198 protein-coding genes, 4 tRNA genes, 1 other RNA gene and 6 pseudogenes (1 of these 209 running past the window's edge) are annotated in these 196,864 nt (G+C 68.7%); 128 read left to right on the top strand and 81 right to left on the bottom strand.

Translation table 11 applies throughout. The features are described 5' to 3' along the window. The first annotated feature begins 366 nt into the window (after positions 1-366). The 3 genes from C8D87_RS40025 (at position 367) to C8D87_RS40015 (ending at position 3,836) form a co-directional block, all read left to right on the top strand. Complete coding sequence (locus tag C8D87_RS40025; RefSeq protein ID WP_170154713.1) at positions 367-2,826, top strand: ATP-binding protein; 2,460 nt, start codon at positions 367-369, stop codon at positions 2,824-2,826. 111 nt (positions 2,827-2,937) lie between these two features. Then, positions 2,938-3,357, top strand: coding sequence for a hypothetical protein (locus C8D87_RS40020; protein ID WP_109630652.1), 420 nt, complete (start codon positions 2,938-2,940; stop codon positions 3,355-3,357). A gap of 50 nt (positions 3,358-3,407) precedes the next feature. Beyond that, positions 3,408-3,836, top strand: coding sequence for a hypothetical protein (locus C8D87_RS40015; RefSeq protein ID WP_109630656.1), 429 nt, complete (start codon positions 3,408-3,410; stop codon positions 3,834-3,836). A gap of 37 nt (positions 3,837-3,873) precedes the next feature. Here the strand turns inward: C8D87_RS40015 and C8D87_RS40010 are convergent, their stop codons facing one another. Next, positions 3,874-4,350, bottom strand: coding sequence for a macro domain-containing protein (locus C8D87_RS40010; protein ID WP_109630660.1), 477 nt, complete (start codon positions 4,348-4,350; stop codon positions 3,874-3,876). A gap of 245 nt (positions 4,351-4,595) precedes the next feature. On the opposite strand from C8D87_RS40010, the gene C8D87_RS40005 reads away from it, so the two are divergent. After that, complete coding sequence (locus C8D87_RS40005; RefSeq protein WP_112231325.1) at positions 4,596-5,423, top strand: SDR family NAD(P)-dependent oxidoreductase; 828 nt, start codon at positions 4,596-4,598, stop codon at positions 5,421-5,423. Between the two features lie 31 nt (positions 5,424-5,454). Beyond that, entirely contained in the window at positions 5,455-5,781 is a 327-nt protein-coding gene (locus C8D87_RS40000; protein WP_109630666.1) for a hypothetical protein, read from the top strand. Here C8D87_RS40000 and C8D87_RS39995 read toward each other — a convergent pair. Then, positions 5,765-6,583, bottom strand: coding sequence for a serine hydrolase domain-containing protein (locus tag C8D87_RS39995; protein WP_112231323.1), 819 nt, complete (start codon positions 6,581-6,583; stop codon positions 5,765-5,767). The genes C8D87_RS40000 and C8D87_RS39995 overlap by 17 nt on opposite strands. A 23-nt stretch (positions 6,584-6,606) precedes the next feature. Here C8D87_RS39995 and C8D87_RS39990 point away from each other — a divergent pair, with 23 nt between their 5' ends. Next, entirely contained in the window at positions 6,607-7,518 is a 912-nt protein-coding gene (locus C8D87_RS39990) for a ribonuclease Z (RefSeq protein WP_112231321.1), read from the top strand. Here C8D87_RS39990 and C8D87_RS39985 read toward each other — a convergent pair. Further along, entirely contained in the window at positions 7,463-8,320 is an 858-nt protein-coding gene (locus tag C8D87_RS39985) for an NAD-dependent epimerase/dehydratase family protein (RefSeq protein ID WP_112231319.1), read from the bottom strand. The genes C8D87_RS39990 and C8D87_RS39985 overlap by 56 nt on opposite strands. 66 nt (positions 8,321-8,386) lie before the next feature. On the opposite strand from C8D87_RS39985, the gene C8D87_RS39980 reads away from it, so the two are divergent. Continuing rightward, positions 8,387-8,593 (top strand): hypothetical protein, encoded by a 207-nt coding sequence (locus tag C8D87_RS39980; RefSeq protein WP_109630680.1) that lies wholly within the window; start codon positions 8,387-8,389, stop codon positions 8,591-8,593. 137 nt (positions 8,594-8,730) lie between these two features. Here the strand turns inward: C8D87_RS39980 and C8D87_RS48330 are convergent, their stop codons facing one another. Continuing rightward, complete coding sequence (locus C8D87_RS48330; protein WP_233442508.1) at positions 8,731-8,943, bottom strand: hypothetical protein; 213 nt, start codon at positions 8,941-8,943, stop codon at positions 8,731-8,733. A 33-nt stretch (positions 8,944-8,976) separates the two neighbouring features. Here C8D87_RS48330 and C8D87_RS39975 point away from each other — a divergent pair, with 33 nt between their 5' ends. Continuing rightward, positions 8,977-10,218 carry an ATP-grasp domain-containing protein gene (locus tag C8D87_RS39975; RefSeq protein ID WP_233442507.1) on the top strand — a complete coding sequence of 414 codons (1,242 nt, stop codon included), beginning with the start codon at positions 8,977-8,979 and terminating at the stop codon, positions 10,216-10,218. A gap of 6 nt (positions 10,219-10,224) precedes the next feature. Here the strand turns inward: C8D87_RS39975 and C8D87_RS39970 are convergent, their stop codons facing one another. Then, positions 10,225-10,989 (bottom strand): hypothetical protein, encoded by a 765-nt coding sequence (locus C8D87_RS39970; protein WP_112231315.1) that lies wholly within the window; start codon positions 10,987-10,989, stop codon positions 10,225-10,227. 62 nt (positions 10,990-11,051) lie between these two features. On the opposite strand from C8D87_RS39970, the gene C8D87_RS39965 reads away from it, so the two are divergent. Continuing rightward, complete coding sequence (locus C8D87_RS39965; RefSeq protein WP_233439141.1) at positions 11,052-12,257, top strand: DNA cytosine methyltransferase; 1,206 nt, start codon at positions 11,052-11,054, stop codon at positions 12,255-12,257. A 309-nt stretch (positions 12,258-12,566) separates the two neighbouring features. Then, positions 12,567-13,787 (top strand): thioester domain-containing protein, encoded by a 1,221-nt coding sequence (locus C8D87_RS39960; RefSeq protein WP_109630693.1) that lies wholly within the window; start codon positions 12,567-12,569, stop codon positions 13,785-13,787. A gap of 78 nt (positions 13,788-13,865) precedes the next feature. Here C8D87_RS39960 and C8D87_RS39955 read toward each other — a convergent pair whose 3' ends face one another. Continuing rightward, positions 13,866-15,179 carry a BNR-4 repeat-containing protein gene (locus tag C8D87_RS39955; protein WP_233442506.1) on the bottom strand — a complete coding sequence of 438 codons (1,314 nt, stop codon included), beginning with the start codon at positions 15,177-15,179 and terminating at the stop codon, positions 13,866-13,868. 189 nt (positions 15,180-15,368) lie between these two features. Between C8D87_RS39955 and C8D87_RS39950 the strand changes: the two genes are divergently transcribed. After that, positions 15,369-15,542, top strand: a complete 174-nt coding sequence (locus C8D87_RS39950; RefSeq protein ID WP_109630700.1) for an antitoxin — start codon at positions 15,369-15,371, stop codon at positions 15,540-15,542. Next, positions 15,539-16,180, top strand: coding sequence for a putative glycolipid-binding domain-containing protein (locus C8D87_RS39945; protein ID WP_112231311.1), 642 nt, complete (start codon positions 15,539-15,541; stop codon positions 16,178-16,180). The genes C8D87_RS39950 and C8D87_RS39945 overlap by 4 nt, the downstream gene beginning before the upstream one ends. Before the next feature lie 82 nt (positions 16,181-16,262). Here C8D87_RS39945 and C8D87_RS39940 read toward each other — a convergent pair whose 3' ends face one another. Then, the gene (locus C8D87_RS39940; protein WP_112231309.1) at positions 16,263-18,377 is read right to left on the bottom strand and encodes a S9 family peptidase; all 2,115 of its coding nucleotides are present in this window, start codon (positions 18,375-18,377) and stop codon (positions 16,263-16,265) included. Positions 18,378-18,402: 25 nt separating this feature from the next. Then, a complete protein-coding gene (locus C8D87_RS39935) occupies positions 18,403-19,008 on the bottom strand; it encodes a DUF4097 family beta strand repeat-containing protein (RefSeq protein ID WP_112231307.1) in 606 nt (201 codons plus the stop codon). Between the two features lie 200 nt (positions 19,009-19,208). On the opposite strand from C8D87_RS39935, the gene C8D87_RS39930 reads away from it, so the two are divergent. After that, positions 19,209-19,922: a GbsR/MarR family transcriptional regulator gene (locus tag C8D87_RS39930; RefSeq protein ID WP_112231406.1), complete on the top strand. Its 714-nt coding sequence runs from the start codon at positions 19,209-19,211 to the stop codon at positions 19,920-19,922. Here C8D87_RS39930 and C8D87_RS39925 read toward each other — a convergent pair. The 5 genes and pseudogenes from C8D87_RS39925 to C8D87_RS39905 all read right to left on the bottom strand — a co-directional run bounded on the left by C8D87_RS39925 (position 19,919) and on the right by C8D87_RS39905 (position 26,599). Further along, positions 19,919-21,103, bottom strand: a complete 1,185-nt coding sequence (locus C8D87_RS39925) for a thiolase family protein (RefSeq protein WP_112231305.1) — start codon at positions 21,101-21,103, stop codon at positions 19,919-19,921. The genes C8D87_RS39930 and C8D87_RS39925 overlap by 4 nt on opposite strands. A gap of 17 nt (positions 21,104-21,120) precedes the next feature. Continuing rightward, positions 21,121-22,842 (bottom strand): hypothetical protein, encoded by a 1,722-nt coding sequence (locus C8D87_RS39920; protein ID WP_112231303.1) that lies wholly within the window; start codon positions 22,840-22,842, stop codon positions 21,121-21,123. A gap of 9 nt (positions 22,843-22,851) precedes the next feature. Beyond that, positions 22,852-24,411, bottom strand: coding sequence for a fibronectin type III domain-containing protein (locus tag C8D87_RS39915; protein WP_112231301.1), 1,560 nt, complete (start codon positions 24,409-24,411; stop codon positions 22,852-22,854). Between the two features lie 9 nt (positions 24,412-24,420). Next, a pseudogene (locus C8D87_RS39910) lies at positions 24,421-25,401 on the bottom strand (prephenate dehydrogenase); the annotation flags it as partial. Further along, the gene (locus C8D87_RS39905) at positions 25,394-26,599 is read right to left on the bottom strand and encodes a M20 metallopeptidase family protein (protein ID WP_109630751.1); all 1,206 of its coding nucleotides are present in this window, start codon (positions 26,597-26,599) and stop codon (positions 25,394-25,396) included. The pseudogene C8D87_RS39910 and the gene C8D87_RS39905, both read right to left, overlap by 8 nt. A gap of 60 nt (positions 26,600-26,659) precedes the next feature. Between C8D87_RS39905 and C8D87_RS39900 the strand changes: the two genes are divergently transcribed. The 6 genes from C8D87_RS39900 to C8D87_RS39875 all read left to right on the top strand — a co-directional run bounded on the left by C8D87_RS39900 (position 26,660) and on the right by C8D87_RS39875 (position 30,259). Continuing rightward, positions 26,660-27,148 carry a tRNA adenosine deaminase-associated protein gene (locus C8D87_RS39900; RefSeq protein ID WP_109633020.1) on the top strand — a complete coding sequence of 163 codons (489 nt, stop codon included), beginning with the start codon at positions 26,660-26,662 and terminating at the stop codon, positions 27,146-27,148. Continuing rightward, a complete protein-coding gene (locus tag C8D87_RS39895) occupies positions 27,145-27,591 on the top strand; it encodes a nucleoside deaminase (RefSeq protein ID WP_109630754.1) in 447 nt (148 codons plus the stop codon). Before C8D87_RS39900 ends, C8D87_RS39895 begins: the two co-directional genes overlap by 4 nt. 32 nt (positions 27,592-27,623) lie before the next feature. Next, positions 27,624-27,708 (top strand) — tRNA-Ser (locus C8D87_RS39890). A gap of 279 nt (positions 27,709-27,987) precedes the next feature. Continuing rightward, positions 27,988-28,383, top strand: a complete 396-nt coding sequence (locus tag C8D87_RS39885) for a GntR family transcriptional regulator (protein WP_112231297.1) — start codon at positions 27,988-27,990, stop codon at positions 28,381-28,383. Further along, positions 28,380-29,285 (top strand): ABC transporter ATP-binding protein, encoded by a 906-nt coding sequence (locus C8D87_RS39880; protein ID WP_109630762.1) that lies wholly within the window; start codon positions 28,380-28,382, stop codon positions 29,283-29,285. The genes C8D87_RS39885 and C8D87_RS39880 overlap by 4 nt, the downstream gene beginning before the upstream one ends. After that, positions 29,282-30,259: an ABC transporter permease subunit gene (locus tag C8D87_RS39875; RefSeq protein WP_112231295.1), complete on the top strand. Its 978-nt coding sequence runs from the start codon at positions 29,282-29,284 to the stop codon at positions 30,257-30,259. Before C8D87_RS39880 ends, C8D87_RS39875 begins: the two co-directional genes overlap by 4 nt. 7 nt (positions 30,260-30,266) lie before the next feature. On the opposite strand, the gene C8D87_RS39870 is transcribed toward C8D87_RS39875, so the two are convergent. Next, entirely contained in the window at positions 30,267-31,040 is a 774-nt protein-coding gene (locus C8D87_RS39870) for a maleylpyruvate isomerase family mycothiol-dependent enzyme (protein ID WP_112231293.1), read from the bottom strand. Between the two features lie 200 nt (positions 31,041-31,240). Between C8D87_RS39870 and C8D87_RS39865 the strand changes: the two genes are divergently transcribed. Next, a complete protein-coding gene (locus C8D87_RS39865; RefSeq protein WP_325049758.1) occupies positions 31,241-33,667 on the top strand; it encodes an endonuclease/exonuclease/phosphatase family protein in 2,427 nt (808 codons plus the stop codon). Between the two features lie 19 nt (positions 33,668-33,686). Here C8D87_RS39865 and C8D87_RS39860 read toward each other — a convergent pair whose 3' ends face one another. From C8D87_RS39860 to C8D87_RS39850, 3 genes are all read right to left on the bottom strand, one after another. Further along, on the bottom strand, positions 33,687-34,322 hold the full coding sequence (locus C8D87_RS39860) for a GOLPH3/VPS74 family protein (protein WP_112231291.1): 636 nt from the start codon (positions 34,320-34,322) through the stop codon (positions 33,687-33,689). A 1-nt stretch (position 34,323) separates the two neighbouring features. After that, positions 34,324-34,977, bottom strand: coding sequence for a GOLPH3/VPS74 family protein (locus C8D87_RS39855; protein ID WP_112231288.1), 654 nt, complete (start codon positions 34,975-34,977; stop codon positions 34,324-34,326). A gap of 128 nt (positions 34,978-35,105) precedes the next feature. After that, positions 35,106-35,190, bottom strand: a tRNA-Ser gene (locus tag C8D87_RS39850). A 140-nt stretch (positions 35,191-35,330) separates the two neighbouring features. On the opposite strand from C8D87_RS39850, the gene C8D87_RS39845 reads away from it, so the two are divergent. The 8 genes and pseudogenes from C8D87_RS39845 (at position 35,331) to C8D87_RS39810 (ending at position 41,267) form a co-directional block, all read left to right on the top strand. Then, positions 35,331-35,663, top strand: coding sequence for a YciI family protein (locus tag C8D87_RS39845; RefSeq protein ID WP_112231286.1), 333 nt, complete (start codon positions 35,331-35,333; stop codon positions 35,661-35,663). Beyond that, a complete protein-coding gene (locus C8D87_RS39840; RefSeq protein ID WP_112231284.1) occupies positions 35,663-36,844 on the top strand; it encodes an RNA polymerase sigma factor in 1,182 nt (393 codons plus the stop codon). The genes C8D87_RS39845 and C8D87_RS39840 overlap by 1 nt, the downstream gene beginning before the upstream one ends. After that, positions 36,841-37,302 (top strand): annotated as a pseudogene (locus C8D87_RS39835) (maleylpyruvate isomerase family mycothiol-dependent enzyme); the annotation flags it as partial. The gene C8D87_RS39840 and the pseudogene C8D87_RS39835, both read left to right, overlap by 4 nt. A gap of 129 nt (positions 37,303-37,431) precedes the next feature. Beyond that, positions 37,432-37,526: signal recognition particle sRNA small type (gene ffs, locus C8D87_RS39830), an RNA gene on the top strand. A 178-nt stretch (positions 37,527-37,704) separates the two neighbouring features. Continuing rightward, positions 37,705-39,741 carry a DNA polymerase III subunit gamma and tau gene (locus C8D87_RS39825; protein WP_112231282.1) on the top strand — a complete coding sequence of 679 codons (2,037 nt, stop codon included), beginning with the start codon at positions 37,705-37,707 and terminating at the stop codon, positions 39,739-39,741. A 96-nt stretch (positions 39,742-39,837) separates the two neighbouring features. After that, positions 39,838-40,140: a YbaB/EbfC family nucleoid-associated protein gene (locus C8D87_RS39820; protein ID WP_109633024.1), complete on the top strand. Its 303-nt coding sequence runs from the start codon at positions 39,838-39,840 to the stop codon at positions 40,138-40,140. A gap of 3 nt (positions 40,141-40,143) precedes the next feature. Next, a complete protein-coding gene (gene recR, locus C8D87_RS39815; protein ID WP_109630797.1) occupies positions 40,144-40,752 on the top strand; it encodes a recombination mediator RecR in 609 nt (202 codons plus the stop codon). Further along, entirely contained in the window at positions 40,749-41,267 is a 519-nt protein-coding gene (locus C8D87_RS39810; protein ID WP_215732618.1) for a uridine kinase family protein, read from the top strand. Before recR ends, C8D87_RS39810 begins: the two co-directional genes overlap by 4 nt. Here C8D87_RS39810 and C8D87_RS39805 read toward each other — a convergent pair. Then, on the bottom strand, positions 41,246-44,524 hold the full coding sequence (locus tag C8D87_RS39805) for an AfsR/SARP family transcriptional regulator (protein ID WP_112231280.1): 3,279 nt from the start codon (positions 44,522-44,524) through the stop codon (positions 41,246-41,248). The two genes, C8D87_RS39810 and C8D87_RS39805, sit on opposite strands and share 22 nt — an antisense overlap. Positions 44,525-44,740: 216 nt before the next feature. Here C8D87_RS39805 and C8D87_RS39800 point away from each other — a divergent pair, with 216 nt between their 5' ends. The 6 genes from C8D87_RS39800 to C8D87_RS39775 all read left to right on the top strand — a co-directional run bounded on the left by C8D87_RS39800 (position 44,741) and on the right by C8D87_RS39775 (position 51,183). After that, complete coding sequence (locus C8D87_RS39800) at positions 44,741-46,420, top strand: ABC transporter substrate-binding protein (protein WP_112231278.1); 1,680 nt, start codon at positions 44,741-44,743, stop codon at positions 46,418-46,420. 41 nt (positions 46,421-46,461) lie between these two features. Further along, a complete protein-coding gene (locus tag C8D87_RS39795) occupies positions 46,462-47,466 on the top strand; it encodes an ABC transporter permease (protein WP_109630810.1) in 1,005 nt (334 codons plus the stop codon). Between the two features lie 5 nt (positions 47,467-47,471). Continuing rightward, positions 47,472-48,395, top strand: a complete 924-nt coding sequence (locus C8D87_RS39790; RefSeq protein WP_215732617.1) for an ABC transporter permease — start codon at positions 47,472-47,474, stop codon at positions 48,393-48,395. A gap of 6 nt (positions 48,396-48,401) precedes the next feature. Beyond that, positions 48,402-49,400: an ABC transporter ATP-binding protein gene (locus C8D87_RS39785; RefSeq protein ID WP_109630817.1), complete on the top strand. Its 999-nt coding sequence runs from the start codon at positions 48,402-48,404 to the stop codon at positions 49,398-49,400. Next, positions 49,397-50,503 (top strand): ABC transporter ATP-binding protein, encoded by a 1,107-nt coding sequence (locus tag C8D87_RS39780; RefSeq protein ID WP_109630820.1) that lies wholly within the window; start codon positions 49,397-49,399, stop codon positions 50,501-50,503. The genes C8D87_RS39785 and C8D87_RS39780 overlap by 4 nt, the downstream gene beginning before the upstream one ends. Before the next feature lie 68 nt (positions 50,504-50,571). Beyond that, on the top strand, positions 50,572-51,183 hold the full coding sequence (locus C8D87_RS39775; protein WP_112231274.1) for a TetR/AcrR family transcriptional regulator: 612 nt from the start codon (positions 50,572-50,574) through the stop codon (positions 51,181-51,183). A gap of 38 nt (positions 51,184-51,221) precedes the next feature. Here C8D87_RS39775 and C8D87_RS48325 read toward each other — a convergent pair. After that, a pseudogene (locus tag C8D87_RS48325) lies at positions 51,222-51,596 on the bottom strand (DedA family protein); the annotation flags it as partial. A gap of 91 nt (positions 51,597-51,687) precedes the next feature. Here C8D87_RS48325 and C8D87_RS39765 point away from each other — a divergent pair. The 4 genes from C8D87_RS39765 to C8D87_RS39750 all read left to right on the top strand — a co-directional run bounded on the left by C8D87_RS39765 (position 51,688) and on the right by C8D87_RS39750 (position 56,213). Next, the gene (locus C8D87_RS39765) at positions 51,688-52,383 is read left to right on the top strand and encodes a DUF4184 family protein (RefSeq protein WP_170166746.1); all 696 of its coding nucleotides are present in this window, start codon (positions 51,688-51,690) and stop codon (positions 52,381-52,383) included. 289 nt (positions 52,384-52,672) lie between these two features. After that, positions 52,673-54,106 (top strand): discoidin domain-containing protein, encoded by a 1,434-nt coding sequence (locus C8D87_RS39760; RefSeq protein WP_325049757.1) that lies wholly within the window; start codon positions 52,673-52,675, stop codon positions 54,104-54,106. Between the two features lie 29 nt (positions 54,107-54,135). Beyond that, positions 54,136-55,269 carry an MFS transporter gene (locus tag C8D87_RS39755; RefSeq protein ID WP_112231268.1) on the top strand — a complete coding sequence of 378 codons (1,134 nt, stop codon included), beginning with the start codon at positions 54,136-54,138 and terminating at the stop codon, positions 55,267-55,269. Further along, complete coding sequence (locus C8D87_RS39750) at positions 55,266-56,213, top strand: TolB-like translocation protein (protein ID WP_170154718.1); 948 nt, start codon at positions 55,266-55,268, stop codon at positions 56,211-56,213. Before C8D87_RS39755 ends, C8D87_RS39750 begins: the two co-directional genes overlap by 4 nt. A gap of 58 nt (positions 56,214-56,271) precedes the next feature. On the opposite strand, the gene leuA is transcribed toward C8D87_RS39750, so the two are convergent. Next, a complete protein-coding gene (leuA, locus tag C8D87_RS39745; protein WP_112231266.1) occupies positions 56,272-58,062 on the bottom strand; it encodes a 2-isopropylmalate synthase in 1,791 nt (596 codons plus the stop codon). 218 nt (positions 58,063-58,280) lie between these two features. Here leuA and C8D87_RS39740 point away from each other — a divergent pair, with 218 nt between their 5' ends. The 3 genes from C8D87_RS39740 to C8D87_RS39730 are packed head-to-tail and all read left to right on the top strand — an operon-like array spanning position 58,281 to position 59,394. Next, positions 58,281-58,577, top strand: coding sequence for a hypothetical protein (locus C8D87_RS39740; RefSeq protein ID WP_109630837.1), 297 nt, complete (start codon positions 58,281-58,283; stop codon positions 58,575-58,577). A gap of 18 nt (positions 58,578-58,595) precedes the next feature. Continuing rightward, positions 58,596-58,883 carry a YggT family protein gene (locus C8D87_RS39735; RefSeq protein WP_109630840.1) on the top strand — a complete coding sequence of 96 codons (288 nt, stop codon included), beginning with the start codon at positions 58,596-58,598 and terminating at the stop codon, positions 58,881-58,883. A gap of 10 nt (positions 58,884-58,893) precedes the next feature. After that, positions 58,894-59,394: an NUDIX domain-containing protein gene (locus tag C8D87_RS39730; RefSeq protein ID WP_112231264.1), complete on the top strand. Its 501-nt coding sequence runs from the start codon at positions 58,894-58,896 to the stop codon at positions 59,392-59,394. Here the strand turns inward: C8D87_RS39730 and C8D87_RS39725 are convergent. After that, positions 59,380-59,940, bottom strand: a complete 561-nt coding sequence (locus C8D87_RS39725; RefSeq protein ID WP_112231262.1) for a nitroreductase family protein — start codon at positions 59,938-59,940, stop codon at positions 59,380-59,382. The two genes, C8D87_RS39730 and C8D87_RS39725, sit on opposite strands and share 15 nt — an antisense overlap. Beyond that, positions 59,940-61,163, bottom strand: coding sequence for a hypothetical protein (locus C8D87_RS39720; RefSeq protein WP_233442505.1), 1,224 nt, complete (start codon positions 61,161-61,163; stop codon positions 59,940-59,942). Before C8D87_RS39720 ends, C8D87_RS39725 begins: the two co-directional genes overlap by 1 nt. Before the next feature lie 104 nt (positions 61,164-61,267). On the opposite strand from C8D87_RS39720, the gene C8D87_RS39715 reads away from it, so the two are divergent. From C8D87_RS39715 to C8D87_RS39690, 6 genes are all read left to right on the top strand, one after another. Next, the gene (locus tag C8D87_RS39715) at positions 61,268-62,533 is read left to right on the top strand and encodes an aspartate kinase (protein ID WP_109630850.1); all 1,266 of its coding nucleotides are present in this window, start codon (positions 61,268-61,270) and stop codon (positions 62,531-62,533) included. Next, the gene (locus C8D87_RS39710) at positions 62,530-63,621 is read left to right on the top strand and encodes an aspartate-semialdehyde dehydrogenase (protein WP_109630853.1); all 1,092 of its coding nucleotides are present in this window, start codon (positions 62,530-62,532) and stop codon (positions 63,619-63,621) included. Before C8D87_RS39715 ends, C8D87_RS39710 begins: the two co-directional genes overlap by 4 nt. 91 nt (positions 63,622-63,712) lie before the next feature. Further along, positions 63,713-64,453, top strand: coding sequence for a class I SAM-dependent methyltransferase (locus tag C8D87_RS39705; protein ID WP_109630856.1), 741 nt, complete (start codon positions 63,713-63,715; stop codon positions 64,451-64,453). Beyond that, positions 64,450-65,865: a gluconokinase gene (locus tag C8D87_RS39700; protein WP_112231260.1), complete on the top strand. Its 1,416-nt coding sequence runs from the start codon at positions 64,450-64,452 to the stop codon at positions 65,863-65,865. The genes C8D87_RS39705 and C8D87_RS39700 overlap by 4 nt, the downstream gene beginning before the upstream one ends. A gap of 195 nt (positions 65,866-66,060) precedes the next feature. Continuing rightward, positions 66,061-67,245: an MFS transporter gene (locus C8D87_RS39695; protein WP_112231258.1), complete on the top strand. Its 1,185-nt coding sequence runs from the start codon at positions 66,061-66,063 to the stop codon at positions 67,243-67,245. Between the two features lie 11 nt (positions 67,246-67,256). After that, positions 67,257-68,432, top strand: coding sequence for an MFS transporter (locus tag C8D87_RS39690; RefSeq protein ID WP_112231256.1), 1,176 nt, complete (start codon positions 67,257-67,259; stop codon positions 68,430-68,432). Here the strand turns inward: C8D87_RS39690 and C8D87_RS39685 are convergent. Next, positions 68,408-69,460 (bottom strand): alpha/beta hydrolase, encoded by a 1,053-nt coding sequence (locus tag C8D87_RS39685; RefSeq protein ID WP_112231254.1) that lies wholly within the window; start codon positions 69,458-69,460, stop codon positions 68,408-68,410. The genes C8D87_RS39690 and C8D87_RS39685 overlap by 25 nt on opposite strands. Positions 69,461-69,525: 65 nt before the next feature. On the opposite strand from C8D87_RS39685, the gene C8D87_RS39680 reads away from it, so the two are divergent. From C8D87_RS39680 to C8D87_RS39670, 3 genes are all read left to right on the top strand, one after another. Then, entirely contained in the window at positions 69,526-70,101 is a 576-nt protein-coding gene (locus tag C8D87_RS39680; RefSeq protein ID WP_109630873.1) for an NADPH-dependent FMN reductase, read from the top strand. A 78-nt stretch (positions 70,102-70,179) separates the two neighbouring features. Next, the gene (locus C8D87_RS39675) at positions 70,180-70,602 is read left to right on the top strand and encodes an organic hydroperoxide resistance protein (RefSeq protein WP_112231252.1); all 423 of its coding nucleotides are present in this window, start codon (positions 70,180-70,182) and stop codon (positions 70,600-70,602) included. A 16-nt stretch (positions 70,603-70,618) separates the two neighbouring features. Beyond that, positions 70,619-71,095 (top strand): Dps family protein, encoded by a 477-nt coding sequence (locus C8D87_RS39670; protein ID WP_109630880.1) that lies wholly within the window; start codon positions 70,619-70,621, stop codon positions 71,093-71,095. On the opposite strand, the gene C8D87_RS39665 is transcribed toward C8D87_RS39670, so the two are convergent. The 3 genes from C8D87_RS39665 to C8D87_RS39655 all read right to left on the bottom strand — a co-directional run bounded on the left by C8D87_RS39665 (position 71,092) and on the right by C8D87_RS39655 (position 74,950). Continuing rightward, positions 71,092-72,042 carry a DUF4872 domain-containing protein gene (locus tag C8D87_RS39665; RefSeq protein ID WP_112231395.1) on the bottom strand — a complete coding sequence of 317 codons (951 nt, stop codon included), beginning with the start codon at positions 72,040-72,042 and terminating at the stop codon, positions 71,092-71,094. The genes C8D87_RS39670 and C8D87_RS39665 overlap by 4 nt on opposite strands. Positions 72,043-72,219: 177 nt before the next feature. Continuing rightward, complete coding sequence (locus C8D87_RS39660; RefSeq protein WP_112231250.1) at positions 72,220-72,612, bottom strand: hypothetical protein; 393 nt, start codon at positions 72,610-72,612, stop codon at positions 72,220-72,222. A gap of 526 nt (positions 72,613-73,138) precedes the next feature. Then, positions 73,139-74,950: a S9 family peptidase gene (locus C8D87_RS39655; protein ID WP_233442504.1), complete on the bottom strand. Its 1,812-nt coding sequence runs from the start codon at positions 74,948-74,950 to the stop codon at positions 73,139-73,141. A 42-nt stretch (positions 74,951-74,992) separates the two neighbouring features. Here C8D87_RS39655 and C8D87_RS39650 point away from each other — a divergent pair, with 42 nt between their 5' ends. The 3 genes from C8D87_RS39650 to C8D87_RS39640 are packed head-to-tail and all read left to right on the top strand — an operon-like array spanning position 74,993 to position 76,515. Next, the gene (locus C8D87_RS39650) at positions 74,993-75,544 is read left to right on the top strand and encodes a hypothetical protein (protein ID WP_146772011.1); all 552 of its coding nucleotides are present in this window, start codon (positions 74,993-74,995) and stop codon (positions 75,542-75,544) included. Beyond that, positions 75,541-76,026, top strand: a complete 486-nt coding sequence (locus tag C8D87_RS39645; RefSeq protein WP_112231246.1) for a DUF3291 domain-containing protein — start codon at positions 75,541-75,543, stop codon at positions 76,024-76,026. The genes C8D87_RS39650 and C8D87_RS39645 overlap by 4 nt, the downstream gene beginning before the upstream one ends. Positions 76,027-76,035: 9 nt before the next feature. Next, positions 76,036-76,515, top strand: coding sequence for a GAF domain-containing protein (locus tag C8D87_RS39640; RefSeq protein ID WP_109630896.1), 480 nt, complete (start codon positions 76,036-76,038; stop codon positions 76,513-76,515). Here C8D87_RS39640 and C8D87_RS39635 read toward each other — a convergent pair. The 4 genes from C8D87_RS39635 to C8D87_RS39620 all read right to left on the bottom strand — a co-directional run bounded on the left by C8D87_RS39635 (position 76,508) and on the right by C8D87_RS39620 (position 78,393). Then, on the bottom strand, positions 76,508-76,804 hold the full coding sequence (locus C8D87_RS39635; protein WP_112231244.1) for an antibiotic biosynthesis monooxygenase family protein: 297 nt from the start codon (positions 76,802-76,804) through the stop codon (positions 76,508-76,510). The two genes, C8D87_RS39640 and C8D87_RS39635, sit on opposite strands and share 8 nt — an antisense overlap. 18 nt (positions 76,805-76,822) lie before the next feature. Beyond that, positions 76,823-77,041 (bottom strand): hypothetical protein, encoded by a 219-nt coding sequence (locus C8D87_RS39630; RefSeq protein ID WP_112231242.1) that lies wholly within the window; start codon positions 77,039-77,041, stop codon positions 76,823-76,825. 305 nt (positions 77,042-77,346) lie between these two features. Continuing rightward, a tRNA-Pro gene (locus tag C8D87_RS39625) sits at positions 77,347-77,420 on the bottom strand. 19 nt (positions 77,421-77,439) lie between these two features. Further along, positions 77,440-78,393, bottom strand: a complete 954-nt coding sequence (locus C8D87_RS39620) for a metallophosphoesterase (RefSeq protein WP_109630920.1) — start codon at positions 78,391-78,393, stop codon at positions 77,440-77,442. A gap of 68 nt (positions 78,394-78,461) precedes the next feature. On the opposite strand from C8D87_RS39620, the gene C8D87_RS39615 reads away from it, so the two are divergent. After that, the gene (locus C8D87_RS39615) at positions 78,462-78,932 is read left to right on the top strand and encodes a GatB/YqeY domain-containing protein (RefSeq protein WP_109630923.1); all 471 of its coding nucleotides are present in this window, start codon (positions 78,462-78,464) and stop codon (positions 78,930-78,932) included. A gap of 42 nt (positions 78,933-78,974) precedes the next feature. Here the strand turns inward: C8D87_RS39615 and C8D87_RS39610 are convergent, their stop codons facing one another. Beyond that, positions 78,975-79,691, bottom strand: coding sequence for a haloacid dehalogenase type II (locus C8D87_RS39610; RefSeq protein WP_112231240.1), 717 nt, complete (start codon positions 79,689-79,691; stop codon positions 78,975-78,977). Positions 79,692-79,743: 52 nt separating this feature from the next. Here C8D87_RS39610 and C8D87_RS39605 point away from each other — a divergent pair, with 52 nt between their 5' ends. After that, the gene (locus tag C8D87_RS39605) at positions 79,744-80,403 is read left to right on the top strand and encodes a GntR family transcriptional regulator (RefSeq protein ID WP_112231238.1); all 660 of its coding nucleotides are present in this window, start codon (positions 79,744-79,746) and stop codon (positions 80,401-80,403) included. A gap of 39 nt (positions 80,404-80,442) precedes the next feature. On the opposite strand, the gene C8D87_RS39600 is transcribed toward C8D87_RS39605, so the two are convergent. Beyond that, positions 80,443-80,766 carry a hypothetical protein gene (locus tag C8D87_RS39600; RefSeq protein WP_112231236.1) on the bottom strand — a complete coding sequence of 108 codons (324 nt, stop codon included), beginning with the start codon at positions 80,764-80,766 and terminating at the stop codon, positions 80,443-80,445. A 31-nt stretch (positions 80,767-80,797) separates the two neighbouring features. Continuing rightward, complete coding sequence (locus C8D87_RS39595) at positions 80,798-83,248, bottom strand: transglycosylase domain-containing protein (RefSeq protein ID WP_112231233.1); 2,451 nt, start codon at positions 83,246-83,248, stop codon at positions 80,798-80,800. 238 nt (positions 83,249-83,486) lie between these two features. On the opposite strand from C8D87_RS39595, the gene C8D87_RS39590 reads away from it, so the two are divergent. Continuing rightward, the gene (locus C8D87_RS39590; protein WP_109630938.1) at positions 83,487-83,777 is read left to right on the top strand and encodes a WhiB family transcriptional regulator; all 291 of its coding nucleotides are present in this window, start codon (positions 83,487-83,489) and stop codon (positions 83,775-83,777) included. A 5-nt stretch (positions 83,778-83,782) separates the two neighbouring features. On the opposite strand, the gene C8D87_RS39585 is transcribed toward C8D87_RS39590, so the two are convergent. Genes C8D87_RS39585 through C8D87_RS39575 form a run of 3 tightly spaced genes read right to left on the bottom strand, consistent with a single transcriptional unit; the run spans position 83,783 to position 86,195 of the window. Next, the gene (locus C8D87_RS39585) at positions 83,783-84,910 is read right to left on the bottom strand and encodes an ArsA family ATPase (protein ID WP_112231231.1); all 1,128 of its coding nucleotides are present in this window, start codon (positions 84,908-84,910) and stop codon (positions 83,783-83,785) included. Then, positions 84,907-85,899, bottom strand: a complete 993-nt coding sequence (locus C8D87_RS39580; RefSeq protein ID WP_109630944.1) for an ArsA family ATPase — start codon at positions 85,897-85,899, stop codon at positions 84,907-84,909. Before C8D87_RS39580 ends, C8D87_RS39585 begins: the two co-directional genes overlap by 4 nt. A gap of 44 nt (positions 85,900-85,943) precedes the next feature. Next, positions 85,944-86,195 carry a hypothetical protein gene (locus C8D87_RS39575; RefSeq protein ID WP_112231229.1) on the bottom strand — a complete coding sequence of 84 codons (252 nt, stop codon included), beginning with the start codon at positions 86,193-86,195 and terminating at the stop codon, positions 85,944-85,946. Between the two features lie 68 nt (positions 86,196-86,263). On the opposite strand from C8D87_RS39575, the gene C8D87_RS39570 reads away from it, so the two are divergent. Genes C8D87_RS39570 through C8D87_RS39555 form a run of 4 tightly spaced genes read left to right on the top strand, consistent with a single transcriptional unit; the run spans position 86,264 to position 88,623 of the window. Then, positions 86,264-86,419 carry a DUF4177 domain-containing protein gene (locus C8D87_RS39570; protein WP_109630950.1) on the top strand — a complete coding sequence of 52 codons (156 nt, stop codon included), beginning with the start codon at positions 86,264-86,266 and terminating at the stop codon, positions 86,417-86,419. Continuing rightward, positions 86,416-86,868, top strand: coding sequence for a RidA family protein (locus C8D87_RS39565; protein ID WP_112231227.1), 453 nt, complete (start codon positions 86,416-86,418; stop codon positions 86,866-86,868). The genes C8D87_RS39570 and C8D87_RS39565 overlap by 4 nt, the downstream gene beginning before the upstream one ends. A 1-nt stretch (position 86,869) precedes the next feature. Continuing rightward, positions 86,870-87,472, top strand: coding sequence for a hypothetical protein (locus C8D87_RS39560; protein WP_109630956.1), 603 nt, complete (start codon positions 86,870-86,872; stop codon positions 87,470-87,472). Positions 87,473-87,483: 11 nt separating this feature from the next. Next, complete coding sequence (locus C8D87_RS39555) at positions 87,484-88,623, top strand: hypothetical protein (RefSeq protein WP_112231225.1); 1,140 nt, start codon at positions 87,484-87,486, stop codon at positions 88,621-88,623. Here C8D87_RS39555 and C8D87_RS39550 read toward each other — a convergent pair. Then, entirely contained in the window at positions 88,617-89,426 is an 810-nt protein-coding gene (locus C8D87_RS39550) for an MBL fold metallo-hydrolase (RefSeq protein WP_233442503.1), read from the bottom strand. The two genes, C8D87_RS39555 and C8D87_RS39550, sit on opposite strands and share 7 nt — an antisense overlap. After that, positions 89,423-90,217 (bottom strand): NUDIX hydrolase, encoded by a 795-nt coding sequence (locus C8D87_RS39545; protein WP_112231223.1) that lies wholly within the window; start codon positions 90,215-90,217, stop codon positions 89,423-89,425. Before C8D87_RS39545 ends, C8D87_RS39550 begins: the two co-directional genes overlap by 4 nt. Positions 90,218-90,256: 39 nt before the next feature. Between C8D87_RS39545 and C8D87_RS39540 the strand changes: the two genes are divergently transcribed. The 3 genes from C8D87_RS39540 to C8D87_RS39530 are packed head-to-tail and all read left to right on the top strand — an operon-like array spanning position 90,257 to position 91,928. Next, the gene (locus tag C8D87_RS39540; RefSeq protein ID WP_109630966.1) at positions 90,257-90,613 is read left to right on the top strand and encodes a hypothetical protein; all 357 of its coding nucleotides are present in this window, start codon (positions 90,257-90,259) and stop codon (positions 90,611-90,613) included. A 14-nt stretch (positions 90,614-90,627) separates the two neighbouring features. Beyond that, on the top strand, positions 90,628-91,518 hold the full coding sequence (locus C8D87_RS39535; RefSeq protein ID WP_112231221.1) for a Gfo/Idh/MocA family protein: 891 nt from the start codon (positions 90,628-90,630) through the stop codon (positions 91,516-91,518). Further along, positions 91,515-91,928, top strand: a complete 414-nt coding sequence (locus C8D87_RS39530) for a tetratricopeptide repeat protein (RefSeq protein ID WP_170166745.1) — start codon at positions 91,515-91,517, stop codon at positions 91,926-91,928. Before C8D87_RS39535 ends, C8D87_RS39530 begins: the two co-directional genes overlap by 4 nt. Here the strand turns inward: C8D87_RS39530 and C8D87_RS39525 are convergent. Next, positions 91,900-92,217 carry a hypothetical protein gene (locus C8D87_RS39525; protein ID WP_146772010.1) on the bottom strand — a complete coding sequence of 106 codons (318 nt, stop codon included), beginning with the start codon at positions 92,215-92,217 and terminating at the stop codon, positions 91,900-91,902. The genes C8D87_RS39530 and C8D87_RS39525 overlap by 29 nt on opposite strands. Positions 92,218-92,286: 69 nt before the next feature. Between C8D87_RS39525 and dnaN the strand changes: the two genes are divergently transcribed. Continuing rightward, positions 92,287-93,378, top strand: a complete 1,092-nt coding sequence (gene dnaN / locus C8D87_RS39520; RefSeq protein ID WP_112231216.1) for a DNA polymerase III subunit beta — start codon at positions 92,287-92,289, stop codon at positions 93,376-93,378. Positions 93,379-93,388: 10 nt separating this feature from the next. Here dnaN and C8D87_RS39515 read toward each other — a convergent pair whose 3' ends face one another. The 3 genes from C8D87_RS39515 to C8D87_RS39505 form a co-directional block, all read right to left on the bottom strand. Continuing rightward, the gene (locus tag C8D87_RS39515) at positions 93,389-94,639 is read right to left on the bottom strand and encodes an MFS transporter (protein WP_109630979.1); all 1,251 of its coding nucleotides are present in this window, start codon (positions 94,637-94,639) and stop codon (positions 93,389-93,391) included. A 330-nt stretch (positions 94,640-94,969) separates the two neighbouring features. Beyond that, a complete protein-coding gene (locus tag C8D87_RS39510) occupies positions 94,970-95,644 on the bottom strand; it encodes a Crp/Fnr family transcriptional regulator (protein ID WP_030469453.1) in 675 nt (224 codons plus the stop codon). 207 nt (positions 95,645-95,851) lie between these two features. Then, the gene (locus C8D87_RS39505) at positions 95,852-96,091 is read right to left on the bottom strand and encodes a hypothetical protein (protein ID WP_109630982.1); all 240 of its coding nucleotides are present in this window, start codon (positions 96,089-96,091) and stop codon (positions 95,852-95,854) included. A 136-nt stretch (positions 96,092-96,227) separates the two neighbouring features. Here C8D87_RS39505 and nth point away from each other — a divergent pair, with 136 nt between their 5' ends. From nth to C8D87_RS39485, 4 genes are read left to right on the top strand one after another with little or no spacing between them, the layout of a single operon-like run. Continuing rightward, positions 96,228-96,935: an endonuclease III gene (gene nth, locus C8D87_RS39500; protein WP_233442512.1), complete on the top strand. Its 708-nt coding sequence runs from the start codon at positions 96,228-96,230 to the stop codon at positions 96,933-96,935. Further along, positions 96,932-97,495 (top strand): TlpA family protein disulfide reductase, encoded by a 564-nt coding sequence (locus tag C8D87_RS39495; RefSeq protein WP_112231214.1) that lies wholly within the window; start codon positions 96,932-96,934, stop codon positions 97,493-97,495. Before nth ends, C8D87_RS39495 begins: the two co-directional genes overlap by 4 nt. Beyond that, positions 97,492-98,151: an NUDIX hydrolase gene (locus C8D87_RS39490; RefSeq protein ID WP_109630989.1), complete on the top strand. Its 660-nt coding sequence runs from the start codon at positions 97,492-97,494 to the stop codon at positions 98,149-98,151. The genes C8D87_RS39495 and C8D87_RS39490 overlap by 4 nt, the downstream gene beginning before the upstream one ends. Positions 98,152-98,166: 15 nt before the next feature. Next, complete coding sequence (locus tag C8D87_RS39485; protein WP_112231212.1) at positions 98,167-99,354, top strand: MarP family serine protease; 1,188 nt, start codon at positions 98,167-98,169, stop codon at positions 99,352-99,354. On the opposite strand, the gene C8D87_RS39480 is transcribed toward C8D87_RS39485, so the two are convergent. Next, on the bottom strand, positions 99,272-100,048 hold the full coding sequence (locus C8D87_RS39480) for a TetR/AcrR family transcriptional regulator (protein ID WP_112231210.1): 777 nt from the start codon (positions 100,046-100,048) through the stop codon (positions 99,272-99,274). The genes C8D87_RS39485 and C8D87_RS39480 overlap by 83 nt on opposite strands. A gap of 69 nt (positions 100,049-100,117) precedes the next feature. Here C8D87_RS39480 and C8D87_RS39475 point away from each other — a divergent pair, with 69 nt between their 5' ends. Beyond that, positions 100,118-101,602, top strand: coding sequence for an FAD-dependent monooxygenase (locus C8D87_RS39475; protein WP_112231208.1), 1,485 nt, complete (start codon positions 100,118-100,120; stop codon positions 101,600-101,602). Here the strand turns inward: C8D87_RS39475 and C8D87_RS39470 are convergent. The 4 genes from C8D87_RS39470 to acs form a co-directional block, all read right to left on the bottom strand. Beyond that, positions 101,574-102,491, bottom strand: a complete 918-nt coding sequence (locus tag C8D87_RS39470; protein WP_109633039.1) for an alpha/beta fold hydrolase — start codon at positions 102,489-102,491, stop codon at positions 101,574-101,576. The two genes, C8D87_RS39475 and C8D87_RS39470, sit on opposite strands and share 29 nt — an antisense overlap. Next, the gene (locus C8D87_RS39465; RefSeq protein ID WP_233442502.1) at positions 102,488-102,928 is read right to left on the bottom strand and encodes a phage holin family protein; all 441 of its coding nucleotides are present in this window, start codon (positions 102,926-102,928) and stop codon (positions 102,488-102,490) included. The genes C8D87_RS39470 and C8D87_RS39465 overlap by 4 nt, the downstream gene beginning before the upstream one ends. Beyond that, on the bottom strand, positions 102,925-104,091 hold the full coding sequence (gene nhaA, locus C8D87_RS39460; protein ID WP_112231206.1) for a Na+/H+ antiporter NhaA: 1,167 nt from the start codon (positions 104,089-104,091) through the stop codon (positions 102,925-102,927). Before nhaA ends, C8D87_RS39465 begins: the two co-directional genes overlap by 4 nt. Positions 104,092-104,217: 126 nt before the next feature. After that, positions 104,218-106,200 carry an acetate--CoA ligase gene (gene acs / locus C8D87_RS39455; RefSeq protein WP_109631005.1) on the bottom strand — a complete coding sequence of 661 codons (1,983 nt, stop codon included), beginning with the start codon at positions 106,198-106,200 and terminating at the stop codon, positions 104,218-104,220. Between the two features lie 259 nt (positions 106,201-106,459). On the opposite strand from acs, the gene C8D87_RS39450 reads away from it, so the two are divergent. Continuing rightward, positions 106,460-107,188, top strand: a complete 729-nt coding sequence (locus C8D87_RS39450) for an oxidoreductase (RefSeq protein WP_112231204.1) — start codon at positions 106,460-106,462, stop codon at positions 107,186-107,188. Here C8D87_RS39450 and kynU read toward each other — a convergent pair. Next, complete coding sequence (kynU, locus tag C8D87_RS39445) at positions 107,178-108,290, bottom strand: kynureninase (RefSeq protein WP_233442501.1); 1,113 nt, start codon at positions 108,288-108,290, stop codon at positions 107,178-107,180. The genes C8D87_RS39450 and kynU overlap by 11 nt on opposite strands. Continuing rightward, positions 108,287-109,102, bottom strand: a complete 816-nt coding sequence (locus C8D87_RS39440; RefSeq protein WP_112231200.1) for a tryptophan 2,3-dioxygenase — start codon at positions 109,100-109,102, stop codon at positions 108,287-108,289. The genes kynU and C8D87_RS39440 overlap by 4 nt, the downstream gene beginning before the upstream one ends. Before the next feature lie 106 nt (positions 109,103-109,208). Between C8D87_RS39440 and C8D87_RS39435 the strand changes: the two genes are divergently transcribed. Next, positions 109,209-109,649 (top strand): Lrp/AsnC family transcriptional regulator, encoded by a 441-nt coding sequence (locus tag C8D87_RS39435; RefSeq protein WP_233439153.1) that lies wholly within the window; start codon positions 109,209-109,211, stop codon positions 109,647-109,649. On the opposite strand, the gene C8D87_RS39430 is transcribed toward C8D87_RS39435, so the two are convergent. The 3 genes from C8D87_RS39430 to C8D87_RS39420 form a co-directional block, all read right to left on the bottom strand. Beyond that, a complete protein-coding gene (locus C8D87_RS39430; RefSeq protein WP_112231198.1) occupies positions 109,638-110,549 on the bottom strand; it encodes an N-acetylmuramic acid 6-phosphate etherase in 912 nt (303 codons plus the stop codon). The genes C8D87_RS39435 and C8D87_RS39430 overlap by 12 nt on opposite strands. After that, on the bottom strand, positions 110,546-111,466 hold the full coding sequence (locus C8D87_RS39425; protein ID WP_233442500.1) for a MurR/RpiR family transcriptional regulator: 921 nt from the start codon (positions 111,464-111,466) through the stop codon (positions 110,546-110,548). Before C8D87_RS39425 ends, C8D87_RS39430 begins: the two co-directional genes overlap by 4 nt. Before the next feature lie 106 nt (positions 111,467-111,572). Then, positions 111,573-112,019 carry a carboxymuconolactone decarboxylase family protein gene (locus tag C8D87_RS39420; protein ID WP_112231196.1) on the bottom strand — a complete coding sequence of 149 codons (447 nt, stop codon included), beginning with the start codon at positions 112,017-112,019 and terminating at the stop codon, positions 111,573-111,575. Positions 112,020-112,069: 50 nt separating this feature from the next. On the opposite strand from C8D87_RS39420, the gene pdxR reads away from it, so the two are divergent. Beyond that, on the top strand, positions 112,070-113,407 hold the full coding sequence (gene pdxR / locus C8D87_RS39415) for a MocR-like pyridoxine biosynthesis transcription factor PdxR (RefSeq protein ID WP_112231194.1): 1,338 nt from the start codon (positions 112,070-112,072) through the stop codon (positions 113,405-113,407). On the opposite strand, the gene C8D87_RS39410 is transcribed toward pdxR, so the two are convergent. From C8D87_RS39410 to C8D87_RS39395, 4 genes are all read right to left on the bottom strand, one after another. Further along, the gene (locus C8D87_RS39410; RefSeq protein ID WP_112231192.1) at positions 113,390-114,913 is read right to left on the bottom strand and encodes a serine hydrolase domain-containing protein; all 1,524 of its coding nucleotides are present in this window, start codon (positions 114,911-114,913) and stop codon (positions 113,390-113,392) included. The genes pdxR and C8D87_RS39410 overlap by 18 nt on opposite strands. A gap of 7 nt (positions 114,914-114,920) precedes the next feature. Beyond that, positions 114,921-116,126 carry an exo-beta-N-acetylmuramidase NamZ family protein gene (locus C8D87_RS39405; RefSeq protein WP_112231190.1) on the bottom strand — a complete coding sequence of 402 codons (1,206 nt, stop codon included), beginning with the start codon at positions 116,124-116,126 and terminating at the stop codon, positions 114,921-114,923. Beyond that, the gene (locus C8D87_RS39400; protein ID WP_112231188.1) at positions 116,123-117,778 is read right to left on the bottom strand and encodes a glycoside hydrolase family 3 protein; all 1,656 of its coding nucleotides are present in this window, start codon (positions 117,776-117,778) and stop codon (positions 116,123-116,125) included. The genes C8D87_RS39405 and C8D87_RS39400 overlap by 4 nt, the downstream gene beginning before the upstream one ends. Positions 117,779-118,408: 630 nt before the next feature. Beyond that, positions 118,409-119,203 carry an HAD-IB family hydrolase gene (locus C8D87_RS39395; protein WP_112231186.1) on the bottom strand — a complete coding sequence of 265 codons (795 nt, stop codon included), beginning with the start codon at positions 119,201-119,203 and terminating at the stop codon, positions 118,409-118,411. 448 nt (positions 119,204-119,651) lie between these two features. Between C8D87_RS39395 and ssd the strand changes: the two genes are divergently transcribed. From ssd to C8D87_RS39355, 8 genes are all read left to right on the top strand, one after another. Next, complete coding sequence (ssd, locus tag C8D87_RS39390) at positions 119,652-120,686, top strand: septum site-determining protein Ssd (protein WP_112231385.1); 1,035 nt, start codon at positions 119,652-119,654, stop codon at positions 120,684-120,686. Between the two features lie 1,036 nt (positions 120,687-121,722). Further along, on the top strand, positions 121,723-122,838 hold the full coding sequence (locus tag C8D87_RS39385) for a TadA family conjugal transfer-associated ATPase (RefSeq protein WP_112231184.1): 1,116 nt from the start codon (positions 121,723-121,725) through the stop codon (positions 122,836-122,838). Next, positions 122,832-123,602: a type II secretion system F family protein gene (locus tag C8D87_RS39380; protein ID WP_233442499.1), complete on the top strand. Its 771-nt coding sequence runs from the start codon at positions 122,832-122,834 to the stop codon at positions 123,600-123,602. Before C8D87_RS39385 ends, C8D87_RS39380 begins: the two co-directional genes overlap by 7 nt. Next, complete coding sequence (locus C8D87_RS39375) at positions 123,599-124,126, top strand: type II secretion system F family protein (protein WP_112231182.1); 528 nt, start codon at positions 123,599-123,601, stop codon at positions 124,124-124,126. The genes C8D87_RS39380 and C8D87_RS39375 overlap by 4 nt, the downstream gene beginning before the upstream one ends. Positions 124,127-124,140: 14 nt before the next feature. After that, a complete protein-coding gene (locus C8D87_RS39370) occupies positions 124,141-124,302 on the top strand; it encodes a DUF4244 domain-containing protein (protein WP_211337132.1) in 162 nt (53 codons plus the stop codon). A gap of 10 nt (positions 124,303-124,312) precedes the next feature. Further along, entirely contained in the window at positions 124,313-124,612 is a 300-nt protein-coding gene (locus C8D87_RS39365; RefSeq protein ID WP_112231180.1) for a TadE family type IV pilus minor pilin, read from the top strand. Beyond that, positions 124,609-125,034, top strand: coding sequence for an Rv3654c family TadE-like protein (locus tag C8D87_RS39360; RefSeq protein ID WP_112231178.1), 426 nt, complete (start codon positions 124,609-124,611; stop codon positions 125,032-125,034). Before C8D87_RS39365 ends, C8D87_RS39360 begins: the two co-directional genes overlap by 4 nt. Before the next feature lie 196 nt (positions 125,035-125,230). Further along, entirely contained in the window at positions 125,231-125,851 is a 621-nt protein-coding gene (locus C8D87_RS39355; protein ID WP_109631058.1) for a bifunctional DNA primase/polymerase, read from the top strand. A gap of 444 nt (positions 125,852-126,295) precedes the next feature. Here C8D87_RS39355 and C8D87_RS39350 read toward each other — a convergent pair whose 3' ends face one another. Then, positions 126,296-127,063 (bottom strand): aminoglycoside adenylyltransferase domain-containing protein, encoded by a 768-nt coding sequence (locus C8D87_RS39350; RefSeq protein ID WP_112231176.1) that lies wholly within the window; start codon positions 127,061-127,063, stop codon positions 126,296-126,298. Between the two features lie 145 nt (positions 127,064-127,208). Then, the gene (locus tag C8D87_RS39345; RefSeq protein ID WP_233439156.1) at positions 127,209-129,524 is read right to left on the bottom strand and encodes a DEAD/DEAH box helicase; all 2,316 of its coding nucleotides are present in this window, start codon (positions 129,522-129,524) and stop codon (positions 127,209-127,211) included. A 198-nt stretch (positions 129,525-129,722) separates the two neighbouring features. Between C8D87_RS39345 and C8D87_RS39340 the strand changes: the two genes are divergently transcribed. From C8D87_RS39340 to C8D87_RS39295, 10 genes are all read left to right on the top strand, one after another. Further along, positions 129,723-132,035, top strand: a complete 2,313-nt coding sequence (locus C8D87_RS39340) for a sodium-translocating pyrophosphatase (RefSeq protein ID WP_109631068.1) — start codon at positions 129,723-129,725, stop codon at positions 132,033-132,035. 66 nt (positions 132,036-132,101) lie between these two features. Next, positions 132,102-132,677 carry a hypothetical protein gene (locus C8D87_RS39335; RefSeq protein ID WP_112231174.1) on the top strand — a complete coding sequence of 192 codons (576 nt, stop codon included), beginning with the start codon at positions 132,102-132,104 and terminating at the stop codon, positions 132,675-132,677. A 29-nt stretch (positions 132,678-132,706) separates the two neighbouring features. Further along, positions 132,707-133,288 carry a hypothetical protein gene (locus tag C8D87_RS39330; RefSeq protein ID WP_112231172.1) on the top strand — a complete coding sequence of 194 codons (582 nt, stop codon included), beginning with the start codon at positions 132,707-132,709 and terminating at the stop codon, positions 133,286-133,288. A 128-nt stretch (positions 133,289-133,416) separates the two neighbouring features. Further along, entirely contained in the window at positions 133,417-133,962 is a 546-nt protein-coding gene (locus C8D87_RS39325; RefSeq protein WP_112231170.1) for a hypothetical protein, read from the top strand. Between the two features lie 68 nt (positions 133,963-134,030). Further along, positions 134,031-134,603: a hypothetical protein gene (locus tag C8D87_RS39320; RefSeq protein ID WP_112231168.1), complete on the top strand. Its 573-nt coding sequence runs from the start codon at positions 134,031-134,033 to the stop codon at positions 134,601-134,603. A gap of 129 nt (positions 134,604-134,732) precedes the next feature. Continuing rightward, complete coding sequence (gene topA, locus C8D87_RS39315) at positions 134,733-137,501, top strand: type I DNA topoisomerase (RefSeq protein WP_109631084.1); 2,769 nt, start codon at positions 134,733-134,735, stop codon at positions 137,499-137,501. Between the two features lie 13 nt (positions 137,502-137,514). Beyond that, positions 137,515-137,916: a hypothetical protein gene (locus tag C8D87_RS39310; protein WP_146772009.1), complete on the top strand. Its 402-nt coding sequence runs from the start codon at positions 137,515-137,517 to the stop codon at positions 137,914-137,916. A gap of 70 nt (positions 137,917-137,986) precedes the next feature. Then, on the top strand, positions 137,987-140,023 hold the full coding sequence (locus tag C8D87_RS39305) for a bifunctional MFS transporter/dTMP kinase (RefSeq protein WP_109631090.1): 2,037 nt from the start codon (positions 137,987-137,989) through the stop codon (positions 140,021-140,023). Positions 140,024-140,046: 23 nt separating this feature from the next. Then, positions 140,047-141,243 carry a DNA polymerase III subunit delta' gene (locus C8D87_RS39300; RefSeq protein ID WP_112231164.1) on the top strand — a complete coding sequence of 399 codons (1,197 nt, stop codon included), beginning with the start codon at positions 140,047-140,049 and terminating at the stop codon, positions 141,241-141,243. Positions 141,244-141,344: 101 nt separating this feature from the next. Then, a complete protein-coding gene (locus tag C8D87_RS39295; protein ID WP_146772008.1) occupies positions 141,345-141,599 on the top strand; it encodes a hypothetical protein in 255 nt (84 codons plus the stop codon). On the opposite strand, the gene C8D87_RS39290 is transcribed toward C8D87_RS39295, so the two are convergent. Together C8D87_RS39290 and C8D87_RS39285 are read right to left on the bottom strand one after the other, a co-directional pair. Further along, positions 141,576-142,313, bottom strand: a complete 738-nt coding sequence (locus tag C8D87_RS39290) for an IclR family transcriptional regulator (RefSeq protein ID WP_112231160.1) — start codon at positions 142,311-142,313, stop codon at positions 141,576-141,578. The genes C8D87_RS39295 and C8D87_RS39290 overlap by 24 nt on opposite strands. Next, positions 142,310-143,052: pseudogene (locus C8D87_RS39285) on the bottom strand (SDR family oxidoreductase). The gene C8D87_RS39290 and the pseudogene C8D87_RS39285 overlap by 4 nt, the downstream one beginning before the upstream one ends. Before the next feature lie 152 nt (positions 143,053-143,204). On the opposite strand from C8D87_RS39285, the gene C8D87_RS39280 reads away from it, so the two are divergent. Further along, positions 143,205-144,398: a glycoside hydrolase family protein gene (locus C8D87_RS39280; RefSeq protein WP_112231158.1), complete on the top strand. Its 1,194-nt coding sequence runs from the start codon at positions 143,205-143,207 to the stop codon at positions 144,396-144,398. On the opposite strand, the gene C8D87_RS39275 is transcribed toward C8D87_RS39280, so the two are convergent. Continuing rightward, the gene (locus tag C8D87_RS39275) at positions 144,352-145,713 is read right to left on the bottom strand and encodes a hypothetical protein (RefSeq protein WP_112231156.1); all 1,362 of its coding nucleotides are present in this window, start codon (positions 145,711-145,713) and stop codon (positions 144,352-144,354) included. The genes C8D87_RS39280 and C8D87_RS39275 overlap by 47 nt on opposite strands. 108 nt (positions 145,714-145,821) lie before the next feature. Here C8D87_RS39275 and C8D87_RS39270 point away from each other — a divergent pair. After that, positions 145,822-145,895: transfer RNA gene (locus C8D87_RS39270), tRNA-Thr, on the top strand. Positions 145,896-146,351: 456 nt separating this feature from the next. On the opposite strand, the gene C8D87_RS39265 is transcribed toward C8D87_RS39270, so the two are convergent. Further along, a complete protein-coding gene (locus C8D87_RS39265) occupies positions 146,352-147,221 on the bottom strand; it encodes a hypothetical protein (RefSeq protein ID WP_109631105.1) in 870 nt (289 codons plus the stop codon). A gap of 128 nt (positions 147,222-147,349) precedes the next feature. After that, entirely contained in the window at positions 147,350-148,018 is a 669-nt protein-coding gene (locus C8D87_RS39260; protein WP_112231154.1) for an HNH endonuclease family protein, read from the bottom strand. Between the two features lie 65 nt (positions 148,019-148,083). Between C8D87_RS39260 and C8D87_RS48315 the strand changes: the two are divergent. The 3 genes and pseudogenes from C8D87_RS48315 to C8D87_RS49010 form a co-directional block, all read left to right on the top strand. Then, positions 148,084-149,082 (top strand): annotated as a pseudogene (locus tag C8D87_RS48315) (DUF885 family protein); the annotation flags it as partial. Then, entirely contained in the window at positions 148,967-149,665 is a 699-nt protein-coding gene (locus C8D87_RS39255; protein WP_233442510.1) for a DUF885 domain-containing protein, read from the top strand. The pseudogene C8D87_RS48315 and the gene C8D87_RS39255, both read left to right, overlap by 116 nt. Before the next feature lie 483 nt (positions 149,666-150,148). Next, positions 150,149-151,111: pseudogene (locus tag C8D87_RS49010) on the top strand (DUF885 domain-containing protein); the annotation flags it as partial. Here C8D87_RS49010 and dctA read toward each other — a convergent pair. Further along, on the bottom strand, positions 151,001-152,335 hold the full coding sequence (gene dctA, locus C8D87_RS39245) for a C4-dicarboxylate transporter DctA (protein WP_215732615.1): 1,335 nt from the start codon (positions 152,333-152,335) through the stop codon (positions 151,001-151,003). The pseudogene C8D87_RS49010 and the gene dctA overlap by 111 nt on opposite strands. An 86-nt stretch (positions 152,336-152,421) precedes the next feature. Between dctA and C8D87_RS39240 the strand changes: the two genes are divergently transcribed. Then, positions 152,422-153,240: an endo alpha-1,4 polygalactosaminidase gene (locus tag C8D87_RS39240; RefSeq protein ID WP_170166744.1), complete on the top strand. Its 819-nt coding sequence runs from the start codon at positions 152,422-152,424 to the stop codon at positions 153,238-153,240. Here C8D87_RS39240 and C8D87_RS39235 read toward each other — a convergent pair. Together C8D87_RS39235 and C8D87_RS39230 are read right to left on the bottom strand one after the other, a co-directional pair. After that, positions 153,210-153,944, bottom strand: coding sequence for an SRPBCC family protein (locus C8D87_RS39235; protein WP_170166743.1), 735 nt, complete (start codon positions 153,942-153,944; stop codon positions 153,210-153,212). The two genes, C8D87_RS39240 and C8D87_RS39235, sit on opposite strands and share 31 nt — an antisense overlap. Continuing rightward, complete coding sequence (locus tag C8D87_RS39230) at positions 153,941-154,537, bottom strand: ArsR/SmtB family transcription factor (RefSeq protein ID WP_215732614.1); 597 nt, start codon at positions 154,535-154,537, stop codon at positions 153,941-153,943. The genes C8D87_RS39235 and C8D87_RS39230 overlap by 4 nt, the downstream gene beginning before the upstream one ends. Before the next feature lie 144 nt (positions 154,538-154,681). On the opposite strand from C8D87_RS39230, the gene C8D87_RS46505 reads away from it, so the two are divergent. Then, a complete protein-coding gene (locus C8D87_RS46505; protein ID WP_170154724.1) occupies positions 154,682-154,855 on the top strand; it encodes a hypothetical protein in 174 nt (57 codons plus the stop codon). On the opposite strand, the gene C8D87_RS39225 is transcribed toward C8D87_RS46505, so the two are convergent. The 4 genes from C8D87_RS39225 to C8D87_RS39210 form a co-directional block, all read right to left on the bottom strand. After that, on the bottom strand, positions 154,837-155,817 hold the full coding sequence (locus C8D87_RS39225; protein ID WP_112231142.1) for a TIGR03617 family F420-dependent LLM class oxidoreductase: 981 nt from the start codon (positions 155,815-155,817) through the stop codon (positions 154,837-154,839). The two genes, C8D87_RS46505 and C8D87_RS39225, sit on opposite strands and share 19 nt — an antisense overlap. A 39-nt stretch (positions 155,818-155,856) precedes the next feature. Then, positions 155,857-156,120 (bottom strand): alpha/beta fold hydrolase, encoded by a 264-nt coding sequence (locus tag C8D87_RS39220; protein WP_215732613.1) that lies wholly within the window; start codon positions 156,118-156,120, stop codon positions 155,857-155,859. A 16-nt stretch (positions 156,121-156,136) separates the two neighbouring features. Beyond that, positions 156,137-156,832 (bottom strand): excalibur calcium-binding domain-containing protein, encoded by a 696-nt coding sequence (locus C8D87_RS39215; RefSeq protein WP_170154725.1) that lies wholly within the window; start codon positions 156,830-156,832, stop codon positions 156,137-156,139. 118 nt (positions 156,833-156,950) lie between these two features. Beyond that, positions 156,951-157,403 carry a DUF4442 domain-containing protein gene (locus tag C8D87_RS39210; RefSeq protein ID WP_109631125.1) on the bottom strand — a complete coding sequence of 151 codons (453 nt, stop codon included), beginning with the start codon at positions 157,401-157,403 and terminating at the stop codon, positions 156,951-156,953. Between the two features lie 176 nt (positions 157,404-157,579). Between C8D87_RS39210 and C8D87_RS39205 the strand changes: the two genes are divergently transcribed. Both C8D87_RS39205 and C8D87_RS39200 read left to right on the top strand, forming a co-directional pair. Continuing rightward, the gene (locus C8D87_RS39205) at positions 157,580-158,092 is read left to right on the top strand and encodes a MarR family winged helix-turn-helix transcriptional regulator (RefSeq protein WP_112231379.1); all 513 of its coding nucleotides are present in this window, start codon (positions 157,580-157,582) and stop codon (positions 158,090-158,092) included. Positions 158,093-158,094: 2 nt separating this feature from the next. Continuing rightward, positions 158,095-159,735: an MDR family MFS transporter gene (locus tag C8D87_RS39200; protein WP_112231140.1), complete on the top strand. Its 1,641-nt coding sequence runs from the start codon at positions 158,095-158,097 to the stop codon at positions 159,733-159,735. Positions 159,736-159,789: 54 nt separating this feature from the next. On the opposite strand, the gene C8D87_RS39195 is transcribed toward C8D87_RS39200, so the two are convergent. Then, entirely contained in the window at positions 159,790-160,296 is a 507-nt protein-coding gene (locus C8D87_RS39195; RefSeq protein WP_109631135.1) for an inorganic diphosphatase, read from the bottom strand. 123 nt (positions 160,297-160,419) lie between these two features. Between C8D87_RS39195 and dacB the strand changes: the two genes are divergently transcribed. The 4 genes from dacB to hpt are packed head-to-tail and all read left to right on the top strand — an operon-like array spanning position 160,420 to position 164,953. Beyond that, positions 160,420-162,393, top strand: coding sequence for a D-alanyl-D-alanine carboxypeptidase/D-alanyl-D-alanine endopeptidase (gene dacB / locus C8D87_RS39190; protein ID WP_146772005.1), 1,974 nt, complete (start codon positions 160,420-160,422; stop codon positions 162,391-162,393). Positions 162,394-162,421: 28 nt separating this feature from the next. Continuing rightward, a complete protein-coding gene (locus C8D87_RS39185; RefSeq protein WP_109631141.1) occupies positions 162,422-163,465 on the top strand; it encodes a zinc-dependent metalloprotease in 1,044 nt (347 codons plus the stop codon). A gap of 10 nt (positions 163,466-163,475) precedes the next feature. After that, the gene (tilS, locus tag C8D87_RS39180) at positions 163,476-164,387 is read left to right on the top strand and encodes a tRNA lysidine(34) synthetase TilS (protein ID WP_112231136.1); all 912 of its coding nucleotides are present in this window, start codon (positions 163,476-163,478) and stop codon (positions 164,385-164,387) included. A 17-nt stretch (positions 164,388-164,404) separates the two neighbouring features. After that, positions 164,405-164,953 (top strand): hypoxanthine phosphoribosyltransferase, encoded by a 549-nt coding sequence (gene hpt / locus C8D87_RS39175; RefSeq protein WP_109631147.1) that lies wholly within the window; start codon positions 164,405-164,407, stop codon positions 164,951-164,953. Between the two features lie 70 nt (positions 164,954-165,023). Here the strand turns inward: hpt and C8D87_RS39170 are convergent, their stop codons facing one another. Then, positions 165,024-166,724 carry a substrate-binding domain-containing protein gene (locus C8D87_RS39170; protein ID WP_112231134.1) on the bottom strand — a complete coding sequence of 567 codons (1,701 nt, stop codon included), beginning with the start codon at positions 166,722-166,724 and terminating at the stop codon, positions 165,024-165,026. Positions 166,725-167,051: 327 nt separating this feature from the next. On the opposite strand from C8D87_RS39170, the gene ftsH reads away from it, so the two are divergent. Genes ftsH through C8D87_RS39135 form a run of 7 tightly spaced genes read left to right on the top strand, consistent with a single transcriptional unit; the run spans position 167,052 to position 173,606 of the window. Then, on the top strand, positions 167,052-169,241 hold the full coding sequence (gene ftsH, locus C8D87_RS39165; RefSeq protein ID WP_109631155.1) for an ATP-dependent zinc metalloprotease FtsH: 2,190 nt from the start codon (positions 167,052-167,054) through the stop codon (positions 169,239-169,241). Beyond that, positions 169,238-169,885, top strand: a complete 648-nt coding sequence (gene folE / locus C8D87_RS39160; RefSeq protein ID WP_112231132.1) for a GTP cyclohydrolase I FolE — start codon at positions 169,238-169,240, stop codon at positions 169,883-169,885. The genes ftsH and folE overlap by 4 nt, the downstream gene beginning before the upstream one ends. A gap of 32 nt (positions 169,886-169,917) precedes the next feature. Beyond that, entirely contained in the window at positions 169,918-170,703 is a 786-nt protein-coding gene (gene folP / locus C8D87_RS39155; protein WP_109633055.1) for a dihydropteroate synthase, read from the top strand. Then, positions 170,696-171,088 carry a dihydroneopterin aldolase gene (gene folB / locus C8D87_RS39150; protein WP_112231131.1) on the top strand — a complete coding sequence of 131 codons (393 nt, stop codon included), beginning with the start codon at positions 170,696-170,698 and terminating at the stop codon, positions 171,086-171,088. The genes folP and folB overlap by 8 nt, the downstream gene beginning before the upstream one ends. Continuing rightward, positions 171,085-171,582 carry a 2-amino-4-hydroxy-6-hydroxymethyldihydropteridine diphosphokinase gene (folK, locus tag C8D87_RS39145; RefSeq protein WP_112231129.1) on the top strand — a complete coding sequence of 166 codons (498 nt, stop codon included), beginning with the start codon at positions 171,085-171,087 and terminating at the stop codon, positions 171,580-171,582. Before folB ends, folK begins: the two co-directional genes overlap by 4 nt. Then, entirely contained in the window at positions 171,579-172,031 is a 453-nt protein-coding gene (locus C8D87_RS39140; protein WP_109631170.1) for a DUF3180 domain-containing protein, read from the top strand. The genes folK and C8D87_RS39140 overlap by 4 nt, the downstream gene beginning before the upstream one ends. Before the next feature lie 51 nt (positions 172,032-172,082). Continuing rightward, positions 172,083-173,606 carry a DUF6779 domain-containing protein gene (locus C8D87_RS39135; protein ID WP_146772004.1) on the top strand — a complete coding sequence of 508 codons (1,524 nt, stop codon included), beginning with the start codon at positions 172,083-172,085 and terminating at the stop codon, positions 173,604-173,606. Here the strand turns inward: C8D87_RS39135 and C8D87_RS39130 are convergent, their stop codons facing one another. The 3 genes from C8D87_RS39130 to C8D87_RS39120 are packed head-to-tail and all read right to left on the bottom strand — an operon-like array spanning position 173,607 to position 176,079. Continuing rightward, a complete protein-coding gene (locus C8D87_RS39130) occupies positions 173,607-174,692 on the bottom strand; it encodes an NADH-quinone oxidoreductase subunit D (RefSeq protein ID WP_233442498.1) in 1,086 nt (361 codons plus the stop codon). It abuts the gene before it with no gap. A 32-nt stretch (positions 174,693-174,724) separates the two neighbouring features. Next, the gene (locus tag C8D87_RS39125; protein ID WP_112231124.1) at positions 174,725-175,147 is read right to left on the bottom strand and encodes a DUF1203 domain-containing protein; all 423 of its coding nucleotides are present in this window, start codon (positions 175,145-175,147) and stop codon (positions 174,725-174,727) included. A 17-nt stretch (positions 175,148-175,164) separates the two neighbouring features. Further along, positions 175,165-176,079, bottom strand: coding sequence for an SAM-dependent methyltransferase (locus tag C8D87_RS39120; protein ID WP_112231122.1), 915 nt, complete (start codon positions 176,077-176,079; stop codon positions 175,165-175,167). A 30-nt stretch (positions 176,080-176,109) separates the two neighbouring features. Between C8D87_RS39120 and C8D87_RS39115 the strand changes: the two genes are divergently transcribed. The 5 genes from C8D87_RS39115 (at position 176,110) to C8D87_RS39095 (ending at position 180,435) form a co-directional block, all read left to right on the top strand. Beyond that, positions 176,110-177,255, top strand: coding sequence for a PrsW family intramembrane metalloprotease (locus C8D87_RS39115; protein WP_109631188.1), 1,146 nt, complete (start codon positions 176,110-176,112; stop codon positions 177,253-177,255). A gap of 102 nt (positions 177,256-177,357) precedes the next feature. Beyond that, on the top strand, positions 177,358-178,248 hold the full coding sequence (locus tag C8D87_RS39110; protein WP_112231120.1) for a Rossmann-like and DUF2520 domain-containing protein: 891 nt from the start codon (positions 177,358-177,360) through the stop codon (positions 178,246-178,248). A 1-nt stretch (position 178,249) separates the two neighbouring features. Beyond that, complete coding sequence (panC, locus tag C8D87_RS39105; protein WP_112231118.1) at positions 178,250-179,140, top strand: pantoate--beta-alanine ligase; 891 nt, start codon at positions 178,250-178,252, stop codon at positions 179,138-179,140. A gap of 10 nt (positions 179,141-179,150) precedes the next feature. Then, positions 179,151-179,633 carry an aspartate 1-decarboxylase gene (panD, locus tag C8D87_RS39100; RefSeq protein WP_109631197.1) on the top strand — a complete coding sequence of 161 codons (483 nt, stop codon included), beginning with the start codon at positions 179,151-179,153 and terminating at the stop codon, positions 179,631-179,633. Between the two features lie 10 nt (positions 179,634-179,643). After that, positions 179,644-180,435: a type III pantothenate kinase gene (locus C8D87_RS39095; RefSeq protein WP_109631200.1), complete on the top strand. Its 792-nt coding sequence runs from the start codon at positions 179,644-179,646 to the stop codon at positions 180,433-180,435. On the opposite strand, the gene C8D87_RS39090 is transcribed toward C8D87_RS39095, so the two are convergent. Further along, a complete protein-coding gene (locus tag C8D87_RS39090) occupies positions 180,425-181,180 on the bottom strand; it encodes a class I SAM-dependent methyltransferase (RefSeq protein ID WP_112231117.1) in 756 nt (251 codons plus the stop codon). The two genes, C8D87_RS39095 and C8D87_RS39090, sit on opposite strands and share 11 nt — an antisense overlap. Positions 181,181-181,221: 41 nt before the next feature. On the opposite strand from C8D87_RS39090, the gene C8D87_RS47265 reads away from it, so the two are divergent. The 4 genes from C8D87_RS47265 (at position 181,222) to C8D87_RS39075 (ending at position 183,569) form a co-directional block, all read left to right on the top strand. Further along, positions 181,222-181,428: a hypothetical protein gene (locus C8D87_RS47265; protein WP_215732612.1), complete on the top strand. Its 207-nt coding sequence runs from the start codon at positions 181,222-181,224 to the stop codon at positions 181,426-181,428. Then, entirely contained in the window at positions 181,425-181,568 is a 144-nt protein-coding gene (locus C8D87_RS47260; protein WP_215732611.1) for a hypothetical protein, read from the top strand. Before C8D87_RS47265 ends, C8D87_RS47260 begins: the two co-directional genes overlap by 4 nt. 85 nt (positions 181,569-181,653) lie before the next feature. Beyond that, complete coding sequence (gene lysS / locus C8D87_RS39080) at positions 181,654-183,108, top strand: lysine--tRNA ligase (RefSeq protein ID WP_112231377.1); 1,455 nt, start codon at positions 181,654-181,656, stop codon at positions 183,106-183,108. Between the two features lie 113 nt (positions 183,109-183,221). Continuing rightward, entirely contained in the window at positions 183,222-183,569 is a 348-nt protein-coding gene (locus C8D87_RS39075; protein ID WP_030471050.1) for a histone-like nucleoid-structuring protein Lsr2, read from the top strand. Positions 183,570-183,637: 68 nt separating this feature from the next. Here C8D87_RS39075 and C8D87_RS39070 read toward each other — a convergent pair whose 3' ends face one another. Then, on the bottom strand, positions 183,638-184,606 hold the full coding sequence (locus C8D87_RS39070) for an ABC transporter substrate-binding protein (protein WP_112231115.1): 969 nt from the start codon (positions 184,604-184,606) through the stop codon (positions 183,638-183,640). Positions 184,607-184,680: 74 nt separating this feature from the next. On the opposite strand from C8D87_RS39070, the gene C8D87_RS39065 reads away from it, so the two are divergent. The 3 genes from C8D87_RS39065 to C8D87_RS39055 are packed head-to-tail and all read left to right on the top strand — an operon-like array spanning position 184,681 to position 187,510. Continuing rightward, positions 184,681-185,676, top strand: a complete 996-nt coding sequence (locus tag C8D87_RS39065; RefSeq protein ID WP_233439161.1) for a FecCD family ABC transporter permease — start codon at positions 184,681-184,683, stop codon at positions 185,674-185,676. A gap of 47 nt (positions 185,677-185,723) precedes the next feature. Further along, positions 185,724-186,719, top strand: coding sequence for a FecCD family ABC transporter permease (locus C8D87_RS39060; RefSeq protein WP_112231112.1), 996 nt, complete (start codon positions 185,724-185,726; stop codon positions 186,717-186,719). Further along, on the top strand, positions 186,716-187,510 hold the full coding sequence (locus C8D87_RS39055; protein ID WP_112231110.1) for an ABC transporter ATP-binding protein: 795 nt from the start codon (positions 186,716-186,718) through the stop codon (positions 187,508-187,510). Before C8D87_RS39060 ends, C8D87_RS39055 begins: the two co-directional genes overlap by 4 nt. A gap of 257 nt (positions 187,511-187,767) precedes the next feature. Here the strand turns inward: C8D87_RS39055 and C8D87_RS39050 are convergent, their stop codons facing one another. The 4 genes from C8D87_RS39050 to C8D87_RS39035 all read right to left on the bottom strand — a co-directional run bounded on the left by C8D87_RS39050 (position 187,768) and on the right by C8D87_RS39035 (position 190,757). After that, on the bottom strand, positions 187,768-188,097 hold the full coding sequence (locus C8D87_RS39050; protein ID WP_170166742.1) for a toll/interleukin-1 receptor domain-containing protein: 330 nt from the start codon (positions 188,095-188,097) through the stop codon (positions 187,768-187,770). 8 nt (positions 188,098-188,105) lie between these two features. Next, positions 188,106-189,308 (bottom strand): helix-turn-helix domain-containing protein, encoded by a 1,203-nt coding sequence (locus tag C8D87_RS39045; RefSeq protein WP_112231106.1) that lies wholly within the window; start codon positions 189,306-189,308, stop codon positions 188,106-188,108. After that, a complete protein-coding gene (locus tag C8D87_RS39040) occupies positions 189,305-189,526 on the bottom strand; it encodes a helix-turn-helix domain-containing protein (protein ID WP_170166741.1) in 222 nt (73 codons plus the stop codon). Before C8D87_RS39040 ends, C8D87_RS39045 begins: the two co-directional genes overlap by 4 nt. Positions 189,527-189,959: 433 nt before the next feature. Next, positions 189,960-190,757, bottom strand: coding sequence for a (2Fe-2S)-binding protein (locus tag C8D87_RS39035; RefSeq protein WP_233442497.1), 798 nt, complete (start codon positions 190,755-190,757; stop codon positions 189,960-189,962). Between the two features lie 319 nt (positions 190,758-191,076). Between C8D87_RS39035 and C8D87_RS39030 the strand changes: the two genes are divergently transcribed. From C8D87_RS39030 to C8D87_RS39005, 6 genes are all read left to right on the top strand, one after another. Further along, positions 191,077-193,638 carry an ATP-dependent Clp protease ATP-binding subunit gene (locus C8D87_RS39030; protein WP_109631222.1) on the top strand — a complete coding sequence of 854 codons (2,562 nt, stop codon included), beginning with the start codon at positions 191,077-191,079 and terminating at the stop codon, positions 193,636-193,638. Between the two features lie 125 nt (positions 193,639-193,763). After that, entirely contained in the window at positions 193,764-194,294 is a 531-nt protein-coding gene (locus tag C8D87_RS39025) for a hypothetical protein (RefSeq protein WP_112231103.1), read from the top strand. Between the two features lie 131 nt (positions 194,295-194,425). Then, positions 194,426-195,079 carry a YbaB/EbfC family nucleoid-associated protein gene (locus tag C8D87_RS39020; RefSeq protein WP_411711531.1) on the top strand — a complete coding sequence of 218 codons (654 nt, stop codon included), beginning with the start codon at positions 194,426-194,428 and terminating at the stop codon, positions 195,077-195,079. Beyond that, positions 195,076-195,390 carry a WXG100 family type VII secretion target gene (locus tag C8D87_RS39015; RefSeq protein WP_112231101.1) on the top strand — a complete coding sequence of 105 codons (315 nt, stop codon included), beginning with the start codon at positions 195,076-195,078 and terminating at the stop codon, positions 195,388-195,390. The genes C8D87_RS39020 and C8D87_RS39015 overlap by 4 nt, the downstream gene beginning before the upstream one ends. Before the next feature lie 7 nt (positions 195,391-195,397). Further along, a complete protein-coding gene (locus C8D87_RS39010; protein ID WP_112231099.1) occupies positions 195,398-196,522 on the top strand; it encodes a WXG100 family type VII secretion target in 1,125 nt (374 codons plus the stop codon). Beyond that, positions 196,522-196,864: the 5' portion of a hypothetical protein gene (locus C8D87_RS39005; protein ID WP_112231097.1), read on the top strand. Its footprint extends 515 nt past the window's final position; only the first 343 of its 858 coding nucleotides appear in the window; the start codon lies at positions 196,522-196,524; the stop codon falls past the right edge of the window. Before C8D87_RS39010 ends, C8D87_RS39005 begins: the two co-directional genes overlap by 1 nt.

Below are 196,864 nucleotides of genomic sequence, written 5' to 3'. Positions count from 1 at the left end.
CTACCAGGGGAAACGTACCTACACGGACTGTTGTGGACGGTCTTACCGACAACTACGGATCAGAAGGTTACAGGTTCGAATCCTGTCGAGCGCGCCAGATCGTTGGAGCCCCTTGTTTGCGGAAACGCAGACAAGGGGCTTTTTCGGTGTTTGTGGGGCCGAGCCCTCACACGCCAGCCAGGGAAGCCTCCGGCCATGCGGGGCTGTGCCCTGCACGGGGAGGTCGTTTCCTTCCAGAGTTGTGCCAGTACCCGGCCAATCCTTGATCCGGTGATCGTTGGCAACGGTCGTGAGCCGCCGGGCGTATACGTTCTGGATGCAGTTGGTCACGCAGGGGGAGGGCGTGTGGGGGCAGATCCTGAGCAGGTGAAGACTCGGGCGGACCTGGTTCGTCAGCTCGAGGTTCTCCGGGGCAATGCAGCGCGGGGCACCGGGCGCACGAGGGTGTCGCTGGCCGACCTGGCCAAGCGGATCGAGGTGCCCAGGTCGACCGTCCACACCTACCTGACGGGCCAGACGCTGTTGCCCGCCGAGGTGCTGGACCGGATGGTCATCGCGCTGGGCGGCACGGCGGATGATCAACGGCTGTGGGCGGACGCCTGGGACCGGGTTGCCGCGCACGAGCATTCGAGCAAGCAGGTACCGGTTGTTGCGGCGCCGAGACAACTGCCGGCGGACATCACCGCGTTCACCGGGCGGGAGACCGAGATCCGGGAACTCGACGAACTGCTGAAGCGGCCGGGGCGGACTGCAGTGCTGTCGGCGATCGCGGGTACGCCTGGCGTGGGGAAGACGGCGCTCGCGGTGCACTGGGGGCACCTGGTGGCCGACGAGTTCCCGGACGGCCAGCTCTACCTGAACCTCCGCGGGTACGACGTCGGGCCGCCGGTGTCCGCCGCCGACGCGGCACTGACGTTGTTGCGGGCGTTGGGGATCAGCGAGGTGCCGCGGGGCCTGGACGAGCGGACCGGCCTGTTGCGGTCCGCGCTGGCCGGCAGGCGGGTGCTGCTGGTTCTCGACAACGCGAGCAGCGCTGAACAGGTGCGGCCCCTGCTGCCCGCGACCGCCTCCTGCTTCGCCGTGGTCACCAGCCGGGACGCGCTCAGCGGTCTCGCCGTCGTCGACGGCGCGCACCGGCTCGACCTCGACGTGCTGACGGTGGAAGAGGCCGTGCAACTGCTCAAGACCCTGCTGGGGCAACGCGTCTACTACGAAAGGCAGGCGGCGATCGAGCTCGCGGAGCTGTGCGCCCGGCTGCCGCTCGCGATCCGGATCGTGGCTGAGGTCGCGCGGCACGAGCCGTTGACCCGCGTCGTCCGCGACCTCCGGGCCGAACGCCTCGACCTGCTCGACAGCAGCGGCGACCCGCGCAGCATGGTGCGTGCGGTGTTCCACTGGTCGTACCGGCAGCTCAGACCGGAGGCCGCCGAGCTCTTCCGGCTGCTCGGGCACCATCCCGGCCGCGACTTCGACGTGCCGCTCGCTGCGGCACTCATCGGCACCGACCTGGCCGATGCCGCGCTGCGCGTCGAGCAACTGGCCAGCGCGAGCCTGGTCCAGGGCGACGGCCGCTACGAGATGCACGACCTGCTCCGCGCCTACGGCCGGGAACTGGCGGCGGACCCGGATGCCGCCGTGCGGTTGATCGACCATTACGTCGACGCACACACCGCGGCACTGGCGCTCGTTTATCCCCGCAACTTCGATCTGGACGAGCGGCCGGAGGCCCCCTGGCTGACGGACGCCGGCACCGCGCGGGAGTGGCTGAGCGCCGAGGCGGACAACGTGGTCGAGGTCGTTCAGCTCGCGGCCGACAGGGGGATGGGGGCAAAGGCCCGTCGGCTCGCGCACGTGGCCAAGCGGCACCTGGAAACCACCTCCCGCGGTCCGCAGGCGATGCGCATGCACCACGTGGCGCTCGACACCGCGCGAGCCGACGGTGACCTGCCAGGCGTTGGTGAGGCGTTGCGCAACCTCGGTGCGACCGCGGAGGCGATGGGCAGGCAGCCCGAATCGCTCGACTGGCTGCGGCAGAGCACGGACGTGTGGCGGCGGCTGGACAACCGTCGGCGCCACGCCGAAACGTTGAGCAGCATCGGCATCACGCTCGGCTCGCTCGGCCGTCTCGACGAGTCGATCGCCGCCCACGAGGAGTCCATCGAGCTGCTCCGGCAACTCGACCGACCGCACCAGCTGGCCATCTGCTTGCTGAACCTCGGCGTCACCATGGAACAGCGTGGTGAGCTGGACCGCGCCCTGACCAACCAGCGCGCGGCGCTGGAGACGTTCCGCGCTGTCGGAGATCAACTCGGCCAGGCTCACGCGTTGACCAATCTCGGCAACGTGCTCAACCAGCTGGGCGAGCACGGCGAGGCGCTGTTGATGTTCGACCAGGCGCTGGCCGCCTACCGAGCGATGGGCAGCCGCGTCGGCGAGGCCTTCGTGGTCAAGTTCCTCGGTTCGGTGCACGTCGCGAAGGGCGAGCACGACCTCGCGATTCCCCGGTTCGAGGAGGCACTTCGGATCTCCCGCGAGGCGGGGGACAGGTCACTGCAGGCCGAGCTGCTCAACCACCTCGGTTTCGCGCGCGACCTGGCAGGCGACCAGATCGGGGCACGCGAAGCGCACCACGACGCGCTGGCCCTGGCCGTGGAACACGGCTACCGGCTGGAGGAGGCGAGAGCGCTGGAAGGGCTCGGCGCTGTCGCCAGGGCCACAGGTGCCGCGGTGAGCGCGAAACGGCACTGGCGCCAGGCGTTGGAGAGGTACGAGGCGATCGGCGTGCCGGACGCGGAAAGGCTGCGGGCGGCGCTCGCGCAGCTGTGACCGTCCAGAGTTTTCCAGCTCTGTCCAGATGGAGGCCCTGAACCAGATCTTCGCTGGTGAAGTGTGCGTCAGCACCCCAACGGGCGGTGCGCACAACACGAGGGGGAACTCGTGAACACCAGGAAGATCCTCGCCGGGGTACTTGCCGCCGGAGCGATGGCGCTGGCGGCACCCGCCGGCGCGCAGGCGGCCGTTCCCGACGACCCGTACGGCTTCTGCTGGCCCTCTGCGTCGGACTGCGCAAACGGCACCAGCGGCACCATCGTCTGGAGCAACCGGACGGCAACGGCGACCGGCACGATCTGGCACTACAGCGGGTCGGGCTCGTCGCAGGCGCAGTTCCGCGCGTTCGCGGGTGACAAGCAGATCGGCAAGCTGGACACGCGGACGGTCCACGCCGGGGGTGCGGACGAGGGCTACAGCGTCGGCCTGGGCGACACCGACCTGCGCGGCGGGATCAACCGCGTCGACATCCGCTTCTGCTCCCCGACGCTGACCAACTGCTCGGTCTGGGCCCACTTCTACAAGTGACCTGACGCCCGCTGCCGAGGCGTGTACGACACCGAACGAGAAGAGAGACCGTGATCATCAAGAAGATCGCCGCCGGAGTCCTGGCGGCCACCGCCGTTGCCGTGGCCGCGCCCGCCGCGGCGCACGCGGACACCGACACCGGGTTCGCGCTTTGCGACACCCGCGCCTGCGACAACAACTTCGTGATGGGCAAGATCACCTGGCACAACCGGACGGCCACCGTCTCCGGCCACGTGGTGGACAGCGGCCCCGGCTTCACCGTGGCGAAGTTCCGCGCGTACGCCAACGGCAAGCAGATCGGCAAAGAGGTGTCGCGCTACACCGATGACGCGAGCACGAACCCGGATCTCAAGTCGCCGAGGGCACTCGGGTTCGGCCTCGGTGACACGAACCTGCCTGGCGGGATCGACAAGATCGCAATCTTTCTCTGCTTCACCGAGACCACGTGCCAGTACAGCATGACCGTGCCCAAGCCCTAGTTGCTGAGCAGGCCCCGTCTCCTGCTGGAGACGGGGCCTAGTCGAAGTCGTACACCGTGGTGGCGACGTCCTGCGCCAGCAGGGTTTCCGCGATGAGCGGTTCGATCCGCTCCCACCGCCCGCCGGCCAGGCCGCAGCCGATGCGTGGCATGTGCACGCTCGCACCGAGCCTCTTGGCGTGCTCGGTCAACGCGACCAGGCAGCGCTCGATCGCGTCGTACCGGACCGGCGGGCCGTTGCTCCCCGTGCGCGTGCCTCGCTGGCCCACCATGTTCGCCACCCAGGTGTCGCCCTTCACCTGGACGAGCTGCACGGCCCCGAGCCCGAAGTCGTTGCCCGCCCGGCCCCGATGCCACTCGCGGTAGGCCCGTTCAGGCTCCGGCCAGCGCTTCGACACGGCCAGCACGAAGCCCTTGCCCCATCCGCCGAGGTCGTTGCAGACATGCGCGATGATCTTCGGCCCCTTGGCCTGAGGGCTCGTCGCATCGCCCTTGATCACCCGCAACGTCTGCATGCCGCCGATGCTGCCCTCGCGGTGGTGGCCCGTCGACGCATTTCTCGCGACAAGGTGAGCGAGTCACCATTCTTCTACTGTTGACGAGGTCGGACAGCAAACGATTCCACAGTGGTTGATCTGCGGAAATCGGTTCCGATATCGGAATGACCGGTCGTCGCTCCAAGTACGCCGTTCGGCGCGAACAGAGGCCATTCGTCGACGTGACGGACTGCTGAGATGGTCACTTTGGCCACACTCGAGGGATGGCGATTCTGGCGGGCAAGGCCGTTGTGATCACCGGTGCCGGGCAGGGTTTGGGTCGTGCGTTCGCCACTCACGCGGCCGCGGCCGGGGCCGCTGTGGTGGTCAACGACGTCGACGAGCCGCTCGCCAAGCAGGTCGCCGACCTCATCACGCTCCGCGGCGGCAAGGCCGTCGTCAGCGCCGGGCCGGTCCAGGATCCGGAGCAGGCCGAGGCCATGGTCGACACCTGCACGGCCGCCTTCGGGCGGATCGACGGGCTCGTCAACAACGCGGGCATCCGCTACCAGGCCGAACTGGGCCAGGACGACCCCGGCCGGATGCGTGAGCTCATCGAGATCAACGTCCTCGGCACGCTCTACTGCACCAACGCCGCCGTGCAGACCATGCGGCGCGGGTCGATCGTCAACCTCGGCTCGGTCGCGATGGTCGGGCAGCCGACCGCACTGGCCTACAGCGCGTCCAAAGGTGCCGTCGCGAGCATCACGGCGGGCGCGGCCGCGGAGCTCCAGGACAAGGGGATCCGCGTCAACGCCGTGTGCCCGGTCGCCTGGACCCGGATGTCGGCCGCCGACACCAAGGCCGTCCACAGCGGACCACCGGAGACGATCGCGCCGCTGGTCACGTACCTGCTGAGCGACCGGGCGGTGAAGGTCACCGGGCAGCTCATCCGGTTCGCCAACGGGCGGCTGCACGTCATGGGACAGACGAGCCCGAAGGAACCGGTGCTCGACAGCGACGAGTGGGACGTCGAGAGCATCGCCGAGGCCTTCGAACGGCAGCTCGAGCTGGAGGACCCGGCGTGGGTGCGCTGGGGTGTCGGAAGGTGACGCGAGCGGCTCGACGAGGCAGAGTTGCCGTGTGGAGCAGCGGGAGATCATGCAGCGGGCGCTCGGCGTCCTGACGCTCAGCTACGACGGTGCCGAGTCGGGCGACTACCTGCGCACTGCCCTCAAGTCGTTGCAGGAGGGCGTGTTCAGCTACGAGGTCAAGGTCGACGGCGAGCTGAACGAGGCCGGCGCGCAAGCCCTCAAGCAGGCCATGGACCAGGTGCTGTCGCAGTTCGGCTGGTTCACCGCCGGCCTGCTCTACGCCTTCCACGGCGTCGCGCAGGCGTACGAGAACGACTACGAGGACGCCGACGTGCAGGAAGTCCTCCGCCAGCTGGCGCTCAGGCTTGCTGACTGAGCTCCGCGCGGACGCCGTCGGAGAACGGCGTCCACGCCTCGACCGCCCACGGTCCGAAACGCAGATCCGTCAACGTGACACAGGCCGCGGAAATGTCCGGATCGACCCACAGGAACGTCCCGGACTGCCCGAAGTGCCCGAACGTCCGCGGCGAGTGTGAAAGCCCGGTCCAGTGCGGCGACTTGCCGTCACGGATTTCGAAACCGAGGCCCCAGTCGTTCGGCTTCTGCATGCCGTAACCGGGCAGGACGCCGTTCAGCCCCGGAAACACCACCGAAGTCGCCTCGCGAACCAGCTCGAGAGAAACCAGCTTCGGCGACAACAACTCGGCGGCGAACAACGCCAGGTCAGCAGCGCACGACTCGGCGCCGGCCCCGGCCGAGCCGACCAACGCCGAGGAGCTCATCCCCAGCGGCGCGAAGACCGCCTCGTGCAGGTACGTGGCGAACGGCATCTCGCAGGCGTCGCCGACGAACGAGGCCAGCACGTCGAAGCCCGCGTTGGAGTAGATCCGGCGCGTCCCCGGCGCGGCCTGCACCTCGGGCTTGTCGAACGCGTACCCGGCGGTGTGCGCGATCAGGTGCCGCACGGTCGCCCCGGGCGGCCCGGCCGGCTGGTCCCACTCGACCGCGCCCTCCTCGACCGCCACCAGCACCGCGTAGGAGGTCAGCAGCTTCGTCACCGACGCGAGCGGGAACACGCGCTGCTGATCGCCCAACGAGCCCACGACGGTCCCACCCGACACGACGGCCACCGCGACGTTCGAGGCGGGCCACGACGCCGCCACTTCCACGCTCTGCATGGGACAGACGTTAACGTCAGGGGGTGACAGTCCGGGAACTGATCGTCCTGGGAACGGCCAGCCAGGTTCCCACGCGCCAGCGCAACCACAACGGCTATCTGCTGAGGTGGGACGGCGAGGGCCTGCTCTTCGACCCCGGCGACGGTTCCCAGCGCCAGCTGCTCAGGTCGGGCGCGGCTGCGAGCGACATCACCCGGATCTGCATCACGCACTTCCACGGCGACCACTGCCTGGGCGTGCCGGGCATCGTGCAGCGGCTCAGCCTCGACCGGGTCCCGCACACCGTCCACGCCCACTTCCCGCGATCCGGCGCCCACTTCTTCGAACGCCTGCGCTACGCCAGCGCCTTCTACGACGCCGCGGACATCAAGGAAGAGCCCGTGGACGAGGACGGTCTCGTGGCCGAGGGCAGGTTCGGCAGGCTGGAGGCGTACCGGCTCGACCACGGCATCGACAGCTTCGGCTACCGGCTGATCGAACCGGACGGCCACCGCATGCTTCCCGACAAGCTCGCGGAGCACGGCATCCGGGGCCCGCAGGTCCGCGTCCTGCAGCGAGACGGTGTGCTCGACGGCGTCAAGCTCGAAGACGTCAGCGAACCCCGGAAGGGTCAGAAGTTCGCCTTCGTCATGGACACCCGCCTGTGCGACAACGTGTACGAGCTCGCCGACCAGGCCGACCTGCTCGTGATCGAGTCGACCTACCTCGCCCGCGACACGAAGCTCGCCGGCGACCACGGCCACCTCACCGCCCAGCAGGCCGCCCGCGTCGCCCAGGACTGCCGGGTCCGCAAGCTCGTGCTGACCCACTTCTCCCAGCGCTACGACGACCCGGCCGAGTTCCACGCCGAGGCGGCGCGGGAGTTCGACGGTGAGATCGTCATCGCGAGGGACCTGGACCGGATCCCGGTGCCGAAGCGAGCCACTGGTCCCTGACGATCTCGTCGAGCGAAGAGTGCGCGGGCTTCCACCCCAGTGCGAGCAGCCGCGACACGTCGGCCCGCTGAAACCGCACCTCGCCTGGATGCGCCGGCCGCCACGTCACATCCACGGATCGTCCGCTCACCTCGGCGACGGCCGCGAGCACCTCCCGGACGGATGCCGGCGTGGCTCCGACGTTGTAGACCGCCGACTCACCCACCGCGCAGGACTCCAGCGCCACGACGAAGGCGGTGGCAACGTCCCGCACGTGCACGAAGTCGCGCACGGCCGTCCCGTCGCCGTAGACCTCCATCCCCGGCACCTCTCCAGCGGCCACGGCCACGGCTCGGGTGATCACCCGACTGGTGTCGGTGTCACCGCCTCCAGCGACGTTGAACAAACGCAGAGTGGTCGCCCCGATCCGCCCGGACCGCGCCGCCCACGCCACCAGATCTTCGGCCGCGGCCTTGGTCGCCGCATACGGCGAGGACGGCTCCCGAACGGACTCCTCGGTCAGCGCGACTGCGGAGGGCCGGTAGACCCCGGAAGTCGACGCGAGGAGGAATCGCTGGCCCTCCAACGCTTTGAGCAAGTTCAGCGTCCCGCCCACGTTCACCGAGTAGTACCGAAGTGGATCTTCGAACGACTCCCGCACACGGCCGAGTCCGGCCAGGTGGACAACGGCGTCCGCGTCGATCGGCTCGAACGGCTCGGACAGGCGCTGACGCGACACAACAGGTTCATGACCGTGAACCTGCAGTTCACGCACCACGGAACGGCCGACGTACCCAGTGGCGCCGGTCACCAGAACTCGCACAAGTTGACCCTAAAGGTCGACTGGGGTTGCGCCGATAACACACGAGTGAGTTACCCCCATCGCGCTGTGCACACAAGCATCGCCGGACTCCTGCACGACGTCGCCGTGCACGAGTTCAAGCGGCAGGAGTTCCTGCGCAACGTGGCTGAGATCGTGGGAGCCGCACCCGCGCCCCAGCCCGCAGAGCTCACCGCTCCGCTTCAGGCGATCAACCCCAAGCGCAGCTTCCTCAACCGCGTTGACCAGGTCCTCCGGGACGCGGCACGCGCCTAGGGCGCACCCAGTTCGCACTCAGATCATCGCCTGATCCACTTGCCGTTGGGCCCGCTGCGGCGGGCCTGCCGCAAGATTCATCCGGCTGTTGCCGGACCGTGCTTCGACACACATACCGGGTGGCTCTACGCTACGCGTCACCCGGCGATCGCCGGTCGCATCCTTCTGCTTCTTCTCAAAGCGGGTTCTCGGCGATGGATCATGTCTTCGCAGCGCTCAGCGAGCGCCTGGGCGGGTTGTTCGGTGACCGGTTGGTCGTGCTGGCCGGTGGCACGCGTTTGGCGAAACGGGCGCATGAGCTTCATGCGCTTGGTGCCCGCCATACGCTCGTGCTCGATACCGACGACCATGCCCCGCTGCATGATTCCGAGATCGCAAGGTGGGTGTCGCTGGGCATCAAGGGCGGCTTCGTCGCCGTTGAACAGCGCCGCCTGGGCAAGTTGCTGACCAAGCCGAGCGCCGAGGTGCGCGCGATCCTCAGCGACTTCGACCCCGAGGCCGAAGCTCTCGTGATCAGCACGCCCTACAACGAGATCGGCACCTTCCAGGGCCGTCCCGTGCTCAACGCGCGCGAGCACAAGTGGGCAGAGCTGGAGAACAAGACCACCATCGACGCGCTGTGGGACGAGCTGAGCGCTCGCCGCGCGCCCGCGATGGTGTTCGACCTCGACTTCGAACGCCTCTGGGGCGCCTCGGAGATCCTGGACCGCGGCGCGGGCGTCGTCTGGTCGGGTGACGGCCCGGCGATCAACGGCGGTGCCAACTTCGTGCGCCGCGTGCGGTCGTACGAGGAGGCCAAGGAGGCCTTCGACGTGCTCGCGCCCAAGTGCGAGCAGGTGCGCGTCATGCCGTTCCTGGAAGGCATTCCGGTGAGCGTGCACGGCATCGTGTTCCCCGACGGCACCGCGGTGCTGCGTCCGATCGAGATGGTCGTGCCGCGCCGTCAGGGCCAGGCCAAGTTCCTCTACGCGGGCTGCGCGTCCTACTACGACCCGCCCGTGTGGATCCGCGACGAGATGCGCAACCTGGCCCGCCGTGTCGGCGAGCACCTGCGCGAGACCGTCGGCTACCGCGGCACGTTCACGCTGGACGGCATCGCGACCGAGGACGGCTTCCTGCCGACCGAGATCAACACCCGCTACGGCGGCGCGATGGTCTGCTTCGAGGACGCGCTCCCGAGCCTGCCCCTCGCGCTGGTCCAGGTCGCCCTGGTCGCCGGTTGGGACCTCGGCATCTCCTCGATGCAGTTCGAGGAGCTCGTGCTGCAGGCGGCGGACAACTCCCGCTCGGGTGCGGTGGGCGCCAACGTGCGTGCCGTGCAGCCGACCCAGGTCGACGAGCGCCGCGTGATCTTCACCGGCTGGGCGTGCCGGCTGGCGCACCCGGACGAGCCCGCGCAGGCGACGCTGCGCCTGAGCCCGTCGCCGATCGGCGGCCGCCTGGATCTCGTTCTGCACCGCGAGAACATGCCCGTCGGGGCGCCCGTGGCCGCGCTGACCGTCGCGGCGTTCGCGCTGGCGGATCAGGAGTGGGGGACCGGCCTCGGTGCCCTGGAGCCCGCGATCGCGGTCGAGGACGAGGCCCAGTCCGAGCAGACGATGATCGAAGAGGCCGTGATCGCCTAGGACGGCCTACCAGGCGCCCTCGTCGCCGTACGCGGAGATGAGGGCGAACCGGTAGCCCATCAGGGCAGCGGCGACCTCGCGTGGCTGGTGCGCCGGACGCACCAGCCCTTCGCCGAGCACCTTCGGCCGCGGCAGGTCCACCCCGAGCAACTCGGGCGACCTCTTCAGCAGCGCCACGGCGATCTCGGCGGCGTCGGACAGCATCTCCTCGCCCGGCAGCTCGGTCATGTCCTGCATCAGGCCCGCGACGAACGCGGGCAGCTTCTCCGGCACCGCGCACGCCAGCGCCACGAGGCACGCCACCCGTTCGGACGCCAGTGCCTCGAAGATCTTCGGCGCCCCCTGGGCGACGGCGTGCCGGGTCTGGGTCAGCCAGTCGGGAGCGGTCCTCGGCAGCTCCCGGCCGAGAGCGTTCCACCGGCGGTGCGTGCGCCGGCCCTCCTCGGTGAAGCCCTTGCCCGCCAACGCCATGGCGGCCAGCAGGAAGATCACCCGATCGCGCACGTCGGCGGCGACCTTGTAGGACGCCCCCAGCTCCACCAGGTACGGCACGGCGCAGAACGAGGCCTCGGAGACCGTGTCGTCGGTCAGCAGCCGCTCGGCCAGGGAACGGAGAGCGTCGAGACGGACGCCGGCGTCGGCGTCCATCAGGGAGCGCAGGAGCCGCGGCACCCGACCGGCGCCACCCCGGCCGTCGTACACCTCGACCCAGGAAATCCTGTCGAGTCCGCGCAACGGGTCAGGCCGTTGCCAGGCACGCGGCAGCTCCATAGGGCGGAAAGGTACGGGATGTCAGGGAAGGCTCCTCGGAGCCTCGCCCGTACGATCTCGTGGTGTCCTTCTCGGTGGCCGACATCTTCTCGGGTGCGGGCGGCATGAGCTACGGCTTCCACGCCCACCGCGACTTCCGGGTCGTCGGTGCCGCCGACGCGCAGATCGGCAAGCCGTCCTCGCGCCTCGGTTCGTTGCGGTGCAACGACACGTACCGTGCGAACATCGGCGTCGACCCGTTGGAGGTCGACCTCTCCAAAGTGTCCCCGGCGGCGTTGCGCGAGGTGTGGGGACTCCAAAGAGGTCAGCTCGACGTCCTGCTGGCGTGCCCGCCGTGCTCGGGCTTCAGTCGCATCACCGCCCAGAACCACCTGCGCGACGACCCCCGTAACTCCCTCGTGGGCCGCATCGCGGTGTACGCGCAGGAGCTGCGTCCGAAGGTCGTGCTCGTCGAGAACGCCCGCGAGCTCGTCAAAGGCAAGCAGCGCCACCACTTCGACAGCCTGGCCGAAGAACTCACCAAGATCGGTTACTCGGTCGCGGGCGGCACGCACATGCTGTCCAAGTTCGGCCTGCCGCAGCTGCGCGAGCGGACGTTGATGGTCGCCGTCGACGCGGGCCTGCCGTTGCTCACGCTGGACGACCTCTGGGAGGGCAGGGTCATCCGCCCGTCGGCGATCACGGTCCGTCGCGCGATCGGCAAGCTGCCCCGCGTCGAGGCGGGCGTGGCGCACCCGGAAGACCCCATTCACGTGTCGCCGACGTTTTCTCAGGACCGCAGTCTCGAACGAATGCGTGCAATTCCCGCGAACGGTGGCTCGTGGGCGGATCTGCTCAGGTCTCCGGAGACCGCGGAGTTGTTGAATCCGGCACAACGCAAGATCGTCGAACAGCAGAACTGGGGTTCCCATCCCGACGTCTACGGCCGGATGTGGTGGGACGAACCCGCCAGGACCATCAAGCGGGAATGTGGCCACGTCGGCAACGGCCGTTATGCCCACCCGGAACAGCACCGCCTCTGCACGGTCCGCGAGATGGCTCTGCTGCAGGGGTTTCCGCGGCAGTTCCGCTTCGACGTCTCGATTCTCGGCAACGCGTACCGGCACGTCGGTGACGCTGTTCCGCCGCTGATCGCCTACCAGCTGGCGGGGCTGACGCGGTGGATTCTCACCGGTCGCCGTCCCGAAGCCCGCGAGATGTGCCTGCGCGGCACCTCACTGCGTCCCGGCGACATTCGGCCGGTGGAAGTTACCGAAATGGTGGCGTGATCTTTGAACCGCTGCGGGTTGCCATCCGTATCGGGACGCGGCAACAGATAACTGTTTGGCAACGAATCTAACGTCACCTGACAAAATTTATCCATCTTGGACCTATCCACTGTGGACACTCTGAGTAGCTTTTCGCTGCTCACGCACGGTTTGTAGTGATCTCCATACCTCACTCCATTGGGTGTAACTCGATCGGATAGTGTCCGCTCGCTTCCTGTCGGTTCAGTGTCGATCTCGACGTGCCGACCGTCCCGACGGATGACTGACTTCCCACCGCGTTCGGGCTAACTTCAGCGAGCAAGGAGACCCATGGCTTCCCGGTTGAGGATCGGCGCGGCGCTGCTGGGCGCCGTCGCCACCCTGGCGTTCACGGCACTTCCAGCCTCCGCCGACAATGTCATCATCATCCCGGACCGCGAGGGCCAGCCGAAGGGCGAGAAGGTCGCGCTGAAGAAGGGCGTCGGCCGCCTCCCCGCCCACGGTGAGAACTACCTCGACACCTCGCTCATCCAGCTCCGCATCAAAGGGCAGGACGAGACCAAGGTCCTCACCTACTGCGTGGAGCTGCCGACCGAGCTCAAGGACGGCGACCACCTCAAGGAGGTGCCGTGGGACAAGCACCCCAACGAGAAGTTCAACGAGGCCGCGGGCAAGGTCCTCTACGTCCTGACCAACTCCTTCCCCGGCATCTCGATGAAGGATGTCAAGGACAAGTGGGGCGAGCAGTTCTCCCAGGAGGAGACGATCGCTGCCACGCAGGCCGCGATCTGGCACTTCACCGACAAGTCTGAGCTCGACGACAAGGACGAGCGCAACAGCAAAGACGTGAAGACGCTGTACGCCAAGCTGGTCGAGCAGGCCGAGAAGAACCCGATCAACGAGCAGCCGAAGCCGACGCTGGAGATCGAGCCCGCCTCGAAGTCCGGCAAGTCCGGCGAGAAGATCGGCCCGTTCAAGGTCACCACGACCGCGTCCGAGGTCAAGCTGACCGCGAACCTCCCCGAGGGCGTCACCATCACCGACGAAAAGGGCAACCCGCTCGCGGTGAAGAAGAAGGGCGACGAGCTCGCCGTCCAGGGCACCGGTGAGAAGGTGTCCGAGTTCTTCGTGAACGTCCCGGCGAACGCTCCCGCCGGCAGCGCATCATTCCAGCTCTCCGCCGAGGCCAAGCTGTCGATCGGCCGCCTGTTCGTCGCGCTCGACAAGGCTTCCACCGGTGAGGACGAGGTCGCTCAGTCGCTCGTCGTCGCGCAGCCGCAGAAGGCCAAGGTCGAGAAGGAGGGCAAGGTCGACTGGAAGCTCGAGGTCAAGCCGTCCGAGCCGACCACGCCGACCACCACCACGACGACCACCACGGAGACCACGACTCCGACCACCACGACGACGGCCGCTCCGGCTCCGGGTGGCGGTAGCGACGACCTGGCTTCGACCGGTGCGTCGATCCTGTGGCCGCTCCTCGGCGGTCTCGTGCTCGTCGGTGCCGGTGCCGGTGCCCTGTTCGTCGTGCGCCGCAAGAAGGCCGGCGCCTGATAAGCAGTAGCACCCCTTAGACGAACGCCCCCAGGGTCCGCGCCGGTCCTGGGGGCGTTTGCCGTTCACTGCGAGGTTCTACCGGCGGCTGATCCCCGCCACGCTGATGTCGCCGTCAGCGATGGCGACGTCTCGTTGGGACGAGGCGCCGGAGAAGATCGCCCGTGCGGGGTCGCGGAAGTTCTGCACGACCTCGACGCGCTGCACCGGCTTGGCCGTCGGGATGACGGTCTCCGGTGTCCACGTGCGACCGAACCGCACCAGGTAGGTGTTCACGTTCGGCTTGCCGTCCTCTGTGGCGTAGACGCGCCACGTGAACGGGTCGATCGGCTCCATCTCACGGGTGCGCAGGCCCCGTGCGACTTCCTTGGTCTCCCACGAGCGACCGTTCCAGGTGGACATGTAGTTGCGCAGCGGTCCCTTGTCCGGGTCGCCCATGAACCACAGCAGGAACGGCTTGCCCAGCGTCGTGCCCACGAGCTGGATGTAGTCGGGCGACTTGACGTTGTTGGGCAGGGTCAGCGGGGTCTCCGCGACCTTCAGGTGCTGCTCCTGGTCGGCGTCGTCGATCTGGGTGCCCAGATCCCTGCCGGACGCCGAGTAGAAGTGCAGGTTCCGCGGGTCGAACCACGCGTAGTAGATGTTGCGGTGGTAGCGGTCGTGCTTGTTGCCCTCGAAACCGCCACCGGCGAGCGTGTAGACGATGCGCACCCGGCCGGAGTCCTCGAGCCGCAGCTGGCCGATGTAGATCTCGTTCATGTTGTCGGCGCGGGACGTCGAGCCGATCGCGAACTTGTGGCCCGTCAGCTCCGTGGAGGTCTTCCACGTCCTGCCGTTGTCCTTGGACACGACGTAGAGCATCGGGCGCGTGTCCGTCGGGACCGTCGGGTCGAGGTCACCGGTCGTCTCGCGGAAGAAGACGTAGATCGTGCCGTCGCGGGTGACGAACGGCATCGGGTACGTCGCGGCGTTCTTCGAGATCAGCGTCTCTTCCCAGACCCCGTCCGCCGAGTGCGGCTGAGGCGAACGGGACATGCGCAACTCGACGTTGTGCATGCCGCGGAAGATCAGCAGGTGCCCGTCCCTGGCCTGGACCATGGTCGGGTAGTTGTGCGCGTCGGAGTCACCGGCCGCGATCCGGTTGGGCGCGGACCAGGTGGCCTTGCGGTGGTCGTACGTCTGGACGTAGCTGTCCTCGTACTGACCCGCCCACGAGATGAACGTCTTGCCGACCTTGCGGTCGTAGACCCCACCCGCGACCGGGCGCCGGTCGCTGCGGGCGGCCACGGACGAGGCCGTGGTCGTCACCGTGAACTTCGCTTTCCCCTGAAGCTCGGCCGTGGCGTTGGCCGAGGAGACAGCGACGAGCGGCAACAGCAGTACTGCGGACATAACTCCACGCAGGAGCCGTGTCATGTGGCGTGTCCTCCTGGTTCTGGCCGCGACGGCGGCCGACCAGGCGGCGGCGGGGCCATCATCCGTGTCGCCGAGCCGAGTTGTCCAGGCGGAGTTAGCGTGATCGCGGCTATCAACACGCGGGCTCTACTCGGGTACCCTGCGTCAGGAGCGAAGGAGCACCACATGAACTTCGACGAGATCAAGAACAAGGCCATGGACCTCGCCGAGCAGCACCACGAGCAGGTCGACAAGGGCGTGGACGCCGCGGCTGATTTCGTCGCAGGCAAGTTCGGTCACGAAGAGCAGGTCGACTCGGTTGCCGAGAAGATCAAGGACATCCTTCCGGGTGGGCAGTGAACTCCTTCAACACCACTGACGCGGGGCGGGTCACCTCCAACGGGGAGACCCGCTCTCCTTCTGCCCGCAGGCCAGAGATGATCACCTGGCAGGGCCTGCACGAGCCGCGCCTGGAGCAGGTCCGCCTGCTGCTCTCGAGCGACCAGCGCCTCCGCGCCACCGGCCGCCTCGTGGCCGCGGGCCCCGACGAGCAGTTCAACGCCTCGTTCGAGGTCTCCGTGGGCGAGAGCGGCCAGGTGAACCGCCTGCTGCTGCGCACAGCCACGGTCCTTGAGGAGCGCCAGTGCTCCCTGTCGAGGACCGAGGACGGCGCCTGGCTCGTCGACCACGGCCAGGGCAGCAAGCGCGAGACGTTCAACGACGCGCTGGACGTCGACGTCCAGTTCTCGGTGCTGTTCAACGCCATCCCGATTCGCCGGCTGGGCCTGCACCGCGAAGAGGGCGAGCACAACCTGCCCGTCGTGCGGGTGTCGCTGCCGGATCTGTCGGTTCGCGCGGTCACGCAGACCTACAAGACGGTGTCGGTGGGCGACGACGTCTCGGTGGTGCGGTTCAAGAGCGGCGGCTTCGAGCAGAACATCAAGGTCGACGCCAACGGCCTGGTCGTCGAGTACCCGCTGATCTCGAAGCGGATCTAGCACCCGACGAGGACGCCGACCACCCTGCCCGTTGGCGAAGGGTGGCCGGCGCTCCAGTTCACTGTGAAGCCCGCGAGGGGTGTTAGACCATCTCGCCCAGCACCTCGGGGTCGATCATGATCGGCGCGGGTCGGTAGGCCGGCGGCTCCACCCCCATGAGCGAGCGGACCAGGAAGTCCCAGCACCGCGTCCGCACATAGGCCAGCCGGTCGATGTACAAGTGCTCGGCTCCGGGCACGATCAGCAGCTCGAACTCCTTGCCCGCAGCGATCAGCGCGTCAGCCAGCCGCATCGTGTGGTGCGGGTGCGCCGTGTCGTCCAGCTCGCCGTGCACCAGCAACAACTTGCCCTCCAGCCGGTCCGCGATCTCGACGTTGGAAGCCCGCAGCCAAGCCTCGGGGTTGTCCGGCCCGTCGCACGACTCCGCCCAGCCCAGCCCGATGCACCGCGCGTCGTGCGAGCCGGACAGCGCGACACCAGCGTGATAGGTCTCGGGGAACGCCAGCATCGCGCGCCCCGCGGCGAACCCGCCGCCGGAGTGGCCCATCACGCCCACGCGACCCAGGTCCATCCACGGGCGCGTGGCAGCCAGTTGGTGCAATGCCGCGACGTGGTCCTCCAGGCTGCCCGCGTCGGCCAACCGGCCGTAGGAGGCGTCGAGGAAGGCTTTGCTGCGGCCGGGGGTGCCTCGTCCGTCCAGGGCCACGACCACGAAACCGAGTGCTGCCAACGGTTCCGCGTCCATGCCCATGCCGCCGGGGCCGAAGCACGGGTCGACCCTGGTGACCTGCGGTCCAGGGTAGACGCTGTCCACCACCGCGTAGCTGCCAGACGGGTCGAACCCGCGTGGCTTGTACAGCACGCCGTAGATGTCGGTCGTGCCGTCAGCCGCCTTGACGCAGAAGCGTTCCGGTGCGGTCCAGCCCGTCTCGACCAGCCGCGTGATGTCGGCGCGTTCCAGTGAAACCAGCACGCGGCCGGACCAGTCGCGCACCGTCGTCACCGGCGGCGTGTCCACAGTGGACGCCGAGTCGACGAAGTACTCCTTGTTCTCCGACACGACCACGACGTGGTCGAGCGTGTCGTCGGTGACCAAAGCGAACCCGGTGCCGTCCAGGCCCACGCGGCAGACCGTGCGGCGGTAGGGATCGTCAGCCACGAGCCCGGACGCGGTGAAGTAGACGACGCGGGAGGTCTCGTCGACGTGCAGGATCTCGCGCACCAGCCACGAGCCCGAGGTGACCTGGCCGAGCAACGAGCCGGTGTGCAGGTCGTAGCGGTAGAGGTGGCCCCAGCCGTCGCGCTGCGAGAACCACAGCACCTCGTCGGCCAGCACCCGCACGATCGGCGTGCCGTACATGAACTGGTTGGGGCCGACGCGGTTGGATCCGGTCTCGCTCAGCACGACCGTGACCTCGCCGGAAGAGACGTCCATCCGGTTCAGGGTGAGGGTGTGCTGGTCGCGCGGCCTGCTGAGGAAGTACACCGCCGAGCTGTCGGAGGCCCACCACGCGTAGCCGAGCATGATCGGCGAGAACTCCGGCATGAGCAGCGGTTCGGTCTGGGCGCGGACCATGGTGCCGGCCGCGATGTCGAACACCACCAGCTCAGCCAGCGGCATGTCCGGGTCGCCGGGGTAGGCGTACCGCTGGGTGTGCACCCGAGGGCCGCTGCCGTCGGCAGGGCGGGTCTCGATCAGGTGCGTCTGGCGGACGTTGCGCTCGTCGGTGCGGTGGGCGAGGACCTTGGTCGAGTCGGGTGACCAGGCCACTGCGGGCGGCATGTGCGGCAGGCCGAACTTGCGCATCAACGTGCCGTAGCTCATGGCGTCCGGGCCGTAGCCGTACCCGTAGTTCTCCGAGCCGTCGGTGGTGAGGGCCCACTCGCGATCGCCGGACCGCGCCCACAGGTCGTGGCCGCGCCGCGAGACCGCAACCTTGCCGTCGGGCGAGGACACCTCCAGCGGGTTGCCGGGCGTCGGCAGGTACGGCGTGGGGTCGAAGCCCGGCTCACGGGTGCCCGCCGCCGGGTCGACCAGTACGAACCTGCGGTCGGCGCCGTCGCGGACCTGGTACCAGAAGCGGGCACCACCGTCGATCCACTGTGGACGGATCTTGTCGCCGACGACGAGCTCGCCGGGGGCGGCCGAGCGGCGGAAGAGCTTCTCTGCGGCCTGGTAGTTCGCGGTGGTGCTCATGGTTTCTCCCCAGTGTTCGGAATTGTCAGAGGCTGCGCGCGGTGATGTCGCCGTACGCGGTGGTGGCGCGGATGGTCAGGTCGGTGGTGCCGTTGTTCTTGAGGGAGTTGCTGATCCGGCCGTAGGAGGTGCCGGCGTCCATGGCGGCGGACAGTCCGGCGGCGACGCCGATGGTGATGTCGCCCTTCTGGGTGTTGATCTCCGCGGAACCGGTGAGGCGGCCGACGCTGACGTCACCGGCCTGCGTGCTCAGTCGCACGCTCGCGGCCTCGTCGATCTTGATGTCGCTCTGCGCGGCGTCGAAGGCGATGTCACCGAGCCGACCGACGCCACGGAACTCGGCGCAGGCCGCCTTGGCCTCGACGCGGGAACCGGCGGGCAGCTGCACCGTGATCTCGACGGAGCCGGACGGGCCGAGGATCTTGCTCCCGGTCTCGCCCTTGATCCGCAGGACGCCGTCGGCGAACTCGACCTCGGTCTGCTCGGCGGCCTTCACGTCGCGGCTCTTCGAGGCGTTCGACGGGCGGACATCGACGGCGGTGTCGTCGCGGTCCGCGGCGATGAACTGGACGAGGCCCGCGGGGATGTCGAGAACGGCGGTGATCGGGGCGGTGGTGGCGAACGTCTGCATCTCTGGCTCCTGTAGCTCGTTGTTTCCGATGTGGGAAAAGCTACGTTGCGTTCATGGAAGTCGGCAATAAGCTTCGTTGCACATGATCTACATAAAAGCAGTTCAAAGCCCATATATTGTTGCAATGGGCCCGACGGATGAATGCAACGATCATGCGTAACGCGTTGCAATGATGTGTGGGTGAACGCTATGGTGGCGGCATGCCAGGAGGCCGACTCACCCAGTCAGAACGTCGTCAGATCGCAGCGGGACTGGCCGACGGCCTCTCCTACGCGGAGATCGCCAGAGGCCTGGACCGTCCCACCTCGACGGTCACGCGCGAGGTGATGCGGAACGGCGGCCCCGCGGGCTACAAGGCCGACATCGCCCACCTCGCCACCGAACGCCGCGCCCAGCGGCGCAAGCAGGCGGCACCCAAGGGTCGGCAGGTACCCCAGCGGGCCGACGGGCGTGACCCGGAGGCGGTGCGCGAGTTCGAGGAGACGTTCTCCGGCATCTTCGTCGGGCAGGGCCTGCCCAAGATGACGGCCAGGGCGCTCGCCAGCCTCTACGCCACCGACTCAGGCAGCCTCACCGCGGCAGAGCTGGTCGGGCACCTGCAGGTCAGTCCGGCGTCGGTCTCCAAGGCGATGTCGTACCTCGAAGCCCAGGGCCTGATCGGCCGCGTGCGCGACGAACGCCGCCGCGAGCGTTATGTCGTCGACGAGGGCGACATCTGGTACCAGTCGATGATCGCCAGCGCCACCGGCACGAGGCAGCTCGCCGAGGCCGCGCGCCAGGGCGTCGGCGTTCTCGGCGCCGGCACCCCGGCCGCCACGCGCCTGGAGAACATCGCGCGGTTCCTCGACTTCGTGTCGGAGAGCATCGTCCGCGCGGCCGAGCAGGCCCGTGAGATCCTGCACTCCAAGAACTAGACCCGGACGGCGACCGCCACGCCCTGGCCGACACCCACACACGCGGCCGCGATGCCGACGCCACCACCACGCGCGCGCAGGTGCCGTGCCACGTCGATGATCACGCGCGGCATCGAAGCACCGAGCGGGTGGCCGTAGGCGATCGCTCCACCGTGGACGTTGACCTTCTCGCGGTCGATCTCCGGCAGATGGTGCAGCACCGACAGCGCCATGGCCGCGAACGCCTCGTTGATCTCCCACAGGTCGACGTCGGCGGCGTCGAGGTGCAGGCGCTTCAACAACTTCCGGATCGCCGACACCGGCGCGATCGTGAACCGGTGCGGCTCCTCACCGGTCGTCGCGCTGCCGAGCACCTCGGCGAGCGGCTCGACGCCGAGCTCAGCCGCCGTGGTCTCCGTGCCCATCAACGCGGCCAAAGCGCCGTCGTTCAACGGAGAAGCGTTGCCCGCAGTCACCGAACCGTGCTCCGAAAAGGCCGGCTTCAGCTTCGCGAGCTTGTCGAGGCTCGTGTCGGCACGGACGTTCTCGTCGCGCCGGACCGCGGTTCCGTCCGGCAGCTGCACGGCGAATGCGAAGCCCTCGTGCACGCCCGCATCCCACGCAGCAGCGGCGCGCCGGTGTGAGCGCAGGGCGAAGTTGTCCATCTGCTCGCGCGTGATGCCCAGTTCGTGGGCGACGTTCTCGGCGGCCAGGCCCAGCGGAACCGTGTAGTGCTTGGGCATCCGCGGGTTGACCAGCCGCCAGCCCAGGGCCGTCGACACGGTCTCCATCCGGTCCGGGAAGGCCTTGTCCGGCCGTGCCGTCACGAACGGCGCCCGGCTCATGCCCTCGACCCCGCCGACGACCAGCAGGTCCGCGTCACCGGAGACGAGCGCCCGCGCGCCCTGGACGACCGACTCGCCACCGGAGGCGCAGAGACGGTTCAGCGTCACGCCCGGCACGGACACCGGCAGGCCCGCCAGCAGCGCGGCCATGCGGGCCACGTTGCGGTTGTCCTCGCCGGCGCCGTTCGCGTCGCCCAGCAGCACGTCGTCGATGCGCGCGAGGTCGAGGCCGGGATAGCGGCGCAGCAGGTCGACGATCGGCAGCGCCGCGAGGTCGTCCACCCTGATGCCGGAAAGACCTCCGCGGTACCTGCCGAACGGAGTACGGGCTGCATCGAGGATGAGTGCGCGGGCCATGTCCCCATAGTGAGCCACTAGGGCTTCAACAAGAAGGGAACATAACCCGTTTCGGGGTGCACTTCTGGATCGGTGCTGAAGGCCCTGACCTCGACCGCATGCGCACCCGCCGCCAGTTGTGCGGTGTTCAGTGAAATCCGCCACCGGCCGGCGGCGGCCGGTCCGTCCGCCGTGGTCGGCACGGTCGCGACGTGGGTGCCGTCGAGCCGCACCTCGAACCCGGCGAGACCCGCGACGGCCGAGTCGAGGGCGCTGATGCGGACCTCCAGGACCACTCGTCCCCGGTTGAACGCGGCGCCGTTCTCGATGGGCTGGCCGCTCGCGTCGAGGACCTCGGGAACGGGGTCGGCGAGCACCGGCCGTGCGTCGACGAGCGGTGTGCCGGACTGGCGCTGCGGAGGGCTCTTGGCGCCGGTGAGTTCGACGTCGGTGTGAGTGACCTGGATGCGTTCCCGCGTCACCAGCGCGACGTTGAGGTTGTCGGTGAAGGCCTCTTTGGGCAGGTCGGCGACGGCCGGGTACTCCGCGCCCGGTTTCCACGGCGTGCCAGGCACGGCGGGGCGCAGCGGCACCTCGATGCCGTTGATCTTCACAGCAGCCACCGGCTCGCTCTCCCTCGACGGGATCAGCGCGATGCGCAGCTGGCCAGCGGTGACGTCCGGGATCGGCAGGGCACTGCTGACCGGGCCGTCGACGCGCACCTGCGGCGTGGGCACGGCGGGCGGCGCGTCGGCCTTGGCGGTCCGGTAGCCGATGAGGTCGATGCCGGCGCGGATCCGGTCGCCCGCGAGTGCCGCGACGCCGACCAGTGCCGTCGCCTCGCGCCACTCCGGCACGAACGGGCTGGTGGCGACGACTTCGCCGTCACGGGTGACCTGTGTGCCGTTCTTCGTCAGCACGATCTCCCAGCGCACGGTCACGCCCGGCACCGCGGCCGGGATGGCCTTGGTCGCGGTGCCGTTCGGGGCGAGCTCGACGATCGAGTTGCCGGAGGCGTCGGTGGAGACGGTCGCGCGGATGGCGTTGGGCAGCACCGGATCGCCCTGGACGCTCACCGGGCCGGGCACGAGATCCAGCAGCAGCTTGCCGCCGGTGCTCGGGGCGTCGGTCTCGATCACGAACCGGCTTTCGTCGTCGCTGCGGACGAACGGTGTGCGCGACCTCAACGACACCGCTCGCGTACCGCAGCTGCTGCTGACGACCAGCCGGTCGTGGTCCTCGCCGTCTCCCGACGTCGCGCGGGCGCAGTCGGTGCGCTTGGCGAGCCGCCAGCGTTGCAGGTCGGGTTCGTCTGTCTGGTCGAAGCGGTCGACGAACGTGTACTGGGCGCTGTCCGCGCGGGGTGTCGCCTTGGTCTTCGCGGGCTGGGACCGCTGGCCGAACGAGTCGACCGAGCGGATCTCGATCTGCTGCTCGCGCTCGTTCTCCAGGCCGTTGAGCTGCGTGCCCGGCCTGGTGACGAGCTTGGTCCGCTCGCCCCAGCGCACCTCGTAGGCGGGGGCGTCGCCGGACCAGTTGAGCTGGATCTTGTGGTGGCCGGTGCGCGCGACGACGTTCGCCGGTGCGCTCGGACGACCCGTTGGGCCTGGCACGAGCACCTGCTCCGCCTCGAACGGCTTCAGCTTCGTCGGCGGCGGGGGAGCCGTGGGCAAGGTCGACTCGCCCCCGTCGGTGTCGCGCAGCAAGACCACGCCGACCACCAACGCGAGCCCTGCGACGGCGAAGGCGACCCGCTTCATGCGGTCACGCTAAGGCGTTTTGCCCAGCTCGAACACGGTTTCGGTGGTAACGGGTTCACCATGGTCCGCCGGAAGGACGCTCAGCTTGAGCCGAGCGTGCGACCCGGGAGCCAACTTCTTCGCGTCGAGCCAGAACTCGTGCCTTCCCGGTACTGCTGCGCCCTGCTCGTTGGTCGGCAGCGCGACGATCCGCCTGCCGTCGAGCTCGAGCTCGATGCCGCGGTGCCCGATGGCGTTGATCTCGGCCGTGACGAGGATGCGGCCGTGGTGCGGGAGGGGCTGCGGTGGCCTGCTGCCGTCCTCGTGCATGACGTGCAGTCTGGGCCCGCCGATCTTGATCCCGCCCGGCCGGTCCGCGAGCTTCGGCAGGGTGCCGGGACGGCTCTCCGGCTTGCGGAAGACCACGAGCTGAGCCGGGTGGGCCGCCGCGACCTTCCTGGTGCCGGCCGGGAGGTCGGTGACCCCGACCTGGTTGCCCGGTTCCGGCGTGACGATCTTGGCCGCGACCGCGTCCTCCGGCACCTCCGCGTCCCGCAGCAGCGGGATGACCTCGGTGGGCAGGCAGCGTTCCGGTACACCGCCGACGCCGAACGCGTCCAGGAAGCCGCCGCCGTCGATGCGGATCCTGGGGTGGACCACCGGTTCCTTGATGGCCACCGGCTCGTAGGCGACCACGACACCGTCTCGCAGCGCGAGGACCGCGTCGGGAAGCACCCGCATCTCCCACCGGTGCCGCACGCCCGCCACGAGCCCGGTCAGCGGCGCGTCGCCGAGCTGGACCTGCTTGCCGGTGCGGGGCAGGTCGGGGTCCGCGACGATCCGCGTGCCCTGGGTGGTGATGTCGAGACTGACCGCTCCGCGGGGCTGGTTGTCGGTCTCGTTGAGGTACTGCCAAGGGGCGGGCAGCAGCGTGAGCTGCACGTGGCTCGATTCAACCGCACCCGCGACGCTGATGACCGCTCTGCCGGTCGCGCCGTCGCTCGCCGGCACTCCGAACCGGATGGGCGTGTTCGACTGGAACGCGGCCATCGAGCAGTCGACGTCGATGCGCTTGCTCGGCCCGAACGGCCGCAGCCCCAGGCACTCGGGCTCCGCCTCGATCCGCCACTTCCTCGGGTCGAGCGCCTCCGGCCCGTCGAACCTGTCCACCTGCCCGACGAGCTGGTCGTCCCACTTGTCGTCGTAGAGGTCCTTGGGCGTCGCGGCGATCTTGAGCGGTTCCGACCGCCTGCCGGTGGCGCTGACCGCCCGGATCTCGACCTCGACCTGCTCTTCGGGGCTCAGTCCCGGAATTTCGACCTCGGGGCCGGGCACGAGCTGTTCGTTGCCGTTCCAGCGCACCTCGTAGGCCGACGCCGAGCCGTTCCACGCGATCTGCAGCGCGTCCGCGTCGAGCGCCTGAGCCCTGGCGTTGGCGGGCTTCACGGGCTCCTGCTGCTGCACGGCCTCAACGCCGTCGTCGATCTCGCGCTTCAACGTGTCCGGCGCATCGCCCGTGCGCAGCGCCACGACAGCGGCGACGACGAGCGCGAGGCCACCGAGTCCACCGGCGAGCGTCCGTCGATCCACCCGGCGACCCTACGATGTTTCCGCTGTGGCGGTGCTGCCGTTCAGCCCAACGACGCGTCCGCCGCGCGACCCGAGGTTCCGCAGTGCAGCCAGTGCTCCCGGCTTGGTCAGGTCGATGGTGATCGGCGTCCGTTGCGGCTGGTTGACCAGCATGTTTCTGCCGTCGTGGCCGGCCTCGATCGTCTTGGCGAGACCGCCGGTCGACGCGAGCGACCCTCGCGCCGCCCCGAGCCTGCCGAGCGCGTCGTCGACAGCCATCAGGAGCGCGTCCCGGTTCCCCTCGCACATCGCGCGGACGAGTTCCGGCCTGCTGCCCGCGACCCGCGTGCCGTCGCCGAAGCTGCCTGCCGCGAGCGCCATCGCCAGCGGTCCGCCGTCCGCGCCAACCGCGGCCAGGATCGCCGCCATGACGTGCGGGAGGTGGCTGATCCGCGCGACCGCCTCGTCGTGCTCCTCCGGCGTGGTCGGGACGACGTGGGCGCCGAGATCGAGCGCGAGCTGCATGACGTCGTTGAGGTGATCGTCGGCTTCCTCGGGCGTGACGACCCAGGCCGCGCCCTGGAAGAGGGTGTCCGAGCCCGCGTCCCAGCCGCTGCGGCTCGTGCCCGCCATGGGGTGCCCGCCGACGAAGCGAACTTCGGGCGCGTACCGGTGCACGGCGTCGTGGACGGGGCCCTTGACGCTGGTGACGTCCGTGAGGCGGGTGCCCTTGGGGATCTTGCGCAGAAGGTCCGGCAGCGCGGGCAGCGGCACCGCGAGCACGACGAGCGCCTCGGCGTCGCGGCTGAGGGCCTCGTCGATGCTCGTGATGTCGAAGCCCTCAGCGCGCGCCTTGTCCGCGTCGTCCTTGCTGGCGGTCGCACCCCACACGGTGCGCCCGGCAGCATTGGCGGCCCGCAGCACGGAGCCGCCGATCAGTCCCAGTCCGATCACGCACACGTCTCGCACGGCGCCCATCATTCCGTGCGACCCGTGCTCGGAACTACCGGAGTGCGTCCAGCGCGAACGCCGCGTACATCGCCACGCCGTGCTCCATCGCCGCCTCGTCGAACAACACGCGGTTCGAGTGGTTGGGAGCGGCCTCGTCCAGGTCGATCCCCCGCGGGCACGCTCCGAGGAACGCCAGCGCGCCAGGCACCCGTTGCAGCACGTACGAGAAGTCCTCCGCACCCATCAGCGGATCCTGCATCGGCTCGCTCCAGGTCGGCCCCATCGCCTTCGCCGCCAGGTCCACGACGTGCTGCCCGACCTGGTCGTCGTTCACCGTCACCGGATACCCCGGCACGATGCTGACCTCGGCGTGGCACCCGTGGGCGGCGGCCGTGTGCTTGACGACCTGCTTGAGCTCCTTGTGCACCTCTTTGCGCGTGGCCTCGGACAACGTCCTGATCGTCCCGTCCAGCGTGGCCGTCTCCGGGATGATGTTCGTCGTCGTACCGGCGTTGATCTGCGCGACCGTCACCACGGCCGGCTCGTGCACGCTGATCCGGCGCCCGAGCATCGTCTGGATCGCGCCGACCATCGCCGCGGCGGCCGGCACCGGGTCCAGGGCGTTGTGCGGCATCGCCCCGTGCCCGCCGCGTCCCTTCACGTGGATGTGGAACGTGTCCGCGGACGCCATGATCGGCCCGGGCCGGCACGTCACCACGCCCGACTTCATCTTGGACGTGATGTGCAGCGCGAACGCCTTCTCCACGCCGTCGTCGAGCAGGCCTTCCTCGATCATGTACCGGGCGCCGTGATGACCCTCCTCGCCCGGCTGGAACATGAAGAGCACCTTGCCCCTGAGCGCGTCCCTGCGGTCGGAGAGCAGTCGCGCGGACGAGGCCAGCATCGCCACGTGCGTGTCGTGCCCGCACGCGTGCATGTTCCCGTCCACTTCGGACGCGTAGGACAGCCCGGTGTCCTCCTGGAGCGGCAGCCCGTCCATGTCGCCGCGCAGGAGCACGGTCGGCCCGGGCCGATCACCCTCGAGCACCGCCACCACCGAGGTGGTCGACTCACCCTTCGTGACCTTGAGCGGCAGCCCGTCCAACGCGTGCAGGATGGCCGCCTGCGTCCTGGGGAGCTGAAGTCCCTGTTCAGGATGGCGGTGGATCTGCCTGCGAAGCGCCACCGTGCGGGGCTGCAGCGAGCGCGCCCCCTCGAGCAGTCCGACGAAACGGGGGTCCGGCGTGTTTGTGCTCATCCTTCGATAGTCGCACCACCTCAGCTACCGGGAAGGTCGTCTGGGCCCTACGGTGTGCTCATGACAGAGCAGGAGCCGGTCAACGGCTTCGCGGTCGCGGTCGTCCGGGAGGACGGCCGTTGGCGGTGCAGCAGGATGGACAGCTCCGCGCTGTCGGAGCTGGACGCGGCGATCACACAGCTGCGCCAACTGAGGTCGACCGGCGCCGTGTTCGGTCTGCTCGCGGTCGACGACGAGTTCTTCATCATCCTGCGCCCCGTGCCGGGCGGCGTGGCGTTGCTGCTCTCCGACGCGGCCGCCGCCCTGGACTACGACATCGCGGCCGACGTCCTGGACCTCCTGCGCGTCGAACCGCCGGACGAGGAGGACACCGAGCTCTGGCCGGAGGGCGATCTCGGGGTGCTGTCCGACCTCGGCATGCCCGCGCACGAGCTCCAGATCATCGTCGACCAGGTCGACCTCTACCCGGACGAGCAGCTCCAGATGATCGCCCAGCGCATCGGCTTCATCGACGAGTTCACGAAGCTGCTCGACACGATCCAGGCGTGAACGACTCCGACCTCGTCCGCAGGGCCATCCAGGCGGCCACCGGTGCCGGTGCCGACGTCCCGATCGGCGCCGTCGTCTTCGCGCCCGACGGCACGGTGCTCGCCGAAGCCTGCAACGCCCGTGAGGCACTCGGCGACCCGACGGCGCACGCCGAGATCCTGGCGTTGCGCGAGGCGGCCACCAAGTACGGCGACGGCTGGCGCCTCGACGGCTGCACCCTCGCGGTCACGTTGGAACCCTGCACGATGTGCGCGGGCGCCCTGGTGCTGGCGCGGGTTTCTCGTCTCGTCTTCGGCGCCTGGGAGCCCAAGACGGGTGCTGTGGGGTCGCTCTGGGACGTCGTTCGCGACCGTCGGCTCAACCACCGGCCGGAGGTGCACGGCGGTGTGCTCGAAGAGGAGTGCGCTGACCTGCTCGAACGCTTCTTCCGGACCCAGCGTTAACCCGCTGGATCCGGCTGTGTATTGTTCTTACCGGTGGCGTGTCCGAGCGGCCGAAGGAGCACGCCTCGAAAGCGTGTGAGGTGCAAGCCTCCGTGGGTTCAAATCCCACCGCCACCGCTGTTCAGAGCCCCGGTTGCCGATCATGGCAACCGGGGCTTTGACGTTTGGTGGCATTCGTGGTGGCAGTTGCCACCTCCCGCGGCACGCATCAGCCGGGCGTGATCGTTCGCGTCCATGCGCAGGCCTTCTCCGGTCATGGACCGTACAACCGGGCGATCTGCTCCGCTGCCTCACTCGGCTTGGTCGGACCGAACTCCTCGTAGCTCAGCGCCCCCTTGTCCTGAGCTGATCTTTACTGCTTTACTAGGGAACTAGTAAAGCAGTAAAGGGGACCACATGTTCGTCTTCCGGATCGACAGTCGCTCGGGCGTGCCGCCCTACCTGCAGCTCGTCCACCAGGTGCGGCAGGCCGTGCTGCTGGGCTTCCTGAAGCCCGGTGATCGGCTGCCTCTGATCCGCGAGGTGTCCGAGGCCGTCGCGATCAACCCGAACACGGTGGCCAAGGCCTATCGCCAGCTGGAACAGGAAGGTCTGGTCACCGGGCGTCCAGGACAGGGCACCTTCGTCAACGAGACCCCGGCCGCCACGATCTCGCCCGCCACCTACACCTCGCTGCAGCGAGGCCTGGAGGCGTGGTTGGGCCGGGCACGCGCCGCCGGCCTCGACGAGCAGGCGCTCAACGCGCTCTTCACCGCAGCTCTCAACCAAGCCAAGAATGAGAACATCGCATGACAGCAACCGAATACGCGCTCCGGACGGACGGACTGGGAAAGCGCTACCGCCGGACGTGGGCGCTGCGTGACTGCAGCCTGTCCGTGCCGACCGGCAGGGTGACGGCGCTCGTGGGTCCCAACGGCGCCGGCAAGAGCACGTTCCTGCGCCTGGCCGTGGGTCTGCTCGCGCCCACCACGGGCAGCGTCGAGGTGCTGGGCGAGTCTCCTGCCACCAACACGCCGCAGGTGTTGTCCCGCATCGGGTTCCTCGCCCAGGACCACCCGCTCTACAAGCACTTCACCGTCGCGGAGCTGCTCCGCCTCGGCCGGTCGTGCAACCTGCGCTTCGACCAGGGGCTGGCCGAGCGGCGGCTGGCGCAGCTGGAGATCCCGCTCGACCGCAAGGCCGGCGCGCTCTCCGGCGGTCAGCAAGCTCAGGTCGCGCTGGCGCTGGCGTTGGCCAAGCGGCCGGACCTGCTCGTCCTCGACGAGCCCATGGCCAGCCTCGACCCGGTTGCCCGCTTGGAGTTCCTCCAAGCCTTGATGGGCGCGGTCGCCGCCGACGGCATGACCGTGTTGTTCTCCTCGCACGTCGTGCCCGAGCTGGAACGCGTCTGCGACCACCTGATCGTGCTCAACCACAGCAGGGTCACGCTCGCCGGGGACATCGACTCACTGGTGGACGAGCACCGGTTGCTCGTCGGCCCGCGCACGACGGCGGATCTCGACAGGGCGGGCACCGTCGTGGAGGCCACTCACAGCGAACGGCACACGACGTTGCTCGTGCGCGACGGTGGCCTGCCGGCGGCTCCTGGCTGGCAGTCGAGCCCGGTCGGCCTGGAAGACCTGGTGCTGGCCTACCTGCGGCGCCCGGCGGGCACCGAGGTCGCGCCCACGGCCAGGACGGAGGTGCCGGCATGACCTGGCTGACGTGGCGGCAACACCGCGCGGAGATGCTGACGCTCGGCCTGCTGGTCGCGACGATCGGCGCCTTTCTGCTCGCGGTCGGACTGCAGATGCATTCGCTGTTCCCCGGTGGCGCCGGTCAGTGCGTGGGCGTCGACGTCTCCGAGACGTGCTCGACCGCGATCAGGCGGTTGAACGAGGAACACGGTTACGCCTCCAAGATGCTGAACCTGTTCAGCCTGGTGCCGTTCCTGATCGGCGCGTTCTTCGGCGCACCGCTGGTGGCGCGCGAGCTGGAGGCGGGCACCTGGCAGTTCGCCTGGACGCAGTCCGTGCCCAGGATGCGTTGGCTGGCCGTCAAACTGGGTGCTCTGGGGCTGGCGACCGCGGTGCTCGCCGGTGTCTTCTCCGCGGTGATCACTTGGTACCGGCAGCCGATGGACGTCCTCGACGGCCGGTTCGGGGCCGACGCGTTCGACCTGGAAGGGCTCGCTCCGGCGGGGTACGCGCTGTTCGCGTTCGCCGCCGCCACGGCAGCAGGTGCGTTGTTGCGCCGCAGCCTGCCCGCGATCGCGATCGCGCTCGGCGCATTCCTCGCGGTCCGCGTCCTGGTCGCGGGCTGGCTGCGGCCGAACTTCCAGGAACCGCAACGCCTCGTGGAGCTCGTGGGGGCGGACGATCTCGCCGACCCCGGCAATCCGCGGATGTCGACCGGCAACCCCCTCGACTGGACCATCGCCACGGGCTACGTGGACTCGTCCGGCCGTCCGCTGTCGCTCTACGACTCCGTGGCGATGTACTCCGCCGCGCAGAAGGAAGGCGTGAAGTTCGGCGCGTATCTGCACGAGCGTGGCGTCCAGCAGTGGGTCGAGTACCAACCCGCCGAACGGTTCTGGACGTTCCAGCTCGTGGAGGCCGCGATCTTCGGTGGCCTGGCCGCGGCACTGCTCGCCCTCGTCGTGTGGCGGTTCAAGCGCCGCGTCTTCTGAGCACGCCTCAGAAGCGCACTCCGGCCAGGAACTCGTCGAGCAGCTCCGCGTCGCCGAACACCTCGAGCCCTTCCACCGGCCGCCGCCGGTAGACCGCCAGCACCAGCTCGACCACGGGGCCGCGCAACGCCACCGCCGCCTTCTCGTGCCCCTCCCGCACGACCGGCCGCGGCCCCGTGAGGTCGATCACGAGCTCGGCCGGGACATCCGTCGCGTGCAGGTGCACCGTGCGGCCGGGGCCGAGCAGTGGAGCGGTCTCGGCGGGCCACCTCAGGAACGAGTACGGCAGCGCGAAATCGGTCCACTCGCGCAGCGCGTCCTGCGCGACCTCCGGGGCGATCTCGAACGGCACGCCCAGTGCGTTCACCACGTCCCACCTGTGGATCACGGTCTCGTTGGCCATCCGCCGCGACCACATCCGCGGGCCGGGGTGACCGCCCATCGACGCGATCATCTCGTTCGGGTCGACGGCCTGCAGTGCCGCGGACAACGAGGAGGCACCCTCCATCAGCCACGGCCCCAGCTCGGCGGCTGTTTCACCTGCGTAGGAGGCCACGTCCTGCGCCCGGTTGCGGGTGAGGTCGATCTCCGGCAGCTTCTCGCGGATCATCTCGTCGGCCCAGCGGTGGGCATGGCCGAGGTGGCGCAGGAGCTGGTTCACCGTCCAGTCCGGCGTCGACGGCACCTGTTTGCCCAGGTCAAGGCCATCGAGGGCGGAAACGAGCAGTGAGGTCTGGTTGACGATCTCGGCGCAACGGCGCTCGTAGCTCAGCATCCCCATGAGCTCCAAAGTAGGGACGCCGACCGGCGCCTGGGAGGGGCCCACCGGTCAGCGTTCCGAGTTGGAGCATACACCATGATCGAACACTTGTTCGAGTGATGATTGATGGGCCAACCGGTTAACCGTTAGTAACAACGGCTTCCAAAGACCACTCGATCGAGGAAAGATGCGTCGGTCCGCCGCATCCCCTGGAGGAAGTTTTGAGACCCACCCTGCCCGGCGTCGGGACAGCGGTGGCGGCGCTCGTGTTCGCCGCCGTACCCGCAGTTGCCGCACCCAGCACCGACGCCCTGATCTCCGAGGTCTACGGAGGCGGCGGCAACTCCGGCGCCACGCTCAAGCAGGACTTCGTCGAGCTCGCCAACAAGGGCGCGAGCGCGATCAGCCTGGACGGCTACAGCGTCCAGTACATCTCGGCCACCCCCGGCGCGACCACGCAGTGGGGCGTGACCCCACTGAGCGGGTCGATCGCGCCCGGAAAGACGTTCCTCGTCGCCGAGGCCAAGGGCACCGGCGGCACCGTCGACCTGCCGGCCCCGGACGCCACCGGCACGCTCGCCATGAGCGGCACCAACGGCACCATCGCGCTGGTCAACGGCACTGCGGCGCTCACCTGCAAGACGGCCGCCGACTGCGCAGCCGACTCTCGCATCATCGACCTCGTCGGCTACGGCACGGCGGTGGTTCGCGAGGGAACCGCGACCAACGCCCTGAGCAACACCACGTCCGCGGCACGCGCCAACGGGCTCGCTGACACCGACAACAACTCGGCCGACTTCACGGTGGGCGACCCCAGCCCGACCAACTCCAAGGGCGAGACCCCGGGCGGCGGCAACCCGGATCCCGACCCGGACCCCGTGCCCGGCGACAAGCGCATCCACGACATCCAGGGCGTCACGCGCACCTCGCCGTTGCTCGGCCAGAAGGTCACCAACGTCCCCGGCGTCGTCACCGGCACGCGCGCCACGGGTGACCGCGGCTTCTGGATCCAGGACGTCACCGGTCAGGACAGCGACCCGCGCACGAGCGAGGGCGTGTTCGTCTACACGGCAGGCAGTGTGCCGACCGTTGCGGTCGGTGACAACGTGCTGGTCAGCGGCACGATCGCGGAATACCGGCCGGGTGGCGGCTCGAAGCAGACCCTCACCGAGATCACCCAGGCCACCACGATCACGTTGTCGAAGGGCAACCCGGTCCCCGCGCCGGTGGTCGTGAAGAACCTGCCGGACGCCTACCTGCCCGCGCCGGGCGGCGACATCGAGCAGCTGCCGTTGCAGCCGCAGACCTACGCCCTCGACCTCCTCGAGTCGCTCGAGGGCACGCTCGTCCAGGTCGACGACGTCCGCGTGGTCGGCCCGAGCAGCAGCTTCGGCGACGTGTGGGTCACGGTCAACCCGAACCAGAACCCCACTCCCCGTGGCGGCAGCATCTACACCGGCTACGACCAGCCGAACAGCGGCCGGTTGAAGATCAAGGCCACGGCGCTGCCCGAGGCGAACGTCGGCGACGTCTTCGCGGGCGCGACCGTCGGTGCCATCGAGTACACGGACTTCGGCGGCTACACCCTGGCCGCGCTGAAGCTCGGCCGGCATGTGTCGGCGAACCTGCAGCGCGAGATCACCGCGCAGCAGAAGGAGAGCGAGCTGTCGGTCGCGACCTACAACGTCGAGAACCTCGACCCGTCCGACGCGCAGACCAAGTTCGACCGGCTCGCGGACGGCGTGGTGACCAACCTGCGCAGCCCGGATGTCGTTGTGCTGGAAGAGATCCAGGACAACAACGGCACCGTCAACGACGGCACGGTGGCCGCGGACCAGACGTTGCAGAAGCTCAGCGACGCGGTCGTCGCCAAGGGTGGCCCGCGCTACCAGTGGCGGCAGATCGACCCGGAGAACGGCAAGGACGGCGGTCAGCCCGGCGGCAACATCCGCGTCGGCTTCTTCTTCAACCCGCAGCGCGTGTCCTTCGTGGACCGTCCTGGTGGCGACTTCAAGACCCCGGTCGAGGTCGTCAAGAAGAACGGCCGCGCCGCGCTTTCCGTGTCCCCCGGCCGGATCGACCCGCTCAACGATGCGTGGACGGACAGCCGCAAGCCGCTCGCCGGTGAGTTCAAGTTCCGCGGCCGCACGGTGTTCGTGGTCGCGAACCACTTCACCTCCAAGGGCGCGGACGACGCCATCCACGGCCGCATCCAGCCGCCGAACCGCTCCTCCGAGGTGCAGCGCGTCAAGCAGGCCGCGGCGCTGAAGGCGTTCACCGAGCAGATCCGGGCGATCGACAAGGGCGCCAACGTCGTCCTCGCCGGCGACCTGAACGACTACCAGTTCTCGCCCGCGCTGAAGGCGTTGACCGGCGACGGCAACCTCAAGGCGCTCATCGAGACGCTGCCGGTGAACGAGCGGTACAGCTACGTCTTCGAGGGCAACTCGCAGACGCTCGACCACATCGTGCTGAGCAGGAACATCACCCGCTTCGGCTACGACGTGGTGCGCATCAACGCCGAGTTCTCCGACCAGGCGAGCGACCACGACCCGCAGATCGTCCGCGCCCGCCCGTCCACGGGTGACGCGAACGTCGACAAGATCGTGTTCGCACTCGAGGACATCCTCGACTGCCTGAAGCCGTAACGCGTTCCCTGCCGCCGCGTCATTCCCCTGACGCGGCGGCAGAGGCCGCGGCGGTCACCCCGCCCTGAACCGCCTCGACCGCCCTGCGCACGGCGTCGCCCGCCCAGTGGCCGGCGGAGATCTCCTTCGCGCGCTTCTTCAGCTCGCGCTTGTCACCCTCGAACACGTGGTGCACGGCGTTCACCGCGTAGAGCAGCGTGATCAACGATCCCGTGCGTTCATCCGGCCCCCGGTACCCGGCCGCGACCTCGCCGACCGCCTTGCGCACCTCGTCGTACGCCCGCTCGTCGGTGATCAGGTAGCTCTTCGCCGGGAAGATCCCGAGCACCTTCCTCGGCTCCACCCGCACGACACCGCGGTCCACGAGCTGTGCGATGACGTTGTCCCACAACTTCTTCCTGACGCGTTCCACCGCCCGCTGCGCCCTCATCGGCTTGTCGAACCGCGACACCGCCTCCTGCAACAGCCTGTCGTTCAGCGGCGACGGGTCGACCACCTGGAGCTTCTTGCCGTTCGGCTCGAACGCCACGCGCCCGGAGTTGACCAGGTCGATGAGCACGGCACCGGCGAGCGCGTTGTCGACCGACGTGGAGTTGGCCAGCATGCGGCCGTTCTGCTGGTTGATGCACAGCAGCATCAGGTCTTCGTGCAGCATCTCAGCTCGACCCCCCGCCCGCGGCGACCGCGGTCGAGGCCACCACTGCCGCCATGACCGCGACCTGCACCGCCTCCATCGCCTTCTGGACGGCCGCGCCGGTCCAGTTCGCAGCGGAGATCTCCTTCGCCCGCGCGTTCATCTCGCGCTTGTCGCCGTCGAAGACCTTGTGCAGCGCCTTCACCGCGTACAGCAGCGAGATCAACGCCCCGGTGCGCTCGTCCGGCGCCCGATGTCCGAGCGCGACGTCGCCGACCGCGTCCCGCACGTCGCTGATCGCCCGCCGGTCCTGGATCACGCAGCTCTTGGTGGGGAAGATCCCGAGCATCTTGGTCTTCTCGACCGACAGCACGCCCCGGCCTTCGAGCTGCGCCATGACGTTGTCCCGCACGTGGGTGCGGAGCCGTTCCACCGCCCGCTGCGGCTTCATGGGCTTGTTGAGCCTGCTGAGCGACTCCTGCAGGAACTCGTTGGGCAGCGGGGCCGGGTCCACGACCGCGAGCTTCTTGCCGTCCGGCTCGAACGCCACCCTCCCGGCGTTGACGAGCTCCAGCAGCACGGCGCCGGCCAGCGCGTTGTGGATCGACGTCGTGTCCATCAGCACGCGACCGTCGTCTTCGTCGATGAAGAGCAGCATCAGGTCTTCGGGCAGCATGACCTCATAACGCCAGAAGGGCGCCGAACGTTGCAAGTTCGGCGCCCTTCGAGCCCAGGGCGCGGGGTGTCCCGCAAGATGCAAAAGAAGGCGGCGAGTGCTCTTTGCGAGCACTCGCCGCCTTTGCGCGGAGGATACGGGATTTGAACCCGTGAGGGTGTTAACCCAACACGATTTCCAGTCGTGCGCCCTAGGCCACTAGGCGAATCCTCCGTGGGGGAGCTTACCGGACGCGTGTTCCGCAACCCAAAACGGGGTGGGGACCGGGGACACCAAAAAATCTTCAAAGCCTGTGTCGATCTGGCGGTGGTCCGCTCGTCGTGATCCCGTAAGACCGACCGAGGAGGGCAAACGTGAAGTACATGCTGTTGATCTACGCGGCCTCTGACCAGCAGAGCAGCTGCACCGTCGAGGACTGGATCGCCCACGAGAAGGAGATGAAGGACGCGGGCGTGCTCGTCTCCGGTCACTCGCTCGCCGATCTGGTCACAGCGACCACCGTCCAGGTTGGACCCGACGGCAAGCGCGCCGTCACCGACGGCCCGTTCGCCGAGACGCGTGAGGTGCTGGGCGGCTACGAGATCATCGACGTGCCCGACCTGGACGCGGCGCTGGAGTGGGCCGCGAAGTGTCCGGGATCGCGCGACGGCGGCGCTGTCGTCGTGAGGCCGATCGCCGAGTTCTGATGAACGTCGAGCAGGTGTTCCGGGAGGAGCGCGGCAGGCTGCTCGCGACGCTGGTCAAGCGCTTCGGCGATCTCGACCTCGCCGAGGAGGTCACCTCCGACGCGATCGAGGCGGCGCTGCGGCACTGGCCGGTGGACGGGGTGCCGGACCGGCCCGGCGCGTGGTTGCTCACGACCGCGCGCCGCAAGGCCGTCGACCGCCTGCGCCGCGACCAGGTCCACGCGGCACGGCTGGCGTTGCTGCAGGTGGAGGTGGATCGAGCTGATCCAGCCACCACGGATGCACTGCCGGACGAGCGGCTGGAGCTGTTCTTCACGTGCGCGCACCCCGCGTTGCCCGAGGAAGATCGTGGTGCGCTGATCCTGCGCTGCCTGGCCGGCTTCACCACGCCGGAGGTCGCGCGGGCGTACCTGGTTCCGGTGACGACGATGCAGCAACGGATCGTGCGCGCGAAGAAGAAGATCAGGGAAGCGCGCATCCCGTTCCGCGTCCCCGACCCGCACGAGCTCCCGGAACGCCTGCCCGGCGTGCTGCAGGCCGTCTACTCGATCTTCACCGAGGGGTACGCGGCCCAGCGCGCCGACCTGGCCGGCGAGGCGATCAGGCTCGCCCGGATCCTGCGCGCGCTGCTGCCGGGAGAACGCGAGGTCACGGGCCTGCTGGCGTTGATGCTGCTCGTCCACGCCCGCAGGGACGCCCGCTCCGAGCTGCTGGAGGACCAGGACCGCACGCTCTGGGACCGCGACATGATCGACGAGGGCAGCGCACTGGCCGAAGCGGCGCTGACCGGCGGCCACGGCCCGTACGGCGTGCAGGCGGCGATCAACGCGCTGCACGACGAGGCCCCGGACTTCGCGAGCACCGACTGGCCGCAGATCGCCGCTCTCTACGACGTGCTGAACAAGCTCACCCCGTCACCGGTGATCGCGCTCAACAGGGCCGTCGCGATCGCCATGCGCGACGGCCCGTCCGCCGGCCTGGCGCTCCTGGACGAGCTGGCCGCCGAGCCCAGGCTCCGCGACTACCACCCGTACCGGGTGGCCCGCGCGGGCCTGTTGCACCGCCTCGGCCGTGCCGGGGAAGCCGCCCAGGCCTACCGCGAGGCCATCGCGCTGGCGGGCACCGAATCCGAACGGGACTTCCTGCGCCGCAGGCTCACCGCCATCGAGGGGCAACCATGATCATGAAGTGGCTGGAGGCCGAGCGTCTGAGCGTCGCGGACCTCCTGGACGACCTGACCGACGACGAATGGCAGCGCGAAACCCTCTGCACCGGCTGGACCGTGCAGGAGATGGCCGCCCACCTCACCACGTCGACCCGCACCGGCTGGGGCGACGTGATCAAGGGCGCCGTGCGGGCCCGCTTCGACTGGAACCGCATGGAGGACGCCAGAACCCGCGCGCTCGCCGCACAGTTCACCCGGTCGGAGTTGATCGCACAGATCCGCGAGACGGCAGCCTCCCCGAAGCGCGCGCCGATGGCCGCCCCGATCGACCCGCTGGTCGACTTCCTGGTCCACGGCCAGGACATCGCCCGCCCGCTGGGCCGCGCACGTGAGATGCCTCTCGAACCCGCCGAGGCCGCGCTGGAGCACGTCCTGCGCAGCCCGTTCTGGGGAGCGCGCAAGCGTTTCCCCGGCGGTGAAATGCCTGCTCTTCCGGTGTCCGACCTGCTGATGCTGGCGACCGGCCGGAAGTTGTCCACAGCTGGGGACAACACTGTGGGCAACTCGAACACACGTTCGACCCAGCCCCTTCGCTACACTGACGTCGGACCTCGTGCGGCACACATCTCGCGAACCTCCCCAGGGCCGGAAGGCAGCAAGGATAAGCGGGCTCTGGTGGGTGCACGGGGTCCCCTTTTGTCTCCTGTTCGGCGCCGTCGCGCCTTCCCGGAGGCCTGATCATTTTGGGGGACCGAGTCCCCCGAGCCCCCTGCGGTGCGAGCTCGTTGCGCGGGCAGCAACACCGGTCGCGCCGCGACCAGCACACGTGTGGCGGGACTCGCAGAACTGTCAGGGGTCACCGGTACTGTCTCGGGCGTGGCGCTCGCTCTGTATCGCAAGTACCGTCCTGCCACGTTCTCCGAGGTCGTGGGCCAGGAGCACGTGACAGACCCCCTGCGCACCGCGCTGGCGGCGGGCAGGGTGAACCACGCGTACCTGTTCAGCGGCCCGCGCGGCTGCGGCAAGACCTCGTCCGCCCGCATCCTGGCCCGTTCGCTCAACTGCGTGCAGGGCCCGACTCCCGACCCGTGCGGCGAGTGCAACTCGTGCATCGGCCTGGCACCCAACGGCTCCGGCACCGTCGACGTCGTCGAGCTCGACGCCGCCTCCCACGGTGGCGTTGAAGACACCCGCGAACTCCGTGACAAGGCCTTCTACGCCCCGGCCGAGTCCCGCTACCGCGTCTTCATCATCGACGAGGCCCACATGGTCACCACGCAGGGCTTCAACGCCCTGCTGAAGATCGTCGAGGAGCCGCCGGAGCACCTGATCTTCATCTTCGCCACCACCGAGCCGGACAAGGTCCTCCCGACCATCCGCTCCCGCACGCACCACTACCCGTTCCGCCTGATCCCGCCCGGCGTGATGCGCAGCCTGCTGGAACGCAACTGCGCCGCGGAAGGCGTGACGGTCGACCCGGCCGTCTTCCCGCTGGTGATCAGGGCGGGCGGTGGCTCGGCCCGCGACACGCAGTCGGTCATGGACCAGCTCCTCTCCGGCGCGGGCCCGGACGGCGTGAAGTACGAGCGCGCCCTCACCCTCCTGGGCGTGACCGACTCGGCCCTGATCAACGACGTGGTGGACGGTCTGGCCGCGGGCGACGGCGCCGCGGTCTTCGGCACCATCGACCGCCTCGTGGAAGCCGGCCACGACCCCCGCCGCTTCGCCAGCGACCTCCTGGACCGCCTGCGCGACCTGGTTCTCCTCTGCGCCGTCCCCGACGCCGCCGACCGCAACCTGGTCAGTGCCCCGGAAGACGAACTGGCCACCATGTCGGCCCAGGCGGAGCGCATCGGCCCGGCAGCACTGACCCGCTACGCCGAGATCGTCCACACCGGACTGGTCGAGATGCGCGGCGCCACCGCCCCGCGCCTGTTGCTGGAACTCCTGGTCTCCCGGATGCTGCTGCCGTCGGTGAGCCAGTCGGAAGCCGCGCTGCTCCAACGCCTGGAACAACTGGAACGCCGCCCGCCGGCGGCCATCGCCGCTCCCGGTGAGGCTCCCGCCGCGGCACCTGCGGGCGCCCCGGTCTTCACCCGCAGGTCCCAGCAGCCGCCTGCCGCCGAGGTGTCCCAGCAACCCCAGCCGCCCGCGCCCGCCCGCCCGGCTCCGGCAGCCGCGCCCGTGGCCCAGACGCCCGCTCCGACCCCGGCCCCCACCGCGGCTCCGGTCTCAATCCCCGCGCAGCCCCCGGCCGCAGCCCAGGCCGCGGCTCAGCCAGCAGCCGCTGTCCCACCGCCGTCCGCAGCCCCGGAGCCCGTTGCTCCCGCTGCCAGCGGCATGGACGCGACGGCGGTGCGCCGGATCTGGTCCGAACTGCTGTCCGCGGTCCGCTCGTCCAGCCGCAGCACCGAGGCGATGCTGACCAACGCCATGGTCAGCGAGGTGGACGGCAACGTCGTCACCATCGCCCACACCTCGGCCCCGCTGGCCCGCCGCCTGGCCGAGCCCCGCAACACCGAGGCCATCGCCAACGCCCTCGCCACCGTGCTCGGCGGCACCTGGCAGGTCAAGTGCATCCACGGCGCTCCTGGCGCCGGCCCCCAGGCGGTGCAACCGGCGAAGGTCGCCCGCCCGGCCCCCACCCGCCCGAGCCAGGCGGCCCAGACCGCCCGCCAGCCGGAGCCCCAGCGCCAGGCCCCGCGCCCGCCGGCGGACGACGTCCCGCCGCCGCCGGAACCGCCGGAGCCGGACGAACCCCTCCCGCCGGAACCGGACGACGAAGAGGCGATGCTGGCCGAGGCTGCCCGTCCGGTGGATCCGGACTCGGTGAGCAAGGAGCAGGACCCCGAAGCGGTGATGCTCAAGCTGCTCGCCGACGAACTGGGTGCCCGTCCGCTCAAAAAGGCCTGACCAGCCCGACCGACAGGGGCGGCTCCACCAGCCGTACGCTGGAAGACAACCCCGTGCAGCGAGAGAGGACCAGCGGTGCAACCCGGTCAGTTCGACATGCAGGCCCTGCTCCAGCAGGCCCAGAACATGCAGCAGCAGATGGCGACCGCCCAGGAAGAGCTGGCCAACACCGAAGTGACCGGTAACGCGGCCAACGGCCTGGTGACCGCCACCGTCACCGGCGGCGGCGAGCTGGTCAACCTCGCCATCGACCCGAAGATCGTCGACCCGGAGGACGTCGAGACCCTCCAGGACCTCGTGGTCGCCGCGATCAAGGACGCCAACCAGAAGGCGCAGCAGCTGGTGGAGCAGAAGCTCGGCCCGCTCGCCCAGGGCGGCCTCGGCGGATTGCTCGGCTAGAAGATGTACGAGGGCCCGGTACAGGACCTCATCGACGAGCTGGGCAGACTCCCGGGCGTCGGTCCGAAGAGCGCCCAGCGCATCGCCTTCCACCTCCTGGCAACGGAACCCGCCGACATCGAGCGGCTCCAGCAAGCACTCCAGAAGGTCAAGGAAGGCGTCGTCTTCTGCGACGTCTGCGGCAACGTGTCCGCCGAGACCAGGTGCCGCATCTGCCGCGATCCCAAGCGCGACCTCAGCCTGGTCTGCGTGGTCGAGGAGCCCAAGGACGTCCAGGCGATCGAGCGCACCAGGGAGTTCAAGGGGCGCTACCACGTCCTGGGCGGCGCGCTCGACCCGCTCAGCGGTGTCGGACCGGACCAGCTCCGCATCCGCCAGCTGCTGAACCGGATCGGCACGGCCGTCGACGGCGTGGACATCTCCGAGGTCATCATCGCCACGGACCCCAACACCGAGGGCGAGGCCACGGCCACCTACCTGGTCCGGATGCTGCGCGACTTCCCCGGCCTGACCGTCACGCGGCTGGCCAGCGGCCTGCCGATGGGCGGCGACCTCGAGTTCGCGGACGAGCTCACCCTGGGGCGTGCGCTATCTGGTCGCCGGAGCATGTGACCAACGCTCCACCGCGACTGGGCAACACCCGCCTGGTCGCGGTGGACGGTCCGTCAGGTGCGGGCAAGTCGACGTTCGCGAGGAACCTCGCCGAGCAGCTCGGTGCCCAGCTCATCAGCACCGACCATTTCGCGACGTGGGACGACCCGACCACCCGGTGGTGGCCGAGACTCGTCCAGGCCCTCGACGCGGTGGCCGCCGGCGAACCGGGCCGCTACCGGAAAACCGATTGGTCCCAAGGCTTTCCGTGCATCGCAGAAGGCGACGAGGTCACGGTAAGTCCACAGGGGATGATCATCTTGGAGGGGTTCTCCTCGGCCAGGAAGGCGAACACCCGGCTCAGTCTCGCCATCTTCGTCGACCACGGAGATGAGAAGACGAGGCTGGAACGCGCGGTGGCACGGGACGGTGAGCACCAGCGCGAGCGCTTCATCCGTTGGCAGCAGTACGAAAGAGGCTGGTTCGCGGTCGACGAGACGAAGGCCAGAGCCGACTACGTGGTCACCTCGAGCTGAGCCCGCACCACGCCGGCCTCCGGCGTCCCGATCGCGTTGAACACCTCCAGCGACGACGCCCAGTGCTCCCGAGCCCCGTCCACGTCGCCCAGCGCGGCGGACGCGTCGCCCGCCAGCTGCAGCGCCCGCCCGAACACCCACCGGTGCCCGGAGTCCGAACCGACCGAGGCGGCGCGCAGAGCACACTCCAACGCGCCTGAGGCGTCGTCGGTGTCGAGGTGGATGCGCCCGAGCACGAGCAGCACCTCCATCTCCGCCAGCCGGAACTGCGACCGGCCCGCCTCGACCAGCGCCGAGGTCGCCATCGTCAGCGCCTCGGAGTACCGGCCCGCTCCGCGGTACGCCGACGCCAGCCCGCGGCGGGCCGAGCAGATGCCCCACGAGTAGCCGGTCTCCACCGCGATCGACAGCGCCGACGAGAACTGCTCGATCGCGTCCTCCAGCCGTCCTGCGCCCTCCAGGGCACGGCCGAGCAGGTTCATCGCGTCGCAGACGCTCTTGACGTTCTCCAGGTCCTGCGCGATCTCCATGGCCGCGGTTGCCTCGACGGCCGCCTCGTCGTAACGGCCGCGCATGATCAGCGTGATCGCCATGCCCTCGTGCATGGTGTGACCGAAATTCCGGGCGGCCGCACGTTCGTACAGTTCGCTCGCGCGCGCGAAATAGGAGGCGCCCAGGTCTGGCACGCCGCGCCACGCGTGTACCTCACCCAACGCGCGCATGGAGTTCGCCTGCGTGATCCACGAGTCGAGGCGCGTACCGACCTCCAGCGCCTCCTCGAACGTCACCGCCGCGCGGTCCAGCTGGCCGAGCTGCATGTAGACGCCGCCGAGGTTGAACAGCGCGTTGGCCTGCACCTGGAGCGCACCGATCCGGCGGGTGATCACCAGGGCCCGTTCGAGGTGGTCGGCCGCGTGCTCCAGTTCGCCGAGGTCGATGTAGACGCTGCCGGCGTTGGACAGCACGGCGGCCTCGGCCTCCGGCAGGTCGATGTGCTCCTGCAGCGCGATGGCCTGCTGGTAGTACCCCAGCGCGTTGCGATGCTGCCCGGTCACCCAGTACAGCGTGCCGAGTGACGACAGCATCGCGAGCTGGCCGAGCTCGTCCCTCGGCGCACGGGCGCCCAGCAGTCCCGCCTTCGCCGTCTCGCGCCACTCGGCGGTCAGGCCCTGCGTGTAGAAGTAGCCGCGCAGCGCGTCCGCCAGCTGCCACGGCGAGTTCTCGGGGTCGCGTTCCACCGCGTTCGCCACCAGCGCGACCAGGTTTGCGCGCTCGACGTCCAGCCACGTCAGCGCCTCGGTGCTGGTGCTGAACGTCCGCGGCAGCACGCCGTCCAGCGGGGCCGGGCGCGGGAAGCGGAACAGCGTGGACTTCATCGCCGAGGTGGCGTTGTCGACCGAGCGGACCGCCCAGTCGACCAGCCGCCGCAACGCGAGCCGCGAGTCCGCCCTGCCCTCCTCGAACGCGAGGCGCTCGGCCGCGTAGTCGCGCAGCAGGTCGTGGAACTGGTAGCGGGACGGCGCGTGGTTCGCGATCAGGTTCGCGGTCGCCAGCCGGTCCAGTCGCCGGCGAGCGTCCTGAGTGGTCAGTCCGGAGAGGGCAGCCGCCATCTCCGGGGTGAAGTCCGTGCCGGGAACCAGCGACAGCAACCGGAACATCTGCGCCAGCTCGGGCTTCAGCGCCGTGTAGGACAGGTCGAACGCCGCGTGCACCGCGACGCGTTCGTCGCCTTCGACAGCCAGCGCGGCCAGCCGGTTGCCCGCCCGCAGCTCCTCCACGTAGTCCGCGATGGACAGCTCGGGACGCGACACGAGGTTCGCCGCAGCGATACGCAAAGCCAATGGCAGATGCGCGCACAACGCCGCCAGCTCCAGCGCCGCCGCCTCCTGGGAGGCGACCTCGTCCGCACCCAGGATGCCCGCGAGCAGAGCCTTGGTCTCGTTCCAGTCGAGCACGTCCAGCCGCACGTTCGACGCGGCGTGCGAGACGGCCAGACCGCGCAGCGTGTCGCGAGAGGTCACCAGCACCGCACACCCCGGCGAGCCCGGCAGCAACGGCCGGATCTGCTCGGCGGAAGACGCGTTGTCCAGCAGCAACAGCACTCGTTGCCCGGTCAGGGTCGACCGGAACATCGCCTCCTGCTCGTCCTGGTCCAGCGGCACCTGGTCCGGTTCGGTGCCCAGCGCGCGCAGGAACCGCGGCAGCACGTCCACCGCGCTCAACGGCGGACCGGGGGCGTATCCGCGCAGGTTGACGTACAGCTGGCCGTCCGGGAAGTCCGCCCGCATCCGGTGCGCTGCGTGCACGGCCAGCGCCGTCTTGCCCACTCCCGGCGGCCCGGCCAGCGTGACCACCGGCACGCCCTGCGCGGTCCGCAGCAGCGCGATGATCAGCGACACGGCCTCGTCGCGGCCGACGAAGTCCGGGATGTCCGCCGGCAGCTGCGACGGCACGACCCGCTCCGGCTTCGCGGCGACCACGGGCGCGCCGGAGGACACCGCCGCCACCGCGTCGATCGACCCCGACAGCACCTGGCTGTGCACGCGCCGCAGCTCGTCGCCGGGGTCGATGCCCAGCTCGTCGCCCAGCAACCGGGAAACCCGCTGGTAGGCGGCCAGTGCCTCGCTCTGCCGGCCGGACCGGTACAGCGCCACCATCAGCTGCGACCAGAACCGCTCGCGCAACGGGTGTTCGCTGGTCAGCCGGGAGAGCTCGGCCACCAGCTCGCCGTGCCTGCCCAGTTCGAGATCGACCTCGACCCGGCGCTCCAGCACGTGCAGGCGGCGTTCGTTGAGCCGTGGCACCTCGTCGCGGTGCAGGATCTCCGACGGCACGTCGACCAGCGCCGGACCCCTCCAGAGGCCGAGAGCGGCGGCGAACGCGGCCGAGGCGGCCTGCAGGTTGCCGGCGGCGCGTTCCTGCTCACCCTGTTCGATCAGCGGCTCGAAGCGCATCAGGTCGATGGTCTTCTCGTCGACGTCGATCAGGTACCCGTCCGGGACGGTCCTGATCGGCACCGACGGCCCGAGCAGCTGTCTGAGGCGCATCACGTACGTCTGAAGGGTCGCTCTGGCACGGGCGGGCGGCTCGTCGCCCCACACGTTCGCGGCGAGCTCGTCCACCGACACCGACGTGCCCGCACGCAGCAACAACGACACCAGCAATGCCCGCTGACGGCCTGCGCGCACCAGCAGTGGTTCGGAGTCGAGGAGGACCTGGAGAGGGCCGAGGACGCGGAACTCGACCTGCCTGCTCATGCGTCCTCCTCCGCGTGTCGTTGTTGTTTCTACAGCCTAGGAGAGCGTTCGACGCATCTGTGGTGCTCACGTTGGGTCAGCGGGCATGCGCCGGACGTATCAGAATGCCTGGTCTAGTGGCCGGATCGTGACCTGAGTTACCTCGGGAGGGGTATGTACAACGGTTATGGTCGGCGACCACACCGTGAGATGTGCGGATTGTCCAAGGGGTGTTTGATGGTCCACTCAGTAACGGCTCGCCGCCGTTGGGTTGCCGCGATCGGCTTCCTCAGCGTCAGCGCGCTGGCCCTGTCAGGTTGCGCGCAATCCCAGCGCGACTCAGGTGGTGGCGGCAAGGAAGGCGGCACGCTGACCTTCGGTGCCGCCGGCGCACCGAAGCTCTTCGACCCGTTCTACGCGACCGACGGCGAGACCTTCCGGGTCGCCCGCCAGATGTACGAGGGTCTGGTCGGCTTCAAGCCGGGTACCGCCGAGGTCGAGCCCGCGCTGGCGACCGAGTACAAGCCCAGCGAAGACGGCAAGACGTGGACCTTCACCCTCAAGGAGGGCGTGAAGTTCCACGACGGTACGGACTTCAACGCCGAAGCCGTGTGCTTCAACTTCGAGCGCTGGTACAACCAGAAGGGCGCCGGCCAGTCCGACGCCGTCTCGCAGTACTGGCTGGACAACTTCGGCGGGTTCAAGGACACGCCGGACAAGCCCTCGCTGTACAAGTCCTGCACGGCCAAGGACCCGAAGACGGCGGTCATCGAGCTGACCAAGGTCACCTCGCAGTTCCCGTCGGTCCTCGGCTTCACGTCGTTCTCGATCTCCAGCCCCGACGCGCTGAAGAAGTACGACGCGGACAACGTCCAGGCCGCCGGTGACGCGTTCACCTACCCGGCCTACGCGAACGAGCACCCGACCGGCACGGGCCCGTTCAAGTTCAGCAAGTACGACAAGGCCAACAACACCGTGGAGCTCGTGCGCAACGACGCCTACCACGGCACGAAGGCCAAGCTGGACAAGATCGTCTTCAAGATCATCCCGGATGAGACCGCCCGCAAGCAGGCGCTCAAGGCCGGCGACATCGACGGTTACGACCTGCCGAACGCGGCCGACTGGGCCGGTCTGAAGTCCGACGGCTTCAACGTGGCGATCCGTCCGGCGTTCAACGTCTTCTACCTGGGCATCAACCAGAAGAACAACCCGAAGCTCGCCGACCTCAAGGTCCGCCAGGCCCTGATGTACGCGATCAACCGCGAGCAGCTGGTCAAGTCGCAGCTGCCCGAGGGTGCCAAGGTCGCGACGCAGTTCATGCCGGACACCGTGAACGGCTACAACAAGTCGATCCCCGAGGTGAAGTACGACCTCGAGAAGGCCAAGTCGCTGCTGGCCGAGGCCGGTGCCTCCGACCTGACGCTGAAGTTCTACTGGCCGTCCGAGGTCACGCGTCCGTACATGCCGTCCCCGAAGGACCTGTTCGGCGCGATGTCCGGCGACCTGCAGAAGGCCGGCATCAAGATCGACGTCGTCACCAAGCCGTGGAACGGTGGCTACCTGACCGACGTCGACCAGGGCATCCCGGACCTGTTCCTGCTCGGCTGGACCGGTGACAACGGCACCGCGCACAACTGGGTCGGCACGTTCTTCGGCCGCCCCGACAACCGCTTCAACACGGGCACGTCGCCGTGGGGTGCCACGCTGGCGGCCGACCTGGCCAAGGCTGACTCCGAGCCGGACGAGGCCAAGCGCACCGCGCTGTACGAAGAGATCAACAAGAAGATCATGGAGGAGTACCTTCCCGCGATCCCGATCTCGCACTCCCCGCCCGCTCTGGTGTTGAAGTCGGACATCAAGGGTGTCGTGCCGAGCCCGTTGACCGACGAGAAGTTCGGCCCGGCCTCCAAGGGCTGAGCTGACCAGCTCCCACCACAAGAGAACAACGGGGTAGCTCAGTGCTCCGCTACACGATTCGACGGCTGATTCAGCTGGTCGGCGTGGTGCTGGTGCTCTCGCTGCTGCTCTTCGCGTGGATGCGACTTCTCCCAGGAGGGCCGGTTTCGGCCCTCCTGGGAGAACGCGCTACGCCGGAGTCGCGCGCGGCCCTCACCAAGCAGCTCGGCCTCGATCAGCCGATCATTGTGCAGTACTTCAAGTTCCTCGGTCGTGCGGCGACCGGCGACTTCGGCGTCTCCACCGGTGTCCAGCCCGGTGACTCCGCCCTCGAAATCTTCCTCCAGCGGTTCCCCGCGACGATCGAGCTCAGCTTCTTCGCGATCGTGATCGCGATCGCGATCGGTGTTCCGCTCGGCTATCTCGCCGCGAAGCGCCGCGGCGGCTGGTTCGACAACTTCAGCGTCATCGGTTCGCTGATCGGCGTCGCCGTGCCGGTGTTCTTCCTCGCCTACGTGCTCAAGGACGCGGCATCAGTGGGCCTGGGCCTGCCGTCGCAGGGCAGGCAGGGTGACATCAACGCCACCCGCGTCACCGGGTTCTTCACCCTGGACGGCATTCTCACCGGCGAGTGGGACGCGACGCTGGACGCGCTGGAACACCTGATCCTGCCGTCGATCGCGCTCGCCACGATTCCGTTCGCCGTGATCTTCCGGATCACCAGGGCGGCCGTGCTCGACGTGCTCGACGAGGACTTCGTGCGCACCGCCGAGGCCAAGGGTCTCACCGCACAGCTGATCCGCCGCCGGCACGTGCTGCGCAACGCGATGCTGCCGGTGGTCACGACGATCGGTCTGCAGACCGGCGCACTGCTCTCCGGCGCCGTGCTCACCGAGAAGGTGTTCTCGATCCCCGGTGTCGGTCAGGCGCTCGCCATCGGGTTCGAACGGCGTGACTACCCGGTGCTGTTGTTGCTGATCATCATGGCCACGATCGTCTACGTCGTGGTCAACCTGTTGGTCGACCTCTCGTACGCGCTCATCGACCCGCGCATCAGGACGAGGTGAGCGCAGTGACACTCGGAGTCTCCAAGAAGGAAAAGATCGACGACCTCGCCGAGAGCGCGGGCGTCTCGCTCGCCGCGAGCGCCTGGAAGCGGTTGAGGCGCAGCCCGGTGTTCCTCATCGGCGCGGTGATCATCGGCATCTTCATCGTGGTCTCGCTGCTCTCGCCGTGGCTCGCTCCGCACAACCCGTCCGACCCGATGCTGATCGACCAGGTCGTCAAGGCGCGCAACGAGATCCCGCCGCCGCAGCCGGGCCACCCCCTCGGCGGTGACCTGCAGGGCCGCGACTTCCTGTCGCGTCTGCTGGTCGGTTCGCAGCAGACGCTGATCGTCGGTGTCGGTGCGACGCTGATCGGGCTGACCGGCGGGTTGATCCTCGGCACGCTCGCGGGCGCGCTCGGCGGCTGGGTCGACTCGACCGTCATGCGTCTGGTCGACGTCATGCTGTCGCTGCCGAGCCTGCTGCTCGCGTTCTCGATCGCGGCGATGTTCGCGAAGCCCAGCCAGTTCACCGTGATCCTCGCGGTCGCGATCGTGCAGATCCCGGTGTTCGCGCGGTTGCTCAGAGGCTCGATGCTCGCGCAACGGCACAGCGACCACGTGCTGGCGGCGACCGCGCTCGGTGTGAAGAAGGGCGCGATCGTGTTCCGGCACATGCTGCCGAACTCGCTCAGCCCGGTGATCGTGCAGTCCACGCTGGTGCTGGCCACCGCGATCATCGAGGCGGCTGCGCTGTCGTTCCTCGGCCTCGGCAACCCGGACGACAGGATCCCGGAGTGGGGGCAGATGCTCGGTGACGTGCAGAACGTCTTCGACACGCATCCGCACCTCGCCGCGTACCCCGCGATCTGCATCATCATCGTCGCGCTCGGCTTCACCCTCATGGGCGAGACGCTGCGCGAAGCCCTCGACCCGAAGAACAGGCGGTGAGTCGTCGTGGCACTGCTCGAAGTTCGTGACCTCACCGTGGTCTTCCAGCGCAAGGGCGAGGAGCCGTTCCGCGCCGTCGACGGCGTCAGCTTCGACGTCGAGCCCGGTCAGACCGTGGGTCTGGTGGGCGAGTCGGGCTGCGGCAAGTCCGTGACATCGTTGGCGATCATGGGTCTGCTGCCCAAGCGCGGCGCCAAGGTCACCGGCACGGTCTCCTACGACGGCACGGACCTGCTGAAGCTGTCGGACCGGGAGATGCGCGACCGTCGTGGCCGCGATCTCGGCATGGTCTTCCAGGACCCGCTGTCCTCGCTCAACCCCGTCGTCCCGATCGGCCTGCAGGTCACCGAGGTGCTCGAACGGCACCGCGGCATGCCCCGCAAGGAAGCCATGATCGAGGCGAAGAACCTGCTCGACAAGGTCGGCATCCCGGACCCGAACCGGCGGCTCAAGGAGTACCCGCACCAGCTCTCCGGCGGTATGCGGCAGCGCGCGCTCATCGCGATCGCGCTGGCGTGCCGGCCGAAGCTGCTGATCGCGGACGAGCCGACGACGGCGCTGGACGTGACCATCCAGGCCCAGATCCTCACGGTGATGAAGGAACTGGTGCAGGACCTCGGCACCGCGCTCGTGATGATCACCCACGACCTGGGTGTCGTCGCGGGCCTGTGCGACGAGGTGAACGTGCTGTACGCCGGCAAGGTGGTCGAGAAGGCCATGCGGCACCCGCTCTTCTCGGAGCCGCGCCACCCGTACACGCACGGCCTGCTGGCCTCGATTCCGCGCCTGGACGCGGCGCGCGGCGAGAAGCTGACGCCGATCAAGGGCTCGGTCTCCGACAACATCCCGTGGGCGCAGGGCTGTGCGTTCGCACCCCGTTGCCCGAACGCGCTCGACGTGTGCGTTCAGGTCACACCCGCGGAAGAAGACCAGCTGGGTCGCCTGCTCCGCTGCCACAACCCGGTGGTGCCGGGAACTCCCGCCGCCGAGGAGGTGCCGGTATGAGCGAGACCCTGGTCTCGGTCCAGGACATGAAGGTGCACTTCCCGATCAAGCGGGGCGTGTTCATGGATCGCACGGTCGGCTACGTCTACGCGGTGGACGGTGTCGACCTGGAGATCAAGCGCGGCGAGACCTACGGCCTGGTCGGCGAGTCGGGCTGCGGCAAGTCCACCCTCGGGCGGGCGATGCTGCGGCTCAACGAGCCGACGGCCGGAAAGATGATCTTCGACGGGCAGGACTTCTCCGCCATCAAGGGCGAGGAGCTGCGCAGGATGCGGCGCCGGATCCAGATGGTGTTCCAGGACCCGCTGTCCTCGCTCGACCCGCGCCAGTCCGTGGAGTCGATCCTCATCGAGGGCCTGCGGGCGCACGACCTGGACAAGAGCAAGGAGGAGACCGGCAAGCGGTTGCGCGAGCTGCTCTCCGCCGTGGGCCTGCCGACGACGGCGCTGCGCAAGTACCCGCACGAGTTCTCGGGCGGTCAGCGGCAGCGCATCGGCATCGCCCGCGCACTGGCGCTCAACCCGGACCTGATCGTCGCCGACGAGCCGGTGTCCGCGCTGGACGTGTCGGTGCAGGCCCAGGTCGTGAACCTGCTGGAGGAACTCCAGGAGCAGTTCGGCCTGACCTACCTGGTGATCGCGCACGACCTAGCGGTCGTGAAGCACATCTCCGACCGAGTCGGCGTGATGTACCTCGGCGGCCTGGTCGAGGAGGCCACCTCCGAGGACCTCTACGCCGAGCCGCTGCACCCGTACACGCGGGCGCTGCTGTCCGCGATCCCGGTGCCGGACCCCGTGGTCGAGGACCGGCGTGAGCGCATCCTGCTGGCGGGCGACCTCCCGTCGCCCGCGAACCCGCCGTCGGGCTGCCGGTTCCACACCCGGTGTCCGTGGCGGCAGCAGACCAAGTGCGACACCGAGCGTCCCGTGCTGCGGGAGCTCAAGCCGGGGCACAAGGTGGCGTGCCACTGGGCAGAGCAGATCCGCTCCGGCGAGATCCAGCCGCACGAGGTGAAGCCGATCCTGGTGGAGGAGGGCGACGGCATCTCGCCGGACATTCCCCTCGTGGGACCGGCGTCCGTCACAGAGGCGCTCAACCCGTAAGACGATCCGGGGCCACCTTTCGAGGTGGCCCCGTTCGTTTCTCCAGGGTCGTCCGCTGTCCTGGGTGGATGGACAGTCGTGGGGCGATTCTGCTGAGAGCTGCGGAGATCGCGTCCGTCGACGGGCTCGAAGGAGTCACGATCGGGCGGCTCGCGGTCGAGCTCGGCATGAGCAAGAGCGGGGTGTTCTCGCACTTCGGTGCCAAGGAGGAGCTGCAGCTCTCCACCGTCCACACCGCCGCGGAGATCTTCTCGCGCGAGGTGGTGGTCGCCGGCGGGCCGGTGCTCGACCTGTGCGGACGCTGGCTCGACTACTCGAAGCGCCGCGTGTTCCCCGGCGGCTGCTTCTTCGTCGTGACGCGGTCCGAGTTCGCCGCCCGCCCCGGCCGCGTGCGCGACGCGCTGATGCTCTTCAACCTGCGCTGGATCTCACTGCTGGAACGGCTTTGCGGTGACGCGCAGCTGGCGTTCGAAGTGGACGCGTTGCTGACGGCCGCAGACCGCTTCGCCGTGCTCTACGACGACGCCTCGGCGTACGAGAGGGTGCGGCTGGCGTTGCGCGCCCGGATCGCCATGCCGACCGGGATGGAGATGAGCGTGGCCACGGCCATCGACAGCAACATCGCGAGCCAGACCTCGTCGACGATCTGGCCGCCGATGTACCCGACGGTGGCGGGGTAGACGCTCCACAGCGCCGACCCGACGGCCGCGACCGGCACGAACCTCTTCACCGGCCACTTCAGCGCCCCGGCCAGCAACGCCCCGACGATGCCGCCCGCGGGCAGGAACCGTGCCGCGATGAGGATCGTCTCGCCCTTGGACGCCAGCTGGTCCGCGGTCCACACGACCATGGCCCGCGCCTTCACGTTCTTGTTGACGCGGTCGAGGGCCTTCATGCCCATCCGCCGGCCCATCGTAAAGTTGATCATGTCGCTGGCCAGGCAGCCGGCAGCGGCGACGAGCACCACCAGGTACAGCGGAACCTCACCGGACGCGGCCAGGACGCCGGCACCGATGAGCACGGCCTCCGTCGGTGCCAAGGGCACGACGGCGACCAGGAACAGCACGACGAGGCTGGCGGCTGTGGCGCTCATGATCGGTGAACGTACGTGACCTACATGAACAATCCCGACCAGGGTGTTTCTTCAGGCCACCCACAGGATTGAAGTCGATCTACGCTTGGTCGTGCCGTTCACCCTCGCGCATCCGGCAGCGGTGCTCCCACTGCGCCGGTTCCTCTGGTTCCCCGGACTGGTGGCGGGCGCCATGGCACCGGACCTCGGCTACTACGTCCCGGTCCTGCCGACCCACGACGTGCTGGGTGGATCTCTCGCCGCGGTGGTGTTGTTGCTGGTCGGACGCTTGTTGCTGCCCTCGCTGATGGCACTGGCGCCCGAGTTCGTGCGGACGAGGGTGTCGCGTCCGGCGGACTTCCGCCAACCGCTCCTGCGCGCGTTGTCCATTGTGGCCGGTGTGCTCACGCACCTGCTGTGGGACGCCTTCACGCAGACCGACGGATGGTTCGTCCAGCAGTGGGACTGGTTGGACATCGCGGTCGTCAGCCCGCACCGGCTCTACAACGTGATCGGTTACATGTCATCCGTCGGCGGCGTCGCGCTGCTCGTCTGGATCGGTCTGGCTGCCCCTGGGGGCAATGACTGGCCGTCACGTCCCGGAATTTCCCGGCACGGATTCCGGTTCCTCGTCGTCCTCGCGGCCGTGGTCGGCGCTGTCTGGTCGCTGTCTGATCCGGTCAGCCAGGTGAGCCTCTATGACTGGGTGCGGAGGCTGCTGCTTGGAGTGATCCAGGGCACATGCTTCGGGCTGGCAGTGAACGCCGTTTTCTGGGGCATCAAACAGTCACGACATGACACGGTATGACAGATCAATTCGCACGCCTGAACTCGATCTGTCACTGATGCAACCGGCAAATCTGTCGTTGACCTGCGCATTCAGGCGTCATTAACCTCCGAGGTCCAATAGGAAAGCTTCTTTACCAATCCTTCGAGCCGCTGCCCTTGCCCAGGAGGACGAAGTGATCAGAAAGCGCACCAGAGCCGGTGTCGCGTTAGCCCTGTTTGCACTGGTCATACCCCAGATCGCAGGCTCGGGCACGGCGAACGCGGCCGATACCCTGCTGTCTGCCAACAAACCCACCACCGTCTCGTCCGTGGAGGCTGCGACCTTCGGCGGTGCCAACGCCGTGGACGGAGATCCGACCACTCGCTGGGCGAGCCTCGAAGGCGTCGACCCGCAGTGGATCGCCGTCGACCTCGGCGGCAACGCCACCATCTCCAGGGTCAAGCTCAACTGGGAGGTTGCGTACGCCTCGGAGTACAAGATCCAGACGTCGGCCGACGGATCGTCGTGGAGCACCAAGAAGACGCTCTACAGCCAGAACGGCGGCATCGACGACGTCTACTTGACGACCTCTGGCCGCTACGTGCGGATCTACGGCACCAAGCGCGGCACGCCCTACGGCTACTCGCTCTGGGAGATGGAGGTCTACGGCTCCATCGAGGGCGGCGACACCTCACCGCCGACCGCGCCGACGAACCTCGCGAGCACGGGCACCACGTCGAGCTCGGTGAGTCTGCAGTGGACGGCCGCGACCGACGACCGCGGCGTGGTCGGCTACGACGTCCTGCGCAACGGCAGTGTCGTCGGCACGCCCACGGGCACGACGTTCACCGACAGCGGCCTGGCTTCCGGTACGGCGTTCACCTACACCGTCCGCGCTCGCGACGCGGCCGGAAACCTCGGGCCCGTCAGCAACGCGGTGACGGCGACGACCCTGCCGGCCGGACCCGGCGACAACATCACGATCGTCGTGGCGGGTGACATCGCGGCGCTGAACAACAGCGCGCACTACGAGACCGTGAGGCTCATCGACCAGATCAAGCCGAACCACATCCTGACGGTCGGTGACAACCAGTACGACAGCGGAACGCTGACGGAGTTCCGCAACCACTACGACAAGTCGTGGGGCAAGTACAAGAGCATCACCCACCCGTCGCCCGGCAACCACGAGTGGTACGACAACCTCAACGGTTACAAGGCGTACTTCGGCGCCATCGCCTACCCGCAGGGCAAGCCGTACTACAGCTGGGAAGCAGGCGAGTTCCACTTCGTCTCGGTCGACTCCGACCCGATGGACAACAACGGTTCCGACTCGGCGCAACTCAGCTGGCTCAAGACCGACCTGGCCAACAACACCAAGCCCTGTGTCGTCGGCTACATGCACCACCCTCGGTTCACCTCCGGCAAGTACGGCGACAACGCGAAGATCGCGCCGTACTGGAACGCGTTCGCGGACGTCAAGGCCGACCTGATGCTCGGTGGCCACAACCACCACTACGAGCGGCTCGCGCCGTTGAACAAGAGTGGTGCGATCGACCAGACCAACGGCGTGCGGTCGGCGGTCGTCGGCATCGGTGGTGACTGGCTCTACAAGGAGCGCACCCCTCGGGTGGGCGTGGAGAAGTACTTCTCCGACAGCCACGGCGTCATGAAGCTCACCATCTCCGGCCGCTCCTACTCGTGGGAGGTCATCGACACGGCCGGCACGGTGCGCGACAAGGCCGGTCCCTACACCTGTCGCTGATCGGTTCTGGCTGTTGATCGGAGGCCGTCGTGTACATCGCAACCGCTCGACAAGCTCCCGCCTCGGGTGGCACCGGCAGGATCGGGGCGAACGTGCTCGCCCTGGGCGCGGTCTCACTGCTCACGGACGTCTCCTCCGAGATGGTGACCGCGATCCTGCCGCTGTACCTGGTGCTGGGGCTGGGGTTCTCCCCGCTGCAGTTCGGTGTGCTCGACGGCATCTACACCGGTGTGACGGCACTGGTTCGAGTCGTCGGCGGTCATGCGGCTGACCGCTGGCAACGGCGCAAGCTCGTGGCCGGCCTGGGTTACGGAATCTCGGCGGTGGGCAAGCTGGGCTTGCTCGCCGCCGGGACCTCCGCCACCGCGATGGGGCTCGTTCTGGCGGGGGACAGGACGGGCAAGGGCCTGCGCACCGCACCGAGGGACGCACTGATCACGTTGAGCAGTGAGCCTTCGGCGCTTGGACGCGCCTTCGGTGTTCACCGTGCCATGGACACCGTCGGCGCGTTCCTGGGCCCGCTCGTGGCGTTCTGTCTCCTGTGGACGCTTCCGGCTCGCTACGACGTGGTGTTCGTCGTGAGCTTCTGCTTCGCGGCACTGGGAGTTCTGGTCCTGGTGCTCTTCGTCCGCGACCACCGCGACGTGCTGCCACGCGTCGCGGTGTCGCTGCGAAGTGCCTTCGGGTTGCTGCGGTCCAGGCCGTTCCGGCGGGTCTGCCTGGTCGCGTGCGGACTCGGGTTCCTGACGCTGGGCGACGGGTTCATCTACCTGTTGCTGCAGAAGAAGCTCGACGTCGACGTCGCCTACATCGCGTTGCTGCCGCTCGGCACGGCGGGCGTGTACCTGCTCGCCGCCGTGCCGATGGGCGCGCTGGCCGACCGGGCCGGCCGGTGGCGGATGTTCCTCGTCGGCCACCTCGCGCTGCTCGGCGCGTACCTGTTGTTCTTCGGTGCGTCCGGAATCGCCCTGCTGGTGGGCGTTCTGGTGCTGCACGGGTTGTTCTACGCCTGCACGGACGGCGTGTTGATGGCCGTCGCAGGTCCGCTCATCCCCGACGAACTGCGCACGTCCGGTCTGGCCCTGCTCCAGACCGGCCAGGTGCTGGCTCGGGCGTCTTCCTCGGTGATGTTCGGTGCTCTTTGGACGTGGTCTGCTTGGTGAGGATCCTGGTCGTCGTCGTTGCCGTGATCGCGCTTGGCCTCGGCGCCACGGCCTACGCCCTGCGCGCGCCGGACGAGGTCCCCGTTCCGGTCGCGGTCGAGCCGGGGCCGGTCGAGCTGACCCCCGGCCGTCTGCTGTTCGTGGACGACGCGAGCGGCAAGGTGGCGTCGGTGCCGCTGTCCGATCCCGGCGGCCCGCGCCGGGTGAGTGCGTTGTCCTGCAAGCGGTTCTTCACCGCGGCGAAGGTGGGACTGTGTCTCGCGGACCGAGCAGGCCCGTTCCCGGGATCCACCTCGATCTTCGTCGACCAGGCGCTGTCGGAGACCAGCCGCGTCGACGTCGCGGGCGTACCGAACCGCGCGAAGCTGTCGCCGGACGGGCGGATGGCGTCCTGGACGACGTTCGTCACGGGTGACTCGTATGCCCAGACAGGAGCGTTCTCCACCCGCACGGGCATCTACGACCGGGAGACGCTGCAGTACCAGAGCAACATGGAGGGCACGCGGATCGCCGGCATGAAGAGGGCGGAGGACATGAACTTCTGGGGCGTGACGTTCACCGAGAACAACCGCTCCTACTACGCAACGATGTCCACCGGCGGCAAGACCTATCTGATCAACGGCGACTCGGTCGACATCTTCGCGAAACCGTTGCGGGAGAACGTCGAATGCCCGTCGTTGTCCCCGGACGGCAAGCGCGTGGCGTTCAAGAAGCGCGTGCCGGGCGACGGCGCGCGGCCGTGGCGTCAGCACGTGCTGGACCTGACCACGATGGTGGAGACACCCCTGGCCGAGACGCGTGGGATCGACGACCAGGTGGTGTGGCTGGACAACGACACCATCGCCTACGGCCTGCCGGGAGAGGGCATCTGGGCCGTGCAGGCGAACGGGGAGGGCGCGCCGCGGCAACTGGTGCCGCACGCATCCTCCCCGTCCCTCGTCTAGCGCCGCAACCGCCAGCCTTTGCCCGGCGGAACACGGGGCAAGGCTGGCGGTTGCGGCACTAGCGGTGAGCCCGGTTCACGGCCGACACGATGGCGCGGAACGAAGCCGCGACCGTTGAACTGTCGATGCCCACACCCCACAGCACACGGTCGCCCACAGCGCACTCGAGGTAGGCGGCCGCACGGGCGTCGTCACCGGCGGACAGCGCGTGCTCGGCGTAGTCCAGCACCCGCACGTCGTAGCCCACGGAAGCGAGCGCGTCGACGAACGCGGCGATCGGACCGTTGCCGGACCCCGTGATCTCCTGCTGCTCGCCGTCGATCAGCAGAGTCGCGGTGATCTCCTCGTGGCCGCTGCCGTCCGACGACGCGCGGTGCTTCAGCAGGTACAGCGGCACCTTGCCGTGGAGGTACTCCTCCGCGAAGGCGTCCCACATCTCCTTCGGGTTGATCTCGCCACCCTGCGTGTCGGTGACCTCCTGGATCACCCTCGAGAACTCGATCTGCAGGCGCCGCGGCAGGTCAAGGTGGTGCTCCTGCTTCATCAGGTACGCCACGCCACCCTTGCCGGACTGCGAGTTGACCCGGATGACGGCCTCGTAGTTGCGACCCACGTCCTTCGGGTCGATCGGCAGGTACGGCACCTCCCACGGGAAGTCGTCGACGTGCTGCCCGGCGTCCTTGGCGTCGGCCTCCAGCGCCTCGAAGCCCTTCTTGATCGCGTCCTGGTGGCTGCCCGAGAACGCGGTGAAGACCAGGTCACCGCCGTACGGGTGCCGCTCGGGCACCGGCAGCTGGTTGCAGTACTCGACAGTGCGGCGAACCTCGTCGATGTCGGAGAAGTCGATCTGCGGGTCGATGCCCTGGCTGAACATGTTCATCGCCAGCGTGACCAGGCAGACGTTGCCGGTGCGCTCGCCGTTGCCGAACAGGCAGCCCTCGATGCGGTCCGCGCCGGCCAGGTAACCCAGCTCGGCGGCGGCAACCCCGGTGCCGCGGTCGTTGTGCGGGTGCAGGCTGAGGATGATCGACTCGCGGTTGTCCAGGTTCCGGCTCATCCACTCGATCGAGTCGGCGTAGACGTTCGGCGTCGCCATCTCGACCGTCGCCGGCAGGTTGATGATCAGCGGCTTCTCGGGGGTCGGCTGGATGACCGCGGTGACCGCGTTGCAGACCTCGAGCGCGTAGGTCAGCTCGGTGCCGGTGTACGACTCGGGGCTGTACTCGTACCGGAAGTCGGTCTCCGGGTAGTCGCGCTCCTGCTCCTTGGCGAACTTCGCGGCGTCCACGGCGATCTTCTTGATGCCGTCGCGGTCGCTGCGGAAGACGACCCGTCGCTGCAGGATCGACGTCGAGTTGTAGAAGTGGACGATCGCCTTGTTGGCGCCGCGCAGGGACTCGAAGGTCCTGGCGATCAGCTCTTCCCGGCACTGGGTCAGGACCTGGATCGTCACGTCGTCGGGGATCGCGCCGTCTTCGATGATCTCGCGGACGAAGTCGAAGTCGGTCTGCGACGCCGCCGGGAAGCCGACCTCGATCTCCTTGAAGCCCATCCGGACCAGCAGGTCGAACATCTTGCGCTTGCGGGCCGGCGACATCGGGTCGATCAGGGCCTGGTTGCCGTCCCGCAGGTCCACCGCGCACCACAGCGGTGCCTTCTCCACCCGCTTGTTCGGCCAGGTGCGGTCGGGTACGTCGATCACCTCTACGACCTCGTGGAACGGGCGGTAGCGGTGGAAGGGCATGCTGCTGCCGAGCTGGGGGTTCCAGGAGGGCTGGGATGCCGGGGCCGGGCGCGCGGGCTGGCGGATGCGGCTGTTACCGGAGGTGTAGGCGTCGGAGGAGGACATTTTCGATTACTCCTGCGGGTCGTTTGGGAACGACCGGCGGCAACGCTGAATCCCGCGACGGGGGGCCGGTCTGATCAGACCCCGTCACGGCAGCGAAGCAGGAGGGAACGCCACACGTCCGACAGAGTAGCCACAGTTCGGCCGGAGATGGAACCGCGGGCCCGGATCGTGGGACAACGACAAGTTTTGCCAGGCGTAAATCCGGGAAAAGCTCATGTATGTCCAGATTACGTACGACCAGTGGCCGCGGCACGGCTTCACGCGTGATCAGCGGCATCGGTGTGGTCTTCGCCCTGATCGAGATCCTCTACATCCTGATGATCGTTCTCGGCGCGAACCAGGCGAACGCGTTCTTCAAGTTCATCCAGTCCCTCGCCGAGCCCCTCGCACTGTTCTTCCCCGGCCTCTTCGCAACCGGCAACTACAACGTCGACGTTCTGCTCAACTACGGCCTCGCCGCTGTGTTCTGGCTGGTCGTGACCGGCATTCTCGCCCGTGTGGTGTCCCGCTACTGAGTAGTACATTCCCGCCCCATGCGTACACGCGTGGTCGGGATCGCCGCCGGAATCGTCAGCTGGGCAGGCCTCGCGCTGGCGGTCGTGCTCGTCGTTCACGTCGTGCTGACCGTCGGCGGGGCCAACCCGGACAACCCCATCACCAGCACCGTCAAGGCGGTGGCGGAACCCGTGGCGCTCGCGTTCCGGGACTTGTTCACGCCCGAGGACGCCAAGTTGCGGGTGCTGGTCAACTTCGGGCTCGCGGCGCTGTTCTGGCTGGCCGTTCGAGCGATCGTCCTCAAACTCGTCAGGCGTCTGAACTAGGTTCGGTTTCATGGCGCGCGACGACTTCTGCAGCAGCTGCGGCACCCGGTATGCCGACACGTCCGGCTACCCGCGCGAGTGCGCAGGCTGTGGGCACATGGTGTGGGCCAACCCGTCTCCCGTCGTCGTGTTGCTCGTGCCGGTCAAGGACGGGGCGCGCACCGGGCTGTTGACCGTGCGACGGGCCATTCCGCCGGTTGGGCAGCTCGCGTTCGTCAGCGGGTTCATGGACCGCGGTGAGTCGTGGCAGCAGAGTGCGGCGCGCGAGCTCGAAGAGGAAGCGAACGTGCGCATCGACCCGGACGGCCTGCGGCCGTTGCACTTCGTGTCGACGCCGGACGGTGGGACGGTGTTGCTGTTCGCGACGGCGCCCGCGATCAACGCCGAGGACATGCCGCCGTTCGTGCCCAACGACGAGGCGTCCGAGCGCAAGGTCATCTTCGAGTGCGAGCCGTTGGCGTTTCCGCTGCACAACGAGGTCGCGACGAAGTACTTCTCAACCGAACAGTGACTGGCCCCAGCTGCCCGTGAAGACGGTTTCGGACAGCGGGTGGCGGAGCCGTTCGCGCTGCTCGCGGGCCTGGAGGTCCTCGGGGAGGTCCTCCAGCCTGCCTGGCCGGCCCAGTGCCATCGCCACCACCGGGCGGACGTCTTCCGGCATGCCGAACGTCTCGTGGGCGGCGGTCTTGTCGAAGCCGCCCATCATGTGTGCGATCAGGCCCAGGTCGACGGCCTGCAGTGCGATGTTCTCCATCGCGAGGCCCAGGCCGAACTCGACGTTGGGCAGGTCGCCGCGCGAATCGGCGGTGATCACGCAGCCGATCAGCAGCACGGAGGCGCGGAAGGCCCAGGTCTTGTTGCCGGGGCGGAGCGTTTCGAGGATCGCGTCGAACGTGGGTGTGCCGCGCTTTCCGACGACGAACCGGGCCGGCTGGCTGTTGCCGTGGGACGGGGCCCAGCGCGCCGCCTCCAGCAGGATGCGCAGCTCGTCGTCGGAAACCGTTGCCTCAGCGGAGAAAGCGCGAGGGCTCCAGCGCTTCGAGATCAGCTCGTTCATCAGATCGCATACTGCCAAACCGCGAGGGAGTAGGCGCCGAACCAGGCGCTGAACAGGGTCGCTCCGGCCAGCACGGTCAGCACCGTGGACATGCGGCGGCGGGCCAGCACCAGGGCCAGCGGGATCAGCAGCGTGAACGCGGGCAGCAGCAGCCGGGCTTTGGAGTTCATCAGGCCGTTCGAGCCGATGTCCATGATGAGGACGCCGATGCCGTAGACGATCAACGGCCACTCCAAGCGGCGTTGGAAGGCGTAGAAGACGAGCACGACGGCGAGGATCAGCAGCCACACCGTGCCGGTCTCCAGTTCGGAGCGCGGGTTGCCGAGGTGCTCGAAGGCGAACTTCAGCGTCGCCGCGCCGCCGTCGAACTTCGACCCCCAGCCGCGTTGCTGCACGCCGAACCAGCCGTCGAGGTCACCGGTGCGGACCGCGACCCAGCCGAGGTAGCCGACCAGGCCGAGCGGCGCGACCAGGCCACCGACCCACGCCCGCCAGTCACGCCGGTCCGCGATCACCGCCACCAGCGCGGCGAGGCCGACCGCGGCGATCAGCGCACCCGCCGTGGGGCGCACCAGACCGGCGGCCGAGCAGCACACGCCCGCGAGGATCCAGCGCTTCTTCACCACGCCGACCAGCGCCCACGAGGCGAACGCGCAGAACGTCGCCTCCGAGTAGGTCATCGACAGCACGACGGCCATCGGGGACGCCGAGAACAGCGTGACCAGGATCAGGCCGGTCCTCGTCGAGCCGCCGCGCACCGAACGCCCGAGCACGAACAGGCCGTACGCGCAGAACAGGCCGCTGATCAGGCTGACCGCGAACGCGGCACCCTCCAGGCTCACGCCCGGCAGGCCGTCCACCCACCTGATCAGCGCGGGGTAGCCGGGGAAGAACGCGAGCGGCGTCTCGGCCGTGCGCCTGCCGGCCGCGTCGGCCAAACGGGCAGGAACGTCGTTGTAGCCGCCGGCCGCGATCCCGAGGAACCACTCGCCGTCCCACGACTTCAGCTCGCCGACCGCGGTGTTGGCCGACCCGTGGATCTTGTTCTGGTACTCGACGACGAGCTGCAGCACGTACAGACCCACCTGCCGGACGAACAGGTAGATCAGCGCGGGAATCGACCACAGCGCTGCGGGATGTCTGAGCGCCTCGGCCAACCGTGAGCGCGCACTGCTCTGATGCACGGCTGCTGGAGCCTCCACCACATCGACCGTCGACGACACCCGGACAGAGTAGTCACGCGCGTCACGGCTCCAGAGTCTCACCAGGTGGTCCGGGTAGGCTGCCTACGACGTGGGGTTTTAGTCGCGCGAAGGAGGTCAGGTCGGTGGCGCTCGTCGTCCAGAAGTACGGCGGTTCATCGGTTGAGAGTGCCGAGCGGATCAAACGCGTGGCCGAGCGCATCGTGGCGACCAAGAAGGCGGGGAACGACGTCGTGGTCGTCGTGTCCGCCATGGGCGACACGACCGACGAGCTGCTCGACCTCGCCCGCCAGGTGTCCCCGGTGCCGCCAGCACGTGAGCTCGACATGCTGCTCACGTCGGGTGAGCGGATCTCGATGTCCCTGCTCGCCATGGCGATCCACACGCTCGGCGCGGAGGCCCGTTCCTACACGGGCTCGCAGGCGGGCGTGATCACGACCTCGGTGCACGGCAAAGCCCGCATCATCGACGTGACGCCGAGCCGGATCCAGGACGCCACCTCCGAGGGAGCCATCGCGATCGTCGCGGGCTTCCAGGGCGTCTCGCAGGACTCGAAGGAGATCACCACGCTCGGCCGTGGCGGCAGCGACACCACCGCGGTGGCGCTCGCGGCGGCGACGAAGGCCGACGTGTGCGAGATCTACACCGATGTGGACGGCGTCTACACCGCCGACCCGCGCATCGTGCCGAACGCGAAGAAGCTCGACACGATCACGTACGAGGAAATGCTCGAGATGGCCGCGTGTGGCGCGAAGGTGCTGATGCTCCGCTGTGTGGAGTACGCCCGTCGCTACAACGTGCCCGTGCATGTCCGCTCTTCGTTCAGCAACAAGACCGGAACCATCGTGTCCGGTTCAGTGGAGGACCTTCCCGTGGAACAGGCGATGATCACCGGCGTCGCGCACGACCGGTCCGAGGCCAAAATCACCGTGACCGCCGTGCCCGACCACCCCGGCATCGCGGCCAAGATCTTCCGGGTCGTGGCGCAGGCCGAGCTCGACATCGACATGGTCGTGCAGAACGTCTCGCAGGCCGCGTCCGGTCGCACCGACATCACGTTCACGCTGGCCAAGGTCGACGGCCCGCGCGCGGTGGCGGCGCTGGAGAAGGCACGCGGCGAGATCGGCTTCGACCAGGTCCTCTACGACGAGCACGTGGGGAAGGTGTCGCTGATCGGCGCGGGCATGCGCTCGCACCCCGGTGTCACGGCGACGTTCTGCGAAGCGCTGGCCACGGCCGGCGTCAACATCGACATCATCTCCACCTCGGAGATCCGCATCTCGGTCATCTGCCGCGACACCCAGCTCGACGACGCCGTCCGTGCCCTGCACGACGCGTTCGACCTGGGTACCGACGAAGAGGCCGTCGTTTACGCAGGGACTGGACGATGACTTCCTCGGGTGCGGGTGTCCCGCAAAATGCAGCCGTGCTCGCGCTCGTCGGCGCGACCGGTGCCGTGGGCACCGTGATGATCGACATCATGAACACCCGCTCCTCCGTGCCGTGGGGCGAGATCCGGCTGATCGCGTCTCCGCGCTCGGCGGGCAAGAAGATCAGCGTGCGTGGCCAGGAGCTGACGGTCATCGCGCTCTCGCCCGAGGCGTTCGACGGCGTCGACATCGCGATGTTCGACGTGCCGGACGAGGTCTCGGCCGAGTGGGCCCCGATCGCCGCCGAGCGCGGCGCGATCGCGATCGACAACTCCGGCGCGTTCCGGATGGACCCGGACGTGCCGCTGGTCGTGCCCGAGGTCAACGCCGACCAGATCGACAACCGCCCGCGCGGCATCATCTCGAACCCGAACTGCACGACGCTGTCGATGATGGCGTCGCTCGGTGCCCTGCACCGCGAGTTCGAGCTGAAGGAACTGGTCGTGGCCTCGTACCAGGCCGCGTCCGGTGGTGGTCAGGCGGCGATCGACCGCCTGTACGCCGAGATCGCCGCGCTGGCCGGCAAGGAGGTCGGCGTGGTCGCGGGCGACGTCCGTGCCGCGCTGGACGCCGCCGGTCTGCCCGTGTCCGAGTCGCCGTTCCCGGCCCCGCTGGCGCTGAACGTGGTGCCGTGGGCGGGATCGCTCAAGGACGAGGGCTGGACGTCCGAGGAGCTGAAGGTCCGCAACGAGGCCCGCAAGATCCTCGGCATCCCGGACCTGAAGGTCTCGGCCACCTGCGTCCGCGTCCCGGTCGTCACGACCCACTCGCTGGCCGTCCACGCGACGTTCGCCCGCGAGGTCACCGTCGAGGCGGCACACAAGATCTTCGAGTCGCAGCCGACGGTCGTGCTGGTCGACGACCCGGCCGCGAAGCGCTTCCCGACGCCCGCCGACATGGTGGGCGAGGACCCGACGTACGTGGGCCGCGTGCGTCAGGCGCTGGACTTCCCGAACACGCTGGACTTCTTCGTGTGCGGTGACAACCTGCGCAAGGGTGCGGCGCTGAACACCTACGAGGTCGCGGAAGAGCTCGCGAAGCGCCTCTGATCCACCCGTCCGTCACCGCCCGGCCCGGCAGGGCCGGGTGGCGACGGCACAGGAGTGGTTCAACCGCCGTCCGCCCTCATAGGGTGAGTTCATGGCGGAGAGCGACGATCAGTACGACGCCCTGGGCGCGATCTACGAGCGGGCCAAGCACATCCCGACTGGACTGGCCGAGCGCGCCACCCTGCTGTCGGCGGTCGGCGACCTGCTCGGCAAGTCGGTGCTGGACGTGGCCTGCGGCACCGGTTTCTACGCGCGACTCTTCCACGACCTGGGCGCGACCCGCGTCGTCGGCGTCGACGCGGCCGGGGAAATGATCAGCTACGCCCGCCACGTCGAGGCCCGCGAGCCGCGCGGCATCACCTACGAGCAGCACGACGCGACCGAGCTGCCAGTGCTCGGCGAGTTCGACGTGGTGACGGCCGTCTGGCTGCTCGGCTACGCGGACGACGAGACCGCGCTCGACGCCATGATCGGCAACCTCACGGCGAACCTCGCTCCCGGCGGACGGCTCGTCGTGCTGGTCCCGAACCCGGACGCCGACTGGGACCTGCTCGCGCAGTACGGCCGCTACGGCTACGAGATCACGCCGACCGGCCCGATGAACCTCAAGCAGCCGGTCCGCGTGCACGTGCTGGGCGATCCGCCGTTCGACTTCGACTCCTTCTACTGGGAGCGCGGCGTGTTCGACGGCGCGCTCACCCGAGCGGGCCTGACCGAGGTGACGCGCCAGCCGGACGTGACCCCTGACGACGAGCGCGGCGACGAGTTCTGGGGCCCGCTGCGGAAGTCCCCGAGCTTCGCCGTCTTCACCGCCCAGCGAGCGGACTCATGATCGTCCTGGCGGTGGACCTCGGTACCTCGGCCACCAAGGTCGTCGCGGTGGACGCGCAGGCACGCGTGGTGGCGTCGACAGAACGCAAGTACCCGATGCGCACCAGCGGCGTGGAAGCCACCCACGACCCGCACCAGGTCCTGAACGCCGCACTCGACGCGCTGGCGGAGCTGGCTTCCGAGGATGTGAAAGCCATCTCGCTGACCGGGGCCATGCACTCGATCATGGGCCTCGACGCCTCGCTGAACCCGGTCACCGAGTCGCTGAGCTGGGCCGACAACCGCGCCGTCGAACAGACCGAACGCCTGCGCGGGACTCCGGAAGGCCGCGAGCTGCACCAGGCGACCGGCGCCCCGATCCACTCGTTCACGCCGCTGATGAAGCTCGCCTGGTTCCACGAGAACGGCGTCCGTGCCGCGAAGTGGTGCGAGATCAAGGACTTCGTGCACCTCCACCTGACCGGCGAGCTGCTCAACGAGCACTCGTCCGGCTCCGGCACGGGCCTGATGAACATCCGCACCCTGCGGTGGCACGAGCCGTCGCTGGAGTTCGCCGGCGTGACGGCCGACCAGCTCCCGCCGCTCGTCGAACCCACCCACTCGACGCCGTTGAAAGCCGCCATCCCCGGCCTGCGTCCCGGCATCCCGGTGATCGTCGGCGGTGGTGACGGCCCGCTCGGCAATCTCGGCGTGGGCGCGGCCGCCCCCGGCTCCGGCGCGGTCTCGCTCGGTACGTCGGGTGCACTTCGCGTGGCACAACAAGGGCCTGGTGTCGACGAGGAAGGCCGCACGTTCAGCTACGCCATCGCCGATGGCCTCTGGGTGCGCGGTGGTGCGATCAGCAACGGCGGCGTCGTGGCCCAGTGGGCGTCCGAGACGTTCGGCATCCCGGTGGGCGACCTGCTCGCCCAGGCCGCGCCGGTCGACTCCGACGGTCTCGTCGCCCTGCCGTACCTGCTCGGTGAGCGAGCGCCGTGGTGGGACCCGACCGCGCACGCGGCGTTGCTGGGCCTGCGCCGCGAGCACACCCCGCAGCAGATCACCAAAGCCCTGGTGGAGGGCGTCTGCCAGCAGCTCGCGCTGGTCCTCGACGCCGTCCCGCACGTGGAGTCCCTGCGGATCACGGGCGGTGCGTTCCGCGCCCCGGTATGGGCTCAGACCCTGGCGAACACCCTCGGCAGGCCCCTGCACCTGACCGAGGACACCGGCGGCTCGGCTGTCGGCGCGGCCCTGCTGGCGTGGCGGGCGCTGGGCGAGATCGAGTCGCTGACCGTCGACCTCGTGCAGCCGACTCGGACGATCACGCCGGACGAGGACGCGATCACGAGGTACGCGAAGGCGCGACCGTTCGTGGCGAAGGTGTACCGGGCGCTGGAAGAGCTGTACAACGAGGGCACCGGCCCCAGAACGTGACCTCTGCCCGTTCGACGTGGAACCCGGCGAGTTCGACCGCCGGCTCGAAGACGCAGTCCACTTCCTCGACCCGGCCGCATTCGCGACACACGAGGTGGTCCAGTGCTGGCACGGCCATCACCCTAGTCCCGTAATCTTGAACACATCAAGAAAACGGCGGGTTAAACACCTTGCCATCGGAGTGAGGATGGCGATGTGGATCTCGCCCCGTTCAAGCACGTCCTCCTGCTGCCCAGGGTTCGTCCGCTCGCACTGCTGATGTTCTTCGCGAGGATGCCACCGGCGGCGACCGGCGTGATCCTGACGCTGCACGTCGCCGTCACGCTGGACGAGGGCTACGGGGCGGCGGGCCTGGTGGGCGCGGCGGGAACCGTCGGCATGGGCCTGGGGGCTCCGCTGATGGGCAAGCTGATCGACAGCAGGGGACTGCGGTCGATGCTCGCCGTGAGCGTGACCGCGTCGGCCTCCTTCTGGCTGGCCGCGCCGCTGATGAACTACTGGACGCTGCTGGTCTGCTCGTTCGCGGTCGGTCTGCTCGGCGTGCCGATGATGTCGATCGGCCGCCAGATCATCACCGCGCTCGTGCCGGAGACCCGGCGCAGGGTGGCCCTGTCCGTCGACTCGATCTCCGTCGAGCTGTCGTTCATGGGCGGGCCCGCGCTCGGCGTCTTCGTCGCGACCAAGTTCTCCACGAACGCGGCACTCGTCGCCATCGGCCTCACGACGCTGGCCGCGGGAGCACTGCTGTACTGGGCGAACCCGCCGATGGTGCACGAGGACGAGGTCGTCGACGGGCCGCAGCCGAAGATCTTCGAGTGGTTCCGCGGCCGGATCGTCGGTGTGTTCGTCGTCTGCATCGGCGCCACCGTGTGCCTCTCGGGCATGGAGGTCGCGGCGATCGCCAGCCTCGAACACGCGGGCAAGGAGAGCTGGCTCGGCATCGTGTTCTTCGCGATGTGCGCGGCGTCGATCATCGGTGGCCTGGTCTACGGCGGTGTGAAGAGGACGCCGAGCGTGTTGGTGCTCCTGCTGCTGATGGCACTGCTCGAGATCCCGGTCGGACTGGGCGACGGCAACGTCCTCCTGCTGTGTGTGCTTCTCGTCCCGATGAACCTCATGTGTGCGCCGTTGATCGCTGCCTCGGGTGAGCACATCAGCCGGCTCGCCCCGGCCACCGCCCGCGGCCTCGCGCTCGGACTGCAGGGATCGGCGTTCACCATCGGCAGCGCGATCGGCTCACCGCTCGCGGGCGTGGCGATCGACCACGGCGGCGCGCGCCTCGGGTTCGCCGTCGTCGGCGTGGCGGGCCTGCTGGTGGCGGGTGTCGCGTGGCTGCTCGCCCGGCAGCGTCAGCGGGTAAATCCATTGCCAGTGGGGTGACGATGAGGGGCGTGAATCTCGCCCCGTTCAAACACGTCCTGGCGCTGCCTGGGGTTCGTCCCCTGATGCTGCTGATGCTCTTCGCCAGGATTCCCCCGACGGCGGCGGGCGTCACGGTGACGCTCCACGTCGTCACCACGCTCGACAAGGGCTACGCGGCGGCGGGCACGGTGGGGTTCGCGACCATGGTCGGCATCGGCCTCGGATCGCCGTTGATGGGCAGGCTGATCGACAGCAGGGGGCTGCGGATCACGCTGGCGCTCAGCCTCCTCGAAGGCGTCTTCTGGGTCACCGCGCCGCTGATGGACTACTACGTGCTGCTGGTGCTGGCGTTCGCCAACGGACTCGTGGCGGTGCCGATGATGTCGATCGGACGTCAGGCGCTCACGGCGCTCGTGCCGGAATCACAACGGCGGCCCGCGTTCTCGCTGGACTCGATCTCGGTCGAGCTGTCGTTCATGGTCGGGCCGGCGGCGGGCGTGCTGATCGCGACGAAGTTCTCCACCGGCACGGCGCTCGTCACGATCGGCGTGGCGATCCTGGCGGCCTGCGCGTTGTTGTTCGCCGTGAACCCGCCGCTGGTGCACGAGGACGAGGTCGTCGACGGGCCGCAGCCACAGCTGCGGGAGTGGCTGCGCGGGCCGATGATCGCGGCGTTGATCATCCCGTTCGGGGCGACCACGGCGTTGTCCGGCATGGAGATCGCGTCGATCGCTTCGCTGGAGCACGCGGGGAAGCAGAGCTGGCTCGGCCTGGTCTTCGTGGTGATGTGCGCCGCGTCGGCGATGGGCGGCCTCGTCTACGGCAGCCTGAAACGGGTGCCGAGCGGAGTCGTGCTGCTGGCGTGCATGGCACTGCTCGAGGTGCCGGTCGGCATCGGGGACGGCAACGTGGCGTTGCTGGCGCTCGCGCTCATCCCGATGAACTTCGTGTGCGCGCCGACGATCGCCGCCTCGACCGAGCAGATCAGCAAGCTCGCGCCCGCCTCGGCGCGCGGACTCGCGCTCGGGCTGCAGGGCTCGGCCTTCACGTTCGGCGTCGCGGCCGGTCAGCCGCTCGCGGGGGTCGCGGTGGACCACAGCGGACCCCCGCTCGGCTTCGTCGTCGCCGGTCTGGCCGGACTGGTGATCGCCGGGCTGGGCTGGGTGCTCTCGCGCCAGCGTCAGGCGGTCTCGGCCACGTCCTGAGCGGAGTTCGCCAGCGCGAGACCGGTTCGGAGCGCGCCAACGGCTTCGGACACGGCCTCGCGGAAGATCCCGCCGACGCCGAGCACGTTCGCGAAGCCGTGGAAGAGGCCTTCGTGCCTGCGCAGCACGACCGGCACGCCCTCGGCGGCCAGGCGTTCCGCGAAGGCCTCGCCCTCGTCGCGCAACGGGTCGTAGCCCGCGGTCGCGATGTAGGTGGGCGGCAGGTTCGAGAGGTCGTCCGCGAGCATGATCGACAGGCGCGGGTCGTGGCGGTCGGCACCGCCCGCGCTGTACTGGTCGAGGAACCAGTCCATCTTCTCGTCGGTGAGAAAGAACCCGTTGCCGAAGATCTCGCGCGACCGGCGGCGCACCGACGCGTCCACGCCGGGGTAGAAGAGCAGCAGGAACGCGATGTCGGTCTCGGCGTGGTGCGCGGTCACCGCGGCCAGGTTGCCGCCGGCGCTGTCGCCGCCCAGGGCGATCCGCTTCGCGTCGATGCCCAGGTCCTCCGCCTTCGCGACGGCGTAGCGCAGCACGTCGGCCGCGTCCTCGACCGCCGCGGGGAACGGGTACTCGGGCGCGAGCCGGTAGTCGGCCGCCAGCACCCGCACGCCCGCCTCCCTGGCAAGGAACCGGCACAGGTTGTCGTGGGTCTCCAGACCTCCGGTGACCCAGCCGCCACCGTGGTAGAAGATCAGCAACGCCGAGCCCTCCGCCAGGCCGTCCGGCGTGTAGAGGCGGCCGGCGAACTCGCCGATCGTGAGCTCTCTGGTTCCCACTCCGGTGATCTTCGGACCCGCTACGAGCTTCGAACTCAACTCCAGGTCGAGGCGGCTCTCGGATGCTGTCTTCGTGCGCCAGTCCGTCCCGGACAGGTGTGCCAGCTTCAGCAACAGCTGCGCCTCCGGGTGCAGGTCCTGACCGTCCAGGCAGATCGGGGTACCGGCGATGAGGCGGCGCAACGGGCCCGGCAGACCGAACGCGAAGCGCAGAGCACCGGCCAGTACGCCGGCCTGGAAGTTCGACATGTGGTGCACGTTACTAGCGAGTAGTGCTGGATCTCCAGGTATCTGGAGGTGGAAGGATCGACGCCATGACGGTGATGGTGGTGGGCATCGGGGGCTCTATCAGGGCCGACTCGCAGTCCGAACGGGCGCTTCGGGTCGCTCTTGAGGGCGCTCGCGAGCTCGGTGCGGAGACGATCCAGTACAGCGGCCCTGAACTGGTGCTTCCGTTCTACGACCCGTCTGTGCCGGAGCGAACCGACGTCGCGCTCAAGATGGTCGAGGACCTGCGCAGGGCCGACGGCGTGATCCTCGTGTCGCCCGGCTACCACGGCACCGTGTCCGGCCTGGTCAAGAACGCCCTCGACTACATCGAGGACCTGCGTGACGACGACCGCCCGTACCTCGACGGCCGCGCGGTCGGCACCATCACCGCCGCGCACGGCTGGCAGGCCGCGGTGAACACGCTCGCGGCGGTTCGCTCGATCGTGCACGCGCTGCGCGGCTGGCCGACGCCGCTCGGTGCCGCGATCAACTCCGCGCAGGTCAAGTTCGACGGTGATGGCGCCTGCTCGGACAGCGACGTGGATCGCAACCTGCGGATGATCGGCCGACAGGTCGTCGAGTTCGCGCTGCGCCAGTCGTCTCATCTGGACGTGAACTGACTCACGATCGGGCAGACCAGTCGTGCGCGATCCGTTCATACCGGTAGGTAACAAACCACTGACTCAAGGGAGAGCGGAATGGAAGCGCTGTACACGGCCGAGGCGACTGCTTACGGCGAAGGCCGCAACGGCGAGGTCCGGTCCTCCGACGGCGTGATCGACGAGGTCCTGTCGATCCCGAAGGAGATGGGCGGCCCCGGCGGTGACGCGACCAACCCGGAGCAGCTGTTCGCGGCCGGCTACGCGGCCTGCTTCAACTCCGCCCTCGCGGTCGTCGCGCGCGCATCCAAGATTCAGCTTCCTTCTTCTGAGGTAACCGCCAAGGTGGGGATCGGCCCGAGCGGGACCGGCGGCTTCCAGCTGGCCGTCGAGCTCGCCGTGACCATCCCCGGATTCGACCAGGCGATCGCGGAAAAGCTCGTCGAGCAGGCCCACCAGGTCTGCCCGTACTCCAACGCGACGCGCGGCAACATCGAGGTGGCGGTCACCGTCACCGTCTGAGGAGGCGCGTTCAACCATGGCCAAGAACCCGATCACCAGCCCGCTTGCTGACGGCGACCGCGACGCGGTCGGTGCAGTGCTGCAGGCCACACTCGTCGACCTCGTCGACCTGTCCCTGATCGGGAAGCAGGCGCACTGGAACGTGATCGGCAAGAACTTCCGCAGCGTCCACCTTCAGCTCGACGAACTGGTCCTCATGGCGCGCAACGCCGCCGACCAGGTCGCCGAACGCGCGGCAGCTCTCGGCGTCACGCCGAACGGCACGGCGAAGACCATCGCCGCGTCGTCCGGCGTGCCCGAGATCGAAACCGGCTGGCTGAGGGAGGAGCAGGTCGTCACGGCGATCACGTCCTCACTGGCGTCGCTGATCTCACGCATGCGTGCCCGCATCGACGAGACCGACAAGCCGGACCTCGTCACCCAGGATCTGCTGATCGGCATCACGCAGCAGCTGGAGCAGGCGCACTGGATGTGGCAGGCGCAAGCCGCCTAGAGCATGAGCCGGCGGACGGCCCGCTCCTCGATGGAGCGGGCCTCGTCGACTTTCCCGGCCAGTTCGTCGTAGTCCCCACCCCTGGCGATCTCCGACCAGAGCCGTCCTGACTCCCGGAAGTCCTGTGCGCCGGGAAGTCCCGCCTCGTCGAGGAAATCGGCGTAGAGCGGCCGGGTCGCGCCCGGTGCCGTGTACTCGACCTCGAGACAGTCGTGCAGTCGCTGCCTCACGAATCCGGGGTCGTCGGCCCAGCGCTGTGTCCAGCCCTTCTTCCCCTTGTCGCGCAACTGTTCCGCGAGCTTCCGCATGCCGGAGAAGCCGAAGTTCACGTCGAAGTTGTTGCCCAGCACCGGTCCCGTGAGGTGCTCGCACGTCATCCGCACGGCGCTTCCGACGTCCGGCTCGCCCGTGCGCTCACCGATGCTGATCATCTCGTGCTTGCCCTGACCCCAGCTGGTCATGAAGTCGGCGAGCGGCTGGGTGTGCGTGCCGTGGCTGTGCACGGTGACCGTGTCGTTGTCGACGCCGAGCACGCCGACCGGGTGCTTTTCCCTGCCCAGCATGCAGATCACCGGCCCGTCGGCGGTCCTGAGCTGTTGCTCGGCCTTGCGTGCGGACGACGTCGTCGTGACGTCGTGGGCGATGTTCGCGTGCTGCAACGCGGTGGGGATGAACGGCGCGGGGTGGTGCCGCGCCACGATGGTCATCGTGGGCGTGTGCCCCTTGTACTCGAACACGAAGTACATGAACCCGATGCCGCCCGCGAGCCCGGCCAGCATCGCCTCGGACCACTCGTCGTCGAGGATCTCCCTGAGGAGCCACGAGTCGTGCATCTGCCCGGTGGGACGCGCGTCCTTGAGCACATGCCTGCGCGCGGTGGTGTACGACTCGCCGGTGCGCTCCATCCGGGCGCGAACCAGGCGCTTGAACGACTTCTGCTCGGTCATGGCGTGCCTTCCGCGGACGCGCTGGAGCCGTTCCCCACGCCCTGCTCTGCCCGTCCGGTGTTGTGCGCACACGACTGACCGGTGCCGGGAGGACAGGAATCCCCTTTGCCTCCGCGACGCCGGCCAGCGTGGGTGGCCGATCAGGAGGTGAGGCGCTCCGGCAGCGCCGCCACCATGTTAGGGCGTGACGGCCACCGTCGACAGCTGGTACTGCTTCAGATCGACTCCTCGCTCCACCTGCCACCCGCCGTCGGCTTTGGTCAGCCTGCCCACTTCGGCCATCACGCCGGCGTGGGCCGCACTGGTGAACACGAGCCGGTCGTCATCGCCCACCTCACCGGGGCCGGTCGCCGTGAAGAGCAGCGTGCCGCCCGATCCCGCGGTGAGCGTGCCGGGGACACCGGACTTCTCGGTGCTCACCGAGCCCCAGACGGCCCACGCGGCGGGAGTGGTCTCCATCCGGCCGCTGGTGTCCGTGACCACGCCGAGCATCGCGGTCGACGAGGTGACGAGGTCGCCCGCTGCCGGTGTCCGGCACTCGGCGGCGACCGCGCCGTCCCTCGTGGACACCTTCGCGAGTGTCGTCGCGGGGTCGCGGGCCCCGGCAGCCGGTCGCAGCGGCTACTCGTGGGACTGGCGGGGTGGACATCGTGGTGTTCCACGCCCCGGCGCCCCGCGGCAGGACAGCGTCGGAAGGATCCTGGCGTGCGGCGACGAAGCCCGACCGCCAGCGGCCTCTCCTCCGGGAAGCTCACCGCACGGACGAACAGCCGATCGGTGCAGGCGTACCCGTCGTGGCCGGGCTGGTCGCGAACGCCACGACCGGCCGGTCGTCGTCGGTGCGTCCGGCCCGGCCACCAGCACCGTGTTCGCCGCCAGCCCCGACGACCGTTCCGCGAACAGCAGATGCGCGTCGCGGTCCAGGCCGCCGATGTCACGCCAAGCCTGCTCGGCGAGGTCGAGCAACGCCTCGCCGCCGGCCGGCGATCACCGCGACCATTCCCACCAGGGCGAGTCCGGCCCACGTCGCCACCAGCAACGCGTCCCGGACCCACCCCAGACGTTCTGCCGCAATCCGGCTGCCCCCAGCTGTCTTCTACTTCGCCAGGTGCCGCCTCGCGAAATCCACCTCGGCCGCGGTCTGCCGCATGGTCTCGGCGACGACCAGCGAGCCGTGTCCCGCGTCGTAGCGGTACATCTCGTAAGTGTGACCGCGCGCCGCGAGCGCGTCGAGGTAGTTGTCGATCTGCCGGATCGGGCAGCGCGGGTCGTTCTCACCCGCGAGCACCAGCACCGGAGCGGTGACCTGCTCGACGTACGTGAGCGGTGAGCACTCCCTGTAGAGCTCAGGCAGCTCCTCCGGCGAACCGCCGAACAGCGCCCGGTCGAACGCCCGCAGCGGCTCCATCTCGTCCTCGTACGCGGCGAAGTAGTCCGCGACCGGGACGCCCGCGATGCCGACGGTCCAGCGTTCCGGCTGGACGCCGATGCCGAGCAGGGTCAGGTAGCCGCCCCACGAGGCGCCGCTGAGGACCGACTTCGACGGGTCGGTGAGCCCGGACTCGATCGCCCAGTCGTGGACGGCGGCGATGTCCTCCAGCTCGGTGAGGCCCGGCCTGCCCTCGATGGCGTCACGCCACTTCGACCCGTAGCCGCTGGAACCGCGGTAGTTCACGTGCACGGTGGCGAACCCGGCGTCGAGCCACACCGCGCGGTAGGCGGAGAAGCGGTCCTCGTCGGAGGAGTGCGGGCCGCCGTGGATCAGGAAGACCGTCGGGAACGGGCCCTCTCCCGCCGGCTTCGAGACCAGCGCGTGGACCTCGCCGACGAAGACGTCCTCGAGCTTCTCCGAGGTGGCCGGGCGGGCGCCCTGCGGCTCGACCAGCACGCGCTCGGTGCCGTCGGTGGCCAGCGCGCGGATCACCGTGGACTTCTCGGCGGACGACCACGAGTACTCGACGGTGCCGTCCGGGCGCACGCCCGCTGAGCCGATCACGCCGGGTGCGGTGTCCAGAGTGGACAGTTCGCCGGTCGTGAGGTCGTAGCGGTGCACGGTGTTGCGGGCGTGGTGGGTGTGCACGATCAGCAACGCGGACGCGTCCGGGTACCAGTCGGCGGCGACCTCACCCGGCAGGTCGAGCACGATCTCCTGCTCGGTGTCGGCGGCGACGTCCCAGATCAGCAGCTCCTCGCGGCCGCGGCGCTCGTGCAGCACCAGCAGCCGCTGGTCGCCGCGCACGGGGCTGAACGAGACGGCGTCCAGGCCGAGGCCCTTGCCGTCCCACTTCTCGGCCACCGTCTCGCCGTTCGCGGAGTTGAGCGCGCGCAGGGCCATGTGCCGGTTGTCGCCGTGCTCGGAGTGCGCGATCACGACCAGCGACTCGTCCTTCGACATGGCGGTCACGCCGGCGTCGTTGACGTGCTGGTAGATCACCTCGGTGTTCCCGTCGCGGGACAACCAGACCGTCGTGCCGTCGTCGGTCGAGGCCGCGACCGCCACGACGTCCCTGCCGATCTCCAGCCCTGCGGGGTAGCCCGCGTGGACGTCCGCGATGGCGGGCTCGGCCTTGCTGCCGTCCGCGACGAACGGCTCGCGCACCCAGACGCCGAACTCGTCGCCGTCGTGGTCGTCGAACCACCAGATCTCGGTGCCGTCCGGGTTCAGCGTGCCGTGCGACGTACCGTTCGGGCGGTCCGTGACCTTGCGGTGCTCGTCCGTCGCGCGGTCCCACGCGTAGATCTCCCACACGCCGCTCGCGTTGGAGACGTACAGCGTGCGGTCCGGTGCGTCGTCGGCCCAGCTGGGCAGGCTCATCCGGGGAGCGGTGAACCGCTCGCGCCACCGGGCCTCGGCGGCCGGATCGTCGAAAAGCTGGTCCGGAACATTCGGAGCAGGGTGCGTCGTCACGTCTCAACACTAGAGTCAGTGGCAGTACTAGGGGGACTTGAGATGACAACACCACCACAGTGGGGAGCGCCGCCACCTGCGCGGCCGAAGTACCAACAGCCGTATCCGCAGCAGGGGCATCCGCACCAGCAGCCCTGGCCGGGCTACCTGCCGCCGAAGCCGGCGCCGCTCGTGCTCCTGGCGCTCCTGAACTGGATCCTCGCCGTCGGAATGCTGGTCATCGCCGCGTTCGTGATCATGAGCTTCCTGATGTCCGGCGCCACGCTGGTCGTCGGCATCGTGCTCGCGGCCGTCGTCGCCGGAGTCGGTGTGCTCAACGCCCTGGGCGCGTTGTCGATCAACCACCCGTACTTCCCGAACACGGTCACCTCGCAGCTGGCGGGCGTCTTCACCGGCCTGGTGCTCGCGGCGGCGCTGTTCCGCTCGGTCAGCAGAGGCGTCGCCGAGCTCGTGCCGTCCATGGCGTCGGCCGTGCTGCTGGCGGTGTGCATCCTCAGCCTGGTCCTGGCGTCGCGGCCTGCCGGCAAGCAGTGGATCGTGGCGAAGCACCAGCTGTCGCTGGCGCAGGGCCACGCGCCGGGGAACCGCCGATGAGCGCCTTCGAGCTGGCCCAGGTCAACATCTCACGACTGCTGGCGCCGCTGGACAGCCCGCAGCTCAAGGAGTTCGTCGACGCCCTCGACCCGGTGAACGCGGTCGCGGACGCCGCACCGGGCTTCCGCTGGCGGCTGCAGGGCGAGGCGGGCGACGCGACGGCGATCCGCGTCTTCGACGACGACTGGCTGATCGTGAACATGTCCGTGTGGGAGTCGCCCGAGGCGTTGCTCGCCTTCGTCTACGGCGACGCCCACCGCGCGATCCTGCGCGGCCGGCGCCAGTGGTTCCACCACCCCGTCGAGGCGATGACCGCGCTGTGGTGGGTACCCGCCGGCCACCGCCCGTCCGTCGCGGAAGCCGAGGAACGGCTGGTGCACCTGCGCACCCACGGCCCGTCGTCGCACGTGTTCACGCTGAAGCCGACCTCCGGATTTCCACCCGCACCGGAACACCTAGGCCTGCAGCCTCGCGAGAGTTAACGTTGATGCATGGCCGAAGCGATGGATCGCCTGGCCGAGGCTGCCACGCTGGAGGAAGTCCACCGGATCGTGCGCACCGCGGCCCGTTCCTCACTGGCAGCCCACGGCGCCACGCTGGTGCTGCTGGACGGCGATCTCTGTTACTACGCGGACGAGGACTCGATGAGTCCGCTGTGGAAGGGCCAGCGCTTCCCCGTGACGACCTGCATCAGCGGCTGGGCGATGATGAACCGCCAAACCGTGGCGATCAGGGACATCCGCTTCGATCCGAGGATTCCGCAGGAGGCCTACCGGCCGACCTTCGTGCGCAGTCTGCTGATGGCTCCGATCCTGCGCCCCGAACCGATCGGCGCGATCGGCTGCTACTGGGCCGTTCCGCACACCGCGACCCCCGCGGAGACCGAGGCCCTGGAGTCACTGGCCCTGGCGGCAGGCGTTGCGCTGGAACGCTTCCCCGAGGGCCTGCCCGCACGGGGCTTCTTCAGCTGACGTCCCGGAAGTGCCGCAGCTTGAGCGGCTGCCGCAGGTACTCGTCCTCATCCGGAAAGGTCACCGGATCGGTGCGCCAGTTGGCTCCCGCGTAGCCCTCGAGCGCTTGCTCGTCCCGCCACCGGCTCACGTACTGCACCTTCTGCGGGTCCCCCAGGTCGACCAGCACCTGGTGCGCGAGAAGGCCTTCGTAGGTCTCGGGGAACGTCTCGACGAGATCCCGGACCCGCTCGACGAACTCCTGCTCACGCCCTGCTTTCACGAGCGCTTCGGACACACGAGTGATCATGCGTCCGATCGTAAAGTCTCAGCGGAGCTCTTCCTCGAAGATCCGGTCAGCCTGCTGCGAGGCGCGCGACAACGCCTTGACCGCGGCCAGGACCACGATGAAGCCGGCGGCCACCGCGGCCGTCACCCAGGCCGACGTCAGCATGTAGACGATCGCAAGCGACTGCAGCACCACAACGGCCTTGGCTGCGAGGACGATCCACGACCTGTGGATGGGTTTAGCGGCGGCGGAGTCCATCACTTGCTTCTCCCGACTTTCAACGACTGCCGAACCACAGCCTTCGTCGTCTGGATCTAGATGCCCGTTACGCACCGTGAGTTGAACCGTCAACCTTCACTCGGAAGGCTTAACGCAACGTGCGCGTTCCGTATTGTTTGGTGCGGAACGGTGGCACTGCGTCATGTAGACACGGTGACCTCCGCCGTCGCCCGTGTCGAGCCGCGTCACACGATTGGGTGGCTTTCCTGGACGATCCATGGCCTTTGCCGGAAAACAAAAATCGGGCCGATTCCACTGCAACATGGAATCGGCCCGATTTTTAATCGGGGTGACAGGATTTGAACCTGCGACCTCTTCGTCCCGAACGAAGCGCGCTACCAAGCTGCGCCACACCCCGGCTGGGAACGAGTAGAACTCTACATCATGTCCGCCCCAGCTCCGAAACGGACCCCCTCATTCCGGCCCTGACCAGGCGTAACAGGCCGAGGAACCAGGGTCAGCAGGGAAGCCTCCGGAGGGCAGCAGAACCGCACCGGCGCATACGGCGAAGTGCCCATCCCGGCGGACACGTTCATCCACATGTGCGAACCCCACCGCGACACACCACGAGCGCGACCGCGGTCCAGTTCGCAGTTGGTCACCAATGCGCCGTAGAACGGCACGCGCAGCTGTCCGCCATGGGTGTGCCCGGCCATCACGAAGTCGTAGCCGTCAGCCGCGAAGGGGTCCAGAACGCGCGGTTCGGGGGAGTGTGTGACGCCGAGGCGCAGTGCGGCGCGCGGGTCTGGCGTGCCTGCGATGTCCGCGTACCGGTCGCGCTTCAGGTGCGGGTCGTCGAGGCCGGCGGCGAAGATCGTCTGGCCGCCCACCTCAATCGTCCGGCGGACGTGGGTCAGGTCGACCCAGCCGCGCTCGATCATGCCGGCGCGGAGGTCGCGCCACGGCAGCGTCACGCCGTGGATGCGCTTGGTCTTGGAGGACGGCAGGAGGTAGCGCACCGGGTTCTTGAGCTTCGGGGCGTAGTAGTCGTTGCTGCCGAACACGAACACGCCTGGACGGTCGAGCAACGGGCCGAGCGCGCGCAGCACCGCGGGGACGGCGTCCTTGTGCGCGAGGTTGTCGCCCGTGTTGACGACCAGGTCGGGGTTCAGGTCGTTCAGGGCCGCTACCCAGCGCTGCTTCGACACCTGGTTGGGCGTCATGTGCAGGTCCGAGATGTGCAGCACACGAATCGGGCGCGCGCCCGGCGACAGCACCGGCACGGTGGCGGTGCGCAGGGTCCAGTGCCTTCTCTCGATTCCCGCCGCGTACGCGATGGTCGCGGTGCCGAGTGCGGTCGTGGCGAGGAGGGCGCGGCCGAGCTTGTTCACGTGTCAAGGGTACGGAAGGCGGTTAACTCGATCGGCGCGGCATCCGGTGGGCTGTACCGTTCTGCGCCATGGCGGAGTTGAAGACGCGGCTGCAGAACGACCTGACTGCGGCCATGAAGGCCAGGGAGAACGTCACGGCCGGTGCGTTGCGCATGGCGCTCACGGCGGTCACCAACGAAGAGGTCTCGGGCAAGCAGGCTCGCGAGCTCAGTGACGACGAGGTCGTGAAGGTCCTCACGCGCGAGGCGAAGAAGCGCAAGGAGGCCGCCGAGGCGTTCGCCGGCGCTGGTCGCACCGAGCAGGCGGAGCTGGAGCGCAAGGAGCTCGCCGTGCTGGAGGCCTACCTTCCCGCCCAGCTCGACGACGCCGAACTCGCTTCCATTGTGGACAAGGCGGTCGACGCCGTTGCCGCGCAGCTCGGTGAGGCGCCGGGGCCGAAGCAGATGGGCCAGGTCATGAAGGCCGTCAACGCCGAGGTCGCCGGACGTGCCGAAGGCGGTCGTGTCGCCGCCGCGGTGAAGGCCAGGCTGACCTCCTGACACGACGTGCCGCAGCGGGTGACCCGCTGCGGCACGCCAACTTCAGAACGCCTTGTCCACCGCGTCCGCGAACTCGCCCATCGAGCTGAACTCCAGGCCGTAGCTGAACTCGCCGGACGGCTGCGGCGTCGCGCCCCAGCCCGGCTTGTCGTGCCGCCGGTTGATCCACACCGACGGCAGTCCCTCCCGCTTGGCCGGAACGTGGTCGTGGAACAGGCTCTGCGCCACGTGCAGCAGCTCCGAACGGTCCACTCCCAGCTCTTCGAGCTTCGCGTCCAGCGCCCGGAAGTGGTTCTCGGCCGGCTTGTACGCGCCGACGTCCTCCGCGGTGATGATCGCCGAGAAGTCCCCGCGCAGGTGCCGGTTGCTGCCGGCGAACCCGGCGCGGTGCACATTGGACAGAATGATCAGCTGGTAGTGGGAAGCCAGTCGCGCCAGCGCATCGGCGGAGTCGGGGAACGCCGGCCAGTCCGGCACCGACGAGCCGAGCCGCTGTGCCCACTCGTCGCTCACCTCGCGCCCGAGCGCCTCTCCCGTCCGGCGGAATGCGGTTGCCAGCACGTCCGGGTACAGCGCGGCCGGTGTCGCCGCCTCGACGGCCGCCTCCTGATCGCCGTAGGCCAGCAGCAGTTCCTCGTCGGAGAGGTCGAGCCCCTGTTCGCGCGCCCACGGTGTGAGCACCGCGGCGATACCGGTCTCCCAGTCGATGAGCGTGCCGTAGCAGTCGAAGCTGAGTGCCCGGAACTTCGTCAGGTCCATGAAGAGAACTGTAGTACAGTTGAACTGTAGGGCAACCGGTTAAACTGGCCACATGTCAGCCCTCGACGGCCTCGAAGTGCGCCGCACGACCACGGCCCAGCAGTTGGCCGACGGCCTCTCCGAACGGATCATGGCCGGCGCCTTCGGCCCTGGTGACAGGCTCAGGGAGAGCGCCATCGCCGCCGAGCTGGGGGTCGCGCGGAACACCATCCGCGAGGCCGTGCGGATCCTCGAGCTCACCGGGCTGGTTCGGTACGAGGTCAACCGCGGCGCCGTCGTCATCGCCCCGACGCCGGAGAACGTCGAGGCCCTCTACACCGCCCGCGAACGCCTGGAAACGGCCGCGGCCGCCCGGACCCCGAGCCCCGCGCAGCTCGACGCGATCACCCGCGCGTTCGACGACCTGGTGGACGCGGCGCAGACCGGCGACCTCCCTGCGATCGTCGACCGCGACCTGGCCTTCCACCAGGCGATCGTGGCGGTGCTGGACAGCACCCGGCTCGACGACTTCTTCGCCGCGATGACCAAGGAGTTGCGCTTCTACCTCACGGTGCTCACGAAGTCGGAGACACCGGACGAGGTCGTCGCCGACCACAGGCGCATCCTCGACGCCTTCCTCGCGGGCGATCGCGATCGGGCGGTCGCCGAGATCCGCGCGCACATCGACACGAGCGTCCAGCAGCTCAAGCAGGTGCTCGCCGAACGCCGCTAGGAGACTCGTTGCCCGCGAGCACCGCGAAGCGTCTACTGGTCAGACGGGATCGGTGAACGAGATCGGCTTGCCGGTGGCGCGGGCATATGCGATCTCCCTGCTCGTGGACTCGCCGATGTACCCGCCGGGGTTGACGACCAGAACCCGGTCAGCGAGGTCGATCTTGCGCGGGTGAAGGGTGTGCAGCGCGGTCTTCTGCTCGTTGGTGATCAACTCGTCTGCTTCATGATCCTCGGCGCGTGTGAAGACGCCCGGCGCGACGACGATGACACCTGCGAAGGTCAGATCACGGTTCGCCGCACGCATCTCGTCCACGAACCGGGTAGAGCCGCAGATGCAGACGATCTCAGGTCGGTCGGGCACGGCTCAGTCCTTTGGCAACACGGCCCAGGGCCTACCTCCTGGGCACGCCGGGTGGTTCGGTCGGCAGCGTGATCGGTGGTGGCTCGTTCGGGTTGCCGGGATTGCCCGGTTCGTTCGGGTTGCTGCCCGGCGTCTCGCTCGGCACCGGCGGCGGCACGTAACCAGAGCTCACCGACAGCGTGACGACCGTGCCGCGCAACGCGTTGCCGCGCGGCGACTGGCTCACGACCGTCCCCTTCGGCTGGTCGGAGTTGACCGTCTGCTGGCTCACCTTGTAGCCGGCCTGCTCCAGGATCCGCACCGCGTCGTTGACCTGACGGCCCACCACGTCGGGGATCTGGATCTCCTTGCCGCCCTTGAGGTACCGCTGCTCGACCGGCGGCAGCTGCGACACCGGCAACGGCGCGTGCAGCTTCGTCATCGTCTCGAACCACGTCCTGGCGGGGATCGTGCCGCCGAAGATGTTGCCGTTGCCGCACAACCGCGGTGCGCCGCCCACGCAGATCGGGCGTGGCGTGGTGCCGTCGTTGAACGTCTGCACCGCGCCCGCGAAGTCCGGGGTCGCGCCGATGAACGCCGCCGACTTGTACTCCTCGGTGGTGCCCGTCTTGCCGATCATGGGCCGGTTCCACTTGACCGCGCGGGCGGCAGCCGCCGCGGTGCCGCGGTCCTGGTCGTCCTTGCTCATGCCGGCGGCCAGGCCGTTCGCGAGCCCCTCCGCCACGACCTGCTCGCACGGCGCCTCGTTCACCGGGACGCCCTTGCCGTTGCGGTCCAGCACCTTGCCGATCGGCGTGGGCGGGCACCACTTGCCGCCGCTCACGATGGTGGCGGCCACGTTTGCGAGCTCCAGAGTGGACACCGGCGCGGGGGACAGCGTGAACGACGCGTTGCCGCCGTTCTGCTTGAAAAACTCGGTCTGCGAGATCCGGTTCTGCTTGTCCTTGGCCTTCGGGTCGGGACGGATGCCCTGCAGGTTGGTCGCCATCGTCTCGCGCATGCCGAGCCGCGAGGCCATGTCGACGACCGCGTCCATGCCCGTCTGCTCTTCCAGGATCACGAAACCGGTGTTCGGTGAGGTCTGCAGGGCCTGCTGCAGCGTCATCGACGACGGGTAGCTGTTGTCGAAGTTGTTCAGGCAGTACCAGCGCGTACCGGGCTCACCGGTGCTCGGGCAGCGCTGGGCGCCACCCTTGAAGACCCGCGACGTGTGCGAGCTCGGCGTCGGGATGACGTTCTCGATCCCCAGGCCCTTCTCCATCGCGGCGGCGGCGGCGAAGACCTTGTAGACGGAGCCCGCGCCGAACTTGTTCTCCACGCCGCTCGGCAGGTCGTACGTCGTCTGGCGCTGGTCGGCCTTCAGGCCGTAGTCGCGGTTCGCGACCAACGCGAGCACCTCGTGGCGTTCCTTGCCCGGCTTGACGATCGCCATCGTGTTCGCGATGCCGTCGGTGGTCTTGGCCACGCCCGCCTCGGCCGCCGCCTTCGCCTGCGACGTGACCGAACGGTCCAAAGTGGTCTGAATGGTGTAGCCGCCGGTGCGCAGCTGCTCTTCGCTGAAACCCGCGCGCTGCAAGTAGTTCACCACGTACGAACAGAAGAAACCGTTTTCCGGACCGGCGCCGACACAACCGTTCGGTGGTGTGCGAACCGGGTTCGCGAGTCCGAGGCCTTCCTTCTTCGCGGCCTCACCGGCATCGCGCGAGAGCTTGTCGTTCTCGACCATCCTGTCGATCACTTGATTACGTCGCTGCAGCGCTTTGTCCGGATACGCCTCGGGGTCGAGCGCTGACGGGCTGTTCACCATTCCGGCGAGCATCGCGGCTTGTGGAACCGTCAACTTGTCCGGCGTGGTGTTGAAGTAAGCCTGCGCCGCCGCCGCGATGCCGTAAATGGTGGACCCGAAAGGAACGACGTTCAGGTACCTGGCGAGGATCTCCTCCTTGCCGAGCTTTCGCTCCAGCTGCAACGAGATCCGGGCCTCGCGCATCTTGCGCGCGATGGTCTGCTCCTGGGCCTTGGCCTGCTCCAGCTTGTTGTTCCTGGCGACGACGTGGACCAGGTAGTTCTTGACGTACTGCTGGGTCAGCGTGGACGCGCCCTGCGTCACCGCGCCGCTGACCTGGTTCGTCAGGCCGGCGCGGATGGTGCCCTTCCAGTCCACGCCCTGGTGTTCGTAGAACCGGCGGTCCTCGACCGAGATCAGCGCCGCCTTCATCGTCGGCGAGATCTTCTCCGGCGGGGTCAAGACCCTGTACTGGTCGAACAGGTAGGCGATCGGCTGCCCGTCCTTGTCCGTGACCGTGGTGATCAACGGCGGATCCGTGGTCACGAGGTCGGCCGAGATGCTGTCCACGGTGTCGCTCGCGCGGTTGGACACGAGGCCCGTCGCGCCCACGACTGGGAACAGCATGCCGGCGAGGAGAACCCCAGCCAGCAGGCACAGGCCGAGCATCTTGAGCACGCCATTCCTGACTCGCACGCAGGTCAGCGTACGCCGTACACGAACGGGTGACTGTGATCAGTAAGGGTCGTTACTCAGCATGAGTAGAGATACGCAAGACAGGTAACAGTCGGGTGACCCAGGGTTGGACGTGGAACCGAACGGCACTACAGTCCGTCAACGTCCAAGGAATGCAGCCGTAGCTCGAACGCTACGGCATCCGTGGCAGGGGTGTGGCGGATTTTCCACATTTGGACAGCACTGAGGAGTGGGGGATATGAACCAGGGGGATTGGCGTATCAACGCTTCGTGCCGTGATGAGGAGCCGGACCAGCTCTTCGTCCGCGGTGCGGAGCAGCGCAAGGCGAAGCTCGTGTGCCTGGGATGCCCGGTGCGCATGGAATGCCTGGCCGAAGCGCTGGACAACAGGATCGAGTTCGGGGTCTGGGGAGGCATGACCGAGCGCGAACGCCGTGCTCTGCTGCGCCGCCGTCCGGACGTCGACTCGTGGTTCGAGTTGCTCGACAACGCACGGCAGGAGCACCTCGAGGACACGAGGGTCGGCTAGGGGCACTACTCCCCGGCGAGTCGGCGACCTATCTCCCGAAGGCCGTCGAGGTCGTGCACGTCAGCGGGTAGCGCGGGCACGCCGACCAGCGAAACACCGGGGTGAGCACGTGTGAACCGGGCCAGCAGCCGCTTTTCCCGATCGGCGACTGCTGCCCGGTCCGCATGCAGCCGGAGAACTGCCGCGGCGAGCGGCGCCTCACCGGAGCGGTCCAGGTCGTCCGCTGCGGCGAGCGCCTTCGCCGCGGGCAGGTCCGTCGCGATGACGGGATGCGTCCTGTTCGCGACGAGCCCGCACAACGGCATGTTCTCGGCACTGAGCCGCTCGACGAAATAGCTCGCCTCGCGCAACGCGTCCGGTTCCGCCGCCGCGACCACCACGAATCCGGTGCCCGGTGAACGGAGCAGTTCGTACGTGCGCTGCGCGCGTTCGCGGAATCCGCCGAACATGCTGTCGAACGCCTGCACGAACGTCGAGGCGTCCTGCAGCAGCTGGCCGCCGACGATCGTGGACACCGCACGCGTGAAAAGGCTGAAACCGGTTCCGACGATCTTGAGCAGGCCACGCCCGCTCGCACGCGCCGGTGCCGAGAGCATGCGGATGAACTTGCCGTCGAGCACCGTCGACAACCGCTGCGGCGCGTCCAGGAAGTCCAGGGCGCTGCGGCTCGGCGGGGTGTCGACGATGATCAGGTCCCACTCGTCCTGCGCCACCAGCTGGCCGAGCTTCTCCATCGCCATGTACTCCTGCGTGCCGGAGAACGACGAGGAAATGGTCTGGTAGAAGGGGTTCGACAGGATCTGGTCGGCCCGGTCGCGGCCCGCGTGGGTCAGCACCATGTCGTCGAACGTGCGACGCATGTCGAGCATCATCGCGAACAGCTCGCCCTTGGGCTCGAAGCCCTCGACGACGACCTCGCGCGGATGGTTGTCCAGTTCCCGCAGGCCCAGCGACTGCGCGAGGCGGCGGGCCGGGTCGATGGTCAGCACGACGACGCGTCGGCCGCGTTCGGCCGCGCGCAACGCCAGCGCCGCCGCGGTCGTCGTCTTGCCGACGCCGCCGGAACCGCAGCAGACCAGCACCCGCGTCGCCGGGTCGTCCAGCAGTGGATCGAACTCGAGCTTCTCCGTCACCGCACACCTGCCGCGACCAGCACCTCGGCCAGCTCGTACAGCGCGGCCACGTCCACCCCGTCCGTCAGCTCCGGCAGCTCGAACGTCGGCAGGTCCGAGTGGCTGAGCAGCTCCATCGCCTCCTGTTGCGACTGCACCCGGATGGCGTGCTCCACCGTCTCGTCGACCAAACCCTCGAGCGTGAACTCGTCGAGATCCAGACCGGCGGAGACGAGCCCGGTGCGCACCCGTGCCGCGTCGACCCTGCCCTCGGCGGCGACCTGGACGGAACGGACCGGCAGTCGTGCCGGGTGAACCCGGTTGACCAGGACCGCGCCTGGTCGCAGGTCGGCGCCGTCCAGTTCGGCGACGGCGTCCAGCGTCTCGCGCACCGGCATCTCCTCCAGCAGCGCCACCAGGTGCACCGCCGTGTCGCCGGAGTGCAGCAGGCGCACCACTCCCTCGCTCTGTCCCTTGATCGGCCCGACCTTGGCGAGATCGGCCATGGCCTTGGTGACGTCCAGGAACTTGACCACGCGCCCGGTCGGCGGCGCGTCCAGCACCACCGCGTCGTAGACGTGGCGGCCGTCCTTGCCGGTGCGGTTCACGCACTCCTTGACCTTGCCGGTCAGCAGGACGTCCCGCAGGCCGGGCGCGAGCGTGGTGGCGAACTCGATGGCGCCCATCTTGCGCAGCGTCCGTCCCGCGAAGCCGAGGTTGTAGAACATCGCGAGGTACTCCAGCAGCGCGGCCTCGGCGTCGATCGCGAGCGCGTGCACCTCACCGCCGCCGGGGGCGGACGCGATCCGTTCCTCCGCGTAGGGCAGCGGGGCGCGGTCGAAGAGCTGGGCGATGCCCTGCCGGCCCTCGACCTCGATCAGCAGCACCCGGCGGCCGCCGGTGGCCAGCGCGAGGGCCAGCGCGGCGGCGATCGTGGTCTTCCCGGTGCCGCCCTTGCCGGAGACCACGTGCAGGCGGGCTCGGGTCAGCTCCTCGGTCCACGACGTCACACGTCCAGACTAGGTGTGAATCAGTTGAGACGTGGACCTGTCGGTCAATCCATCATGGTGAGGAAGAAAACGGCCATCGCGGTTGCGGCGACCAGCGCCCACGCGACGACCGACGGCAGCCACAACGCGATGCTGACCGTGATCACGACCACGACCACGAGCCCGATCAGCCCCGCGCGAACGACGTCCGCGCGCTGACTGTGCTTGCGATCACGCACCTGCGCCATGGCGACGAGAACCATCACCAGTCCGCCCACACCGAACAGGCTGGTAGCGATGATCCGCCAGGTCTCCATGTGATCAAGGTAGCTCGAAGGACGAGAACCACGCAGGCGTCGTTCGGGTGGCGCGTTAGGCTCGGCGCATGACGAAGTGGGAGTACGCGACCGTGCCGTTGTTGATCCACGCCACGAAGCAGATCCTCGACCAGTGGGGCGACGACGGCTGGGAGTTGGTCACCGTGCTGACGAACCCGACCGGCGAGCAGCACGTCGCGTACCTGAAGCGGGTGAAGGGATGACCTGGAGCGCCCGCCTGAAGGAGCTCGGCATCGAGCTGCCCGGCGTCGCCGCCCCGCTCGCCGCCTACGTGCCCGCGACCCAGTCCGGCTCGCACGTCTTCACCTCCGGCCAGCTGCCGTTCGTCGACGGCAAGCTGCCCGCCACCGGCAAGGTTGGCGCGGACGTCTCGCCGGAGGAGGCGAAGGCCTACGCCAGGACCTGCATCCTCAACGCGCTCGCGGCGGTGCACGACCTCGTCGGCGTTGACTCGATCAAGCGAATCGTGAAGGTTGTTGGCTTCGTGGCCTCTGCCGAGGGCTTCACGGGTCAGCCTGGTGTCGTGAACGGTGCCTCCGAGCTGCTCGGGGAGATCTTCGGCGACGCGGGCAAGCACGCCCGGTCGGCCGTGGGGGTGGCCGAGCTGCCGATCGGCGCTCCGGTGGAGATCGAACTGATCGTCGAGGTGTGACATGTCGGACACGTGCCACGAACTGCTGCTGCGGCTTGCCGGACGCCTCCCGGACGACCTGCTCTGGCGGTACCGGGACTGGGCGGCTTCTGACGCATATGCGGTGCTAGCGCGGTCGTTGCCGCGCACGCTGCTGCACGGGCGCATTCCTCTGACCGAGCACGAACTCCGCCTTTTGCAGGACGCGCTGGTGCCCTATGGGGCCGAACCAGGTGCTGTCAGTTCGGTCAAAGGGCTGGACGAACTGCCACCCACCGACTACACCTTTTCCCCGGAGTCACCCGATCGGGTGCCGATGGGGGATTCCGCGACCGTTGTGCTCGGTGCCACGCTACGAGGCCGGCACGGGGTCGGTGAGGTTCGCTCCTGCTGGCGCATCGGTCCCTCCGGGGTCAACCGCGTCCTGCTGGTCGCCGCCACCACCGGCCACGCCCGGCTGACCGGCGAGTTGCAGCGCGTTCTGCGGGCGTTGGGCGAACACGACCCGTGCGTCGAGGTCGTGCCGTCCGGTCTGGACCTTCCGCCCTACCACCGGGCGGCGTTGGCGGCATCGGAGCTGGTGTGCGCCGGCGCCGAGTCCGAGGAGCACCTGGTGCTCAGCTAAGGAGAACTGACGTGACGAACGACGGTGTCGGCCTGCCGGTCCGTCTCCACGATCTCCTGCTGTCGATGGCCGGGCGCGTCGACGACGACGCCCTGTCACAGGCACGCGAGTTCCTCGCGGTCGGGGAGCTGGACCGGGCGGTCGAGCTGCTCGTCGGCACTCTTCTCGCAGGCAGCATCCCGGTGCTGCCGGATGAGAGAGCGGCCCTCACGTGGGCGCTGCACGAGGTGCACTCCGACGCGTCCCTGACCGACCGCCTGCCGGTCGTCGAGGTGCTGCCGTTCGTGCGTCACCGCTTCACCGCCGAGAGCGACCCGGTCGCCGACCTGGCCGGCGTGCTGACCCGCGCGGTGTCCGTGCTGTCGGACGTCCGCGCGGTGCGCTGCGTCTGGCGTTCCTCCCCGGCGGGTTCGACGCCCGGCCCGCTGCCACAGCGGATCGTGCTGGTGGACATCGGCCCGCAGGGCTTCGCGCCCGCGACCGCGTACCGGGTCGACACGGTGCTGCGCAAGGCGGGCGTCCGGGCCTCGGTGGAGGTCCTGACCGTCGGCACGCAGCTCAGCGACTACCACGCCTCCGCGACGACGGCCTCGCGCCCGGTGCCGATCTCCGGCTCACCGATGGCACCGCAGCCGTCCGCTCCGGCGATGGCCCAGGAGCCGGCCGCGGCCTGGTTCGACCAGTCAGAAGAACTTCCCGCTCCGGCGCCGGTGGCCGAGCCGACACCGGCGCCGGAGCCTGTGGAAGAGACCGGCTCACGTCGCACGCGCACGAACAACACGACGGCCTTGGAGGGCTCGCAGCCGTTCCCGCCGAAGCCCGTGAAGCGGATCTCGATGGCTCCCGCCGAACCGGAGATCGAGGCCCTGCCCGAGCCCACGCCGATCAACAGGGCCGAGGTGACCACGGAGCTGAAGCCGGACGAGCTGGCAGCCCTGCAGGCCGCCCTCGCCGAGTCGCCGGAGCCGTCCTCCGTGGACGCGAACCTGAGCGAACGGGAGCGGGCCCTGCTGCAGCAGCTGCACGAGGAGCTCGCGCAGCGGGAGCAGACCGGGGCGAAGACGACCGACAGCGGCCGTTGGCAGATCGACCGGTCATCGGCGCGTCAGTCGGCGTTCGGCGCGGCGAACAACGGGCACCAGCCTCAGTAGCCGCTGCGCAGGTACTCCAGCTGGGCCCGCACGGACCACTCCGCCGCGGGCCACAGCACCCTGTCGACTTCCGCGTAGACGACCTCGACGACCTGTCGCGGGGTCGGCGTGCCGCCGAGTGCCTCCACGGCGCTCCTGACCTGTTCCAGGCGCTGGGTGCGGTGCGCGAGATAAGCGCGTGCGGCGTCGCCGGCGTCGGCGAGCTCAGGTCCGTGGCCCGGCAGCACCGCGGTGTGCTCCGGCAGTTCGGCCAGCAGCTCGAGGGACTCGAAGTAGTCGCCGAGCTTGCCGTCGGGGTGGGCCACGATCGTCGTGCCGCGGCCCAGGACCGTGTCGCCCGTCAGCACCGCCTCGCCGTCGATCACGAAGCACAGCGAGTCGCTGGTGTGGCCGGGAGTGCCCAGCACGCGGAGTTCCAGTCCGGCGCTGGTGATCACGTCGCCGTCCACGAGGCCCTCTGAGCCGTAGGTGAACGTCGGGTCCAACGCGCGCACCGGGGCGTTGACCAGTTCGGCGAACGTGCGGGCACCCTCGGAGTGGTCGGGGTGGCCGTGCGTCAGCAGGATCTCGGCGATCGGCCCGTACGACGCGATGCGCTTCAGGTGGGCCTCGTCGAGCGGACCGGGGTCGATCACGACGTACGACGAGGCGTCCGGGGCCTTCAGGAGCCACGTGTTGGTGCCGTCGAGCGTCATCGGCGACGGGTTGTCGGCCAGCAGCACGGCGGCGTGCGGTGTGACCTGGCGCAGTTCGCCGTAGAGCGGGTGGGCGGCGCGGGCGCCGATCAGCGGGGAGCCGCTCACTGGAACACCACCCGGATCGTGTCGCCGTCGCGGATCAGCTTGGGGATGATCTTCTCGACGCTGCGTTCCTCCGCCATGACCTTCTCGACGGTGCCGAGCGCGCCGATCTCGTCGAGGGTGCGCCAGGTGGGCGGCATGAGCATGCGGCGGCCCTCCTGGGCGTCCTGGACGGCTTCTGCCGGGCTTTGCCAGGACGCGTCGGAGGCTTCGGTGGTCTCGCCGTCGGCCCGCTGGCCCTCCGGCAGGGCGGCCACGAAGAAGCGGGTGTCGTAGCGGCGGGGCTCCTCGAGCGGGGTGACCCAGTTGGCCCACGGGCGCAGGAGGTCCGCTCGCAGCACCAGGCCCTCGTTCGCGAGGAACTGGGCCAGGGAGATCTCGCGGTCGACCAGCTGCCTGCGTGCGGTGGCGTAGGCGGAGGTGTCGGCGACGACCGAGTCCGGGGCGGGCCCTGCCAGCAGGACACCCGACTCCTCGAACGTCTCCCGGACGGCCGCGCAGACGAACGCACGGGCCGTGGCGGGGTCGACGCCGAAGATCGAGCCCCACCACTCCGGTGACGGACCGGCCCAGGCGACGGAGGTGTCGGCGTCGCGCTGGTCCACGCCGCCGCCGGGGAAGACGGTCATGCCGCCCGCGAACGCCATGCCCTTCACGCGGCGCAGCAGGAAGGCTTCTACGCCGTCGGCACCGTCCCGCAGGAGCACCACGGTGACGGCGTCGCGGGGCTGCGCCGGTTGAGCGGACGGCGCGGTGGGTACCAGGTTTCCCGGCAAGGTCATGTCGTCGGGCATTCTCCGAGCGTACGACCGCGCTTACCCGAGGATGGTGTGATGGCGACGAAGGTCTCCGGCTGCCTGGTGAAGATGCTGCTGTTCCTGCTCGGCGTGGTGATGGGCACCGGCCTCACCGCGGTGGCGGGCGTGCTGATGTTCGTGCCTGACCGCACCACCGTGATCAGCGTCGATCCGACGTCCACGGCACCCGGCGTGTACGTGAAGAAGGTCGAACGGCTCGTCGGCGGCACCTACTACGAGATCTGGCTGGGCCCGTCGCCCGACCGCGGTCATGTGGTGACGGTGCCGGGCGGCTGGGATCACGACCCGGAGCGCGAGACCACCGACGGCGGCATGCGCCTGAAGTTCGACAACGGCGGTGAGATCTTCGTGCCCAAGGCCAGTTACTCCTGAGGCAGGATGTGCGAGTGGACGAACAGCTGCGCGTAGGACTTGTCGGTGCGGGCCCGTGGGCTCAGATGATCCACGCTCCCGGAATCGCGAACCACCCCGGCACGACGCTGACGGGCGTGTGGGCGCGCCGCCAGGAAGCGGCCGCGGAGCTCGCCGGCACCTACGGCGCCGAACCCTTCGCGGACTTCGCGGAAATGCTGTCCACTGTGGACGCAGTGGCGTTCTGCGTTCCTCCCGCCGTCCAGGGCCCGATGGCGATCGAGGCGGCCAACGCGGGCAAGCACGTGATCCTGGAGAAGCCGATCGCGGAGTCGGTGGAGGTCGCCGAGCGCCTGGCCGCCGCGGTCTCGGACGCCGGCGTCGTGTCCCTGGTGGTGCTGACCCGCCGCTACGCCCCGGAAACGAAGGAGCTTCTGGCCCAGCTCCACCGCACCGGCGGCTGGACCGGTGCCGACGCGCGCTGGCTGACCGGCGCCCTGCTGGACGGCCCGTTCGCGAACTCCCCGTGGCGGCACGAGAAGGGCGCGCTGGAGGACATCGGCCCGCACGCGTTCGACCTGCTCGACGCCGCGCTGGGCGAGATCACCGACGTGATCGCCGCGAACGTTTCGCCGACCGGGCTCTGGCAACTGATCCTGCAGCACGCTTCCGGCGCCACGAGCACCCTGTCGCTGACCCTGTCGTTGCCGCTGCAGCCCCCGTTCACCGACTTCACCGTGTTCGGCGTCAACGGCCACCGGACCCTGAACAGCCGCGACACGTCCGCGCTGGACTGCTTCACGATCCTGCTCGACGACTTCGTGGCCATGGTCGACAGCGGCACGACCACCCACGAGTGCGACGTGCGGCGCGGGCTGCACCTGCAGCGGATCATCGACCTGGCACGGCGCAGGGCAGGTGCGTGAAGTACACGATCGACCCGCAGACCCTGCGGGACATCCCGGACGAGTACGAGGCCTGGACGCAGATCGGGGTCGCGGCGCGGATGCTCGGCGAGCTCGATCTCGCCGAGCGGGCGTTGACCAAGGCTTTCGAGCTGCGCCCGTCCACGGCGGCACGGTTGCGGCTGGCGCACGTCCTCCAGTGGCAGGGCCGGTTCTCCGAAGCTCACGCGGAGTTCGCGAAGTGCGCGGAGACCGGCGAGATCCCCGGCTTCGTGCACCAGCACTGGGGCAAGTGCTACTTCGACGAGGGCCGGTACGCCGAGGCGCTGGAACACTTCCGTGCGGCCTTGGCGCTGAGGGAGGGTGGTGATCCCGCGTTGGTCGAGTCGACGCGGATCGCGATCACCGCGGCTGCTGCTCGCTGTTCGTGAAGTACTCGCGAAGCCTGGCGCTGAACGCGGCCACGTCACCGGCCGGCGCGCCGGACCACTCCTCGTCCCGCGCCAACTCGTCCGGAGTCCCCCGATGCCGGACGAACACGCATCCCCACCGCCACCAGCCGTGCGGCCCGAGCCACGGCCGCGGTTTCCGCGACCGTGAGCGAGTCCAGGGTCGCGACGTGCCGCCGCGTCCCCACGAACTGTCGTCGGCGAACACCACCGGCCCTGTCAACGGCCCGGAATCGCGGTGCCTGGCGTAGATCAGACACTCAGCCGACATCCACCGCTCCGATCGGTCCTGACGCCGAGGCGTCAAAAATTGTCAGAGGTGCTCGCTAGCGTCCCAGCCATGGACCTCACCGCCACGACAGCCGAGCTGGCCGGCGCCGCCGCCGAGGTCGCGCGGCTGCTGCTGACCCGCGTGCTCGACCCGGTGCTCGCCGGGCTCCGCCTCAAAGCCGGCACGGACGTCGAGATCGCGGGCAGCGACCAGGAGCACGCCGTGCGCCTGACCGTGCACGCCACCGTCCACACCGAAGGTGAGGTGCTCGTACCGGCGAAGCCGCTGGCGGCGACACTCCACGCCCTGGACGAGCCGCAGGTGAGGCTCAAGGTGGAAGGTCAGCGGCTGGCGATCCGCACGCCGACGTCGAGGTTCGCGATCCCGCTCCTGGACCTCGGCCACCACCCCGGCGTCCCGGAACTGCCACCGCTGCAGGGCCACATCGACGCGGACAAGCTCAGGATCATCGCGGCGGTCGCGGGCGCGGCGTCCAAGGACGACGCGCTGCCGATCTTCACCGGCATCCGGATCCAGTCGGACGAGCAGAAGTTGCACGTGATGGCGACCGACCGCTATCGCATGGCCTACGCGACGCTGCCGTGGGAACAGAGCGGCCACGTAGACCTGTTGGTTCCGGCGAAGCCCATCGCGGAAGCGGCCAGGCAGGCGACGGGCGAGGTCGCCCTGCACGCCGACGAATACCGCATCGGCCTCGCGTGGGGCCACAACTCGATCTCCACCGCACTCTTGGCCGCTCCGTTCCCGGACGACCGGGCGCGCCGACTCCTGGAGGCAGTCATCGACAGCACGGTGCTCGTGGACGCGGACGCGCTGGCCCGCGCCGTCCGCAGAGCCACGCCCTTCGGCGGCCCGCACCAGGCGGTCACCATCCAGGTCGAGGACTCCGAGCTGCGGATCAAGGGCAACGACCCGCAGCAGGGCGAGTCCGAGGAGTTCGTCAAGGCCACCATCGAGGGTGACCGGCTGACCAAGACGTTCCAGGCGCGCTACCTGGCGGACGCGCTGAAGGCGTTCGCAGGCCGCCGGATCGAGTTGCGGATCCAGGACGGCCTGCGGTCCACCGTGCTCACGTCGACACCGGGCGAGGACGGCGTAGAGCTGACCTACCTGGTGGTGCCGATGCGCTCGGTAGCCTAGTGCCGTGGCACTAGCGGGCCGCGAGCTCCATCTCGGAACGGGCCGGCAGGGGCTCAGCCGGCACGCCACGGCTGACGGTGCCGCGCAGCAGCCACACCGCGAGCGCGATCAGCAGCCCGGCCACACCGGAGGCGACGAACGCCGGCCGCGTGCCGAAGTGCTCGATCAGCTGGCCGGAGAGGCCCTGGCCGATGGCGAGGCCGACGGTCACCGAGGTGATCACCCAGCCGAACGCCTCGGCGGCCATGCCGTTCGGCGTGACCTGCTCGATCGCCGCGGAGTGCGCGGTCGACTGCGGCGTGATCAGCGTGCCGACCACGAACAGCGCGATGCCGAGCCCGACCAGCGTCAGCGGGATCGCCAGCAGCAGCGACAGCAACCCGAACCCGCCCAGCAGCACCGGCAGACGCAGGTGCATCGGGCGCGGCCACGGACGCATGCCGTAGAGCACGCCGAAGATCACCGAGCTGATCGACCACAGCGACAGCATCAGGCCACCCATCGAGGCCTGGCCCGCGGCCTTCGCGAAGGCCGGCACGGCCACCTCGACGAAACCAATGGTCACGCCGAAGCCCAGCGCGGCCAGCGCGACGGTCCGCATGCCCGGGTAGGCGAACGCGCCGAGCAGCGGGCGTGGAGCCTGCTCGACCGGGCCCCAGGCGCGCACGACCGGGTTCGAGGCGAACCACAGCGCACCGAGAACCATCATCACGGCACCGACCACCACGCCGGTACCTGCCCACGGAGCCGCCAGCAGCACGCCGGCGAGACCAGGACCGAGGATGAAGAAGACCTCCATGCTGATCGACTCGTAGGCGTAGGCCGCCATCCGCGTCGGGCCGGAGGGCAGCATCCGCTCCCACAGCGCACGCGAGGCCGAGCCCACCATCGGCTCGGTCGCGCCGACGCCGAGGGCCAGCGGGACCAGCACGAACACCGGTGAACCCGCCTCGACGGCGATCACGGAGGCGGTGACGAAGAGCGTGAAGAGACCGGTCACGAAGACGAGCGGCCGAGTGGGGCCGAAGCGGTCCATCAGCCGGCCCTGGACGACCGAGCCCATCGCCACGCCCACCAGCGCCGCCGCCGAGACCAGGCCGGCGACCGCGAACGAACCCGTCGCGCGCTCCACGTAGAGCAGCAGCGAGAGCCCGACCATCGCGATCGGGAGGCGGGCGAGCAGTGACGCGACCACGGGGCCACGCATGCCGGGGGTCGTCAGGGCAGCACGGTAGTCGGACAGTCGGGCGGAGTGGGACATGTGTACCAGTATGCCAAACCTGGTACGGATGTACCAGATCGGGTGCGCAGGGTCACGATGGTTGCGATTGGGTCACGGGAATGGGATGACCGGGTGAAACATGCAACGAATCGGCCACACAGGAGGTCCTTGAGGGTGAAAGGACTTGAGTGGTCGGGGTGGGGACGTGCGAAAGTTGACTCATCCACCGAGACCAACCTCTGGCTTGAGGGTCGGGGCCTACGCGCCAGAGGGATGGAAGGCACGGTTCGTCGGGGGATGGGCCGTGCAACACAAAGGACCGGTGCGCCACGTCGGGGGTGGCGCCCGGTCCTTTGCGTTGTCTGCGATCTAGCGGGCGCGGCGCGCGAGGCGCTCCGGGTCCAGGATCAGCACGCTCTTGCCTTCGAGTCGCAGCCAGCCGCGGTGCGCGAAGTCGGCGAGCGCCTTGTTCACGGTCTCGCGGGACGCGCCGACGAACTGAGCGATCTCCTCCTGCGTCAGGTCGTGCGTGACGCGGAGCAGGCCGGCCTCCTGCGAACCGAAGCGCTGTGCGAGCTGCAGCAACGCCTTGGCCACACGGCCGGGCACGTCCGTGAAGATCAGGTCGGCCAGCATCGAGTTCGTCCTGCGCAGCCTGCGGGCCAGGGCCCTCAGCAGCTGCTCGGCGATCTCCGGCCGGTTGGTGATCCACTGACGGAGCGCGGGGCGGTCCATGGACACCGCACGCACCTCGGTCACCGTCGTCGCGGTCGACGTGCGGGGACCGGGGTCGAAAATGGACAGTTCGCCGAACATGTCGGAGGGCCCGAAGATCCCCAACAGGTTCTCGCGGCCGTCCGGCGACTTGCGGCCGATCTTCACCTTTCCGGACTGGATGATGTACAGGCGATCGCCCGGCTCACCCTCCGCGAAGATCACGTGGCCACGCGGGAACTCCACCGTCTCAAGGGTCTGCGCCAGCGCCTCTGCGGCTGCCGGATCAACTCCTTGGAAGATGCCCGCTCGCGCCAGGGTCTCGTCCACCTCATCCCTCCTAATCGACGCGACGGCACGCCCACCACCTTCTTTGGCGGTGTCAGCGCCGTGCCGCCGATCACTGCGTTGCAGTCTAAGGGCTGTGTTGTGGATCGCCGCTCGGCTCGCCGTCTTACTAGGAACAACCCGACTGGCTCGATCCAGAGCCCAACGAACCAGCTTACGCCATTCGGGTGGCGGTCAACGCGGGGGTCGTCAGCGCACGCGCTTGCGCACGCTGCCGCGACCGCGGCGACGCAGGCGGAACAGCTCCAGAGCGCGACCGATGCCGTGTCCGTAGAGCGCCTTCACCTCATCGGGGCGGGCGGACTCCAGGAACTCCTCGACCTCGTTCTCCTGCACGGCGACGTGCCGGAGCTTCGCTTCCACGCGCTCCATGAAGAGCGCGAAGAACATGATCACGATCGGGACGACGATCACAAACCAGGCAGTCATGATGCTCCGCAGTGTGGCGCATGTGGGATTCGAGTGCGCGTCTAGGGGGTGGTTCCGGCGTGTTGACTACGCTGAATCTGTGCCCGCAACCAAGAAACCGGAAACCAAACTCGGCTTGACCCGCAGGGCCCGCCGGATGGTGCGCGTGCTTGCCGAGGGGTACCCCGACGCGCACTGCGAGCTGGACTTCACGACGCCGCTCGAGCTGCTCGTGGCGGTCGTGCTGTCCGCGCAGTGCACCGACAAGAAGGTCAACGAGGTCACTCCCGCGCTCTTCGCGAAGTACCCGACGGCCGCCGACTACGCCGGCGCCGAGCGGGTCGAACTCGAAGAGATGATCCGCCCGACCGGTTTCTACCGGAACAAGGCGACGTCTCTGATGGGTCTCGGTGCCGCTCTTGTGGAGCAGCACGACGGTGTGGTTCCGGGCACCCTCGAGGAGCTGGTCAAGCTCCCCGGTGTAGGACGCAAGACGGCCAACGTGGTTCTCGGCAACGCGTTCGATGTGCCCGGCATCACAGTCGACACCCACTTCGGCCGCCTCGTCCGCCGCTGGGGCTGGACCGCGGAAGAGGACGCCGTCAAGGTCGAGCACGCGATCGGCACGCTCATCGAGAAGCGCGACTGGACCATGGCGTCGCACTGGATCATCTTCCACGGCCGTCGCGTCTGCCACGCCAAAACGCCTGCGTGCGGGGCCTGTCTGCTGATGAAGGACTGCCCGTCGTACGGCCTGGGTCCCGAGGACCCCGACAAGGCGGCGAAGCTCGTGAAGGGCGACGAGAAGCCACATCTGCTGGAGCTTGCCGACCGCGTGCGGTCCGGCGAGAAACTAGTGGGGTGAACAACCGCAGCCGCTGGCTCGTACTCGCGCTCGTCCTCGGCATCGCGGGCGTCGTGGCGCTGTGGCCGCGTGACAGGTCACCGGAACCGCCGCCAACTCCGACCCGCCCGTCGCAGGACGTGGCGGCGTTGCGCGCGCAGGCCCAGCTGCGGCCGTGCGTGCCCGGTGGTGAGGGCGGCGTCGACGTGACGTGCCTCGGCGACGGCACCCGGACGGCCCTCGCGCTGAAAGGGCCGCTCCTGATCAACTTCTGGGCGACCTGGTGTGGGCCGTGCCAGGAGGAGCTGCCCGTGCTCGACTCGTACGCGAAGCAACCAGGTGCCGTCCCGGTCGTCCCAGTTCTTGTGGACAGCAGGGAAGCCGACGGCCTGGAGCTGCTCGCCCGGCTCGGCGTGCGGCTGCCCTCGGTCCACGACGGGGCCGACGCGTTGCGCAAGCAGCTGAAGGCGCCGAACTCGCTGCCGGCGACGTACTTCGTCGGCGCCGACGGCTCGGTCCGGCTCATCACGGACCCGCCGATCTTCAAGGCGCCAGAGCAGGTGGAGAAGGCGGTGCGATGACGGAGGCGACAGAGCCACCCGACTGGATGCAGCGCCTGGCCAAGGCCACCGAGGACATCGACGCACGGACGTTCATGCGGGTCCCGCGCGCTCCTTCGGAGGGCGTCCGCGAGGCGGCGGTGCTGATGCTGTTCGGTGAGGACGAGAACCACGGTCCGGACGTACTGCTGCTGCGCCGTGCGGACACGCTGGGCTCGCATCCGGGCCAGGTCGCGTTTCCCGGTGGGGCAGCGGATCCGACCGACGACGGACCAGTCGCCACCGCATTACGCGAGGCTTACGAGGAGACCGGTGTACTTGCGTCAGGAGTGAGACCACTCGCGCTGCTGCCGGAGCTGTACGTGCCGGTGTCGGGGTTCGTGGTCACGCCCGTGCTCGCCTACTGGGAACAGCCGAGCCCCGTCGCACCTGTCGACCCGGCGGAGACCGCCGCCGTCGCGCGGGTGCCGGTTGCGCACCTCGCCGATCCTGCGAACAGGTTCAGAGTGCGTCACCCTGCGGGCTACGTCGGAGCGGCCTTCTCCGCGCCGGGCATGTTGGTGTGGGGCTTCACCGCGGGGTTGATCAACGGCCTGATCGCACTCGGCGGCTGGGAACAGCCGTGGGATGCGACCGATGTGCGTGACCTTGAACTAGCGTTGCGCGCTACACAGTGAGGCGGAGGTTGTCGGTTGAACTGGGTTGACCTGCTCGTGCTGGGCCTTGCCGCGATAGCCGCGGTGTCAGGGGCCAGGCAGGGCATGGTTGTCGCGCTACCCGCGTTCGTCGGTGTGCTCGTCGGCCTGATCCTCGGCACGCAGATCGCACCGCTGCTGGTTTCCCAGTTCGAGAACGTCGTCACCAAGGTCGTGTTCGCCGTCGGCATCGTCGTCCTGCTCGTGGCGCTCGGCGAGACGATCGGCGTGTACATCGGGCGGACGATCAAGGCACGGGTCAACGCGTCGCCGTTGCGCGGCGCGGACAACGCCCTGGGTGCGATCGTGCAGGGCCTGGTCGTCTTCGTCGTGGCGTGGATGATCGCGCTCCCGCTGACCTCGGTCGTCGGCCTGCCGGACCTGACGTCGTCGCTCAAGCAGTCGGTGATCCTCGGCAAGGTCGACAAGACCATGCCGCAGGCCGCCCGTGTGCTGTCCGGCGACCTGCAGAAGCTCTTCGACGTCTCGGGCTTCCCCCAGGCGATGGACCCGTTCAACCGCACGCCGCTCAAGGACGTCGAGCCGCCGAACAGCCAGCTCGCGGACTCGCCGGTGCAGAAGCGGCTGCAGTCCTCCGTGCTCAAGGTCCGCGGCCGTGCGCCGTCGTGCTCGCGTGCCCTCGAAGGCACCGGGTTCGTGATCGCGCCGGAACGCGTCATGACCAACGCGCACGTCGTCGCCGGTACCAACGAGGTGACGGTCGAGGTCGGCCGCGGCCAGTTCGACGCGACCGTCGTGGCCTACGACCCGAAGATCGACATCGCCGTGCTCGCGGTGCCGGACCTGGAGGCCACGCCGCTGCAGTTCCGTTCCGACGAGGTGCAGCCGGGCGAGGACGGCATCGTGCTCGGCTACCCGCTGGACGGCCCGTACAAGGCCTCGCCCGCCCGTGTGCGCGAGCGGATCCCGCTGCTGCGCGGCCCGGACATCTACGACGCCCAGACGGTGACCCGCGACGTCTACACGGTTCGCGCGGAGGTCCGCTCCGGCAACTCCGGAGGCCCGCTGGTCGACCCGAACGGCCGGGTCATGGGCGTGGTGTTCGGTGCCGCCGTCGACGACCCGGAGACCGGCTTCGTGCTCACCGCCCAGCAGGTGCAGGCGATGGTGCAGAAGGCGCCGACGCTGACCCGCCGGGCTTCGACCCAGGGATGTGCTTCCTAGTGGTGTCGTGCCGGGCGGCGATGCCGTCCAGCACGTAGTCGAGGCCCTCGTCGAACACCTGCGCCGGGTCGCGGTCGCTCGACTCGTACATGACCCTGGCCAGCGTCGGGAACCTGCCGGTGGCGAGCATCCGCTCCATGTAGGGGCCGGATGCCCGCTGCCACTGCTCCTCGGTCATGCCGGTGGACCGTTCCGCGCGGAGTTCGGTGATCTCGCCGCGGACCGCGCCGTAGACGTACGCCATCACCGCGCCGACCGCGCTGAGCACCTGGTCGATGTCCTCGAACTGGACGGTGGCGAGCGTGGCCTCGATGTGTGCGAGCGAGTGCGGGCCCTGGTGCGGCCGGGGGCTCAGCAGGTCGATGAACCACTCGTGCCGCTTCGCCGCGTCCCGGATGCCGTGCGCGACGTGCCGCAGTCCCGTCCGCCAGCCGACTGACGGGCGGGGCGGCGTGATCTCGCGGTAGACCTCGTCGACCATGAGGTCGAGCAGTTCGTCCTTGGTCTCGATGTAGCCGTAGAGGCGCATCGGCCCTGCGTTCAGCGCGGCCGCGACCTTGCGCAACGAGACCTCGTCGAGTCCGCCCTCGTCGGCGAGCCTGATCGCGGCGTTCACGATCAGGTCCCTGCTCAGCGGGGTCGGCGACGGCTTGCTGGGCGGCTCCGGGCGGTCCCAGACGAGTTCGTTCGGCATCGGACTGGACGATACACCGTCTTATAGCGATACAGTGTATCGAGCGATACACTGTATTGAGGGGATGGGATGAAGACTTCGGTGTTGGTGGTCGGGGGAGGGCTGGCGGGCACGTCGGCCGCGCTGTTCCTGGCCTGGCGCGGGGTGCCCGTGACGTTGGTCGAGAAGCATCCGGGCAGTTCACCGCACCCGCGAGCGGTCGGCTTCACGGCACGGGTCGAGGAGTTGCTGCGCGCGGTGGGACTGGCGGACGGCCTACCGCCGAGCAGGATGGTGAAGGGCTTCGGCATCCGGCGGGTCCGGGTCGAGAGTCTGGCAGGGGAGTGGTTCGAGGAGACCTTCTGGTCACCACCGGCCGAGCTGTCCGAGATCGAGTACTCGCCGTGCACCGGCGTGGGGGTGGCGCAGGACAGGATGGAACCGATCCTGCGGGACAAGGCCCGCGAGCTCGGCGCGGACATCCGGATGAGCACCCGGATGCTGGAGTTCTCCCAGGACGACGACGGCGTCACGGCGATCGTGCAGGGCGACGGTGAGCCCTACGAGATCCGCGCCGACCACCTGATCGCGGCGGACGGGCACCGCAGCCCGATCCGTGAGGCGCTCGGCATCACCCGCAGCGGCCGCGGGTACATGCACACCTCTCGCAGCGTGCTGTTCCGCGCGCCGTTGAACGAGTACCTGAAGGACGGGATCGGCCAGTTCATCGTCGACGGCGTCGGCTTCCTGACCACCTACGGCGACGGCCGCTGGGTCCTGATGCTCGAAGACCGCGAGTACGACGAACCCGAGCTGCGGCAGCAGATCGTCCGGGCCATCGGCCGCGACGACCTCGACATCGAGATCATCACGACGGGCCGTTGGACGATCAGCGCTGCGGTTGCGGACCAGTTCGCGAAAGGCCGGGTCTTCCTGGCAGGGGACGCCGCGCACACGTTGCCGCCGAGCCGTGGCGGGTTCGGGGCGAACGTCGGCATCGAGGACTCGCACAACCTCGCCTGGAAGCTCGCCGCCGTGCTGAACGGCGAGTCACGTCCGTCCCTGTTGGACACATACGACGCGGAACGGCGCCCGGTCGCGTTGCTGTGCCACCAGCAGATCTTCGCGCGCAACGACGGCCACAACCGCGACGGCGAGCCGGACGACGCGCCGTTGATCGATAACAGCGCGATGCACTACGGCGTCCTCTACCGCTCGGACGCGGTGCTCGGCGCGGGACCGGAACTGCCGCCCGCCCAACGCCCCGAGCAGTGGAACGGCCAGCCGGGCACGCGGGCTCCGCACGTGTGGATCGCGCCCGGCAAGTCCACATTGGATCTCTTCCAACGCGGCTGGGTGCTCGTCGCGGACCACCCGCAGTGGGAGGAGGCCGCGAAGCAGCTGGGGATCCGGTACGAACGGATCGAGCAGCTGGACGTCTTCGGGCTGTCCGCCAAGGGTGCTTCCCTCGTGCGCCCGGACGGCTACATCGCCTGGCGCTCCACCGACCTGCCGGACGACCCGGCAGGGACTCTGGAGACCGCGTTCAGGACGTCTTCTGCAGGAACTCCGTGATCAACCTGCTGGTGGTGTGGGGCGCTTCCTGGTTCGGGAAGTGCCCCGCCTCCGGCAGGCACCGGAACTCCGACCCGGCACCGAGCCACGGCCGTGAGTCGCGGGCGGACGACTCCAGGGTGATGGGGTCCAGCGCGCCGTGGATCTGCAGCACCGGCACCTGCATCGGCTTGTCGACGGCCTCGGCGAACCGGCGGCCGTCGCTGCGGATCTGCGAGCGCACCGCCCACCGGTAGTACTCCATCGCGCTGTGCGCGACGCCCGGCACCATCATCGCCTGCCGGCAGCGGCGGATGACCTCGTCGAACTCGGGCGCCGACCGCCACTTCGGACCCGACCACGCCGCCAGCAGGCGGGCGACCTGCATCGCGTTCTCGCCGGTCAGCCAACGTTCGGGGTAGATCGGCAACTGGAAGCGCAGCACGTGGGAGTTCACCCTGGGATGCCTGCGGAACGCCCGGCGCATCGCCAGCGGGTGCGGCGCGGACAACACCGAGACCGACGAGACCAGGCGCGGGTGGATCGCGCCGACCGTCCAGGCCGTCGCGCCTCCCCACGCGTGACCCACCAGGTGTGCGCGTTGGGCGCCGAGCGCCTTGATCAGGCCCGCGATGTCACCGGCGAGCGTGAAGCCGTCGTAGCCGCGTGGTGGTTTGTCCGAGTCGCCGTACCCGCGCAGGTCGACGGCCACCGCGCGGTAACCGGCTTCCGCCAGTGCCGTCAGCTGGTGCCGCCACGACCACCAGAACTCGGGGAACCCGTGCAGGAGCAGCACGAGCGGTCCCTCGCCGAGCTCGGCGACGTGCAGGCGAATGCCGTTGGCCGAGACGTCGCGGTGCGTCCACGGACCCGCGACCCGCACCACCGACGGGTCGGGTTTGCGGCTCAGTTGTCGCCGCCCCTGTGCGTGAGGGCCGCAACGGTGTCCTTCGCGGCCGCGATCGACTTCTCCGGTGGCCTGAGCCTGCGCACCTTGCGGTAGCCCAGCAAGGCGAAGAGAACAGCGGTTGCCAGCATCACGGCGAAGACGAGCAGGAAGCCTGCCCAGTAGCCCCAGCCGAACAGCGCGGAGAATCCGAACCCGAGCGCCATGAACAGGAAGAACAGGCTGAAGCACAGCACCGTCAACGCGACGATGAAGAAGATGCTGCCCTTCACGCCCTTCTTGATCTCGGCCGCGATCTCGCCCTTCGCGAGCTCGACCTCTGCTCTGACCAGAGTCGACATGTGTGCGGTCGCGTCACGGACGAGGCCGCCGATCGAGGCCTCGGCCGTCGGGTCGTCTGCGGTCAGCGGAATCGACGCGATGTGCTCCCTGGTGGTCACCCGGACATGGTGCCATGAGCCCGGCTGCGACGAATGAGCAACACCGCGGCGAGCAGCGACGAGATCATCGACGCGATCAGCACGGCCGCCTTCACGGTCTCCGGCTGATCGAGTGAGAGCTCCGCGATCAACAGGCTGACCGTGAACCCGACCCCGCCCAGCACAGCCACCGCGATGATGTCCCGCGGCCCCGCACCGGACGGCCACACCGCCGCCTTGAACCACACGGCCAGCGCGGACGCACCCACGATCCCGACCACCTTGCCGACCACGAGCCCGACGATCACCCCGATGGCGATCTTGTCCGAGAAGAGCTTCCCGAACGCCTCGGCGCCCACCGGCACGCCCGCCGCGAACAGCGCGAACACCGGCACCGCCACCCCGGCCGACCACGGCTGCAGCCGGTGCTCGAGCCGCACCGCCGGCGCCTCCTGCTCGTAGGGATCGCGCCTCACCCGCGTCAGCAACGCCAGCGCGACACCCGCGATCGTCGCGTGGATGCCCGACTCGTGCATGAACCACCACGTCGCCAACGCGATCGGCACGTAGAGGAACGGCGTGGTGATCCTCTTGTGCTGCAGGAACCAGTACAGCGCCAGCAGCAGCACGACCGCGCCCGCCGCGAGCAGGTTGAACTTCGCCGTGAAGAGGACCGCGATCACGACGATCGCGCCCAGGTCGTCCACCACGGCCAGGGAGAGCAGGAACACCCGCAGACTCGACGGCAGCCCGGACGCCGTCAGTGCCAGCACTCCGAGGGCGAACGCGATGTCCGTCGCGACCGGAATCGCCCACGCCTTCTCGATGCCCGGCTGTCCCCAGCCGATCGACAACGCGACCAGCGCGGGCACGATCATCCCGCCGATCGCCGCGACCACCGGCAGGATCGCGGCCTTGAACTCCGACAGCTCTCCAACGACGAGTTCACGCTTCAGCTCAAGGCCGGCCACGAAGAAGAAGATGGCGAGCAGTCCGTCCTTGGCCCAGTCACCGACGGACAGCGGTCCGGCGTGCAGGTCCCGCAGCCCGAGGTAGGAGGGGGCCAGTGGAGAGTTGGCCCAGATCAGCGCTATGGCGGTGGCTCCGAGCAGCACCATGCCACCGACGGTTTCCGTGCGGAGGTAGCGGGCGAACTCGGCGGCAACGGCCTTCTTGCGCGACAACGGGGCTCCTGGGCGATCTGTGGGTACATCAAATCCTCGTGCCGACCAGGCTTCCCGGCTCACCTGAATGTGATCTTAACGGGAACGGGCGCCCTCCGCAGAGGGCGCCCGTCATGTTTTCCCAGATCAGTCTTCGGACTTGCCCGACTGCAGCCCGGCGGAGATCAGGTCCATCACCGACGAGTCGGCCAGCGTCGTCACGTCACCGACGGCGCGGTTCTCGGCAACATCCCGGAGAAGACGCCTCATGATCTTGCCGGACCGCGTCTTCGGCAGCTCCGGCACGACCATGATCTGACGCGGCTTCGCGATCGGGCCGATCTCCTTGGCCACGTGGTCGCGCAGCGCCTTGATCGCCTCGGCGCCACCGGCGTCGGAACCCGCGCCACCGCGAAGGATCACGAACGCCACGATGCCCTGGCCGGTGGTCGCGTCGGACGCGCCGACCACAGCCGCCTCGGCCACGGTCGGGTGCGAGACCAGCGCCGACTCGACCTCGGTGGTGGAGATGCGGTGACCTGACACGTTCATCACGTCGTCGACGCGGCCGAGCAGCCAGATGTCGCCGTCGTCGTCGTACTTGGCACCGTCACCGGCGAAGTAGAAGCCCTGCTCGGCGAAGCGCGACCAGTACGTGTCGCGGTAGCGCTCCTCGTCGCCCCAGATGCCGCGCAGCATCGACGGCCACGGCTCGTCCAGCACCAGGTAGCCACCGCCGCCGTGCGGGACCTCGACGCCCTCGTCGTTGACGACCTTCGCGCCGATGCCGGGCAGCGGGCGCTGCGCCGAACCGGGCTTGGTCGACACGACACCGGGCAGCGGCGAGATCATGATCGCGCCGGTCTCGGTCTGCCACCACGTGTCGACGATCGGGGTCTTGCCGCCACCGACGTTCTCGCGGTACCAGATCCACGCCTCGGGGTTGATCGGCTCGCCGACCGAACCCAGCACCCGCAGCGAGCTGAGGTCGTACTTGGCCGGGATGTCCGCGCCCCACTTCATGAAGGTGCGGATCAGCGTCGGCGCGGTGTAGTAGATCGAGACGCCGTACTTCTGCACGATCTCCCAGTGGCGGCCCTCGTGCGGGGTGTTCGGCGTGCCTTCGTAGACGACCTGCGTCACGCGGTTGGACAGCGGGCCGTAGACGATGTAGCTGTGGCCGGTGACCCAGCCGATGTCCGCGGTGCACCAGTAGACGTCGGTGTCCGGCTTGAGGTCGAACACGTTGTGGTGGGTGTACGACGCCTGCGTGAGGTAGCCGCCGGACGTGTGAAGGATGCCCTTCGGCTTACCCGTGGTGCCCGAGGTGTAGAGGATGAAGAGCGGGTGCTCCGAGTCGAACGCCTCGGGGGTGTGCTGGTCGGACTGCGCGTCCACCAGCTCGTGCCACCACACGTCCTTGTCGGTCCACGCGACCTCGGTGTTCGTGCGCTTGACGACGAGCACCTTCTCCACGGACGGCGCGCCGGCGACGGCCTCGTCCACGGCGGGCTTCAGCGGCGCCGGGTTGCCGCGGCGGTACTGGCCGTCGGTCGTGATGACGAGCTTGCACGAGGAGTCCTCGATGCGGGTGCGCAGCGCCTCGGCGGAGAAACCGCCGAACACGACGCTGTGCATCGCGCCGAGACGGGCGCAGGCGAGCATCGCGAAGATCGCCTCGGGAACCATCGGCATGTAGATCGCGACGCGGTCCTCGGCGCCGATTCCCAGCGAGGCCAACGCGTTGGCGGCCTTGGAGACCTCGCGCTGCAGCTCGCCGTAGGTGATGGCGCGGGAGTCGCCGGGCTCGCCCTCCCAGTGGATCGCGACCTGGTCGCCGTGGCCGGACTCGACGTGCCGGTCGACGCAGTTGTAGGCGACGTTGAGCTTGCCGCCGACGAACCACTTGGCGAAGGGCGCGTTCGACCAGTCGAGCACCTGCGTCCACTTGGTGTCCCAGTGCAGCCGCTCCGCCTGCTTCGCCCAGAACGCCTCGCGGTCGGCCTTCGCCTCCTCGTACAGCTCGGGCTTCGCGTTCGCCTGTGCCGCGAACTCGTCGGAGGGCGGGAACGTCCTGCTCTCCGTCAGCAGGTTGTCCAGAGCTTGGCCCTGGCCTGGCGACTGCGTCATGGTGCGAGACCTCCTGGAAAATCCAGACCGGTTGGGGATGCGGGTACTGACCGTAGTGCGAGCCAGTTCACTTCCAACAGGCTCCTCCCTCAAAAGGTTCAGACCAATCTTGGGAGGTTGGTTACACGGCTGTCATTGTGTAACCCGTTTTGTCTGGTCTAGGCACGTGTGGCGCGTTGAACGGGCGAAGTTGCGCGCTCAACGGTCTGTCCAGTGAGCTGGATCACGCGTTTCACCTGGTCAGGTACTCTGCGCGACCGTGACCGATCCGCTTGCTCCGCTGCTTTCCTTGCCTGGTGTGGCCGATGCGGCGAACGCCGCGAAGGACGCCGCCTTCCAGGTGCACCGCCATCGGGTGAACTTGCGCGGCTGGGCCACGACCGCGGCCGAGGCGTCCGTCCGCGCGGCCCGTGCGTCGGCGGCGCTGGAGGGCGGGCCGACCGAGATCCCGTCGTCCGGCGAGGTCTCGGATCCCGTGCTGGCAGGGTCTTTGCGGATCGCCGAAGCACTGGGTGGTCTCGTCGGCACGTGGCAGCGCGCGCCGTTGCAGGCCCTCGCGCGCCTGCACGTCCTGGCCGCGGCGGACCTCACCTCCGAGGTCGGCCGCCCGCGCGTGTCCGGGGACGTGTCGTCGCGGCTCGACCTGCTCGCGTCACTGGTCACCGGTGGAACGTCCGTGCCGGCACCGGTGCTCGTCGCGGTGGTGCACGGCGAACTGCTCGGGCTGGCACCGTTCGACGTGGCCAACGGCGTGGTGGCGCGTGCCGCCGCCAGGCTGACGTCGATCTCCACCGGCCTCGACCCGAAGGGCCTCGGCGTGCCGGAGGTGGCGTGCCTGCGCCGATCGGCCGAGTACGAGGCCGCGTCCGTGGCGTTCGCGTCCGGGACGCTGGAAGGCCTCGCTCAGTGGATCCTGTTCGTGTGCTCGGCCCTGGAGGCGGGCGCCCGCGAGGCGAAGAGCATCGCGGACGCCGCGCTCACCGGGTGAACCCGGAAATGACTTCGGCCAGGACCTCGGCGGCCCTGATCACGTCGTCGTCGGTCACGTAGAGCGGCGCGAACCCGAACCGCAGGACGTCCGGCGGCCGGTGGTCGCCGATGACTCCGCGCGCGATCAGCTCGTCCATCACGGCCTTGGCGTCCGGGCAGCGCACCGAGATCTGGTTGCCGCGGACCTCCGGCGTGATCACTTCGAGCCCGGTCAGCTTCTCGACGTGCTCGCGGAACGACGCGGTCAGCGCCAGGCCGCGCTGCCGCAGCTCGGCGAGGTCGACGTCGTCCCACACGTCCAGCGCGGCGTCCAGGGCCAGCATCGACAGGATGTCCGGCGTGCCGACCCGCGCCCGCACGATGCCGGGGTCCGGCTCGTAGCTCGGCTCCATCGCGAACGGCTCGCGGTGGCCGTTCCACCCGGAGAGCGGGTTCTCGAACCCGGCCTGCTTGTGCTTCGGCACGTAGATGAAGGCGGGGGAACCGGGGCCGCCGTTGAGGAACTTGTAGGTGCAGCCGACGGCGTAGTCCACACCGAGCGCGTCGAGCTCGATCGGCAGCACTCCCGCGCTGTGGCAGAGGTCCCAGACCACCTGCGCTCCGGCGTCATGAGCCTGCTCGGTGAGCGCCTTCATGTCGTTCAGCGCGCCGGTCCGGTAGTCGACGTGGTTGATCAGCACCACGGCGGTCTCGTCCGTGAGGTCCAAAGAGGACGGATGGGCCGCCCTGATCTTCAGTCCTGCCAGCGTTGCCACCGACTGCGCGATGTAGCCGTCGGTTGGGAACGTGGACTCGTCGCACACGATCTCGGTGCGGCCGGTGCCCTTCACCGCGCCCATCAACGCCTTGAAGACGTTGACCGACGTCGAGTCACCGACGACGACCTGCCCTTCGGCGGCCCCGATCAGCCGGCCGATGCGGTCGCCGATCCGTTGCGGCGCCTCCCACCAGCCCTCGGACCACGACCTGATCAGCCGCGTGCCCCACTGGTGCCTGATCACCTCCTGCATCCGCTCGGCGACGTGCTTCGGTGGTGCGCCGAGGGAGTTGCCGTCGAGGTAGACGACGCCTTCGGGAATGTCGAACAGCTCGCGCCTCACACGTAGCTCCTCGCCGTCCACAACTCGGGGAACACCGCTCGTTGGGTGCGCTTCTCCAGCCATGCAACACCAGCGGAACCGCCGGTGCCGACCTTCGAGCCCATCGACCGCCGGGTCGCGAGCAGGTGGTCGTAACGCCAGCGCGCGAACTCCTCGGCGATGTCGGTGAGCGCCTCACCGAGCTCCAGCAGGTCGCGGTCGTCGCCGCGGTAGATCTCCGCCCACACCTGCTCGACCTCGGGCGACGCCTCGTAGGCCTTGGTGAGGTCGCGGTCGAGGACGCTCTGCGGGATGTCGAAGCCCCGGCGCTTGAGCGCCGCGAGCACGTCGTCGTAGAGCGACGGCTTGGAGAGCGACTCCTCCAGCTGCGCGTGCATCGCCGGAACCGCCCGGTGCGGCACGAGCATCGACGCGGACTTCTCGCCGAGCAGGAACTCCATCTCGCGGTACATGCCCGACTGGAAGCCGGAGCCCTCGCCGAGCGCGTCGCGGAACGAGTTGAACTCGGTCGGCGTCATGCGCGCGATCGGCCGCCACGCCGCCGACAAGGCCTGAAGATGCAGGTCGGAACGCCTGAGCGTGCGGACGGCAGCGCGCAGGTCGTCCGCGCGGAGCTCGGTCTGGGCCTGCCGCCACTCGAAGCAGAGCAGGCCGAAGTACAGCTCCATCACCTGCGTGATGACCAGGAACGACATCTCACGCGGATCTTTGGACCACTGCTGTTGAAGGGTGTGCAGCACCGACGCGTGCACGTAGTCCTCGTACGGCGTGGTGCCGCCGAAATCCAGCTTGGGGGATACGGGGCAGCTCATGCCTTCAATCCTCCTTCCTGGCGGCTCTCACCTGAATGGACGACGAAAGATGTTCGCCCCGAACTTCTTTCAAATGCAAAACAGATCGCGGAGTAGCTTTGCGTTCATGCTGGATGACGTTGACAAGGCCCTGTTGGAGGCCCTCCAAGAGGATGCGCGCCTGTCGTACAACGAGCTCGCACGCCGGGTCCACGTCTCACCGCCAACGGTCGCCCAACGCGTCCGCCGCCTGGAGAACATGGGCGCCATCACCGGCTATCGCGCCGTCGTCGACCCCACCGTCGTCGGGCGTCCGGTCGTCGCGTTGGTGCGCATGAAGTGCTACGGCCCGCGGTGCATCACGGTCCACCCGGAGCTGCTCGACGACCTTCCGGAGGTGGTCGAGGTCGTGCGGCTGACCGGTGACATCTGCTCGGTGGTGAAGGTGGTCACCACGTCGATCATGGAGCTGGAGCGGCTGCTGGTCCGGCTCGCGAGCCACGGGGAGACGTCGAGCGCGATGGTGCTGTCGACGCCGATCCCGTGGCGACCCGTCCTACCCGGCTAGCCGGTCCAGCGCGTTGCGGACGTGGCCCTTCGTGTCCTCCAGGGCGGCGGCCGCACGTTCGGTCGGCACGCCGGACAGCAGGTGCACGAGCGCCACCTTGAGGTCGCCGGACGCTTCCGTCAGCGCCTGCTCGCAGACGGTCTCGGACAGCCCGGTGGCCTCGTGCAGGATCCGGATCGTCCGGCCGCGCAGCTTCGCGTTGGTCGCCCGCATGCTGATCATCAGGTTGGAGTAGGTGCGGCCGAGTTTGATCATCACGGCGGTCGAGAACGACGTCAGCACCAGCTTCTGCGCCGATCCAGCCTTCATCCTGGTCGAGCCGGCGATGACCTCAGGGCCGGTGTTCAGCGCGACCAGGACGTCCGGCGAGAACGGCACCGACGCGTTGTTCGAGACGAGCACCGTGTGGGCGCCAAGCGCTTGCGCCTCCTGCAGCGCGCCGATCACGAACGGCGTGCGCCCGGACGCCGTCACGCCGACGACCACGTCCTTCGCGGTGGCCGAACGTCGGATCTGCGCCGCGCCGGAGTGGTCTTCGACCTCCTCGACCGCGCGGACGAGGGCCTCGGAGCCGCCCGCGTGGTGGGCGACGAACCAGTCGGCGGGGGCGTTGAACGTCGGCACCAGCTCGGCGGCGTCCAGCGTCGCGAGCCGGCCGGACGTACCGGCGCCGACGTAGTGGACGCGGCCGCCCGACATGATCGCGGTGACGCCGAGGTCGACCGCGCGGGCCAGCTCCGGCAGTGCCTCTGCGACGGCGGACGGGACCGTGCGGTCCTCGTCGTTGATCATCCGCAGCACGTCGATCGTGGGGACCCGGTCGATGTCGGTCGTGCGCGGGTTCCGCTGCTCGGTCGGAGATTCCACGCGCACCACCACACCGTTCCGGGGGGAGATCATTTAGTCGTCTCCCGCGGCCGCCGGCGGCCGTCTGGTCTCGCGCCGAGCCGGTGGCCCGACACGGCTTCGTAGGTCGCCTCCAGCGCCGTCTTCGCCGTGTCGACGTGGTGCTGGGCGACCCCGATGAACAGGCAGTCGATCACGGTGAGCTGGGCGATGCGGCTCGCCATCGCGCCGGAGCGGAACGTGGTCTCGCGCGCGGCCGTGGTCAGCACGTGGTCGGCGACCTCGGTGATGGGCGAGCGCGGGAAGTTCGTCAGCGCGACGGTGGTGGCGCCGGTCTCGCGGGCGACGCGGAGGGCCTCGACGGTCTCCACGGTCGAACCGGTGTGCGAGATGCCGACGGCGACGTCCGCCCCGGTCAGCACCGCGGCCGACGTCAGCGCGATGTGCGTGTCGTTCCAGGCGAAGCAGGTGAGACCGATGCGGTGCAGCTTCTGCTGCAGGTCGAACGCCACGAAAGCGCTCGCGCCGAAGCCGTAGACGTCGACCCGGCGGGCGCCGGCGACGGCCTGGACGACCTTGTCGAGCGACTCGATGTCGAGCTGCTCGGCGGTCTCCTCGACGGCGCGGGCGTCTGCGAACGCGACCTTGCCGACGACCTGCTTCAGGTCGTCTCCCGGCCCGATGTCGCCGCCCATGTCGTGGTTGGCACGGGCGGCGCTGCGGGCGGTGTCGGCGGCGAGCGCGATGCGCAGCTCCGGATACCCGCCGACGCCGATGGCCTTGCAGAACCGCGTCACCGTGGTCTCGCTCGTGCCTGCCTGCTCGGCGACCTCGGTGATGCTGCGGTGTGCGACCGTTCCCGGGTTCTCCAGGACCACCTTGGCGACGCGCTGCTCGGCACGCGCGAGACCCGGCAGCAACGACCGGATCTTCACCAGTGGACTCGACTCGGCACTGTTTTCAGTGGACACGTGGGAAACTTACTAACCGCAACTTCGAGGGTCAACGGAGTGTGCGGTCAACTCACCCCAACTGTGTCCGAAAGTCACCCCGTGAGAGCGAATCTGGGGCCGTATGTCACCGAACGTCGGGGACCTTCCTGGTGGAGACGGCGATCCGGTTCCACGAGTTGATGGTGAAGATCAGCGCGATGAGCTGGGCCAGCTCCTCCTCGTCGAAGTGCTTCGCTGCCCGCTCGTAGACCTCGTCGCTGACGTACTCGTGGCTGCTCAGGACGGTGATGGCCTCGGTCAGCTGGAGCGCGGCCTGCTCCTTCTCGGTGTAGAGGTCGCCTGCCTCCTGCCACGCGTTGAGCAGGTAGATGCGTGCCTCGGTCTCACCACCCTTTCGGGCGTCGACCGTGTGCATGTTCAGACAGTAGGCGCAGTGGTTCAGCTGGGAGGCCCGGATCCGGACCAGCTCGGCCAGCTGCTCGTCGAGACCCTCGCGGGCCGCGGCGTCGAGGGCGATCATGGCGCGGTAGACCTTCGGGGCCTTCTTGGCGAGGTCGATTCGGTTCGTCATGCCTGCAAACCTATGGCGCGGATTGGCCCTCAGCATGGTGCAATTCGGTCGTGGAATCATGGGCCAATCTTGACTTCCACCTCGACCTGTCCGGTCCGGGTGGCCTGCGGCAGCGGTTGACGGCGTCGCTGCGGGAAGCGGTCCGTTCAGCGCGCCTGCCGCCGGGGACCCGTCTTCCTGCCTCGCGGTCGTTGGCCGCCGACCTCGGGATCGCGCGGAACACCGTCGCGGAGGCGTACGCGGAGCTCGTCGCGGAGGGGTGGCTGACCGCGCGTCAGGGATCCGGAACCGTGGTCGCGCAACGGGTCGCGCCGCCGCCACCGGTCACTCGCCGGGTTGCCGACTCGGACGTGCGGTTCGACCTGACGGTCTCCACTCCGGACATCACCGAGTTCCCGCGGACGGAGTGGATCCGCTCGACGCGGCGGGCGTTGACGGCGGCGCCCTCGGAGGCGTTCGGGCCGGGTGATCCGCAGGGGCGGATCGAGCTGCGGACGGCGCTGGCCGAGTACCTCGCGCGGGCCCGTGGCGTGCGGGCCGATCCCGAGCGGATCGTGGTGTGCTCGGGCTTCGCGCACGCCATCCGGATGTTCAACCTGCTGCTGAAGCCGCCGGTCGTCGTCGAGGAGTACGGGCTGGGCTTTCACCGGTCGTTGTGGAAGTCCACCGTGCCGCTGCCCGTCGACGACCACGGCGCGAACACGGAGCAGCTGCCCGATGACCGTCGTGCGTGCGTGTTGACGCCGGCGCACCAGTTCCCGTTGGGCGGTCCTCTGCATCCACGGCGGCGCGCGTCGGCGGTGGAGTGGGCACGGCGCGTGAATGGGCTTGTGCTGGAGGACGACTACGACGGTGAGTTCCGCTACGACCGGCAGCCTGTCGGGGCGGTGCAGGGCCTGGATCCGGAGCACGTCGCCTATCTGGGCACGTCCAGCAAGGCGTTGTCGCCGGCGTTGCGGATCGCGTGGATGGTGCTGCCGGATCGGTTCGTCGACCCGATCCTGGCCTTGAAGACCGACCGTGAGCAGTACATCAGCATGCTCGACCAGCTGACGTTGGCGGACTTCTTGTCGTCGGGCGCGTACGACAGCCATGTGCGGCGTATGCGGTTGAAGTACCAGCGGCGCCGTGACCGGCTCGTGGAAGCAGTCTCGCCGTACGCGGAGGTCACCGGCATCGCGGCAGGGATGCACGCGGTGCTCGACACTCCACACGAAACCGCCATCGTGCGGACGGCGCGTGAACGCGGGATTGAAGTCAGTCCTCTCTCGTGGTTCCGGCACGAGCTGAGCGACGACGACCGCACAGGGATCGTGGTGAGCTTTGGAGCGCCCGCGTTTCCACGGGCGCTTCCGTTGTTCGCCGAGGTCCTAACGGCGTGCCAGTGACCAGCCGTCAGCCGTGACGTCGCCACGGGCGTGGACGTAGACGCCACGGCCGTTGTACTGGCCGGCCTTCGTGTAGACGAATCGGGACTTCTTCTGCTCTGTGGCCACCCATCGGCGTTCAGTGGTGGTGATCGTGCGGACGTCCTGCCACTGCGCGCCGTCCCAGTGCTGGATGGTCAGCTTGTCACCCTTGTCCACGTCGACGAAGACCTCCACCGGACGTTCCGCGGTGAGCGCTCCGCCGGAAGTCGTTGCGCGCCACTGCTTTCCGTGCGACCTGACCGCGAGTGCGTTGGCCAGGCCGTCGGCGACGACCCGGCGCGCCGGGTTCACGCTGCCCCAGTCACGGCTCGGGTGCACGCGGTTGCTCAACAGGATCGCGATCGACCGGGAAGCCTTGTCGATCACGAACGACGTGCCGGTGTAGCCGGTGTGGCCCGCCGTTCCCGGACCGCTCAGCGCGCCCATGTACCAGCGCTGATTCAGCTCGAAGCCGAGCCCGTGGGCGTTGTCGGGGAACTGCTGGTTGAAGTTCGTGAGCATCAGCTCGACGGAGTGCTCGGTCAGGATCCTGCGGCCCTGGTAGGTGCCGCCGTTGAGGATCGTCTGGCCGAGAACGGCGAGATCCCTGGCCGTGCCGAAGACGCCCGCGTGGCCGGCGACTCCTCCGAGAGACCACGCGTTCTCGTCGTGCACCTCACCGCGGACCATGCCGCGTGGTGGTGCGGACTGGAACTCCGTTGCGGCAGTGCGGTTCCTGGCCTTCGGGTTGTAGCCGGTGTCCTTCATCCCGAGCGGCCTGGTGATGCCGTCCCGCACCGCCTGGTCGAGCTTCTTCCCGCTGACCTTGTGCACCAGTTCGCCGAGCGTGATCAGGTTCAGGTCGGAGTAGACGTACGTGGTGCCGGGCGTGGACTTCGGCTTCACGTCCATCACGGCTTTGATGCGTGACGGCACGTCCGGATACAGCTTCCACAACGCGATGAACGGTTCGAGGCCGCTCGTGTGTGTGAGGAGCTGCTTGACGGTGATGTTCTCCTTGCCGTTCACGCCGAACTCAGGCAGGTAGTGGGCGACCTTCTCGTCGATGTCCACCCGGCCCTGCTCGGCCTGCTGGATCACCGCGATCGACGTGAAGAGCTTGGAGATCGAGGCGAGGTCGAAGATCGTGTCCTTCTGCATCGGGACGCGGTCTTCCTCCGGCAGCTGGGTTTGCTGGTCCTGGTAGAGGACGGCGTAGCCGGTGCGGTCGTGCGTGACGATCTTGCCGTCGTGCACGTACATCGTGACGGCGCCGGCGAACAGCGGTTTGCCGTTGGCCTGGGGTCTGGTGAAGCCGCGGACCTGGCGCAGGGCCGTGTTGATCGGCTCGGGATCGAGGTTCGCCCAGTACGGGTTGGACTGGCGCAGGGTCGTCCAGGGCTTCGCGAAACCGTCCTGGGGCTGGTCGAAGTGGCCGGGGATCGCGGCCGTCACGACTGCGACGGCCAGCGCGGGGATGAGCATGGCGTCCTCACCGGTAGCGCAGGTAGGGCAGGCGGGTGCGGCGGAACTGCTGCAGCTCTTGTCGCCACGCACCGATGATCTCGTTCAGCGGAGCCCGGGCGTCGATCATCTTGCGGAGCCGGTCGGAGCCGCTCAGCTTGTCGATCCAGTTGTCGGGCCGCCACGCGAACACGCTGGGGTACAACGACTTCGCGGTGATCAGCATGGCGACGGCTGCCTTGATCGCGTCGAACTCGTGCGGATCGGTGACGTGCAGGGTGACACCGCCGCAGGTCTTGCCCTGGAACTTGTTGAACGTGGGCGCGAAGTAGGTCTCGCGGAACCGCACGCCCTTCAGGTTCAGCGCGTTGAGGGACTCGGCCCAGCGCCAGTCGATGCCGGGTGCGCCGACCGTCTCGAACGGGCGGGTGGTGCCGCGGCCCTCCGACAGCACCGTGCCCTCGAACAGGCACGTGCCGGGGTAGACCAGCGCGGTGTCCTGGGTGGGCATGTTCGGGCTCGGTGGCACCCAAGGCAGGCCGGTGTCGAGCCGGTTCCTGCGCCAGCCCTTGACGTTGACGACGTCAAGCCTGGTGGTGAGGTCGAACTCGCCCACGTAGAAGCGGGCCAGTTCGCCGACGGTCATGCCGTGTTGCTGGACGATCGGCTTCAGGCCTACGCCGGTGGCGTAGGCGGGGTCGAGCTGCGGGCCGTTCGCCTTGCCGCCGATGGGGTTCGGGCGGTCGAGGACGATGAAGTCCAGGTTCGGTGCGGCCTGCATCGCCGTGTACATCGACCAGATGTAGGTGTAGAAGCGCGCGCCCACGTCGGCGATGTCGAAGACGACCGTGTCGATGCCCGCCTTGGTGAACATGGCTTGGAGCTTGGTGGTGTTGGCGCCGTACGCGTCGTACACCGGGATGCCGGTGCGCGGATCTTGGTAGTCGCCCTCGGAGCCGCCTGCCTGGGCCGTGCCGCGGAACCCGTGTTCCGGGCCGAAGACCGCGGTCGGTTTGGCGCCGTGGGCGACCATCGAGTCGACGATGTGGGTCTGGTCCTTGAGGATGCCGGTCGGGTTGGTGAGCACACCGACCTTGCGGCCCTTGAGCTTGCGCCAGCCGTCTTGTGCGAGCTGTTCCGCTCCGGTGGCGAGCTTCGGGGCCGCTTCGGCGGTTCCAGTGGTGATGAGCGGGACGGACAGTGCGCTTGCGGTGAGGAACTGTCGTCGCCTCACCAGGTCACCCCGTGGCCGAACGGGTAGGGCGTCGGGCCCGGCACGTCGACCGGCAGTTTGCCCTGCGGCTTGGTCTCGCCGAGCAGGGTCTTGGCCAGCGCCTCCATGGAGACCGTCGTGGTCGAGTAGGTGGCGAGCCACGTCTTGGCGTTGCTGTGCGCGACGTCGTAGGGGACGCCGGTGGCGACCGCGATGACCGGCTTGCCCGTGGCGACCAGCTGGTTGAGCAGGTCGAGCTGGGTGGGCCTGGTGCTCAGGCCGTTGGTCAGCACGACGATCTTGTCCGCGTTGGCCGCCGCTACCAGCGCCTGCTGGGTCTGCCCCGGCGTGGGACTCGTCGCCGTGACGACCTTCGTGGCCTTGAGCCTGGTCGCGAGTGCGGTGGCCGGGGCGTCGCTGGTGCCGACGACCAGGGGAGCGGTGGCGTTGAGCGGGATCGCCTGGCCGTCGTTGCGGACGGCGGTGATGGTGCGGTCGGCGATGCGCTGGGCGGCCTGGGTGTTGGAACCGACGATCTGGTCGACCTTGTTCACGTCGACCTCGGCGTTCAGCATGACGCCGCGCAGGAGCTTCATCTTGAGGATGCGCAGGACGCTCTGGTCGATGCGCTGCTCGGAGATCTCGCCGCTGCGGACGGCCTTGAGGACGCTTTCGACGGCCAGACCCAGGTTCGGCGGCATCAGGAGCTGGTCGACGCCCGCCTTGATGGCCAGCACCGGGATCTCGGCGTCGGAGTGGAGCTTGCGGACGCCCGCCATCTCCAGCGAGTCGGTGACGACCACGCCGTCGTACTTCAGCTCCTCGCGCAGCAGACCGGTGATGATCTTCGGTGAGAGCGTGGCCGGGTTGCCGGACGGGTCGATCTGCGGGACCTGGATGTGCGCGGTCATGATCGAGTCGATCTTGCCTGCGATGGCGGCCTGGAACGGCGGCGAGTCGATCTGGCGCCACTGGTCGAGACTGCGGTTCGAGACCGGCAGGCTGGTGTGGCTGTCCTCGGACGTGTCGCCGTGGCCGGGGAAGTGCTTGGCCGTCGAGGTGACCGAGTCCGGGTCGAACCAGTGGCGGCCCTCGTAGCCGGTGACCTGGGCCTTCGTCATGTCGGCCGCGAGCTTCGGGTCGCTGGAGAAGCTGCGCACGCCGATGATCGGGTTCGCCGGGTTGGAGTTGACGTCCGCGTCCGGCGCGAAGTTCTGGTTGATGCCCATCGCCCGGAGCTCCTGGGCGGTGATGCGGGCGGCCTCTTCCGCGTCCTGCGTGCTGCGGCCGGCGCCGAGGGCCATGTTGCCCGGCAGCTGCGTGGCAGGCGGGCCGATGCGGGTGACCTGGCCCATCTCCTGGTCGATCGAGATGAGCAGGGGAATCTTGCTGGCCTTCTGCAGGCCGTTGGAGAGCTGCGCGATCTGCTTCGGGGTGTCGATGTTGTCGCGGCTCGAGTTGTTGAAGTAGATGACCCCGCCCGGCTGGTACTTGCGCACCATCTCCGCGGGCGAGTCGACTCCGAAGTCCGTCCGGTTCTTGGGGTGCGGGACGTCGGCGGCCTGGCCGTTGACGTACGTGACGAAGAGCTGGCCGACCTTCTCTTCAAGCGACATCCCGCGCAGCGTCGTCACAGAGGCGTCCGCTCTCGCCACCGGCGTGAGGGCGACCATAGCTGTGACCAGCGTCAACGCGGCAATCTTCCGCACGTGTCCGAGCCTCCCGGTGATGTTCCCACAGATAACTGGCGCATTTCGCAAGTTACTCACGACTGCGTGATGGGTCAACGGGCGGACATTCTGCCGTTCGGCGGCACTTTTTGACCGCACAAGCAGACGGGGCACCCTCGAAAGGGTGCCCCGTCGACAGCGCGGGCTTGCGAGTTACCAAGCGTGCAACTCGTGTCGTACAACCCTGGCCTCGGCGTCCGGCGTCCCGGTACGCAGGCCCTAGACGACAAGCCTCCCGCGGCGTGCTGCGCGTGGGTACTCGAAGTCCGCGCACGGAGCCCTGTCGGGGTGGAGTCCGGCTTCTCTTCGCCAGGTCCCTGGCCGACCCGAGGTCCGCACCACCCATTTAAGTGCGTGTGGGCGGTCACAGCAAGGGCTCGGAAGGGTGCACCGTTCAAGCCACGTTCAGTAGTGAAAGCACTGCGGTTTCAGCGTTTGTGAGGTTTTGTCCATGTTCGGGTACCGCTGACAGGGCGGCGGCGTGCACTCACGCGGACACCACGTGTGCACGGCGTTGCCGCTACTCGCCGGTACCGGTCACGAAGGCTTCCTCTTGGCCTTTGATGCTTGACGTCAGTCCCGGCTGCGCTTGCGTCGCAGGCCGTACCAGGCGGCACCGGCCGCGGCGACCGCGCCGAGGCTGATGGCCGTGACCGCGACGGCCTTGCCCGAGGGGGTCGGGATGCGGGAACGCAGGCTCACCGGGTCCGAGAACTGCAGCACCGGCCAGTCCTTCTGCGCGGCGGTGCGGCGCAGGCCCCGGTCCGGGTTCACGACCGTGGGGTGGCCGACGACCTCGAGCATGGGCAGGTCGGTGACCGAGTCCGAGTAGGCGTAGCTCTTGGAGAGGTCGTAGCCGTGCTCGACCGCGAGCTGCTTGATGGCGATGGCCTTGTTGTCGGCCGCGCAGTAGAAGTCGACGTCGCCGGTGTAGCGGCCGTCCAGCACCACCATCTTGGTTCCGACGCTGTAGTCCGCGCCGATCATCTGTGCAATGGGCGCGACCAGTTCTTCGCCGGATGCACTCACGATGACGACGTCGTGACCCTCCGCTTTGTGGTCAGCGATCAACCGCGTCGCTTCTTTGTAAACCAGCGGGTCGACGATGTCGTGCAACGTCTCGCTGACGATGCTGCGGATCTGCTCGACGTCCCACCCCGCGGCCAATGCCGTGATGTGCGCGCGCATGCGGTCCATCTGATCCGCGTCCGCGCCGGCGAGCATGAACACGAACTGTGCATATGCGCTCTTCAGCACCGCGCGGCGGTTGATCAACCCCTCCTGGAAGAAGGGACGGCTGAACGCCAGCGTGCTCGACTTCGCGATCACGGTCTTGTCGAGGTCGAAGAAGGCGGCGATCCGAGTCATGTACCTCAGCTTAGGTGTACTCGTCAGTAGGCCGTTCGGGCGGCATTTCGGTCGTGTACGAAACCGTTGTGGGACACGGTTACCGAAACTTGGCATGCAGCTGTTGCCGAAGTTGCGCGCAGCACTGGCGCATGGGGATACAGTAGGAGAGTCCGGTTCGACGGACGGGTTCAGTCCGACCCCCCGGGACTGAACCATTGACGACCCCCGTCCCTCCCCCCTGGCGGGGGTCGTCCCATATCCACGGCCCGTTTCCCGGTGGCCGCGACTGGACCTCTGCCGCCCTTCCCGAGGGTTTCGACGCCCAACCCCTCAGCGTCGCACAAGGCACCGACACTTCCGGCGTCCCAGGCCGTCCAAGATCGCGACTTGTCCACACCCGGCGTTTTGTCCACATCTGGATCTTCACCCGTTGTGTCGTTCATCACGACCAACCACGGTGGACCACATGACCCACCCCACCGCCCTGCTCTCGGACCAGGACCTTCTCGACGAAGTCCTCCGCATGGCCGCGGCCGCCGACTGCCCGCTCTCCTGCGCACCCGACGTGACCTCCCTGCGCTCGCAATGGCACAGCGCGCCCCTGGTCCTGCTGGACCCGGCCGCGGTCTCCGCCTGCCTGGACGCGAACTTCCCGCGCCGCTCAGGCGTGCTGGTGGTCCACGGAGGCGACCCGCCCTGGGCACCCGCCGTGGCACTGGGAGCCGACGCCGTCCTGGAACTCCCCGCCGACGGCGGCACCCTGGTGAGCGCTCTCACCGACGTGGGCGAAGGCCCGCCGTCCGACCGCGGCCGGGTGGTGTCCTTCGTCGGCGGCCGCGGCGGATCGGGCGCCTCGATCCTGGCCATCGCCTGCGGCCGCGAGGCCGTGGCGACCGGCGGCGAGGCGATGCTCGTCGACTGCGACCCGCTGGGCGGCGGCATAGACCTGGCCCTGGGCACCGAGTCCGACGAGGGCGCCCGCTGGCCGGGCGTGCACTGCAGCGGCGGCCGGGTCCCGATGTCCGCCCTCCGCGCGGCCCTGCCAGCGTCCGGCAGCCTCAGCGTCCTCTCGTGCGACCGCACGGGGCCGGACCCCGAACCGGCAGCCGTGGCCGCAGTGCTCGACGCGGGCCGCCGCACCGGCTGCACCGTCGTGTGCGACCTCCCGCGCCACCCCACCGCCGCCGCCTCCGCCGCCCTGGACCGCACGGACCTGACGGTCCTGGTCGTGCCGGCCGAGGTGCGTGCGACCGCGGCAGCGACCCGCGTGGCCTCCCACCTCCTGACCCAGGGCCGCAACATCCGCCTGGTGGTGCGCGGCCCGTCCCCCGGCAACCTCCAAGCCGCCGAGATGGCCGAGGTGATCGGCGTCCCCCTGCTGACCCAGATGCGCCCAGAGCCGGGCCTCGCCGAAACGCTGGAACGCGGCCACTTCCCGCGCAACGCCAAGGGCCCGCTGGCCACCGCGGCCCGCCTGGTGCTGAAGGAGCTGCGCCCATGAGCTGTTCAGACTGCCTGCGGCTCACCGTGATCCTCCGTCAGGTTCGCCGTGCTCGCTCCGGAGGCCGGGCATGCGACGAGGAGGCGGGGGAGGCGCCCGATCTGGCCACCTGTGGCAGGTGCAGCCAAGCCGGATCTCCTCCGGGCGAGGACACCGCATCTCATGGTCGTCGCTCCGAGATCCCGTTCGCGCGGAAGGAGCTGTGCCCGTGAACTGCCTGCGCCGCTCCCGACGTCGCCAGGCCGAGAGCGCTCCTCGCGCGGGAGGAACTGCGGCCACGAGCGGCTTCCGCCCCGCTGGTTTCGCCCTCACCACGCTGAAGCCTGTCTCGTGTTCGATCTGCCGCACCAGATCCGCCTCCGCCGCTCCCGGCCTCCCCAGACCGAAAGCGTTCCCCGCGCGGAAGGAACCGTGGCCATGAGCGGCTCCCCCCCGCGCCGCTTTCGCCCGCGCCACTCCGAAGCCCGCCGTGCGCGAGAGGAGCCGCACCCGTGAGCTGCCTGCGCCGCTCCCGGCCTTGCCAAGCCGCAAACGCTCCTGTCACGGAAGGAACCGCAGCAGCGAGCAGCGTCCGCTTGCGCCGCTTTCACCCTCACCACGCCGAAACCTGCCTCGCGCAAGAGGAGCCGCAGCTGTGATCCGCCTACGCCGCTCCCGGCCTCATCAGGCCGAAGCGTGTCGCGCGAGAGGAGCCCCACCCGTGAACTGTCTACGCCGCTCCCGGCCTCCCCAGGCTGAAAGTGCTCCCGTCGCGGAAGGAACCGCGGCCTCGAGCAGCTTCCACCCCCGCCGCTCTCTCGCGCGCCACGCCGAAACCCGCCTCGTGCAGGAGGGGCCGCACCCGTGATCCGCATCCGCATCTGGTTGCGGATGTTGCGCAACCTCTTCGTCTACGGCCGCCCTTTCCCTCCTCCCTTCGTGTTCAAGGAGCCACCGGAATGAACCGCTTCCTCATCTGGTGCCACGAAACCTGGCTCCGCCTGACCGGCCGCCAGATCACCCACGGCCGCCACGCCCAGCGCCCGGAGGCCGCCACATGACCACCACCCTGATCGACCGGGTCCGCCATCGCCTGGCAGGCGCGGACATGGAGATGACCGCCGCGGTTGTCGCCCACGCGGTCCGCTCCGAAGCGGGCGGGGTGCTGGCCGACGCCGACGTCTTGGAAGCCCTCCAAGTCCTCCGCCAGGAGTTCAGCGGCACCGGTCCGCTCGACCCGCTGCTCGCCGACCCCGGCACCACCGACGTCCTGGTCACCGCGCCGGACCAGGTGTGGGTCGACGGCACCGCGGGCCTGCGCCGCACCACGGTCACGTTTCCGGACGAGGCCGCCGTCCGCCGCCTCGCCCAACGCCTGGCGGTGGCCACGGGCCGGCGCCTCGACGACGCCTCGCCGTGCGTCGACGGCTGGTTGCCGGGCAGCGGGGTGCGGCTGCACGCGGTGCTCCCGCCCATCGCGGACCGGACGTGCCTGTCCCTCCGCGTGCTCCGGCCGGCGACGCACGACCTCGACGCGCTGCGGGAGCTCGGTACGTTCGACGTCGAGATCGCCGAGGTGCTCCGCGCGATCGTCCGCAGCCGCAGGGCGTTCCTGGTGGTCGGTGGCACGGGGTCTGGCAAGACCTCCTTGCTGTCGGCGTTGCTCGGTTGTGTTCCGCCGGGCGAACGCATCGTGTGCGTGGAGGACGCGGGCGAACTGCATCCCGACCACCCGCAGTTCGTGCGGCTGGTGGCGCGCCCGCCGAACGTCGAAGGTGCCGGTGAGATCACCGTGCGGTCGCTGGTGCGGGAGGCGTTGCGCATGCGGCCTGATCGGATCGTCGTGGGTGAAGTGCGGGGTGCGGAGGCTCGTGAGCTGCTCACGTCGTTGAACACCGGCCACGAAGGAGGCGCCGGAACCCTGCACGCCAACTCGCCGGCCGAAGTCCCCGCACGCCTGGAAGCGCTGGGCGCGTTGGGCGGGCTCGATCCGCAAGCCGTGCACAGCCAGGTGGCGGCGGCCGTCCAGCTCGTACTGCACATGCGGCGAGCGGACAACGGTGCGAGACACCTCAACGAGATCGGCGCGTTCGTCCGCACAGAACGTGGGCTCGAGGTCCGTCCGATCTGGACGAAAGCGAGCGGTTGGCACGAGAAGGAGCTGCTGTGCTGAGCCTCCTGCTCGTGGCGGCAGCCCTGCTGGTGTGGCCGCAGCTCAAGCCACTCCGCCGGCTCAGGCCAGCCGGTAAGGGCGAGATCGTTGTGCCGCAATGGCTGTGGCTGATCGCCGCGGTCACCGTCACCTACCTCGCGGCAGGCGTTGGCGGTCTGATCGCTGGATCAGTCCTCGCGGTGGTGATCTACCGAATCATCAAGCAGGGCAGGCGAAACCGCGCGCTGAGAACAGCGACCGAAGCACTCAGCAACGGGCTGGGCGGTGTGGTCGACGAGCTGCGGGCGGGTGCCCACGCGGCGACCGCGGCCGAAGGTGCGGCCCAGGACACCCCGGCGCCTGCCGCCGAGGTGCTGAAAGCAGCTGCCGCCACCGCACGACTCGGCGGCGACGTGGAGCGGACACTTCGCGACCTCCGTCAGCCTGTCCTCGGCACCGCCGTCGATCAGCTGGCCAAGGCGTGGCACGTGTCAGCGAAACACGGCGTGGCGCTGGCTGACGTTCTCGACGCCACCAGACTCGATCTGGATCAGCGGGCGGCGTTCGCACGACAGGTGCACGCGCGCATGGCAGGTCCGCGAGCGAGCGCGGCTGTGCTCGCGGGATTGCCGGTCTTCGGTGTGCTGCTGGGCGAGCTCAGCGGCGCCAGACCGCTCCACATCCTCATCTCCACCACGGCCGGTCAGTTCCTGCTGGTGCTGGGAGCGCTCTTCCTCGCGGCCGGACTGTGGTGGACGAAGCGGATCACCGAGGTGGAGCCGTGACGCTCGTCCTCCTGGCGCTGGCGATTCTGGTCGCGCCGGCGCCGCGAAAGGCGATCGACCGGCTGAGACCCAAGGCGCACGATCCGCCGCGGCGTGTCACCCCACCCGACGGTCCGTTCGAGCGGGCGGCTGCGCTGGACCTCATGGCCGCCTGCCTCAAGGCCGGTCTGCCGGTGCCCACGGCGATCCGTGCGGTCGGCATCGAAGAGCTCAACCAGACGGCCGAGCTCCTCGCGCTCGGCGCGGATCCGGTCGCCGCGTGGGCTCCGGCGCTGGAGCGGCCCGTCACCGCCGCACTGGCGAGAGCCGCGCGGAGGACCGCTCGATCAGGTGCGGCGCTGGCCCGGCAGGCCGCTGAGCTCGCCGAGCGGACCAGAGCCGAGGCCAGGGACCAGGCCGAGGCGAAGGCGCAACGGGCCGCGGTCACGGTGGCGGCGCCGCTGGCGCTGTGTTTCCTGCCGGCGTTCCTGTGCCTCGGCGTGCTGCCGGTGGTGCTCGGGCTGGCCGGTCAATTCCTCAAGTGATGAAGGGTGAACAGATGGAACTGCTGAAGGACGACAGCGGCATGAGCACGGTGGAGTACGCGATCGGGACGCTGGCGGTGGCCGCGCTCGCCGGGGTGTTGTACGCGCTCGCCTCCAGTGACTGGATGCAGAACGCGCTGCAAGGGCTGATACAGCGTGCGCTGTCGTCGGTCTGATGACCGGGGCATGGTCACGGTGGAGGCGGCCATCGCGGTGTGCGCGCTGCTGGTGGTCATGGCGTTGGCGGCCGCTGGGCTGACAGCGGTCATCGAGCAGATGCGGTGCACCGACGCGGCGAGAGAGGCGGCGCGGCTCACGGCACGCGGTGAACGGCAGCGCGGTGAGGAGGTGGTCGGGCAGATCGCGCCCGGAGCGAGCGTCGCGTTTCAGCACGAAGGTGACGCCGTCAGGGTCGTCGTCGCTAAACGCGGACCGCTGGGCGTGCCGCTCGGCGCGGAGGCGTTCGCCGTGCTGGAGCCGCGATGAACGGCGAAGCGCCTGGTGATGAGTGTGGTTCGGCTGCGGTGAGCGGCGTGATGGCGATGTTGTTGCTGATCATCGTGACGATCACCGGTGTCCAGGTCGGTGCGGCCGTCGTCGTGCGGCACCGGGTGACAGGTGCGGCCGATCTCGCGGCGCTCGCCGGTGCGTCGAGCCTTCCCCAGGGTGCCGAAAGTGCTTGTGAACAGGCGAAACGGGTGGCGCAGAGCAACGGGGCGGCACTCGAGAGCTGCTCGGTGAGCGGTTGGGAGGTGGTTGTGTCGGTGTCGGCGGTTACGCCGTTCGGCCCGGTGAGCGCACGGTCGAGGGCAGGTCCGGCCGAAGATCAAAGCGTTTGGAGCGCGACGAGCGGTCACCTCCGGGCGGTGAGCGGACTCACACCGGCGCCCGGACATGCTGAACGGTGATCGAACTAAACGCGGGGAGTTCAGTTCCTCGTTCTCGCAAAGGGCGTTCGCCGTTCCGTAGCTACCAGTTGTCGAGCGGGGGTTACGGAGGCTGGTGCCGGTGTCGTTAGTTGTAGTGGCGGCACCGACGCGGTGTCTCAACGAAACCGACACCACGTCGATGTCGAGTCAGAGCCTAGGAAGAAGGCGACGGAAGATGGATTGGTCGGATAGCTGGCGCGGGGCCTTCCGCATCGAACTGCGTGCCGAGGCCGTGAGCCTCGCGTACCGCGGTTGGCCCGTACTGCCCGGCACCTATCCGGCCGGTTCGGAGCAGGGCGTCACCCAGTGGGCGGGCCGCAGCGGGCTCGAGCTCCACGGTCCGATCCCGGTGCACCGCGACTGGGTGGACCGCATCGGTACGCGTCCCGACCAGGTCGCCACGTGGTGGGCCGGTCGTTCCTACAGCCTTCTCGTCGCCACCGGCCACGTGGTGGACGCGATCGAGGTCGGCACCGACCTCGGCCGCCGCGCGGCGGTCGCACTGCGGTCGATCGGTGTTCCCGTGCCGATCGCCGCGACCCCGTCCGGCCGGTGGATGTTCCTGGTGAAGTCCGGCTCGAAGCTCAACACCGAGCTGGCCAACAACTCGGACGTGCACCACTACGCCCAGGGCGAGTACATCCCGCTGCCGCCCACCCCGATGGCGCACGGCGTCGTGCACTGGCGGGTCAAGCCGTCGATCTGCGGCTGGAACCTCCCGGATGCGCACATCGTGCAGGACGCACTGGTCGAGGCGCTGCACGCCCCGGCCGGCTTCCAGCTCGAAATCGCCTGACACAACTGCAAAGCCCGGCCGCGCTGGGTGTCGTCGTGGACTCTCCCCGACAACCCCGAAGGCGATGCCCTGCGCGGCCGTTCCACCCCAGCCCGATCCGATGATCGGCCTCCGTACCCCGCACTTCGGGGCCGCAGAGGAACGGGCGAAAAGCCGAACACGCACCCCGAAGGACAGCCTCCCGCGAAGAACGACCGGGCCGAGGAACGTTAGTGGCAGGGCAACAGCTCTGCCGCGGTCGGTGAAGCCGGCTCCTCCCCGGAGTTCGTCCCGAGACAGTCGACACCGTCGCCTCCCGCGTGTCCTGTCGAGACGAACAACCAGATTCCACCGATGTTCCAAGGGATCCGGTCGCCAAGCGGTAGCAGGCGGGAAAACAGTGTTCGGCACGTGGAGAGCGCGCGCCGCAGGTACCCGTGAGCCTGCGGCGCGCGCCCACGAAAGTCAGAGAAGCTCGCAGTAGGCCGCGAAAGCGAAGGCCTGCTCCATGCTTCCCGGACGCGGTACCGCGTCGGCGTCCCAGCCGAGGTCCCGGTCCTCGATGACCTGCTCGATCAGCGGGTGCCACCGCTGATCGAGCATTTTCAAAGCCCACAGCAGCGCACCGCGCTTCGACTCCACCTCTCCTGTGTGGATCGTGTAGAGCGTCCGGCAGTACGCCGCGACGATGTAGCGCTGAGTCCACGCGTTGCCCATCGGCGCCCACGTCTTGATGCCTTCCAGAACGTGGGGCAGCTCAGCGCGCATCGAAGAGCGCAGGACATCAGCCGGGACCTCGTCGACCAGCGACGTGATTGGCGGGCCGTCCAGCACGATGCCGTGGTTGCGCAGGATCCACCGCGCGTGCGGGCTGTTGCAGTGCAGATCCCACACCAGAGTCCGTGAGCCGTGGTCGTTGAACAGCCACGGAACCCCGAGGCCAGCCACCGAGCGCAGCGACTCGACGTCGGCGTACGAGCCCTCGATCTCGGTCGACCAGTGACCGGGGCGGGTGGGGATCTCGGCGTGCAGCGCGCGCAGCCCGGCTTCGCGATCGCCGGACGGCAGCTCCGTGCAGGCGACGATGAAGTCGCAGTCGCTGTGGATGTCACCGGCGCCGAGGGCGAACGAGCCCTGGACGTACGTCCCCACGTAGGTGGGGCCGAGGATCTCGCGGACCGACGAGACGAGGTCGGCGAGCAGTGCGTTCAGATCAGAAAAGGGCGTGAACAAGGCAGACTCCTGGAACCCGTGGCCAGAGGGAAACGGGCGCGGCGGAGCATCGGACTCGGCCGCGCCTAGGCGCGACGGGTCCGGTCAGCGGCGTTGCAGCTGCATGCGTTCACACCCACACCGTAGCCAGGCGGAGGCCACCCGGTCAGGCGATTTTGCTCAGCACGACGTCCAGCACGAGGACGGCACCGGCCTTGTCCAGCGGTTCGTTGCCGTTGCCGCACTTGGGCGACTGCACGCACGACGGGCACCCCATCGGGCAGGAGCACGAGCTGATCGCCGACCGCGTCGCCGACAGCCAGGCCCGCAGCGCCGAGTGGCCCCGGTCCGCGAAGCCCGCGCCGCCGGGGTGGCCGTCGTGCACGAACACGGTGGGCATGCCGGTGTCCGGGTGCAGCGCCGTCGACACGCCGCCGATGTCCCACCTGTCGCACGTCGCGAACAGCGGCAGCAGGCCGATCGCCGCGTGTTCGGCGGCGTGCAGCGCACCGGGGATGCGCTTGGCCTCCACGCCGGCGTCGAACAGGAGGGATTCGTCGACGGTGTACCAGACGGCACGGGTCTGCAGGGTCTGCTCCGGTAGATCGAGCGGGATCTGGTCGAGCACCACGCCGGACGGCAGCCGCCGCAGGTAGCCGACGACCTGCGTGGTCACCTCCACCTCGCCCAGGCACACCGACACACCGCCGAAGTCGGCGCGTTCGACCTCGCGCACCACGGTGATGTCGACGCAGTCCCGCGGTTGAGTCGTCCACTCCGGGTCTTCGCGGTGCACCATCGCGAGGCCGCTCTCCACGTCGAGATCGTCGACCACGTACGCCCGCCCTTGATGCAGGTAGACGGCACCGGGATGCACCTGCCAGCAGGCGGACCCCGGGTCGACCGTGCCGAGCATCCGGCCGGAGTCCGACTCGACGACAGCCACCTGGTCGCCGCCGGAGCCGCGGATGTCCACCCCGGCGTGGGGCCTGTCGTGCGACGCCCAGTACCACCCGGCGGGACGCCTGCGCAGCAGCTTCTCCGCCACCAGGTCGGCGAGCACGGCCTCGGCCACCGGCCCGCCGAAGTCGGGAAGACACGCGGGGGTCAGCGGCATCTCGGCCGCGGCGCACGCCAGCTGCGGTCCTAATACGTAGGGGTTCAACGGATCCAGGACCGTCGCCTCGACCGGCCGGTCCAGCACCGCGGCAGGGTTGTGCACCAGGTACGTGTCCAACGGGTCGTCGCGCGCCACGAACACCACCAGCGCGCTGTCGCCAGAGCGTCCGGCGCGGCCCGCCTGCTGCCAGAACGAGGCGAACGTGCCGGGGAAACCGGCCACCACCACGGCGTCCAGCCCGGCGATGTCGACGCCCAGCTCCAGCGCGTTCGTCGTGGCCACGCCCAGCAGATCGCCAGTGGACAGCGCCTTCTCCAGCGCGCGCCGCTCCTCCGGCAGGAACCCGCCCCGGTAGGCGGCCACCCGGCCGGGCAGCTCACTGTCCACTTCGGACAGAATTCGCTGCGCGCCCAGCGCGGTCAGCTCGGCACCGCGCCGCGAGCGCACGAAGGCGAGCGAACGCGCGCCCTCGATCACGAGGTCGGCGAGGATCCGCGACGTCTCCGCGCCGGCCGAACGCCGCACGGGCGCGCCGTTCTCACCCTCCAGAGAGGTCAGCGGCGGCTCCCACAGCGCGACGGTCCGAGAGGCGCGCGGCGAGTAGTCGTCCACGACAGCGGAAACCGGCACGCCGAGCAGCCTTTCCGCCGACGAAGAAGGATCAGCCACAGTGGCCGATGCCAAAACGAAGATCGGATCCGCGCCGTATTTCCGCGCGACCCTCCGCAGGCGGCGCATCAACAACGCGACGTGGGAACCGAAAACGCCGCGATAGGAATGGCACTCGTCGATCACCACGTACTTCAGCCGGCGGAAGAACCGCAGCCATTTCGGGTGCTGCGGCAGGATCCCGCGGTGCAGCATGTCCGGGTTCGTGAACACCCAGTTCGCGTGCGCCTTGACCCAGTCGCGTTCGGCCATCGGGGTGTCACCGTCGTAGGCCGCCGCGCGGATCCCCTTGATCCCGAGCTCGTCGAGCGAGCGGAGCTGGTCCGCTCCAAGGGCTTTGGTCGGTGACAGGTACAGCGCCGTTGCCTTCGTGTCCGCCAAAAGAGTGGAAAGCACGGGCAGTTGGTAGGCGAGCGACTTGCCGGACGCGGTGCCCGTCGCGAGCACGACGTGCTGCCCGGACCACGCCAGCGACGCCGCCTCCGCCTGGTGCCGCCACGGCTCACGCACACCGATCTCGGTGAACGCGGCGACCACCGGCCCGGCGGCCCACGAGGGCCATTCGACGTGATCAGCCTGCCGCAACGGCAGATCACGTGCGTGTGTGAGAGGTGACTCCCCGGCGGGTACTCCCGCCAGCACGCGGTCCAGCAACCGCCGTCCCTGATCCACCACGAGGCGAGCTTTGCACACGACACCGACACTTCTGCCCGGGGCGTGGTCGGCTTCCTGCGCAGATAACGGTGTGTGCACGGATCGGGACAGTTCGTTGCCTCGTTGCAAGCAACCCCTAGACTCCCCGCTCATCGCATCCAATGAGGGATGCGTCACGTCGCGCGAGGGCGGCTGGTCTGCCTTGGCGCTGCACATGGCAACTCACCAGGAGGACGGATGTCCCGGCAATTCCTCGCGGAGAGCCTCGAGCTCTCCGGGGGTGATCGCGGCGTCGTAGCCGTGGTCGCCGTGGTCGCCCTGGCTGCTCTCGCCGTCGGGTACGTGCTGCTCAGGGAGGTGCTGGCCGCGGGCCAGGGCACCCCCAAGATGCAGGACATCGCCAAGGCGGTTCAGGAGGGCGCAGCGGCCTACCTCAACCGGCAGTTCCGCACGCTCGGCATTTTTGTCGTGGTCGTGTTCGTACTGCTGTTCGCGCTACCGGCCGACGACATCGCCGAACGAATCGGCCGGTCGTTGTTCTTCATCGTCGGTGCCGTGTTCTCGGCGATCATCGGCTACCTGGGCATGTGGTTGTCCACGCGCGCCAACGTGCGTGTCGCCGCCGCCGCGAACGAAGGTGAAGGCGGTCGCGAAAAGGCGATGCGCGTTGCTTTCCGCACCGGTGGTGTGGTCGGTATGACCACCGTCGGTCTCGGTCTGTTCGGTGCCGCGCTGGTCGTGCTCGTCTACGCCGGTCAGGCCCCGAAGGTCCTGGAAGGCTTCGGTTTCGGTGCCGCGCTGCTCGCGATGTTCATGCGTGTCGGTGGTGGCATCTTCACCAAGGCCGCCGACGTCGGCGCCGACCTCGTCGGCAAGGTCGAGCAGAACATCCCCGAGGACGACCCCCGCAACGCCGCCACCATCGCGGACAACGTGGGCGACAACGTCGGTGACTGCGCCGGTATGGCCGCGGACCTCTTCGAGTCCTACGCCGTCACCCTGGTCGCATCGCTGATCCTCGGCACCGCCGCGTTCGGCGCGCAGGGCCTGATGTTCCCGCTGATCGTTCCCGCGATCGGTGTGCTGACCGCCGTCATCGGTGTCTACACGACGCGTGCGAAGGCCGGTGAGAGCGGCCTCACGGCCATCAACCGCTCCTTCTACATCTCCGCGGTCATCTCCGCCGTCCTGTGCACGATCGCGGCGTTCGCGTTCCTGCCGAGCTCGTTCGCCGACCTCAACGGCATCAGCGACTCGATCAGGGCCACCAGCGGCAACCCGGCGCTGATCGCGTCCGTCGCGGTGATCATCGGCATCGTGCTGGCCGGCGTCATCCTGTGGCTGACCGGCTACTACACCGGCACCGACCACAAGCCGGTCAAGGAGGTCGGCAAGACCTCGCTGACCGGTGCGGCGACGGTGATCCTGTCCGGTATCTCGGTCGGTTTCGAGTCGGCCGTCTACACCGCGCTCGTCATCGGTGCTGCCGTGTACGGCGCGTTCCTGCTCTCGGGTTCGGTCGTCGTCTCGCTGTTCGCGATTGCGCTGGCCGGTTGTGGTCTGCTCACGACCGTCGGTGTCATCGTCGCGATGGACACCTTCGGTCCGGTCTCCGACAACGCGCAGGGCATCGCGGAGATGTCCGGTGACGTGCACGGCGAGGGCGCGCAGATCCTCACCGAGCTCGACGCGGTCGGCAACACCACCAAGGCCATCACCAAGGGCATCGCGATCGCGACGGCCGTGCTCGCCGCGACGGCGCTGTTCGGCTCCTACCGCGACGCGATCGAGCAGGCGATCGCCAAGGTCGGCAACGTGGCCGGCGATCTGCCTGTGTCGTTCACCAACCTGGTGTTCAGCCCGAACGTCCTTGTCGGCGTCGTGATCGGTGCGGCCGTCGTCTTCATGTTCTCGGGTCTCGCGATCAACGCCGTGACGCGCGCCGCCGGTGCCATCGTGTTCGAGGTGCGCCGTCAGTTCCGCGAGAACCCCGGCATCATGGACGGCACCGTCAAGCCGGAGTACGGCAAGGTCGTCGACATCTGCACCAGGGACTCGCTGCGCGAGCTCGCGACGCCGGGTCTGATGGCCGTGCTCGCCCCGGTCGCCGTCGGCTTCGGCCTCGGCGTCGGCCCGCTGGCGGGTTACCTGGCCGGTGCGATCGCGACCGGCACGCTCATGGCGGTCTTCCTGGCCAACTCCGGTGGTGCCTGGGACAACGCCAAGAAGCTGGTCGAGGACGGCAACCACGGTGGCAAGGGCTCCGACGCCCACGCCGCGACGGTCATCGGCGACACCGTCGGCGACCCGTTCAAGGACACCGCCGGCCCTGCCATCAACCCGCTGATCAAGGTGATGAACCTGGTCTCGGTGCTGATCGCGCCCGCCATCGTCATGTTCACCATCGGTGATCAGGCGTCCGACGCGATCCGCATCGCGATCGCCGTGGTCGCGGCACTGATCATCGTGGGTGCGGTCGTCGTGTCCAAGCGGCGCAGCACGGTAATCGCGGACACCCCCGCGGAGACCGTGAGCAACGGCGCCGCGTAGTTCCACCACCTCCGGTCGGGGTACTTTCGGGATTCCCCCGACGTACCCCGACCGAGGAGTTACGACATGAGGCTCCGCCTCGTCGCCACTGCCGTTGTTGCCACCTGCGCGTTGGCCGGGTGCACCACCATCGGCGGCAACTCCGGCACTTCAGCGACGCCCACCAGCGGCGCGGCCAGCCCCGAGGCCGTCGCCTACATGGACAAGGTGTGCGGCGCCGCGTCCGAGTTCGCCAAGATCGAGAAGACGCCCCCGAAGCTCGACGCGGGCGACTCCGCCAAGCTCAAGGCCGAGATGGCCGCCTACATGGGCCAGCTCGCCGACGCCTTCACCAAGTCGGCCGAGGGCCTCAAGAACGTCGGCCCGTCGCCCGTCGCGGGCGGCGAGGAGGCCGTCACGAAGATGGCGGACGCCTTCACCTCTTTGGGCGTGGTTTTCACCGACGCCAAGACCAAGATCGAGCAGGCCGACGCGAACAACGCGAGCGGTGGCCTCCAGGCCGCCGGAGAGGCCATCGCCAAGCTCTCCGAGCTCGCCGACCCGCTGCGCGAGCTCAAGGCCGTGCCCGAGCTGCAGAAGGCCACGCAGACCGCGTCGAAATGCCAGGAGATGCAGCGCCTCAACGTCACGCCGACGAGCTGAGCGAGCCCGTTCGGAGTAGCTTCCGCTCCATGCGTCGCCCCATGCGTCACACCGCCATCGCACTTCTGACGAGCCTGCTCGCGCTCACCGCGTGCAGCAGCGGAGGTTCCTCCACGTCGTCGACGTCGGCCACCCCGAACGAGGCCGACGTCGTGGCGTGGATGGACAAGGTCTGCGGTGCCGTTGGTGGCACCGTGAAAGCCATGTCGGACGAGCCCAGCATCGACATGAACGACCCGTCGAAGCTCAAGACGGGCCTCTCGGACTGGCTCGGCACCAGGGTGGCCGCGGTCGACAAGTCGATCGCGGACCTCAAGGCGCTGGAGAACGGTCCGCACCCGAAGTCGAAGGAGCTGGTCACGGCCGCGGAGGACGGCATGGGCCAGATCAGGACGCTGCTCTCCGACACCAAGTCGAAGCTCGACTCCTCGAACGACCCCACGCAGGTCGTCGCCGCGTTCACCGAGATGGTCACCAAGGCGGCCGCGCTCGAGACGACCGGTGCCGACGTGCAGAAGAAGTTCGACGAGACAGGTCTCGCGCCGGTCGCCCAGAAGGCCGCGAACTGCAAGGACCTGCAGATCTCCACGAGTTCCGCACCTACCTCCTGATCTCCGGGGACTGCGCGAAGAGGTCGCTCGAACGGGTGTGTTCGCGCGATCTGCGACCTGACCTGGGGTTTGAGTGGACGGCGTGGCCCGGCAGGATCTGGCCGAGCAGCTGCCTGGAAACTGACGTTGTGAGATCACGCCTGATCGCAGCTCTGCTGACCACGATCGCGTTGACGAGCGCCTGCGCGTCCGACGAGGACAAGCCGCTCACCGAGGCGCAGGGCCAGTGGGTCGACGCCTTCTGCGGCGGCCTGCTGCCCGGCATGAAGGCGGCACTGGAGCTGAAGGCGCAGGACCCCGCCAACCCCGCCGCGGTCAAGACGGCCTACCTCAAGCTCGTCACTGCGAACGCCACGGCGCTCACGGACGCGGAGAAGAAGCTCAAGGAGCTGGGACCGCCGTCGGACGAGCTCGAGGACGTGCACGAACGGTTGATGAAGTACATGGGCGAGTCGGCCAGGTCCTACGCGGCCGCGGAGGCGCCGGTGAACGCCCTGGAGCCGAACGGGCAGTTCTGGGAGAGCGCGGAGAAGGCGCTGGCCGACACGTCGCAGGTGAGCAGCCCCGAACAGCTGCGAGCGACCTTCGACGCGCTGGAGAAATCGCCCAAGTACGCAGGAGCGATGGGCAAGTCGGTCCCCTGCACCCAGCTGAAGGCCGGAGGTCAGCAGTGATCGCTCGACCGGCGTAGTCACAGGCGCACCACTGGTCACAGTCGAACGCCTGTTCTACTCTGTGGGCCGTGGTTGGGCAGCTGTCCTTCTTCTCGGCCGAGGCGCGCACGCCGGCCAAGGCGGACCTCGCCGGCTTCCTCTGCGGGCCGGGGCAGGCCGTCAGCTTCGCACGCGGTACGGCCGCCCGCGTGTACGTCGAGCTGCGCGACGAGTGGCGTCACCAGCCGCTCAGGCAGGCGTGCGCCGAGCGCGGCGTCACGTCCGAGCTGTGCGTCAACGAGGAGGGCACGCGGTTCGTCCGCACGCCGTTCCGCACCGATCTCACCCCTCTGGCCGCCCGCTGGCTGGACGGATCTGTCAAGAAGGTGCCGGCCGGCTTCGAGCTGAACGGAGCAGTGCTGCGGGTCTGGGCGCTGGCCGCGGGCAGCTGGATGGAGTCGGCGTACCTGCTCGGTTTGGACCCCAACGCACCCCAGACACACGAACCGTTGCAAAATGCCCTGCTCGCATCCGGACTTCCGTGCACCCTGGTAGGGGCTCCGGCGTTGCGGGTAACCGGCCGACGAAGGCTGGCTCGGCTCGCTGAGCTGGTCGGAAGCCCTCCGCACGGAGTGGCGATGAGCACCTGGCCGGCGGCCTGAGCGGGCGGTCCGGCAAGGTTGTGTCACTCTGTCTCGTCGTACGGGCGTCGCGGATGGTGTGCTTTTCGGCCGACGCTGGGCAACACTGGCGGGCCTGGGAACCGGGTTTGGAAGAGAGCGGGACGGCGAGTGGCTGGATCGACACGGACGAGAAAGAGCAGCGGAGGAGCGGGTAGTACCCGACGACTTGTGATCGTCGAGTCGCCCACGAAGGCGCGCAAGATCGCGTCGTACCTCGGCAGCAACTTCGTCGTGGAGTCCTCCAGGGGACACATCCGGGACCTGCCGCGCGGCGCCGCCGACGTTCCCGCGAAGTTCAAGGGCCAGGCGTGGGCCAGGCTCGGCGTGGACGTCGATCACGACTTCGAGCCGCTCTACGTGGTGTCCGCGGACAAGAAGTCGCTGGTCACCGAGCTCAAGGAAGCGTTGAAGGACGTCGACGAGCTCTACCTCGCGACAGACGGTGACCGCGAGGGCGAGGCCATCGCGTGGCACCTGCTGGAGACGCTGAAGCCGAAGGTCCCGGTTCGCCGGATGGTGTTCCACGAGATCACCGAGTCCGCGATCCAGGCGGCTGCCGCCAACCCGCGTGACCTCGACCAGGACCTGGTCGACGCCCAGGAGACCCGCCGCATCCTCGACCGCCTCTACGGCTACGAAGTCAGCCCGGTGCTGTGGAAGAAGGTCATGCCGAAGCTCTCGGCAGGCCGCGTGCAGTCCGTGGCGACGCGTCTGGTCGTGGAGCGCGAACGCGAGCGGATGAAGTTCGTCTCGGCGAGCTACTGGGACATCTCCGCGCAGATGGACGCCGGTGCCGAGGCCGCGCCGCGCCAGTTCGGCGCGCGTCTCGTGGCCGTCGACGGCACGCGTCTCGCCACCGGCCGTGACTTCGGGTCGGACGGCAAGCTGACCGGCAAGGCCGACGTCGTCGTGCTGGACGAGGCGCAGGCCCGCGCCATCGCAGCCGGGCTGGAGAACGCGCCGGTCAAGGTCGCCTCGGTCGAGGAGAAGCCGTACTCGCGCAAGCCGTACGCGCCGTTCATGACCTCGACGTTGCAGCAGGAGGCGGGCCGCAAGCTGCGGTTCTCGGCCGACCGCACCATGCGCACCGCGCAGAAGCTGTACGAGAACGGCTACATCACCTACATGCGTACCGACAGCACGACGCTGTCGGAGACCGCGATCAACGCGGCCCGCACGCAGGCGACGGACCTCTACGGCGCGCAGTACGTCTCGCCGCAGCCGCGCCAGTACAACCGCAAGGTCAAGAACGCGCAGGAGGCCCACGAGGCGATCAGGCCGGCGGGCGAGGTCTTCCGCACGCCCGGTCAGGTGGCCGCCGAGCTGGACGCCGACGAGTTCAAGCTCTACGAGATGATCTGGCAGCGCACGATCGCGTCCCAGATGGCCGACGCGCGGGGCAACACGACCAGCGTGCGCATCCAGGGCCGGGCCGCGACGGGCCAGGAGGTCACGTTCGCCGCGTCCGGCCGCACGATCACGTTCGCCGGCTTCCTCAAGGCCTACGTCGAGACCGTCGACGCCGAGGCCGGTGGCGAGTCGGACGACGCGGAGTCGCGCCTGCCGCAGCTGGTCAAGGACCAGGCGCTGACGATCGCGGAGCTGTCCGCGGACGGCCACACCACCTCGCCGCCGTCGCGCTACACCGAGCCGTCGCTGATCAAGACGATGGAGGAGCTCGGCATCGGCCGTCCCTCCACCTACTCGTCGATCATCAGCACCATCCAGGACCGCGGCTACGTGTGGAAGAAGGGCGCGGCGCTGGTCCCGTCGTGGGTCGCCTTCGCCGTGGTCGGGCTGCTCGAGGTCCACTTCGGCCGTCTCGTCGACTACGACTTCACCGCCGCGCTGGAGGACGAGCTGGACGGCATCGCCGCCGGTCGTCAGCAGCGCACCACGTGGCTGTCGGGCTTCTACTTCGGTGGCAGCATCGGCCCCGACGGCTCGATCGGCCGTTCCGGTGGCCTGAAGAAGCTGGTAGGGACCGGTGTCGAGGACATCGACCCGCGCGAGGTCAACTCGATCCCGCTGTTCAGCGACTCCGAGGGCCGCACGGTAGTGGTCCGCGTAGGCCGGTTCGGGCCGTACCTGGAGCGCGAGGTCGACGGTGCCGCGCAGCGCGCGAACCTGCCGGACGACCTGCCGCCGGACGAGCTGACCGCGGAGATCGCCGAGAAGCTGTTCTCGACGCCGCAGGAAGGCCGTTCGCTGGGCGTCGACCCGGTCTCGGGCAACGAGATCGTGGCAAAGGAAGGCCGTTTCGGGCCGTACGTGACCGAGGTGCTGCCGGAGGCGTCGGAGAACGGCGCGGCTTCGAAGAAGGCACCGAAGCCGCGCACCGGCTCGCTGTTCAAGTCGATGTCGCTGGACACCGTGACGCTGGAAGACGCGCTGAAGCTGCTCTCGCTGCCGCGCGTGGTGGGCAAGGACCCGGAGACGGGTGCCGAGATCACCGCGCAGAACGGCCGCTATGGCCCGTACCTGAAGAAGGGCACGGACTCGCGGTCGCTCGTCGACGAGAACCAGATCTTCACGGTCACGCTCGAAGAGGCGCTCAAGATCTACGCGGAGCCGAAGAAGCGAGGTCGCTCGGCCGCCTCGGCGCCGCCGTTGCGCGAGCTGGGCAACGACCCGGTGTCCGGCAAGCCGATGGTGATCAAGGACGGCCGGTTCGGGCCGTACGTCACCGACGGCGAGGCCAACGCCTCGCTGCGCAAGACGGACAGCGTCGAGACGATCACCGACGAGCGCGCGGCCGAGCTGCTGGCGGAGAAGCGCGCCAAGGGACCGGTCAAGAAGAAGGCGCCGGCCAAGAAGGCGACGACCGCGGCGAAGAAGCCCGCGGCCAAGAAGGCTCCTGCCAAGTCGAAGAGCTGATCTGGAGGTGGCGGTGCCGAGCTCCGACTTCGGACCGGACGGGACTCAGGCCCCGCCGCCTCCCCGGCTTTTCCCGGACCCGCTGGCCGGGTTGGTGACGGCTGACACCTTCATCGCTCCTCAATGGACCTCCGGGTACTCTGCGTCACGTGTGTCGGTTCCTGCACCGCCGACGCTGACCGACGAGATGCGCCAGGCCGTCTGGGCTCAGATGGAGCAGGAGCAGCGCCGGCCGCGCGGACGTCGCCAGCGGGCGCCTCAGCAGTTCGTGCCAGGGGCGCAAATGCCTGCGGCGCAACAGCAACAGCCCACCAAGCAGTCGAGTGGTGTGGCCGCGTTCATCGGCTGCCTGATCGTGATCGGCTTCTTCGTGCTGGTGCTCGTCAACATTCTTGGGGCGATCTTCAGCGGTTAACGCTGAGAGTCCGGCAACCTCACCCGCCTGGTCCGGTTACGCTGACCGCACGGAGCAGGCAGATATCGGGGTGACTGAGATTCAGGACGCGGACACAGGAGTGACCGAGGCAGGCCAGGCAGGGCAGGCCCAGTCCAGCGTGTCCACGGTCCACCGGCTGCGCTCGGTGCTGGCCATCAGGCCGTTCCGGCGGCTGTGGCTCGTCACCTATCTGTGCAGCGTCGGTGACTGGCTGTCACTTCTTGCGCTGACCGGTCTGGTCTCCGAGATGATGAACAGCTACCAGTGGCAGTCGTTCGCGCTGTCGCTGGTCGTGCTGACGCAGTTGCTGCCGGGAATCCTGTTCGCGCCCGTCGGTGGCGTGCTCGCGGACCGGTTCGACCGCCGCAAGGTGATGGTGATCTGCGACATCCTGCGCGGGTCGCTGTTCATCTCGATCGCACTGATCGGATCGCCGATCTGGCTCTTCGTGGCGAACTTCCTGGTCGGCTGCTGCGCGATGCTCTGGATCCCGGCCAAGGAGTCGGCGGTCCCGAACCTGCTGCGCCGCCCGGACCAGGTGGAGTCGGCGAACCAGCTCGGCCTGGTGATGACCTACGGCATCTCCACGATCAGCGGCTTCGGCCTGTACTCGCTGATCGCGGGCATCCCGGGCTACCTGAACCTGCAGGGCGGGAACCTGGAGTTCCGGATCGCGACGATCGCCGTGATGATCAACGGCCTGCTGTACTTCACCTCGGCGATCCTGGTCGCGACCCGCCTGCCGGAGCTGTCCGGCCGCGTCTCCTCGACCCGCAAGAAGGACGACGCCGACAAGCCGGGCTTCGTCGCGATGTTCCGCGACGGCCTGAGGTTCGCCGCCGCGACGCCGCTGGTCCGCGGCCTGGTGATCGGCATGATCGGCGCGTTCGCCGCGGCCGGTGTCGTGATCGCCACCGCGAAGCTCTACTCGCAGTCGCTGCTGGGCGGCGCCTCGACGTTCGGCCTGCTCTTCGTGGCCGTGTTCGTCGGTCTGGCGATCGGCATGGCGACCGCGCCCAGACTGGCCCAGCGCCTTGCCTACAACCGCCTGTTCGGCGTGACGATCGTGGGGGCCGGCATCACGCTGGTCGTGGTCGCGCTCGCCCCGCACCTGTGGATCGCGCTGCTGACCGTCGCCATGGTCGGCGCGTGTGCCGGCGTGGCGTTCCTGACCGGCCTGACGATCGTCGGTTCGCAGGTCGAGGACGAGATGCGCGGCCGCACGGTCGCGCTGATCCAGTCGCTGCTCAAGGTCGTGCTGTTCGGCGCGTCGGCCGGCGCGCCGCTGCTGGTCGCCCTGCTGCAGAAGCGCCAGGTCAGCGTGTTCGGCCACCCGATGGAGGTCGACGCGACCCGCCCGGTGATGCTCGGCGGCGCCGTGATCGCCATCGTGCTCGGCCTCGTCGCGTACCGGCAGATGGACGACCGCCGTGAGGAGCCGGTGCTGTCGTCGCTGTTCGCGGCCATCCGCGGCCGCCGCAACACCAAGGGCCTGCTGATCGCCGTCGAGGGCGACACCCGCGAGGACACCTCGGTGCAGGCCCGGCGCCTGGCCGCCGCTCTGCGCGCCGAGGGCCTGGACGTCCTGCTGGCCGCCGACCCGGAGCACGACGAACGCCGCCTGCGCACGATGCTGTCCTCCGCCGAGCTGGCAGGCGTGCGCGCGCAGGCCCTGGTCGCCGCCGCCGTGCGCGCCGATGTCGTCGAACGGCAGGTGCGCCCCGCCCTGGACGAGGGCTCCGTCGTGGTGATGGAGCGCTATGTCGACTCGCCACTGGCGCACTTCACCGCCACCAGCACGCTGGAACACCAGGAGCTGGAAGGCCTGGTCGACTGGGCCACCGGCCGCCTGCGCCCGGACCTGACGATCCTGCTGGACCGCCCGGTCACCGACGGCAAGTCGATCGCTCTGGAACACCACTGGCGCGTGCAGCGCCTGCTGAGCGAGATGGCCGCCGCCGACCCGGACCGCTACGTCGTCGTCGAGGCCGACGGCGACCCGGACGTGGTGGCCGAGCGAGTCCGCTCCGCGGTCGTGCCGTTGCTGGCGACCCGCAAGCGAGCGGTCCCCGAAGCCGCGGTCTGAGCGTTCGCTGGAAGACTGCAGCCATGAGCGTGTGGGACGAGGTGGTCGGGCAGCCGGACGCGGTGGCCACACTGTCCGCGGCTGCCGAGGCCGCGGCCACGATCGTTGCGGGTGGAACGCCGGCGCCAGGCGTGATGACGCACGCCTGGCTCTTCACCGGCCCACCCGGATCCGGCCGATCTTCGACCGCTCGCGCCTTCGCCGCTGCCCTGCAGTGTGTCGTCACGGACGATCGCCCCGGCTGCGGCGAGTGCTCCGGCTGCCGGACCACCTTGCACGGCACCCACGCCGACGTGCGGGTCGTCGCCCCTGAAGGCCTGTCGATCTCGGTCGCCGAGATGCGTTCACTCGTGCAGATCTCTGCTCGCCGCCCCACTTCCGGGCGCTGGCAGGTGGTGATCATCGAGGATGCGGACCGGTTGACCGAGGGTGCGGCCAACGCTCTGCTGAAGGCTGTCGAGGAGCCGCCGGAGCGGACGGTCTTCCTGCTGTGCGCGCCTTCCGATCATCCGGACGACGTGTCGGTGACCATCCGATCGCGTTGCCGCTTGGTGTCTTTGGGGTCGCCTAGGCCTTCGGCCATCGCGTCGGCTTTGGAGGCCGTGGACGGCATTGCGCCGGAGATGGCGCAGTGGGCGGCGTCGGTTTGCGGCGGGCACGTTGGGCGGGCGCGGCGGCTGGCCGTTGACGAGGAGACCCGGTCCCGGCGGGAGGCCGTGCTGCGGATTCCGCTGGCGTTGCGGAAGCCCGCTGACGTCTTCACCTGTGCTGATGAGCTGATCAAGGCTGCTGAGGAAGACGCCACCACCGCCAACGAGGCTCGCAACGAGGCTGAGCGCGAGGCGTTGGAGACCGCGATGGGAGCCGGCGGAACCGGTAAGGGGACCGCTGCCGCGACCCGCGGTGCCAAGGGCGCGTTGAAGGATCTGGAAAAGCGGCAGAAGTCCCGGGCCACCCGGACCCAGCGCGACTCGTTGGACATGGCGTTGGTGGACCTGGCCGGGTTCTACCGGGACGCGCTGGTGACGAAGACCGGCTCAGAGGCCGCGTTGATGCACCCGGACCGCGCCGGTGACTCCAAGACGGCGGCTGCTCAGTGGTCGCAGGAGTCGATTCTGCGGCGGCTGGAGGCGGTGCTGGCCTGCCGGGAGGCGATCGAGGTCAACGTGAAGCCGCGCATCGCGATCGAGGCGATGGTGACGACGCTTCACCGCGGGTGATCCACGTGGGGCGCCGCAGGGTCAGGTGGTTGCGCGTCGGTGCCGATCGGTTCGTCTGGTCGGTTCGCCACTCTCATGACGACAGCTGCTGCCGTGAAGTGGTGAGGTTGAGCTGTGACGGCGCGCCGGGGGAGTTCGTGGTGGTGTTCCAGTCCGGCGACGGCGTGTACGCGCACGCGGGCGCGGTGCGACACCCCGATGGACGGATCCTGAACCTCAACCTGCCCAGGGTGATCCGCGCCATGCTCGACGAGGCGGCCGCCCGCGGCTGGCAACCGGCCGCTCGCACGAAGTTCGACGGGTGGCAGTTGTTCGACGCGGTGCACCGCCGATCAGACCCAGCCGAGTGCCGCTGACACCTCGTCGGCCGCGCGCAGCACCCGCGGCCCCAGCGCGATCAACTCGGGCAACGAGTGCTCCATCGCCAGCGAGGACGCCGAAATCCCGCCGATCACCGCGCCCGCGTGGTCACGGATCGCGGCGCCCACACAACGCACCCCGACCTCGTTCTCCTCGTCGTCCAGCGCGAACCGCGACCGTCGCACCCGCGTCAGCTGCGACTTCAGGCGGAGGGACGAGGTGATCGTGCGTGGCGTGCGGCCCGGAAGGCCGACCCGGTCGATGTACGCGTCCAGTTCGGCTTCGGACATCGAGGCCAGCACGGTCTTGCCGATGGCGGTGCCGTGCGCGGGCAGGGACATGCCCAGGCGCGAGGCCATGCGGTAGGGCTTGTTGGCCTCGATCTTGTCCACGTAGACCAGTTCGTCGCCGAAGAGCACGGCCAGGTGCACCGTGCAGCCCGTGGACTCCTGCAGCGCGCGCAGGAACGGGCGGGCCCGCTCCACCGTGTCGAGAGGGCGCAGCACCTTGCCGGCGAGCGCCAGGACGCGCGGGCCGGTCAGGTAGCCGTCCGAGCCCAGGGTGGCGAAGCCTCGGTCCACCATGGTCTGGAGCAGGCGGTGGACCGTGGACTTCGGCAGGCCGGTCACCCGCGCGATGTCCGTGATGCGCGTGTGGTCGGCGAGGGCCTCCAGCACGGCGAGCGTCTTCTCGACGGCGGTATCGGTCATCTCGCCAGCCAGCCTCCATCGACCACGAGCACGTGTCCGGTCACATAATCGGACGCCGTGGACGAAAGGAACACCGCTGGGCCCACCAGATCTTCCGGCTTGCCCCAGCGGCCAGCCGGGATGCGGGCTCGGATCGCCGGCTCGCGGTCAGGGTCGGCGCGGAGCGGGGCGGTGTTGCCGGTTTCGACGTAGCCCGGGGCGATGGCGTTGACCTGCACGTTTGCCGCGGCCCACTCGTTGGTCAGCAGCTTGGTCATGCCGACGATCGCGTGCTTCGAGGCGGTGTAGGCCGAGACGAGGATGCCGCCCTGAAAGACAGCATGGACGCGATGTTCACGACCTTGCCGCTGCCTCTGGCCACCATCTGACGGCCGCAGAGCTTCGAGATCTCGAACGCGGAGTCGAGGTTGACGGCCATCACCCGCTGCCAGTCGGACAGCGAGACGTCGACGGCCGGACCGCGGTGGACGGTCCCGGCGTTGTTGACCAGGATGTCCACCTCCTGGTCGCGCAGCACCGGTGCCAGCGCGGGCTCGACCGAGGCGGGGTCCGAGAGGTCCGCCGACACCGTGGTGAGTGCCGGCGCCACGTCGGACAGGTCGCCGCGCCCCACGAGGATCAACGACGCGCCGGCCTCGTGCAGGCCTCTGGCGATGGCTCGGCCGATGCCGGTGCGGGCGCCGGTCACGAGGGCTGTCCTGCCTTCCAGCGAGAAGTTCACCGCAGGCCTGGTTTGCATCTGGGGATGCCTTCCGATCGGGGCGGCGGAGTGACACGATGTGCGCCGAACGACATGGAACAACGTTCCGTTGACTGGAACAAGCCTTTCGGATCCACGCCGCCGGAGCCGTTCAGGCTGAGGAAGGGCGGCCATTGGTGTACGAGCAAAAAATGACGTTCAGCCGCAGAGCCCTGCTCGGTGCGGCTGCCGCAGGTTCGGTGGGTGTCGGGTTGGCGCCGGCCGCGGAAGCGTCCTCGAACCGGCTGTTCCGGGAGTCCCTGGACTACGCGCTGCGGAAACTCCGCCAGGTCGCGCCGAACGTCACCTCGTTCCCCGAGGAGACCAAGTTCGAGAAGTGGATCTACGTCAACTCCGGCGGCTGGGTCGGCGGGTTCTGGCCCGGCATGCACTGGCTCGCCTTCTTGGACAGCGGTGACGAGCAGTTCAGGACGTGGGCGGTGGAGTCGGCGCTGCGGCTGTCCCCGCGGCGCACCGACACGTCGATCCACGACCTGGGCTTCCTGTTCTACCCGTCGTGGGTGACCGCGTACCGGCTCACCGGTGACGTCTCCTGGCGTGACGGTGCGGTGCAGGCCGCGTCGTCGTTGACCCAGCGGTACAACGAGAAGGGCCGCTTCATCAGGGCGTGGGGAGCGCTCGGCACGCCGAACAACGCGGGCCGGGCGATCATGGACACGATGATGAACCTCGACCTGCTGGCGTTCGCGTCTGAGCAGACCGGGGACCCGCGGTTCCTGGACATCGCGGTGGCGCACTCGCTGACCACGCGCGCCAAGTTCATCCGGCCGGACGGCTCCACGCCGCACGTCTTCGACTTCAACCCGGACACCGGCGAGGACATCGGCCCCAACACGAACCAGGGTTACAGCCCGACGTCGTGCTGGTCGCGTGGCCAGGCCTGGGGCATCTACGGCTTCACGACGATGTACCGGCGTACTCGCAGGCGTGAGTTCCTGGACTCCGCGAGGAAACTCGCCGACTTCGCGCTGGATGCCCTCACGCCGGACCACATTCCGGTGTGGGACTACCGCTCACCGTTGGCGCCCAACGACGTCAAGGACTCGTCGGCGGGCGCCATCATGGCGTGCGGCTTGATCGACCTCGCGCAGGCCTCCGGCAGGTTGTCGTACCGGCTGGCCGCGTTGCGCATCCTGGATGCCTTGTGCCGCACGTGTTTGACGACCCGTTCAGAACGGCACGAGGCGATTCTGGCGCGCGGCACCCGCAACCGGCGCATCGAGGTCGGCATCGAGGTTTCCCTGCCCTACGGCGACTACTACCTCATGGAGGCGTTGCTCAGGGTTCTGAAACCCCGGGAGCTCGCACGCGCGATCGGCCTCTGACCGGCAGCGCGGCGACCAGCACCACCCCCGCGAGCAACAGCCCCGTGCCGGTCCAGAACAGCGGGATCGACTGGTACGCGGCGTTGGTGTGGGCGAGCGGCGTCTTCTGCTGCGGAGGCGCCGCCCCGCCACCCGGTTGCTGGGTCTGCGGCGGCTGCGCGGTTCCGCAGATCACGCCACCCTGCGGCGCCGCGGCCCGCACGATCTGCTCGCCGAGCGAGATCTGCGCGAGTGCCGTCGGCAGGTTCGGCAGTTTCAGCTTGTCCGTCGGCAACAGCTGCACGTCGAGCATCCGAGCCGTGGCCCCGAGCTGGAAGCCGCTGAACCCGTTGCCGGTGAAGCTCGCCTTCTTCTCGTTGAGCCCGGCGATCTGCAGCTTGATCACGACCAGGTCCAGCAACAACGGGATGTCCAGCGTCGGGTGCGCGGCGTCGAGCGTGCCGAGCTCCTTGCCGTTCTGGCTGACCCGCAGCACCGGCGCCGTGTAGGTGATCTTGGACGTCTTCTCGTCCCCGGTCGCGGTGGCCGTGAGCGTCGGCGGCGTGGCCACGTCGATCTTGATGCCACCCGCGATCTCCACACTCACCGCGCGCATGGTCGACGTCGACTCGACCGCCTTGTTCTTGCTGCCCGGCAGATCGACGAGCCGCACCTGGGAGTTCGCCTCGAACGTGTCCGGGACGCTGACGAGACTCTTCGACGGCAAAGGCACCTCGGCCGGCAGCGCGCTCAGCACCTCGAGCCCGGCGAGCGACGTCCTGGCCGTCGCCAGCGGACTGATGCACGGCCCGAGCTTCTCGTCCCAACGCGCGTGCACGCTGCCGTTGAGCACCCGGAGCTGCCCGAGCGGCGTCTCGGGAATCGGCAGCCCGCCGTTCGTGGGCTGCGGGTTGTCCGGAATCGCCGTCTGCACCAGCGTTCCCGGCGACTGCGGCGACCGCCCCGCCACCGCGAAGCCGAACGGGCTGGCCTGCGTGACCACCCGCTCGGTGCTCAGGAACGCCTCGGTGTTGACCTGTGCACTGGCGAGCCCCAGCCCGAACTCGGTGACGGACTGCTTCGGCAGCTGGTCACCGAGCCCGGGAAGGATCGTGTTCGTGGGCATCCCTTGAGGCCCAAGACGCACGACACTCAATCCGGTCCCGGCATCACCAACAGCATGCGCAAGTGGTTGCGGCCCGTTCGGCGCCGACGCGGGCGGCTGGTTCGGATCGCGTGGCCCCGGCACCGGTGTGGTGGGCGGCTGCGCGAGCGCGGGCGCCGCGACGAGCGCGAGCAACAACCCTGCCAGCGGCGCGGACAACGATCGGCGCATGAACCACTCCTCGGCGGCTAGGAGGTGGTGACATCGGTCACGGTCCGTACAACGAAGCCGACCCCCGTGAGTGACGGGTCTGCAGACCCGCTATAGTTATCGCGTCTCGCCGCCTTAGCTCAGTCGGCCAGAGCGGCTCACTCGTAATGAGCAGGTCGTCGGTTCGATTCCGACAGGCGGCTCGGTGAGATAAGACCCAGGTCAGGCTTCCTGACCTGGGTCTTTCTGTATCCCCAGCTTCGTGACGAGCTTGTGGAGCTGCACTGTCTCCAACGTCGCGGTCCAGCCCTGAGTCAGGTTTTAGCCGGACGCCAGGCTGGAATCCGAACAGCGGACTAAGCTCGTACGCGGTGGAAGACGCGGTGACCAGGTGCTTCCAGTGGGGCGCTTGAGGTGAGCCGGGTCTCAGTGGTTAACATCGCCGACCTTCGCGCGATGAACCACCAGCGGGTCCGGCGAGCCTCCACTGCCGCCCCGTGCCGTGGTGATTCGATGCGCACCACCTCACAGCTAGAAGGAGGAACGCACACCATGTCGTACATGGGCGGCGAGAACGGCGACAAGTGAGTCGCTGACCTGGGCTTTGTGCCCCGTCAAGGGGGCCTGCACGGTCTCGGGTTCGGCTTGTGCAGGCCGTTCTACCTCTGCAGTTCCAGCACCATGCCGGCCCGGCGGTTCGCCGGCAGGTTGTTGATGGCCAGCTTGATCTCGACGCGGCCCGCGTCGGTTCGCCTGGTGATCTCGAAGTCGTCCCTGAGCCGGTTGAGCGCGATCACGTCCCAGTGCACCTCGGCTCCCGGCGGCAGGATGATCGTGTAGGTCGCGCGTTCGACCGGTTGCCGGAAGTAGAACGTGAACGGGTCCGGCTTCTTGTGCACCATCAGCGGCACACATTTCTTCGGCCAGGTCCACTCCATCTTCAGGCGTATTTCACTGTCCACTTCCGCAGGTGAGTGGAAGTGGGAAACCATGTCGAGCTTGCCGTCCTCGCTCCAATGCGACGTGACCAGAAAGCTCGGACCCATGCTTCCGTCGACCATGAGGCTGCGCACTTTCGCGTTGACCTCCTTCTGGACCGACTTCGGCTGGTTCCAGCCAGGGCCGAAGCGCAGCCGGAAGAACTTCGCCTCGGCGTTGCGAATGACGGCGTTGACCGTGATGAACTCCTGGGTGTCGCCGTTGGCCTTGATGACCGCGACCTGCTCCCACACCTTGATGTCGAACTGGCTGGGCTGCAGCTCCATCAGCATGTACGAGTACTTGGACAGCAGGGCGCGGTACTCGCGGGACTCCGCCTCGAGCTTGGTGACGCGGGCCGTCAGGTAGACGAGGAGCAGGAGCACCAGGACGATTGCGCCGATCACGAACGCCGTGCGAATCGCGACCGGGCCGAAGAGGGTGGACAACACGGCGCCGAACGCGACGAGGCCGAGCAGTCCCTTGACGAACCCGACCGCCCCTTCATCCTGCAGGAATTTCTCCAGCCACTGTGCGAACGACCTCAGCAACTCCGCCCACCCCTCTTGTCGGCCGCAAGTGCCGGACTGAGCAGGATATCCCGGCCGGTCGGCGCCGTCATCGAAGTTGGTACGAATGGGTGGAGGCCGATTGTCAATCAATTGGCATTGTTTCCCGTTTATGTCGCAGGGGGTGTGTCACAGGTGGCGAGTGCGTTCTCCAACGCCGAACGTTCCGCCGGCGCGACGCTCAGCGCGTACGCCGCTTTGACCGTCACGTAGATCCGCCCGTACGAACACGCGTAGCCCGCGTTGGGCGGCATCCACTCCTCGGGCGTCTTGTCACCCTTCGACTGGTTGACCTTGCCGGACACCGCGACCAGGTTCCGCAGGTCGTTCGCCGCCGCCACCCGCTGCTCGGGCGCCCACCGCGCCGCTCCGCTGCGCCACATCTCGGCCAGCGGCACCACGTGGTCGATCTGGATCTTCGACACGCTGGTGATCTGCGAGCCGGTGTACGGGTCGTCGAGGGTGCCCGACTGCACGCCGCACCGGCCCGGCTTGCGCGAGACGCCGGTCAGGTCGCGGGCCAGCACCTGGCTGCGCTGGTCGCAGCCGTCGCCGTCGGTGTCGAACCACGGCTGACCGAACACGCACGCGCCGCTGTTGCAGTCGCGCGAATAGCCGTCCATACGGCCCGGTGCGCTCACAGGCAGCGCGGCGAGAGAGGTGCGCGCCGTTGCGGCGTCGAGGGTTCCGGCAGGCACACGGTCTACCTGTGGTGTGGAGGAGGAGAGAGGTATCGCGGAACAGCCGGTCAGCAGGATGATCAGCAGGAACCACCGCATGGTGAGGGCATACCCGCTACAACAGGACGTGAAGGCCGCTCAACGGCGTAACTCTGGGGGGACAGATGTCCGAAATCGACGTGCTCGCCGACCGCCTCTTCGACGCCATTCTCGACCGCTTCCCGGTCGACGCCAGCCTGATGGGCTTCGACGTCGATCACGAGTCGCTCGTCGACCACAGCGAGGAAGCCGACCGGCGCCACCGGGAACGGCTGAGGGAGCTCGGTGAAGCCGCTGAGCGGCTCGAGCTGGAGACCCTCCCCGATCGCATCACGCAGGGGATCGTGCTCCACGAGGTGCGCATGCAGTCCGACGACCTCGACTCGAGGCAGGTCGAGTTCGGCATCAGCGCCAACCTCCGCACGACGGTCGCCTGCACGCTGGCGTTCCTGCCGCGCCTGCCGGTCAACACGCCGGAACGCCGGGCCGGATACCTGGAGCGGCTGCGCCGGCTCGACGGGTTCCTCACGACGATGATCGACCGGCACCGCAAGGGCTTCGCCAACGGTCGCACGCCGGTGAAACACCTGGTGGAGCAGTCCATCGAGCTGATGGACGGCCACCTCGCCAACCTCGGCGCGTTCGACATCGTGGAAGACGCGAGCGAGATCATCGAGCAGGTCGTCCGGCCCGCGATCGAGAACTACCGCGACTTCCTCCGTGACGAGGCCCTGCCGCTGGGGCGCGACGCCGAGCACGCCGGACTGTGCTGGCTGCCGGAGGGTGACGCGCTCTACCGGATGGCGGTCCACACCCACACGACCGAGGACCTCGACCCGGAAGACCTGCACGCGACCGGAATCCGGCTGATCGAGGACCTCAAGCAGGAGTTCGCCCAGTACGGCGACGACGTGTTCGACCGCATCCGCAACGACCCCGCGTTGCGCCATCGCAGCGCCGAGGAGATGCTCGACGGCGCGCGCAGAGCCGTCGCGAAGGCCGAAGCCGCTGCGCCCCAATGGTTCCGCACGCTGCCGGACCGGAAATGCGTCATCGAGGAGGCACCGGCCGCGGTGCCCGCGCACGTGCCGCCGCACTACTTCCCCCGCGGCGGAGGACGGCAGCCGGCCCGGCACGTACTTCGTCAACACCAAGGAACCGCAGAACCGCCTCAGAATCGAGGACGAGGCCACGGCGTACCACGAGGCCGTGCCGGGTCATCACTTCGAGCACTCCAAGCTGGCCCTGCTCAAGGACCTCCCCATCGTGCGGCGCAAGGCACCCATCAGCGTGTTCGGCGAAGGCTGGGGCCTGTACTGCGAACGCCTCGCTGACGAGATGGGGCTTTACAGCAACGACGAGTCCAGGCTCGGCATGCTCACGATGGACGCCATGCGCGCGGGACGCCTCGTCGTCGACACGGGCTTGCACGCCAAGGGATGGAGCCGACAGCAGGCCATCGACTTCCTCGTCGAGAACACTCCGATGGGGCTCGTGCAGATCGAGTCCGAAGTGGACCGCTACCTCGGTGAGCCCGGTCAGGCACTCGCGTACATGGTGGGACGGCTGAAGTTCCAGGAACTGCGCGAGAAGGCCGAGGCCGCCGGCAAGGACGTCCGCGACTTCCACGAGGTCGTGCTCAGCCAGGGCCGGCTCACGCTCGCGCTGCTCGACGAGGTCGTCGAGGAGTGGATCGCCGGTGCGTGACCTCGCCGAGCAGCTCTGGGAGTTGACGCTGGACCACCACGCGTTGCTGCCGAACCTGATGGGCCTGCGTGACGACAGCGCTTTGCAGGACCACAGCGAAGACGCGGATCAGGACTACCTGCGGCGCTACCGAGCCATCGCCGAGGAAGCGGAACGACGCATCGCGGAAACGGAAGACGACCGAATCACCCGGGACCTCGTCCTGCACCTGACCCGTGCCGAGTCCGACACGATCGAGTCGAGGACCATCGAGTTCGGCGTGAGCGGCTACCTCCAGGCCGTGGTTCCGGAACTGCTGTACTTCCTGGGACACCTGAAGAGTCACCACGCCGTGCCGCGGTTCCTCGCGACGGTCGCCGATCGGCACCGTGCGGGTGTTGCCGCAGGACGGACGCCGGTCAGGCACCTCGTCGAGCAGGCGATCGCGCTCGTGGACCAGTACGACGACCCGGCCGTCCGGCACTACCGCGACGTGCTGGTGAACGACGTTCTGCCGCACGGCCGCGACGAAGAGCACGCGGGCTGTGCTGGCTGCCCGACGGCGAAGCGTTGTACCGGAAAGCGATCCGGACGCACACAACGCTCGATCTCGACCCGCACGAGCTGCACGCCACCGGGCTGCGGCTCATCGAGGACCTCGAACGGGAGTTCGGCGGACGTCGCCCCGGCGGCCTGACGTACACCAGTGGCGAGGAGATGATCGAGGACGCCGAAACGGCGGTGCGCAGGGCCGAGTCCATTGCCCCGCAATGGTTCCGAACGGTGCCGCGGGCAAGGTGCGAGATCGCTGCGATGGCACCGTCGCTACCCGCGAGCGCGCCGCCGCACTACCTTCCCGCCTCGCTCGACGGCAGCCGGCCAGGCACGTACTTCGTCAACACCAAGGAGCCGCACACCCGGCTCCAGAACATCGCGGAAGCGACGGCGTTCCACGAGGCGGTGCCGGGCCATCACTTCCAGAGGTCCAGAATCATGCAGCTGCCGGACCTGCCACTCCTGCGCACCAATGCGCGGATCACCGCGTTCACCGAAGGCTGGGCGCTCTACGCTGAACGCCTGGCCGACGAGATGGGCCTCTACAGCACCGAAGAGGCCAGGCTCGGCATGCTCACCATGGACTCCAAACGGGCGGGCAGGCTCGTTGCCGACACCGGTCTGCACGTCAAGGGATGGAGCCGGCAGCAGGCGGTCGACTACCTGCTCGAGAACACGCCGCAGCCGCGCGACCTGGTCGAAGCCGAGGTCGACCGCTATCTCGCCCAACCGGGCCAGGCGCTCGCGTACATGGTGGGACGGCTCAAGTTCCAGGAGTTGCGCGCCAAAGCCCAGCAGACGCTAGGAGCGGCGTTCGACGTCCGTGACTTCCACGAGGTCGTCCTCAGCCACGGCAACCTCACCCTCGGCCTGCTCGACGACGTCGTCACGGCCTGGATTGCCGAGGGCTGACCGCATCTGCTCCACGTCCAGCATCCCCTCCCAGCGCGACACGACGAACGTCGCCACGCAGTTGCCCAGCAGGTTCGTGAAGACGCGCATCGAATCCATGATCCGGTCCGCGCCGAGCAGCAACGCGACCGCCGCGGCCGGGATCGACCCGACCGCGGCGACCGTCGCGGACAGCGCGAGGAACGCCGAGCCGGGCACACCGGCCATGCCCTTGGAGGTCAGCACGAGCACCAACACGATCGTCAGCTGGTCGCCGAGATCCAGAGGCACGTTCAACGCCTGGGCGAGGAAGACCGTGGCGAGCGACAGGTAGATCGAGGCACCGTCCAGGTTGAACGAGTACCCGGTCGGCAGCACCAGGCCGACCGACGTCGGCGCACATCCGGCACGCTGCAGCTTCACCATCATCCGCGGCAGCACGGCCTCCGACGACGCCGTGCCGAGCGCCAGCAGGAACTCCTCCTTCGCGAACCGCACGAACCGCACGAGGTTCACCCGTGCGAACGACCACGCGATCACGCCCAGCAGCAGGCAGAACAGCAGCGCCGCGCCGTAAGCCGACAGGATCAGCCAGAGGTACGTGCGCAACGACCCCAGCCCGTACTGCCCGACCAGGAACGCCATCGCCCCGAACGCACCGAGCGGCGCCAGCTTCATCACGTAGCCCAGCACCGTGAAGAACGCCAGGTTGACGCGTTCCAGGAGATCCACCACGGGCGACGCCCGCTCACCGAGCTGGGCCAGCGCGCAGCCGAACAGCACGGCGAACAACAGCACCTGAAGCAACGCGTTGCGCGCCAACGCGTCCACCACACTGGAAGGAATGAGATCCAGCAGGAACTGGACGACGCCGGGGAGGTGACCGCCCTGCGTCTTCGCCTCGACGGCGGAGGCGTCCAGTGTGGAGGGATCGACGTTCATGCCGGCACCCGGTCGCACCACGTTGCCGACCAGCAGCCCGAACGCGAGCGCGGCCGTCGACACCACCTCGAAGTAGATCAGCGCCTTCACGCCGATCCGGCCGACCGCCCGAAGGTCACCGACCTTGGCGATGCCCGTCGCGACGACGCAGAAGATCAGCGGCGCGATCACCATCTTGATCAGCTTGATGAAGCCGTCCCCGATCGGCTTCAGGTCCGCGCCGAACGACCTGAAGAAGTGGCCCACGAGCACACCGGCCACAACCGCGACGAGAAGCTGTAGAAAGAGCGACCGAGTTTTCACATCCCGGAAGCTAAATCTCATCTATGAGCGATGGAGTGCCCTTCGTGTTACACCTGCGCTATCCGGCGAGTGGCACACTGCCGCGCATGAAGCCAGTCGCGGCCGTTGCCGCCCTGCTCCTGCTCGTCGCCTCCTGCAGCGCGAGCGAACCCGAGGCTCCGCCGGTCGAACTGCCGCCCGTCGGTGGCAGGTTCGACTACCAGATCGGCGGGATCTACCAGCCGGACGCCCGGGTCAAGATCGTCGTGCGCGACCGCGGCAAGATCCCCGTCGGAGACCGCTACAACGTCTGCTACCTCAACGCCCTGCAGACGCAGCCGGATCCGATGGAGGGCAGCCTGAGCTGGTGGCGGCAGAACCACGGTGACCTGCTGGTCAAGAAGCCGGACGGGCAGCCGGTGATCGACCCGGAGTGGGATGAGGGCATCCTCGACATCTCCACCGCCGACAAGCGCCAGAAGATCCTCGACATCCAGAAGAAGTGGATCGAGGGCTGCAAGATCTCGCGCTTCCAGGCGATCGAGGCGGACAACCTCGACTCGCACATGCGCGCCGGCGGGGCGTTCGACATCAACGCCACCAAGGAATTCATGAAGGCGTTCGTGAAGCACGCCCACGAGAAGGGGCTCGCCGTCGCGCAGAAGAACGGCGGTGAGCTCGGCGACTCGGGCAAGAAGTACATCGGCTTCGACTTCGCGATCACCGAGGACTGCGAGGCCAACGGCGAGTGCAAGCACTACGCGGACGCGTTCGGCGACAACTTCTTCCAGATCGAGTACACCGACGAGGCGTTCCAGAAGTCGTGTGCCGATCGCGGCGGCAAGGTGGCGATCATCCGCCGCGACCGGAACGTGGTGCCGTACGGGCACTCCGACTACGTCAACGAGGTCTGCCCGGCCAGCTGAGCGAGGAACGCCTGCCACTTCTCGGCCTGGCCGGTCGCGTCACCGAAGAGGTGGTGGCCGACGGCGTTCGTGCCGTGGAAGCGGTAGAGGCCGTCCTCGCCTCGCACTCCGAGGAACTGGTGGACGTCGTGGTTGACGACGTAGTCCACGACGCCGGTGACGCCGAACGGTTCGAGCGTGACCTCGTCGCCGACCTGCGCGTCCTCGGGGACGCCGAGCGCCTTCATCAGCGCCGGCCAGCTCTTCTCGCCCTCCGGCCACTGCGCGAACACGTAGGTGCCGTGCCTGCCCGCGAAGTGCTTCACGTACTCGGCCATCGTGAACAGGTACATGTCCCAGCCCTTCGAGGACTGGTCCAGGTACTCGTCGCCCCAGCCGTCGCCGAGGATGCCGCTGTGCACGAACCGCAGCACCGTCGAGCCCTGGTCACGGCCCTCGATCAGGTACTCCATCGCGTGGAACGTGCCGTCCTCGCCCTTGTCGCTCTCGTAGGCGAGGTGCTTGCCGGGCTCCCACGCGGTGATCGTCGAGTGCTCCTGGAAGAAACCCATGTCGATCGACATGCGGCCACCGAGGCGTCCGTCGACCATGTGCGGTCCCATGAACCACGAGTCGATGCCCGGCCCGGTCGCGATGGCGTCCCAGACCTGCTCCGGGGTCCCCTCGACCTCGACTTCCTTCTTGATCTCGAACTTGCGGGTCACGACTCTTCCTCCTTGGCAACGACGCTGGGATGCAGGGCGACGACGACTCGGTGGGGTCGCCCTCCTTCGGCCTGTTCGTCGTGGTACTTGGCGACGAGCCGCGTCACGCACGTGGCGAGCTCTTCTGCGAACGCCGCGCGGTCGGCCGCCGTGGCGAACCGGACCTCACCGTCCAACGCGAAGGTCGCGAGCCGCTTCTTGGCCTTGGTGGCGCCCGTGATCAACGTGCCGACGTCGCGCACCAGCCTGGCCGAGACGGCCAGCAGCCACCGCGCGGACAACCGATCGGGTGAGCGCGCCGGGTCGGGCTGCACCGCCGCCAGCGCCGTCGGGGAGATCACGTAGGACGCCGCGGTCGCCTGCAGCAGGCGCTCGTTCACGTTGCCCTTGCGCCGTTCCTCGACGAGCTCCACCAGGCCGTGCTGCTCCAGGGTGCGCAGGTGGTAGTTCACCTTCTGCCTGGGCAGGCCGACCTTCGCGGCGAGCATCGTCGCCGATCCCGGCTCGGCCAGCTCCGCGAGCAGGCGTGCCCGCACCGGGTCCAGCGACACCTCGGCCGCTGCTGGGTCCTCGATCACCGCCACTTCGAACATGGCTCCACCGTCGCACCGAAAACAAAATTAGTCAAGAACTGAGTTGCTGTCGGTGACTTTGCTCCACCTGGGTGGCTTTGGACCCGGTACCGTAAGCGGTGTCTCGATTGGTCGTTGCTTGTTCGCAACCCTTGAGGAGACAACATGATCATGATGCTGGTGCTGACCCTGCTGGCTCTGCCGTTCGCCCTGACCGCCGCCAACGTGGGAAGACGCAGGTGGATCCGCAAGAGGGGCGTCGCGAGAGTGCGCGCCGAGCTCGACGCTTTCCACGCCGAGCTGGCGCGGCAGGGCCTCAGTCACTTCTCCGGACGCTGAGCCGGACTCTTCCTGAGCACGTTCGTCGAGGGCGAGATCCTCGTGACGACGTCGCCGAAGCGGTCCAGCAGCGCGGTCGAGACGGCATCGGGTGACGACCCGACGACGGCGAACTCGTGCAGCACCTCGTCACTGATCAGCTCGCTCATGTCAGTCCACTGCTGCCGCCGGGACATCCGGTGCAGCTCCTCGTGCAACGAGCCCCAGCCGTGCAGCTCCAGCACCGGCTTGTACGCGGGCGTCGATCCGTAGAACGCGATCTGCCGCTTGACGTCGGCGATCTCCGCATCGTCGGTCGCGGCGAACACGGGCCCGCTGATCTCGAAGCCCTCCAGCGTCTTTCCCGCCTTGGCCCGGCCGCGTTCGAGCGCGGGCAGCGTCACCTCGCGCAGGTACCGCTCCGTCGTGAAGTTGTGGCACAGGAAGCCGTCCGCGACCTCACCCGCGACCTCGGTCATCAGTTCGCCGACACCCGCGAGGTAGATCGGCGGCTTGCCGTGCGGGTTCGGTCCGGGGTCGAAGAACGGCGTCATCAGCGTGTGCTTGTAGAACTCGCCGCGGAACGCCAGCCGCTCGCCGGTCTCCCACGCGTGCCAGATCGCCCGGACGGCCAGCACGAACTCGCGCATGCGGGCGGCCGGCCTGCTCCACGGCATGGAGAAGCGCTTGGTGATGTGGGCTTCGATCTGCGAGCCGAGCCCGAGGTTGAACCGGCCCGCCGACAGCAGCTGCAGGTCGTTCGCCGTGGTCGCGATGGTCATCGGGTTGCGCGCGAACGCCACCGCGATCGCCGTGCCGAGCTCGATCCGCTCGGTCGCCGCCGCGGCCCCGGACAGCGCGAGGAACGGGTCGTGCTTGGTCTCGGCGAGCCAGAACCCGTCGTAACCCCGGTCCTCCGCCCGTTTCGCGATGGCCCCGGCGTTGCCAGGCGTGTAGTCGACGGCGCTCCTGTCCAGCTTCATGCCGTCGAGGTTAGAAAACCCTCCAGCAGCGCGTTGAACTCAGCAGCCTCCTGGACGAGGTGGTCGCGTCCCCGGCACATCGCCCGTCGCCCACCGGTCTCGCGGGCGATCCCGGGTCCCCTCCGGCTCGAAGTCCTGCCGCGCGGGTGGCGACTGCCCGGTGCCCGGCCGGTCCGGTGCGAGCAGCGTCCACCGCTCGGTGAGCGGTCGCTGGGCGCGCCAGGTCTCCCGGCCTCCGAGCACGCCGCCGTGCACCAGCACCACGCGCGGACCACCGCCCCACTGGTGGACGTGCAGTCGCATGGCGCGAGCGCAGGGGTCAGCGGTAGCCGTACCGGGGCTCGCAGGCGATTCCGTTCCGGTTCCCGTCGAGCTCGACCCGGTAGCCGGGCTGGCCCCAGTAGATCGGCGCCGCACCGGCCCGCCAGGCGTCCTCGCAGCTCGCGTAGAACACCGGCTTGGGCTTCGGCGTCGTCGTGGTCGGCTTCGGAGCGGGCGGTGGCGGAGGCGGCGGGGGAGGCGGAGCAGGAGTGGGGGTCTCGAGGGCGTCCTTGCCACCGCACGGCGCGCCCCAGAGCCCCATCGGAACCCGCTGCGCGGCGCCTTCGGCTTCCCTCTGCGCGGGCGTCGGGTTGCCGGCGGTGCGGCCGGCGCCGTTGCCCAGCGCGAGCAACGCGTAGTCGGTGCCGTCCGCGAGGACGAGCGAGCCCGTGGTCCTGTCGTACCGCACCTGCTGGTTCAGCAGCATGCTGCCGGCGAACTTGGCCGCGGCCTCAGCCCAGCACGGTCCCGGCTGGGCGAGGCCCGCGACCTCGGCTTTCGACCCGTCGGACAGCATCACCGCGCGGCCGTCCACGATCGAGGCCACGCTGATGCCCAGCTGGGCGGGCGGGACCGCCGCGGACGTCGTCACCGGCACGTCCTCGACCGGCTTCTCCACGGCAACGGGAGTCGACTGCTGTACCTGCGGCGCACACCCTGCGGTGAGCGCTACCAGCAGGACTCCGCCGCTCACAGTTCTCCACCCCGACATGAACCCGAATGGTGCACTCTGACGGGAGAGTGGCCAAGGTTACGTATTTGACCCGGATCGGTTCACAGGTAGTCCGAACTGAAATACGGAGACGCCCAGTTCAGCGTGCGGGCTTCAACGTCCAGACCACGGTCATCTCTCCGGTGGTCACGCCCTCGGCATTGGTGATCATGATGTTCACCGGGAACTCCGGCCGCGTTCCGGACTCCAGCTCGGCCAGCACCTCGTCGGCGGCGCGCCCGAGAACGGCCTCGGCACGCAGGACGCCCATGGCGACCTTCTTGTAGGCGATGTCCGCGCGGACGACGAGCGGCGTGGCCTTGCCCATGTGCGCGGCGAACGCGGCCATCACGACGGCGCCGGACGCGGTCTCCGCGAGACCGAACATCATCGCGGCGTGCGGCCCGCCGACGTGGTTGCGCAGCGTCTCGTCGTCCGGCAGCGACGCGACGACACGGCTGGTGGAGACCTCTTCGAAGTCGATGCCGGTGGTCTTGACCCACGGCACGGCCTGCTTCATTGCGTCGGCGACGAACGACACGTCTTGGCTCATGAGACGGATGCTACCGACGGGTAACCCAGTTTGCTACCGGTCGGTAACCGGTACTCACCGTGCTCGTACCACTCCACAGTGGAGTGAGACCTGAAACCCACTTGCGTTCCCGCGTGCCGAGATGGATGCTTGTGCTGAGCAACTAGTTGGGTGATACAAGCAACGAGGTGTGTGTGATGGTTGAGCCGGGGAGGTGCCACGTCGATCCCGAGCACGAGCTCGCTGATCGCGTGAGCATGACGATGGTGCGTCTGAACAAGATGCACGCCCAGCTCACACACCAGATGGCCAAGCAGGGCATCGACAAGTCGGCGTTCGTCCTCCTGGCCTCTCTCGCCGGTCTCGGCGAGTGCAGGTCGAGCGCGCTCGCCGAGGCGGTGTTCTCCGACCCGTCCACGGTCAGCAGGCAGGTGGCCGGGCTGGTCAAGGACGGGCTCGTGGAGCGGCGAGCCGATCCGGCCGACGGGCGGGCCAGCGTGCTCGCCGTCACCGAGGCGGGGCGAGAGCTGCTCGCCGAGCGAAGCCGCATGCGCCGTGAAGCGTTCGAGCGGTTGTTCGCGGACTGGTCGGAAGACGACTTCAAGAGCTTCGCGGATCTGTTCGAACGCTTCGTCCAGGACTACGAACGCACGATTCCGGTGCTGATGACCGAACGCGGGCTGGGGATCCGCGCAGGAGGGGAAAAGTAGAGATGTCACAGACAACCGAGGCGACACCCGCACCAGGGGCCTCGTTGACGCATCGTCAGATCTTGACGGTGCTGTCCGGCCTCATGCTGGGCATGTTCCTCGCGGCACTGGACCAGATGATCGTTTCCAGCGCCATGAAGACCATCGCGGACCAGCTGCACGGCCAGACGCTGCAAGCGTGGGCGACCACCGCGTACCTCATCACCGCGACGGTGACGACGCCCTTGTACGGCAAGCTGTCCGACATCTACGGGCGCAAGCCGATGTACCTCGCCGCGATCTCGTTCTTCCTGCTCGGATCGCTGCTGTCCGGCATCGCGACGTCGATGTACGAGCTGGCCGCGTTCCGCGCGGTGCAGGGCCTCGGCGCCGGCGGTCTGATGTCGCTCGCCTTCGCGATCATGGCGGACATGACCTCGCCGCGGGAGCGCAGCAAGTACTCCGCGTACTTCATGGCGGTGTTCGGCTCGGCGAGCGTGCTCGGCCCGGTCGTCGGCGGTCTGTTCGCCGGTCTCGACACGTTCGCCGGTGTGACCGGCTGGCGCTGGGTGTTCCTGGTGAACGTGCCGATCGCGCTGATCGCGCTGCTCGTCGTCGGCCGCGTGCTGAACGTCCCGCACCAGCGGGTCGACCACCGCATCGACTACCTCGGCGCGCTGTCGCTGACCGTCGGCCTGGTGCCGTTGCTGATCGTCGCCGAGCAGGGACGTGAGTGGGGCTGGGCCTCGGCCACGTCGCTCGCGATGTACGCGATCGGTGTGCTCGGCCTGGTGGCGTTCGTGTTCGTCGAACGGCGCATGGGTGACGAGGCGCTGCTGCCGTTGCGGATGTTCGGCAACCACACGTTCGCGCTGGGCAACACGGTCAACTTCGTGCTCGGCATCGGCATGTTCGGCGGCATGGTCTCCATCCCGCTGTACCTGCAGATCGTGAAGGGCGTGTCGCCGACGGTCTCCGGCCTGATGCTGCTGCCGATGACGTTCGGCATCATCTCGGCGACGGCGATCAGCGGCCGCGTCACCGCGAAGACCGGTCGCTACAAGCTCTTCCCGATCATCGGCTCGGCGCTGATGGCGATCGCGCTGTTCCTGTTCAGCACCATCGGCACGGACACGCCGGCCTGGCTGGTGATGGTCTACATGTTCGTCATGGGTGCCGGTCTTGGCCAGTGCATGCAGACGCTGCTGGTCGCGATCCAGAACGACGCCGAGCCGCGCGACATGGGTGTGGCGACCTCGTCGGCGACGTTCTTCCGCAACATCGGTGGCACGGTCGGCACCGCGGTGTTCCTGTCGATCCTGTTCAGCACGGTGGGCGACAAGATCGCGGAGGGCCTCAGGTCCGCGATGCAGACCGAGGCGTTCAAGGTCGCGCTTGCCCAGAACCCGGAGTTCGCCAAGTCGCTGCAGGCCGGTGGCGGGTCCGGCGTGGACATCAACAACACCGAGTTCCTCAACCATCTCGACCCGGTGCTGGCGCGTCCGTTCCTGGACGGCTTCTCCGGCGCGATCGACCTGGTCTTCATGACCGGCGGGATCGTGATGGTGGCGGCGTTCGTCCTCGTGTGGTTCCTGCGCGAGAAGCCGCTGTCGACCAGGTCGGGCCTGGAGCGGGTGGCCGACGCCGAGGCCGTCGCGGTCTAGCCGTTGCGCGAAAAAGGGCCGTCCTCCTCGTGGGGACGGCCCTTTCGCGTTGTCTCAGTGGTGCACTTCGCCGTTCGCCTCGGCGTCCTTGAGACGCTGGTAGGAGCGGACGATCTCGGCCTCGGCCTCGGTGCGGCCGACCCAGGTCGCGCCCTCGACGCTCTTGCCGGGCTCGAGGTCCTTGTAGACCTCGAAGAAGTGCTGGATCTCAAGGCGGTCGAACTCCGCCAGGTGGTGGATGTCGCGCAGGTGCTCGTGCCGCGGGTCGTAGGCGGGGACGCACAGAACCTTGTCGTCGCCGCCCTTCTCGTCGGTCATGCGGAACATGCCGATGGCACGGGCCGCGATCAGGCAGCCGGGGAACGTCGGCTCCTGGACGAGGACGAGGGCGTCCAGCGGGTCGCCGTCCTCACCCAGGGTGTTCTCGATGAACCCGTAGTCGGCCGGGTACTGCGTCGACGTGAACAACGTGCGGTCGAGGCGGATGCGACCACTCTTGTGGTCCACCTCGTACTTGTTGCGCACGCCCTTGGGGATCTCGATCAGGACGTCGAACTCCACTGGTCCTCGCTCATGTAGCCCATTCGTGACGCCACTAGTGTGGACCACGACGCCCTGTCAACCCTCATCGGAGCCGCGGCTGGAGGGTGTGAGATTGCCCGTACCGAGCTGACGGAGGTCCTCTTGCCGGACGAGCCCCAGTGGCCGACCGAGGACGACGACGCCGAGTCCGGCGTCGTGCCAGAAGGGCCAACTCTGCAGGTCAGCCGCCCGTCGCTGGATCAGCCGACCATGCGGCTCCCGATCGCTCCCGTGCTGTCGCAACCGTCCACTCAGGAGTCGCTGCGATCGTCTCCTGTCCGTTCAGCTCCCAACGGCGCCGGCAGCGCCGCGAGGGCTTCCGGTGTGCCTTTGCAGGGTTCCGGCGGCCCCGCGGGTGGATCTTCTGGTGGGAAGTCTCACGGGCAGGTTGGTCCGGACGGTGGCCAACCTCGGCAGGTCGAGCCGCCGAGGGCCGCGCCGATGCGGATCTCGCCCGGTGCCGAGGCCACTCCGGTGGCCGCGAAGACGGCTCGGGTCGACCAGTTGCCGGTGTCGGAGCCGTCGTGGTTCGACCAGTCGGTCAGACCTGAGTCGCAGGCCCCGCGACCCCAGCCGCCGCGCCATGAACCACTGCGCCAGGAGCGCGTCGAGCAGGCCCCGCCGCCGCGCCAGGAAGAGCCCGTTCGCGAGACCCTCCCGGTCTCCGGCTACGACGAAGAGCCGGAAGACCGGCTGACCGGCTCCGACGAGCCGAAGAAGGGCCGCAAGCCGCTCGTCGTCGTGCTCGGCCTGCTGGTCGTAGCGGCGCTTGCTGGAGCCACGCTCTACGCGGTCAACGAGTTCGGCGGCCCCGCGGCCGTCGAGATCAAGCCCCCGGCCCCGCCCGCCGCGGTCCAGCCGCTGGTCAAGGCGGTCACCGCGGGTGGACCGGCGCCGAGCCCCGCCGGCGTGAAGTCGGTGCTCGCCGGCCCCGCCGGCAACTCCGCTCTCGGCACGCTGACCGGCAGCGTCGTGGACCCCGCCAACGGCACCGTCCTGTGGCAGCAGGGCGACACCACGGCCGCGACGCCCGCGTCGAGCCTCAAGATCCTCACGGCGGCCGCGGCGCTGCTCAGCCTGGAGAAGACCGACCAGCTGTCCACCAAGGTCGTGCAGGGCGCGGAGCCCGGCACCGTGGTGATCGTCGGCGGTGGCGACCCGACGATCTCCGGCACGCCCGGCAGCTCCGTCTATCCCGGCGCCGCCGCGTTGGACGACCTGGTCAACCAGGTGAAGCAGAAGGGCCAGGTCACCAAGGTCCAGTTCGACCTGAGCCGGTACACGGGCGAGGCGCTGGGCCCGCAGTGGGAGACGGCCGACATCGCGGGCGGCTCGGTGGCACCGATCGTGCCGTTCATGCTCGACGGCGGCCGGCTCAACCCGAAGAACGACGTGTCGGCCCGCACCGGGAGCCCGGCCCAGTCGGCGGCGGACGCGTTCGCGCAGCGCATCGGGGCTCCTGGCGCGACCCCCGGCACGGCTGTGCAGGGCGCGCAGGTGCTCGGCGAGATCAAGTCGGCGCCGATCGAGCAGCTCGTCGACAACATGATGCAGATCTCGGACAACGTCCTCACCGAGGCGATCGCCCGCGAGGTCGCGATCAAGACGGGCAACGAGCCGTCGTTCGCCGGTGGCGTCAAGGCGGTGCGCGACGTCCTGACCAAGAACGGGTTCGACCTCACCGGCGCGAACTTCGTCGACGGCAGCGGCCTCTCGGCCACGAACAAGATCCCCGCCAAGCTGCTCACCGACGTGCTGGCCACGGCGGCCAAGCCCACGCTCGACGACCCGCGCACGGCGAAGCTGCGGCCGTTGCTGACGGCACTGCCGGTGGCGGGCGGCAGCGGCACCCTGGCCGGTCGGTACGGCGGCAGCGCGTCCGGCGGCAAGGGCTGGGTGCGGGCCAAGACGGGCACGCTCACCGGCGTCAACGCGCTCGCCGGCGTGGTCGTCGACGTCGACGGGCGGGTGCTCGTGTTCTCGTTCATGTCGGCGAGCAACCGCAACCCGGAGCTCGAGGTGAGGCCGGCGCTGGACGTGATGGCCGCTGCGTTGCGGGGCTGTGGCTGTTCGTAGCGGGGCGTGCGCAGGTAACTTCGGCAGGGTGAACGGCGCGACGGAGGCAGAGCTCGGCCCGGTGGACTGGGAGCTGGCGGTGGCGACCGCCGTCCGGCTCGTGCGGCCGGGCCCGGTGATCGGCAAGGACCAGGCCGACCACGTCGTCGGCAGACTTCGTGAGCTCGCGCCTCAGGCCGAGGTGCACGTGCGCGAGCTGACAGGCCTCGGCCAGGGTCTGCCGCTGCTGCCGGGTGAGGTCGTGGACCGCCCCGCGTGGGTCAGGGCCGCCGCGCAGGGCCTCGCCGCCCTGACCGCGCCCGCGATGCCGCGTCAGGCCGGAGCGATGGCGAGCATCCTCGCGGGCACGGCCGGCGTGCAGGCGGGCGTCGTGATGGCGTTCCTGTCGTCGCGGGTGCTCGGCCAGTACGACCCGTTCAGCCCGAGCGACCAGCTGGCGGGACGGCTGCTGCTCGTCGCGCCGAACATCGTTGGTGCGCAACAGGCCCTGGACGTGCCCGACGACGACTTCCGGATGTGGGTGTGCCTGCACGAGTGCACGCACCGCCTGCAGTTCACCGGTGTGCCGTGGCTGCGGAGGTACTTCTCCGACCAGGTCACGGCGCTTCTCTCCACAATGGACGACGATCGAGCGCCGCTGCCGGACGTGATCCGCGACTTCCGGCACAAGCTGCGCGCGGGCGACGGCCCGATCGGGCTGATCGAGCTCATCCAGTCGCCGCAGCAGAAAGCCGTGCTGGACCGGTTGATCGCACTGTCCACTTTGCTCGAAGGCCACGCGGACCACGTGATGGACGCGGTCGGCCCCACCGTCGTGCCGTCGGTGTCGACCATCCGCCACCGCTTCACCGCGCGCCGCAAGGGCGGCGGCCTGCTGGACCGGGTCCTGCGCACGCTGCTCGGCGTGGACGCGAAGGTGCGCCAGTACGAAGAGGGCGCGGCGTTCACCGAGTACGTCGTGGAACGCGTCGGGATGGACGGTTTCAACGCGATCTGGACCTCGGCCGAGACCCTGCCGACCCGTGCCGAGATCGCCGAGCCGATGACCTGGCTGCGTCGCGTGGCCCCGTGAGTGAGGCACCGTGAACGGCCCGGTCGCCGAGATCAGGACGGCGGTGCGGAGGTTCCTCGACGAGGTGCGCCCGGACGCGGTGACCGTCGCGGTCTCCGGCGGCGCCGACTCCCTGGCGCTGGCCGCGTGTGTCGGCCGGTTCGTCCCCGGCGCTTCCGCCGTGATCGTCGACCACCAGCTGCAGCTCGGTTCCGGTGACGTGGCGCTGCGCGCGGCCCGGCAGTGTGCGGAGTTTGGTCTCGTGGCCCGTGTGGAGGCCGTCGAGGTCTCGGGGCCCGGTGGCCCGGAGGCGGCGGCCCGCAAGGCGCGTTACGCGGCTCTGAGGCCTGCTTCCGGCGTCGTGCTGCTCGGCCACACCCTCGACGACCAGGCCGAGACCGTGCTGCTGGGCCTGGGCCGCGGCTCCGGCCCGCGTTCGATCGCGGGGATGCGTGCGTTCGACCCGCCGTGGGGGCGACCGCTGCTCGGCGTGTCGCGTGCCGCCACCCGTGCTTTCTGTGCGGAGCAGGGCATCGAGGTGTGGGAGGACCCGCACAACTCGGATCCGTCGTTCACCCGCGTGCGGTTGCGTTCGGAGGTCCTGCCGTTGCTGGAGGACGTGCTGCAGGGCGGTGTCGCGTCGTCGTTGGCGCGCACGGCTGCCCAGCTGCGCGAGGACTGTGACGCACTCGACTCGCTGGCCGCGGCGTTCGGCGGCGACTGCTGTGCCGTGGACGACATCGCCGAGTTGCCCGTCGCACTTCGACGGAGAGTGCTCAGGTCGTGGCTCATCGACGAGGGAGTGCCGGAACTGTCCGATTCGCACCTGCGTCGTGTTGACGCACTCGTGAGTGAATGGCGCGGTCAGGGCGGTGTTTGGCTACCCGGCGGCTTTGTCGTGCGGCGCGCGCATGGCAGGCTCGTTGTTGAACCACAGTCTTAAGCAGAGGGGACCTGTCCGTGTACGACGGCGACATCGCATCCGTGCTCATCACCGAGCAGGAGATCAGCGACAAGGTCACCGAACTCGCCAAGCAGGTCGCGGATGATCACCCAGAAGGTGACTCCGACCTCGTGCTTATCACCGTTCTCAAGGGCGCGGTGATGTTCATGGCCGACCTGGCCCGAGCGCTGCCCGTTCCTGTGCAGCTCGAGTTCATGGCCGTTTCGTCCTACGGCTCCTCCACGTCCTCTTCGGGCGTGGTGCGGATCCTGAAGGACCTGGACCGAGACATCGCCGACCGCAGGGTGGTGATCGTCGAGGACATCATCGACTCGGGCCTCACACTGTCGTGGCTGCTCAAGAACCTGCAGTCGCGCCGGCCTCGGTCCCTGGAGGTGTGCACGCTGCTGCGCAAGCCAGACGCGGTGAAGGTCGAGGTGCCGGTGAAGTACGTCGGCTTCGACATCCCCAACGAGTTCGTGGTCGGGTACGGCTTGGACTACGCCGAGAGGTACCGGGACCTGCCGTACATCGGCACCCTGGACCCGAAGGTGTACTCGAGCTGACGGTTCTCCTGACGTGAAACGGGGGCGCTGCCATTCGTGGCAGCGCCCCCGTTTTCGCGATTGCGGTGGGTCAGCAGTTCGGCCGGCACCGCCGCTGCGAAACGGCGTCCAGCAGCACCCCGCGGATGTCCTCCGGAGTCGGCGCCTGATACGCCTTACCTCCGGTAGCAGCGGAAATGGACCGCAGCGCATCCATGTCGACCTCGTCCCCGAGCCCGACCATGATGATCGGCACGGGCTTGGTCGGGTCGGTCTCCCGCTTCAGGGTCTCGATCAACGTCGCGGTGTCGATCGACGAACCGGTGTCGTCGTTGCGGCCGTCGGTCATCAGCACCACCGAGTTGACCTTCGACGGGTCGTAGGTGGACAGCACGTGCCGGTACGCCGCGAGGGTCGTGTCGTTCAACGCCGTGCCGCCGCCGACGAGTCCTGGCAGCTGGCTGGCGCCGGCCTCGAGGCGCTTGCGGCGGGTGACGCCGGCGAGCGGCTCGCCCAGCGGGCCGATCGGCACGAGCTCGATCCAGTCCTGCGGCGGCTTCTTGTCGGTCGAGAACGCCCACAGGCCGATCTGCGTGGTGTCCGGCAGCATTGCGAGTGCGGTCATGGACGCCTCCGCCGCGGCCTCCACTCGAGTCTTGCCGTTGCGGTCCTTGTCGATCATCGAGCCGGAGACGTCGATGACGGTCAGCATGCGCATGTCGAGGCTGATGGCGCCCCACGTGCGCAGCAGCTCGGACACCTGGTCGGCGTTCGGGGTCTCGATCAGCTTCACGTCGCCGGCCTGCACGCCCTCGACGTCGGTCGACCACTTGGCCGGCGCGGCGCCCTGGACGGTGCGGAAGCCCGCCTCGCCGAAGCGCTTGGAGGTCTCGGCCGACCGCAGGACCTTCTCGAACTCCGCGGCGGCGTCGCCGATGCCCTCCGGCTCGTTCTGGCGGGAGACCCGGACCAGCGGGAAGTCGAAGGACAGCGTGCCCTCCTTGGGCGGGGCGCCCAGGACGAGGTTGTCCTTCGCAGCGCGGTTGTTCGCGACGACGGACTGCTCGGTCGCGGCGAAGAGCGGTGCCTTCTCCGCGTCCGTGGTGACCTTGCCGAACGAGTCGCGCACCGACGGGACGGCGCTGCGGCCCACGCGCAGCAGGGTGCCGACCAGCTCCGGCTTGGGCGTGCCGTCCGGGTTGCCCAGCAGGGTGCGGATCACGAACAGCGAGGCGAGGCCCTCGGAGGTCATCGTCGGGTCGCTCATCGAGACCTGGACCTTCGGGTCGACGACCTTGGACCAGGAGACGGGGGTGACCGGGTAGCCGATCTTGGACATGGCCTTCTCGGAACCGGCCATCACGAGCGGGCTGGAGGCGAGCGAGGGCTTGATGTCGAGCTTCGGGGCCTCGGGGCCGGTTTCCGCGGCCTGCCGCTGGGCCTCCGCGGCCCACATCGAGGAGTCGGGGATCCAGAGGGAGTGCGGGTTGATCTGCGCGGTGGGGAGCTCGTTCGCCACGTCGGCCGCGTTGCGCGACTCGACCTGGACCTGAACGCAGCGGCCCTTCACGACCGGTTGCGACCGCTGGTAGTCCTGCGCTGCCGCGTTCACCACATCTAACGCGGCAGGTGTGACGGCGACCTTCAACGGCAGTGCGCCGGAGCAGTCGGCGCCGCTGGTGACACGTAGTGCCACGACCGTGACGCCTGCCGCCGCGACCACTCCGAGCAGGGCGCCCACGGGCAGCGCAACCCGCCGGAACAATCCGGGGGACGTGTGACGTGCTGACATACAGTTACTTACCTTCGGTCACGTGTTCACTCTTTCGAGTGGCGGGGGAACACTCGGGGGATGAATGAGGATGACATGTGACCCCCAAACGTAATGAGATGGCGTGACCTGCGTCACTCATCCGGACGGCCGTATTTGTTCCGGATGAACCAAACTGCGTGAACGTGCGTGGCAGCGGTCACGCGTGGGAACCCGGGACCGCCCCCGACCGTTGGTTGCTCAGTACCCGACCAGCGGGCGGTAGGCTGGTCGGACGCGGTATGTGGGTCTTCCACTGCCCGACGCGCAAGTCAGGGAGGGTCGAGGCCGCCCGCCGGCCGTAAGTGCATGGACCGCAAGCGCCTGCTTCGCAACCCGCTGCTGTGGATCGCTGCGGTGTTGCTGCTCTACTTCGTCTTCACCGTGCTCTTCGACGACTCACGGGGCTACCACCCGGTCAAGACGTCCCAAGCACTCCAACAGGTGCGGGACGGCAAGGTCAAGGAAGCCACGATCGAGGACAAGGAGCAGCGGCTCCGGCTCACCCTCACCGACGGAACGACGTTCGAGGGCAGCAACCGCCTCATCACGCAGTTCCCGGCCAGCGCCACGGACGAGATCTTCAACGTCCTCGACCAGGCCGGCAACAAGCCGACCGTGGAGACCAAGGTCAGCCAGGAGTCCATCCTGATGCAGATCTTGATCTACCTCGTGCCGCTCGGCCTGCTGTTGCTGCTGCTGATGTGGATGATGAACAACGCTCAGGGCGGCGGCAACCGCGTTCTGAACTTCGGCAAGTCCAAGGCCAAGCAGCTGTCCAAGGACATGCCCAAGACGACGTTCTCCGACGTCGCCGGTGCCGAGGAGGCCGTCGAGGAGCTCGAGGAGATCAAGGACTTCCTCCAGAACCCCGGCCGCTACCAGGCGCTCGGCGCGAAGATCCCGAAGGGCGTGCTGCTGTACGGCCCGCCGGGAACCGGTAAGACGCTGCTCGCCAGGGCTGTCGCCGGTGAGGCCGGCGTGCCGTTCTACTCGATCTCCGGTTCGGACTTCGTCGAGATGTTCGTCGGTGTCGGTGCCTCGCGTGTGCGCGACCTGTTCGAACAGGCCAAGCAGAACGCGCCGTGCATCATCTTCGTCGACGAGATCGACGCGGTCGGCCGTCACCGCGGTGCCGGTCTCGGCGGCGGTCACGACGAGCGCGAGCAGACGCTGAACCAGCTGCTCGTCGAGATGGACGGCTTCGACTCGCGTGGCGGGATCATCCTGATCGCGGCGACGAACCGTCCCGACATCCTCGACCCGGCCCTGCTGCGTCCCGGCCGCTTCGACCGCCAGATCCCGGTGTCCGCACCGGACATGAAGGGCCGCAGGCAGATCCTCCGGGTGCACGCCAAGGGCAAGCCGTTGGCCGCCGACGCCGACCTCGACGGTCTCGCCAAGCGCACCGTCGGTTTCTCCGGCGCCGACCTGGCGAACGTGATCAACGAGTCGGCACTGCTCACCGCCCGCCAGAACGGCCACGTCATCACCGCGGCCGCGCTGGAGGAGTCGGTCGACCGCGTGATCGGTGGTCCGGCCCGCAAGAGCCGGCTCATCTCCGAGAAGGAGAAGAAGATCACCGCGTACCACGAGGCGGGCCACGCGCTCGCTGCGTGGGCCATGCCGGACATCGACCCGCTCTACAAGGTCACGATCCTCGCCCGCGGCCGCACGGGTGGTCACGCCCTGGCGGTGCCTGAGGAGGACAAGGACCTGATGACCAGGTCCGAGATGATCGCGCGGCTGGTGTTCGCACTGGGTGGCCGCTCGGCGGAGGAGCTCGTGTTCCACGAGCCCACCACGGGTGCGTCCAACGACATCGAGCAGGCGACCAAGATCGCCCGCGCGATGGTCACCGAGTACGGCATGAGCGCGCGGCTCGGCGCGGTGAAGTACGGCCAGGAGCAGGGCGAGCCGTTCCTCGGCCGCTCGGCGGGCCGTCAGGCGGACTACTCGCTCGAGGTCGCGCACGAGATCGACGAGGAGGTGCGCAAGCTCATCGAGGCGGCGCACACCGAGGCGTACGAGGTGCTCAACACCTACCGCGACGTCCTCGACAACCTCACGCGCGAGCTGCTCGAGAAGGAGACGCTGCACCGCAAGGACCTGGAGCGGATCTTCGCGGGCGTCGAGAAGCGGCCGCGGATCACCCAGTTCAACGACTTCGGTGACCGCACGCCGTCCGACATCCCGCCGATCAAGACCCCTGGCGAGCTCGCCAAGGAGCGCGGCGAGCCGTGGCCCCCGGTCGTCGAGGACACGCTCGAGGACGACTCGCAGCAGGCGGAGCCCGCTGCTGCCGAGCCGGTCACCGAGGAGCTGCCGTCGCCGAACGGGTCCAACGGCGTGCACCAGCCGGTGCAGCCGACGAACCAGGCGGGTCCGCCGAACTACGGCGCCCCGCCCGGATGGACCCCGGCGACCGTGCCCGGCGGCAAGCCGCACAACGTCTGGGAGCCGAAGAAGCCGCAGCCTGACCAGGACGAGCGGCAGTGACGGAGCAGAACCAGCTCGACGCAGACGCCGGTCTCACCCGCAACGGGGAGGCCGGCGTCTCCGCGCGGCGGGTCTTCGACCAGGCGCGAGCAGAGGCAGCGGTGCGCGAGCTGTTGATCGCGTGCGGTGAGGATCCGGAGCGCGAGGGCCTGCGCGAGACACCCGCTCGAGTGGCGCGGGCTTACCGGGAGTTGTTCGCGGGCCTCTACACCGACGCGGACAGCGTGCTCGCGAAGACGTTCGACGAGAGCCACGAGGAGCTCGTCCTCGTCACCGACATCCCGATGTTCAGCTTCTGCGAGCACCACCTGCTGCCGTTCCACGGCGTCGCCCACGTCGGGTACATCCCGAACGAGGCGGGCCGGGTGACGGGTCTGTCGAAGCTCGCGCGGCTCGTCGACCTCTACTCGAAGCGGCCGCAGGTGCAGGAACGGCTGACCTCGCAGGTCGCCGACGCGCTGGTGCGCAGGCTGGAGCCGCGCGGCGTGATCGTGGTCGTCGAGGCCGAGCACCTGTGCATGGGCATGCGCGGTGTGCGCAAGCCGGGTTCGCGCACGACGACGTCCGCGGTGCGCGGGCTGCTGCGCACGTCCGCCTCGTCGAGGGCGGAGGCGATCGAGCTGATCAGGGGCCGGTTGCGGTGAGCTCGTTGCCGAAGCCGGGCCGGTGCGTCGTGATGGGCGTGCTCAACGTGACGCCCGACTCGTTCTCGGACGGAGGCCGCTACCTCGACCGGCGGGACGCGGTCGCGCACGGCATCGCGATGCACGCGCGCGGGGCCGACCTGATCGACGTCGGTGGCGAGTCGACCCGTCCCGGTGCCGAGCGCGTCGAGCCGGCCGAGGAGATCGCGCGCGTTGTACCGGTGATCCGCGCGCTGGTCGCAGAGGGCGTGCCGGTCAGCGTGGACACGATGCGCGCCGCGGTCGCGTCGGCGGCGCTGGAGGCGGGCGCGTCGATCGTGAACGACGTCTCCGGCGGCCTGGCCGATCCGGAGATGGCGTCCGTGGTGGCCGCGGCCGGGGTGCCGTACGTGCTGATGCACTGGCGTGGCCACAGCACGGAGATGGACTCGTTGGCGACGTACGACGACGTCGTGATGGACGTGCGCACCGAGCTGCTGGAGCGCGTCGAGGCGGCGTTGGCGGCCGGTGTCGCGGAGTCGTCGATCGTGCTGGATCCCGGCCTGGGTTTCGCGAAGCTCGGTGACCACAACTGGGAGCTGTTGCAGCGCCTGGACGAGCTGGTCGAGCTGGGCTTCCCGGTGCTGGTGGGTGCGTCGCGCAAACGCTTCCTCGGCACGCTGCTCGGCAACCGTCCACCGGACGGCAGGGAAGACGCGACCGCGGCGGTGTCTGCTCTTGCCGCGTTCAACGGAGCGTGGGGTGTGCGGGTGCACGACGTCGACCGGTCGCTGGACGCGGTCGCCGTCGCCGGTGCGTGGAGGCGGGGACATGGCTGACCGGATCGCGTTGACGGGCCTGAGGGTCCGCGGCAACCACGGCGTTTTCGAGCACGAGAAGCGCGACGGCCAGGAGTTCGTCGTGGACATCACGCTGTGGCTCGACCTCAGCTCGGCGTCCCGCACGGACGATCTCACCCAGACCTACCACTACGGCGAGCTCGCCGAGATGGCCGCCGCGATCGTCGGTGGCGAACCGTGCGATCTCATCGAGACGGTGGCCGGCCGCATCGCCGACGCCGCGATGACCGACACCCGGCTGCACGCCGTGGAGGTCACCGTCCACAAGCCGTCCGCGCCGATCCCGCTGACCTTCGACGACGTGTCGGTGACGATCCGCCGCTCGCGCAGGCTGGCGGCACCGCTGCCGAAGGAAGCCCGTTGACCCGCGCTGTCCTCTCGATCGGGTCGAACCTGGGCGACCGCTTCGCGTTCCTGCAGTCCGTCGTGGACGGGCTGCGGCCGTTCGTCGTCGCAGTGTCGCCCGTGTACGAAACGGCGGCGTGGGGCGTGGAGGACCAGCCGGACTTCTTGAACGCCATCGTGATCGTGTCCGCGGACGACGTCGACGAGTGGGGCTGGCTGCGGCGCGGCCAGGAGCTCGAGAACGCCGCCGGCCGCGTGCGGGAGAAGCGCTGGGGACCGCGCACGTTGGACGTGGACGTGGTTTCCGTGGACGGGGTGACTTCGGACCACCCGGAGCTGCTTCTGCCGCATCCTGGGGCGTTTGAGCGCGCGACGGTCCTCATCCCGTGGCTCGACGTCGAACCGGACGCGGTGCTGCCGGGCCACGGACCCGTTGCCGCGCTGCCGTTCTCGTCCGACGGCGTGCGTCGGCGCGACGATCTGGTGCTGACTTCGGGTTGGATGGACTCGTGAGGTTCACCCGCCCCCGCGACCTGGCGACGATTGCGATCATCGCCGGGCTGCTGGCCCATCTGCTGCTGCGTCTCGCGTACGACACGCTGCCACCGTTGCCCCGGCTGGCGGGGTCGACGCTCTTCGTCATCGCCGTGGTCGAGGTCGTGTTCGCGTTCAGCCTGCGGGCGCGGATCCAGCGTCGTCCTGGTGCCCGGCCCGTCGAGCCGCTGACCGCAGCCCGAGCGGTGGCGCTGGCGAAGGCCTCTTCGGTTCTGGGCGCGTTGATGTTCGGTGCCTGGACCGGCTTGCTGATCTACGTCTTCCCGGTGCGCGACTCGTTCCCGGAGGCGGGGAACGACCTGGTTGCGGCCGTTGTCGGGATGATTTCGGCCGTTGCCCTGACGGCTGCCGCGCTCTGGTTGGAACACTGCTGCAAGACGCCGACGGAGACGCCGGGGAAGGATTAGATACCCGGCCGTAGGGTCTCAGTCGCATAACTACGCGGTACCGTAGTGCGCATGACCGGGCGAGGCGCGTCGATCGACGGCGAGCAGGAAGATCACGGTCGTGGCTCCGGGCGATTGCTGTTAGTAGCGGCATTGACGCTCGCCCTGGCGGCCGCGGCGGTGCTCGTGGCGAGTGACAGCGCCCGCATGCTGCGCCTGGCCGTGGTGGCCGCGCTGTGGGCGGCGCTGGTGGGCGCCTTCCTCGCCGCCAAGTACCGCAAGCAGGTCGCTGAGCGTGACGACGAGGTGGCCGACCTCCAGTCCGTCTACGAGCTGGAGCTCGAGCGCGAGGTGGCCGCCCGCCGCGAGTACGAGCTCGAGATCGAGTCCGAGACGCGCAAGCGGATCGAGGAGGAGTCGCGCGCGGACATCGAGTCGCTGCGCGCCGACCTGAGAGCGTTGCGGGACAACCTCGAAGCCCTGCTGGGTGGCGACGTCCTCGTCGAACGCGTCGCACTGCGCGCCGAGTCGACCCGCCTGCGTTCCCTGGCCTCCGACGCCCAACGCCTGTCCTCGTTGCAGGAGAAGCGCGTCATCAACGCCAAACCCGCGATCACGACCTCGATGTCGGCCGCGACGGAGAAGCCGTCCGAGCGCACCGAGCTGATCGAACGCGTCGCCCACGACGCCAAGGTGCAGCCGCCGCGCCGTGAGCCCGCCCGCCCGGAGCCGGCGCGTCCGGAGCCGACCCGCACCTCGCCCCGCCCGCAGCCCGCCGTGGTCCGCCGCGAGCCGGTGAAGGCCGTGAAGCAGGAGCCGGCGCGTCCGCAGCAGCGTCCGGCGGGCGCTGGAGCGGCAGCACGACTCGGCGGCGTCAACACGCCTCCCGTCTCTCAGCCGCCGACGGTCAAGGCACCGCCCGCCAAGCCCCAGCCCGTGCAGGCGCAGGCCCACCGCACCGAACGCGTGCCGCGCCCGCAGCCCCAGAACCGCGCCGAACCGCTGCCGCGCCCGGCCGAGCAGCCGAAGGCACCCGCCGCGGTCGCCAAGGCCGTCGAGACGCGCAAGCCGGAGCCGCGTTCCCGCGTGGCCGAGCGCACCGAGATGATCAACCCGAAGGCGTTCGCCGCCGAGCCGCGACAGCCCGCCGGTGGTGGCCGCCGCCGTGCCGACGAGCGTCCGGAGGCCGATCAGGACAGCGGCTCGTGGGAGACCTTGAAGCCGTCCAGCGGTGGCTCTTCCGGTGGCCGCCGCCGCGCCGACGACGACGCGCCCTCACGTGAGACTTCGTCCAGGCGTTCGGCAGAGGACTCGCTGGTGTCGCTGCCGCCGTCCGGCCGCAGGGCTGCCGACCAGTCCTCGACCCGGCTGCCGGTGGTGCCGACCGGACGCCGGTCCGTGCCGGACGAGGCACCGGTCGCCGGCCGCAGGGTCGCCGAGGACTCGTCCACGCGCCTGCCTGCGGTCTCGACCGGACGCAGGGCAGCGCCGGAAGACCCGTCGGGTGCGCACGCCGACGGCAAGTCCGTGAGCGAGCTGCTGGCGTCCCTGGGCGGTGGCGACGCGCCTCGTCGCCGGCGTCGCCGCGACGACTAGTTACTTGTCGATGTCGCCGACGATGACGGCGAAGCTGCTCAACACGGCCGGCAGGTCGTCCACCGCGGTACCCGGCAACAGCGCCGACAGCGCCTGAACGTTGTTGAACGACGGCGTCCGGAGCTTGAGGCGCCACGGTGTCTTCTCGCCGCGCGACGACAGGTGCACACCCGAGGTGCCCAGTGGGGCCTCGACGCGCGTGTAGACCGAGCCCTCGGGTGCCTTGATCGCCTTGGGCAGGCGGACGTTCACCGGCCCGGAAGGCAGCTGTTCCAAGCACTTCGCCGCCAACGTCACGGACAGCCGTGCCTCGTCCAGAAGGCACCGCACGCGCGCAGCGGCGTCGCCCTCGGTCCGCACGACAGGCGTGACCGACAACGACTCGTAGGCGGGCAACGGGTCATCACGCCGCAGATCGAAGTCCACACCGCTGGCGCGCCCGATCGGCCCGGTGACGCCGTACGCCAACGCGTCGGCGTACGGCAGAACCCCGAGCCCTTCCAGCTTCGAGAAGTCGACCTCCAGCCGACTGACGTCCACAGTGGACAAGAAGTCGCCCACCCTGGACGTCCAGCCCCCCGGGACGTCCTCGCGCAGGCCGCCGATCCGGTTGAACATGAAGTGGATGCGGCCGCCCGACGCCTCTTCCATCAGCGACTGCACGCCTTCGCGGTACGCGGCGGCGTTGGGGCACAACGGGGTCAGGAAGACCATGTGCGCCATCAGCCGGTTGAGTTCGCAGAGCAGGGCGCGCAGCCACTGGGCGCGCGCCGGGACGTCCATGCCCGTCATGCGTTCGACGGCCAGCGCGACGGCCAGTTCGTTGCAGAACGCGGAGAGCCAGTCGTGCCGGTTGGCGAGCGTCAGCACCTGGCGGTAGTCGCGGACCTCGAACAGCTTCTCGGCGCCGCGGTGCAGGTGGCCGACGAGCGGCTCGGCGGCGGTGATCACCAGGTCTGGTGTGACGGTCAGGCGCAGGCGGTAGGCGCCGTGGGCGGACGGGTGCAGGGGGCCCAGGTCGATCACGCGGTCCACGCCCAGGTACTGGGCGCCCGCACCCACGCCGACGGTGATCTGCTCGCTCACCAGAGCATGGTTTCACGCTCTCGCGCGGCCGCTCACGCCCTGGTGATCGCGAAGTAGAAGCACCCGTGCGAGACGCTGCGGACCTGGAGCGACTCGATCTCGGGATTGTTGAACAATCCTTCGATCACACGATCGAACGATCCAGGCTCCACCACCTCGCCATCATGGATCTGACCTGCGGCGTTGTAGGAACGTAGAATCCGGGGATTGTTCAACAGTTCGACAGGAAGACGATCCAACGAAGGCTCGTCGGGACAGTCCACGTGGGTGAAGATCGGTCCGACCTCCGCGTACGGTCCCTTGCCCGACGAAGGCGAGTAGCGGAACAACCAGACCGGCTCGTCCGGCAGCGACTTCCGCAGGCAGCAGCGCAGCGGCGCGTCCGGTTCGGAGGCGCGGTACTCGCGACCGGGGTCGGACAGGGCGGCGGACGTCGGCACGTTGTGGATTCGCATGCCGCCAACGATCGTCCTCAGGACTCCGGAAAGCTGGCGGGATTCGGACGCCAGGGCGGGAGCGCGGGCAGCAGGTCCGCGACGGCCACCCCGTTGCCGTGCAGCAGCCAGCCGAACCCGCCCAGACCTGACGGATCGCGCAGTTCGGCGATCCGCCCGGCTCGCGCCGCCGACTCCAGCCACTCCCAGCCCGAACCGGAGGCCGAACCGGCCAGGCCCAGCGCGGCCAGCGCATCCCGTTGCGACACCAGAACCCAATCCCCGCCGGCGGCCGAGGCGGCTGAGTCGAAGGCGACGTGCGCGGTGATGTCGCAGGACCCGTCGAACACCGGCGGCACCTGACGCCCGGCGCGATACCCGGTCAACGTGAACCGCCGAGACGACACCAGATGTCCGTAGTCGATCGCCAAGGCCGCGCCGCGCACCGAAGAGACCGCGGCGGCCCAGGCGGCATCCCGGGGCGCCCCCACCTCGGCCTGCTCCCCGTCACGCAGCGAAGGCCACCACCGGGTGATCCACGGATCGGCGGAAGGCCCGGTCACCACCGGGCACGGAATCGAGTCGAGCCACTCGTGCCCGACCAGCAGCCCGACACACGAAGGCACCTCGGAAACCCACCGAACCCCAGGCAGCTCAACGGGAGGACCGAGCTCGACGGCCGTCACGCGCAACCGGGACGCCAGCGATCCCGACGCCAGCGAACGCACCGCGAACGCCAGCTCACCCCCACCCGCGCCGACGTCGACGAAGTCCACGACCGGGGGAAATCCGAGAGCGGCGTCCACCCGTGACAACAGCTCCAGAAGCGCCGTGGCCAGCTCCGGACCCACCAGTGGCGACGTGCGGAAGTGCGACGACGGCTTCTCACCGCGCGCGAAGAAGCCACCTGGGCCGTACAGAGCGGAGTGCCAAGCGGCTTCCCAGTCGAACATCGGACAAGTGTGCATCTAAGGTCATTTCCCGTGACCGACGCCGACCTCACGCCGACGCCGACCCGCAAGCGCATCGAGCAGCGCCGCTGGACCGTCCTGTTCCCCGTCGTGGCGCTGATCGCCCTCGCCGCCGCCGGGCTGGTGCTGTTCGCACTGGGCACGTCGGCCATCGGCATCGAGCCGCTGCTGGTCGGTGCCGCCGCGGCGCTGATCCCCGTCGCGTTCGTGGTGAGCGCGTTCCTGTGGATCGACCGCTGGGAGCCGGAACCGGCGAAGATGCTGCTCTTCGCGTTCGTGTGGGGAGCGTGCGGGGCGACGATCAGCTCGCTCGCGTTCAACCAGACCAGCCGCGTGCTCGGTGACCTGCTCTACCAGGACGGCACGACGTTCACCGCCGTCGTCGGGGCGCCGATCGTCGAGGAGGCGACCAAGGCGGCGTTCCTGCTCGCGGTCTTCCTGCGCCGCAGGCACGAGTTCGACGGCGTCGTGGACGGCATGGTCTACGCGGGCATCACGGCCGCGGGCTTCGCGTTCACCGAGAACATCTGGTACTTCGGCCGGGTCTTCCTGGAGAACGGGCTCGGCAACATGGGTGGCGGCGTGATCGCGCTGTTCGTCCTGCGCGGGGTGCTGTCGCCGTTCGCGCACCCGCTGTTCACGGCCATGACCGGCATCGGTGTCGGCATCGCGGCGAGCACCGGCAACGCCACGGTGCGGATCCTCGCCCCGATCGGCGGCTACCTCACCGCGGTCGGCCTGCACTCGCTGTGGAACTTCTCCACGACGGTCGGCACCGGGTCGGACTTCATCAACCTGTACTTCCTGATCATGGTGCCGGTGTTCGCCGGTGCGGTCTCGATCGTGGTCTGGCAGCGCCGCAGGGAGCAGCGGATCGTGGCCGGCCAGCTGGCCGCGATGGCGCAGAACCGGTGGATCGCCAACAGCGAGGTGGCGCTGCTGGCCAGCCTCAACGGGCGCAGGAACTGGCTGCGGGCGGTCAAGCGCAAGTCCGGTGACGCGGCGGCCAAGTCCGTGAAGACCTACCAGATCGCCGTCACCGAGCTGGCGTTCCTGCGCCACCGCATCGAACAGGGAACAGCGGGTCAGAGCGCCGAGCACCGCCACGGGGTGCTGCTCGACACCCTGCACGCCGCCAGGGCGGCCGCACGCCGGTGAATCCGGTCACCGACCAGGTACATCCAGGTGAACGCCGGTCTACCCTCGGCGGCGTCGTCTGGTACCCGAACCGGGACTGGAACGTCAGAAGGAGTTAGTCGCATGGACGCGACCCCACGTCCGGCCAGGCTCGCCGTTGGTGTCATCTCGGCAGGCAGGGTCGGTTCCGTGCTGGGCGCCGCGCTGGCCAGGACGGGCCACGTGGTGGTCGGCACGTCCGCCGTCTCCCAGGCCTCCCGCAACCGCGCCGAGGAGCTGCTGCCCGGTGTCCCGATCGAGGACCCGACGGAAGTCGCCAAGCTCGCTGATCTCGTGCTGCTGGCCGTTCCCGACGACGAACTCGCGGGCTTGGTGAAAGGCCTGGTCGCCACGGACTCGCTGCGTGCGGGCCAGATCATCGTGCACACCAGTGGCGCCCAGGGCGTCAAGGTGCTCGAACCCGCTGCTGCGCTCGGTGCCCTCACGCTCGCGCTGCACCCCGTCATGACCTTCACCGGACGCTCGGAGGACCTGCAGCGGATGAGCGCCGCGTGCGTCGGCGTCACCGCTGCCGACGGCGACGAGGTGGCGTGGAGCGTCGGCGAGGCCCTGGTCGTGGAGATGGACGCCGAACCGGTCCGGGTGCCAGAGGCCGTGCGCCCGCTCTACCACGCGGCACTGGCCCACGGGGCGAACCACCTGATCACGCTGGTCCGCGACGCCGCCGACCTGCTCAGCAACGCCGGCGTCGCCAACGCCGAGCGCCTGCTCGGCCCGTTGCTGTCCGCCGCGCTCGACAACGCGCTGCGCCACGGTGACCGAGGCCTCACCGGTCCGGTCGCCCGCGGCGACACGGGTACCTTGCGCAAGCACCTCGACGTGCTCGCCGCACAGGCACCCGAGATCCTGCCCAGCTACCGCGTGCTCGCCCGCCGCACCGTCGAACGGGCCGAGCACTCGGGGTTGCTCAAGCCCGACGCGGCCAACGACGTTCGCACCACTCTTGAGGACTGACGTGACCAAGCCACTGACCAAGGACGACTACCGCCCGGACGACGTCACGGTGCACCGCGACCCGCAGCGGCTCAACCGGGTCGTCCGCGCGCTGCGCAACGCCGGCCGCAACGTCGCGCTGGTGCCCACGATGGGCGCTCTGCACGCGGGCCACCGGCAGCTGATCCGCGAGGCCCAGGTCATGCAGAACACGGTGGTCGTGGTGTCGATCTTCGTGAACCCGCTGCAGTTCGGGCCGAACGAGGACCTCGCGAAGTACCCGCGCCAGTTCGAGTCCGATGTGGACATCTGCCGCGCGGAGCGCGTGGGCCTGGTGTTCGCGCCGTCCGCCGAGGACATGTACCCCGATGGTGCGCAGGTCACCGTGCACCCCGGTCCGCTGGGAGACGAGCTGGAGGGCGCGTCACGGCCCGGCCACTTCGCGGGCGTGCTGACCGTGGTGTCGAAGCTGTTCAACATCGTGCAGCCCACGTTCGCGGTGTTCGGGCAGAAGGACTACCAACAGCTGCAGCTGATCCACAAGATGGCGCGGGACCTGAACTTCCCGCTCGACGTCGTCGGCGTGCCGACGGTACGCGAGCAGGACGGCCTGGCGCTGTCGTCGCGCAACGCCTACCTGACCCCGGAGCAGCGCCACCACGCCGTCACGCTGTCGGCCGCGCTCACCGCGGGTGCCCACGTCAGCTCGCAGGGCGCCGACGCGGTGCTCAAGGCGGCGCACGACGTGCTGGCGCAGGTGCCGGAGGTCGAGCTGGACTACCTGGAGCTGCGCGGGGCCGACCTCGGTCCCGCGCCGGAGAACGGCGACGCCAGGCTGCTCGTGGCGGCCAAGGTCGGTTCCACCCGTCTGATCGACAACATCGCGGTGTTGCTCGGCGAAGGCGACGAGTAGGGGGAATGACATGTTCCGCACGATGCTGAAGTCCAAGATCCACCGGGCCACCGTGACGCAGGCCGACCTGCACTACGTCGGTTCGGTGACGGTGGACGAGGACCTGATGGAGGCCGCCGACCTGCTGGCGGGCGAGCAGGTCGCCATCGTCGACGTCACCAACGGCGCGCGGCTGGAGACCTACGTCATCCCCGGTGAGCGCGGCTCCGGCGTGCTGGGCATCAACGGCGCGGCGGCACACCTCGTGCACCCCGGCGACATCGTCATCCTCATCGCCTACGGGCAGATGGACGACGCCGAGTCCCGCACCTACCAGCCGCGGGTGGTCTTCGTGGACGCCGACAACAAGGTCGTCGACCTCGGTGCCGACCCGGCGCACGCGCCAGAGGGTTCCGGTCTGGTGAACGGCTCCACGAGTGCCCCGAATTCGTCACCGTCGTCTGAGACCGTTGAGGCGACCGCGCTGGACGCGCTGATCCAGGCCGAGAACTGAGGAACGCACCGTGCTGCTCGCCATCGACGTCGGCAACACCAACATCGTGCTCGGCCTGTACGACGGGGTCGGCGACACGGCCCCGCTCGTGCGCGACTGGCGCATGCGCACCGACGCACGGATGACCGCCGACGAGCTCGCGCTGACCATGCGCGGCCTGCTCGGCGAGTACGCCGACAAGATCACCGGCATCTCCGCGTTGTCCACCGTCCCCGCGGTGCTGCGCGAGCTGCGCGTGATGCTCGGCCGCTACTACGACACCGTGCCGAAGGTGCTGGTGGAGCCGGGCGTGAAGACCGGCGTGCCGCTGCTCGTCGACAACCCGAAGGAGGTGGGCTCGGACCGTGTGATCAACACGCTGGCCGCCCACCACCTCTACTCGACCTCGTGCATCGTGGTCGACTTCGGCACGTCCACGAATCTCGACGTGATCTCGTCGCGCGGCGAGTTCCTCGGCGGTGCGCTCGCGCCCGGCATCGAGATCTCGGTCGACGCGCTGGCCGCCCGTGCCGCTCAGCTGCGCAAGGTCGAGCTGGTCAGGCCGCGCAACGTGATCGGCAAGAACACCGTGGAGTGCCTGCAGTCCGGCATCGTCTACGGGTTCGTCGGCCAGGTGGACGGGCTGGTGCGCAAGATCACCGAGGAGCTCCAGCAGACCGATCCCGGTCCCGTGACCGTGATCGCCACCGGCGGCCTCGCGCCGTTGGTCGTCTCGGAGTCCTCGGAGATCGCGCACCACGTGCCCGACCTGACCCTGCTGGGGTTGCGGCTCGTCTTCGAGCGCAACCTGCCTACTCGCTGACGCGCACCGCCCGGAACACCTCCGTGCGCAGGGGGACGTCGAACGGCCCGTTCGACGTCTCCGGCCGCGTGCGGAGGAACGCGAGCATCTTCTCGTTGATCGCACCCCGCTCCTCGTCGTCGACGACGAGCATCCGCGAATGGGTGTTGACCGTGGCGACGAGCGCTTCCGGTGACTCCCTGCGGTGCGCGTGCGGGAACGTCCGCCGCTCCACCGGGCCGAACGACGGGTGCGTCATCACACCCGTCGGGTCCTGCCGCTGCGACTCGACGCTCGTCGACGACAGCCGGTCGAACTCGGCCAGCCACGCGGAATCCAGGTCGTGTTCGTTCCACATCGCCGCGACGACCCCGCCCGGCCGCAGCACGCGCGCGATCTCCTGCAGCGCCTTCGCCTGGTCGAACCAGTGGAACGCGGTGCCGACCAGCACGGCGTCCATCGTGTGGTCCGGAACCGGGATGTGTTCCGCGTGGCCGGGCAGCGCGCGCACGTCGTGAACGCGGCGCACGAGCTCGGACAGCATCTGCTCGTTGGGCTCCACGGCCGTCACGCGGTGGCCCTCCGCGACCAGACCCGCGGTCAGCTTGCCGGTGCCGGCGGCGAGATCCATCACTTCCAACTGCTCCGAGGTGCCTAGCGGCTCCAGAGCCCACCGGATCGCCGCCACGGGATAGTCAGGCCGGTGTTCGGCGTAGGCCTCGGCCTGGTCACCGAACGAGTCCGCTCGCCTCGCGTGTAGATCCATCCGTCCAACCTAGTTCGTGGCTGTTCGTCCAGAATGGCGTGGTGGGGTTCTTCGCGGGGTTGGACGAGCTGGTTCGCACGTCCGACGTGGTGGTCGACCGGCCGCGCGGGACGGCTCATCCGCGGTACCAGGATGCCGTGTATCCGCTGGACTACGGGCATCTGGGCGATACCACCGGCGGCGACGGGGACGGCATCGACGTGTTCGTCGGCGCGGCTACCGGTGCCGGGGTCACCGGCGTGCGGTGACGGCCGACGTGCTGAAGCGCGACGCCGAGGTGAAGATCCTCCTCGATTGCACGCCGGCGGAAGCAGAGCTTGCGCGTGCCTTCCTCGTGGATCTCGGAATCGGCGGCCACCTCGTGAAACGGGTATCCGGTTCGCTTTGACGGAACGGCCTTCCGTACCCTTCTCGGCGTGAGTGAGCAGCCGAAGCAAAACCCCGTGACCAGCGAAGAGGACCTGCCCGAGCAGATGCGCGTGCGCCGGGAGAAGCGTGCGCGGCTGCTCGCTTCCGGCAAGGAGCCGTATCCCGTCGAAGTCGAGCGCACGCACACGCTGCGCGAGATTCGCGACGCGCATCCCGAACTCGAACCCGACACGCAGACCGGCCAGATGGTCGGAGTGACCGGGCGCGTGATGTTCATGCGCAACACCGGAAAGCTGTGCTTCGCGACGTTGCGCGAAGGCGACGGCACCGAACTGCAGGCGATGCTGAGCCTCGCCGGCGTGGGTGAAGAAGCGCTTTCCGAGTGGAAGACCGACGTCGACCTCGGCGACCACGTTTTCATCCACGGCGAGGTCATCAGCTCGCGCCGCGGCGAGCTTTCCGTGATGGCCGACTCGTGGCAGCTGACGTCGAAGTCGTTGCGCCCGTTGCCGGTCGCGCACAAGGAACTCGGCGAGGAAACTCGCATTCGCCAGCGGTACGTCGACCTCATCCTGCGGCCGTTGGCGCGGGACACCGTTCGGGCCCGTGCGAACGTTGTTCGTTCTCTGCGCGACTCGTTCCACCGGCGCGGATTCCTCGAAGTCGAGACGCCGATGTTGCAGACGCTGCAGGGTGGTGCGTCCGCGCGTCCGTTCATCACGCACTCGAACGCCCTTGACATCGACCTGTTCCTGCGCATCGCGCCGGAGCTGTACTTGAAGCGCTGCGTCGTCGGCGGCATCGAGAAGGTCTTCGAGATCAACCGCAACTTCCGCAACGAGGGCGTGGACTCGTCGCATTCGCCCGAGTTTTCGATGCTGGAGTACTACGAGGCCTACGCCACGTACGACACCAACGCGAAGCTGACGCGCGAGCTGATCCAGGAAGCCGCGGAAGCCGTGACGGGATCGCAGATCGTCACCTTGGCGGACGGCACCGAGTACGACCTGTCGGGTGAATGGACCACGATCAGCATCTACGAGTCGTTGTCCGAGGCGGTTGGTGAGGAAATCACCCCCGAGACGCCTGCCGAGGTGCTGCGCAAGCTCTGTGACCGGCACGAACTCGAGGTCAACCCCAAGTTCGGGCACGGCAAGCTGGTCGAGGAGCTGTGGGAGCACCTGGTGTGCGACTCGCTCTACCTGCCCACGTTCGTGCGCGACTACCCGGTCGAGACGTCGCCGCTGACCAGGCAGCACCGCAGCAAGCCGGGCGTCGCCGAAAAGTGGGATCTGTACGTGCGCGGTTTCGAACTGGGAACCGGTTACTCCGAACTGGTGGACCCGGTCATCGAGCGCGAACGCCTCGAAGCGCAGGCACGTCTTGGCGCGGCCGGCGACCACGAGGCGATGCCGATCGATGAGGACTTTCTGCGATCACTGGAGTACGGAATGCCACCGAGTGGTGGTGTCGGAATGGGTATCGATCGGCTGCTGATGGCCCTCACGGGTCTGGGTATCCGGGAGACCATCTTGTTCCCGCTCGTTCGCCCTGAATGAGTAACTTTCCGGATGTCGATAGGTGCAATGCGGCACCCGTGCGCTAACCTGCCTCGCAAGAGGCATTAGTTGGCGTGCGGGTGACCGCGCATTCGGGGTCCAGGAGGATACGCATGGCGCAGAAGGTCACGGTGACCCTCGTCGACGACCTGGACGGCTCCACTGCGGAGGAGACCGTCGAGTTCGGGCTGGACGGTGTCAGCTACACGATCGACCTTTCCTCGGGGAATGCGGGCAAACTTCGCGATGCCTTGGCCGACTTCGTGGGAAGTGCACGTCGTGCAGGCGGTCGCAAGCGCGTTGGCCCCGGTCGTCCGGCCGGTGTGAAGGCGCGCCCGGCATCGGCGGATCGTGAGCAGAACCAGGCCATTCGCGAGTGGGCCCGCAAGCAGGGCATGAAGGTGTCGGACCGGGGCCGCATCCCGGCCGAGGTGCTCGACGCCTACCACCAGCAGGGCTGAAATTCGGTAAATCACGAAGGGGTTCCGGGATGATTCCTGGAACCCCTTCGTGTTATTTGGGTGACTGATCAACTACGGGCTGGATCGACTCCGAATCCCTTCGCGAGGTCGTCGAGCATCGCGTGTGCGCCCTGAAGGCTGACCGAAGAGACCCAAACGACATCGGAGACGTCCTGCTTCTGGCCTTTTAGTTGACTCCACAACGGGTTGGCCAAATATTGTTCCTTGATCTTCTCCGTTTCGCCCTTCGGGTCCGTCCAGGCGGAGACGAAGATCCGCTCGGCGTCGAGCGAGGAGATCTGCTCCCGGCTGAGGTCGACCGCGATCTTCTCCGAGGTCGGTTGCCCGGCGGGGCGGGCCAGGCCGGCGTCGGCGAACAGGACGCCGCCGGGGAACGACTTCTCCGTGTACAGCCGCACGGTCTGCTCACCGCCGACGAACCGCGCCAGCGAGATCGACGGGTTGTGACCGGCCTTGGCGCGGATGGCGTCGCCGACCTTCTTGGCGCGTGCCTCGTAGTCGGCGATCTTCTTGTTCGCCAGCTCCTCCTTGCCGAGCGCCCTGCCGAGCAGGCGGATGTTGTCCTTCCACGTCGGGCCGGTGGTCGTGCTGAACACCGTCGGCCCGATCTTGGACAGCTTGTCGTAGATCTGCTCGTGCCTGACCTTCGCGGACACGATCAGGTCCGGGCCGATGGTGGCGAGCTCCTCGAGGTTCGGGCTCGCCAGCTCACCGACCGCCTTGGCGTTCTTCGCGTACTTGGCCGCGTCCGCCGCCAGGTACTCGGGCACGGAGTCGGTGCGGTAGCGGGTGTACGCGACAACCTCGGTCTCCAGAGCGAGCGCGGCGTCCACGTAGCTGGAGTCGAGCGCGGCGACCTTCACCGGCCGGTCCTTGATCTCGGTCTTGCCCATCGCGTGCTCGATCGTCACCGGCTTCCAGCCCTGGTCGGCTGGCGCACTCGGGCTCGTCGTAGCCGTCTGGCCACAGGCGGTGAGCGCGAGTAGCGCCACACCGATCAGAGCTGGTCTTCGCATCGGTGACTCCAGAAATTCGGTTAGGCTTACCTGGCTTTCGCGGAGCATATGTCGGGCATTTGGAGGGGTGGGCATTGGGCCGTAAGTCGTTGGTCGGCCTGCTCTTCCTGCTGATCGTGCTGGTCGCCGTGTGCCTGGCTAGCATCGCGATCGGCTCGAAGGAGATCCCGCTGTCCGGGGTGTGGCACGGCCTCTTCACGCCGACCGGGGTCGAGGACGACGTGGTGATCCGTGAACTCCGGATCCCGCGCACGCTGCTCGGCATCGTGGTGGGCGTCGCTCTCGGCGTGGGCGGCGCGCTGATGCAGGGTCACACGCGCAACCCGCTGGCCGACCCCGGCATCCTCGGCGTCACGCACGGCGCCGCGCTCGCCGTCGTGCTCTCGATCTTCCTGCTCGGCGTCTCGTCGCTGGTCGGCTACATCTGGTTCGCCTTCGCCGGCGCGATGATCGCGAGCGTGGTGGTGTTCCTGCTCGGCTCGGCGGGCAGGGGCGGTCCGTCGCCGGTGACGCTGGCGTTGGCCGGTGCCGCGGTCTCGGCGCTGATGCACGGCCTGGTGTCGGCGATCGTGCTGCTCGACCAGCAGTCGCTCAACGCGTTCCGGTTCTGGCAGGTCGGCGCCATCGCGGGCCGCGACCTCACGGTGCTGAACCAGGTGCTGCCGTTCCTCGTGGTCGGCCTCGTGATGGCGGCGCTCAACGCGCCCGGCCTCAACGCGTTGTCGCTGGGCGAGGACGTGGCCAAGTCGCTGGGCGTGCGCGTCGGGATGACGCGGACGCTGGGCATCGTCGCCATCACGCTGCTGGTGGGCGGGGCTGTCGCGGCGTGCGGACCCATCGGGTTCATCGGTCTCGTCGTGCCGCACGTGGCACGCGCGTTCACGGGGCCGGACTACCGCTGGCTGCTGCCGTTCTCCGCGGTGGTCGGCGCGATCCTGATCCTGCTCGCCGACATCCTCGGCCGCGTGGTGGCCCGTCCGTCCGAAGTGGAGGTCGGCGTGATGCTGGCGCTGCTCGGCGCGCCGTTCTTCATCTTCCTGGTGCGCCGCAAGAAGCTGGTGAAGATTTGACCGCGCTGAGGCTGGGAGTCACCTCGTTCAAACTGCGCCGCCGACCAATGGCGGTCGTGGCGGTCGCACTCGTGCTGCTGGCGGCCGTGCTGGTCGTCGACATCATGATCGGCGACTTCCCGCTGACCGCCGCGCAGGTGATCGACACACTGCTCGGCGGAGGGACCAGGCGCGACCAGTTCGTGGTGACGGAGCTGCGGCTGCCGCGCGCGTTGACCGGCCTGCTCGTGGGCGGCGCGCTCGGCCTGTCCGGCGCGATCTTCCAGGCGATCGTGCGCAACCCGCTGGCGTCGCCCGACATCCTGGGCGTGACGTGGGGCGCCGGCGTGGGCGCGGTCTCCGTGATCACCTTCGCCGGCTCGCTCGGCGTGGTGACCGGCGGCGCGGCGTCGATCGGGCTGCCGCTGGCCGGTCTGGCAGGCGGCCTGACCGCCGGGCTGCTGGTCTACGCGCTGGCGTGGCGGCAGGGCATCGAGGGCTTCCGGATGGTGCTGATCGGCATCGGCATCACCGCGGTCGCCGGCAACTTCACGCAGTACCTGCTGACCGTGGGCGACGTGCAGGACGCCGGCCGGGCGATGGTGTGGATCACCGGCTCGCTCAACGGACGAGGGTGGGAGCACGTCGTACCGGTCGCCCTCGCGCTGGTCGTGCTGGTTCCCGTGGCTCTGATCGGCGGGCACGTGCTCGGCGCCCTGCAGTTCGGCGACGAGACCTCGCGCGGGCTGGGCGTCCGGGTCAACGTGGCGCGGTCGTTCCTGATCATCGTGGCGATCGTGCTGGCGTCCGTGGCCACCGCCGCGGCGGGTCCCATCGCGTTCGTCGCGCTGGCCACGCCGCAGATCGCTTTGCGGCTCGCCGGAACCGCTCAGCCGCCGCTGTTCGGGTCTGTCGTGGTGGGCGGCGTGCTCGTCATGCTGTCGGATCTGGTGGCACGGACCATCTATCGCATCGAGCTGCCGGTCGGGGTGGTCACCGCGGTGCTCGGAGCGCCTTATCTGATGTACCTGCTGGTACGGAGTCGCCGGGAGGCGCGGGTATGAGTGTGCGTCTTGAGGCTTCGTCGCTGTGTGTCGGGTACGGGGAGCGGCTGGTCGTCGACACCCTGGACCTGTCGGTGGTCGGCGGGACCGTCACCGCGGTGATCGGGCCCAACGGGTGTGGCAAGTCGACGCTGCTGCGTGCTCTTGGGCGGTTGCTGCCTGCACGGTCGGGTGCGGTTCTGCTGGACGGCAAGCAGATCGACCGGATGCCCACTCGGGAGGTGGCTCGGGTGCTGGGGTTGTTGCCTCAGGCTCCGTCGGCGCCTGAAGGGCTGACGGTGGCCGATCTGGTTGCTCGTGGCCGGCATCCGCATCAGTCCTGGTATCGGCAGTGGTCCTCGGATGACGAGGCTGCTGTTGATGCCGCGTTGGCGATGACCGGGATCTCGGACCTGGCCGAGCGGACCGTGGACGAGCTGTCCGGTGGGCAGCGGCAGCGGGCGTGGATCTCCATGGCGTTGGCGCAGGGCACGGATCTGTTGCTGCTGGACGAGCCGACCACGTACCTGGATCTTGCGCATCAGATCGACGTGTTGGACCTGGTGCAGGAGTTGCACTCCAGCATGGGGCGGACTGTCGTCATGGTGTTGCACGATCTGAACTTGGCTGCTCGGTATGCGGACAACATCGTTGCCATGCGGGATGGGCGGATCGTGGCTCAGGGGGCGCCTGGGGATGTGTTGACCGAGGCCATGTTGCTGGATGTTTTCGGCTTGGATGCTCGGGTTGTCGAGGATCCGGTTTCTGGGACGCCGTTGGTTGTGCCGGTGGGTTCGCGCCACCGGAGTTGAGCTACTGGCCGATGAGCACGTGCAGACCGACCAGAGCGGCACCCAGCGTGCCGAGGCCGGCGAGGATGGCAGCAGGCACGTTGTAGTTCACCAAGTAGGTCAACACACCCACGACGCCGGCGCAGGCGAACGCGGTGACAATGATCAAGGTTGTGCGCAGGCCGAGGAGTACGTGGTTATGGGTGTTCGCGGATGCCGGGCCGCGCCCGCACGTCGGGCACGGTTGGTCGGGTGAGGTCATCGCCATCGTCCTAGCGTCAGGCGGCCAACGCCGTCAGGTCGTTCAGGAGCCGGTACTTCATTTCCTCGTTGATCGGCACGAGCTTGGAGTTCCCGATCAGGGCGACCATCGGGATCCCACTCTCGACGGCCCACCCGAACTCCCATCGCGTCCACGGCGTCCGCAGGTACGAAGGGGACAGGACCGCCACGAACTCTTGGGACGCGCGGAGCGCGAACTCCACCGCCTCGTGCCGATCTCCTCCGTGTCGGCTGTGATGCAGATCGTCGATGTAGGGCGTGCCCCAGCTGATCAGCCGTTCGATCTCGAGCAGGGTTTGCTCGTTGTCCCGACGGGAGTAGCTCACGAAGACGTTCATCCGCGCCTGGCCGATCGACCCAGCTGGGGCCTCAGTTCCGCGAGCAGGTCAGCGACGGCGACGTCACGGGCCCATCGGCGCCGGAGCATGTCGGCCAGGGCCTTCAGGTCGACGCGAATCGAGTCGGAGTCGACCTGGCGGAGGCCGGGAAGTGCCGCGTGGACGAGATGACTTGCCTGCTCCCTCTCCCCGATCGAAGCGTAGGCCAGCGCCAGACGCACGCCGAAGCGAACGCGTGAGCGCATGGAGTCCGTGGAAACTCCAGAGATCACCTTGTGCAGTACGGGAATGGCTTCGTCGTGGCGGCAGAGGTCGACGAGCGACCATCCCGTGGTCACATCGACCTGATTTCCCACGCTCGTCGTACCGAGCGACCGCACCCCGGTCTCGGCGTGGTCGGCCTCGTCGGACTCACGTGCGCTGTCCAGGGCGCGCAGGCAGCTGGAACGATCTCCGAGCAGCGCGTGTCCCTGTGCCTGCCGCAGCCACGCGGTGGAGCGAGTGCGTGGCGTGATGTTCTGACAGCGGAGGACTCTGCCGGTCAGGTCCACGATTCCGCGTCCATCTCCGTTGTACAGGGCCCGATCGGCCTGCCGGACCACGGCGAACTGGGGAAGCTCGTGGTCGCCCGCCTCGATGGCCAGGCGTACGGCCTCCGCCGTCAGGCGCTGGAAGAGGTCGTCCCTGCCCGCCTCCTGGGCCATCCACCCCGCGTACTCGTTGAACCGGGCGGCCAGCAGGACGAGCCCGTGCGTGGGGGCGGCCTTGGCCGACTGGAGCACCTTGCTCACGGTCTCGATGTTCGCGAGCACCATGGGAAGGACGATCTCGGGGCTCATGGTGTGCCCCATCCTCCGCAACGTTCCGAAGATCGACCAGAACTGCGCGGTGTAGTCGTCGAGGTCACCGCGGAAACCGTCCTCCGGCTGGTCCGACGACGCGGTGTAGCCGACCGGCATGACGATGGGCAGCCGATTCGCCATGGCCGTCCGGGTTTCGTCGGCCAGGGCGGCCAGCAGCTGTCCGTTCGTGCCCAGGGCACCGTCGCACACGCGAGCGATACCGTCCGATGCCGGCCGTACGCCGCTCTCCACCTTGCTCAGGTAGCCCTTGGAGTAGTTCGTCAGCTTGGCCAAGTTCGCCAGCGACATGCCCTTCTCGAGGCGCAGGCGGCGCAGCGTATTGCCGAAGTCGTTCATCGCGATCCCCCGAGCAGGGAGTCGTAGCGGCCGGCGTAGTAGCCGACGTCCCCGCCGCAGGCCGCCACGAACGCTTCCACCACCGGCCACGCCGGTTTCTGTATTCCGTTAGCGGTCCTGGAGAGCCAGCTGGCGGAGTAGTGGGTCTTCCTCGCCAGGTCGACGTAGGTGAGCGCCGCTGTATTACGCAGATCTCGCAGTTCGAGCGCGAAGATCACTATTGGGCAGCCCGACGCTGGGTCCAGGGGCTTCTCCGGCCTGGGCATCTGATCACCGCCGCCCAGTCGTGCCGGGCATGGGCGTGGGACGGCGCACTGACGCCATCGTCGACAACCTCCTGCGCTTGCTGTTCGCTCCGGATGACAAACCGGGGGATGGCAACCCGCAGCAGTTGGCGCTACCGCGGACCCCTGGTGTTCACGTCAATGATGGAGGGCATCAACTTGTCGCGGAAGATTCCCGGCCGGAGTCGAATCAACGTGCCACTGGCAACGGGAAACCCCTACCGGCAAGCCCGTCGCGGAGCGATCCTGACATCGGGCCACAGTGCCCCTGCGCCTTCTGCTAGCTCCGGATGACGCAGACGCGGAGGTCCCCTCGTTGGCGCGGGGGGACCTTCCCTGACTTGTCGGGTGCGGCTCGCGGGCCTGCTCAGGAGCAGGTGCGGGGGCAGGCCGTGCAGGGCTCGGCCTCCGGGAGCACGTAGTGGAAGCAGCAGCTGTTGCGCTTGCGCTTCCAGCCCTCCGTGGTGAGGTGCAGGGTCGAAGCGGAGACGAAGGGGTCGAGCTTCTCCGGCAGGATCAGCGCGGCGTCGGTCACGCCGCCGTTCTCGTCACCGCAGACCCGGCCCGCTGCCCAGGCGCCGTACTCCAGCATGTCGGTCGCGGCTGCCCAGAGGGTGCGGCGGCCGAAGCGGACCACCTGGCCGAAGGAGGCCACGAACTGGGCTGCGTGGGCGGCATAGCGAGCTCGGAGCAGGGCGGCAAGGGCTGCCTCGTTGGCCACGACGGTGGCTGCCGGGTGGTTTGAGGCCGGGTCGTCCGGGAGGCAGGCGAACTCGTCGGAGAGGACGGAGATGCCGTCCGGGTGGGGGCGGCCGTCGGTGTTGGTGCGGAAGGCGATGTCGGAGGGCTTGAGCGTGGGGACGCGGCGGGCCGTGTGGAAGAGGAGACCCGCGATGGTGCCCGGGATGTGCAGGTACCAGCCCATGATGTAGCCGGCGGTGGCTCGGTCGTCGGACTCGCCGTACTGCTCGGCCATCCATTCGGCCAGGTCCTTGCGCCACAGGTCGAAGCGCGCGGGTTCGGCCAGCAGGTCCGAGCAGATCGTCCAGGAAGTCGGAGGAATGCCGAACCGGATTTCGGAGTCGGTCTCCAGGCGGGCGATGGACTCGGCCAGTGGCGTGAGCGCACGCGGGTTCTGCTGTGAGACCCTCGCAGGTACGGTCAACGCGCAAGTCCTATCTCATCTGAATGAGGCTTGCCTAACCTTACCCAAGTTTGCCCTTCCTGCGCCTGTCCGAGTGGTCCCGATCACAGGAGTGTCGCTCAACGGTTGGTTGTTCGCGCTCAGCGGACATCGCCCGATCTGTGGAATCCGTTGCTCCCGACCTGCGTTGATGCGGGTGTCAGGGTTGGCCGGACGCGACTGTCCGCTGACGGGAACCACAGGCCTCGGTACCGCCCACTACAGTGGAGCCACGGTGCCGCGCTCACCAGGGTAGATCGGTGGAGCCGAGGACCGCCGACGCAGCAGTCAGGGAGTGCGAATGTTCGAAAGGTTCACCGACCGCGCGAGGCGGGTGGTTGTCCTTGCCCAAGAAGAGGCACGGATGCTCAACCACAACTACATCGGCACCGAGCACATCCTCCTGGGTCTGATCCACGAGGGTGAAGGTGTCGCCGCCAAGGCGCTCGAGTCGTTGGGGATTGCGCTGGAGGGCGTCCGCCAGCAGGTCGAAGAGATCATCGGCCAGGGCCAGCAGGCTCCGAGTGGACACATCCCCTTCACCCCCCGTGCGAAGAAGGTCCTGGAGCTCTCGCTGCGCGAGGCGCTTCAGCTCGGCCACAACTACATCGGCACCGAGCACATCCTGCTCGGGCTCATCCGCGAGGGCGAGGGCGTTGCTGCGCAGGTCCTCGTGAAGCTGGGTGCCGACCTCAACAGGGTGCGGCAGCAGGTGCTGCAGCTGCTGTCCGGTTACTCGACGGAGAAGGGCGCGTCGGAGTCGACCGGTCGTGGTGAGGGCACGCCGTCCTCGTCCCTGGTCCTCGACCAGTTCGGGCGCAACCTCACGGCTTCGGCCCGTGAGGGCAAGCTCGACCCGGTGATCGGGCGCACCAAGGAGATCGAGCGGGTCATGCAGGTGCTGTCCCGCCGCACCAAGAACAACCCGGTTCTCATCGGCGAGCCCGGCGTCGGCAAGACCGCCGTCGTCGAGGGGCTGGCGCAGATGGTCGTCAAGGGCGAGGTGCCCGAGACGCTCAAGGACAAGCAGCTCTACACGCTCGACCTCGGTTCGCTGGTCGCGGGCTCCCGCTACCGCGGTGACTTCGAAGAGCGCCTGAAGAAGGTTCTCAAGGAGATCCGCACGCGCGGCGACATCATCCTGTTCATCGACGAGATCCACACGCTCGTCGGCGCGGGTGCGGCCGAGGGCGCGATCGACGCCGCGTCGATCCTGAAGCCGATGCTGGCTCGTGGTGAGCTGCAGACGATCGGTGCGACCACGCTCGACGAGTACCGCAAGCACGTCGAGAAGGACCCCGCGCTGGAGCGCCGCTTCCAGCCGATCCAGGTGGGCGAGCCGTCGCTCGAGCACACCATCGAGATCCTCAAGGGCCTGCGCGACCGGTACGAGGCGCACCACCGCGTCTCGATCACCGACTCCGCGCTGGTCGCCGCCGCCACGCTGGCCGACCGGTACATCAACGACCGGTTCCTGCCGGACAAGGCGATCGACCTCATCGACGAGGCGGGCGCTCGCATGCGCATCCGCCGGATGACCGCGCCGCCAGACCTGCGCGAGTTCGACGAGAAGATCGCGGACGTGCGTCGCGACAAGGAGTCCGCGATCGACGCGCAGGACTTCGAGCGCGCGGCCAAGCTGCGTGACGCGGAGAAGCAGCTCCTGGGCCAGAAAGCCGAGCGGGAGAAGCAGTGGAAGGACGGTGACCTGGACGTCGTCGCTGAGGTCGACGACGAGCAGATCGCCGAGGTCCTCGCCAACTGGACCGGCATCCCGGTGTTCAAGCTCACCGAGGAGGAGACCACGCGTCTGCTCCGCATGGAGGACGAGCTGCACAAGCGGATCATCGGCCAGGTCGACGCGGTCAAGGCCGTGTCGCAGGCGATCCGCCGCACCCGCGCCGGCCTGAAGGACCCGAAGCGCCCCTCCGGCTCGTTCATCTTCGCCGGCCCGTCCGGTGTCGGTAAGACCGAGCTCTCGAAGGCGCTGGCGAACTTCCTGTTCGGCGAGGACGACGCGCTCATTCAGATCGACATGGGCGAGTTCCACGACCGCTACACCGCGTCGCGGCTCTTCGGTGCCCCTCCCGGCTACGTCGGCTACGAAGAGGGCGGCCAGCTCACCGAGAAGGTGCGCCGCAAGCCGTTCTCCGTCGTGCTCTTCGACGAGATCGAGAAGGCCCACCAGGAGGTCTACAACACGCTGCTCCAGGTGCTGGAAGACGGCCGCCTGACCGACGGTCAGGGCCGGACGGTGGACTTCAAGAACACCGTCATCATCTTCACGTCGAACCTGGGCACGTCCGACATCAGCAAGGCAGTCGGCCTCGGCTTCACCTCGGGTCAGGACACCGCGTCCAACTACGAGCGCATGAAGAACAAGGTCAACGACGAGCTGAAGAAGCACTTCCGCCCCGAGTTCCTCAACCGCATCGACGACATCATCGTCTTCCACCAGCTGACTCAGGACGAGATCATCAAGATGGTGGACCTGATGATCGCCCGCGTCGAGACCCAGTTGAAGAACAAGGACATGGCCCTCGAGCTGACCGACAGGGCGAAGTCCCTGCTGGCCAAGCGCGGCTTCGACCCGGTGCTGGGCGCCCGCCCGCTGCGCCGCACGATCCAGCGCGAGATCGAGGACCAGCTGTCGGAGAAGATCCTGTTCGGCGAGATCCAGCCGGGCCAGATCATCATCACCGACGTCGAGGGCTGGGACGGCGTGTCCGACGAGCACGACAAGGCGCGCTTCGTCTTCCGCGGCGAGGCCAAGCCGAACCGCGTTCCGGACGCCCCGCCGGTCGACCTCGCCGCTCCCGCTGCCACCGAGCCGCAGGAGTCCCCGGCGAACGACGCCGAGTGATCTAGCCAGCTGAGAACGGCCCCCAGGCACTCCGCCCGGGGGCCGTTCTCGTCCGCGGACTCAACAATCTCCGCTCACGGCACCTCTAGAGGAAGACGACCGTCCCCTTCTCCGCCGGAGGACACATGGAGATCCTGGCGATCCTGCTGCAGCCACACGTCATGGTCGTCATCGCCATCTCGGTCGTCATGGCCGCACTGCTCCCGCATCGGCGCGCCCGCGCACGCTCGGAGGCGCTCGCCAGCCGATCTCCGGCCATGGCCGAGCTCGCGAAGACGCTGGACGGCTCCCTGTCCGGCCAGGGTCAGGCCGGGGCGTGGTCACCCCGGCTGCAGCGCTCGAAGCCGGAAGCCGAGCTGTCGCTGGACTTCCGGCACGGGCCGTGGCACGTACGCGTGACCGAGGCGTGCAACCCGAAGCCGAGGTTCACCGAAGCGCTTCTGGAGTACGAGCACTGCATCGAGATCGCGACGATGGTGCCGCCGCGAAAGATGCGGCTGGAGTTCTTCTCGCTGTCCTTTGAGGACGGATTCGTTCACACCGTGTGTCAGGGGCAGGTGCGGCCCGACGAACTCGTCTTCCTCGTCGACATGATCCTGGAGACGCTCGACCTCATGCCCGGCGTGGAGCCGAGGGACCCCACAGCGGTCGTCTGACCGTCCCGTCTGTCACGCGGGTCACTCGGCCACATCGATTCGTCCGTTTCGCCGCGAACCGGAAACACCTCCTGCCACTATGGCGCCGCTCGCGATCACTGCGAGCCAGCGAAGCCCTGGGGGAGGTTCTTGTGCCGTCGGCAGCATTCGAACAGCTCGTCGCTCAGTTCGAGCAGTTCCAAGCTCGAATGCAGCGCGTTGACCAGCAGTTCGCCAACATCGGCGAGATGCAGCAGCAGCTGACCGAGATGGAAGCGGTCGCCACCTCGGCCGACCGCGCCGTGACAGTCGTGGCTGGACCGTCCGGCACCATCAAGGACATCAGGCTGACCGACCAGGCCATGCGCAGACCACCGCAAGCACTGGCCGCCGAGCTGATGTCGACGTTGCAGCAGGCCGTCGCCGAAGCCGCTCGCCGCCAGGCGGACATCGTCGAAGGTGCGATCGGCACGGACATGAAGCTGTCCGACCAGGTCCTGGAAACCCAGGCGCAGCTCTTCGGAATGTCCAAAGAGGAACTTCGCACCGTCAGGGCGGAAGAAGCCGCACCCGTCGCTCCCGCACCGCAGCATCCCCCGATGCCGCCGCCCATGCCTCAAGTCGGCTCAGTCAGGCCGCCCGCACCGCCGCGCAGGCCCGCGCCCCTGCCGCACGACGACTTCTCCGACCAGAACATCATGCGCGGCAACTCGTGGAACGAGAGGTCGTCGCAGCCGCCTCCCGCCGCACCGCCCAAACAGGACGGGAAGTTCCTGAACCTCTACGACGACGAGGACGGCCGATGAGCGGGTTCAGCGTCAACCCGGACGAGCTCAGGGAGTTCGCGAGCAAGCTCGACGGTCACCACAGCTCGGCGAGCAGGATCGCCGAGCTGATCGCCATGGCCGATGTCGGCGACAAGTCCTGGGGTGTCGTCGGAATCTTCGTCAAGGACCAGTACACGCAGATGCTCGGTGACCTCAAGGAGACGATGCAGGCGATGCAGGACGGCCTGCGGTCCGGTTCGGGCAAGTTCCGCGACACCGCGGAGGGTTATGCGCAGCAGGAAGAGGCGTTGAAGCAGCTCCTCAACGGCATTCAGGTTGAGCGGGGGTAGCGCGGTCGTGGCGGAAGAACCGTACGACGTTCCCGGCCTGACCGGCGAAGAGAACCAGGTCAAGATCGGCGAGAAGACCACGGCCGAGAAGGCGGTCGAGAACGCACCGTTCTACGGCAGCTTCAAGAAGGCCTTGGAGGCGGCGGGAAACACCGGAGAAGCGGGTGGCATCACAGCGCTGGCGTCCGAAGGCAGCGCGCTGATCAACTCGTTCAGCGAGGCGGGGCAGATCGCGTTCGATCCGATCGGCTGGCTGGTCAACCAGGGCCTGAGCTTCCTGATCAGCATCTGTGAGCCGCTGGAGGATGCGATCCACTTCGTCAGCGGCGACGGCCCGGCGCTCCAGCAGGCCGGTGAGAACTTCGGCAAGCTGGCCGCGGGTCTCACCAAGCTGCAGGAGGCGTTCAACAGCGACCTGCAGAGCTCGGTGCAGAGCTGGGGTGGCGAAACGGCCGACGCGGCAGCCACGAAGTTGGGTGAGTTCGCCAGCGGCATCGACGGGGTGATCGGCCAGGCCGGTGAGCTGTCCGAGTTGCTGCTGACCTCTTCGATGATCATGCAGGTCATCGAGGACCTCCTCAAGGCGATCCTGACCGAGTTCATCATCTGGCTGGTCATGATCTGGATCCCCGCGCTCGCCGCCGCCGTCCCCAGCTTCGGGTCGTCGACCGCCGCAGCGGGAGCCCTGACCGGTGTGCGGGCCGCGACGACGGCGAGCCGGGTGTCGCGCATCATTGCCAGGCTCAAAGCGTTCCTGAGCAAGATCGTGCAGTTCCTGCGCAACCTGGTGACCAGGACCAGGAACGTGGGCGCCGCGATGAAGAAGGCCATGGCGGACAAGAAGGCCAACGTCTCGGTCGCGGACGGTGCCGTGAAGAACCTCGGCAGGCGCGATCTGCACAAGGGCTGGGTTGACAAGATGAACAGCTCGAAGGGAATCGTCGGCGAACGGGTGAACCAGGGCTTCTGGCGTTCGATGGGTGAAGCCGTCGGCATAGAGGCGGCTGCGCAACTCGACGGACGTAACGAGAAGGGGCTGCGGAACACCTCGCTGCAGCAGCAGGCCAACGAGGCGCGCGATACCGGGACCGACTACTCGAAGCAACAGATCAAGGGCTACCTGGACATCTGATGGACAACGTGAAAAAGGGTTTGCTGGACCTCCTGCTCAGCCCCACTTTCCTGGCCATGGTCGCCTTGGCGATCGTGTTCCTCATCGTGCGACGGTGGTTGAACTTCCGCACTCACCGGAGGACCCGGGCCGAGCAGGTCGCCGCGCTGACTCCACTGGCGGACAGCATCGGCGGGCAGGTGATCGCGCCAGGGGGAGATACCGCCGCGTGGTCGGCAGGTGTCCGCGGGCCGGTTGTCGAACACGTCGAAGGCTTTTTCGCGACGTTGCTCCGGCGGTCGAAACCGCGGTGGGACCTGGCACTGGACGTGCAGCGTGGCCAGTGGCACGTCCGGGTCACCG

The organism is Lentzea atacamensis, assembly GCF_003269295.1.
Taxonomy (GTDB): Bacteria; Actinomycetota; Actinomycetes; order Mycobacteriales; family Pseudonocardiaceae; genus Lentzea; species Lentzea atacamensis.
Note: the sequence above shows the minus strand (reverse complement) of the source record. Positions and strands in the feature narration are given on the sequence as shown.

What these genes read in the sequence shown, in the direction of transcription:
- C8D87_RS40010 (WP_109630660.1), bottom strand. Translation starts at nt 4,350, where the DNA reads ATGCAGACGTTGCGGGTGATCAAGGGCGATGCGACGAGCCCTCAGGCC.
- C8D87_RS40005 (WP_112231325.1), top strand. Translation starts at nt 4,596, where the DNA reads ATGGCGATTCTGGCGGGCAAGGCCGTTGTGATCACCGGTGCCGGGCAG.
- C8D87_RS39995 (WP_112231323.1), bottom strand. Translation starts at nt 6,583, where the DNA reads ATGCAGAGCGTGGAAGTGGCGGCGTCGTGGCCCGCCTCGAACGTCGCG.
- C8D87_RS48330 (WP_233442508.1), bottom strand. Translation starts at nt 8,943, where the DNA reads ATGGTCGTCGGTATCGAGCACGAGCGTATGGCGGGCACCAAGCGCATG.
- C8D87_RS39970 (WP_112231315.1), bottom strand. Translation starts at nt 10,989, where the DNA reads ATGGAGCTGCCGCGTGCCTGGCAACGGCCTGACCCGTTGCGCGGACTC.
- C8D87_RS39960 (WP_109630693.1), top strand. Translation starts at nt 12,567, where the DNA reads ATGGCTTCCCGGTTGAGGATCGGCGCGGCGCTGCTGGGCGCCGTCGCC.
- C8D87_RS39955 (WP_233442506.1), bottom strand. Translation starts at nt 15,179, where the DNA reads ATGTCCGCAGTACTGCTGTTGCCGCTCGTCGCTGTCTCCTCGGCCAAC.
- C8D87_RS39950 (WP_109630700.1), top strand. Translation starts at nt 15,369, where the DNA reads ATGAACTTCGACGAGATCAAGAACAAGGCCATGGACCTCGCCGAGCAG.
- C8D87_RS39940 (WP_112231309.1), bottom strand. Translation starts at nt 18,377, where the DNA reads ATGAGCACCACCGCGAACTACCAGGCCGCAGAGAAGCTCTTCCGCCGC.
- C8D87_RS39935 (WP_112231307.1), bottom strand. Translation starts at nt 19,008, where the DNA reads ATGCAGACGTTCGCCACCACCGCCCCGATCACCGCCGTTCTCGACATC.
- C8D87_RS39930 (WP_112231406.1), top strand. Translation starts at nt 19,209, where the DNA reads ATGCCAGGAGGCCGACTCACCCAGTCAGAACGTCGTCAGATCGCAGCG.
- C8D87_RS39925 (WP_112231305.1), bottom strand. Translation starts at nt 21,103, where the DNA reads ATGGCCCGCGCACTCATCCTCGATGCAGCCCGTACTCCGTTCGGCAGG.
- C8D87_RS39920 (WP_112231303.1), bottom strand. Translation starts at nt 22,842, where the DNA reads ATGAAGCGGGTCGCCTTCGCCGTCGCAGGGCTCGCGTTGGTGGTCGGC.
- C8D87_RS39905 (WP_109630751.1), bottom strand. Translation starts at nt 26,599, where the DNA reads ATGAGCACAAACACGCCGGACCCCCGTTTCGTCGGACTGCTCGAGGGG.
- C8D87_RS39900 (WP_109633020.1), top strand. Translation starts at nt 26,660, where the DNA reads ATGACAGAGCAGGAGCCGGTCAACGGCTTCGCGGTCGCGGTCGTCCGG.
- C8D87_RS39885 (WP_112231297.1), top strand. Translation starts at nt 27,988, where the DNA reads ATGTTCGTCTTCCGGATCGACAGTCGCTCGGGCGTGCCGCCCTACCTG.
- C8D87_RS39880 (WP_109630762.1), top strand. Translation starts at nt 28,380, where the DNA reads ATGACAGCAACCGAATACGCGCTCCGGACGGACGGACTGGGAAAGCGC.
- C8D87_RS39875 (WP_112231295.1), top strand. Translation starts at nt 29,282, where the DNA reads ATGACCTGGCTGACGTGGCGGCAACACCGCGCGGAGATGCTGACGCTC.
- C8D87_RS39870 (WP_112231293.1), bottom strand. Translation starts at nt 31,040, where the DNA reads ATGGGGATGCTGAGCTACGAGCGCCGTTGCGCCGAGATCGTCAACCAG.
- C8D87_RS39860 (WP_112231291.1), bottom strand. Translation starts at nt 34,322, where the DNA reads ATGCTGCACGAAGACCTGATGCTGCTGTGCATCAACCAGCAGAACGGC.
- C8D87_RS39855 (WP_112231288.1), bottom strand. Translation starts at nt 34,977, where the DNA reads ATGCTGCCCGAAGACCTGATGCTGCTCTTCATCGACGAAGACGACGGT.
- C8D87_RS39840 (WP_112231284.1), top strand. Translation starts at nt 35,663, where the DNA reads ATGAACGTCGAGCAGGTGTTCCGGGAGGAGCGCGGCAGGCTGCTCGCG.
- C8D87_RS39820 (WP_109633024.1), top strand. Translation starts at nt 39,838, where the DNA reads ATGCAGGCCCTGCTCCAGCAGGCCCAGAACATGCAGCAGCAGATGGCG.
- recR (WP_109630797.1), top strand. Translation starts at nt 40,144, where the DNA reads ATGTACGAGGGCCCGGTACAGGACCTCATCGACGAGCTGGGCAGACTC.
- C8D87_RS39805 (WP_112231280.1), bottom strand. Translation starts at nt 44,524, where the DNA reads ATGAGCAGGCAGGTCGAGTTCCGCGTCCTCGGCCCTCTCCAGGTCCTC.
- C8D87_RS39800 (WP_112231278.1), top strand. Translation starts at nt 44,741, where the DNA reads ATGGTCCACTCAGTAACGGCTCGCCGCCGTTGGGTTGCCGCGATCGGC.
- C8D87_RS39780 (WP_109630820.1), top strand. Translation starts at nt 49,397, where the DNA reads ATGAGCGAGACCCTGGTCTCGGTCCAGGACATGAAGGTGCACTTCCCG.
- C8D87_RS39775 (WP_112231274.1), top strand. Translation starts at nt 50,572, where the DNA reads ATGGACAGTCGTGGGGCGATTCTGCTGAGAGCTGCGGAGATCGCGTCC.
- leuA (WP_112231266.1), bottom strand. Translation starts at nt 58,062, where the DNA reads ATGTCCTCCTCCGACGCCTACACCTCCGGTAACAGCCGCATCCGCCAG.
- C8D87_RS39740 (WP_109630837.1), top strand. Translation starts at nt 58,281, where the DNA reads ATGTCCAGATTACGTACGACCAGTGGCCGCGGCACGGCTTCACGCGTG.
- C8D87_RS39735 (WP_109630840.1), top strand. Translation starts at nt 58,596, where the DNA reads ATGCGTACACGCGTGGTCGGGATCGCCGCCGGAATCGTCAGCTGGGCA.
- C8D87_RS39730 (WP_112231264.1), top strand. Translation starts at nt 58,894, where the DNA reads ATGGCGCGCGACGACTTCTGCAGCAGCTGCGGCACCCGGTATGCCGAC.
- C8D87_RS39725 (WP_112231262.1), bottom strand. Translation starts at nt 59,940, where the DNA reads ATGAACGAGCTGATCTCGAAGCGCTGGAGCCCTCGCGCTTTCTCCGCT.
- C8D87_RS39710 (WP_109630853.1), top strand. Translation starts at nt 62,530, where the DNA reads ATGACTTCCTCGGGTGCGGGTGTCCCGCAAAATGCAGCCGTGCTCGCG.
- C8D87_RS39705 (WP_109630856.1), top strand. Translation starts at nt 63,713, where the DNA reads ATGGCGGAGAGCGACGATCAGTACGACGCCCTGGGCGCGATCTACGAG.
- C8D87_RS39700 (WP_112231260.1), top strand. Translation starts at nt 64,450, where the DNA reads ATGATCGTCCTGGCGGTGGACCTCGGTACCTCGGCCACCAAGGTCGTC.
- C8D87_RS39685 (WP_112231254.1), bottom strand. Translation starts at nt 69,460, where the DNA reads ATGTCGAACTTCCAGGCCGGCGTACTGGCCGGTGCTCTGCGCTTCGCG.
- C8D87_RS39680 (WP_109630873.1), top strand. Translation starts at nt 69,526, where the DNA reads ATGACGGTGATGGTGGTGGGCATCGGGGGCTCTATCAGGGCCGACTCG.
- C8D87_RS39675 (WP_112231252.1), top strand. Translation starts at nt 70,180, where the DNA reads ATGGAAGCGCTGTACACGGCCGAGGCGACTGCTTACGGCGAAGGCCGC.
- C8D87_RS39670 (WP_109630880.1), top strand. Translation starts at nt 70,619, where the DNA reads ATGGCCAAGAACCCGATCACCAGCCCGCTTGCTGACGGCGACCGCGAC.
- C8D87_RS39665 (WP_112231395.1), bottom strand. Translation starts at nt 72,042, where the DNA reads ATGACCGAGCAGAAGTCGTTCAAGCGCCTGGTTCGCGCCCGGATGGAG.
- C8D87_RS39650 (WP_146772011.1), top strand. Translation starts at nt 74,993, where the DNA reads ATGACAACACCACCACAGTGGGGAGCGCCGCCACCTGCGCGGCCGAAG.
- C8D87_RS39645 (WP_112231246.1), top strand. Translation starts at nt 75,541, where the DNA reads ATGAGCGCCTTCGAGCTGGCCCAGGTCAACATCTCACGACTGCTGGCG.
- C8D87_RS39640 (WP_109630896.1), top strand. Translation starts at nt 76,036, where the DNA reads ATGGCCGAAGCGATGGATCGCCTGGCCGAGGCTGCCACGCTGGAGGAA.
- C8D87_RS39635 (WP_112231244.1), bottom strand. Translation starts at nt 76,804, where the DNA reads ATGATCACTCGTGTGTCCGAAGCGCTCGTGAAAGCAGGGCGTGAGCAG.
- C8D87_RS39630 (WP_112231242.1), bottom strand. Translation starts at nt 77,041, where the DNA reads ATGGACTCCGCCGCCGCTAAACCCATCCACAGGTCGTGGATCGTCCTC.
- C8D87_RS39615 (WP_109630923.1), top strand. Translation starts at nt 78,462, where the DNA reads ATGGCGGAGTTGAAGACGCGGCTGCAGAACGACCTGACTGCGGCCATG.
- C8D87_RS39610 (WP_112231240.1), bottom strand. Translation starts at nt 79,691, where the DNA reads ATGGACCTGACGAAGTTCCGGGCACTCAGCTTCGACTGCTACGGCACG.
- C8D87_RS39605 (WP_112231238.1), top strand. Translation starts at nt 79,744, where the DNA reads ATGTCAGCCCTCGACGGCCTCGAAGTGCGCCGCACGACCACGGCCCAG.
- C8D87_RS39590 (WP_109630938.1), top strand. Translation starts at nt 83,487, where the DNA reads ATGAACCAGGGGGATTGGCGTATCAACGCTTCGTGCCGTGATGAGGAG.
- C8D87_RS39575 (WP_112231229.1), bottom strand. Translation starts at nt 86,195, where the DNA reads ATGGAGACCTGGCGGATCATCGCTACCAGCCTGTTCGGTGTGGGCGGA.
- C8D87_RS39570 (WP_109630950.1), top strand. Translation starts at nt 86,264, where the DNA reads ATGACGAAGTGGGAGTACGCGACCGTGCCGTTGTTGATCCACGCCACG.
- C8D87_RS39565 (WP_112231227.1), top strand. Translation starts at nt 86,416, where the DNA reads ATGACCTGGAGCGCCCGCCTGAAGGAGCTCGGCATCGAGCTGCCCGGC.
- C8D87_RS39560 (WP_109630956.1), top strand. Translation starts at nt 86,870, where the DNA reads ATGTCGGACACGTGCCACGAACTGCTGCTGCGGCTTGCCGGACGCCTC.
- C8D87_RS39545 (WP_112231223.1), bottom strand. Translation starts at nt 90,217, where the DNA reads ATGCCCGACGACATGACCTTGCCGGGAAACCTGGTACCCACCGCGCCG.
- C8D87_RS39540 (WP_109630966.1), top strand. Translation starts at nt 90,257, where the DNA reads ATGGCGACGAAGGTCTCCGGCTGCCTGGTGAAGATGCTGCTGTTCCTG.
- C8D87_RS39525 (WP_146772010.1), bottom strand. Translation starts at nt 92,217, where the DNA reads ATGTCGGCTGAGTGTCTGATCTACGCCAGGCACCGCGATTCCGGGCCG.
- dnaN (WP_112231216.1), top strand. Translation starts at nt 92,287, where the DNA reads ATGGACCTCACCGCCACGACAGCCGAGCTGGCCGGCGCCGCCGCCGAG.
- C8D87_RS39515 (WP_109630979.1), bottom strand. Translation starts at nt 94,639, where the DNA reads ATGTCCCACTCCGCCCGACTGTCCGACTACCGTGCTGCCCTGACGACC.
- C8D87_RS39505 (WP_109630982.1), bottom strand. Translation starts at nt 96,091, where the DNA reads ATGACTGCCTGGTTTGTGATCGTCGTCCCGATCGTGATCATGTTCTTC.
- nth (WP_233442512.1), top strand. Translation starts at nt 96,228, where the DNA reads ATGGTGCGCGTGCTTGCCGAGGGGTACCCCGACGCGCACTGCGAGCTG.
- C8D87_RS39490 (WP_109630989.1), top strand. Translation starts at nt 97,492, where the DNA reads ATGACGGAGGCGACAGAGCCACCCGACTGGATGCAGCGCCTGGCCAAG.
- C8D87_RS39480 (WP_112231210.1), bottom strand. Translation starts at nt 100,048, where the DNA reads ATGCCGAACGAACTCGTCTGGGACCGCCCGGAGCCGCCCAGCAAGCCG.
- C8D87_RS39475 (WP_112231208.1), top strand. Translation starts at nt 100,118, where the DNA reads ATGAAGACTTCGGTGTTGGTGGTCGGGGGAGGGCTGGCGGGCACGTCG.
- acs (WP_109631005.1), bottom strand. Translation starts at nt 106,200, where the DNA reads ATGACGCAGTCGCCAGGCCAGGGCCAAGCTCTGGACAACCTGCTGACG.
- C8D87_RS39440 (WP_112231200.1), bottom strand. Translation starts at nt 109,102, where the DNA reads ATGAGCTGCCCCGTATCCCCCAAGCTGGATTTCGGCGGCACCACGCCG.
- C8D87_RS39435 (WP_233439153.1), top strand. Translation starts at nt 109,209, where the DNA reads ATGCTGGATGACGTTGACAAGGCCCTGTTGGAGGCCCTCCAAGAGGAT.
- C8D87_RS39430 (WP_112231198.1), bottom strand. Translation starts at nt 110,549, where the DNA reads ATGATCTCCCCCCGGAACGGTGTGGTGGTGCGCGTGGAATCTCCGACC.
- C8D87_RS39420 (WP_112231196.1), bottom strand. Translation starts at nt 112,019, where the DNA reads ATGACGAACCGAATCGACCTCGCCAAGAAGGCCCCGAAGGTCTACCGC.
- C8D87_RS39410 (WP_112231192.1), bottom strand. Translation starts at nt 114,913, where the DNA reads ATGCTCATCCCCGCGCTGGCCGTCGCAGTCGTGACGGCCGCGATCCCC.
- C8D87_RS39400 (WP_112231188.1), bottom strand. Translation starts at nt 117,778, where the DNA reads ATGGTCGCCCTCACGCCGGTGGCGAGAGCGGACGCCTCTGTGACGACG.
- C8D87_RS39395 (WP_112231186.1), bottom strand. Translation starts at nt 119,203, where the DNA reads ATGACTCGGATCGCCGCCTTCTTCGACCTCGACAAGACCGTGATCGCG.
- ssd (WP_112231385.1), top strand. Translation starts at nt 119,652, where the DNA reads ATGACCCACCCCACCGCCCTGCTCTCGGACCAGGACCTTCTCGACGAA.
- C8D87_RS39385 (WP_112231184.1), top strand. Translation starts at nt 121,723, where the DNA reads ATGACCACCACCCTGATCGACCGGGTCCGCCATCGCCTGGCAGGCGCG.
- C8D87_RS39370 (WP_211337132.1), top strand. Translation starts at nt 124,141, where the DNA reads ATGGAACTGCTGAAGGACGACAGCGGCATGAGCACGGTGGAGTACGCG.
- C8D87_RS39365 (WP_112231180.1), top strand. Translation starts at nt 124,313, where the DNA reads ATGGTCACGGTGGAGGCGGCCATCGCGGTGTGCGCGCTGCTGGTGGTC.
- C8D87_RS39360 (WP_112231178.1), top strand. Translation starts at nt 124,609, where the DNA reads ATGAACGGCGAAGCGCCTGGTGATGAGTGTGGTTCGGCTGCGGTGAGC.
- C8D87_RS39355 (WP_109631058.1), top strand. Translation starts at nt 125,231, where the DNA reads ATGGATTGGTCGGATAGCTGGCGCGGGGCCTTCCGCATCGAACTGCGT.
- C8D87_RS39340 (WP_109631068.1), top strand. Translation starts at nt 129,723, where the DNA reads ATGTCCCGGCAATTCCTCGCGGAGAGCCTCGAGCTCTCCGGGGGTGAT.
- C8D87_RS39335 (WP_112231174.1), top strand. Translation starts at nt 132,102, where the DNA reads ATGAGGCTCCGCCTCGTCGCCACTGCCGTTGTTGCCACCTGCGCGTTG.
- C8D87_RS39330 (WP_112231172.1), top strand. Translation starts at nt 132,707, where the DNA reads ATGCGTCGCCCCATGCGTCACACCGCCATCGCACTTCTGACGAGCCTG.
- C8D87_RS39300 (WP_112231164.1), top strand. Translation starts at nt 140,047, where the DNA reads ATGAGCGTGTGGGACGAGGTGGTCGGGCAGCCGGACGCGGTGGCCACA.
- C8D87_RS39290 (WP_112231160.1), bottom strand. Translation starts at nt 142,313, where the DNA reads ATGACCGATACCGCCGTCGAGAAGACGCTCGCCGTGCTGGAGGCCCTC.
- C8D87_RS39280 (WP_112231158.1), top strand. Translation starts at nt 143,205, where the DNA reads ATGACGTTCAGCCGCAGAGCCCTGCTCGGTGCGGCTGCCGCAGGTTCG.
- C8D87_RS39275 (WP_112231156.1), bottom strand. Translation starts at nt 145,713, where the DNA reads ATGCGCCGATCGTTGTCCGCGCCGCTGGCAGGGTTGTTGCTCGCGCTC.
- C8D87_RS39260 (WP_112231154.1), bottom strand. Translation starts at nt 148,018, where the DNA reads ATGCGGTGGTTCCTGCTGATCATCCTGCTGACCGGCTGTTCCGCGATA.
- C8D87_RS39240 (WP_170166744.1), top strand. Translation starts at nt 152,422, where the DNA reads ATGAAGCCAGTCGCGGCCGTTGCCGCCCTGCTCCTGCTCGTCGCCTCC.
- C8D87_RS39230 (WP_215732614.1), bottom strand. Translation starts at nt 154,537, where the DNA reads ATGTTCGAAGTGGCGGTGATCGAGGACCCAGCAGCGGCCGAGGTGTCG.
- C8D87_RS46505 (WP_170154724.1), top strand. Translation starts at nt 154,682, where the DNA reads ATGATCATGATGCTGGTGCTGACCCTGCTGGCTCTGCCGTTCGCCCTG.
- C8D87_RS39225 (WP_112231142.1), bottom strand. Translation starts at nt 155,817, where the DNA reads ATGAAGCTGGACAGGAGCGCCGTCGACTACACGCCTGGCAACGCCGGG.
- C8D87_RS39220 (WP_215732613.1), bottom strand. Translation starts at nt 156,120, where the DNA reads ATGCGACTGCACGTCCACCAGTGGGGCGGTGGTCCGCGCGTGGTGCTG.
- C8D87_RS39210 (WP_109631125.1), bottom strand. Translation starts at nt 157,403, where the DNA reads ATGAGCCAAGACGTGTCGTTCGTCGCCGACGCAATGAAGCAGGCCGTG.
- C8D87_RS39205 (WP_112231379.1), top strand. Translation starts at nt 157,580, where the DNA reads ATGGTTGAGCCGGGGAGGTGCCACGTCGATCCCGAGCACGAGCTCGCT.
- C8D87_RS39200 (WP_112231140.1), top strand. Translation starts at nt 158,095, where the DNA reads ATGTCACAGACAACCGAGGCGACACCCGCACCAGGGGCCTCGTTGACG.
- C8D87_RS39170 (WP_112231134.1), bottom strand. Translation starts at nt 166,724, where the DNA reads ATGTCAGCACGTCACACGTCCCCCGGATTGTTCCGGCGGGTTGCGCTG.
- ftsH (WP_109631155.1), top strand. Translation starts at nt 167,052, where the DNA reads ATGGACCGCAAGCGCCTGCTTCGCAACCCGCTGCTGTGGATCGCTGCG.
- folP (WP_109633055.1), top strand. Translation starts at nt 169,918, where the DNA reads ATGGGCGTGCTCAACGTGACGCCCGACTCGTTCTCGGACGGAGGCCGC.
- folB (WP_112231131.1), top strand. Translation starts at nt 170,696, where the DNA reads ATGGCTGACCGGATCGCGTTGACGGGCCTGAGGGTCCGCGGCAACCAC.
- C8D87_RS39135 (WP_146772004.1), top strand. Translation starts at nt 172,083, where the DNA reads ATGACCGGGCGAGGCGCGTCGATCGACGGCGAGCAGGAAGATCACGGT.
- C8D87_RS39125 (WP_112231124.1), bottom strand. Translation starts at nt 175,147, where the DNA reads ATGCGAATCCACAACGTGCCGACGTCCGCCGCCCTGTCCGACCCCGGT.
- C8D87_RS39120 (WP_112231122.1), bottom strand. Translation starts at nt 176,079, where the DNA reads ATGTTCGACTGGGAAGCCGCTTGGCACTCCGCTCTGTACGGCCCAGGT.
- C8D87_RS39110 (WP_112231120.1), top strand. Translation starts at nt 177,358, where the DNA reads ATGGACGCGACCCCACGTCCGGCCAGGCTCGCCGTTGGTGTCATCTCG.
- panD (WP_109631197.1), top strand. Translation starts at nt 179,151, where the DNA reads ATGTTCCGCACGATGCTGAAGTCCAAGATCCACCGGGCCACCGTGACG.
- C8D87_RS39090 (WP_112231117.1), bottom strand. Translation starts at nt 181,180, where the DNA reads ATGGATCTACACGCGAGGCGAGCGGACTCGTTCGGTGACCAGGCCGAG.
- lysS (WP_112231377.1), top strand. Translation starts at nt 181,654, where the DNA reads ATGCGCGTGCGCCGGGAGAAGCGTGCGCGGCTGCTCGCTTCCGGCAAG.
- C8D87_RS39075 (WP_030471050.1), top strand. Translation starts at nt 183,222, where the DNA reads ATGGCGCAGAAGGTCACGGTGACCCTCGTCGACGACCTGGACGGCTCC.
- C8D87_RS39070 (WP_112231115.1), bottom strand. Translation starts at nt 184,606, where the DNA reads ATGCGAAGACCAGCTCTGATCGGTGTGGCGCTACTCGCGCTCACCGCC.
- C8D87_RS39060 (WP_112231112.1), top strand. Translation starts at nt 185,724, where the DNA reads ATGGCGGTCGTGGCGGTCGCACTCGTGCTGCTGGCGGCCGTGCTGGTC.
- C8D87_RS39055 (WP_112231110.1), top strand. Translation starts at nt 186,716, where the DNA reads ATGAGTGTGCGTCTTGAGGCTTCGTCGCTGTGTGTCGGGTACGGGGAG.
- C8D87_RS39045 (WP_112231106.1), bottom strand. Translation starts at nt 189,308, where the DNA reads ATGAACGACTTCGGCAATACGCTGCGCCGCCTGCGCCTCGAGAAGGGC.
- C8D87_RS39030 (WP_109631222.1), top strand. Translation starts at nt 191,077, where the DNA reads ATGTTCGAAAGGTTCACCGACCGCGCGAGGCGGGTGGTTGTCCTTGCC.
- C8D87_RS39025 (WP_112231103.1), top strand. Translation starts at nt 193,764, where the DNA reads ATGGAGATCCTGGCGATCCTGCTGCAGCCACACGTCATGGTCGTCATC.
- C8D87_RS39015 (WP_112231101.1), top strand. Translation starts at nt 195,076, where the DNA reads ATGAGCGGGTTCAGCGTCAACCCGGACGAGCTCAGGGAGTTCGCGAGC.